Genomic DNA, 228,017 nt, shown 5'->3' with positions numbered 1-228,017 from the left:
AGTCAGCCGCCCTCACACGAACATCGGTACAAAGCGCGCGCGTTGCGGCGGCGCCGGCGTCCATGCGGCTCCCTAGAATCGCCCGATGCACATTCATATTCTCGGCATCTGCGGCACGTTCATGGGCGGCGTGGCCGCCCTGGCGCGCGAAGCGGGCCACAGGGTCACGGGCTGCGACGCCGGTGTGTACCCGCCCATGAGCGACCAGCTTCGCTCGCTCGGCATCGACCTGATCGAAGGCTTCGCAGCCGACCAGCTGGCCCTCGCGCCCGACATGTTCGTGGTCGGCAACGTGGTGTCGAGGGCCCGGCTGCCCGACGGCACGCCCAAGTTTCCGCTGATGGAAGCCATCCTGGATGCCGGCCGGCCCTACACCAGCGGGCCGCAGTGGCTGGCCGAGCATGTGCTGGCGGGCCGCCACGTGATGGCCGTGGCCGGAACCCACGGCAAGACCACCACCACCTCGATGCTGGCCTGGGTGCTCGAGCAAGGCGGCAAGGCGCCGGGCTTCCTGGTGGGCGGTGTGCCGCTCGACTTCGGCGTCTCGGCGCGGTCCGGCGGCGGTGCGCCCTTCGTCATCGAGGCCGACGAGTACGACACCGCCTTCTTCGACAAGCGCAGCAAGTTCGTGCACTACCGCCCGCGCACCGCGATTCTCAACAACCTCGAGTTCGATCACGCGGACATCTTCGATGATCTTGCCGCCATCGAGCGCCAGTTCCACCACCTGGTGCGCACGGTGCCCGGCACCGGCCGCTTGGTGGTCAACGCCACCGAAGAGAGCCTGCAGCGCGTTCTGGCCCAAGGCTGCTGGAGCGAGCTCGCGCGCTTCGGCGCGGGCGGCGAATGGCAGGCCCGCGGCTCGCACGATGCCTTCGACGTGCTGCGGCAGGGGGAAGCGGTGGGCCGGGTCGAGTGGGAGCTCTCGGGCCTGCACAACCAGATGAATGCTCTGGCCGCGATCGCGGCCGCCGAGCACGTCGGCGTGGCGCCGGCCGATGCGGCGCGCGCGCTCGGCAGCTTCAGGAACGTGCGCCGCCGGATGGAATTGCGCGGCACCGTCGAGCGCCGCGACGGCGCGATCACCGTGTATGACGACTTCGCCCACCACCCCACGGCCATCCGCACCACGCTCGATGGCCTGCGCAAGAAGCTCGATGCCGCCGGCAAGAAGGACGAGCGCATCCTTGCCGCCTTCGAGCCGCGCAGCAACACCATGAAGCTCGGCGTGATGGCCGCGCAGCTGCCCTGGAGCCTGGAATCGGCCGACCGGTCGTTCTGCCACACGGCGGGGCTCGACTGGGACGCCGCCGCGGCGCTGGCGCCAATGGGCGAGCGCGCACAGGTGGCGGGGGCGATCGAACCGCTGGTCGCGCAGATCGTCGGCGCGGCACGGCCCGGCGACCACATCGTCTGCATGAGCAATGGCGGCTTCGGCGGCGTGCACGACAAGCTGCTTGCGGCACTGCGCGGCGCGGCGGCACCATGAGCGCCATGCGCGCGCGGGAACTGATCGAGGGCCTGAAGCTGCAGCCCCACCCCGAGGGCGGCTGGTACAGCGAGGTCTTCCGCTCGGCCGCGAGCGTGGTTCCCACCGACGGCCGGCCGCCGCGCAGTGCGCTCACCAGCATCTACTTCCTGCTCGAGGCGGCGCAGCACTCGCGCTGGCACCGGGTGCTGTCGGACGAAGTCTGGGTGCACCTCGAGGGCGTGCCGCTGGCGCTGTGGACCTGCGACGCGGCCCTGCGCACCGCACCGGCCCACGTGCGGCTCGGTCCGGTCGATGCGCACGGCACGCGGCCGCAGCACGTGGTGCCGGCCGGCCAGTGGCAGGCCGCGCGTCCCATCCAGGGCCACGCCAGCGGCGACTACACGCTGGTCGCCTGCATGGTCGGCCCGGGCTTCGACTTTGCCGACTTCTCGCTGGTGCCGCCGGACAGCGACGAAGCCGACGCCATGCGGCACCACTGGCCCGAGCTGGCCGGGATGCTCTGACCCCCGTTCAACCCCTGCGCTGCTTCACAGCCCGCGACAGCGTGTCGAGCACCTGCGCCGAATCGTCCCAGCCGATGCATGCATCGGTGATGCTCTTGCCGTATTCGAGGCCCGAGAGCTGGTCCTTGCCCGGCGAGAACTTCTGGGCGCCGGCCTGCAGGTGGCTTTCGATCATCACGCCGAAGACGCGGTTCGAACCTCCGGCGATCTGGTCGGCAATGTCCTTGGCCACGTCGATCTGCTTCTGGTGCTGCTTGGAACTGTTGGCGTGGCTGCAGTCGACCATCAGCGTGGGCGGCAGCTTGGCGGCTTCCAGGTCCTTGCAGGCGGCCTCGACGCTCGCGGCGTCGTAGTTGGGCGCCTTGCCGCCGCGCAGGATCACGTGGCAGTCGCGGTTGCCGTTGGTCTGCACGATCGCGACCTGGCCGTTCTTGTGCACCGAGAGAAAGTGATGGCCGCGCGCCGCCGCCTGGATGGCGTCGGTCGCGATGCGGATGTTGCCGTCGGTGCCGTTCTTGAAGCCGATCGGCGCCGAGAGGCCGGAAGCGAGCTCGCGGTGCACCTGGCTTTCGGTGGTCCGCGCGCCGATGGCACCCCAGGCGATCAGGTCGCCGATGTATTGGGGCGAGATCACGTCGAGGAACTCGCTGCCCGCCGGCAGGCCCAGGCGGTTGATGTCGATCAGGAGCTGGCGCGCGATGCGCAGGCCCTCGTCGATGCGAAAGCTCTCGTCGAGGTACGGGTCGTTGATGAGCCCCTTCCAGCCGACCGTGGTGCGCGGCTTCTCGAAGTACACGCGCATCACGATCTCGAGCGTGCCGGCGTATTTTTCGCGCTCGGCCTTCAGGCGGCGGGCGTATTCGAGCGCCGCGGCCGGGTCGTGGATCGAGCAGGGTCCCATGACCACCAGCAGCCGGTCGTCCTTGCCGGCCATGATGTTGTGGATGCTGCGGCGGGTGCCCTCGATCAGCGTTTCGACCGGCGTGCCGCGAATCGGAAAGAAGCGGATCAGATGTTCTGGAGGGGGCAGCACGTTGATGTCCTTGATGCGTTCGTCGTCGGTCTTGCTGGTTTTTTCGACGCTCGCATACCAGCTGTCGCTGGCCGGGGCAGTGTTCGTGCTCATGGTGTTTCCTTGTCAGTATGAAGATCGTCAGGGCATAAAAAAACCGCCGGGGCTCGAGGCGCCGGCGGTTCTGGGAGGGTGTTCGTTTGCTTTACGCGCTCGCCTCTCGTCCGCCGGAAACCGGGAACCAAAAGAAAGCAAAAAAATAAGCGCGGAGGGCGGACATGTGGGCCGAAATGTAGCACGGAAAACAGGAAGCCCCGCAAATGCCGGGCTTCCGACGGTCAGCGGTAGCCGGATTCGTTGGGGTTGTGGATGATCCAGATCAGGTTGCCGCCCGAGTAGTCGCCCATGCCGCCACCCGCGAACACCAGGCGTCCCTGGCCCTTGTAGGTCATCTCGAAACGATGGCGGTCGCTGCCGAAATAGAACGGGATGAAGGCCTTGCCCGTGACGTAGGCGCCCTGGTCGGTCGGCGGGCCGGCAAGGTCGGTGACCTGCCTGGCGCTCATGCCGATCTGCAACCGGCTGAACCTGCTGTTGCGCGCCGGATTGCCGGTGATCTCGCCTTCGTACCCGTTCAGGCCCTTGATGGTGCGGCCGCTGCCGGCTTCGACCTTGGAGGAATCGATCACGTTGCCCTGGGCGTCCATGCCGGCCTTCACGCCGCCACGGGCCGGTGCCGCGGGTGCTGTAGCTGCGGCAGCGGGCGCGGGCGCGGCCTGGGTGCCGCCCGAACCGCCGCGCGATGCACAGCCGGCCGTTGCCAGCACGGCCACGGCGGCAGCCGCAGCCCACAGGGGCGCGGACGAATTGATCCTGATCCTCATCGAAGCTCCTCTTTGTAAAAATTCGAGGAGCGAGCTTAGCAAGCTCTCAGGCGGTTCCGCCTACGGTCAAACCATCGATGCGCAGGGTGGGCTGGCCCACGCCGACGGGCACGCTCTGGCCTTCCTTGCCACAGGTGCCCACGCCGGAGTCGAGCGCCATGTCGTTGCCGATCATGGTCACGCGGGTGAGCGCGTCGGGGCCGTTGCCCACGATGGTCGCGCCCTTCACCGGGTACTGGACCTTGCCGTTCTCGACCCAATAGGCCTCGCTTGCGGAGAACACGAACTTGCCGCTCGTGATGTCGACCTGTCCGCCGCCGAAGTTGGTGGCGTAGAGGCCCTTTTTAATGCTGGCAACGATTTCCTTCGGGTCCTTGTCGCCGCCCAGCATGTAGGTGTTGGTCATGCGCGGCATCGGCACGTGGGCGTAGCTCTCTCGGCGGCCATTGCCCGTGGGCTTGACCTTCATGAGGCGCGCGTTGAGCGAGTCCTGGATGTAGCCCTTGAGGATGCCGTTCTCGATGAGCACGTTGCGCTGGCTTGCGTTGCCTTCGTCGTCCACGTTGAGCGAGCCGCGGCGGTCGGCGATGGTGCCGTCGTCGAGCACCGTGACGCCCTTGGCCGCCACGCGCTGGCCGATGCGGCCCGAGAACGCACTGGAGCCCTTGCGGTTGAAGTCGCCCTCCAGGCCGTGGCCGATGGCCTCGTGCAGCAGGATGCCGGGCCAGCCGGATCCGAGCACCACGGTCATTTCGCCGGCCGGTGCCGGACGCGCCTCGAGGTTGGTCAGCGCGGCCTTCACCGCATGGTCGACGTAATCGGCGATCTGCTCGTCGGTGAAGTAGGCCAGGCCGAAGCGCCCGCCGCCGCCGCCCGAACCCACCTCGCGCCGGCCGTTCTGCTCGGCGATCACCGTGACCGACAGGCGCACCAGCGGCCGCACGTCGGCTGCGAGCGTGCCGTCGGCGCGCGCCACCAGCACCACGTCGTATTCGCTCGCCAGGCCCGCCATCACCTGGGCCACGCGCGGGTCGCGCGAGCGGGCGAGCTTCTCGACCTTTTCGAGCAGCTTGACCTTGGCCGTGCTGTCGAGCGTGGAAATGGGGTCGATGCCGCTGTAGAGCGACCGGCTCGATGCGATCTTGCGCGTTGCCGTCTTCACGCGGCCGGTGCGGCCCGCGGACGAAATGGAGCGCACCGTGCGCGCCGCATCGAGCAGCGACGCCTCGGAAATGTCGTCCGAATAGGCAAAGGCGGTCTTCTCGCCGCTGACCGCACGCACGCCGACGCCCTGGTCGATGCTGAAGCTGCCCGTCTTGACGATGCCTTCTTCGAGGCTCCAGCCTTCGCTGCGCGTGTACTGGAAGTACAGGTCGGCGTCGTCCACCTTGTGCGCGGTGATCTCGGCCAGGGCCTTGCCCAGGTGCGATTCGTCGAGGCCGAAAGGCGTGAGAAGAAGCTGCTGCGCCGTGGCCAGGCGCTCGATGGTGGGTTCGCGAGAGATCATGAAGGGATTATTGCTCGCCCCCGCGCTTTGCGTACGGCGCTAGTTTTGCGCGGCGAGCTTGCGCGCCCTGGCGATCGACATCAGGATGCCCAGGCCCAGTCCCAGCGTGACCATGGCGGTGCCGCCGTAGCTGATGAACGGCAGCGGCACGCCCACCACGGGCAGGATGCCGCTCACCATGCCCATGTTGACGAAGGCGTAGGTGAAGAAAATCATTGTCACCGCCCCCGCCAGCAGCCGCGAGAACAGCGTCGTGGCGTTGGCCGCGATGGCCAGCCCGCGGAAGATCAGCAGGATGAAGGCCGCGATCAGCGCGAGGTTGCCGACCAGGCCGAACTCCTCGGAATACGCCGCGAAGATGAAGTCGGTGGTGCGCTCGGGAATGAATTCGAGGTGCGTCTGGGTGCCCTGCATGAAGCCCTTGCCGCCCATGCCGCCCGAGCCGATGGCAATCATTCCCTGGATGATGTGGAAGCCCTTGCCGAGCGGGTCCTTGCTCGGGTCGAGCAGCGTGCACACGCGCTGTTTCTGGTAGTCGTGCAGCACGCGCCAGTCGACCCCGTCGGCGCACAGCTGCGACTCGAAGCCGACGATCAGCGTCACTGCGATCGCGCCCAGCACCACCGGCGGCACGATCAGCTTCCACGACAGCCCGGCAAAAAAGATGACCGCCATGCCGGCCGCGAGCACCAGCAAGGACGTGCCCAGGTCCGGCTGCTTCATGATGAGCCCGACCGGCACCGCCAGCAGCACCGTGGCCACCACGAAATCGAGCGGCCGCAACTGCCCTTCCCGGCGCTGGAACCACCAGGCCAGCATCAGCGGCATCGCGATCTTGAGGATCTCGCTGGGCTGGATCACCACGCCGATGTTGATCCATCGGGTGGCACCCTTCTTGGTGATGCCGAAGAGCGCCACCGCCACCAGCAGCGCCACCCCCGTCGCATAGAGCGGCACCGCGAAGATCATCAGCCGCTGCGGCGGCACCTGGGCCACCACGAACATGATGAAGCCGGCCAGCAGCATGTTGCGGCCATGGTCGGAGAAGCGCGAGCCGTGGTCATAGCCCGACGAATACATGGTGAGCAGCCCGGCAAAGGCCAGCAGCAGGACGGCAAAAGCCAGGAAGCCGTCGAAGCCCTGGAAGATGGGCGCGACACGGCGCGCCAGGGAGGGCTGGTTGAACACGGCGGACATGGGGGCGGATTATCCGCGCCCCAAGGGGCATTTCAGCCGAACCCGAGCTGAACGACCGTGCGCCCCGGTCGGCTTTCGAGCGCAAGCTGTACGCCGACCGCGGCCGCGCGCTCCAAAAGCGCCCTGGGCACCCGCGATGCATCGAAGCCTTGTCCATCGTCGATCACCCGCAGATGCACCGCACCCGCTGGCGCGTCCGCCTCGATGCGCAGGGATTTCGCGTGGGCATGCTGAAGCACATTCGAAATGGCCTCGAACAGCAGGAACTGCAGTTGCCGCATGCCCTGCGCGTCGAGGCGCTTCACGGTGGGCACCTCGTCCACGGCCCACTCCAGGCGGATGCCGGCAGCCGCGAGCCGCGGCTCCAGCCGGTAGCGCAAGGCCGCCAGCAGCGCACCGACGTCGCCTGGCGGGAGGTGGATGGAATCGATCGACAGCTTGAGCCTGTCCAGCGAGTCGCGCAGCGTGCGCAGCAGCTCGTCGGAACTCGCCTGCCCCGACTGCAGTTGCCGGATGGCCGAGCTGATGTGCGAGCCCACGCCATCGTGCATGTCGCGCAGGATGCGCTCGCGCTCGTGGGTGCGGGCCTGGTCGCGCGCCACCTGCTCCAGCGCCGCGAAGGTGGACGCGAGTTCGCGCTCGCGCTGCGCCACGCGCTCGGCCAGCGTGGCGACCCAGCCCCGCGCTTCGATGGTGGCTGCCCGGAAGCGCTGCAGCACGATCAGAAGCAGCGCAATGCCGAAGAACACCGACGAATACCGCACCCAGGTGGTCTCGCCGTAGGCATCGCTCAGGCGGATCACCAGCCAGTCGCGGGTGCCGAAACCCAGTGTCACCAGCGCGGCGGCCGCCACCAGCAGCCGCCCTGTGTTCGGCTGCACGATCGTGGCCACGGCAAAAGCGCCGACGAACAAGGCAATGAACACGATCTCCGCGGCCAGCCAGCCAGTGAGCCAATACGGCTCTTCGCGGTACAGCGCCATCGCGCTCGCGGCGATCGTTCCCGCCACCACCGAGGCCACGGGCCAGCGAAGCCAGCGCATGCGGGCGCTGCTTTCCCAATTCGCGAGGTGATAGCAGAACATCATGGCGGAAGCGGCCCAGCCAGCGTAGCAGGCGGCCATGAGCACGCCCCAGGCCGGCCAGGGCAGCGGCGGCTCGGCGATCACGCCGTCGGCCACTCGCAGCGCCCAGCAGAATTCGGCCAGCGCAGCCCAGAAATACACACCGTCGCGCCGCCCGCTGCCCGGGGCACCGGCATCGACCTGCGTGAGCCACAGGGCCAGCGCGATGCCGCCGACGATGAGGCTGAAGGCGGTCAGGAGCACCGAGCCGGTGAAGCGCCAGGCATAGGCACTCTCGAACAGCTCGGTGCGCACCGGCGTCGCGGGTCCGATGGTCACGCGGGAAAGCCCGGCCCGGCGGGCGCTGTCGGCGCGGATGCGGATCTGCAGGCGGTTGTCGCCCGCCTTCAGCAAGTGCCCCGGAACCGGCACGTAGATCGGGGCCTTGGCGTAGTCGGCGCCGTTGCCCCGTGCCAGGTCCCCGTAGACCTGCAGCAACGCGCCGTCGAGGCGCACCTCGAGCACGTTGCCGGCGCGCGGAATGAAGATGCCCCAGGGCGTCGCAGGCTCGGACGCGAGCGTGAACGGCAGGTCGAACTCGGCAAGGCCAGGGCGTCCGGCGTGCTGGCGGTCCCAGTGGTAGGACAGCTCGACGGGCGCTTTTTCAGTCACGCCATCGATCGTCGTCGTGACGGTGCCTCGCCGCAGCTCGATGGGCGTATCCGCCGGTGCGGCGCCAACGGCAGCGGCAACCGCCATCAGAAGCACCGCGAAACACAGCGCGAGAAAAGCCCTTCCCGGGCTTGCGAACGATCGCCCGGCCACGCCGCTCAGCCCGGGTGGGACAGCAGGCCGAGCCGCGTGGCTTCGAACACGGCCTCGCTCTTGGAGTGCACCGCCAGCTTGCCGTAGAGATTCTTGATGTGCGTCTGCACCGTGTGGACGCTCAGCCCCTTGAGCCGTGCAATTTCCGCGTAGGAGAACCCGCGCGCGATGAGCGTGAGCACCTCGTGCTCGCGCGCGGAAAGCAGGCTCGGCGCCGCGTTGTCGGCGGCTGCCTCGGGTGTGGCGGCGGCAGGCGTGCCGGCCAGCTGCAGGCTGCGGTACTTGGCAAGCACCCGCCGCGCAATCATCGGCGAGATGGGCGATGCGCCGGCCTTCATCTCGACGATGGTCTGCGCGATGTCCTCGGGCGCAGCGTCCTTGTGGATGTAGCCCACGGCGCCGGCCTCGATGCTGGAGAGCACGTTCTCTTCGTCCCCGAATACGGAGATCACCAGCGGCTCGCAGCCGGGAAAACGCGCCACGGCCTCGCGGATCACGTCCAGTCCGCTGCCGTCGGGCATGCCCAGGTCGACCAGCAGAACGTCCGGAATGGTGGCGGTCTGGGCCAGCCAGGCCAGCGCCTCGGTCACGGTGCCGGCGCTTCCGAGCCAGAACAGGCTGGGGCTGCGCTGCACGCTGGCTTCGAAGAAGGCGCGCGCGCGGCTGTCGTCCTCGACGACGAGCACGCCCCAACGGCGTGTGGTTCCCGCATCCAGAGCCTCGATGTTCATGGGCGTGAGCATAAGCCTCGGCGGGAGGTAAAAAGGTCGCTGAAGCTCCCGCTTTCATGGGATGTTGAGGCCCCTGCGGGCCGCCAGACTGCGGCTGTCTTCCCATTTCCCCCGGGCGGCCCGGCTGAAAGCGCTGCGATCCCGATTGAATACTTTGGATTTCCCCAGGCAAACATCGAGCGGATCGGGCGACGAATTGCCCGCGTTCAGCAAGTCACGGTGGTACGCCGGGTTCGGGCAAAAAGTCCGCATACCGAAGCCTTCCGTTGCGCATGGCGCCTCGCGCGCACGGACGTCATGCAAAATTACCCGGCTCCTTCGATGAGGGAGTTGCGTCGATCGCATCACCTTCAGTCTCCACCACGCATGGACTCGCATACCACTCATCTGTTGTACCTGCATGGATTCCGCTCCTCGCCCCGTTCGACCAAGGCGCGGCTCATGGCACAGCGCGTGGCGCGGGACCATCCCGACCTGCAGTGGTGGTGCCCCCAACTGCCGCCTTCCCCCAAGGAAGCCATCGACATGGTCATGAAGGGCATCGCGGACTGGCCGCGCAAGTCAATGGCGGTGGTGGGCTCATCGCTCGGAGGCTTCTATGCGACCTACGTGGCGGGCATGACGCGATGCCGCACCGTGCTGCTGAATCCGGCGGTGCACCCGGCGCGCGACCTCGCGCGCTACATCGGCGACCAGACCACGTGGCAGGACCCGTCGGAGCATTTCTATTTCCGGCCCGAGTACATCCAGGAATTGCGCACCATGGAAGTCGGCGCGCTCACGCGGCCCGAGCGCGTCCTGGCCATCATCGCCAAGGGCGACGAGGCGCTCGACTGGCATGAAACCTCGGCGCGCTACCCCGACAGCAACATCAAGCTGATCGAGGGCGGCGACCACGCGCTGTCCGATTTCGAGGAAAACCACCTCGACGACGTGCTGGCGTTCATCAACCCCATCTGAAGATCCCGACAGGCCCACACGGAAGCGGGCAGGCCAGGGGGCGTACCAAGTCTGGGACAATCCGGGCATGTTTGTATTGTTTGAAGAAGCCGGCAAGTACCTCGGCGGCCGCGTGCTGTCGGAGGCCGAAGCATCGGCGCAGGTCGAGCTCGACACCGGGAAGCGCGTCAAGGTCAAGGGCGCCAACATCGTCCTGCGTTTCGAAAAGCCGGCGCCGGCCGAGCTGATCGGCGAAGCGCGTGCCCTCGCGGCGGCCATGGACCTGGACCTCGCCTGGGAATTTGCGCCGGAGGGCGAATTCAGCTTCGGCGATCTCGCGTCCGACTATTTCAGCGACAAGCCCACGCTCGCGCAGCAGGCCGCCGCGCTGTTCGCGCTGTTCGAGGCACCGCACTACTTTCGCCGCGCGGGCAAGGGGCGCTTCAAGAAGGCGCCCGCCGACATCGTGCAGCAGGCGCTCGCAGCCATCGAGAAGAAGAAAGCCGTCCAGGCGCAGATCGTCGAATGGGCCGGGCAGCTGGCCGAGGGCATCTGCCCGCAGCCGATTCGCGAACAGCTCTACAAGATCCTGTTCAAGCCGGACAAGAACGCGCCCGAATACAAGGCCGTGGTCGATGCCTCGCGCGCCACGCAGCGCCCGCCGCTCGAACTGCTGGAGCGTGCCGGCGCCATCGATTCGCCCTACCAGTTCCACTGGCGGCGCTTCCTGTTCGAGAACTTTCCCAAGGGCACCGGCTTTCCGGCGCTCGCCGCGCCGGCCATCGTGGACGACCTGCCGGTTGCCGCGGGCGTCGAGGCGTTTTCGATCGACGATTCGCAAACGACTGAAATCGACGACGCGCTCTCGGTGCAAGGCCTCGGCACGGGCACCGTCACGGTGGGCATCCATATCGCGGCGCCCGGCCTCGCGCTGACGCCAGGCAGCCCCATCGACCAGGTGGCGCGCACCCGGATGTCCACGGTCTACATGCCGGGCTACAAGATCACCATGCTGCCCGACGAGGTGGTCAACGCCTACACGCTGCTGGAAGGCGGCGACCGCCCTGCGGTGTCGCTCTATGCGCGCTTCGACGAAGCCACGCTCGCGCTGCAATCGACCGAGACCAAGCTCGAACGCGTGCCCATCGTGGCCAACCTGCGGCACGACCAGCTCGACTGCGTCGTCACGCAGCCCTGGCTGGAGGACGCATCGTCCACCAGCGAGAACACGCCCGAAGCTGCGGCAAGGCTGCGCGCTCCGCTGTCCTTCCTGTTCCGCCTCGCGAGGCAGCTGAAAGCCCAGCGCGAAGTGGTGCGCGGCAAGCCCGAGAACTTCAACCGGCCCGACTACAACTTTCGCCTCGTCGGCAACGCCGGCGAGCCGGAGGGCAGCGAGCAGGTGCAGATCACCACGCGCCAGCGCGGCGCGCCGCTCGACCTGATCGTGTCGGAGGCCATGATCCTGGCCAACAGCAGCTGGGGCGGCTGGCTCGGCGAACTCGGCGTGCCGGGCCTCTACCGCAGCCAGGCCAGCCTGGCGCCCGGCATCAAGGTGCGCATGGGCACGCGCGCCCTGCCACACGCGGGCCTGGGCGTGAAGAGCTATGCCTGGAGCACTTCGCCGCTGCGCCGCTACACCGACCTCGTGAACCAGTGGCAGATCATCGCGGCCGCGCGCCACGGCAAGACCGCCGCGCTGGCGGCGCCATTCAAGCCGAAGGACGCCGACCTGTTCTCGATCCTCTCGGGCTTCGACGCCGCGTACGCGACCTACAACGCCTACCAGGGCGGCATGGAACGCTTCTGGACGCTCAAGTACCTCGAGCAGCAAGGCATCACCGAGCTCGAGGCCACCGTGATCAAGGACATCCAGAACGGCGCCCTCGTGCGTGCCGACCACCTGCCGCTCGTGTTCCCGGTGGCCGGCCAGCAGGAGCGCGGCGCGCGGCTGCGCGTGAAGCTCGGCGAGATCGATGAAATCGCCCTCGACGTGCACGGCACCGTGCTCGAGCGCCTCGACACGCCCGCGGCCGGCGCCCCGGCCGAAAGAAGAAGGCGGCGACGAGGAACTGGAAGAAGTCGCCGGCCCCATCGCCATTGCTGTCGACCTGACCGACAGCGAGGCGGCACCGGAGAACACGCCGGCATGAACTTCAGGGACCTGAGCACGCTGCAGATCGCACTCGGCGTGTCGGTCATTGCGCACGCCGCCCTTCTTGCGGTGCGCTTCGTCGACCCCGAATCGTTCAATCGGGTCTTCAGCGAAACGCCGCTCGAAGTGATCCTGGTGAACAGCAAGACCCACGACAAGCCCGACGCCAACACCCGCGTGGTGGCGCAGACCTCGCTCGCGGGCGGCGGCGACCTCGAACGGGGCCGCGCCACCAGTCCGCTCCCGCCGTCGAGCTTTACCGCCGTGGGCGATTCGGTCGAGGACGCGCGGCGCCAGGTCGAGGCCATGCAGGCCCAGCAGATGCAATTGCTTGCCCAGCTCAAGCGCGACCTCGCCGCCATGCCGGCACCGGACCCGCGTGCCTCGGGCGACCCGAAGGAAGCCGTCGCCCGGGAAGAGAAGCGGCGCCAGATGGTGGAACTGCTGGCCGAGATCGAGCGGCGTGTGAACGAAGAAAACGCGCGTCCCAAGAAGCGCTACCTGAGCCCGTCCACGCGCGAGGCGGCCTACGCCATCTACGTGGACTCGCTGCGCCGCCGCATCGAACTGCGGGGCACCGAGAACTTTCCCACCGCGGCCGGCAAGAAGCTCTACGGCGAGCTCAAGATGACGATCACCATCAACCACGACGGCAAGCTGCTCGACACCGCGGTGGATGAGAGCTCGGGCGACACCACGCTCGACCGGCGCGCCAGGGCCATCGTGCAGAGCATCGGCGGCTTCGGAAAGTTCACCGATGCCATGCGCAAGGAAACCGACCAGATCGTGCTGCAGTCGCGCTTCAAGTTCACTCGCGACGAAACCATCGAACTCTCGTCCCAGTAGCAACGCGACAACAGCGAATCACGGCACCATGGACCTGTACTGCGTAGTGGGCAATCCCGTCGAGCACAGCCGCTCGCCCCGGATCCATGCCCGGTTCGCCGAGCTCTGCGGCCAGCAGATGGACTACAGCCGCCGGCTGGTGCCGATCGGCGCCTTTGCCGAGGGCATTGCCAGCTTCAGGCGCGAGGCCGCCGAGCGCGGCGACGCGGCACGTGGCTGCAACGTCACCGTGCCTTTCAAGTTCGACGCCGCGGCCATTGCACAGCACACCAGCGAGCGGGCGCTGCTCGCGCAGGCGGTCAACACGCTGCGCTTCGAGGCCGATGGCAGCATCCATGCCGACAACACCGACGGCATCGGCCTGGTCAACGACATCGTGCGCAACGCCGCTGTGCCGCTGGCGGGCCGCGAACTGCTGCTCATCGGCGCAGGCGGCGCGGCCGCGGGCGTGCTCGGGCCGCTGCTCGATGCGGGCGTCTCGCGCATCGTGGTGGCCAACCGGACGGTCGGCAAGGCCATGGCCCTGGTGCAGCGCCATGCCGCCCTGGCACTGCAGCGCGGCGCCACGCTCGAAGCCTGGGCGCTCGACGAGGTGCCCGGCACCTTCGACATCGTGGTCAATGCCACGGCGTCCAGCCTTGCGGGCGATGCGGTGCCGGTGCACGCGCAGGTGCTGCGCGAGGGGGCGCTGGCGGTCGACCTGATGTACGGCCCCGCCGCCGCCGGCTTCATGGCCTGGGCCGAAGCGCACGGCGGCGTGCCGCGCGACGGGCTTGGCATGCTGGTCGAGCAGGCGGCCGAGGCCTTCGAGATCTGGCGCGGCGTGCGCCCGCCAGGTGCACAGGTGCTGGCCGAGCTGCGCGCCGCGCTCGCCGCCGGCCAATGAAGGGGCTGCTGCGCCTCGTTGGCTGCCTGCTGCTGGCGGCCGTGGCGCTGGAGCTCTTCTTCGTGGCACGCATCGCGGCCATGGCGGCGGTCGATCCGCAAAGCACCGCGTTCCAGCGCTCCGAAGCCTGGCAGATCGCCGTTCACCAGGGCAGCAAGGGCGCATGGCGCCAGGAGTGGGTGCCGTACGCGCAGATCAGCGACAACCTCAAGCGCGCGGTCATCGCCAGCGAGGACGCCGACTTCATCGATCACAACGGCGTGGAATGGGAAGCCATCGAACGCGCGCGGCAGCGCAACGCCAAGGCCGAGGAGCTCGCGGCCCGGCGCGCGGCGCGTGCCGTGGCGCGCGGCAAGCCGGTGCGGCCGGTGCAACTGCGCGGCGGCTCCACCATCACGCAGCAGCTCGCGAAGAACCTGCTGCTTTCCGGCGAGCGCACGCTGCTGCGCAAGGGCCAGGAACTGGTGCTTGCCACGCTGCTCGAGGCGCTGCTCGACAAGCGCCGCATTCTCGAGATCTATCTCAACAACGTCGAGTGGGGCGAAGGCGTGTTCGGCGCCGAGGCCGCGTCGCAGTATTACTTCAGGAAGCCTGCTTCACGCCTCGGCGCCGGCGAGGCCGCGCGCCTGGCCGTGATGCTGCCGAGCCCCAAGTTCTTCGAGCGCCGGCTGGGCTCGGGCTATCTCAGCGGCCGCGCATCGACGATCATGGCGCGGATGCCCGCGGCCGAGCTGCCCTGAAGGCAGCGCAGCGCGCTTCGATGGCCAGCACGACCGCGAATCCGATGAGGTAGGCCAGCACGTCCCACGCATCGGGCGTGCTGCCGAGCACGATGCGCAGGGCCCGGTTCGGAATGTGCAGGTGCCAGGCGGAGGCCACGAACTGTCCCAGCTCGACCGCCAGGCCCACGCCGAGCGCGGCCAACGCCAGGGGCAGCACGCGCGCGGCAACGAAGGCCTTGAAGACGACGTAGACCCACGCCACGGCCAGCACGTCGCCGAAGAAACTGCGCAACCAGCCCCAGCGCGCGCCGACGGTGGCCAGCAGCACGAGCACAAGGAACAGGGCCACCGCCCACGCCAGAGAAAGAGGATCGAAACGCCATCGCATGCCCCGTATCATCGCGCCCATGCTGGCAAAGCTCACGGGTTGGTTGTTGTTGGGGATCGTCCGGTTGCTCACGGGTGCCCAGGCGCGCTGGTACGGCTGCCCGCCCAAGGCCGAGCAGCGCATCTATTTCGCCAACCATCAAAGCCACGCCGACCTGGTGATGATCTGGGCCGCGCTCCCCGAGGAGCTGCGCAGCATCACTCGGCCCATCGCGGCGCGCGACTACTGGGCCAACACGCCGTTCAAGCGCTGGATCACGACGGAGGTGTTCAACGCCGTGTATGTGGAGCGCGGGGCCACCGCGCCGGCCGAACCCAGGACGCCTGCGCAGCCCCCCATGGACGCGGTCGCAACGCCAGCCGAGCGCATCGACCCGTCGATGGAGCCGCTGCTTCCCGTTGCGCCGCTGATCGTCGATGTGACGCCGGAAGCCGTGGACGAGGTGCAAGGCCGGCTCGATCTTCCTGCGCCTCCCCCGCCTCCCCCTCCGCTTCCTGCCCCGCCGTCCCCACAGGTGCAGCCGCCCGCAGCGGAAAGCACGGAGCCGCCTCCACCCGATCCGCTCGCGCCGCTGGTCGAGGCGCTGCAAAGCGGCGACTCGATCATCATCTTTCCCGAAGGCACGCGCGGCCACACCGGCGAACCGCAGAAGTTCAAGTCGGGCCTCTACACGCTCGCGACCCTGTTTCCCGACGTGGTGCTGGTGCCCGCCTGGATCGACAACGTGCAGCGCGTGATGCCCAAGGGCGAGATCGTGCCGGTGCCGATCCTGTGCTCCGTTACCTTCGGGGCGCCGGTCCGGGTCGAGGAGGGCGAAGAGCGCCGGCCTTTTCTCGATCGCGCGCGTGCCGCGGTGATCGCCTTGCGCGACGTCTGAGCGAAACCTTGCGATGAATCAGTTCCTGCGCAGCCTCACCCCGACCGAGCAGGTCGCGGCCCTCTTCCTCATCGTCTTCGGGCTGCTCGTGATCGTGAGCACCACCGCCTTCTTCCTCACGTTCCGGGAGCGGCGCAATCCCGTGCATGACGCCGCCTGGCAGGCCGAGCTTGCGCACTACCGCAAGCTCCTGGGCACCACCTGGTTCATGGTGATCGTGTTCTGGGTCGGCTGGGCGCTGGGCGAAACGGTGGCCACCGTGCTGTTCGCGCTGATCGCCTTCTTTGCGCTGCGCGAGTTCATCACGCTCTCGCCCACGCGGCGCGGCGACCACCGCAGCCTGATTCTGGCGTTCTTCGTGGTGCTGCCGATCCAGTTCTGGCTCGTGGCCACCGCGCGCTTCGACCTGTTCACCGTGTTCATCCCGGTGTACGTGTTCCTCGCGATCCCGGTCGCGAGCGCGCTGGCCGACGACCCGAGCCATTTCCTGGAGCGCAATGCCAAGCTGCAGTGGGGCATCATGGTCTGCGTCTACGGCATGAGCCATGTGCCGGCGCTGCTGCTGCTGAGCTTTCCTGGCTACGAGGGCAAGAGTGCCTTCCTGGTGTTCTTCCTGGTGTTCGTGGTGCAGACCTCGGTGCTGGTGCAGCACGTGATTTCGCGCCGCTGGCAGCGAAAGCCCTTTGCACCCAACGTGAGCCGAAGCTTCAACTGGACCAGCTGGGGCATCGGCATCGTCGTCGCCAGCCTGGTGGGCGCGCTGTTCTCGTTCATCACGCCGTTCAAGTTCGGCCAGGCGCTCGCGGTGTCCGTCATCGCGTGCATCGCGGGCTCCATGGGGCACCTGGTGATGAAGGCGCTCAAGCGCGACCGCGGCATTCCCAACTGGGGCAAGAAGGGCGTGGGCGTCACGGGCGCCAACGGCCTGCTCGACCGCGTCGATGCGCTGTGCTTCGCGGCGCCCATCTTCTTTCATTCGATCCGCTGGTACTTCAACCTCTAGCATGCGCATCCTCGGCATCGACCCCGGCCTCCTGACCACCGGCTTCGGCGTGGTGGATTCGGACGGCCATGCGCTGCGCTATGTCGCGAGCGGCACCATCAGCACGCGGCACCTGGGCAGCGGCAACCTGCCGGCACGCCTGAAGGTGCTGTTCGACGGCATCGCGGAAATTGCCGCGCGCTACCAGCCCGATGCCTCGGCGGTGGAAATCATCTTCGTCAACGTCAACCCGCAATCGACGCTGCTGCTGGGCCAGGCACGCGGCGCCTGCGTCACCTCGCTGGTCAACAGCAATCTCGCCGTCGCCGAATACACCGCGCTGCAGATGAAGAAGGCCGTGGCGGGCCATGGCCAGGCCGGCAAGGCGCAGGTGCAGGAGATGGTCAAGCGCCTGCTCGACCTGCCGGGCCTGCCGGGCGCCGATGCGGCCGACGCGCTGGGCATTGCCATCACGCATGCGCAGGTGGGCCGGTCGATGGCGCGGCTGGCCGAGGCGGCCGAGTTGTCGAAGACGCATGCCGGGACCTATCGGCAGGGTCGTTCGAGATAGTGGAGAACCCCGGCGCTAGACCACCCGCTCCGCGATCAGCACCGCAAAGAAACCGAACGCCGCCAGCAGCGTCCACTTGAGCACGATCCAGCCAAAGCGGCGGTACTTGGCCTGCCCGGTTCCGGCATAGAACGCGAACGACACGCCGGCCACCAGCAGGAGCAGCAGGATGGCCCAGCGGAAGAGAAGCATCGTCCGGGCGGCCCTTACCAGGCCCGCGCCACTTCGCCGAAACCGCGCGGCGCACGCTTTTCGTCCTCGAAGGTGACGACCTCGTAGGCGTCGCTGTTCGCCAGCAGTTCGCGCAGCAGCTTGTTGTTGAGCGCATGGCCCGAGCGGAACGCGGTGTAGGCCGCCAGCAGCGGCTTTCCGATGATGTACAGGTCGCCCATGGCGTCGAGGATCTTGTGCTTCACGAACTCGTCGTCGTAGCGCAAGCCACCGGCATTGAGCACCTTGGTGTCGTCCATCACGATGGCGTTGTCGAGCCCGCCGCCGAGCGCCAGGCCCTTGCTGCGCATGTACTCGACCTCCTTGGTGAAGCCGAAGGTGCGCGCGCGCGCGATGTCGCGGCTGTAGGAGTCCTTGCCCAGGTCGAACTCCACGCGCTGGCCGGTGGAGTTGACCACGCGATGGTCGAAGTCGATCTCGAAGCTCAGCTTGTAGCCGTGGTACGGCTCCAGGCTCGCCCACTTCTCGTTGGCACCCTCGCCTTCGCGCACTTCGACCTTGCGCGTGACGCGGATGAAGCGGCGCGGCGCCTTCTGCAGTTCGATGCCCGCGCTTTGCAGCAGGAACACGAACGACGAGGCCGACCCGTCGAGGATCGGCACTTCGTCGGCCGTGATGTCGATGTAGAGGTTGTCGATGCCGAGGCCCGCGCAGGCCGACATCAGGTGCTCGACCGTCTGCACCTTGGCCCCGCCGGTCGACACCGTGGAAGCCAGGCGGGTGTCGGTCACCGCCTCGGCGGTCATGCGGATGTCGACGGGTTCGGGCAGGTCGACGCGCCGGAACACGATGCCGGTGTCCGCCGGCGCCGGACGCAGCGTGAGCTCCACGCGTTGTCCGCTGTGGAGCCCCACGCCCACGGCGCGGCTGATCGACTTGAGGGTTCGTTGTTGCAGCACGCCGGCGATTTTAGGCGCCCGGGACGCGTGCCGTCCTATGCCCCTCGCTATGGCACCGATAGACATAGGTTCTATTTCCAGCGCGGGCGATGGACGCAAAGGGCACGAAGCGGACGCAGCGCGTAGAGCCGGCGGAAGTCCCTTTCAGGTCTTCCCCGTACCCCTTGCGAACCTTCGTGCCCTCTGCGTTCGGTGGCCTGCGTCAATCGGCTTGACGGCGCAGGAAAGCGGGAATCTCGAAGTCGTCCATGCCGCCCGACGACAGCGCATCGACCTTGGCCGCGGCCATCGTGCGGTTGGTGCGCCACACGCTGGGCACCGCCATGCCGTCGTAGTTCGGCTGGCCCATGCTGTGGCCGCCGTGGCCTGCATGCCCGGCGCCGAGCGTCGGCACGTTGAACGGGATGTTGTCGGTGCCGGTACGGATCACTTCGAGCGTCGGTGCCTGGCGGCGCGCATCGGCGCGCGACAGGCCGGTGGCCACCACCGTGACGCGCATCTGGTCGCCCAGGCTCTCGTCGTAGGCGGCGCCGTAGATCACGTGCGCATCGGGCGAGGCGTAGGCGCGGATGGTGTTCATCGCGAGCTTCGACTCGTTGAGCTTGAGCGAGCCCTTCGAGGCTGTGACGAGCACCAGCACGCCCTTGGCACCCGAGAGGTCGATGCCTTCGAGCAGCGGGCAGGCCACGGCCTGTTCGGCGGCGATGCGAGCGCGGTCCGGGCCGGCGGCGGCGGCCGTGCCCATCATGGCCTTGCCCGGCTCGCCCATCACGGTGCGCACGTCTTCGAAGTCGACGTTCACGCCGCCGTACTCGTTGATGATTTCCGAGATGCCGCCCACGGCGTTCTTGAGCACGTCGTTGGCATGCGCGAAGGCTTCGTCCTGGGTGATGTCCTCGCCCAGCACGTCGAGCAGCTTCTCGTTGAGCACCACGATCAGCGAGTCGACATTCGCCTCGAGCTCGGCCAGGCCGTTGTCGGCGTTGGTCATGCGGCGGCCGCCTTCCCAGTCGAAGGGCTTGGTCACCACGCCCACGGTGAGGATGCCCATCTCCTTGGCCACGCGCGCAATCACGGGCGCCGCGCCGGTGCCGGTGCCGCCGCCCATGCCGGCGGTGATGAAGAGCATGTGCGCGCCGTCGATGGCCGCGCGGATGTCGTCCACCGCGGCTTCGGCCGCATCACGCCCCTTGTCGGGCTTGCTGCCCGCGCCCAGACCACTGGTGCCCAGCTGGATGATCTTGTGCGCGTTGCTGCGCTGGAGTGCCTGCGCATCGGTGTTGGCGCAGACGAACTGCACACCCTGCACGCCACGCTCCATCATGTGCGCCACGGCATTGCCGCCGCCGCCGCCGACTCCGATCACCTTGATCTGGGTGCCTTGGTTGAATTCTTCGACTTCGATCATTTCGATGGTCATTTCTAACTCCTTGAATTTGCAGTTGCCGTTGTGTATCTGTGGATCTTTTAATTGTCTTGACGCGTTCAACGAAGGCTGTCGTCAGGGCGGTGGACCTGTGCGCCGCCATCGCTCGTTGAAATGCAGGGGCGGACCGCCGCGTGCGAGCCAGAGTGGGGATCGGTTCATGGTCAGAAGTTCCCCACGATGAAGTCCTTGAAGCGTCCGAACGCAGTCTTTACGGACCCGTTCTTCTGCGCGACCTTGAAACCGCGCAGGCGTGCGAAGCGCGCTTCCTCGAGCAAGCCCATCACCGTGGCGGCGCGCGGCTGCGCGACCATGTCGGAGAGCGCGCTCGAATACTTCGGAATGCCGCGCCGCACCGGCTTCAGGAAGATGTCTTCACCGAGTTCGACCATGCCCGGCATCACGGCGCTGCCGCCCGTGAGCACCACGCCGGACGACAGCACCTCTTCGTAGCCCGACTCGCGCACCACCTGCTGCACGAGCGAGAAGATTTCTTCGATGCGCGGCTCGATCACGCCTGCCAGCGCCTGCTTGCTCAGCATGCGCGGGCCGCGGTCGCCCAGGCCGGGCACTTCCACCTGCGTGTCCGGGTCGGCCAGCAGTTGCTTGGCATAGCCGTTCTCGACCTTGATGTCTTCCGCGTCCTTGGTCGGCGTGCGCAGCGCCATGGCGATGTCGCTGGTGATCAGGTCGCCCGCGATCGGGATCACGGCCGTGTGGCGGATCGCGCCGTTGGTGAAGATGGCCACGTCGGTGGTGCCGGCGCCGATGTCGACCAGCACCACGCCGAGCTCGCGCTCGTCTTCGGTCAGCACCGCCTGGCTGGAAGCCAGCGGATTGAGCATCAGCTGGTCGACTTCCAGCCCGCAGCGGCGAACGCACTTGATGATGTTCTCGGCCGCGCTCTGTGCGCCGGTCACGATGTGTACCTTGGCCTCCAGCCGCATGCCGCTCATGCCGATCGGCTCCTTCACGTCCTGGCCGTCGATCACAAACTCCTGCGGCTCCACCAGCAACAGGCGCTGGTCGCTCGAGATGTTGATCGCGCGCGCGGTTTCCACCACGCGGGGCCACGTCGGCGGGCGTCACTTCCTTGTCCTTCACCGCCACCATGCCGCTCGAATTGATGCCGCGGATGTGGCTGCCGGTAATGCCGGTGTAGACGCGGCTGATCTTGCAGTCGGCCATCAGCTCGGCCTCCTTCAGGGCCTGCTGGATGCTCTGCACGGTGGCGTCGATGTTCACCACCACGCCGCGCTTCAGGCCGTTGCTCGGCGCAATGCCGAGTCCGGCGAGCTTCAGCTCGCCGCCGGGCAGCACCTCGGCCACCACCACCATCACCTTGGCGGTGCCGATGTCGAGTCCGACAACCAGGTCTTTGTATTCTTTGGGCATTGAATGTCCTCGGTATTCGCTGTTTATTTCTTCTTGGTCTTCGGGTCGGTGACGACCGTGGTGACGCCACGAAGACGCAACGCATAGGCATCGTTGTGGCGCAGGTCGGCCCCTTCGACGTCCGCTGCGGTGCGGTGGTATTGGCCCGCGACCTGGGTCACGGTCTTGAGAAAGCGCTGCGTGCGGGCGGCCACCTCTTCGGGCTGGCCGCGGCCGAGCTCGATCTCGGCGCCGGTGTCGAGCACGACCTTCCAGCTGCCCCGGCTGGACAGCGTGAGTTCTTCCACGCCGAAGTCGTGGGGCTGGAAGATCGGTGCGAGCACGCGGTACATGCCCAGCACCTGCCCGGCCTGCTCCACCGGTCCGTCCAGCCGCGGGAGCTGGTCGTCCACCTCGGCCACGTTGGCATCGAAGACTTCGCCGAAGCCGTTGATCAGCTTGGAGCCGGCCTCGTCGCCCCAGGTCGCCACGGGCACCTGCTCGGTCAGGGTCACGCGCAACATGTTCGGAAACTCGCGCCGCACCACCGCCTTGCGCACCCATGGCACCGACTCGAACGCCGTGCGCGCACGCGTCAGATCGACGGTGAAGAAGTTGCCGGCGAGCTGGGGCGCGACGTTGGCACGCAGCGTCACGGCGTTGTTGTGCGTCACGTCGCCGTCCACCTTGATGCCGGCCGATGGGAAAGAAGGGCTGGCGCAGCACCCACCATGCGCTCGCCGCCAGCAGCATGAGCGCCACCACCACGAACGCCAGGTTCGAGACGATGTTCATGAGCTTGACGTCAAAAGGCACGGGGATGCTATCTGCCATGGCTATTGCGCTCCTCCCTTGGCATCCAGCGAAGCCGAGGCCAGCACGCGCAGGCACAGGTCCTCGTAGGCAATGCCCGCCGCGCGCGCCGACATCGGCACCAGCGAATGGCTGGTCATGCCGGGCGAGGTGTTCATCTCGAGCAGGAAGGGCTTGCGGTCGCTGGCGCGGATCATCACGTCGGCGCGGCCCCAGCCGCGGCAGCCGAGCGTGTGGTACGCCGCCAGCGTGATGCGCTGGATCTCGTGTTCCTCGGCGGGGTCGAGGCCGCTCGGGCACTGGTACTTCACGTCATCAGTGAAGTACTTGTTCTGGTAGTCGTAGGCGCCTTCCGGCGCGGCGATGCGCACCACGGGCAGCGCGCGTGCATCGAGGCCCTGGCCGAGCACGGCGCAGGTCACTTCCTCGCCTTCGATGAATTCCTCGCACAGCACGTCGGCGTCGTACCTGGCCGACAGCGCCACGGCGTCCTGCATCTGCGAATAGCCCTCGACCTTGGTCACGCCGATGGACGAGCCTTCGCGCGGCGGCTTCACGATCAGCGGGAGGCCCAGCACGTCGGGCACGGCCCTGACCTGCTCGCGGCTCTGCTGGTCGAACGCCAGGCGCACGTACTTGGGCGTCGGCAGGCCGTCGGCCTGCCAGATGCGCTTGGTCATGACCTTGTCCATCGCCACGCTGGACGCCATCACGCCCGATCCGGTGTAGGGCATGCCGAGCAGCTCGAGCGCACCCTGCACCGTGCCGTCCTCGCCGTGGCGCCCATGCAGGGCGATGAAGCAGCGCGCGAAGCCGTCGCGCCGAAGCTCGGCCAGGTCGCGCTCCGACGGATCGAAGGCATGCGCATCGACGCCGCGCGAGCGCAGCGCCTGGAGCACGCCCGTGCCGGACATGATCGAAATCTCGCGTTCCGCGGAGCTTCCGCCGAACAGCACCGCCACCTTGCCGAATTGCTTTGGATCCTGAAGCGTCATGGGTTCACCTCCGCGCCGCGCGCCGCACCGGCAATTTCTACGACCTTGCCCGGCACCGCGCCGATGGAGCCCGCGCCCATGCAAAGCACCACGTCGCCGTCGCGCGCGTTGTCCAGGATGGCCTGGGGCATGGCGCCGATGTCGTCGACGAACACAGGCTCTACCTTGCCGGCCACGCGCAATGCGCGCGCCAGCGTGCGGCCGTTGGCGGCCACGATGGGCGGTTCGCCGGCGGCGTACACCTCGCCCAGCAGCACCGCGTCGGCATTGCCGATGACCTTGACGAAATCCTCGAAGCAGTCGCGCGTGCGGGTGTAGCGGTGCGGCTGGAATGCCAGCACCAGCCGGCGACCCGGGAACGCACCGCGCGCCGCGGCGATGGTCGCGGCCATCTCGACCGGGTGATGCCCGTAGTCGTCGATCACAGTGAAGCTGCCGGCCTGCGGCCCTTGCACCGCCACCTCGCCGTAGCTCTGGAAGCGGCGGCCCACGCCCTTGAAGCCGGCCAGCCCGCGCTGCACCGCCTCGTCGGGGATGCCGAGCTCCACCGCCACCGCGATCACCGACAGCGCGTTGCGCACGTTGTGTTCGCCCGGAAGGTTCAGCACGATGGGCAGGTCCGGCAGCGTGACGCCATTGCGCCGCTGCGCGGTGAAATGCATCTGGCCGCCCACGGCGCGCACGTCGACCGCGCGAACCTGCGCGTCTTCGCCGAAACCGTAGCTGGTGACCGGGCAGGTGACGTGGGACACGATGTCCCGCACCGCCGGATCGTCGGTGCACAGGATGGCCACGCCATAGAACGGCATGCGGTGCAGGAAATCGACAAAGGCCTTCTTGAGCTTCTCGAAGTCGTGCCCGTAGGTTTCCATGTGGTCGGCATCGATGTTCGTGACCACCGCCATGACGGGCAGCAGGTTCAGGAACGAGGCATCCGACTCGTCGGCCTCCACCACGATGTAGTCGCCGCTGCCCAGTTGCGCATTGGCACCGGCGCTGTTGAGCCGCCCGCCGATCACGAAGGTCGGGTCGAGCCCGGCGGCATCGAGCACGCTGGCCACGAGGCTCGTGGTGGTGGTCTTGCCGTGCGTGCCCGCAATCGCGATGCCCTGCTTCAGGCGCATCAGCTCGGCCAGCATCAGCGCGCGCGGCACCACCGGGATGCGCTTCTCGCGCGCGGCCAGCACTTCGGGGTTGTCCGACTGCACCGCGGTGGACGTGACGACCGCGTCGGCGCCGTCGATGTGCGCCGCCGCATGGCCCACGAAGGTGCCGATGCCCAGGCCGGCCAGCCGGCGCAGCGTCGCGCTGTCGGCCAGGTCGGAGCCGGTGATGCGGTAGCCGAGGTTGAACAGCACCTCGGCGATGCCGCTCATGCCGGAACCGCCGATGCCGACGAAGTGGATGTGACGGATTGCGTGCTTCATTTGGCAAGCTCCTCGCATGCCTGGACGACAGCCTGGACGGCGTCGGTCTTCTGCATGGTCTTGGCCCTGGTGGCCTTGTCGATCAGCGCGGTGCGCTCGGTTTTCTGTAGCAAGTCAGCCAGCAATTCAGGTGTGAGGTCGGTCTGCTGCACCAGCCAGCCGCCGCCCGCGTCGACGAGGAAGCGCGCGTTGGTGGTCTGGTGGTCGTCGACCGCCGAGGGAAAAGGCACGAACAGCGCTGCTGCGCCGACGGCCGCGATTTCTGTGACGGTGCTGGCCCCGGCGCGCGCGACGATGATGTCGGCGTCGGCGTAGGCCTGCGCGGTGTCTTCGATGAACGGCGTGAGCTCGCCGTCGACGCCGGCCGCCGCGTAGTTGGCGCGCAGCGCGTCGATCTGCTGGGCGCCGCTCTGGTGCAGCACCTGCGGGCGCGCGCCCGGTTCGATGCGTGCGAGCGCCTGCGGCACCACGGCATTGAGCGCCTTGGCACCGAGGCTGCCGCCGACCACCAAGAGACGCAGCGGCCCGCTGCGGCCCGCGAAGCGCACCGCGGGATCGGGTTGCGAGGTGAACGCCGCGCGCAACGGGTTGCCGACCCATTGCGCTTTCTTCAGCACATTGGGGAACGCAGTGAACACGCGATCGGCCACGCCCGACAGTACCTTGTTGGCAAGGCCGGCGACCGAGTTCTGTTCGTGCAGCACCAGCGGCTTGTTGAGCAGCACGCTCATCATTCCGCCCGGAAAAGTGATGTAGCCGCCCAGGCCCACCACCACGTCGGGCTGGACGCGGCGGACCACGCCCAGGCTCTGCCAGAAGGCGCGCAAGAGGCGCAGTGGCAGCAGGAACAGCGTGAGCGGGCCCTTGCCGCGCACGCCGCCGAACTGCACCGGCTCGAACGCGAAGCCGCGCGGCGGCACGAGCTTTTCTTCCATGCTGCCGGGTGCCCCCAGCCAGTGCACGCGCCAGCCGCGCTCGCGCAGCGCCTCGGCGACCGCGAGCCCCGGAAAGATGTGGCCGCCCGTTCCGCCGGCCATGACGAGTGCGGTGCGCCCGGTCATATGCGGCCTCCGCGCATCAGCACCCTGTTCTCATAGTCGATGCGCAGCACCACGGCCAGCGCCACCAGGTTCATCAGGATGGCCGAGCCGCCGAAGCTCATGAGCGGCAAGGTCAGGCCCTTGGTCGGCAGCGCGCCGAGGTTCACGCCCATGTTGATGAAGGCCTGGAAGCCGATCCACACGCCCACGCCTTGCGCCACGAGCCCCGAGAACACGCGGTCGAGCGCGATCGCCTGGCGGCCGATGTGCATGATGCGGCGGGTCAGCCAGAGGAACATGCCGATGATCAGCAGCACGCCGAGCAGGCCGAACTCTTCGCCGATGACTGCGAGCAGGAAGTCGGTGTGCGCCTCGGGCAGCCAGTGCAGCTTCTCGACGCTGCCGCCCAGCCCCACGCCGAAGATCTCGCCGCGGCCGATGGCGATCAGCGAATGCGAGAGCTGGTAGCCCTTGCCCAGCGCATGCTCCTCGCTCCACGGGTCCAGGTACGCGAAGATGCGCTCGCGCCGCCACGGGCTGGTCGCGACGATGGTGCCGAAGGCCACCACCACCAGCGCGGCAATCACGAAGAACATGCGGGCATTCACGCCGCCCAGGAACAGGATGCCCATGGCGATCACGGCAATCACCATGAACGCGCCCATGTCGGGCTCGGCCATCACCAGCATGCCGACCACCACCACCGCGATGCCCATCGGCAGCACGGCGCGGAAGAAGCGCTCCTTGATCTCCATCTTGCGCACCATGTAGCTGGCGGCGTAGAGCACCATCGCGAGCTTGGCGAGCTCCGACGGCTGGAAGCGCATGAAGCCCAGCGGCAGCCAGCGCCGCGCGCCATTCACGTTGATGCCGACATGCGGAATGAGCACCGCCACCAGGAGCAGCAGCGAGGCGACGAAGAGCCAGGGCGCGGCGCGCTCCCAGGTCTTCATCGGGATCTGGAAGGCCAGCAGCGCCGCGATGAACGCGAACACCACCGAAGCCGCATGCCGGGTGAGGAAGAACGAGGCGCTGTAGCCGGCGCGGGCGAAACGCGGGTTGTCGGGCAGCGCAATGGAGGCCGAATACACCATCACCAGGCCCCAGGTGAGCAGCGCGACGGTGACCCACACCAGCGCCTGGTCGAAGCCCAGCACGCGCATCGGCGCGGCCTTTGTCTGCGTGACGCCGGCGCCGCCGAGGCGCACCGGCAGGTGCACGGGCAGCGAATCGATGCCGCTGCGCGCGCGCCTGAACCATCCGCCGAAGCGGCTGGTCTTTGCGTTGGGCGTGGCGCCGGCGGCTGCAGTGTTCAAACCGGGTCTCCCGAGGAAAAGTCGGCATCGTTGGACGAGGCGGCCTCGTGCGGGTCGTCCGCCAGCGCCTGCACGGCCTCGCGGAACACGGCCGCACGGTGCTCGTAGTCCTTGAACATGTCGAAGCTCGCGCAGGCGGGCGAGAGCAGCACGGCATCTCCGGGGTTGGCGCGCGCGGCCGCGAGCCGGACGGCTTCTTCCATCGCGCCGGCCTGCATCAGCGAGACGCCGGTGGTGGCCAGCGCCTGCTCGATCAGCGGTGCATCGCGGCCGATGAGCACCACGGCGCGTGCATACCGGCGCACGGGTTCGGCGAGCGGCTCGAAGTCTTGCCCCTTGCCTTCACCGCCCAGGATGACGACCACGCGGCGGTCTTCGCCCAGGCCGTTCAGGGCTGCGACGGTGGCGCCCACGTTGGTGCCCTTGCTGTCGTCGAAGTATTCGACCTCGTCCACCAGCGCGATCGGCTCCACGCGGTGCGGCTCGCCGCGGTATTCGCGCAGGCCATAGAGCATGGGGCCGAGCGGGCAATCGGCGGCGCTGGCCAGCGCAAGCGCCGCGAGGGCGTTCATGGCGTTGTGGCGTCCGCGGATGCGCAGCGCGTCGGCGGGCAACAGGCGCTGCAGGAAGATTTCTTCCTCCACCACGGCGCCGCGCTTGCGCTTCTGCGTTTCGTCGGCTTCGAGCGCGCGCACCAGCCAGGTCATGCCGTTGACCCGCTCGATGCCGTAGTCGCCCGGGCGCAGCGGCATCGCGCTGCCGAAGGTGACGTGGGTGCGGATCTGCGGGCGCTGCAGCTTTACCTTGATGGGCGCAGGCAACATCGCCATCACGCCCGGATCGTCACGGTTCAGCACCATGAGGCCCTTGGCGCCGAAGATGCGCGCCTTGGCCGACGCATACGACGCCATGTCGCCATGCCAGTCGAGATGGTCCTGCGTGAGATTGAGCACCGCTGCGGCCGTTGGCTCGAAACCCTGCACGCCGTCGAGCTGGAAGCTCGAGAGTTCGAGCACCCAGACCTCGGGCAGCGTGCCGGCGTCCATGTGTGCGGCCAGGGTGTCGAGCAGCGTCGGGCCGATGTTGCCGGCCACGGCGACGCGCTTGCCCGCGCGCTCGACGAGTTGGCCGGTGAGCGCGGTGACCGTGGTCTTGCCGTTGGTGCCGGTGATGGCGAGCACCGCGGGCGTGTAGCCCTTGGGTGCCGGCGGCTCTTCGATGGGCACCAGCGGCAGTTGGAGCGTGGGCTCTTCCTCGACCGCCGCGGACGCGGGGTTGGAGGCGGAGAGCTCCGCGATCCTGGCGACGAACTCGGCCGCCTCCCGGGCCGCGGTCGGGACATAGGGCTTGCCGGTGCTCGGCAGCCTGGACATGGTGGCGGTCGCCGGCGCCGCGGCTTCGGGGATTGCAGGCGCCTCTGCCGAAGATGCTTCTTCCGCCGGCTGCGCCACCGGGACGCTCGACGACGGATCGCGCGGCACGGCTTCCGCCATGGCGGCGGGCGCCGGCTCGGATTCGGGCGGTGCGGCCGTCGTTGGAGCTTCGTCCGTTTCGCTGGCTACCGGCGCAGCCGCTGCGGCCTGTTCGGTCTCGACCGGCGCGGCTTCGGCGGCTTCGGCCTCCAGGTCGAGCTCGCCCTGCGGCTCGACGGCTGGCGCCGCTTCCGCCTCCGGCTCCGCATCCCGCAGCGGCACCTCGACCGTCTGCAGATCCCGCAACGCATGCGCGAACAGATCGAGCTCGCCGCCCACCGCCAGGCCCACGGCCCGTGCCGCATCCACGATAGGCGCGATGGTCGTGGGCGACAGGCCCGGCGAGCGGTACACCGCGCGGATCGGCGTGCCTTCGATCAGCGCGGCCGAGAACGGACCGCCGATGAAAACGACGCCGGGAAGCTCGGCCCGCAGCGTGGCCAGCGCGGCTGGCGCCTCGCGCGTGTCGGCCACGGTCACCACGGCGCCGTGGCGTGCGCACCAGCGCGCCATCGCCAGCCCGGACGCACCGAGGCCGAGGACGAGGACGGGGAGGTCTTTCAGGTGCCGCATGTGACCGTTACCGCAGCTTCAACGTCGAAAGGCCCACGAGGCACAGCAGCATCGTGATGATCCAGAAGCGCACCACGACCTGCGTCTCGCGCCAGCCGCTTTTCTCGAAGTGGTGGTGCAGCGGCGCCATCTTGAGCACGCGGCGGCCCTCGCCGTAGCGCTTCTTGGTGTACTTGAAGTACATGACCTGCGCCATCACCGAGATCGCCTCGACCACGAAGATGCCGCCCATGATGAAGAACACGATCTCCTGGCGCACGATGACCGCGATGGTGCCCAGCGCGCCGCCGAGCGCGAGCGCGCCCACGTCGCCCATGAAGACCTGCGCCGGATGGGTGTTGAACCAGAGGAAGGCCAGGCCCGCGCCGGCCATGGCCGAGCAGAACACCAGCAGCTCGCCGGAGCCGGGGATGTTGGGAAACAGCAGGTACTTGGAATACACCGCGCTGCCCGTGACGTAGGCGAACACGCCCAGCGCCGAGCCGACCATCACCACCGGCATGATCGCCAGCCCGTCGAGGCCGTCGGTCAGGTTGACCGCGTTGCTCGCGCCAACGATCACGAGGTAGGTCAGGATCACGAAGCCGATGCCGCCGAGCGGATAGCTCACTTCCTTGAAGAAGGGCACCAGCAGGTTGATCTTGGGCGGAAAGTCGAGGTCGAAGCCCGACTGCACCCAGGCGAAGAACAGCTGCAGCACGCGCCAGTTGGAGCTTTCCGAAATGCTGAAGAGCAGGTAGAAGCCCGCGATCAGGCCGACCACGGATTGCCAGAAATACTTCTCGCGCGAGCGCATGCCCTCGGGGTCCTTGCGCACCACCTTGCGCCAGTCGTCGACCCAGCCGATGGCGCCGAAGCCCAGCGTCACCCACAGCACGATCCAGACGAAGCGGTTCGAGGCGTCGAACCACAGCACGGTGGCAAAGGCGATGGCAAACAGCACCAGCACGCCGCCCATGGTGGGCGTGCCGCTCTTGGTCAGGTGCGTTTCCATCCCGTAGCCGCGCACCGGCTGGCCGATCTTGAGCGCGGCCAGGCGGCGGATCACGTAGGGACCGGCCACCAGGCCGACCACCAGCGCCGTGAGCGCGGCCATCAACGCACGGAACGTGAGGTACTGGAAAACGCGCAGGAACCCGAACTCGGGCGAAAGTGTTTGCAGCCATTGGGCCAGGCTCATCAGCATGTCGTCTTGCGCGGCTCATGCGTCATGACCGGCCTCCTTTTGTTGTTGTCGTGATTGCTCGATGGCCTGCACCACCCGCTCCATCTTCATGAAGCGCGAACCCTTGACCAGCACGCTCGCCACCTGCGGCAGCTGCGCCAGCACCGTGGCATTGAGTGCCTCCACGCTGTCGAAATGGTGGCCGTTGCCAGCCCCGAAATCGCCGCCGTTGAAAGCGGCGACCCCGTGCGCGGTTTCGTTGCCCAGGCCATACAGCGTTTCGATGCCGCGCTGGCGCGCCCAGTCGCCGACCTCGGCATGGAATTCGGGGCCGCGATTGCCGACCTCGCCCATGTCGCCGAGCACCAAGAGGCGCGGGCCCGGAAGTGCGGCGAGCACGTCGATGGCGGCGCGCACGGAATCGGGGTTGGCGTTGTAGCTGTCGTCCACCAGGGTGAGCGCATGCCCCCCGGCCAGCACGACCTCGCTCGCCTTGGAGCGGCCTTTCACCGGCTGGAAGGCCGTGAGGCCCGCGCCGATGGTCTCGAGCGACACGCCGGCCGCCAGCGCACAGGCGGTGGCCGCCAGCGCGTTGACGACGTTGTGCCGGCCCGCGATGTGCAGGCGCGCATCGAAATCGCCCAGCGGCGTGCGGATGCGCACCTGCCAGGCGCCCTGCTGCCAGTCGGCGCGGCGCAGCGTAATGTCGGCGTCTTCGTGTTCGCCGAAAGTCATGCAGCGGCGCATGGCGCCGTTGTGCGCCATGTCGCTCCACAGCGAGGTGAAGTGATCGCCGTACGGGAACACCGCGGTGCCGTCTTCGGGCAGCGAGGTGAACACTGCGCCGTTCTCGCGCGCCACCGCCTCGATGGTGGCCATGAACTCCAGGTGCTCGCGCTGCGCGTTGTTGACCAGCGCGATGGTCGGGCGCGCCATGGCCGCCAGCCGGACGATCTCGCCCGGGTGGTTCATGCCCAGCTCGACCACCGCATGCTGGTGCTTCGCGCGCAGGCGCAGCAGGGTCAGCGGAACGCCGATCTCGTTGTTGAAGTTGCCGGCGGTCGCCAGCGCACGATCGGCCCGGAACGCGAACAGGATGGCCGCGATCATCTGCGTGACCGTGGTCTTGCCGTTGCTGCCGGTGACCGCGATCAAGGGCAGGTCGAACTGCGCGCGCCAGCCCGCGGCCAGCGCGCCGAGCGCGGCCAGCGAGTCCGGCACTTCGAGGCCCGGAAGGCCGGCTTCCTGCAAGCCGTGGTGCGCAATGGCCGCCACCGCGCCGCGGGCCTTGGCATCGGCCAGGAATTCGTTCGCATCGAAGCGTTCGCCCTTGAGGGCGACGAACAGGTCGCCGTTGGCGAGCGTGCGCGTGTCGGTATGGACACGGCTGACGAGCGTGGTGGGCTCGCCCACCAGGCGCGCGCCGGGAATCCACCGCTGCACCTGGGCCAGCGTGAGCAGGAGCGGCGTCGATTCGCTCATGCGTGGCCTCCCCGCTTTGCGAGCGCTTCGAGCGCATGGGTCCGGTCGGAGAAGGGGATGCGCTGTCCGGCAATTTCCTGCCAGGCTTCATGGCCCTTGCCGGCAATGAGCACCACGTCTTCGGACGCGGCCTGGGCGATGGCGTCGGCGATGGCCGTACCGCGGTCGGGCTGCACCTGCGCCGCCTCGGGACGCGAGAGGCCGAGCAGCACCTGGCTGATGATCGCGTCGGGGTTCTCGCTGCGCGGGTTGTCGCTGGTCACGATGACGCGATCGGCCTGGCGCTCGGCCACGGCGGCCATCATCGGACGCTTGATCGGGTCGCGGTCGCCGCCGCAGCCGAACAGGCACCACAGTGCGCCGCCGCGCTGCCGCGCGAGCGGGCGCAGGCCGGCCAGGGCCTTGTCCAGCGCATCGGGCGTGTGGGCGTAGTCGACCACGGCCAGCGGCGCATTGGCGGAGGCGCCCACGCGCTCCATGCGGCCGGGCACGCTGGTGAGACTGGCGCAGGCCGCCACGGCCTCGGCCAGCGAGAGCCCCAGCGCCCGCAGCGTGCCGAGCACGCCGAGCAGGTTGGCCACGTTGTACTGGCCGATCAAGCCGGTCGAGATGCGTTCCACGGACGGCGTGCCGTGTTCGGCGATGGAGAACTGCAGGCCCTCGACGCCGTAGCCGATGTCGCGCGCCATGAGCCGCGCCGGACTGCCGGCAGCCGAAACGGTCCACACGTCGAGCGCGCCGATGCCGCCTTCGACAAGGTTCGCGCACAGGCTCGCGCCGTGCACGTCGTCGATGTTGATGACCGCGGCGCGCAGGCCGGGCCAGCGGAACAGCTCGGCCTTGGCCTTCCAGTAGGCCTCCATGCTGCCGTGGTAGTCGAGATGGTCCTGCGTGAAGTTGGTGAACACGGCCACTGCGATGCGCGCGCCGTCGAGGCGCCGTTCGGCGATGCCGATCGACGAGGCCTCGATGGCGCAGGCGCCGAACCCCCGTTCGACAAGGGAACGCAGCTCGCGCTGCATCATCACGGGGTCGGGCGTGGTGAGGCCGGTGTAGCTGAGCTCCGGCGGCACGCCGATACCCAGCGTGCCCATCACCGCGCAGGGCGAAGGCACGCCGCGCTCGGTGGAACCGTCGGGGCGCAGCGCGCGAACGCCGCCGGGCACCGCCAGCGTGGACAGCGATTCGGCGAGCCACCAGGCCGTGGAGGTCTTGCCGTTGGTGCCGGTCACGGCCAGCAGCTCGAGTGCGGCCGAGGGGTTGTCGTAGAAGGCCGAGGCGATCGGGCCGGTCGCAGCCTTGAGTCCGGGGTAGCTGGCGATGCGGTCGTCGCCCTGGAATCCGAAAGCCTCGACGCCGTCGTGCTCGACCAGACAGGCCGCAGCGCCCTGTGCCAGCGCAGCAGTGACGTGCTTGCGCCCGTCGGTCGCGGCGCCGGGCCACGCGATGAAGCCGTCGCCGGCGCCCACCGGCCGGCTGTCCGCATGCAGCGCACCCCGCACGCGCTCCTTGAGCCAGAGCGCGGCGAGCTGGGGAGAAGTGAGTGTCAGCATGCTCAGAAGCTCTCGTCGACGCCTTGCGTCAGCACCAGAGGTTTGACCGCGAGATCGGGCGGAACGTTCATCATGCGCAGGGTCTGCTGCACGACTTCGCTGAAAACGGGCGCGGCGGCCACGCCGCCGAAATACTGGCCGTCGCTCGGCTCGTCGATCATCACGGCCACGATGATCCGCGGCTTCTCGATGGGCGCCATGCCGGTGAACCAGGCCCGGTACTTGTTGCTCGCGTAGCCCTTGCCCACCTGCTTGTGCGCCGTGCCCGACTTGCCGCCGACCGAATAGCCGATGGTCTGCGCGCGCGTGCCCGTACCGCCCGGTCCGGCGGCCATCTGCAGCATCTTGCGCACTGCGAGCGCGTTGGCGGAAGAGAACACCTGCACCCCCGCCGGCGGCGTGGCGTTCTTGAGAATGGTGACCGGGATGATCGCGCCGTCGTGCGCGAACGCGGTGTATGAATGCGCCATCTGGAACAGCGACGCCGACAGGCCGTAGCCGTAGGCCATGGTGGCCTGCTCCACCGGCTTCCAGGTCTTCCAGGGCCGCAGCCGGCCGCTCACGGCGCCGGGAAACTGGATCTGCGGCTTCTGGCCGTAGCCGAGTGCGGTGTAGGTGTCCCACATCTCGTGCGGCGACATCTTCTGCGCGATCTTGAGCGCGCCCACGTTGCTCGACTTCTGGATCACGCCTTCGACTGTCAGCGTGCCGTAGTTGTGCGTGTCGCTGATGGTGAAGCCGCCGATCTGGAAGCGGCCAGGGCCGGTTTCGATCAGGGTCGAGGGCTTCACGCGGCCGGCTTCCAGCGCCATGCCGACCGTGATCGGCTTCATGGTGGAGCCGGGTTCGAAGGTGTCGGTGAGCGCGCGGTTGCGCAACTGTTCGCCGGTGAGGTTCTGGCGCCTGTCGGGCACGTAGCTCGGGTAGTTGGCCAGCGCCAGCACCTCGCCGGTGACCGCATCGAGCACCACCACGCTGCCGGCCTTGGCGCGCCGCGCGGTCACGGCATCGCGCAGCTTCTGGTAGGCGAAGAACTGCACCTTGCTGTCGACGCTCAGCTGGATGTCCTTGCCGTCGACAGGCGGCACCTGTTCGCCCACTCCTTCGACCACGCGGCCCAGGCGGTCCTTGATGACGCGGCGGGAACCCGCCTTGCCGGCCAGGTCCTTGTTGAACGAAAGCTCGATGCCTTCCTGCCCGTTGTCCTCGACGTTGGTGAAGCCCACCACGTGCGCCGCGGCCTCGCCCTCGGGGTACTGGCGCTTGTATTCCTTGCGCTGGTAGATGCCCTTCAGGTTGAGCGCCGCGATCTGCTTGGCGATGGGCTCGTCGACCTGGCGCTTGATCCAGACGAAGGTCTTGTCCTCGTCCTCGAGCTTCTTGTCGAAGTCCTTCTGCGGCATTTCGAGCAGCTTGGCCACCTGCTTGAGCTTGGCGCGGACTTCGGGGTCGTCGCGTTCGACGTCTTCAGGGATGGCCCAGATGCTCGGCGCCACCACGCTGGAGGCCAGGATGAGCCCGTTGCGGTCGAGGATGCGCCCGCGGTTGGCAGGCAGCTCGAGCGTGCGCGCAAAGCGCACCTCGCCCTGCCGCTGGAAGAAGCTGTTGTTGAAGACCTGCACGTACGCGGCCCGGCCCGCCAGCACGACGAAGCCGAAGGCAATGCCGGCGACGATGAACTTGCTGCGCCAGACCGGCGTCTTGCTCGCGAGCAAGGGGCTGGTGGTGTAGCGGACGCTGCGGCGGCTCATCGCTGGACCTTTGCGGCGGGCTTGGTCGCCGGAACTGCCGGCGGCGCGGGCGGCGGCGCCACCACGGCCGGGATCACCGAGCCATCGGGCCGCACGTACTGCGTGATGGCGGGTGTGGTGGTGCGCATCTGCAGCTGCTCCTTGGCCAGCTTCTCGACCCGCAGCGGCGTGGCCTGTGCGCGCTTTTCCACCTGGAGGCGGTCGCGGTCGAGCTCCAGGCGGCGCGCCTCCTGCTGCGCGCGGTCGAGCTCGGTATAGAGCTGGCGCGACAGGTACTGCGTGTGCACGAGGTAGAGCGCGGAGGCGACCACCGCGAGCATCAGGAGCAGGTTGAGGCGTGCCATGTCAAGCAAGCTCGGTGCGCTCTGCCACGCGCAGGATGGCGCTGCGCGAGCGCGGGTTGCCTTGCACCTCTTCGGCCGAAGGCTTGATGCGGTCGAGCGCACGCAGCTTCATCACCTTGGGGGCGGCGAACGGTGCGCGGCGGTCGTACACCTCCTTGGAGTGCTTGGCGATGAATTGCTTGACGATGCGGTCTTCCAGCGAGTGGAAGCTGATGACCGCGAGCCTGCCGCCGGGCTGCAGCACGGAAAGGCTCGCCTCTAGCGCCTGTTGCAGCTCTTCAAGCTCGGCGTTGATGAAAATCCGAAAAGCCTGAAATGTGCGCGTTGCAGGGTTCTGGCCCTGCTCGCGGGTTTTGACCGTGCCAGCCACGAGCTCGGCCAGTTCGGTGGTGGTTGAAATTGCGCCCCGTTCTTGTCTGCGAGCAACAATCGCCTTTGCAATCTGAACAGCAAACCGTTCTTCGCCATAGTCACGGATCACCTCTGCAATCTGCTGAAGTTCGGCCGTTGCCAGCCATTCGGCCACGCTCTCGCCGCGCGTGGTATCCATGCGCATGTCGAGCGGGCCGTCGAAACGAAAACTGAAGCCGCGCACCGGGTTGTCGATTTGCGGCGAACTCACGCCCAGGTCCATCAGCACACCCGCGACGCTGGCATCGGGCAACTCGCCCAGCGAACGGAATCCCTGGTGCCGGATGGAAAAACGCGCATCCGAGATGCGCGCTGCTTCGGCCACCGCTTCCGCATCCTTGTCGAATGCGATCAGCCTGCCTTCCGGTGCCAGCCTCGCGAGAATGGCGCGTGCGTGCCCTCCGCGCCCGAAGGTTGCGTCCACGTAGGTGCCCGCGGCCGCCGCGCTGCCTGAAAGAAGGGCATCCACCGCTTCTTCCAGCAACACGGTGGTATGGGTCCATGGAGTGTTCACACGGGTCCTCAGAACGCGAAGTCCTGAAACACATCGGGCATCTGGCCCTGGGTGGCCTCGGCCTCCTTGGCTTCGTAGGTGGCCTTGTCCCAGAGTTCGAAATGATTGCCCATGCCAAGCAACAAGGTTTCGCGCGAAATGCCCGTGGCCGCACGCAGTTCGGGCGAAACGAGGATGCGGCCCGTGCCGTCCATCTCGACGTCCATCGCGTTGCCGAGGAATACGCGCTTCCACCACTGTGCCGACATCGGGAGCGCTGCGATGCGCTCGCGAAATTTCTCCCACTCGGGACGCGGGAACACCATGAGGCAGCCGTGGGGATGCTTGGTGATGGTGAGCTGGCCGTTCGCCGTCGCGCTCAGGACGTCGCGATGCCGGGTGGGCACGGAGAGCCTCCCCTTGGCATCCAGACTGAGCGATGAAGCGCCTTGAAACACGACCAGAACCCCTGTGTTGGGAGCGCCGCGGCGCCTGAAAGAGGCACCACCCGCACTTTTTCCCACTTAACTGCACTTTTTTGCACTGTAGCAGGAAACACTTCAACCGCAACTGGCCGTTGGTTGTATTTTTTGTAATGGAATCAACGACTTAGCGCCGATTCCCAAACCTGAAAACCGGTGAATTCCGTTGAATATGAAGTACTTAGCTCACGCAGTGAATGTGATGCGTGAAGCGCAGCCCCGTTACAGGGGCTGCAAAGGCGGCTTCAGAGGATGAAGCGCGAAAGGTCTTCGTCGTGACTTAGTGCCGCAAGGCGCTCGTCGACATAGGCAGCATCGATATGGATGGTCTGCCCTTCGATGCGCGTTGCATCGAAGCTTACCTCATCGAGCAGACGCTCCATCACGGTCGACAAGCGGCGCGCGCCGATGTTCTCGGTGCGCTCGTTCACCTCGAAGGCGATGGCGGCAAGGCGGTTGACGCCTTCGGGCGTGAACTCGAGCGTCACGCCCTCCGTCGCAAGCAGCGCCTGGTACTGCTTCACGAGCGACGCGCGGGTCTGCGTCAGGATGCTTTCGAAGTCGGACACCGAGAGCGACTGCAGTTCCACGCGGATCGGAAACCGGCCCTGCAGTTCGGGAATGAGGTCGCTCGGCTTGCTGAGATGGAACGCGCCGCTGGCAATGAAGAGCATGTGGTCGGTGCGTACCACGCCGTACTTGGTGCTCACGGCCGTGCCTTCGACCAGCGGCAGCAGGTCGCGCTGCACGCCCTGGCGCGACACGTCGGAGCCCTGTGCTTCGCTGCGCGTGGCGACCTTGTCGATCTCGTCGATGAAGACGATCCCGTTCTGCTCGGCGTTGGTGATGGCCTGCGCGCGGATCTCGTCCTCGTTCACCAGCTTGGCCGCCTCTTCGTCGATCAGGAGGCGCATGGCTTCGGCGATCTTGAGCTTGCGCGTCTTGCGCTTGCCGCCGCCGAGCTGGCCGAACATGCCGCGCAGCTGCTCGGTCATTTCTTCCATGCCCGCGGGACCCATGATCTCGAGCGGGGCACGGGCCTCGGCCAGGTCGAGTTCGATCTCCTTGTCGTCGAGCTGGTGCTCGCGCAGCTTCTTGCGAAAGGCCTGGCGCGTGGGATTGGGGCCGTCCAGAGCAGGCGCACCGGTGTCGGCGCCGCGGGCAGGCGGCAGCAGCACGTCGAGGATGCGGTCCTCGGCGGCATCCTCGGCGCGGGCGCGCACCTTGGCGCTTTCGGCTTCGCGCGTCTGCTTGACGGCAATCTCGGCCAGGTCGCGAATGATCGAATCGACGTCCTTGCCGACGTAGCCCACCTCGGTGAACTTGGTGGCCTCGACCTTGATGAACGGCGCATCCGCAAGGCGCGCCAGGCGGCGCGCGATTTCGGTCTTGCCCACGCCCGTGGGACCGATCATGAGGATGTTCTTGGGCGTGATCTCGGTGCGAAGCTTTTCCTCGACCTGCTGGCGGCGCCAGCGGTTGCGCAGCGCAATGGCCACGGCGCGCTTCGCGGCCGGCTGGCCGACGATGTGGTTGTCCAGCTCCGAGACGATTTCCTGGGGGGTCATGGACATGGTCAGAGCGCTTCCACCGTGTGGTTCATGTTCGTGTAAATGCAGATTTCACCGGCTATCGCCAGCGATTTGCGCACAATCTGCTCCGCCGTGAGGTCGGTGTTGTCGATCAGCGCCTTGGCGGCCGACTGGGCATACGCTCCGCCCGAACCGATGGCGATCACGCCGTCTTCGGGCTCCAGCACGTCGCCGTTGCCAGTGATGATGAGGGAGGTGGTGGCATCGGCCACGGCCAGCATGGCCTCGAGTTTGCGCAGCACGCGGTCGGTGCGCCAGTCTTTCGTGAGCTCGACCGCGGCACGGGTGAGATGGCCCTGGTGCTTTTCGAGCTTGGCCTCGAAGCGCTCGAACAGCGTGAAGGCATCGGCGGTGGCGCCGGCAAAGCCGGCCAGCACCTTGCCGTGATAGAGCCGCCGCACCTTGCGCGCGGTGCCCTTGATGACGATGTTGCCGAGAGTGACCTGCCCGTCCCCGCCGATGGCGACCTGATCGCCTTGGGGGGTCTTGCGGCGCACGCTCACGATGGTGGTGCCGTGAAACTGTTCCATCGAAGCCATCTGGGGATGGCCCGGGGCAATGCAACCCCGCGCCCTGCGCTGAATTGCGTCTAGTTCTTGCGGACTGCCACGGTGGCATGGTCGGCGATGCCGACGGTGTCGAACAGCGCCGCGATCAGCCGGTGCGCGTCCACGAACTGCACGCGCTCGCCCTGGGCGTCGCGCGCCCGCACCCATTCGAGCAGCGTGCCGGCGGCGGCCAGGTCCATGCGCAGCAGCGCGGCGCATGAAATGATGGGCGCGGTCGTGTTGCGCAGCTCGGTGTCGAGCCGCTGCAGGCTCGAATGCGCTTCGCCGCGCAGGTCGCCGGCCAGGGCCGCAAAGCCGCTGTCGGTGGTCGGAAAGCTTTCCGATTCACCGTTGACCGAGGACAGCGACCACACCGAGCCCGAACCGGGCCGGCTGCCCGCCGGGGCGACCAGCGAAACGCACTCGCCCTTCGGGTCTTGCCAGGCGGGCGGCGAGACTTCGTAGGTGATGCAGTAGTTGAGGGCCACCAGCTCGAACTCGTCGGGCATGTTCATCATGCGCAGCGCCGCCAGGTGCAGCTGCCACCGGACATCTTCGGTGCTGCGCTCGCCATTGGGCGTGGCTTCGGCCAGCACGGCCCGCAGCCGGGCCGCACCGATGAAGCGCAGCTGCACCGGCGAATCGGCCCAGTGCGCGAACAGCACCCGCAGCGGCGCCGCGGCATCTCGCTCGATAGCGGCCAGCGCACGCCAGTCGAGCGTCCAGACCGAACCGGCCTTGGACAGCGCCCGCGTGAGGTCCACCAATCCGTCGCGCGCCAGGCGCGCCGGGCTGGTCCAGTCGGGGCCGGCGGGCGCCAGTTCGGCGTAGTCGGTGGCGGCCACGGCCTTCACGTTGCGCGCCAGTTCGTCGAGGGGCACCCAGTCGGGGCCCATGCGTTTCATGCGCTGCGCATAGCGCATGCGCGTGGCAGCAAAGCGGGTGGCTTCGCCAGTGGCGCGATACAGGTCGAGCAGCGCGTGCCAGCGCGCATCGTCGCGCTCGATCGCGGCATGCTCGGCCTCGCTGCCGGGGGCCGCGCTCTCCGAAGCCAGGGCTTGCAGAAGAATCGCCTCGGTCCCGGCATCGTCGCCATGCGCGAAGCGGATCACCGCCTCTTCGAGCGCACCGTCGCGCGCGAGCCGTGCCGACAACAGCGAAGGCCCACTGACCGGCGCGCTGGCGACAGCCGGCGCTGGCGTCGGCGCTGGAGCTGGCACGGGCGCCGGGCTGGCGGCAGCGGGGGCGTGTGCCGGCGACGCAAGCAGGCGGGCCAACTCGGCCTCGTTCACAGGCGGCGGCAGGGTTTCGGCACCGGCGTCGGGGGGCGGGTTGCCCAGCACCTCGCCGTTGGGACCGCGGCCTTTCCACCATTGCTGCGACATCTGCTCTTCGATCTCGTCGATCTTCTTGAGCGTGAGTGCGCGCCCCTCCGATTTTTCGGAGGTGCTGTTCAGGTTGAAGGAGGACGGCGTGACCGTACCCTCGAACGCATGCGCGGCCGCTTCACGCTGGCGCAGCTTGCGAAGCATGTCGAACTCGCGACGGCGAACGAAATCGTTGCGCTGGCGCCGCTCGATCATCTCCTTGAGCACTTCCCGGCTGTAGGCCTGGTCGGGCAGCGTCGAATCGGCGGCCGCATCCAGCTCCGACCAATCCTTGAGCGGATTGCGGACGAACTTCGCCACCTTGGAGAACAGGCGGCCCGATTCTTCCTTTGGCATCGACGAAAACTTCGAGGCGGGCGGGTTCTTGTTTTCTTTTCGGATCAGTCGCCGAACATCTTCTGCTTGAGTTCGCGGCGCTGCTGGGCTTCGAGCGACAGCGTGGCCGTGGGCCGGGCGAGCAGGCGGCCGACGCCGATGGGCTCGCCGGTTTCGTCGCAGTAGCCGTAGTCGCCGGCGTCGATGCGCTGGATCGACTGCTCGATCTTCTTCAGCAGCTTGCGTTCGCGGTCGCGCGTACGCAGCTCGAGTGCGTGCTCTTCCTCGATGGTGGCGCGGTCTGCGGGGTCGGGCACCACGACGGTGTCTTCACGCAGGTGCTCGGTGGTTTCGCCGGCGTTCTCGAGAATGCCGCGCTTGAGCTCGACCAGCTTCAGGCGGAAGAACGCCATCTGCTTGTCGTTCATGTACTCGGTGTCGGGCATCGCGATGACCTCGGCATCGGTCAGCTCTTCGACCGGCTTGGATTTCCAGTTGTTGGCGAGCTTGGGGTCCTTCTTCACGGCCACCGGCGGCGGCGGCACCAGCGCATTCGAAGGCGCCTGCGAGAAAGAAGACTTGGCAGCGGTGGAGGCCACCGATTGCGGCATGGAGGGCACGGTCAGCTGCGACAGCCGGGAGACGCGGCCACCTCGCGCGGGCGCGGGTGCAGCGGTCTGGGTGGGCATCGAAGGTGTCGCCGTGGCGGTAGAAGAGGCGGCAGCCGTTTTTTTCATTGGGATCGGAGGGGCAGAGGGAACGGCAGCGGGGCGGCCGACGGTTTTGGATGGCGGTTGACCCGCAACTGCAGTCTTGGCGGAGGCGGATGCCACCGATGCAACGGACTTCGCAGGCTGGACGGGCTTCTTTGCAACGCTTTCGGCCTTGGCCGACGACGCTGCTGGCTTCTTTGGAGCGCTTTTTTCTTTCGTGGCGGGAGCTCTTGCAGCGGAAGAAGCTTTTTTCGCCGCGGGTACAGCCGGCTTTGCAGCCACCGCTTTCTTGGCGGAGGGCCTGGTTGCTGGCGTAGCCTTGGCGGCGGGTTTCTTCACGGTGACTGGCTCCTTGAACGAACTGGAACGCGCTTTCACTGGGTGTCTCCTCCCAAGGGACCCCTTGCGGCTTTCAAGCCGGCTTGGGCTCCACTCGTCGGAGTGCTCGCAGTGACGAACCCCGGGGTTATACCCCCGAAAGCCCGCCAAAAACGTGCGGCGCTCCGTGCCGTAAGTCACATCCCGTCCTCAGGACGAGGGCGTGGCTGCCGGAACAGGCGCGCGATTGTATAGAGAATCGAAATGAAGGGGGATGTCGCTGCGAACGGGGCCGCCTCCGGTAGCATCCCCTCCGTTGCCGGAGGGGGCAACGAAGGCCCGCCAAAGCCGCCGAGGGACGGCGCGGGTCTCTCAACAATTCATACAAAGAGAAGAAATCTTGAGCAAAAAAGCAGTTTTGGGCGCGCTTGCCGCCGCGATCGCGCTCGCCTATGGCGGCGGCACCTGGTGGGCCGGCACAAAAATAAAATCCAGCTACGACGCCGCCATGGACGAGTTGCCCAAGCAGACGGCACTCGTTCGCGTGGTCGAACGCAGCTACGAAAAGAACTTCTTCGGCGCCGTGAGCACCGTCACCCTCGAACTCGGATGCGCCGCCGATGCCGCGGCCCAGGTGCCCGCGGTCAAGCCCGCCGACGGGGATGACGAAGAAGAGGAAGGCGAAGGCGAAGGCGACGCCGCCGCGCCGTTCAAGACCCTGCGGTTCACTTTCCGCGACACCATCCGCCATGGCCCGATCGCCGGCGGCACGCTGGCCGCGGCCACCATCGACAGCGAACTGGTGCTCGACGTGAAGGGCCAGGCCAAGGCCGAGCAGCTCTTCGGCAAGGCCAAGCCCCTCGCGGCGCACACCAAGGTGGGCTTCGGCGGCGGCTACACCACCGACCTGACCGTGGCACCCGTCAAGGTGGCCGAGGAAGGCAAGACGCAGGTCGCCTGGCAGGGCGCGCAGGCCCGCTTCGAGATGAACGGCGCCCGCACCCACGTGCACTATGACCTGACCATGCCCGGGCTGGACATGAGCGACGTGCGCACCGGTGCCACCATGAAGATGGGCAAGCTGACCGGCAAGGCCGACATGGACAAGAGCGCCGGCTGGTTCATGCCCATCGGCAAGAGCGAAGGCCGGCTCGACAGCTTCGAATTTGCCGCGCCCAAGGGCCTCGGCACCGCCGAGGGCGCCGAGGGCAAGGCCCTGCCCACCGTCCTGCTGCAGAACATCGACATGCTCGGCGAGTCCAGCATCAAGGACGGCCTCTACGAATCGACCGGCACCGTCAAGGGCGCCGGCAAGATCGGCGAAACCAAGATCGACAAGTTCGAGATGAGCAGCGGCGGGCGCCGCATCCACGCCGCGGGCTACAGGAAGCTGGCCGATGCGTGGTTGCAGTCGAGCGCGGTCAACGGCTGCGGCAAGGGCGGCGGCAAGGCCTCGCAGGCGGCCATGAAGGCGCTTGCCGACCAGCTGGCGCCGGACCTCAAGGCCATGGCCAAGTACAACCCCGAGATCGGCCTCGACAGGATGCTGGTCGAAATCGGCGGCAAGCGCGGCGAGATCAGCTACACGGCCGGCATGGTCGGCGTGACCGACGAAGACCTGCAAGGCCCGGGCATGGCGCTCTTGATGAAGCGCGGCGTGCTCAAGGCCAGCGCGCGGCTGCCGATGCAATGGCTCGAGCAGATCGCCGCCACCGGCGCCGAGAGCGGCCAGACGCCCCCGCCTGAAATGGTCGCCGGGCTGGTCGAGCAAGGCGAGGGCATGGGCTTCGTCAAGCGCGATGGCACCGACATCACGAGCCAGGTCGAGTACAGCGAAGGCAGCCTGAAGGTCAACGGCAAGCCGCTGGGCGCCATGGGCGGCAAGTAAGCCTCGGCTGAAACAAAAAAAGGCGCTGCCCCTCCTCGGGGGCAGCGCCTTTTTTGTTTGGCTGGCTTCAGTGCCGGCAGCGCGCCGTTACACCAGGCACTGCTCGAGCCCCTGCTCCAGGATCTCGCGCGGCAGCTCGATGCCGATGAACACCATGCGGCTCTGGCGCGCCTCGTCCTTGCCCCATTCGGGGCCCAGGTCGCTGCCCATGAGCTGGTGCACGCCCTGGAAGATCACCTTGCGCTCGGTGCCCTTCATGCTCAGCACGCCCTTGTAGCGCAGCATGCGCGGGCCGTAGATGTTGACGATCGCGCCCAAAAAATCTTCGAGCTTGGCCGGGTCGAACGGACGGTCGGCCTTGTAGACGAAGCTCTTCACGTCATCATCGGTGTGGTGATGGTGGCCGTGTCCCTCGTGCTTGTGCGAGGGATGGTCGCACTGCTCGCCATGCGCGTGGTCATGGTCGTGATGGTCGTGGTCGTCTTCCTTGAGGAAGTCGGGGTCGATGTCCAGCTTGGCGTTCAGGTTGAAGCCGCGCAGGTCGAAGATGTCCTTCAGCGGCACGTCGCCGAAGTGCGCCTTCTGCTGCGGCGCGCGCGGGTTCATGTGCTTGAGGCGATGGATCAGCGCCTCGGTTTCTTCGGCCGACACCAGTTCGCTCTTGCTGATGAAGATCTGGTCGGCAAAGCCGACCTGGCGGCGCGCCTCCTGGCGGTCGTTGAGCTGCTGGGGCGCATGCTTGGCATCGACCAGCGTGAGGATCGAGTCGAGCAGGTAGCTCTCGGCAATCTCGTCGTCCATGAAGAAGGTCTGCGCCACGGGGCCTGGATCGGCCAGTCCCGTGGTCTCGATCACCACGCGATCGAAGTCGAGCAGGCCCTGGCGCTTCTTGGCGGCCAGGAGCTGCAGGGCTTCGCGCAGGTCTTCGCGGATGGTGCAGCAGACGCAGCCGTTGCTCATCTGCACGATCTGCTCCTTCGATTCGGTCACGAGAATGTCGCTGTCGATGTTCTCCTCGCCGAACTCGTTCTCGATCACCGCGATCTTCTGGCCGTGCGCCTCGGTCAGGATGCGCTTGAGCAGCGTGGTCTTGCCCGAGCCCAGGAAGCCGGTGAGGATGGTGGCGGGAATGAGGGCCATGGTGTGCTCCGAAAGCGGAAAACAGAAGAAAAAGGAAACTGGCCGGCAGTTTAGCCAATGCCACTCAGTTGCGTTGGCGCAGGGTCAAGCGGGCTTGCGCACCACCACCAGGCCCTTGAGGTACTCGCCCTCCGGAAACTCGATGGTCATCGGATGGTCCGGCGCGGCGCCGAGCCGTTCGCTGATGTAGCCATCGACCTGGGCATCGAGGCCGGCCGAGGCCACGATCTTGTGGAACAGGTCGGCGCCGATGCCGCCCGAGCACGAGAAAGTCAGCAGCACGCCGCCCGGCTCCAGCAGCTTGAGCGCCAGGCGGTTGATGTCCTTGTAGGCGCGGGCCGCGCGCTCGGCGTGGGCGGCGGTGGGTGCGAACTTGGGCGGATCGAGCACGATCGCATCGAAGCTGCGGCCCTGTTCGATGAACTCGCGCAGCACCGTGTTGACGTTGGCGTCCAGGAACTCGGCCGTCACGCCCGAGCCCTCGCCACCGAAGCCGTTCAGCGCCAGATTGGCCCGCGCCTTCTCGAGCGCCGGCTGCGACGAATCGACCGACACCAGCTCGGCGCCCTCCAGCGCGCCGGCCGCGCGCAGGCCTGCCAGCGCCGCGACGGTGAAGCCGCCGGTGTAGCAGAAGCAGTTGAGCACGCGGCGAAAGCGCCGGTGCTGCGCCAGCTCGGCAAAGCGCTGGCGGCTGTCGCGCTGGTCGAGGTAGAAGCCGGTCTTGTGCCCGGTCGCGATGTCGAGCGAAAGCGTCCAGCCGTGCTCGCGGATCGCGAGCTGCGTCTCGCCCTCCCCCCGCAGCCAGCCCGTGACCGGCTTCAGGCCTTCGCGCTCGCGCCCGCTCGCGTCGGAACGTTCGTAGAGCTTGTGCAGGCCTGTTTCAGCAAGCAGCGCGTCGGCAATGGCGGCCTTCCAGCGCTCCACGCCGGCCGACAGGAACTGCGCCACCAGCGTATCGCCGTAGCGGTCGACGATCAGGCCCGGAAGCCCGTCGGCCTCGCCGTGGACCAGCCGGACGCCGTCGCTCTGCAGGTCGAAAAGCGACCGCGCCGCCACCGCACGCGCACACACCGAGGCCAGGAACGCAGCGTCGATGCGCTGCGCTTCGACAAAGCTCCAGGCCCGCGCGCGGATCTTGGAAACCGGGCTGAACGCGGCCCAGGCGAGGAACACGCCCTCGTGCGATTCGACGCGCACCGTCTCGCCCGAATCGGCACCGCCGCGTGCAATGGCAGATTCGAAGATCCATGGATGGCGGCGCTGCAGCGAGCGCTCCTTGCCGGGCTTGAGGCGGAGGGTTTTCATTGGGTGTCGTCGTTGTCTTTTCTGGGCTTGGAGCGCGCACCCTCCGGCCGCGCCTGCGCACGCGGGTGAGCAGCGTCATAGGCCTTGGCCAGGTGCTGGAAATCCAGCCGGGTATAGATCTGCGTGGTCGAGATGTTGGCGTGGCCCAGCAGCTCCTGCACGGCGCGCAGGTCGCTGCTCGACTGGAGCACGTGGCTCGCGAACGAATGCCGCAGCATGTGCGGATGCACCGGGGCCGCCAGGCCGGCCTTCAGGCTGCGCTCCCGCAGCATTTTCCACACCGCCTGCGACGACATCCGAACGCCCTTGCTGCTGATGAAGAGCGCCGCCGCGCCCGCCGCATCGCGCAGGCCCGCGGTTGCGAGCGCCGCACAATCGCCGCGCACCGCGAGCCAGTCGCGCAGCGCCTCGGCCGCCTTGCCGCCGATCGGCACCAGCCGCCGCTTGCTGCCCTTGCCCAGCACATTGGCCTCCAGCGCCTCCAGGTCGACCCAGCCGCGGGCCGTGTGGCTGGCCTGCGCATCGAGGCCGGTGAGCTCGCTCACGCGCAGGCCGCAGCCGTAGAGCACCTCGACGATGGCGCTGTCGCGCGCCTCGGTCCAGGGGTCGGCCTCGGGGTCGTACATTTCGGCGAGCCGCACCGCATCGTCGACCGCCAGCGCCTTGGGCAGCGGCCGCGCGGCCTTGGGCGCGTGCACGTCCTTCACGGGGTTGAAGCCCACCAGTCCTTCGTTGCCGAGCCAGCGGTAGAAGCTGCGCCAGCACGAGAGCACCAGCGCAATGCCGCGCGGCTCGCGCCCGGCGCCGTGCAGCTGCGCCATCCAGCGCCGGATGTGCGCCGTTTGCACGCGATCGAGCGGAAGCCCGGCTTCCGCGGCGTTGACCGCCAGGGCCTGGAGGTGAATCGCATAGAGCTCGACGGTGCGCGGCGCCAGCCGGCGCTCCACGCGCACGTACGCCAGGTACTTCTCGACCCAGGGCGGCGTTTCGGCCATGCCAGCCGTCTCAGTGGAGGTAGCCATTGAATGCATTGTTCACGACGGCCAGCGGCTCGCGCAATGCGCCCTTGAAAACCATGCCGAACCGGCGCCAGCAGCTGGTGCTGGCCGCCGCATACTGGACGTCGAAGTCCTTGTCGAAACCGCTGGCCCGCACCAGCCGCTCGACGCGCCACAGGTGATAGGGCTCCGACACCACGATCACGCTGCGCACGCCCGCCGCCTTCAGCACCGGGGTCGACATCGAGAGATTCAGGCGGGTCGAAGTGGATGCCGGCTCCAGCAGCAGCGGGCCGCCATAGCCCTGCGCGCGCGCGTGGCTCTCCATCACCTCGGCTTCGATGCGGCCATCTTCCTTGTCGACCCCGCCCGACAGCACCAGCTGCTTCACGCGGCCCGCGCCGGCCAGCGCAATGCCGGCATCGACCCGGCCCGTGAGGCAGGGGTTGGGCTTGCCCCTGAGGTAGGCGCGGTTGCCAAGGATCAGCGCGGCATCGGCCGGCTGTTGCGGCGGACGCGCCAGCGCCGCAGCCGCATGCCGCCAGATCACCCCCGCAATCGCCAGATAGGCCAGCACGCCGGCCAGCAGCACCGCGCCCAGCACGGGCCTCACGGCCCGCCAGGACCGGCGCCGGCCGCTCAAGGCCGCAGCCGCGACAGCGCGCCCGAAGCCAGTTCGGCGATGCGCTCTAGAAAGTCGGTGCCCATTTCGGCGTTGAAGCGCTGTGCGTCCGGCGAGGCCAGCACCAGGAGGCCGAAGGCCGGCGATTCGGCATCGGGCCGCAGCGGAATCATCGCAATCGACATGGCGCCGGCCGGTTCGGGCAGCCACTTGGCCGCCTCGAAGCCCGAATTGAGCCCGCAGTAGGGCGAGGTCAGCGAGGTGGCCAGGGCCTTCACGTCGTCGCTCACCCACTGGGCATAGGCCTCGTTGAGGTAGTCGGCGCTGCAGTCCCATACCTTGATGGCTGTCTGCGGCACCAGGAACAGCGACTGCAGGTCGACCGCGATGCGGTAAGGCAGGCTGCGCGGATCGCGCGTGGTCAGGAGGCCGCGGGTCCAGCGCTGCAGGCGGTCGGCGATCACCACGTTCTCGGTGCCGTGGCGCACCATGTCCATCAGCCGATGCTCCAGCGCCTTGATCTTTTCGCGCAGCATCTCGGCCTGGCGCTCCTGCAGGCTCACGGCGCGGTTGCCGTGCGGGCTGGTGAGCTGCACCTGCGCCAGCAGTTGCGCGTGCCGCTCGAAAAAATCGGGCGTGTTCGCCAGGTAGTTGGCGATGTCGTCTTCGGTGATCGGGTTCATTGCGTCGTCTTTGTTGTTTCTGGTGGGGGTGGTCATGGCAGCTCTGGCACCTCGATGTCACCCTCGAAGACCGTGGTGGCCGGCCCCGTCATGAGCACCGGGCTTCCCTCGCCCTGCCAGCCGATGGTGAGCACGCCGCCGTGCGTCTGCACGTCGACCCGGTTGTCCAGCAGGCCGAGCCGGATGCCCGCCACCACCGCCGCGCAGGCGCCGGTGCCGCAGGCCAGCGTTTCACCCGCGCCGCGCTCGAACACCCGCAGCCTGGCGTGCGTGCGGTCGACCACCTGCATGAAGCCGGCGTTCACCCGCTGCGGGAAGCGCGGATGGTGCTCGATGAGCGGGCCCTGCTCGCCCACCGGCGCCGTATCGACGTTGTCGACCAGCTGCACCGCATGCGGGTTGCCCATGGACAGCACCGCCACCGAGACGATCGCCGAACCGGCACGGGTGCCCAGCGCCAGGTGCCAGGTGTGCCACGCGCCCGTGGGCTGCGGATCGAGCCCCGCGGTGTCGAAGGGCACGCGCGCGGGCTCGAAGACCGGCGGGCCCATGTCGACCGTGACCCGGCCGTCTTCGCCCATGCGCGGCTCGATGATGCCGGCGAGCGTTTCGACGCGCACCGTGTCCTTTTCGGTCAGGTGGTGCTCGCGCACGAAGCGCATGAAGCAGCGAGCGCCGTTGCCGCACTGCTCCACCTCGCCGCCGTCGGCGTTGTGGATCACGTACTGAAAGTCGACGCCCTCGGCCGCAGCCGGGGAAGGCGGCCGCACCGTGAGGATCTGGTCGGCACCCACGCCGAAGTGGCGGTCGGCCAGAAAGCGGTATTGCGCGGCCGTGAGGCCCAGCGAGCCGCGCGTTTCGTCGAGCACGACAAAATCGTTGCCGGCTCCCTGCATCTTGGTAAAGCGGATTCGCATGGCGGGATTATCCGCCGCGCGAGTGGCGCAGCCGGTCCGGGGCCCAGTCCAGAAACGCCAACCGGTCCTGGCCCCGGAAACGCTCGCTGTTCAGGATGAAGGTTGGCGCGGTACACCGCCAGCCGAGCGCGATGGGACTGGGCGTCTTCGTGGTCATCGCGGGATCATTGCGAATAAGGTCAGCCGCAGCGGGCGCCGGCGATCCGCCCCTCTGCATCGAGGTCGATCGTGAGCCGCCCCGGATCCGCCGGCATCGGCAACGGCGCGCCGGCCGGTCCGGTGCGCGCAGACCGGGACCCCGTGCGGTTGCGCATTTCTTCCAGCAGCGGCGCGTCGGCCAACCGCCCCAGCGCATAGCGCGCCTGGGCGGCCTGGCAATCGGCCTCGCCGGCCACGGTGACGAAGACCGGCGGCGGCGGCACATCCGATGTGAGGGGGCGGAACCGGGGTTCGGTTTCGCAACCGGCCGTGAGCAGCGACGCGGCGCACAGGGCCGCGGCCATTGCGCCGCGCCAATGCTGGAGGAGGAAACCAGGTGGGTGTCCGATGCGCATGGTGCGGTCCCTTGCTGTTGCCATAGTTGCATCGATCGTAGCGCTGCAGCCTCCGTAGCTCGGCTGCGGAAAATTGATACGGCTTTTTCGAATTCCATCTACCGCGGAACAGGGCTCCATGCCGGACTCCCGTGGCATTCTGGAACACACAGGCCCGTCGTCTGGTTGGTGCTCACTCTTCGTAACGTGGCGCCGATGGGCCTTTTGTTCACACCAAGGTTCGAGGAACTCCGATGCAGGTTGGGTCAAGGTTGCGTGCGTGGGTCTACGCAGGAGGTTGGGCGCTTCTGCTCGCCGTATCGGGTTGCGGCGGCGGCGGCGGCGGGGGTGGCGGCGGCGGCGCGCTGCCGATCGTGGCAGTGGCACCCACCACGCCGCCGGCCGACCCGCCCAGTGCACCGCCTCCCGCGCCGCCCGCACCCGACGCGCCCGCCACCCCGCCGCCGTCACCGCCTCCGCCGACTGAACCCGCGCCGCCGTCCGAACCACAACCCGCGCCGGCCAGCCGTGTCGTCACCGAGACCATCACTTCGGCCAAGACAGGCGCGACCTATTCGCTCGAGATCTACCTTCCCGCCTCCTACGACGGCAACTCGAGGAACTATCCGGTCATCTATGCGATGGATGGCGATGCGGTCTTCAATCCGCCCGGCACGCGCTTTTCGAACTTCAGGGACATCCTCGAACAGCGCGGCACGCAGGCGATCCTGGTCGGCATCGGCGGCACGGCGCGCCGCGAGGAGGACTACGCCCTGCCGGGTGCGCGGGCGTACCACGAGTTCCTGACCGTCGAACTGGTGCCTTTCATTGAAACGAGGTACCGCGCCGATGTAAAAAAGCGTGTGCTGACCGGCCTCTCGCTGAGCGGGAGCATGGCGGGCATCTCGCTTTTTCTCGAGGGCGCGTCGGGCACGCTGACCTTCTCGGCCTACCTGTCGTTCGAGAGCGCGTTCGACTACCAGGAATCCGAGTACCAGTCGCTCGAGCAGCAGATGCACGATGCGCTCGGTGGCAAGCCGTTGCCCGCCACGCTCATCCTCACGCACTGCGGCAATCCGGACGAATGCAATTCCCGGCCCGTGGAAGCCATGTACAACCGGCTGCGGGCGCGCGGGTACGAGGGCCTGTCGCTCACGGAAGCGACCTACGAGACAACCCACACGCAGGCCGACATTCCCTCGTTCACCGAGGCCATCGCAAGCCTTTTGCCTTGACCAGGTCCGCGCAGCTTCGGCGCAGTCAGGCCGGCGGGCGCCATTGCCCGGATGCCGGGCACACGCTGGCCGGCTCGCCGTTCACGCGCACCTGCTCCTCGTCGCTCTGCGCGGGGGCGGCGGGCTCGACATCGAACCGAATCCGGAGCGCGCGCGCCACGTGCGCGTCTTCGACCGGAAGCTCCCACGTCAGGAACAGCTGGCTGCAGTCCTGTCCCGGCCCGAAGTCGGCGGCATGAAAGCCGCTGCCGCCACGCCGGACCACGGCATGCGGCTGGCAGGTATCGAAGACGAGAAGCGTGCCGCGCGCAAGCGCAATCCGATCGCCGGTGCCAGGGAAGTGCACGTCCAGCCCCTTGTCCTCGCTCACGAAGAGATTGCAGAACGCTGCTGCGCCGTACTGCGCGCCGTCATGGTGGTACCGCGCGCCCCGGCAGGCCATGAGGGCGACGTCGCTGGAGGCCAGCACCTCCTCCAGGCCGAGCGCGCGCGTCCAGCCGGCCGCCGCCTGCACGCAGCGCCGGTAGTCCGGCCAGCGTGCACGCGCGCGCGCCAGGGGCATGGCTTCGACGTCTCCGGGTTCCAGCGCCATGTGCGAGATCTCCCGCTCCCAATCGGCCAGCAGCCTCGCGGGTGGCGCGGGCACCTCGACCCGGCCCGACAGCACCACGCCGCCCACGCTCCGGGTGCGCATCGACTCGCCGCTTCGGAACCATGCAACGAGGCGGTCGGGCTCGCGCTCGAAGGATGTGGAAGGGCTCATTGCGGCCAGTGTAGTCAGCGCTGCGTTCGCGCAAGCAGCCGGGCCGCTTGGACTGTAGGTGCGCACTGTCATGCCGTGCCGTCCGCTCCCTTCATGCCGACAAGCGCATTGGCGCTGTCGGCTCGGGCATGCCAGGTACAACTTTGGTGCTCCCCTCAACGCCTTTCACCAAGGAGACATTCAATGGTTGATATCAAGGACAAGGAAGATTCGCACCCCGCCGCAACCGGCGCCGGCGCCGTGGTCGGCGGTGTCGCGGGCGGTGTCGCGGGCGGCGCGGCCGCCGGCGCGGCCGTCGGCGGCATGACCGGCCCCGTGGGGGCTGCCGTGGGCGCCGCCGTGGGTGCGGTCGCCGGGGCGCTGGCCGGCCGGCGCATGGCAAAGGTCGATCCGGACGCCGAGGACGCCTACTGGCGCGACAACTACGCCGGGCGCTCCTACGTCACCGGCGGATCGAGCTACGACGACTATGCACCGGCGTACCGCTACGGCGTCGATTCCTATTCGCGCTATCCGGATCGCAAGTTCGAGGACGTCGAGCCCGAGTTGGGACGCGACTGGGGCACCGCGCGCGGGCGCTCTTCGCTCGAGTGGGAGCGCGCCAAGCACGCGTCGCGCGACGCCTGGCAGCGCGTGAGCGACAACGTGGAGCGTGCGGTCCCGGGCGACTCGGACCGCGACGGGCTCTGACCGCCAGCGCTGCAGGAGAAGAAGAAAACGGCCCGAAAGGGCCGTTTCTGTTTTGATGGGGCGGCCTGCCAGCGCGCTAGCGGGTCTGCCACTCGGCCAGCCATGCCTCGATCCGGATCCGGATGCGCCGCAACGCCTCGCCGCGCTCCGCGTCGAGGCTGGCCAGCGTGAAGTGGCACATGTCCACGCCACGCAGCCGCAGCAGGCCCGTGCCGATCAAGTCGCCGGCCGTGTCCCGGTGCAGGCGGAGTTCGAACGCCCAACCGGTCGGTAGCATGGGATTGCATTCCAGTCCGAGGTCCGCGTCCAAATTTTGCCTTTCGCCGTCGTTCTGGACGGCAATGCCAGCATACCCCCCTGCGGACAGAAAGCCATCCCCGGAACGTGTCAGTCGATGCTGATGTTCGCGGCCTTCGCCACCTCGGCCCATTTCACGCGGTTCTCATGCACGGTCTTCCTGAACTGCGCGGGCGACTCGATGCGCACGGTGTTGCCCTGGCTTTCGAAGCGCTCGCGGATCTCGGGCTGCTCGAGCACGGCCTTCACCGCGGCGTTGAGCTTCTCGACGATCTGCACGTCGGTGCCCTTGGGCGCGAAGATGCCGAACCAGATCGAGCTGTCGAAGCCCCTGGTTCCCGCGAGGCCGCTGGAGGCGATGGTCGGGACTTCTTTCACGGCGGCCACTGGCGCGGCCGTGGTCACGCCCAGGAGGCGCACCTTGCCGGCCTTGTAGTGCGGCAGCACCGTCTGCACCTGGTTCATGATGCAGCAGGTCTCGCCGCGCACCACCGACGTGATGGCCTCCGGCCCGCCCTTGTAGGGCACGTGAACCATCTGCAGGCCGAGGCGCGAATTGAACTCGGCAAAGGCCATGTGCGTGCCCGCGCCATTGCCCGTGGAGGCGTAGTTGTACTTGCCGGGGTTGGCCTTGACGAGATCGACGAACTCCTTCAATGTCTTCGCGTTGATCACGTCCGGGTTGATCGTGAGCACGTTCGAGACATCGAGCACCGGCGCCACCGGCACGAAGTCGGCCTCCACGTCGAACGGCAGCTTCTTGTAGAGCGCGGCATTGCTGCCGTGCGTGGCCGCGGTGCCGAACGAGAGCGTGTAGCCGTCGGGCTTGGCGTGCGCCACGTATTCGCTGGCAATATTGCCCGCGGCGCCCGACTTGTAGTCGATGATGACCGGCTTGCCCAACTGCCTGGACAGCGGTTCCTGGATGGCGCGGGCCACCACGTCGACGCCGGAGCCGGCCGGAAAGCCCATGATCAGCGTGACCGGCTGCTGGGGCCAGTCGCCCTGCGCAAAGGTAGTGGAAGCAGCCAGGGCTGCGCACAGCGTCGCACCGGCCATGCGGAGGGTCTGCCTGAAGGAAGGCGAAAAGGGAGAATGGGTCATGACTGTCTTTCCTCGATGCGGGCGTTGCAGCCCGCGATTGTGGCGCGCGGCTCATGCCCGATCGGGAATGAGCTTATGCGCCATGCCGGCGCACCGCATCACCTCTCCATAATCGCCGCATGGTCCGCCCCACCCAACAACGCCACCCCGCCCGCGAGCCCGCGCCCCTGCGCGCGGCAGCCACCGTGCTGCTGCTGCGCGATTCCGCGGCCGGCATCGAAGTGCTGATGACGCGCCGCTCGAGCACTGCAAGCTTCGCGCCAGGCGCCTTCGTATTTCCCGGCGGCCAGGTCGATGCGGCCGACGAGGCCGCCAAGCGCATTGCCGCGTGCCGCCCCACGCAAAGCGGCATCCAGCTGACGCAGGCCATCACGGCCATCCGCGAAGGCTTCGAGGAGCTCGGCGTGCTGCTCGCGCGCCATGCGGACGGCAGCCCCGTGCGCATGGAAGACATCGCCTCGATGGACCGCAGCACCGCCTCGCCCGTTTCGTTTGTCGAGCAATGCGAAGAGCGCCAGCTGGTGCTTGCGGCCGACCAGGTGTTCAGCCTGGCGCACTGGATCACCGACCGCGACCTGCCCAGGCGCTTCGACGTGCCCTTCCTGGTCGCGCGCATGCCCGAGGCCCAGGTGCCCACCGCCGACGAGAGCGAGCAGTTCGAGCCCTGCTGGGTGCGGCCGGCCGATGCGCTCGCGCGCCATGCGCAGGGCAGTTTCTTCATGATCTTTCCAACGGTGCGCACGCTGCAGCGGCTGGCGGCCTATGCCGACGTCGACGCGGTGCTGCAAGCCTGCGCGCCCACGGACGGCGCCGAGCAGCCGCTGTGGACCAGCTGCCCGCGCGCCGGGCTGCTCGCCGGGCAGGAAGCGCGCTACATGGAAACCGAGTCGCCCTATGGCGAGCTCGCGCTGGTCTGCCCCGATGGCCAGATGCTGCACGCGCTCGACTGGCAGAGCGAGCGGCCGGTGCCGCTGCTCAAGAACGTGCAGCGCCTCACCGCGCCCAATGCCGGCGCCATGACCGGCCCCGGCACCAACAGCTACATCGTCGGCGACGCGGCCACGGGCTACCTCGTGATCGACCCGGGACCGAACGATGCCGGACACATCGGCCGGATCTGGCACGCCGCGCAGGGCGACATCCGCATGATCGTGTGCACCCATTCGCATGCCGACCACTCGCCGGGCGCCGCGCCGCTGCAGGCCCTGTGCAAGGGGATGAAGCCGCCGATCCTCGGGCTGTCTTCGGCGCCGACCGCGCGCTCGTCGGCGCGCTTTGCGCCGGAACGCGAACTCGGCGACGGCGAGCGGCTCGTGCTCTCGGGCGCCACGGCCGACGGCGAGCGCATCACCCACACCCTGCGCGCCATCCACACGCCGGGGCATGCCGCCAACCACCTGTGCCTGGTGCTGGAGGAAGACGGGCTGCTGTTCTCCGGCGACCACATCCTGAACGGCAGCACCACGGTAATCGATCCGCCCGACGGCGACATGAACGCGTACCTCGAATCGCTCGACAAGCTCGACGCGGCCTGCGAAGCAGGCGGCATCGACTTCATTTTTCCCGCGCATGGCTACGTGATCGGCAGCGCCCGCGCCGCCATTGCGCAGCTCAAGGCGCATCGCCTGAAGCGCGAAGCCAAGATTGCATCCGCCATGAAGAAACTCCCCCAAGGTACGCCCGAAGACTGGCTGCCGCTTGCCTACGACGACGTGCCCCAGCGCATGTGGCCGGTGGCGGCCCGCTCGCTGGCGGCGCATGTGGCGCGCATCCGGCAACTGGCATCCGCCCCATGAACCGTCCCGGCGAAGAAGGGATCCGGCTTGCCAAGCGCGTGGCCGCGCTCGCCGGCTGTTCGCGCCGTGAGGCCGAGCTGCTTATCGAGAATGGCGCGGTGCGCGTCGATGGCGTGCCGGCGCTGCTGCCGCAGTCGCGCGTGCAGGACCACCAGAAGGTCGAGATCGAGCCCGGCGCCAAGCCGGAGCCGGTGGTGGCCGTCACCCTGCTGCTGCACAAGCCAGCCGGCATGCCGACCGACACCGCGCATCGGCTGCTGGTGGCCGCCAACCACCACGAACCCGAGCGCGCGGGCATGCGCTTTTTGCCGGCGCATGCCAAGGCGCAGCGCTGCATGACGCCGCTGGAAGCCGGCGCCAGCGGGCTCGTGGTCTACACCCAGGAATGGCGCATCGAGCGCAAGCTGCAGGAAGACGCGGGCGTGCTCGAGCATGAAGTGATGGTCGACGTGGCGGGCCCGGTCAGCCCCGAGCAGCTGGTGCGCTTCGAGCGCTCGCCCGCGCGTGTGAGCATCGGCCGCCAGTCCGACGACCGGACCGGCCTGCGCTTTGCGCTCAAGGGCGCGCGGCCGGGCCAGATCGCGCACCTGTGCGACGACACGGGGCTGCGCATTCTCGCGATGCGGCGCATCCGCATCGGGCGCGTGCCGCTGGCGGGCCTGGAGCCCGGGCAGTGGCGCTATCTATCGCCGCACGAACGCTTCTGAGGCGAGACGCGCCGGCGTGATGACGCCGGCGAAAGAAAAAGTGTGAAGCCCGCCGATAAGCCGGATTCTGTGCGTTGAAGTTTCCCTCAACGTGACCGCCATTACTCTGGGCCGCTTGTCGCCAAGCGGCTCGATGCCACCTACCCGCCAGCTCAGCGGAACCACCTCGATACTGGCCTACTTGGTGTTGCTGCGCGCAGAGATTGCCCGTTTCACCCGAACTGAATCGGCTCGTCTCTGTTGCTCTGATCCTCACCTCACGGTGGAGAGTCGTTAACTCCTGCGCTGTCCTGTGCAGTCCGGACGTTCCTCCAGTGCGGTCTTTCGACGCGGCGCCTTGCGGCGTCGCCCCTTGCGGGCTTGCACCAGCGGCGGTCTGGCGTGCTTCACGGGCGCAATTATCGCCTGATCCCCTCGCATCCGCCGGCGCGGCGTTCCACAATGGCACCTCGACCGACCCGCCTCCCCTACAAAGCCACAGGAGACCCAATGAAAGCCCAGAACATCCTCCAGACCATCGGCAACACGCCGCACATCCGCATCAACCGCCTGTTCGGCAATGCGAAGCAGCAGGTGTGGATCAAGTCCGAGCGCGCCAACCCCGGCGGCTCCATCAAGGACCGCATCGCGCTGTCGATGGTCGAGGACGCCGAGAAATCGGGCGCGCTGAAGCCGGGCGGCACCATCGTCGAGCCGACCTCGGGCAACACGGGCATCGGCCTGGCCATGGTGGCGGCGGTGAAGGGCTACAAGCTGGTCCTGGTGATGCCCGACAGCATGTCGATCGAGCGCCGCCGCCTGATGCTCGCCTATGGCGCCACCTTCGACCTGACGCCGCGCGCGGGCGGCATGAAGGCCTGCATCGCCCGCGCCGAGGAAATCGTGGGCGGCACCCCGGGCGCGTGGATGCCGCAGCAGTTCAACAACCCGGCCAACGTCGAAGTGCACATGCGCACCACGGCCGAGGAAATCGCGGCCGATTTTCCGGACGGCATCGACGTGCTGATCACGGGCGTGGGCACCGGCGGCCACATCACGGGCGTGGCGCGGGTGCTCAAGAAGAAGTGGCCGAAGCTGCAGGTGTTCGCGGTGGAGCCGGTGGCGTCGCCGGTGATCTCGGGCGGCGCGCCGTCGCCGCATCCGATCCAGGGCATCGGCGCGGGCTTCATTCCGAAGAACCTCGACACCTCGCTGCTCGATGGCGTGCTGCAGGTCGACGCCGAGCCGGCGCGCGAAATGGCGCGCCGCTGCGCCGTGGAGGAAGGCATCCTCGTGGGCATTTCTTCCGGCGCCACGCTCACCGCGATTGCGCAGAAGCTGCCCTCGCTGGCGCCCAATGCGGTGGTGCTGGGCTTCAACTACGACACCGGCGAACGCTACCTGTCGGTCGAAGGCTTCCTCCCAGCCTGACCAGCTATCTCTTTCATAGCGCCCCGCGCGCGTAAAATCGCTGGCTGCTTGATAAATACAAGCCCCAACGACATGCTGCGAATTTCAGAAATCAAACTGCCGCTCGACCACGACGACGCGGCCCTCCCCCAAGCCATCGCCAACGCCCTCGACACGCCGGTTTCCGGCGTGCGCGAGTTCAAGGTGTTCAAGCGCAGCTTCGATGCGCGCAAGCCGCAGTTGCTGCAGGTCTACATCGTCGACGTGCAGTTGGCCGATGCATCGCTCGAAGCCGCGCTGCTCGCGAGGCATGCCGGCCATCCGCACATCCAGCCCGCGCCCGACATGCGCTACACGCCGCCGGCGCAGGCGCCCGAAGGCGCGCCCCGGCCCGTGGTGATCGGCTTCGGTCCCTGCGGCATCTTTGCCGCGCTGATGCTCGCGAAGATGGGCTTCAGGCCCATCGTGCTGGAGCGCGGCAAGACCGTGCGCCAGCGCACCCGCGACACCTGGGGCCTGTGGCGCAAGAGCACGCTCAATCCCGAGTCGAACGTGCAGTTCGGCGAAGGCGGCGCCGGCACCTTTTCGGACGGCAAGCTCTACAGCCAGATCAAGGACCCGCGCTTCCTCGGCCGCAAGGTGATGGAGGAGTTCGTCAAGGCCGGCGCGCCGCCCGAAATCCTCTACGTCGCGCATCCGCACATCGGCACCTTCAAGCTGGTGAAGGTGGTGGAGAACATCCGCGAGCAGATCGTGTCGCTGGGCGGCGAGATCCGCTTCGAGCAGCGCGTGACCGACGTGCAGATCGACAACGGCCACCTGCGCGGCCTCACGGTTCTCGACCAGGCCACCGGCCAGACGAGCGAACTGCGCGCCGACCACGTGGTCATGGCGCTCGGCCACAGCTCTCGCGACACCTTCGAGATGCTGCACGCGCGCGGCGTGCACATCGAGGCCAAGCCCTTCTCCATCGGCTTTCGGGTCGAGCATCCGCAGGGCCTGATCGACCGCGCGCGCTGGGGCCGCCACGCGGGCCATCCGCTGCTCGGGGCGGCCGACTACAAGCTGGTGCACCACGCCAGCAACGGACGCTCGGTCTACAGCTTCTGCATGTGCCCGGGCGGCACGGTGGTGGCCGCCACCAGCGAGCCCGGCCGCGTGGTCACCAACGGCATGAGCCAATATTCGCGCAACGAGCGCAACGCCAACGCGGGCATCGTGGTGGGCATTGACCCGCGCGACTTTCCGGGCTGGACGGCCGAGGCCCCCGGTGATGCGCTCGCCGGCATCGCGCTGCAGCGCGAGCTCGAATCGAACGCCTTCGTGCTCGGCGGCGGCGACTACCGTGCGCCCGGCCAGCTGGTGGGCGACTTCATCGCCGGCAAGCCCTCGACCGCGCTCGGCAGCGTGATGCCGTCGTACAAGCCCGGCGTCACGCCCACCGACCTGCACCAGGCGCTGCCCGCCTACGCCATCGAGGCGATGCGCGAGGCCTTTCCCGCCTTCGGCCGCAAGATCAAGGGCTTCGACCTGCACGACGCGGTGCTGACCGGCGTGGAGACGCGCACCTCGTCGCCGATTCGCATCACGCGCGGCGACGACTTCCAGAGCCTCAACGTGCGCGGGCTGTACCCGGCCGGCGAAGGGGCGAGCTACGCGGGCGGCATCCTGTCGGCCGGCGTGGACGGCATCAAGGTGGCCGAAGCCGTGGCGCGCAGCGTCGTCGGAACCTGAGGAGCCGCTGCCATGCCGAACGACGACTTCCATTTCTACGAGCCCGCCCAGGGCCATGGCCTGCCGCACGATCCGTTCAACGCGATGGTCGGTCCTCGGCCGATCGGGTGGATCTCGTCGCAGGACGCCAATGGCCTGCTCAATCTCGCGCCCTACAGCTTCTTCAACGCCTTCAACTACACGCCGCCGATCGTCGGCTTTGCGAGCATCGGCGCCAAGGACAGCCTGCACAACATCCGCCAGACGCGCGAGTTCGGCTGGAACCTTGCGACGCGGCCGCTCGCCGGGCAGATGAACCAGTCGTGCGCGGCCGTGCCGCCCGAGGTGAACGAGTTCGAGCTCGCCGGGCTCACGCCCGCAGCCTCGCGCAACATCGCGGTGCCGCGCGTGGCCGAGAGCCCGGTCTCCTTCGAATGCCGGCTCACGCAGGTGCTGCAGCTCGAAGGCGTGGACGGTGTGCCCGTGCCCACCTGGCTGATCCTCGGCGAAGTGGTGGGCGTGCACATCGCGCGGCACCTGCTGAAAGACGGCATCTACGACACCGCCGCGGCGCAGCCGATCCTGCGCGGCGGCGGCCCGGCCGACTATTTCGAGATCAGCCCCGACAATCTCTTCAAGATGTTCCGCCCGCGCTGAGCGCGCGCAACCGCATTTTTTCCGCTGCTGCAACCTGACAAGAAACGACCGATGACCGACACCGCCACGCCTCAAGAAGCAATCCAGGAAGTCCAGCCGACGGAAGCCGAGGGCGCCGCCCCGCAGCAGCCGTCCGCCGATGGACGCCCGCCCCGTTCACCGCGCCCGCCGCGCCAGCCCCGGCAGCAGCAGCAGCAAAAGCAGAAGCCCAGGCAGGCCGCACAGCAGCCGCAGCAGCCCGCGCGAACGCGCAAGGTGCATCCCGCGCTGGAAAAACTCTTCGAGCTCTACCCGAACCTGTTCGGCGCGCGCTTCCTGCCGCTCAAGCTCGGCGTGTTCCAGGACCTGCTCGAAAAGCACCCGGACGACTTCAAGAAGGACGACCTGAAGGTGGCGCTCGGCCTGCACGCCCGCTCCACGCGCTACCTCGAAGCGGTGGCCGCGGGCCATCCGCGCCACGACCTGGACGGCACCGTGGTCGAGCCCGTGGCACCGGAGCATGTGCACCACGCCATCCTCGAGCTGCACCGGCGCCGCGCCCAGCGCAGCGGCGAAGACCTGCGTCCGCAGCTGGTGGCGCGCATCGCCCGGGCCGTGGAAGCCTCGGGCCTGGACCGCGAAGCCTACGCCGTGCTGGTGCGTTCGCGCGACGAGGAAACCAATGCGGTGCTCGACGAGGCGCTGGCCGAACTGGCCCGCGAAGCAGCCAAGCGCGAAGCGCTGTTGCGCGCCTTCGAAGCCAGCGGCCGCAGCAGCGAGCAAGAATTTGCCGAGATGTACGGCATGGATGCCGGCGAAGTGGCGCGAACGCTCGCACGCGCGCGGGCCGAGCGGCCCGAGGCGCCTCCGGCGGCCTGAACCGCCTGCCTCGCGTATTCGATGCCCGTGACCCGCTTCTCCGATTTCGTCGCGCCGCCGGCCTCCGGCAGCGCGGCCGAAGCGGACGCGATCCGGGAAGCTTCCGCCTGCCTCGACCGCTTCACCGAGCGCTTCAATGCCTGCGACACCGCGGGCATGGACCGCGAACTTCACTTTCCGCACCTGATGCTCTCGGGCGCCGAACGCCTCGAGTGGCATGCGACCGGCAACCACCCGGCGGACTTCTTCGAGAAGCTCAGGGCTTCGGGCTGGCGCCGCACGCGCTACCAGTCGAAGGACGCGGTGCTGGCCAGCGCCGACAAGGTGCATTTCATCGTCGCCTACACGCGCGAGGACGAGGCAGGCACCGTGCTGAGCACGCACCGCAACCTCTGGATCGCAACCCGGGTGGCCGGGCGCTGGGGCATCTCGCTGCGTTCGTACTGACGCTGCCCCGGCGGCACCCACAAAAAAGCCGCCACGGTTTCCCATGGCGGCTTTTTTCGATGCGGCGGATCGATATCAGCCGCGGGCGTTCTGCAGCGCCGCGATGCGCTCCTCGATCGGCGGGTGCGTGGCAAACAGCTTGCCGATGCTGCCCGTGATGCCCATGGTTTGCACCGCCTTGGGCAACTCGCCGGCCGGCAGGCCGCCGAGCCGCGCGAGCGCGTTCATCATCGGCTGCTTCTGCCCCATCAGCGCCGCCGAGCCGGCATCGGCGCGGAACTCGCGGTGGCGCGAGAACCAGGCCACCACGATCGCGGCCGCAAAGCCCAGCACGATGTCCAGCACGATGGTGCTCACGTAGTAGCCGATGCCCGGGCCCGAGGAACGGTCGTCGCCGCGGCGCAGGAAGCTGTCGACCGCATAGCCGATCACGCGCGACAGGAACACGACGAAGGTGTTCATCACGCCCTGGATCAGCGTCATCGTGACCATGTCGCCGTTGGCGATGTGGGCCACCTCGTGGCCGATGACGGCCTCGACCTCTTCGCGCGTCATGCCCTGCAGCAGGCCGGTGGACACCGCCACCAGCGACGAGTTCTTGAATGCGCCGGTGGCGAAGGCGTTGGGCTCGCCCTCGAAGATGCCGACCTCGGGCATGCCGATGCCGGCCTTGTCGGCGAACTTGCGCACGGTGCCGACGATCCAGGCCTCGTCGGGCGTCTGGGGGTTGTCGATCATGTGCAGCTTGGTCGTCCACTTGGCCATCGGCTTGCTGATCAGCAGCGAGATGATCGCGCCGCCGAAGCCCATGATCAGCGCAAAGCCGAGCAGCGCGGTCAGGTTCAGCCCGTTGGCCGTGAGATAGCGGTTGACGCCGAGCAGGCTGGCGACGATGCCCAGCACTGCCACGACCATCACGTTGGTCAAAACGAACAGAAGGATACGTTTCAAGTTGAATTCTCCGTGGGGAATGCTGCCGCGTAGATGAGGACCGGATGGCCCTCTTCAAGCCGTGCAGAAAATGGCGCTCTTCCTGTGTTGTTCGGATTCTGGAAGAGCCACGCCGCGGCTGGCGGGTAGAGCGATGATAGGAGCAAAAGTTCTACGGACCGGGGCGGAAGACCTTGGGATCGTCGTAGAACCCCGGCGCCGCGTTGCCCGCCCACCAGCCCGGCACGCCGAGCACCGGCAGCGGAACGAAGGGTTTGCGCGCGAGATGGTCCGCGTCCAGGCTGCGCGCCAGCGCCCGGTCGTCGAGCGCCGCCGGCGTGCCGCATGCCCGCGAAGGCGGTAGCAGCAGCACGTGGGCGGTGAGGGCCTTTCGAGGCGCAGTGAGTTTTTCGAGCAGTGCATGGCCGAACACGACGAGGCGCGCCTCGGACCACAGCGCGCGCTGCGTCACGAAGAGTGCATGCCAGTCGCGCGCAGCCAATGCGTTCCACAAAGCAGCAGGTGCATCGAGCAGCGCGCCGTTCTCGTCGAAGAGTGTGAGCGCATCGCGCAGCGCCCCGCGCGTGGACGCGATGCCGTTGCGGGCGATCTCCGCGGCCTGCAGTTCGTTCAGGCGGTGCTTGGTCGCCGGAAAGGCGAGCCAGACCAGCCCGTTGAAGAAGTCGTGCAGGTTGTCGCGCGTCGGCACGCTGCCGGTCTCGAAGATGTGGGCTTCGTAGGCGCGGCCCTGGGGCAGGTCCGGCTGCGGCACGAAGTCGGGCGCGAGCGGCGGCCTGGCGCCCTGCTGCAGCGCCGTCGCGACGGATGAACCGAGCGCGGCGTGTGCCGCCGCTTCGCCGATGGCACGATAGGGCGCGAGCCAGGGCTGCGCCCAGTCGATCGCCGCCAGGCTCAAGGCAGCGGAGCCCCGGCCCAGCGAATGCGATCGGGGTGCTGCAGCACGGTGAACTCCGCCGGAAGCTTGTCGAACAGCTTGAGCGAACTGCCGTGCTTGCCGAGCAGCCCGGCCGCGCGCAACGCCTGCGCCACGTCGTTGAGCGGCACGTCGGCGCCGCTGCGCAGCGCGGGCGCCGCCTGCAGGATGAACTCGGCCGCTTCGGACGGCGCCTGCGGCTGCTTGGCGGCCTTGGCCGTCTTGCGGGCCGGTGTCTTGGCTGCGGCCTTGCGGGCCGGGGTGGCCGCGGTCTTGTCGGTCTTGTCGGTCTTGCCGGTCTTTTCAGTCTTGACGGTCTTGGCCGCCGGTGCGCGCTTCGCGGCCACCCGGGCCGCGGCCTTCCTGGCCGGTGCGGTGGGCGGCGCAAGTGCCGCGCCGTGGTGCCGCAGGTCGGTGAACTCGTCGTACACCCCCACGGTGTCTTCGCCGGTCTTGCCCTGCTGGCCGAGCCCGCAGACGCGGCAGCCCTTTTCTCGCAGGCGAATCACGAGCGGCGCAAAGTCGGAATCGGAAGACACCAGCACCACCACGTCGGGGCGCTCGGCGATCACGAGGTCGGTGGCATCCACGGCGAGCGCGATGTCGGTGCTGTTCTTGCCGGCCGAGAGATTGACCATCGGCCGCACCGACAGCCGCTTGAAGAGCGCCTGCTGCTTGAGCGCAGTTTCGGCGTTGCAGTAGGCGCGCCGCACGTGGATGGCGCCGTGCTCCGCCATGGTGCGCTGCACGGCCTGCTCGATCACGTCGGCCGAGACGTTGTCGGCGTCGATCAGCAGCATCACGCGCGGCGTGGGGATCATGCGAGTCTCCACGCGATGGTTTCACCGCCGCGCAGCGGCTTGAGCGTGGCGTCGCCGTAGGGCACCGTCTCGGGCACCCTCCAGCTTTCGCGCTTCAGCGTGAGGGTGCCGCTGTTGCGGGGCAGGCCGTAGAAGTCGGGGCCGTGGAAGCTCGCAAAGCCCTCGAGCTTGTCGAGCGCGCCCACGCTGTCGAAGGCTTCGGCATAGAGCTCGATGGCGGTGAGCGCCGTGTAGCAGCCGGCGCAGCCGAGCGCGTGCTCCTTCAGGTGCGCGGGGTGCGGAGCGCTGTCGGTGCCCAGGAAGAACCGGTCGCTCCCGCTCGCGGCCGCCTCGACCAGCGCCACGCGGTGCGTCTCGCGCTTGAGCACGGGCAGGCAGTAGTAGTGCGGGCGGATGCCGCCGGTGAAGATCGCATTGCGGTTGTACAGCAGGTGGTGCGCCGTGATGGTGGCGGCGGTGAAGCGGCCCGCATCTCGTACGTAGTGAGCGCCCTCCTTGGTCGTGAGGTGCTCGAACACCACCTTGAGTTCGGGGAAGTCGCGGCGCAGCGGAATCATCACGCGGTCGACGAACACGGCTTCGCGATCGAACAGGTCGATGGCCGGATCGGTCACCTCCCCGTGCACCAGCAGCAGCAGGCCGTGCTTCTGCATGGCTTCGAGCGTCTTGTAGGTGTGGCGGATGTCGGTCACGCCGGCATCGCTGTTGGTGGTGGCGCCGGCCGGGTAGAGCTTGAGCGCGCGCACGCCGGCCTCGGCCGCAAGCGCGATTTCCTCGGGCGGGAGCCTGTCGGTCAGGTAGAGCGACATCACGGGCTCGAAGGCCGTGCCTTCGGGCACCGCGGCGCGGATGCGATCGCGGTAGGCCATGGCCTGTGCCGCGGTGGTCACGGGTGGCCGCAGGTTGGGCATGATCAGCGCGCGGCCGAACTGGCGCGCACTGTGGGGCACCACGGCTTCGAGGGCGGCACCGTCGCGCACGTGCAGGTGCCAGTCGTCGGGGCGGGTGATGGTGAGGGTGTCTGTCATGAGCGGCAATTGTCGCATCGGGGCTGCGGCACTCTCTCGCAGGAAGCAGCCGTCGCCGGCACTGCACTCTTCAAGCGCGGCCAGGTTCTCCCCTGTTCGTTCATGCGGCGATGGCAGCAGGAAGCGTATCGCGCGCCAACGCGAGCTCGGCCCGCCAGCGCCCCAAGGCTTCGGCGCGCTCCGCATCGGGCAGGCGCAGCAGCGCCGACGGATGCAGGGTCACGAACACGGGGCGGCCGTCGCCGCGCTCGTGCAGCCACGCGCCGCGCTCGGCCTGCACGGCCACTGGCCGGCCCAAGAGGGCGCGCGCGGCTGTTGCGCCGAGCGCCACCAGCCCCTGGGGCCGGACCAGCGAAATCTCGCTCTCGAGCCAGTGGGCGCAGGCCTCGGCCTCGCGCTGGCCCGCGGTCTTGTGGATGCGGCGCTTGCCACGCAGTTCGTACTTGAAGTGCTTCACGGCATTGGCCAGGTAGACGGTCTCGCGCGCCCAGCCCAGCTGCGCCATCGTGCGGTCGAGCAGCTGGCCGGCGGGACCGACGAAGGGGCGGCCAACCAGGTCCTCCTGGTCGCCGGGTTGCTCGCCGACCAGCATGTGCTGCGGCGCGATCAGGCCTTCGCCGCACACGGCCTGGGTGGCGAGTGCGCCGATGGGGCACGCGCGGCAGGCATGCGCCGCCGCGCGCAGCTCGCCGAGATCCGCGGGCGCCGCGCCTTCGGGCGGCCGCAGGTGCAGCGGGATGGGTGCGCGGATGCGGCGCGCCGCGGTGGGCGGCGCCTCGATCATCGACTGGCTGCGCGCCTCCGCGGCATCGGCAAGGGGCTGGATCAGCGCCGCCTCCGGGAGGTTGTGCCAGTAGCGGCGCGGCATTTCGCGCCGCATGGCCGCGAGCTTGAGCCGCGCGGGGTTGAAGATGTGTTCGTAGTAGGTGAGCCAGAGCTGCTCGCCGCCATCGGGCGGCGGCTTCTCGCGGCGGTCGGCGCCCTCGCGGAATGCGAGCGCCTGGCCGTTCCACTCGACGCAGCGCTCGGGCGTGAGGATGGCCCAGCGCATCTGCGCGAAGCGGCGCGCGAAGAACGGCGCGTTGGCCTCGACGATGTGATGGTCGGGCTCGAACCACGCCACATGGCGCTCCACGCCGTCATTGCCCACCACGCGGGTGAAGCGCACGAAGGCACGCATCTTGTGGATGTCGCGGTGCACGGCCTTGGCCATCTGCCGGGCTTGCATCAGGTCGGCATCGAGCGGGTCGTGCCGCAGCGCGGGCTCGTGCGCGAGGCGCCACAGCAGGCGGTACAGCAGTGCATGGCGCTGCGGCTCGCGGTGCAGGATCACGTCGCCGCACAGTTCGACGAACCATGGGGGCACGGCCAGCGGCGCCGCGGCGGCAGTTGCTGCGGGAAGCGTGGCCGCGCCCGCTTCGCCGAACAGGTCGGCGGCTTCGCCGGCTGCCTGCGCCGCGCTCCATTCGACGCGTTCCGGCGGCACGCCCGCGGCGAGCAGCTGCCGCGCATGGCGGCGGAAGGCGCCGAGATCGGTCGCGTCGTCGAGCCGCACTTGAACTTGCATGGCGGTCGCGCTCAGAACAACGAAGCTTGTGCCGCGCGCGGCGGTTCCGGCGAAATCACCGGAGCGCCCGGCGCCGGCCGGTGCCTGTCGGCCACCACGAACGGCAGCACCTTGCGCGCTGGCACGTGCAGCCGCCGAAGGTCGTCCGCGCGCACCCGTCGCACGCGCCGCGCCTGCAGCAGCCGCTCGACCGCCTTCACGCCGAGCCCCGGCACGCGCAGGAGCATTTCGCGCGGCGCATGGTTCAGGTCGACCGGAAAGCGGTCGGCATGCGCGAGCGCCCAGGCCAGCTTGGGATCGACATCGAGCCGCAGCAGTCCGTCGGGCTCGGCCACGATCTCCTGGTGGTCGAAGCCGTAGAAGCGCATGAGCCAGTCGGCCTGGTAGAGCCGGTGCTCGCGCATCAGTGGCGGCGCGGCCAGCGGCAACGCGCGTGCGGCATCGGGAATGGGGCTGAAGGCGGAGTAGTACACGCGCCTGAGCTTGTAGGCGCCGTAGAGCGTGGCGCTGGAGGCGAGGATGCGCCGGTCGTCCGTCGCATCGGCGCCCACGATCATCTGCGTGCTCTGGCCGGCGGGCGCGAAAGGCGGCGGCTTTGCGGCGGCGGGCGCCGCGCCGGGCAGCGCGCGGATGGGCACCACGCGGCGCGCCTCCTCGCGCGTGTCGTCGATGCGCAGGCGCAGCCGCGCCATCGAGCGGCGGATGGCGCTTTCGTCCTTCTCGGGCGCAAGCGCGCGCAGGCCCTCGGTGGTCGGCATCTCGACGTTGATGCTCAGGCGGTCGGCATAGCGGCCGGCGCGCGCGATGAGCTCGTCGCTCGCATCGGGAATGGTCTTCAGGTGGATGTAGCCGCGGAAGTCGTGGTCTTCGCGCAGCGCACGCGCCACCTCGACCACCTGCTCCATCGTGTGGTCGGGCGACTTGACGATGCCGCTGGAGAGAAACAGCCCCTCGATGCAATTGCGGCGGTAGAAGTCGAGCGTGAGCTGCACCACCTCCTCGACGCGAAAGCGCGCGCGCGGCACGTTGCTCGACGCACGGTTGACGCAGTAGAGGCAGTCGTACTGGCAGTGGTTGGTGAGCAGCACCTTGAGCAGCGAGATGCAGCGCCCGTCGGGTGCGTAGCTGTGGCAGATGCCGGCGCCCTCGGTCGAGCCGATGCCGCGGCCGCCGACCGAGTCGCGCGGCTGCGAGCCGCTGGACGCGCAGGAGGCGTCGTACTTGGCGGCGTCCGCGAGGATGGCGAGTTTGCGCTGGAGGTCCACGACAATTCCGGGCAGAAGATACTGTATTTATATACAGTTTTGCATGGCCCCTGTGGGAAGAAGGCGAAAGCCGCCCGCGCGCATTGCGCCGCTTCCGAACCTTGGGCTACGCTCGGCGGCATGTCCTCCCCGCACCTCGCTCTTCTCTCGCTCCCGGCCATCGCGGCCCTTCTCGCCGGCTGCGGCGCCATGGCGCCCGCCCCTGGCGGCAAGGCGCCCACCGGCATGAAGGTCACCTCGACCGCCTTTGCCGACAACGGCGTCATTCCCGCCCCCTATGCCGGCCTCGGTGATTGCGGCGGCAAGAACGTTTCGCTGCCCGTGGCCTGGACGCAGCTGCCCGCCAAGGCGAAGTCGGTCGCCGTGCTGCTGTCGGACCCGGACGGTGCGCTGGGCCTGGGCGTCTCGCACTGGGTGGCCTACAACATCCCGGCCGAGCGGGGTGAGCTCAAGGCGAACGAGGCTGGCGGCTTCACGGTCGGCACCAACGTGGCCGGCGCAACGGCCTACCGCGGCATGTGCCCGCCGGTCGGCGACCATCCGCACCACTACACGCTGACCGTGGTGGCCTCCGACCTGGCGCCGGGCGCGCTGCCAGCCGGTCTCACGCGCGATGCGCTGCTGGCGGCGCTCAAGGGCCATGCGCTGGGCGGCCAGAGCGTGGTCGGGCTGTACAGCCGCTAAAGTCGCGGGGTTCGCCCTCCCTCCTTCACCCCACGCCGTGCGCCGCGATGCGCAGTTCCGATGCGCCGATCCGCTGCCCTCTTCGTTCTCGTTGCCGCCCTGCTCGCCGCAAGCTGCGTTTCGCGGCCCGCGCCGCGGGTGACCTTTCTCAGCGACGGCGTGCTCAAGTCGCCCACCGCGCAAGACGCCGAAAACTACTGCCGCAATTTCGGCGCACCGATGCGGTTCCTGAGCGCCGAGGGGTCGGAAGTCCCGGCCGCGCAGGTGCCGGCCGGGCCGGTGGTCTACCGCTGCGACTGATCGGCCGGCTGCGCGCCGGGCGCACGCACGCGCTCGAGGATGAAGTCGATGAAGGTGCGGATCGCACGCGTGTGCTGCCGGTTGGGCATGTAGAGCATGAACATCTGCGTGCCGAAGATCGAAAGGCGCCAGTCGTCGAGCGTGGTCACCACATCGCCCTTGCGCACGTCTTCCTGCACCACGTAGTCGGGCACGAGGCCGATGCCCAGGCCCGCGAGAACGGCCTGGCGCAGGAACAGGAAGTTCTCCGAAATCAGCGTCGGCTCCAGGATCACCTCGCGCCGGACCACGCCCAGATTCTGGCCCTGGTAGGCCGACACGCGCAGCTGCCGGCCGATGACTGCCGCCGTGACCACCGGTGCAGCCTGCAGTTCGTCCAGCTGCACCGGCAGCGGATGCCTTTCTGCATAGCTTCGTGACGCGCAGGCCACGTAGCGCACCGGCCCCAGGTCGCGTGCCACCAGGTTCTGCGGCGGCTCGGGAATCACGCGCACCGCGATGTCGACTTCGTCGCGCAGCAGGTCTTCGATGCGGTTCTCGAACACCACGTCGAGCACGATGCCGGGGTACTGCCGCTTGAAGTCGATCAGCCAGTCGGCCATGACCAATTGGCCGTAGCCGCTGGGCACGCTCAGCCGCACGCGGCCCTGCAGCCCCTCGCCCAGCGTGGTGACCGACTCTTTCGCGGCCAGCAGCTCGGTCTGGATGGCGACCCCGTGCTGGTACAGCCGCAACCCGATCTCGGTCGGCTCGGCGCGGCGGGTGGTGCGGCGCACCAGCTGCGCGCCGACCGAGCGCTCCAGCTGGTTCAGGTGGTAGCTGACGTTGGCCCGGCTCATCTTGAGCCGGCGCGCCGCGGCGCTCAGGTTGCCCGCGTCGAGGATTTCCACCAGCAGGGTCAGCGATTGCAGGTCCATCCGCGCGATTGTGTCAAAAATTCTTTGACAGTCTGTCAACTGGCTATGCAATTGTCAAAGCCGTGGCGCGGGCCAAGAATGCGGGGTTCACCCCAGAGCCTCGGGCCCCTCGCGCAGCAGGGCCCGCCACGCAAGAGACAAAGCACATGGCCACCCCGACTCCCAGCCCCTCCACGTCTTCCGGTCCCGTCACCTTCGAACGTCGAGGCGACGTGTTCGTCGTGACCATCGACAACCCACCCGTCAATGCGCTTGGCGTGGACGTTCGCCGCGGTCTCGTGGCCGCCATCGATGCGGCCGAGGCCGATGGCGCCGCCGCGGTGCTGATCGTGGGCGCGGGACGCAATTTCATCGCGGGCGCCGACATTCGCGAATTCGGCAAGACACCGCAGCCGCCCTCGCTGCCCGAGGTGTGCCTGGCGATCGAGAATTGCAGCAAGCCGGTGGTCGCGGCCATCCATGGCGCGGCGCTGGGCGGCGGCCTCGAGGTCGCGCTTTCGGCGCACTACCGCCTCGCGGCGCCCTCCGCCAAGCTGGGCCTGCCCGAAGTGGCGCTCGGCCTGTTGCCCGGCTCGGGCGGCACGCAGCGCGCACCGCGCCTCATCGGCGTGAAGCCCGCGCTCGAACTGATGCTCAGCGGCCGCCATGCGGGCGCGAAAGAAGCGCTGTCGCTCGGCCTCGTCGACCGGCTCGGCACCGAGGCCGACGCGCTGGCCGAAGGACTTGCCTATGCGCAGGAGCTGGTCGCCGCCAAGGCGCCGGTGCGCCGCACGCGCGAGGCCGCCGGCCTGGCCGATTCGGAGGCCAGCCGCGCCGCGCTCGAAGCCGCACGCGCCGACACCGCGAAAAAGAGCCGCGGCCTGTTCTCGCCGATGAAGATCATCGAAGCGGTCGAAGCTGCGCTCACGCTGCCCTTCGACGAAGGCATGGCGCTGGAGCGCAAGCTCTTCCTGCAATGCATCGACAGCCCGCAGCGCGCCGGCCTCATCCACGCGTTCTTCGCCGAACGCGAGGTGCTCAAGGCGCCCGAGACCAAGGCCGCCAAGCCGCGCGCGCTCGATGCAGCCGGCATCGTCGGCGGCGGCACCATGGGTGCGGGCATCGCGGTGGCGATGCTCGACGCCGGCATGCCCGTGACCATGATCGAGCGCGACGAGCCGAGCCTCGCGCGCGGCCGGCAGCATGTCGAGAAGGTGTACGACGGCCTCATCAAGAAGGGCCGCATGACGCCCGAGGCCAAGGCCGCGGTGATGACGCGCTTCTCGGGTTCCACGCGCTACGACGCGCTCGCTCAGGTCGATATCGTGGTCGAGGCCGTGTTCGAGGACATGGGCGTGAAGAAGGCCGTGTTCGCCGAGCTCGACCGCGTGTGCAAGCCCGGCGCCGTGCTGGCCACCAACACCTCGTACCTCGACATCGACGAGATCGCGGCCAGCATCTCGCGTCCGCAGGACGTGGTGGGCCTGCACTTCTTCTCGCCGGCCAACATCATGAAGCTGCTCGAGATCGTGGTGCCCGCGAAGGTGAGCGCCGACGTGGTCGCCACCGGCTTCGAACTCGCGAAGAAACTCAAGAAGGTGCCGGTGCGCGCCGGCGTGTGCGACGGCTTCATCGGCAACCGCATCCTGGCCGTGTACCGCCAGGCCGCCGACCACATGATGGAAGACGGCGCCTCGCCCTACCAGATCGACGAGGCGGTGCGCAACTTCGGCTACCCGATGGGACCGTTCCAGGTGTCCGACCTGGCGGGCGGCGACATCGGCTGGGCCACGCGCAAGCGCAAGGCCGCCACGCGCGACCCGAAGGCGCGCTACGTGCAGATTGCCGACCGCATCTGCGAACGCGGCTGGTTCGGCCAGAAGACGCAGCGCGGCTACTACCTGTACCCCGAAGGCGCACGCACCGGCGTGCCCGACCCCGAGGTGCTGGCGATCATCGACGCCGAGCGCGCGCGCGTGGGCATCACGCCGCGCACGTTCACCGAGGACGAAATCATGCGCCGCTACATGGCCGCGATGGTCAATGAAGGTGCCAACGTCGTGCACCAGCGCATCGCGCTGCGCCCGCTCGACGTGGACGTGACCTTTCTCTACGGCTATGGCTTTCCGCGCCACCGCGGCGGCCCCATGAAGTACGCCGACACCGTCGGCCTGGCCAAGGTGCTGGCCGACATCCGCGAGTTCGCGAAGGAAGACCCGCTGTTCTGGCGGCCCTCGCCGCTGCTGGTGGACCTGGTCGAACGCGGCGCCGATTTCGCCAGCTTGAATCAATCCGATTAACCAGAGTCAGCCGTCCAGGAGACATCCCCATGCGTGAAGCCGTCATCGTTTCCACCGCCCGCACCCCGCTCACCAAGGCGCACCGCGGCGAGTTCAACATCACCCCCGGCGCCACGCTGGCCGCCTTCGCGGTGCGCGCGGCGGTCGAGCGCTCGGGCCTCGACCCCGCGCTGATCGAGGACGCGATCCTCGGCTGCGGCTATCCCGAAGGCACCACCGGCCGCAACATCGCGCGCCAGAGCATCATCCGCGCGGGCCTGCCGATCAGCATCGCCGGCACCACGGTGAACCGCTTCTGCGCCTCGGGCCTGCAGGCGATCGCGATGGCCGCGGGCCGCATCGTGGTGGACGGCGCGCCGGCCATGATCGCGGGCGGCGTCGAGAGCATCTCGCAGATCCGCGGCCGCAGCCCGGGCGACGGCGGCGACCTCAGCCTCGACCCGTGGATCGTCGAGCACAAGCCCGCGCTCTACATGGCGATGATCGAGACCGCCGACATCGTCGCCAAGCGCTACAGCATCGGCCGCGAGGCGCAGGACCGCTTCTCGGCCGAAAGCCAGCGCAAGACGGAAGAAGCGCAACTCGCGGGCCGCTACAAGGACGAGATCGTCGCCTGCACCACCACCATGGCCGTGACCGACAAGGACACGAAGGAAGTCACGCAGCGCGAAGTCACCGCCACCGAAGACAACTGCAACCGCCGCGGCACCACCTACGAGGCGCTCGCCAAGCTCAGGCCGGTGATGGGCGAAGACAAGTTCATCACCGCGGGCAACGCTTCGCAGCTGTCCGATGGCGCATCGGCCTGCGTGCTGATGGAAGCCAGGGAAGCAGAGCGCGCCAACCTGAAGCCACTGGGTGCCTTCCGCGGCCTGGCGGTGGCCGGTTGCGAGCCTGACGAGATGGGCATCGGCCCGGTGTTCGCGATCCCCAAGCTGCTCGCGCGCCATGGCCTCAAGATCGACGACATCGACCTGTGGGAACTCAACGAAGCCTTTGCCTCGCAGTCGATCTACTGCCAGGAGAAGCTGGGCATTCCGGCCGAGCGGCTCAACGTGGACGGCGGCGCGATTTCCATCGGGCATCCCTTCGGCATGACCGGCGCGCGCCTCGCGGGCCACGTGCTGATCGAGGGCCGGCGCCGCGGCGCGAAATACGCCGTGGTCACGATGTGCATCGCCGGCGGCATGGGTGCTGCGGGCCTCTTTGAAATCTTCTGAGGAGCCGGCCATGGACCTGAACTTCACCCCTGAAGAAGAAGCCTTCCGCAGCGAAGTGCGCGCCTTCCTTGCCGACAAGCTGCCCGCGCGCCTCTCGGCCAAGGTCAGCGGCGGCAAGATCCTCGCCAAGGCCGACATGGAGGAATGGCACGCCATCCTCAACGCGCGCGGCTGGCTCGCCAACCACTGGCCCGAGCAGTACGGCGGCCCGGGCTGGACGGCCGTGGAAAAGTTCATCTTCGAACACGAATGCGCGCTGGCCTTCGCACCGCGCATCGTGCCCTTCGGCGTGAACATGCTGGGTCCGGTGCTCATCAAGTACGGCAACGAGGCGCAGAAGCAGCGCTGGCTGCCGCGCATCCTGAACGGCGAAGACTGGTGGTGCCAGGGCTATTCGGAACCTGGCGCGGGCTCCGACCTGGCGGCCGTGAAAACCTCGGCCGTGCGCGGCATCGATGCACAGGGCGACCACTACATCGTGAACGGCCAGAAGACCTGGACCACGCTGGGCCAGCACGCCAACATGATCTTCTGCCTGGTGCGCACCAATCGCGAGGCGAAGAAGCAGGAGGGCATCAGCTTCCTCCTGATCGACATGACCTCGCCCGGCGTCGACGTGCGCCCGATCATCACGCTCGACGGCGAGCACGAGGTGAACGAGGTGTTCTTCTCCGACGTGCGCGTACCCGCCGAGAACCTCGTCGGCGAAGAGAACAAGGGCTGGACCTGCGCCAAGTACCTGCTCACCTACGAGCGCACCAACATCGCGGGCGTGGGCTTCTCGGTGGCCGCGCTCGAACAGCTCAAGGGCATCGCGGCCACCCAGACGAAGAACGGCAAGCCGCTGGCCGAAGACCCGGCCTTTGCCGCGCGCATGGCACGGGTCGAGATCGACCTGGAGAACATGAAGACCACCAACCTGCGTGTGATCGCGGCCGTGGCCGGCGGCGGCGTGCCGGGCGCGGAGAGCTCGATGCTGAAGATCCGCGGCACCGAGATCCGGCAGGAGATCTCGTCGCTCGCGCGCCGCGCAATGGGCGTGTACGGACGGCCCTTCGTCGAAGAGGCGTTGCACGACGGCTTCGATGGCGAGACCTTCGGTCCCGCCTACGCATCGGCCGCGGCAGCGCGCTACTTCAACAACCGCAAGCTGTCGATCTTCGGCGGCTCCAATGAAATCCAGAAGAACATCATCTCCAAGATGATCCTCGGGCTGTAAAGGAGACACGCACATGAACTTCGAACACACCGAAGACCGGCGCATGCTCGCCGACAGCCTGAACCGTTTCATCGCCGAGCAGTACGCCTTCGATGCGCGCGACCGCATCGCGAAGTCGGAGCACGGCTTCAGCAAGGAAATCTTCCAGCAGTTCGCAGGACTGGGCGTGATCGGCGCGCTGTTCAGCGAGGCGGACGGTGGCTTCGGCGGCGGCGGCTTCGACATTGCCGTGGTCTTCGAGGCGCTGGGCCGCGGGCTCGTGGTCGAGCCGCTGCTGGGCGCCGTGATGGTCGGCGAAGCGCTCAGTGCGGCCGGCAGCGATGCGCAGAAGGGCAAGCTCGGCGACATCATCAACGGCGCCATCGTCGCGGCCTTTGCGCACGACGAAGCCGGCACGCACCACGAGCGCACGCGAGTTTCGACCCGCGCCGAACGCAGCGCCGGCGGCTGGGTGCTGCACGGTGCCAAGGCCGTCGTGCCGCAGGGCGAGCAGGCCGACCTGTTCCTGGTTTCCGCGCGCACCTCGGGCCAGGCGGACGACGAGGCCGGCATCTCGCTGTTCCTCGTGCCCGCGAAGACCGCGGGCCTCACGGTGCGCGGCTGCCCCGCGATCGACGGTGGCCGCGTGGCCGAACTCGCGTTGGACGGCGCGACGCTGGACGCCGATGCCCTGCTGGGCACCGAAGGCCAGGGCCATGCGACGCTTGAACGCGCCATCGGCCGCGGCGTGCTCGCGCTGTGCGCCGAGGCGCTGGGTGCGATGGAAGCCGCCAAGACCGCCACGCTGGAGTACCTGCGCACGCGCAAGCAGTTCGGCATCCTGATCGGTAGTTTCCAGGCACTGCAGCACCGCATGGCCGACCTGCTGCTCGAGATCGAGCAGGCCCGTTCGGCGGTGATCAATGCCGCGGCCGCCATCGACGGCACCGACCGCGTGGCGCGCGAGCGTGCGCTGTCGGCCGCCAAGTTCAGCATCGGGCGCATCGGCGCGCTGGTCGCGGAAGAGAGCATCCAGATGCATGGCGGCATCGGCATGACCTGGGAGCTGCCGATGCCGCACTACGCCAAGCGGCTCGTGATGATCGACCACCAGCTCGGCGACGAGGACCATCATCTGCAGCGCTACATCGCACTCGGAAAAGAGGTGGCCGCATGACCGGCAAGACCGTGCTGATCTCCCAGCAGGGCGCCGTTCGCATCCTGACCAACAGCAACCCGGGCGCACGCAACGCGATCACGCCGACGCTGTACGCCGAGCTCTCGGCCGCACTCGCCGATGCGGCGGGCGACCCCGAAGTCGGCGCCGTCGTCTTCACCGGCGCGGGCGATTTCTTCTGCTCGGGCGGTGACCTGAACCTGCTGGCCAAGCGGCGCGAACTGCCCGCCACCGAGCGCCGCGACAAGCTCGAAGGCCTGCACGACCTGATCCGCGACATCCGCGATTTCGGCAAGCCCGTCATCGCGGCCGTCGAAGGCGGCGCAGCGGGCGCGGGCCTCTCGATGGCGCTGGCCTGCGACATGCTGGTGTCGGCGCGCGATGCGTTCTACACGGTGGCCTACGTCAAGGTCGGCCTCACGCCGGACGGCGGCGCCACGGCCTTTCTCTCGGAGTTCGTCTCGCGCCAGGTGCTGACCGAGATGTGCCTGACGGGCGACCGCATGCCGGCCGAACGCCTGCATGCGCTGGGCGCGGTCAACCGGCTCACCGACAAGGGCGCCGCGCTGGCCGAGGCCATCGCGCTCGCGGCCAAGGTGGCCGGCGGTCCCGAGCGCGCGAGCGCGCGCATCAAGGCCCTGTGCCGCCAGGCGCACCGCGCCACGCTCGAAGCGCAGCTCGAAGCCGAGGCCGTGTTCATGGTGGAGTCGCAGGCCGATGCCGAAGCGGCCGAAGGCATCGGCGCTTTTCTCGGCAAGCGCGCGGCGGATTTCACCGCGCTGCGTCGTCGGAAGCCGCAAGCCACCTGACACCGCCCTTCCTCGCACGCCATCACGCCTCGCACACCGTGCGGGGCTTTCTCATTTCCAGGGAGTCGCCCTCATGCCCATGCCCAATTCATCGCTGCCGCTTGCCGGCGTGCGCGTCCTCGATCTGTCCCGCATCCTCGCGGGCCCCTGGTGCGGCATGGTGCTGGCCGACATGGGCGCCGAAGTGATCAAGGTCGAGCACCCGGGCCGCGGCGACGACACGCGCGACTGGGGCCTGCGCGTCGGCAACACCGAGACCGCCTACTTCAACAGCGTGAACCGCAACAAGCGCTCGGTCACGCTCGACCTGCAGACGCCCGAAGGCCAGCAGATCGCGCGCGACCTTGCAAAGCAGTGCGACGTGGTGATCCAGAACTTCAAGTTCGGCGGCATCGACAAGCTCGGGCTCGGCTACGAGCAGCTCAGCAAGGAACAGCCGGGACTCATCTACTGCTCGATCTCGGGCTACGACCGCACCGGCCCCGAGGCCGCCCGGCCCGGCTACGACCTGGTGGTGCAGGGCGAGGCTGGCCTGATGGCGCTCAATGGCGAAGCCGACCAGCCGCCGCTGAAGTTCGGCGTGGCCGCAGTCGACCTGTTCACCGGCATGTATTCGGCGCAGGCCATCCTGGCCGCGCTCTACCAGCGCGAGAAGACCGGCAAGGGCCGCCACGTCGAGATGGCGCTGTTCGACTGCGGCCTCATGATCACCGCCTACTACGGCCTGGAGGCGCTCTTGATGGGCGAAGACCCGCCGCGCTACGGCAACTCGCATCCGTCGATCGTGCCCTATGGCGTGTTCGATGCGGCCGACGGCCCGCTGGTGATCACGGTCGGCAACAACGCGCAGTTCGCGCGCTTCTGCACCGAGGTGATCGAGCGGCCCGACCTCGCGGCCGACGAGCGCTTCAAGACCAACATCCTGCGTTCGGCGAACCGCGCGGTGCTGCTGCCCGAGCTGCATGCCGAGCTGGCCAGGCGCCCACGCGCCGACCTGCTCGCAAAGCTCACGAAGTCGGGCATCCCCTGCGGCGAGGTGCTCGGCCTGCTCGAAGCGCTCAACTCCAAGCGCGCGACCGATGCCGGCCTGGTCACCACGCAGCCGCATCCGGTGGCCGGCACGGTCAACGTGCTCGCGCCGCCCTACCGCTTCGACGGCGAGCGCCTGCCCGTGCGCAGCGCGCCGCCGCAACTGGGCGAAGGCACGCACGAGGTGCTGCAGTCGCTGCTCGGCCTGTCGGACGACAGGCTCGCGCAACTCAAATCGAATGGCGTCGTCTGACGGCGCCTGTCTCTCTTCCGCTCCCTTGAACATGTCCATGGCTATTTCTTCTTTCCGCCCCCTTCGCAATCCCGTGCGCCGTGCACTCATCGCAATGGCCCTCCCGCTGGTGGCCGGCGCCGCCTTCGCACAGGCCTGGCCATCCAAGCCGATCACCGTCATCGTGCCTTTTCCGCCCGGCGGCCCGACGGACGTGGCGACGCGCATCGTGGCGCAGAAGATGTCGCAGGGGCTGAAGCAGAACATCCTGATCGACAACCGCAGCGGTGCCTCGGGCACCATCGGCGCGGCCGCCGCCGCCAAGGCCGCGCCCGACGGCTACACCTTCGTGATGCTGGCCACGCCCACGCTGCTGGCCGCGCACCTGTACGGGCAGACGCCCTACGACATCTTCAAGAGCTTCACGCCCGTGGGCACGGTGTACGACCTGCCGATCGTGATGGTGGTCAATCCGAAGGCGCTGCCCGAGGTGACCGGCCTGCAGGGCCTGATCGCCAAGGCCAAGGCCGAAGGCGGCAAGCTCAACTACACGACCGCCGGTGCGGGCAGCTTCGGCCACCTGACGACCGAGCAGCTCAAGAACATCGGCAAGTTCGACATGCAGCACGTGCCCTACCGCGGCAGTGCGCCGGCCGTGACCGACCTGATCGGCGGGCAGGTGCCTGCAATGTTCTCCGACCTGGTGGCGGTGATGCCGCACATCCACGCGGGCACGCTGCGCGCCATTGCGGTCGGTTCGGGCAAGCGCGTGAGCCTGCTGCCGGACGTGAAGACGGTCGCGGAGCAAGGCTTCCCCGGTTTCGACGCCACCTCGTGGGGCGGCCTGCTCGCACCGGCGGGCACGCCCAAGGACGTGGTCGAGCGCATGAGCGCCGAGCTGAAGACCGCGCTGGCCGACAAGGAAGTGCAGGACAAGCTCGAAGGCGTCGGTTCCTTCGCGGCCTACGGCACGCCGGGGCAGACGGGCACGCGCATGCGCCAGGACTTCGAGCGCTGGGGCAAGGTCATTCGCGACAACAAGATCACGAACCAGTAAAACAGCGCTTCGCGCGCGGCCGGCAAGACAACACCCAGGAGACGACGACATGACAGGCAACGACAACACGACCCGTCCGGACGGCGCGCCGTTCCGGCCGCTGTTTCCGGTTCGCAGCCTGGCCGACATCCGCCGGCTCGAAGAGACGCCGCTGGAACAGGCGCTCACCGTGCGCAGCACCTACGAGATCTTCCGCAACGCGGGCGCGGCCTTCGGTGACAAGACCGCGCTCACCTTCCTTCGCACGGGCAACCCGGCCGACGCGCCGATCCGCTGGTCGTACGCCGAGCTGCTCGCGGGCATCCACCAGACCGCGAACATGCTGCACGCCCTGGGCGTCGGCCCCGAGGACGCGGTGGCGGTGCTGCTGCCGGGCTGCCTGGAGTACCACCTGGCACTCTGGGGCGGCGAGGCGGCCGGCATCGTGCAGCCACTCAATCCGCTCCTGACCGACGAGAAACTGGTGGCGCTGATGACCGCGGGCCGCGCCAAGGTGCTGATCGCCTATGGCTCCGACAGCGAATCGGGCATGTGGTCGAAGGCCATGCGCCTGCGCGGCCAGGTGCCCACGCTCACGACCGTGCTGCGCGTCGCGCCGCACGACGAGGCGCCGGAGGCGGCGGGCGCGCTGCCCGAAGGCGTGTCCGGCTTCGACGAACTGCGCCGCGCACAGCCGGCCGACCGGCTCGTGAGCGGCCGCGACATCGCGCCGACCGACATTGCCGCCTACTTCCACACCGGCGGCACCACCGGCGCCCCCAAGCTCGCGCGCCACAGCCATGGCGCGCAGGTGTTCACCGCCTGGGCCAGCGTGCAGGTCGCGGGCATGAACGCGCAGGGCATCTCCATCAACGGCTATCCGCTGTTCCACGTGGCGGGCGTGCTGCCGGCCTCGCTGGCATCGCTCTCGGCGGGCGTGGAAGTGATCATCCCCACGCCCTCCCTGCTGCGCAACAAGGAGGTGCTCGCCAACTACTGGAAGCTGGTCGAGAAATACCGGCCGACCTCGCTCTCGGCCGTGCCGACGGTGCTGGCCGCGCTGGCCAACGTGCCGCTCGATGGTGCGGATATTTCATCGATCGGCTACTGCCGCACCGGCGCCGCCGTGCTCTCGCCGGAACTGGCCGCGCGCTTCGAACGCCTGTTCGGCCTGCACGTGCACGAGAGCCTGGGCATGACCGAGATGGCCGGCATCTCGACCATCACGCCGCGGGGTGTGGAGGGGCCCGCGGGCTGCGTCGGTTTTGCGCTGCCCTACATGCGCATGCGCATCGTGGCGCTCGACGAGCACGGCAACGCCAGCGACCGCGACTTGCCGCCGGGCGAGCAGGGCATGGTGCTGTTCAAGTCGCCCAACCTGTTCTCGGGTTTCGTCGATCCCGTTGACAACGCGAAGGCCTTCACGGCCGATGGCTGGCTCGCGACCGGCGACCTGGGCTGGATCGATGGCGAGGGCAGGCTCAACCTCAGCGGCCGCTCGAAGGACCTGATCATTCGCAGCGGCCACAACATCGATCCCAAGGTGATCGAGGACGCGCTGGGGGCGCATCCCGCGGTGCAGCTGTGCGCGGCCGTGGGCGCGCCCGATGCGTATGCGGGGGAGCTGCCGGTGGTGTTCGCGACGCTGGTGCCCGGCGCCTCCGCCACCGAGGACGAGCTGCTCGCCTTCACCGCCGCGCGTGTCGACGAGGCACCGGCCAAACCCAGGTCGGTGATCGTCATCGAGAACATGCCGATGACCAACGTCGGCAAGATCTACAAGCCCGAGCTGCGCGCGATGGCCGCGAGCCGCGTGGTGGCGGCGACAGTGGCGCAGATCTGCGACGAGCTCGGCATGGCGGGCGATGCCCGGCCCCGCGTGCAGGGCGCGGGCGAGAGCCTGGTGGAGGTGCGCATCGATGCGGCCGCGGCGGGCCGCCTCGCAGCGGCAATGCAGGAACGGATCCGCGCGGCGCTCGCGCCGCTTCCGTTCAAGACCCGGGTGCTCGTCGAATAGAAAGCCCGGGGCCGCGGCTTAGGAAAACCCCGATGAACGGATGGTCATGGATCGTTACCATCCATAGCTGCTTTCCCCTTCCCTTTCGATGACCACTCCCAACGAGTCCGGCCCGCTGCTGGACGCCGCCAGCCCACTCCCCCCAGACATCGAAGCCGCCGACGAGCCCACCAGGGTGCCGCTTGCCATCGAGGACTGGCTCACCGTCATCATCATGGGCGCGCTGGCGCTCATCACCTTTGCCAACGTGCTGGTGCGCTACTTCACCGACTCTTCGTTCGCGTGGACGGAGGAGTTCTCGGTCTTCCTCATGATCATGCTGGCGCTGGTGGCCGGCTCGGCCGCTGTGGCGCGCGACCGCCACATCCGCATCGAATACTTCTCCGAGAACGGCTCGATGGCGCGCCGCAAGCGGCTGGCGCAGTTCGGCGCGCTGATGATCGCCATCCTTTTCGGCCTGATCGGCGCGCTCAGCATCCGCATGGTGTGGGACGACTATCGCTTCGACGAGACCACGCCGGGCATCGGACTGCCGGCCTGGTGGTATTCGATGTGGCTGCCGATCGTGTCCTTTGCCATCGCGCTGCGCGCGGTGGGCCTCATGGTCCGGCGTGGCCGCAAGGAATACCGCAGCCAGGCGCACCGTCCCGGCAAGGGCGACGCACCGTGATCGCCACCCTTCTTTTCGTCGCGTTCGTGGTGATGATGCTGGTGGGCGTGCCGATCGGCGCTGCGCTGGGCCTGGCCGGCGCCGCCTGCATCGCGCTCGCCAACAGCGATGCGCAGTGGTTCGGCCTCCTGGCCGTGCCGCAGAACTTCTATGCGGGGCTCGGCAAATATCCGCTGCTCGCCATTCCGATGTTCGTGCTGGTCGGTTCCATCTTCGACCGCTCGGGCGTGGCACTGCGGCTGGTCAATTTTGCAGTGGCCATTGTCGGGCGCGGACCCGGCATGCTGCCGCTGGTGGCCATTGCCGTGGCGATGTTCCTCGGCGGCATCTCGGGCTCGGGCCCGGCCAATGCCGCGGCGGTGGGCGCGGTGATGATCGCGGCCATGTCGCGCGCGGGCTACCCGGCGGCCTTCTCGGCCAGTGTGGTGGGCGCCGCGGCGGCCACCGACATCCTGATTCCGCCGTCGGTGGCGTTCATCGTGTATTCGGTGCTGGTGCCCGGCGCATCGGTGCCGGCGCTGTTCGCGGCCGGCATGATCCCGGGCGTGATGGCCGGCCTGGCGCTGATGATTCCGGCCGTGCTGCTGGCGCGCAAGCACAAGATGGGCGCGCTCGAATCGACGCTGCCGCGCCCGCCGTTCTGGAAGAGTTTCCGCGAAGCGATCTGGGGCCTGGCGGCACCGGTGCTCATTTTGGGCGGCATGCGCGCGGGCTGGTTCACGCCGACCGAAGCCGCGGTGGTGGCGGTGTTCTACGGCCTGTTCGTGGGCATGTGCATCCACCGGACGATCAAGGTGCGCGACCTGTTCGTCATCTTGCGCGAGTCGGGCGAGCTGTCGGCGGTGATCCTGCTGGTGGTGTCGCTGGCGGGCATCTTCGCGTACTCGCTTTCGACGCTGGGCATCATCGATCCGGTGACGCGCGCGATCGTGAATTCGGGCCTGGGCGAATACGGCATCCTGGCGCTCCTGATCTTGCTGCTGATCACGGTGGGCATGTTCCTGGACGGCGTGTCGATCTTCCTGATCTTCGTGCCGCTCTTGCTGCCGATCGTGCAGTACTACAAGTGGGACCCGGTGTGGTTCGGCGTGATCCTCACGCTGAAGGTGGCGCTCGGCCAGTTCACGCCGCCGCTCGCGGTCAACCTCATGGTGTCGTGCCGCATTGCCAAGGTGCGCATGGAAGAAACCGTGCGGTGGGTGGGATGGATGCTGTTCTCGATGTTCGTCGTGATGGTGCTGGTGATCGCGTTCCCTGAGCTCGCGTTGTGGCTTCCGCGCAAGCTGGGGTACTGACAAGACATGAAAGCGGGCAACCGAACGCAGAGGACGCAAAGGTCTCGCAGAGGACGCAGAAGGAATATCCAAACTTTGGGATGCTCTTTCTGCGCACTCTGCGAAGCCTTTGCGCCTTCTGCGTCCGGAAGTCCGATTGCGTTTTCTACAACCTGAGGAGATGGATCAAATGAAATTCCGCCGCACCCTGCTCGGCCTTGCCGCCGTAGCCACCGCCCTGGGCATGTTCTCGACCGGCGCCATGGCGCAGGCCGCCTACAAGCCCGAATACAAGATGTCTCTCGTGCTCGGCCCGCCGACCCCCTGGGGCCAGGCCGGGAAGATCTGGGCCGACCTCGTGAAGGAGCGTACCCAGGGCCGCATCAACATCAAGCTCTACCCCGGCGTGTCGCTCATCCAGGGCGACCAGACCCGCGAGTTCAGCGCACTGCGCCAGGGCGTGATCGACATGGCCGTCGGCTCCACCATCAACTGGTCACCGCAGGTCAAGCAGCTCAATCTCTTCTCCATGCCCTTCCTGATGCCCGACTATGCGGCCATCGACGCGCTCACCCAGGGCGACGTCGGCAAGGAAATGTTCAAGACCCTCGACAAGGCCGGCGTGGTGCCGCTCGCCTGGGGCGAGAACGGCTTCCGCGAGATCACCAACTCCAAGAAGCCGATCAAGTCGCCCGACGACCTGAAGGGCATGAAGATCCGCGTCGTCGGCTCGCCGATCTATTCCGACATGCTCACCGCCCTGGGCGCCAACCCCACCCAGATGAGCTGGGCCGACGCACAGCCCGCGCTCGCCAGCGGCGCCGTCGATGGCCAGGAGAACCCCCTCTTCCTGTTCACCGTGCTCAAGATGCACACCGTGGGCCAGAAGTTCGTCACCACCTGGGGCTACGTGGCCGACCCGCTGGTGTTCGTGGTCAACAAGGAAATCTGGGCCTCGTGGACGCCGGCCGACCAGGCCATCGTGCGCCAGGCCGCGGTCGACGCCGGCAAGCAGGAGATCGAACTCGCGCGCAAGGGCCTCGTCGAAGCCGACAAGCCGGTGCTGAAGGACATCGCCGGCATGGGCGTGACCGTGACCCAGCTCACGCCCGCCGAGCGCGAAGCCTTCGTGAAGGCCACGCGCCCGGTGTACGACAAGTGGAAGACCACCGTGGGCACGGACCTCGTGGCCGCGGCTGAAAAGGCCATTGCCGCGCGCAAGAAGTAAGCACGCGGGTCCTGCGCCACAAAGGGGCGGCCGCGACAATGCCCGGATGCCCCACACCCTGATCATCGACACGGACCCCGGCGCGGACGACGTGATCGCGCTGCTGTTCGCCATGGCGGCGCCCGAGGCACTGGCGCTCCAGGCGCTGACCACGGTGGCCGGCAATGTCCCGCTGGCCAAGACCTCGCGCAATGCGCGCCTCGCCTGCGAATGGGCCGGCCGGCCGGACATTCCGGTGTATGCCGGCGCGGAACGCCCGCTGCAGCGCACGCCCATCCATGCAGCCAACATCCACGGCCGCGAGGGCATCACCGGCGTCGACGTGCATGAACCTGCCGCGCCCCTGGCCGAGGGCCATGCCGTCGACTACCTGGTCCGCACGCTGCGCGCGGCGCCCGAGCGCAGCGTGACGCTCGCCATGCTCGGCCCGCAGACCAACCTCGCACTGGCCCTCGGGCAAGCGCCCGACATCGCACGGGGCCTGCGCGAACTGGTGCTCATGGCCGGCGCGCATTTCAACGGCGGCAACATCACGCCGACCGCAGAGTTCAACGTGTTCGCCGACCCGCATGCGGCCGAAGCGGTGCTGCAATGCGGCGTGCCGATCACCATGCTGCCGCTCGATGCGACGCACAAGATCCTGACCAGCGACGCGCGCATTGCGCGGTTGCGCAGCATCGGCAACCGGGCCGGCAGGATCGTCGCAGACATCCTCGACGCCTATGCGCCAGAGGAAATGCGGCACTACGGCATGCCCGGCGGCCCGGTGCACGACGCCACCGTCATCGCCTACCTGCTGCAGCCCTCGCTCTTCACCGGCAGGCTGGTCAACGTCGAAGTCGACAGCCGCGAAGGCATGGGTTTCGGCCAGACGGTGGCCGACTGGCATGGCAGCCTGAAGCGTCCCGCCAACGTGAACTGGATCGTGGACGGCGATGCAGAGGGCTTCTTCGACCTGCTGGCCAGGCACATCGCGCGGCTGCCTTGACGGCCTTGGGCACCAAGTAGAAAAGCCACGCTGCGAACAGCGTGGCTTTTGCTTTTTGGCGCCGCAGCGGCTCGATCAGTGCTGCAGGATCTTGTTCAGGAAATCCTTCGTGCGCGGCTGGCGATTTTCAGGATGGCTGAAGAACTCGTCCTTCGGGCAGTCTTCGAGGATCTTGCCGCCCACGTCGATGAAGATCACGCGGCTGGCCACCTTGCGGGCGAAGGCCATTTCGTGCGTGACCACCATCATGGTCATGCCGTCCTTGGCCAGGCTCACCATCACGTCGAGCACTTCGCCGACCATCTCGGGGTCGAGCGCCGAGGTGGGCTCGTCGAACAGCATCACGATCGGGTCCATGCTGAGCGCGCGGGCAATGGCCACGCGCTGCTGCTGGCCCCCCGAGAGCTGGCCCGGGAACTTGTCCTTGTGCGCCATCAGGCCCACGCGGTCGAGCATCTTGAGGCCGCGGGTCTTGGCTTCGTCGGGGCTGCGGCCGAGCACCTTGATCTGGGCGATCGTGAGGTTCTCGGTGACCGACAGGTGCGGGAACAGCTCGAAGTGCTGGAACACCATGCCGACCTTGGAACGCAGCTTCGGCAGGTTGGTCTTGGGGTCGTGCAGCGGAATGCCGTTGACGGTGATCTCGCCCTTCTGGAAGGGCTCGAGCGCGTTCACGGTCTTGATGAGGGTGGACTTGCCCGAGCCCGACGGCCCGCACACCACCACCACGTCGCCCTTGGAGATGCTCACCGAACAATCGTTGAGCACCTGCACCGGGCCATACCACTTGGAGACGTTCTTGATTTCAATCATTTTCTCGGACATTTGTTTCTCCGGTTCAGCCACTCAGCGAATGATGGCAATCTTCTTGTGGAGGCGCTTGACGAGCCACGACAAGGCATAGCACATGATGAAGTACACAACGGCAGCGAGCAGGTAGGCCTCGATCGGGCGGCCGAAGTTCTTGCCCGCGGTCTCGAAGCCCTTGAGCATGTCGTAGGCGCCGATGGCGTAGACCAGCGAGGTGTCCTGGAACAGGATGATGGTCTGCGTGAGCAGCACCGGCAGCATGTTGCGGAAGGCCTGCGGCAGCACCACCAGGCGCATGTTCTGGCCGTAGGTCATGCCAACCGCCTGGCCCGCATGCACCTGGCCGCGCGGGATCGACTGGATGCCCGCGCGCATGATCTCGCTGAAGTAGGCCGCCTCGAATGCGATGAAGGTGATCACGGCCGAGATTTCGGAGCGGTAGTTCGAGCCGATGGAGCCGAAGGCCGCGTAGAACGAGGCCGGCACCAGGAGGAAGAACCACAGGATCACCATCACGAGCGGAATGCTGCGCATGCCGTTGACGTAGATGGCGGCCGGCGCGTCGAGCCACTTCTTGCCGGACAGGCGCATGAGCGCCAGCACGGTGCCGAAGATCACGCCGCCGACCGTGGCCACGATCGTCAGCATGATGCTGAAGTAGAAGCCCTTGACGACGAAGTTGCTGATGACGTCCCAGTTGTAGAACGACAGGTCGAGATTCATCATGTCAGTGTCCTCCGCCGCCACTGGCCGAGACGATGAAGCCCGGCACGCGCGTCTTCTTCTCGATGTACGCCATGATGCGGTTGATCGCGAAGGCCGAGATCACGTAGAGCGCCGTCACCGCCAGGTACACCTCGATGCCGCGCGAGGTTTCTTCCTGCGCCTGCATCGCGAACATCGTGAGTTCGGTCACCGAGACGGCGAACGCCACCGACGAGTTCTTGAAGATGTTCATCGTCTCGCTGGTGAGCGGCGGAATGATGATGCGGTAGGCCATCGGCAGGATCACGTAGCGGTAATACTGCGGCGTGGTGAAACCCACCGCCATGCCCGCATAGCGCTGGCCCTTGGGCAGCGCCTGGATGCCCGACCGCACCTGTTCGGCGATACGCGCCGAGGTGAAGAACCCCAGCGCCAGCACCACCAGCACGAAGCTCGGTACGCCCTTCATCACCGGCACCAGCGCCGGAATGACGTGGTACCAGAGGAAGATCTGCACCAGGAGGGGAATGTTGCGGAACAGTTCGACCCACGCATTGCCCAGGCGCACGAGCCACGGGCTGTTGGGCAGGGTGCGGATGATGCCGATCAGCGAGCCGAGCACCAGCGCGACGATCAGCGCCAACAGGGCGACCGACACGGTCCAGCCCCATGCCGACAGCATCCACTGCCAATAGGTCGGGTACTTCCCGCCGGGGTCTTGCAAGAAGACCTGCCAATCCCAGTTTGATCCCATCGGGGACTCTCCTTCTTTCAGATTTCCAGACTGCTGGCCAGCGTGCATGCAGAGGCCGTGCCCGCGCGCCGCATGGCGCCGCATTTGCGAAAACAAACGCCCGCCGGGGGCGGGCGTTGCGCGGATGACCTTGACGCGATTACTTCTTGGCGGCGTACTCTTCCATCGGCTTGTCGTTGGGGTTGGCCCAGGCCGACTTCGTGGCGTCGGACAACGGCAGGTTCACCGTGACGTTGGCCGGGGGAATCGGCTTCAGGAACCACTTGTCCCAGAGCTTGGCGAGGTCGCCGTTCTTGATCTGGCCCTTGATGCTGTCGTCCACCACCTTCTTGAAGGCGGCGTCGTCCTTGCGGATCATGATGGCGATGGGCTCGACGCTGAGCACTTCGCCGACGATCTTGTAATCGGCGGGCGACTTGGACTTGGCGATGTTCGAGGCCAGGATGGAACCGTCCATCACGAAGGCATCGGCGCGGCCCGACTCGAGCAGCAGGAAGCTGTCGGAGTGGTCCTTGCCATAGAGCTCCTTGAAGTCGATGCCGCCGGCGCGCTCGTTCTTGCGCAGCGTCTGGACCGAGGTGGTGCCCGTGGTGGTGGCCACGGTCTTGCCGTTGAGGTCCTTGATCGAGGTGATCCCCGAGTTGGCCTTGACCGCGATGCGCACTTCCTCGACGTAGGTGGTGACGGCGAACGAGACGTCCTTCTGGCGCGAGGCGTTGTTGGTGGTGGAGCCGCACTCGAGGTCGACGGTGCCGTTCTGCACCAGTGGCACGCGGTTTTGCGAGGTCACGGGCTGGTACTTGGTCTCGAGCTTGGCGAGGCCCAGGTGCTTCTGGATGTCGCGGATGATGTTGGCGCAGACGTCGTAGTGGAAGCCGGTGTACTGGCCGTTGCCCAGCGTGTACGACAGGCCCGACGACTCGCGCACACCCTCGGTGATGCTGCCCGATGCCTTGATCTTGGCCAGCGTGTCATTGGCCTGCGCAAAGGCGCCGCCAGCGGCGAGCGCCGCAATAGCCAATGCCAATACTTGCTTGTTCATATGGAAAAACTCCTGAGGGTGACGAAGAGATACAGATACAACGAAATTCTAGACATTCACGTCATCGGGAATACCCGGGCCAACCCGGTGCATTCTCCCTGTCGTGCGCACCGGCTGCGCGCTCCGAGGCGCCGCGTTGGTGCGGATGAACCCAAAGGCATTGTCCGACTTTCACTAAGCAGCCTTTGTGCCCGAGGGCTCGGCAGCCGGCGGCACCGGCGCGGACAGGCGCACGGGCTGGGTCAGGTTCTCGGGCACGAGCAGCGCCTCCATTTCGGCGCGCGTCATGATGCCCAGCGATTCGGCCACCAGGTCGATCGGCCCGCCGGTGGCCAGCGCGGTCTTGGCAATCAGCGCCGCCTTCTCGTAGCCGATGAGGGGATTGAGCGCGGTGACCAGCGTGACCGACTCGCGCACCCGCTTGGCCAGGAACTCGCGGTTGGCCTCGATGCCGTCGACGCAGTTCTGCCGCAGCGTGGTGCAGGCATTGCCCAGGTGCTGGATGCTCTTGAACAGGCTCCATCCCATGATCGGCTCGAAGGCATTGAGCTGCAGCTGGCCGGCTTCCGACGCCATGGTCACGGTGATGTCGTTGCCGATGACCTCGAAGGCCACCTGGTTCATCACTTCCGGGATCACCGGGTTGACCTTGCCCGGCATGATCGACGAGCCGGCCTGGCGCGCGGGCAGCCGGATCTCGCCGAATCCGGCCTGCGGTCCGCTGGACAGCAGGCGCAGGTCGTTGCAGGTCTTGCTGAGCTTGGTGGCCACGCGCTTGAGCACGCCCGACAGCTGCACGAAGGCGCCGGTGTCCTGCGTGGCTTCGATGAGATTGGCCGACTGCTTGAGCGGCACGCCGGTCTGCTCGGCCAGGTATTGGCAGGCCAGGTTGGCATAGCCGTGCGGCGCGTTGATGCCGGTGCCGATGGCGGTGGCACCGAGGTTGATTTCCTCGATGAGCGCACGCGCCTCGCCGAGCCGGGCCTCGTCCTCGCCGATCATGATCGCGTAAGTCAGGAACTCCTGGCCCAGCGTCATGGGCACGGCGTCCTGCAGCTGGGTGCGGCCGATCTTGAGGATGTCCTTGAACTCCAGCGCCTTGGCCTCGAAGCTCTTGCGCAGCGCGGCCATGGCTTCGAGCAGCCGGCCAATCGCGAACCACAGCGCCAGCCGCACCGCCGTCGGGTAGACGTCGTTGGTGCTCTGCGAGGCATTGACGTGGTCGTTGGGGTGCAGCACGTCGTAGCGGCCTTTTTCATGGCCGAGCTTCTCGAGCGCGAGGTTGCAGATCACCTCGTTGGCGTTCATGTTGGTCGATGTGCCGGCGCCGCCCTGGATGACGTCGACCACGAATTCGTCGAGCAGCTTGCCTTCGATCAGGTCCTCGCAGGCCAGGACGATCGCGGCCGCGCGGTCGCGGTCGATGGCGCCGAGATCGGCATTGGCCCGCGTGGCCGCCTTCTTCACGAAAGCCAGCGCGCGCACCAGGTCTGGCATGGCCGAGATGCGGGTGCCGGAGATGGCGAAGTTCTCGACCGCGCGCGCCGTGTGCACGCCCCAATAGGCCATGGCGGGAATCTGCTTTTCGCCGAGAAAGTCGTGTTCGGTCCGGAAATTGGCGGTCATACGGGTTCCTCGGCTAAAAAAAAGCACGCGGATGGCGCGTGCCGGAAGACTGCTGTGTGACAGCGGTTGGAAACTGCCGCGACTTTAGTGGCCCGCCGTGCGCAACGCCAATGCCGTTTGCAGGGGGTCCCATGCGCGTCATTTATAGATTGTGCGCTGCACCAATGCCGCTCCGGCCGGTCAGCGCGGCGGCTGCGCGCCGACCAGGTAAGACCAGAGGGCGTCGGCCGTGCCCTTGGGCTGCAAGCCCTCCGGCGCCGATGAGGCCTTGGAGGATCGGCCGGTGCCGGTCTTCAAAGGCGCCGGCGCGCCGGGCCGCTCGCGGTAGGCGCGGATTTCCATCGTGGCCTCGAGGCTGTCGATCTCGGGGGGCAGCGCGCTCACCAGCTTGCGCGACTTGATCTCGTTGCGCACCGCGCTTTGCGGCAGAAAGGCGATGCCATGGCCTTCGAGCGCCATCACCTTCAGGCCCTCGGCCATGTCGGTCTCGTAGACCCGGTCGAGGTGGATGGCCGTGCCCGACTCCTTCAGCAGCTGGTCGACCACCCGTCCCAGGTAGGCACCGGGCGCGTAGCCAAGGTAGGGCAGCGGCTGGCCCGGACGGCCGGGCAGCCGGAAGCGCGGCGCGCCTTCGGCATCGGCCTTGACCCAAGGCGCCACGGTTTCCTCGCCCAGGCTCACCATCTCGTACTTGTTGGCGTCCAGCTGCAGCGGCTGCGAGGGGTGGTGGTAGGCAATCAGCAGGTCGCAGCTGCCCTCCACGAGGCGCAGCACGGCGTCATGCACATTGAGCGCGATGAGCCGGCTCTTGATCGGGCCGAAATGCTCGCGCAGGCTGGTGACCCACGAGGGAAAGAAAGTGAACGCCAGCGTATGCGGCACCGCGATCTCGATCACGTCCTGCCCCGCCGCCGAATGGCCGCGCAGCATGGCACGGGTGCTCTGCAGCGATTGCAGCATCTCGATGGCCTGGCTGTAGAGCGTCTGGCCCGCGGGCGTGAGGCGCGTGGGGTAGGAACTGCGGTCGACCAGGTCGGTGCCGGCCCAGCCTTCGAGCGCCTGGATGCGGCGCGAGAACGCCGGCTGCGTGACATGCCTCAATTGGGCAGAGCGGCTGAAGCTGCGCGTTTCCGCCAGGCTGATGAAGTCTTCGAGCCACTTGGTTTCCATACGCGGCGATTATGTCCGCGTGAAGGCCGGCTGCGGGCCCTTGGCACATACTGGGGTTCCCGAGTCTTTCCCTCCCCCAGCCATGGCCATGCCGTCCGCCGACATCCTGGAACTCACCGCCACCGCGCTTTCCCGCCGCATCGCTTCGCGCGATGTGTCGTGCCGCGAGCTGATGCAAGCCTCGCTGGAACGCATCGAGGCGCTCAATCCACGCTTCAACGCCATCGTCTCGCTGCGCGAGCCCGAGGTACTGCTGGCCGAAGCCGCCGGGCGCGACGCCGAACTGGCGCGCGGCGAAAGGCGGGGCTGGATGCACGGCTTTCCGTTGGCGGTAAAGGACCTGAGCCACGCGGCCGGCCTGCCGACCTCCATGGGCTCGCCGCTGTCGCCCCGCTCGCCGGCGCGCGCCGACAGCCTGCACGTCGCGCGCATGCGGGAGGCCGGCGCCATCGTGATCGGCAAGACCAACACGCCCGAATTCGGCCTCGGCTCGAACACCTACAACACGGTGTTCGGCATCACGCGCAATGCCTACGCGCCCGGCCGCAGTGCCGGCGGCAGCAGCGGCGGCGCGGCCGTGGCGCTGGCCCTGGGCATGCTGCCGGTGGCCGACGGCAGCGACATGATGGGATCGTTGCGCAACCCGGCCGCGTTCAACAACGTGATCGGCATGCGGCCCTCGCGCGGACGCGTGCCGGGCGACCCGGAGCAGGAGCTCTTCTTCCAGCAGCTGGGCACCGAAGGCCCGATGGGCCGCACCGTCGAAGACACCGCGCGGCTGCTCGCGGTGCAGGCGGGCTTCGATGCGCGCGTGCCGCTGTCGTCGCCGCAGCCGCTGCCCCCGCCCGATGCACTGCAGCTCGACGCCGAAACGAAGGGCCTTCGCATCGGCTGGCTCGGGAGCATCTGGCCCGATCTGCCGCTCGCGCCCGGCATCCGCGAACTGGGCGAAGGCGCGCTCGATACCTTTCGCGCCCTGGGCTGCGCGGTCGAGCCCTGCAAGCTCGACGTGCCGCGCGCGCACAACTGGAACGCGTGGCTGCGGCTGCGCCAATTGCTGGTGGGCGGCAAGCTCGGCGCCTACCTGGGCGACCCCAAGCTGTTTGCACAGCTCAAGCCCGAGGCGCAATGGGAGATCGAGCAGAGCCGGCACCTGGATGCGGCCTCGCTGTTCCAGGCTTCGCTCTACCGGTCGAACGTGTACCGCGCGTTCCTCGCGCTCTTCGAGCGCTTCGATTTCGTGCTGGCGCCGACCGCGCAGGTGTTCCCGTTCGATGCCGAGCTGCACTGGCCGGCCGAAGTGGCCGGCGTGCCGAGCGACACGTACCACCGGTGGATGGAAATCGTCACGCCATTCACGCTGGCGGGGCTGCCGACGCTGAACGTGCGCGCGGGTTTTGGCGAGGGTGGGCTGCCGATGGGCCTGCAGCTCGCGGGGCCGATCCATGCGGACCTGGACGTGCTGCGGCTCGGGCATGCGTATGACCAGGCGTGCGGCTGGGCGTCTCATCGCCCCCCGATCCCGGCTTGAATGGCTCCCTCCCCTTCCGGGGGAAGAAGCAAGACTCAGATCGGCGTCAAGACGCCACGCCCTGCAAAGTGCCCTTCGGCGTTCGCAAGGAAATGATCGACCGACTTCTGCGTCGCCTCGGGCGACCACCCGGCCAGATGCGGCGTCAGCAGCACGTTGTCCAGCCCGATGAGCGGCTCGGGCCGCTTGGGTTCGCTCTCGTACACGTCGAGGCCCGCACCCGCGATGCGGTTGTCGCGCAGTGCGGCGGCCAGCGCCTCGGTGTCGACCACGCTGCCGCGGCCGATGTTGACCAGGAAGCCCTGCGGTCCCAGCGCATCGAGCACCTCGGCATTCACGAGGTGGCGCGTGGCCGGGCCGCCGGGCGCGGCCAGGATCAGGAAATCGGCCCAGGTGGCGAGCGACTTCAGGTCGTCGAAGTAGCGGTGCGTCGCGCCTTCGCGCGGCTTGCGGTTGTGATAGCCGATCTCCATGTCGAACGCCGCGGCGCGCCTGGCGATCTTCTGGCCGATGGTGCCGAGCCCGAGGATGCCGAGCTTCTTGCCCGAGACGTTCGGCGGCTGCGGAATGTCTTCGCGCCAGACGCCTTCGCGGCACAACCGGTCGAGCTGGCGAAAGCCGCGGACGATGCCGATCAGGAGGCCGAAGGCATGGTCGGCCACGCAGTCGTCGTTGGTGCCCGCGCCATTGGCGGTGGCGATGCCGCGCGCGCGCGTCACGTCGAGCGGCACGCCCTCGTAGCCCGCGCCCATGCAGCAGATCAGCTCGAGCGCCGGCATGGCGGCGATCTCTTCGGGCGTGATGCCGATCACGCCGATGGTCAGCACCGCACGGAATTTCTTGCCGTGCTCGGCAATCGCGGCGGCGCGCGCGGCGGCGTCGAAGGCATAGGTCATGTCGTAGACCTCGGCAATCTGCGCCTGGTGGGCGCTCGAGAGGCTGTTGAGCACCAGCAGGGGAATCTTGGTCGGCACGTCTGAACTCCTGGATCGATGTGAAAAGATGGGTCGGGCTACATCAGCGGCGTTGCTTCGCTCTTCTGCAGAGCCCACATCTGCGCATAGCGCCCCTGCTTCGCAAGCAGCTCGGCATGCGTGCCGCGCTCGACGATCACGCCGGCTTCGAGCACCAGGATCTCGTGCGCATCGACCACGGTCGAGAGGCGGTGCGCGATCACGAGCGTGGTCTTGTCCTGCGCGGCGCTCTTGAGTTCCGACTGGATGGCGCGCTCGTTGGCCGAGTCGAGTGCCGAGGTGGCTTCGTCGAAGATCACGATCGGCGGGTTCTTGAGCAGCGTGCGCGCAATGGCCACGCGCTGCTTCTCGCCGCCCGACAGCTTGAGGCCGCGCTCGCCCACGGTGGTTTCGTAGCCGAGCGGCGTGGCCGAGATGAAATCGTGGATGCGCGCCGCGCGCGCGGCGTTCTCGACCTCTTCGCGCGAGGCGCCGGGGCGGCCGTAGGCGATGTTGTATTCGACCGTGTCGTTGAACAGCACCGTGTCCTGCGGCACGATGCCGATGGCGCGCCGCACGCTCGACTGCTGCACTTCGCGGATGTCCTGGCCGCCGATGGTGATGCGGCCCTGCTGCACGTCGTAGAAGCGGTAGAGAAGGCGTGCGAGGGTCGATTTGCCAGAGCCTGAGGGGCCGACCACCGCCACCGTCTTGCCGGCGGGGATCTCGAAGCTCACGTGCTTCAGGATGGGGCGCGCGGGCTCGTAGGCGAAGCTCACGTCTTCGAAGCGCACGGTGGAGTCGACGCCGCTGCCCTCACCCCCGCCCTCCCCCCGAGGGAGAGGGAGCAAGGACAAGGGCTGCGCACCGGGTGCGTCGCGCACCTCGCGCTCCTTTTCCATCAGCACGAACATCTTGTCCAGGTCGGTCAGGCTCTGCTTGATCTCGCGGTAGATCACGCCCAGGAAGTTGAGCGGAATGTAGAGCTGGATCATGAAGGCGTTGACCATCACCAGGTCGCCCAGCGTCATGCGCCCTTCGACCACGCCCGAGGTGGCGCGCCACAGCATCAGCACCAGGCTGGTCGCGATGATCAGCTGCTGGCCGATGTTGAGCATGCTCAGCGTGCGCTGGCTCTTGATGGCCGCCTTGCGGTAGCGGTCCAGGCTGGCGTCGTAGCGCCTGGCCTCGAACTCCTCGTTGTTGAAGTACTTGACGGTTTCGTAGTTCAAGAGCGAATCGACCGCGCGGCTTTGCGCCATCGAGTCGAGCTCGTTCATGGTCTTGCGGAACTGCGTGCGCCATTCGGTCACCGTGACCGTGAAGCTGATGTACAGCACCAGGGCAGCGCCCGTGATCCAGACGAACAGCGAGTCGAACTTCACGCCCAGGATGGTGAGCACCAGCACCAACTCGATGATCGTCGGCACGATGCTGTAGAGCGACATCGAGATGAGCGAGTGCACGCCGCGCGTGCCGCGCTCGATGTCGCGCGTCATGCCGCCGGTCTGGCGCTCCAGGTGAAAGCGCAGGCTCAGCGAATGCAGGTGGCCGAACACTTCCAGGGCAATCTGCCGGGCCGTGCCCTCGGTGGCCTTCGCGAAGATCAGCTCGCGCAGTTCGCCGAAGAGCGCGGTCGAGAAGCGCAGCAGGCCGTAGGCCAGCAAGAGCCCCAGGGGCACGATCAGGAGCGCCTGCGCCATGTCCGGCTTGGGCGTCATCGTGTCGATGAGGTTCTTCAGCAGCACCGGCACGCCCACGTTGGCGACCTTGGCCCCCACCATGAAGGCGAGCGCGGCGATCACCCGCCACTTGTACTGCCAGAGATACGGGAAAAGACGGCGCAGCGTCGCCCAGTCGGAGCGGTCGCTGCGGGCCGGCGCATGGCCGGCCACGGGATGGGAAGGAGGAGGCAGGGCTTCGCCGCTTCGGCGCATGGGGGACAATCGTGGTTGCTTGTTTGTTCCAGATTGTGCCCATGTCCGATATTTCCAGCACCGACGCCGCCGCCACCCTCAAGAGCCTGCCCACCGACATGGAGCTGGTGCTCAAGGTCATTCCGATGCCGGCCGACTGCAACGCCAACGGCGACATCTTCGGCGGCTGGGTCATGGCGCAGTGCGACCTGGCCGGCTCGGTGATCCCGGCGCGCTATGCCAAGGGGCGCCAGGCGACGGTGGCGGTGAACGAATTCATCTTCAAGCAGCCGGTGCGGCTGGGCGACATTCTGTCGTTCTATTCGAAGCTGGTGCGCGTCGGGCGCACCTCGGTCACGGTCACGGTCGAGGTCTTCGCCGAGCGCTTCCGGGCCCAGGGCGAGTACATCAAGGTGACGCAAGCCACCTTCACCTACGTGGCGATCGACGACAACGGCCGGCCGCGGCCCATCGAACAGGCGCCCTGAGCAGGGAGCGCCTTCAGACCTTCGAGAAATCCGGCTTGCGCTTTTCCATGAAGGCGCCAAACGCCTCGCGCGCCGCGGGTTCGCGCAGCATGCGGCCGAAGCTCGCGCCCTCTTCGCCCATGCGCTCGAGCACGGCGGGCATCTGGGCCTTTTTCAGCAGGCGCTTGGTCTCGACCAGCGCACTCAGCGGCTTGGCCGCGAGCTTGCGCGCCTGGCCCTGCGCAATGGCATTGGCTTCGGTCGGCGGCACGATCCGGTTGACCAGGCCCACTTCGAGTGCGGCCTCGGCCATGAAGGGCTCGCCCAGCAGCAGCGCCTCGGCCGCGCGGTGGTAGCCCAGCATCTGCGGCACCAGCAGGCTGGAAGCGGCTTCGGGGCACAGGCCCAGGTTCACGAACGGCATCGAGAAAGCGGCGTTGTCGCCCGCGTAGACGAGGTCGCAATGGAACAGCATGGTGGTGCCGATGCCCACGGCCGGTCCGCAGACCGCTGCGACGATGGGCTTGGGGAAGGTGGCGATGCCGCGCAGGAAGCGGAACACCGGCGAGTCCTGGCCGGCGGGCGGCGCATTGAGAAAGTCGCCGATGTCGTTGCCCGCGCTGAAGATCGTCGGGTCGCCCTGGATCAGCACGCAGCGCACGGCCGCATCGCTCTCGGCCGACGCCAGCGCATCGGCCATCTCGCCGTACATCTTGCTGGTGATCGAGTTCTTCTTGTCGACGCGGTTGAAGGTCAGGGTCATCACACCGGCTTCGGTGTGGGCGAGGATGTCGGTCATGGGAATGGTCCTTGAAAAAAGGGATGTGATGGCGACGCGGGATCAGGCGTCGAGGGCTTCGCGCACGAAATCCAGCCGGTCCTGGCCCCAGAACATCTGGTCGCCAACGAACATGGTGGGCGCGCCGAACACGCCGCGCGCCACGGCCTCCTGCGTGACGGCCTTCAGGCGATCTTTCACTTCCTGCGAGCCGGCGAGCGCAAGCAGCGCCGTGGCATCGAAGCCCGCATTCTGAAGCACGGCGCCGACGGTGGCGGGGTCGTTCATGTTCTTCGGCTCGACCCACATCGCATGGAAGACTGCGTCGACATAAGCACCGAAGCGCGTCGGCTCGTTCATCTGGATGCCGGTGGCGCCGCGCATGAGCAGCAGCGTGTTGATGGGGAAATGCGGGTTGTGCACGAAGGGCACGCCATAGCGCCTGGCAAAGCGCTGCAGGTCGATGGTCATGTACGGCGCCTTGGGCACCACCTCGGCCGGTGACCGGTTCCCGGTGGCCTGGAACACGCCGCCGAGCAGCATGGGCTTCCAGACGAGCGTGGCGCCGGTGTCGGCGCAGACGTGCGGCAGCTGGGTGGCGGCCAGGTAGGCGGCGGGGCTGCCGAAGTCGAAATAGAAGTCGACGGATTGGGTCATGGGTGTGTCCTTGTCTTTTGTTCAGGGCGCGTGCAAAGGCAGCGCACGCTGTCGGCGGGAGCGCGCGCTGGACACGAAAAACAGCGAACCAGCATCTCAGAACTTCTCCGACCAAGGCCGCAGATCCAGCTCATGCGTCCACGCATCGCGCGGCTGCGAATGGAGCATCCAGTAGCTGTCGGCAATGTGCTCGGGGTTCAGGATGCCGTCGCTCTCCTTCAGCGCATACCGTTCAGGGAAATTGCTGCGGATGAACTCGGTGTCGATGGCGCCATCGACCACCACGTGCGCCACGTGAACGCCTTGCGGACCCAGCTCGCGCGCCATCGATTGCGCCAGGGCGCGCAGCGCCATTTTCGCGCCCGAGAACGCGCCGAAATTGGCCGCACCCCGCAGCGACGCCGTGGCACCGGTGAAGATGATCGTGCCGCGATGCCCGCCCGCGGGCAGCGCGCGCGCCACCATGCGTTTGGCCACTTCGCGGCCATTGAGAAAGCCCGAGAAGCAGGCCATCTCCCACACCTTGAAATACTTGCGCGCCGATTCCGTCAGGATGCTCTCGGGCACGTTCGCGCCGATGTTGAACACCATCACCTCGATCGGCCCAATGGTCGTTTCGATCTGCTCGACCAGCGCGACCACTTCTTCCTCCTTGCGCGCATCGCAGGCAAAGGCATGGGCACGGCCGCCCTCGGCCTCGATCTGCATGACCAGCGGCTGGAGCTTGTCGAGACTGCGGCGCGTCACGCAGGCGGCGAAGCCTTCGCGTGCAAAGCGGCGTGCAATGGCCCCGCCGGTAGCGTCGCCGGCGCCGACGATGAGTGCGGTCTTTTGCATGGCGGCCCCGCTATTCCTTGAAATAGACGATCTGGTTCGAGGTGGCAAGGAGCCTGCCCTGCTCGCTCCACAGATGCGCCGTCTGGTCGAAGAAGCCGTTGAAGAACTGCTGCCCGGCCGCGCGACCCAGCAGGTAGCCCGCGCCCACCTCCGCGAGCTCTGCCTGCCCGGCATGGAAATAGGTGGTGATCGACACCGTGCCCGCCGGCACATGCTTGGCGCGGCGCAGCCAGACGCGTGGATAGAACACGTCGCTCATCGCGGCCAGCGAGCAGAAATCGAGCGGCCGCTCCTGCGCCTCGCGCAGCCAGAACCGCGATTCGCTGTGGCGCAGGCTGCCGTCCCATTTCGCGGGAATGCCGCCGCTGAACGGACGCATCTCGTAGCGGTCCAGCCAGGCCACGCCCGATGGCCCGATGCTCAGGCGCTCGACCGCCTCCGGCTTGGGCGCCTCGGGCATCGGCAGGTCGCTTTCGCCCCAGGTTTCGCGCCGCGCGGCCGTGACCACGGTCGCGGTGGTCGTCATGTTCGGCGCACCGCCCGCGCCGCGCTGCGTGATCTGCACGGTCCAGTGCTGGGTCGAACGGTTGGTGCGCACGGCCGTGGCCTGCACGTCGAAGGCGCCGGCCTCCAGCGCCGCCGCGAAGTTCACGGTCAGCGCGATGGGCGTGCCCAGCAGGTCGGGGTGCCGCAGCACCGACTGCAGCGCAATGGCCGCGGTCGCGCCGCCGAAGGGCCCGACCATGTTCCAGTAGTCGGGGCTCGTGGCGCCGGTGAAATGGCCGACACGGATGTCGCTGTGTTCCAGCGCGATGGCTTTGTCGAAGGGGTGCATGCTCATGGTATTTGCAGTGTGCCTCCGGTGGAGGGCGTCACGCAGTCGTGTGCGGGACGTTGGACTGCTGCACTGCGGTAAGTGCCGCCAGCCGGTGCAGCTTGCCGAGCAAGCTCGGCCAGAGGCTCTGGCTGAACTGCTCGCGGAAGAAGCCGAAATGGCCGATTCGGCGCGCCTGCACGTCGGCCGGCGCAATGCGCTCGACCGCACTGGGCGCGCCGGCATAGAAGCTCACGAGGCTCTCGGTGCCCGCGAGCGTCATGAGCTCGTCGTCGGTGATCGAGAGCGCGAGCACCGGAAAGCGCACGCGCCCGTAGCTCTGCAACGCGCGCTCCCCTTCGGCCCCGACGCTGTAGCGCGGATGCAGGCACCAGCGCCGCCATTGCAGGATCACGCCGCGCGGCAGGTCGCCGACCTTCTTGAGCCTGCGGCCCGGAAAGTAGCCACACAACCGCGTTGCCAGCGGCACCAGCACGAACCAGAAATAGAGGACGCTGCGCTTGAGCCTGGGCGCGTTCTCGCGCCAGTAGCCGCTGCCCGCGGCGATGCTGACGAGGCCATCGACCTGCTCCGGCCGCTTGAGGAAGCCCGGCAGCTGGGCACCGAGGCTGTGGCCCAGCAGGTAGAGCGGCTGTCCGGGCATGGCCGCCTTTGCGGCATCGATCACGGATTCGTAGTCGCGCGCCCAGTCGAACAGGTCGGCCTCGAAGCCGCGCAGCGAGGCACCGTTGCGCGAATCGCCGCTGCCGCGGTAGTCGAAGGTCCAGACGCGCAGGCCCTGGCCGGCGAGCCATTGCGCGAACGGCTCGTAGAACGATTGCCGCACGCCCATCGCACCGCCGATCACGACGCTGGCACGAGGTTCACCGGCCGGATCGTAGCGGCGCACAGCCACCTGCACGCCGTTGTCGACCGTAAGTTGTTGCGCTTGCATCGTTTGCCCTTCTTCGTTGACCAATCGGCGCCCGCGCAGTAGCCGCAGCCGTCACACGCGTTCGAAGATGCCGGCTGCGCCCTGCCCCATTCCTACGCACATCGTGACCATGCCGTACTTCAAGTTCTCGCGCCGCAGTGCGTGCACCACGGTGGCGGCGCGGATTGCGCCGGTCGCGCCAAGCGGGTGGCCCAGCGCGATAGCGCCGCCCATCGGATTCACCTTCGACGGATTGAGCCCCAGCGTGTTGATGACTGCCAGCGATTGCGCCGCAAAGGCTTCGTTGAGCTCGAACCAGTCGATGTCCTCGTGCTTGAGCCCCGCGTAGCGCAGCGCGGCGGGAATCGCCTCGATCGGGCCGATGCCCATGATGTGCGGCGGCACGCCCTTGCTCGCAAAGCTCACGAAGCGGGCGAGCGGCGTGAGGCCGTACTGCTTCACGGCCTTCTCGCTCGCGAGGATGAGCGCGCCTGCGCCGTCCGAAGTCTGCGAGCTGTTGCCGGCCGTCACGGTGCCGCGTGCGGCGAAGACAGTGCGCAGCTTGGCCAGGCCTTCGAGACTGGTGTCGGGCCGCGCGCCTTCGTCCAGGTTCACGGTGCGCGTCTTCGCGATCGACTCGCCGGTCTGGAGATCCGGCGTGCGGTCGGTTACCTCGATGGGCGTGATCTCGTCCGTGAACTTGCCGGCCTTCTGCGCGGCCAGCGCCTTCTGGTGCGAGGCGAGCGCGAACTCGTCCTGCGCCTCGCGGCTCACCTTCCACTGCTGCGCAACCTTCTCGGCCGTGAGGCCCATGCCGTAGGCAATGCCCACGTCGCCTTCGCGCTCGAAGATGGCAGGCGACAGCGAGGGCGCGTTGCCCATCATCGGCACCATGCTCATGCTCTCCACGCCCGCCGCGATCATCACGTCGGCCTCGCCGACGCGGATGCGGTCGGCCGCCATCTGCACGGCCGAGAGGCCCGAGGCGCAGAAACGGTTCACCGTGATGCCGCCGATGCTGGTCGGCAGGCCCGCCAGCACCGCGCCGATGCGCGCGACGTTGAGGCCCTGCTGCGATTCAGGAATCGCGCAGCCGCAGATGATGTCCTCGATGGCCTTCGGGTCCAGGCCGGGCACGGCGGCGAGCGCGGCCTTGAGCGTGGTCGCGAGCAGGTCGTCGGGGCGGTAGTTGCGGAAGTAGCCGCGGTGGGATTTGCCGATGGGCGTGCGGGTGGCGGAGACGATGTAGGCGTCTTGGATTTGTTTCATGGCTTTTCTTCAGTCCTTGTGTCTTGCCTCCTCTCCCGCTTGCGGGAGAGGGCTGGGGTGAGGGTTGTCTTCCTGCAGCGCCAGCAGGATCCGTTCGCGAACGGCATCCGTCTGCGCCAGCACTTCGTTGTTCCAGAACCGGAGAACGCGGTAGCCCTGGGCTTCGATAAAGCGAGTCCGGTTCTCGTCGTAGCCGGCACCTTCCACATGCTGCCCGCCGTCCAGTTCAACGATCAGCTTTGCTTCGATGCATGCAAAGTCAGCGAAATACGGACCGATCGGGCGTTGACGACGAAACTTGAAATTGGCGAGTCGTCGGTCGCGCAGGTGGCACCAGAGCAGCGACTCGGCGTCCGTAGGGGCTTCGCGCAATGCTCTTGCCCTCACCCTAGCCCTCTCCCGCTCGCGGGAGAGGGGACCAGACATGCCAGTGTCCTCGCTCATGGTCTCGGTCCGGTCAGTTCCGCACCGGCTTCCCCGTGCTCAGCATCCCCATGATCCGCTCCTGCGTCTTCGGATGCACGATCAGTGAGCAGAAGGCCTTGCGTTCCAGCGCCATCAGGTACTCCTCGGTCACCAGCGAGCCCGCGTCCACGTCACCGCCAGTGACCACGTGGGCGATCAGGCTGGCAATGTGGAAGTCGTGCGCGCTGATGAAGCCGCCGTCGCGCATGTTGACGAGCTGGCCCTTGATGGTCGCGGCGCCGCTGCGGCCCGCCACGCGGAAGCTGCGGCGAAGCGGGGCGCGGTAGCCGGCGTCGGCCATGGCCTTGGCCTGCTGCAGCGCCACGTACAGCAGCTCGTCCTTGTTCGGCACGATGATGTCGCTGTCCAGCAGGTAGCCGAGCTTCTTCGAATCGAGCGCGCCGGTGCCGACCTTGGCCATTGCGGCGGCGGTGAAGCCTTCGGTGAGGAAGGGCAGCAGGTCGGTGCCCGTGGACGCCGCGGCGTTCTCGGCTGCGCGGCGCGCGATGTAGGTCAGGCCGCCCGCGCCGGGGATCAAGCCCACGCCGACTTCGACGAGGCCGATGTAGCTTTCCATCGCCGCCACGCGCTTCGACGAATACACGGCCAGTTCGCAGCCGCCGCCCAGCGCCATGCCGCGCACGGCCGAGATCACCGGCACGCTGGCGTAGCGGATCTTGAGCATCACGTTCTGCAGCTCTTGTTCCGCGCCTTCGACCGCGCCGATGCCCGCGACCACGAAGGCCGGCAGCATCGCCTGCAGGTCGGCACCGACCGAGAACATCTCGTCGGGCGACCAGATCACGAGGCCCTTGTATCCGGCCTCGGCCAGGTCGACCGCGGCGCCCAGCGCCTCGGCCACGTCGGGGCTGATGGCGTGCATCTTCGAATGGATGCTCGCGATGAGCACTTCACCGTCGAGCGTCCACACGCGCACGTCGCCCTCGTCGCTGATCGTGGTGCCCGCCTTGTTGGCGTCGGCCGCTTCCGCGCCCAGCACGCTCTCGGGGAACAGCTGGCGTCCGTGCACCGGCAGCTTGCGCTGCGGCACGAACTTGTTCTGCGATGCGCTCCAGGAGCCTTCAGGCGTGTGCACGCCGCCGGCCTCCGCCACCGGGCCTTCGAACACCCACCTGGGCAGCGGCGCGGTGCTCAGTGCCTTGCCGGTGTCGATGTCTTCCTGCACCCACTTGGCAACCTGCGCCCAGCCGGCCTCCTGCCAGAGCTCGAACGGACCCTGCTTCATGCCGAAGCCCCAGCGCATCGCAAAGTCGATGTCGCGCGCGCTCTCGGCAATGGTTGCGAGATGCACGGCCGCGTAGTGGAAGCTGTCGCGCAGGATCGCCCAGAGGAACTGGCCCTGTGGGCCCTCGCTCTCACGCAAGAGCTTCAGGCGCTCGCCCGCGGGCTTCTTGAGCATGCGGCCGTACACCTCGTCGGCCTTGGCGCCGGCGGGCACGTACTCGCCGCTCTTCAAATCGAAGCGCAGGATGTCGCGGCCGACCTTCTTGAAGAAGCCGGCCTTGGCCTTCTGGCCCAGGTTGCCGAGTTCGAGCAGCTTCGCGAGCACCGGCGGCGTCGAGAAGTTGGCGTAGAACGGATCGCTCTTCTCGTCGAGGTTGTCCTGCAGCGTCTTGACCACGTGCGCCATCGTGTCGAGGCCCACCACGTCGGCGGTGCGGAAGGTGCCCGAGCTTGCGCGGCCCAGCTTCTTGCCCGTGAGGTCGTCCACCACGTCGGGCGTGAGGCCGAACTTCTCGACTTCCTTCAGTGTTGCCAGCATGCCGGCGATGCCGACGCGGTTCGCGATGAAGTTGGGCGTGTCGTGCGCGCGCACCACGCCCTTGCCGAGCGTGCTGGTGACGAAGGCCTCGAGGTCGTCGAGCACCTTCGGCTCGGTGGTGGGCGTGTTGATCAGCTCCACCAGGAACATGTAGCGCGGCGGGTTGAAGAAGTGAATGCCGCAGAAGCGCGGCTTCAGCGCCTCGGGCAGTGCTTCGCTGAGCTTGGTGATCGAAAGGCCCGAGGTGTTGGAAGCCAGGATCGAATGCTTCGCCACGTGCGGCGCGATCTTCCTGTACAGGTCGAGCTTCCAGTCCATGCGCTCGGCGATGGCTTCGATGATGAGGTCGCACTCGCCGAGCCTGGCGAGGTCGTCCTCGTAGTTGGCCTGCTCGATGAGCACGGCGTCGGCCACGTCGCCGAGCGGCGCGGGCTTGAGCTTCTTGAGGTTGTCGATGGCGCGCGTGACGATGCCGTTCTTCGGGCCTTCTTTTGCGGCCAGGTCGAACAGCACCACCGGCACCCGCACATTGACGAGGTGGGCCGCGATCTGCGCACCCATGACGCCGGCGCCGAGCACGGCGACCTTCTTCACTTGAAATCGGGACATGTTGATTGGTATTTCCTGGATTGATGACGCGGCGGCCTACTGGACTCGATTCCAGGTCTGGGTGCGCCAGAAGGGCCCCAGGTAGCCGCGCACTTCGAGCTTCTTGCCGCCGTCGATGGGCGTGAAGCTCGCTCGGTATTCCTTGCCGTTTTCCGGGTCGAGGATCTTTCCGCCTTCCCAGACGTCCTTGCCTTCGGCTTTCTTGCCGCCTCGGATGATCTCGAGCCCCGCAATGGGCTTGCCCTTGCGGTCGTCGGTGCACTCATCGCAGATCGCGTCGGCCTTGGTGTCTTTCCGGAGCGACTTCTCGATGCGGCCGATGAGCGCGCCGCCCGCTTCGCCGATGCGGATCTCGGCCTTGGCCTCGCCCGTCTTGTCGTCGACGTTGCGCCACAGCCCCACCGGAGTTGACTGGGCCATCGCCGTGGCGGAGACGGCGAGGAAGACGATGGCTGCAAGCGTCGATTTCATGGGCGGTTTCCGTTCAAAGATTCAAAAAGGCGGGGACCTCAGGCCAGCGCCGCATCGGTGTCCATCAGCACCTTGCTGCCGGCACGCGCGGTGCGCATCAGCGTCGCGGTCTCGGGGAACAGCTTGGCGAAGTAGAAGCGCGCGGTCTGCAGCTTGGCGACGTAGAACGGGTCGGTGTTGCCGGCGGCAATTTCGCGTAGCGCCACCTGGGCCATGCGCGCGAACAGGTAGCCGAACACGAAGTGGCCCGCCACGCGCAGGTAGTCCACGGCCGCGGCGCCCACTTCGTCGGGGTTCTGGAAGCCCTTGAATCCGATCTCCGTCGTGAACTTGGTGAGCTGGTCGCCCAGCATGGCGATCGGGTTGATGAACTCGGCCATCTTCTCGTTCACGCCTTCCTCTTCGACCAGGCGGGCGACGAGCTTGCCGAACTTCTTGAGCGACGCGCCGTTGTTGCCCAGCACCTTGCGGCCCAGCAGGTCCAGCGACTGGATGGTGTTGGTGCCTTCGTAGATCATGTTGATGCGGTTGTCGCGCACGAACTGCTCCATGCCCCATTCCTTGATGAAGCCATGGCCGCCGAACACCTGCATGCAGGCGTTGGTGGCGATGTGGCCGTTGTCGGTGATGAAGGCCTTGACGATCGGCGTGAGCAGCGCGACCAGTTCGCCCGAGTCCTTGCGCACCTTCTCGTCCGGGTGGTGGTGCTCCTTGTCGAGCAGCAGCGTGCAGAAGATCTGCAGGGCGCGGCCGCCTTCGGCATAGGCCTTGGCGGTGAGCAGCATCTTGCGCACGTCGGGGTGCACGATGATGGGGTCGGCTTCCTTGTCCTTGGCCTTCACGCCCGAGAGCGAGCGCATCTGCACGCGGTCCTTCGCGTAGGCCAGCGCGTTCTGGTAGGCCACCTCGGTCAGGCCGAGCGACTGGTTGCCCACGCCCAAGCGCGCGGCGTTCATCATCACGAACATCGCCTGCAGGCCCTTGTTGGGCTCGCCCACCAGCGAGCCGGTGGCGCCTTCGATCACGATCTGCGCGGTGGCGTTGCCGTGGATGCCCATCTTGTGCTCGAGGCCGGCGCAGAAGATCGGGTTGCGCTCGCCGAGCGAGCCGTCGGCCTTGACCTTGTACTTGGGCACCACGAACAGGCTGATGCCCTTGCTGCCCTTGGGCGCATCGGGCAGGCGGGCCAGCACCAGGTGAATGATGTTGTCCGTCATGTCGTGCTCGCCGGCCGAGATGAAGATCTTGCTGCCGGTGATGCGGTAGCTGCCGTCGGGCTGCGGCTCGGCCTTGGTGCGCAAGAGGCCCAGGTCGGTGCCGCAATGGGGTTCGGTCAGGCACATGGTGCCGGTCCATTCGCCGGTCGTGAGCTTGGGCAGGTAGGTCTTCTTCTGCTCTTCGGTGCCGTGGGCCACCAGCGCTTCGTAGGCCCCGTGCGACAGGCCGGGGTACATGGTCCAGGCCTGGTTGGCGCTGTTGAGCATCTCGAACAGGCACTGGTTCACCACGAAGGGCAGGCCCTGGCCGCCGAAGGCCGGGTCGCACGACAGCGCGGGCCAGCCGCCCTCGACGTACCTGGCGTAGGCGTCCTTGAAACCCTTGGGCGTCTTCACCTCGTGCGTGGTCTTGTCGAGCGTGCAGCCCTCCTCGTCGCCGCTGATGTTCAGCGGGAACGTGACTTCGGCGGCGAACTTGCCGGCCTCTTCGATCACCGCGTTGATGGTGTCGGCATCGGTCTCGGCATGGGCCGGAAGCGCCTTGAGTTCATCAGCGACGTTGAGCACTTCGTGCAGCACGAACTGCATGTCGCGTACGGGTGGGTTGTAGCTAGGCATCCGGGACTCTCCTGGTCGAAAACTGGATAAAAAGGAAAAAGGAAGAACGAAAAAAGGGCCGCCCGCTCAGCGCACCGGCTTGAGACGGCGGGAAGCGGCAGGCTTGGCAGTGGCGGCCATTCCGGCCGACGGCGCTTCGGGGGTGGCACTGCGCGCCAGGATGTTGTCGAAGCCGACGTTCGCGCGGCCGATGGAGCCGGGCACTTGCAAAAAGCGCGCCTCGTAGTGCAGCGCGAGGATCAGCCCGTGGATCTCGAACGCGACCTGGCGCTCGTCGGCATCGGCGCGCAGATGGCCCTCGCTCTTGGACTGCACGATGGCGCGCAGCACGGCGGCCTGCCAGATGCTGACCGACTCCACCAGCGCATCGCGCACCGGGCCGGGACGGTCGTCGAACTCGGAAGCGCCGCTGATGTAGATGCAGCCGGAGTCGATCTCCGCCGAGGTGCGCTTCATCCAGTTGGCGAACATGGCGCGCAGGCGCGGCAGGCCGCGCGGCGCCTCCAGGGCCGGAAAGAAAACCTCTTGCTCGAAGCGCGCGTGATACTCGCGCACCACCGAGATCTGCAGCTCCTCGCGCGAGCCGAAGTGGGCGAACACGCCCGACTTGCTCATCTTCGTAATCTCGGCCACGGCGCCGATCGACAGCCCTTCGAGCCCGATCTGCGCCGCCAGCGCCAGCGCCGCGTCGACGATGACGGCCTTGGTCTGCTGGCCCTTCTGGGCGGCGCGGACCGGCTTGGCGGGAACGGCATTGACGGACATCGTGGAAGCTCCGAATAAAACGAACGGTCGTTCTATTTTGCAGGGGCTTTGCGATTTTGGCTCTCAATGACCTTCCAGCGTTGAAGGTTAATCGAAGCGGGGCGGGGCCGCCACTGCCCGCCCGGATCAGAACTCCTGCGACACCGGCCGCAGCACGACCTCGTTGATGTCCACGTCCGCGGGTTGCTCCACGGCATAGACCACGGCGCGCGCCACCGAGTCGGCCGGAATCTGGTTGGCCTCGTAGAACGCCTTCACGCCGGCCGCGCTCTCGGCGTCGCTGCTGCCGAACTTCAGCTCCGACTCGATCGCGCCGGGCGACACGATGGTCACGCGCACGCCGCTGCGGCCCATTTCCACGCGCAGCCCTTCGGAGATGGCGCGCACCGCGTGCTTGGTCGCGCTGTAGACGGTGCCGATGGGCGTGAACACCTTGAGCCCGGCGATGGACGCCACGTTGACGATGTGCCCGCTGCCCTGCGCCTGCATGCGCGGCAGCACCGCGGCAATGCCGTAGAGCACGCCCTTGATGTTGACGTCGATGGTGCGGTCCCATTCGTCGACCTTGAGCTTCTCGATCGGCGACAGCGGCATCACGCCCGCGTTGTTGACCAGCACGTCGATGCGGCCGAAGGCTTCGATGGTGGCGGCCGCGAGCTTTTCCAGGTCGGCGCGCCGCGCCACGTCGGTGGCGACGGCGATGGCCTCGCCGCCGGCCTCGCGAATCTCGGCCACCACCCTGTCAAGCCGGTCGGTGCGGCGCGCCGCAAGCACCACCTTGGCGCCGCGCGCGGCCAGGTGGCGCGCGGTCGATTCGCCGAGCCCGCTGCTCGCGCCGGTGACGATGGCGACCTTGCCGCGGATGTTGTCTTGAACGGATGTCATGGAGTTTCCTTTCGGGTGTGTTGCAGAAGAAGTGCATGCAGTGTCGAAAATCCACGCATTCCCGTAAATGAAACTCTGGCGCCTTCAGAATTCCGGAAAATGGAATACCTTTCCTGTTGAAAGCAACCCATGGCCAACCGCCTCGAAGCCCTGCGCGTGTTCTGCACCGCCGCAGCAGCCGCCAACTTTCGCGAGGCTGCCGTGCGCCTGTCGGTGTCGCCCCAGGTGGTGACGCGTGCGGTGCGCGAGCTGGAAGAAGAACTGGGCGAGCCGCTGTTCCACCGCAGCACGCGCGGCGTGCAGCTCACCGACTTCGGCCGGCAGCTTGCGGAGCGCGCGCGCGTGGCGGTCGGCGGCGTCGACGCCCTGTTCCACGAAATCGAACGGCGCACGCTGTCGCAGCACGCGGGCACGGTGCGGGTGACGGCGCCGCACATGTATGCGCGGCTCATTCCCCAAGCGCTCGCGCCGCTCTTGGCAGCGCACCCCGGTCTGGTGCTCGACCTGCGACTGTCCGAGCAGCACGCCGACGTGGTGGACGAGCAGATCGACATCGGCGTGCGCGTCGGCCCGATGCGCGATGCGCGCTTTGTTGCACGCACCGTCGGAAAGATGCCGCTCCACGTGGTGGCGGCGCCGGCGCTCATCGCACGGGTGGGCACGCCCAAGAGCCTCGATGGGCTTTCGGCATTGCCGCTCACCGCGCTGATCGACCTGAGCTCGGGCCGTCCCTGGCCGTGGGCGTTCAGCAAGCGGCGAGTCGTCACCGTGGCGTCGCCCGCTTTCGTGACCGATGACATCGATGCCGAATGCGCCGCCGTGCTGGCCGGCGTGGGCTTTGGCCAGCTCATCGGGCCGCTGGCCGAGCCCTGGCTGCAAACGGGCGCGCTGGTGCCGGTGCTGGAAGCCGACGCGCCGGAGCCATGGCCGATCAACGTCTATCGCCCGCAGCGCGCGCCGGTGCCCGCGCGCGTGCGGCTGGTGTATGACGCGCTGGTCCGGATGCTGCGATGAGCGGCCACCGCGCGCAGGCAAAAAAAAGCGCGCCGGGCTTCCGCCCGACGCGCCGTTCGTCGCCCTGCGTGGCTTAAAGCTTGAAAGGCACCACTTCCTGGCGCTGCTCGCCCAGGCCCTCGATGCCCAGCGTCATCACGTCGCCCTTCTTCAGGTAGAGCGGCGGCTTCATGCCAAGGCCCACGCCGGGCGGCGTGCCGGTGGTGATGACGTCGCCGGGCATGAGCGTCATGAATTGGCTCAGGTAGCTCACGATCTTGGCGATGCTGAAGATCATGGTCTTGGTGCTGCCGGTCTGCATGCGCTTGCCGTTGAGGTCGAGCCACATCGACAGCTTCTGCGGGTTGGGCACTTCGTCGCGCGTCACGAGCCACGGGCCGATGGGGCCGAAGGTGTCGCAACCCTTGCCCTTGTCCCAGGTGCCGCCGCGCTCGATCTGGTACTCGCGCTCGCTCACGTCGTTGATGGTGCAGTAGCCGGCCACGAAATTGAGCGCGTCTTTTTGCGAGACGTAGCGCGCGCGCGTGCCGATGACCACGCCGAGTTCGACTTCCCAGTCGCTCTTGACCGAGTTCTTGGGCAGCATGACCGGATCGTTCGGGCCCTGGATGCAGCTGGTGGCCTTCATGAAGACCACTGGCTCGGCGGGGATCGGGAGGCCCGATTCGGCCGCATGATCGGCGTAGTTCAGGCCAATGGCAATGAACTTGCCGACGTTGGCCACGGGGCTGCCGAAGCGCGGCTTGCCCCTGACCAGCGGCAGCTTGTCGACCTTCTGCTTCTGCAGCTTGGCCAGCGCGGCATCGCCGAGCTGCTCGGGTCCGATGTCCTTGACCAGCGCGCTGAGGTCGCGCAGACGGCCTTCGCCGTCGATGAGGCCGGGCTTTTCCTTGCCGGGGTTGCCATAGCGAACGAGTTTCATGTTGTCCTTTCTTGTGAGACTGAGCTATCAGTAAGTGGAGCGGCCGCCGGAGAGGTCGAACACGGCGCCAGTGGAAAACGAGCAATCTTCGGTGCAGAGCCAGCAAACCATGGCCGCAATCTCTTCCACCGTGCCGAAGCGGCCCATGGGAATCTTCGAGAGCATGAACGCGATGTGCTCCGGTGTCATCTGGTCGAAGATGGCGGTCTTCACCGCGGCGGGCGTCACGCAGTTGACGCGAACGCCGGTGTCAGCCAGCTCCTTGCCCAGCGACTTGGTGAGCGCGATGACCGCCGCCTTGCTCGCACTGTAGGCGCTGGCGTTCGGGTTGCCCTCCTTGCCGGCCACGGAGGCGATATTGACGATGCGGCCGTAGCCCTGGGTGCGCATCTGCGCCACCACTTCGCGGCAACAGAGAAAGACGCCGTTGATGTTGACGTCCATCACCTGGCGCCAGTCATCCGCGGGGTAGTCCCACAGCTTGACGTTGGGGCCGGTGATGCCGGCGCTGTTGACCAGCGCATCGATGCGTGGCGCATGCGCCAGCGTGGCGGCCACGGCCGCAGCCACCGAAGGCTGCTGCGCCACGTCCACCTTGACGGCAAAGGCCTTGGCACCCAGCGCCGAGCAGGCCGCCGCCGCGGCGGCCTCGTCGCGGTCCCAGAGCGTGACGCTGCCGCCCGATGCGATCAGCCGCTCTGCAATGCCGAAACCCAGCCCCGCCGCGCCGCCGGTCACCACTGCGTGGCGGCCGGCGAAGTCGAGCTGGTTCATATGGTCAGGCCGCCGTCGACCGTGAAGGCCTGGCCGGTCGCGAACACCGATTCGTCGCTCGCAAGGAACACCACCACGGGCGCGATCTCCTCGGCCTGCGCGAGCCGCCCCATCGGCTGGCGCGCGATGAAGGCCTTGCGGGCCGCCTCGGGATCTTCGTTGGCGTTGATGCGGTCGCCCAGCGACGGCGTATCGACCGTGCCGGGGCAGACGGCGTTGCAGCGGATGCCGCGCGTCACGTAGTCGGCCGCCACGCTCTTGGTGAGGCCGAGCACCGCCGCCTTGGTGGTGCCGTAGACGAAGCGGTTGGGCAGGCCCTTCATGCTCGAGCAGACGCTCGCCATGTTGATGATGCTGCCGCGCCCGGCCGCCAGCATGCCGGGCAGCACGGCCTGGATGGTCCAGAACTGCGCCCGCACGTTGAGGTTGAAGGCGAACTCCAGGTCCTTGTCGGTGGCGTCGAGCGCGGTGCCGTTGTGCACCACGCCGGCGCAGTTGAACAGCACGTCGAGCGCGGGAAGGCTCTTGAAGAAGGCGCCGATCGCGTCCTTGTCCAGCACGTCGAGCCGGGCCGTGCGCACGTTGGCAACGCCCGCGTAGCGCTCGAGCAGCTTCTCGTTGACGTCGGTGGCCCACACCTGGGCGCCCTCGGCCGCCATGGCGAGCACGCTCGCGTGGCCGATGCCCTGTCCGGCCGCCGTGACGAGCGCGGTCTTGCCCTTGAGTCTCATGCATGTCTCCTAGAAAGATGGAAGCCGCCGTTCAGGGTTTGGCCCGATGGCGACGGCGCGGCGTGGATCGTATTCTGAATTGGCCTTACCACTTGTCCAATTCTGGACAACCCTTAACTTCCCGAACCCGTGCCGCTCCAGACCGTCGAACCCCAGCGCCTCTATCGCCAGATTGCCGACCAGCTCCGGGGGCTGATCGGCAAGGGCGAGTTCGCGGTCGGCGCACGGCTGCCGGCCGAGCGCGACCTGGCCAAGCAGCTCGGCGTGAGCCGGCCTTCGGTGCGCGAGGCGCTGATCGCGCTCGAGGTCGAAGGCTGGGTCGAAGTCCGCACCGGCTCGGGCGTGTACGTGCTCGACCGCTCGCGTCGCGCGGCCAAGCCGGTGGCGCCGACCGAATGGGGCCCGCTGGAGCTCATCCGCGCGCGCCGCGTGATCGAGGGCGAGACCGCCGCCATTGCGGCCACCGTCGGCAAGCGCAAGGACGTCGATGCGATGACGCGCGCGATCAAGACGATGAGTGCACTGGCCGACCGCGAGATCCTGCCGCTCGAGGGCGACCGCGAATTTCACGTGGCCATCGTCAATGCCAGCGGCAACACGGTGCTGGTGGAGACGGTGCAGAGCTTCTGGGATTCGCGCAACGGGCCGATCTTCACGCGGCTGGGCGGCTACTTCGAAACCGTGGCCTCCTGGCGTTCGGCCATTGCCGAGCACGAGGCCATCCGCGACGCCGTGGCGGCCCGCGACGCCGAGGCCGCGCGTGCCGCGATGCATGCCCACATGGACAACTCGCACCAACGATTCAGCGCGAGCTGGCGCCGCGCGAAAGCCTCTTGAACGGCCAGCGATTTTTCTTCAGACCATAAAAGGAGACCGACAAATGATCAGCAAACGCAACACCCTCAAGGCCATTGCCGCTTGCGCCCTGGCCGCAACCGCGCTGGGCGCGACCGGCATCGCCGGCGCACAGACCAAGCTCAAGTGGGCGCATGTGTACGAAACCTCGGAGCCGTTCCACAAGTACTCGGTGTGGGCCGCGGAAGAAATCAAGAAGCGCACCAACGGCAAGTACGACATCCAGGTGTTTCCGGCATCGAGCCTGGGCAAGGAGTCGGACATCAACCAGGGCCTGACGCTCGGCACGGTCGACATCGTGCTGACCGGCGCCAGCTTTGCCGGCAACACCTACAAGCCGCTGGCCGTGACCTACTTTCCGTTCATCTTCCGCGACTCGGAGCACCTGCTGAAGTACGCCAAGAGCGATGTGTTCCAGGAGCTTGCCAAGGGCTACGACGACAAGAGCGGCAACCACATCACGGCGCTCAACTATTACGGCGCACGGCACGTCACCTCGAGCGCCGCCAAGCCCGTGGCCAAGCCCGAGGACATGAAGGGCCTGAAGATCCGCGTGCCCGACGCACCGGCGTACCTGGCCTTCCCCAAGGCGCTGGGCGCCAACGCCACGCCCATCGCGTTCGCCGAGGTCTACCTTGCGCTGCAGAACAACACGGTCGATGCGCAGGAAAACCCGCTGCCCACCATCGAGGCCAAGAAGTTCTTCGAGGTGCAGAAGAACATCTCGCTCACCGGCCACATCATCGATTCGCTCTTGACCGTGGTCTCGGGCCAGCTGTGGGGCAAGCTCTCGGCCGACGAGAAGAAGATCTTCACCGAGGTGATGCAGGAAGCCGCCGAGAAGACCGGCCGCGACATCATCGCGTCGGAAGCCCGCCTGACGGAAGAGTTCAAGAAGCGGGGCAACAACGTGATCACGGTCGACAAGGCCGCGTTCCGCGAGGCCGTGCTGAAGAACACCAAGCCCACGGACCACGGCTACCGCCAGCAGGACTACGACCGGATCATTGCCATCAAGTAAGCCCAGGCGACCTGCACCAGGACCGGAGACACCCAGCGCATGAACGAACAGAAGATCATCGACGACGAGGGCCACTTTCACGCGGAAGACGAGGCCGTCGACCTGTCGCCCACCATCGCCGAGGGATGGATCGCGCTCGCGATCTTCTGGATGCTCGGGCTCACGGTGTTCTACCAGTTCGTCACGCGCTACGTGATGAACGACTCGGCCGCCTGGACCGAGGAGGTGGCGCGCTACATGCTGATAGCCGTGGTCTTCATCGGCGCGGCCATCGGCGTGGCGAAGAACAACCAGATCCAGGTCGATTTCTTCTACCGCCACATGCCGCCGGCCATGGGCCGCTGGCTGTCGCGCGCGGTCGACGTGCTGCGCACCGCGTTCTTCGTCGCGGCCGTGGTCATGACGGTGCAGATGATGCTGAAGATTGGCAACAACACGCGCATGACCATCGTCGATGCGCCGATGAACATCGTCTACGGCCTGTGCCTGTTCGGCTTCATCGCGATGACCTGGCGCTCGATCCAGGTCGCGCGCATCCACTGGAAGCGCGGCTACAGCGTGCTCGAACGCCCCGAATCCACCCTCGCCGATCGCTGAGCCCGACGAGAACAACCGCATGCTCAAAATATTCTTCCTGGTCTTCATGGCCGGCGGCATCCCCGTGGCCGTGGCCATGGCCGGCGCCTCGCTGGCCTACATCCTCGTGAGCGGCAGCCTGCCGCCCTTCGTCGTCATCCACCGCATGGTGAGCGGGATCGACAGCTTTCCGCTGCTGGCGGTGCCCTTCTTCATCCTGGCCGGCAACCTGATGAACAACGCGGGCATCACCACCCGCATCTACAACTTCGCGCTCGCGCTGGTCGGCTGGCTCAAGGGCGGGCTCGGCCATGTGAACGTGCTCGGCTCGGTGATCTTCGCGGGCATGAGCGGCACGGCCATTGCCGACGCCGCGGGCCTCGGCACGATCGAGATCAAGGCCATGAAGGAGCACGGCTACTCGACCGAATTCGCGGTCGGCGTGACGGCCGCCTCGGCCACGCTGGGCCCGATCATCCCCCCGAGCCTGCCGTTCGTGATCTACGGGATGATGGCCAACGTGTCGGTGGGGGCACTGTTCCTCGCGGGCATCCTGCCCGGCGCGCTGCTGGCCATCCTGATGATGCTGACGGTGGCCTACTTCGCGCATCGCAACGGCTGGGGCGGCGACGTCAAGTTCTCCAGCACGCGCTTCTTCAAGGCGATGTGCGAGCTGGCCGTGGTGATCGGCTGGCCGCTCCTGATCTGGCTCCTGGTGTCCAAGCTGGGCACCCCGCCGCAGCTCACGGTATTCGCGGGCCTGGCATCGCTGTTCGTGCTCGACCGGATCTTCAAGTTCGAGGCGCTGCTGCCGATCATGACGCCGGTGCTGCTGATCGGCGGCATGAGCACGGGCCTGTTCACGCCCACCGAAGGCGCGATCGCGGCCTGCGTGTGGGCCATGATCCTCGGCTTTGCCTGGTACAAGACGCTGTCCTGGAAGATGTTCGTCAAGGTCTGCCTGGACACCATCGAGACCACGTCCACCGTGCTGTTCATCGTGGCCGCGGCGTCCATCTTCGGCTGGATGCTCACGGCCACCGGCGTGACCACCGACATCGCGAGCTGGGTGCTCGGCTTCACCAAGGAAGCCTGGGTGTTCCTGCTGCTGGCCAACCTGCTGATGCTGTTCGTGGGCTGCTTCCTGGAGCCGACGGCGGCCATCACCATCCTGGTGCCGATCCTGCTGCCGATCGCCACCCAGCTGGGCGTGGACCCGATCCACTTCGGCCTGGTGATGGTGCTGAACCTGATGATCGGCCTGCTGCATCCGCCGATGGGCATGGTGCTCTTCGTGCTTGCGCGCGTGGCGGGCCTGAGCTTCGAGCGCACGACGATGGCCATCCTGCCGTGGCTCATTCCGCTGCTGCTGGCACTGGTCGTGATCACCTATGTGCCTTCATTGGTACTGTGGCTGCCGAAAATGTTCTTCTAGTCCAACCCGAAACGAGTTCCACGATGAATCCCTTCATTCGCCTGCATCCGGCCGACGATGTCGTGATCGCGCGCAGCCAGCTGGTCGGCGGCGCCAAGGTCGAAGACTTTGCCGTGCGCGGCCTGATCCCCGCCGGCCACAAGGTGGCGGTGCGCGCCATTGCCGCCGGCGAGCCGGTGCGCCGCTACAACCAGATCATCGGCTTCGCGAGCAAGCCGATCGCGCCCGGCGAGCACGTGCACACGCACAACCTCGACATGGGCCCCGACAAGGGCGACTTCGAGCGCGACTACGCCTTCGGCGCCGACGTGAAGCCGGCACCGGCCCGGCGCGAGGCCACCTTCATGGGCATCAAGCGCGCCGACGGCCGCGTGGCCACGCGCAACTACATCGGCGTGCTCACGAGCGTGAACTGCTCGGCCACCGCGGCGCGCGCCATTGCCGACCACTTCTCGCGCAAGACCAATCCGGCGGCGCTGGCCGACTACCCGAACGTCGACGGCATCGTGGCGCTCACGCATGGCACCGGCTGCGGCATGGACACGCAGGGCATGGGCATGCAGATCCTGGAGCGCACGCTCACGGGCTATGCCACGCACCCGAACTTCGCGGGCGTGCTGGTGGTGGGCCTGGGCTGCGAGGCGAACCAGATCAATGCCTGGCTCGCGACCGGGCACCTGGCCGAGGGCGAGAACTTCCGCACCTTCAACATCCAGGACACCGGCGGCACGCGCAAGACGGTCGAAAAAGGCATTGCGCTCATCAACGAGATGCTGCCGCGCGCCAACGCAGCGAAGCGCGAGCCGTGCAGCGCGGCGCACATCACCATCGGCCTGCAGTGCGGCGGCTCCGATGGCTATTCGGGCATCAGCGCGAACCCGGCGCTGGGTGCCGCGGTCGACCTGCTGGTGGCGCACGGCGGCACCGCCATCCTGAGCGAAACGCCCGAGGTCTACGGCGCCGAGCACCTGCTGACGCGGCGGGCCGTGAAGCGCGAAGTCGGCCAGAAGCTGGTGGACCGCATCAAGTGGTGGGAGCACTACACCGAGATCAACGAGGGCGAGATGAACAACAACCCCTCGCCGGGCAACAAGGCGGGCGGGCTCACGACGATCCTCGAAAAATCGCTCGGCGCGGTGGCCAAGGGCGGCACCAGCAACCTCGAGGCGGTGTACGAATACGCCGAACCCGTCACCGCGCACGGCTTCGTCTACATGGACACGCCGGGCTACGACCCGGTGAGCGCGACCGGACAGGTGGCCGGCGGCGCGAACGTCATCTGCTTCACGACCGGGCGCGGCTCGGCCTACGGCTGCGCGCCCTCGCCCTCGCTCAAGCTCGCGACCAACTCGGCGCTGTGGCAGCGGCAGGAAGAAGACATGGACATCAACTGCGGCGAGATCGTGGACGGCACGAGTTCGATCCAGGAGATGGGCCAGCGCATCTTCGAACTGGTGCTCGCCACCGCCTCGGGAGAACCGTCCAAGAGCGAAAAACATGGCTACGGCCAGAATGAATTCGTGCCGTGGCAAGTCGGCGCGGTGATGTAAGGAACCTATGCCCCAGACTCTTCCAGCCTCCGCCCTCCGGACGCAATGCGCCCGCATCCTCGAAGCCGCCGGCAGCACGCCGGCCGAAGCCGCGCAGGTGGCCGGCAACCTCGTGCTGGCCAACCTGAGCGGGCATGACTCGCACGGCGTGGGCATGCTGCCGCGCTATGTCGATGCGGTCGCCGAAGGGGGCCTGGTGCCCAACGCATCGGTCAAGGTCAATGCCGACATCGGCACGTTGCTCGCGCTCGATGGCCAGCATGGCTATGGGCAGATCGTCGGCGTGCAGGCGATGGAGCTCGGCATCGCGCGCGCCGCACAGCATGGCAGCTGCATCTTCACGCTCGCCAATGCGCACCACCTGGGCCGCATCGGGCATTTCGCCGAGATGGCGACGGCCGAAGGGCTGGTCTCGATGCACTTCGTCAACGTGCTCTCCCGGCCCGTGGTGGCACCGTGGGGCGGCGGCGACGGGCGCTTCGGCACCAACCCGTGCTGCATCGGGATTCCGCTGGCGGGGGCCGAGCCTTTCCTGCTCGACTTTGCGACCAGCCGCGTGGCGCAGGGCAAGATGCGCGTTGCCCACAACAAGGGCGAGAAGGTGCCCGACGGCTACCTGATCGACGAGCGCGGCGCGCCCACCAACGACCCCGGCGTGGTGGTGGTGCCGCAGGCCAACGGCCTCTTCGGCGCGCTCATGACCTTCGGCGAGCACAAGGGCTACGGCATGGCGATGGCATGCGAGCTGCTGGGCGGCGCGCTCACGGGCGGTGGCACCTGGCACCGGCCGGCCGACACCGCGCGGACGGTACTCAACGGCATGCTGACGATCCTGATCGACCCGGCCAAGCTGGGAACACAGGCCAGTTTCGCAGCGGAAGCAACCGCGTTCGTCGAGTGGCTGCGCCAAAGCCCGCCGGGCGAAGGCTTCGACCAGTTGCAGATCGCCGGCGAGCCGGAGCGTGCCGCGCGCGTGGCGCGCGAGCGCGACGGCATCTGGCTGGACGATGCGACCTGGGGAGAGATCGTCGCGGCCGGCTCGAAGGTGGGCGTGGCGGTGGCGTAGCAGCCGGCCGGCGCGCGCCTAGCGGCGTGCGTTGCGCGACTTCTGGCTCAGCACGATCGCGATGCCGCCAAGGATGGCCACCGACGCGGCCGCGAGCCGCGGCGTGATCGCTTCCGACAGCAGCAGCACGCCGCCGATGGCCGCCAGGAGCGGCACCGACAGCTGCACCGTGGCCGCCTGCATGGCCGACAGGCGGGCGAGCGCGGCATACCAGATGACGTAGCCGAGGCCCGAGGTCAAGGCACCGGATGCCACGGCGAGCGCGATGCCGGCCGCGTCCGCATGGGCCCGCGCGGCAAAGGCGAGGCTCAGCGCGAGCGCGAGCGGCACGGCCCGAAGAAAGTTGCGGGAGGTGGCCGCCAGCGGGTCGGCCACGCCGCGGCCCCGCAGCGAATACACGCCCCACGCCACGCCGGCGATGGCCATCAGCACGGCCCCCAGCAGCGGCGGCGCCGCAACACCGGGCAACACCAGGTAGACCAGCCCGCCGGCCGCCAGGATGAAGCCCAGCCAAGCGAGCGGACCGAAGCGCTCGCCGCCGCCCAGGCCCGCGCCGAGCATCGTGAGCTGGACCGCGCCGAACAGGATCAGCGCGCCCGTGCCTGCCGGCAGGCTGAGGTAAGCGAAAGAAAAGAATGCGACGTAGGCGAACAGCATCGCCGCAGCGAGCCAGTCGGCGCGCGCGGCCGGCGACGGGTGCGCCCTGAACCGCACCACGAGGGCCAGCGTGAGCGCGCCCGAGACCAGCCGGATGCTGCCGAAGCTCGCCGGATCGATGCCCTGGTGCTGCAGCGCCAGCCTGCACAGCAGCGAGTTGGCCGCGAAAGCGACCATGGCGGCCGCGGTGAGACCTGCGGTCTGCAGAAGGGATGGGGCAGCGCGTGCCCCGGACACCGCTTCAGACATGGGACACCACCATGAATGCGGCCCAGCCCAGCAGCGCATACCCGAGCGGCGCGCTCAGCCGATGGCCCCAGGGGACGTTCTTTTCCAAGGCCATGACAGCGGCCAGCAGCAGCATCCAGCCCAGGCTGACGGTCCCCAGCGCGAACATCAGCAGCATCAGCGCCCAGCAGCAGCCCACGCAGAACAGGCCGTGGTGCATGCCCAGCGCCAAGGCATGGCGGGACTGCGCCTGGCCGCCACGCCAGTGCTCGATGACGAAGCTCAATGGCGTGCGGCACTTTTCGAGGCACCGGTGCTTGAGGCGGCTGAACTGGAAGGCGCCGGCCAGCGCGATGGTGGCGGCGCCGATCACCCAGCCATGCCAGGCCAGCGTGGGCGCGCTCGCGAGCAGTGCCAGCACCGCGCTGTGCACACCATGCGCCAGCAGCCCGAAGGCACCCCAGACCACCATGTAGCCGAGCCCCAGCATCGCGAGCAGGCGCGCGTGGTCGGCGCGACCCGTGGTCAGGCGGTCGAAGGCATTGAAGAGCGGCAGCGTGGTCGGCAGCATCATGGCCATTGTCATGAGGATCCACGCCACCGCATAGAGCACCGCGGGCACGATCACGCCGCCGGCAGGCACGGCCTGGCACAGGAACGCGGCCGGACCCGAGACGGTCCAGTCGCCGTGCTCCAGATAGCGTCCGTAGGGGCTGCGCGTCCAGGCCCACAGCACCAGCCACGCAAGCGTGGCGAGGGCCGCAAGAACCGGCACGAACACGCGGCGGTGCCTGGAGGCACCGCCCAGCGCGGCGCTCATTGGACAACCTCCGTGCTTCGCACTGCGGTGCGAGCTTGCTTGGGGCGGCCCAGCGCGGCGCTCATTGGACAACCTCCGTGCTTCGCACTGCGGTGCGAGCTTGCTTGGGGCGGCCCAGCGCGGCGCTCATGAGTCGAACACGAAGGTGCTCTGCAGCGCGTTGTGGTTCTTGATGTCGAGGTCGATGCCCAGGGCGGGATTCTTCGACCGGTAGGTGGGCGCCTTGCCGACGAATACCGGGGCGCCGGGTACGGTGGAGAACACGGTGTCCGACAGCGTGGTCTGGCCGCCGGTGGCGCCGCGGTAGGGCTCGAGCTCGGCGTAGTAGTTGGTGCCGATCTCCAGCTCGCCCTTGCCTTCGTTCACGGTGAAGCGGATGGGCGCGCGCTCGACCGACACGACCTCGCCGATGAGCTTGGCCAGGTCGGCGATCGGTCCGCCGGCCTGGCCGGTGTAGACCCTGAGCAGCGCTTCTTCCTGCGCCTTGGAGGCGTTGTCGTCGACGAAGATCGCCGCCGTCCAGTTGCCCTGGAGGATGTTTCCGGGCACGTGCGCCACGGCCGCGATGGTGTTGCCGCCGACGTCGATGCCGTCGATGGTTCCCTTGTCGATGCGCCACGCGACGATGGTGTCGCAGGTGCCGTTGTCGGGGTCCTCGCCGATCCAGCAGGGACACAGGACGTTGCAGTTGCAGACCTCCAGCAGGCGACCTTCCAGGTGATAGCTCATACGAACCTCCGTTCTGAAGCCACACGAACACGGACTTGTCGCCGCGACTCAGCGGCAAGGGGCGCCGATCCTACGCTTCGAAAGGAAGCAAGTCGAGTGCGGCGCCCCCGGTGCCGCGCTATCGCCTGGGTACCCTCCGGCCGCTGCCCGTCAGCTGCGGCTCGCGTCGTGCGCCGGCTTGCCGACCTGCACGCTCACTTCCTCGCCCTTGAGCCTGGCCTGCACGGCCGCGATGGCCTTGTCGAGCCGCGCGCCGTAGTCGGCGTCGGCCTGGCGGAAGTAGCTCACCGCGCGGTCGATGATGTCCTGCCGCGTGACCGCGCCCAAGCCGCCCGCGATGCTGCTGATGAGCCGCTCCTTCGCCGCTTCGTCCATCAGGCGGTACAGGTCGCCGGCCTGCACGAAGTCGTTGTCCTCGGGGTGCTTCTGCCATTGGTGGCTGCCGGTCCAGCCATGGATCTCCAGCGGTGCGTAGACCGGCTCGTTGCTTTGCTTGGGCGCATCGCCGAAGCTGTTGGGCTCGTAGTTGGGGCCGCGGCCGCCGTTGCCGTCGCCGCGCATGGCGCCGTCGCGGCCATAGTTCTGCGCCGTGGTCGCGTGCGGGCGGTTCACCGGCAGCTGCGTGTGGTTGATGCCGAGGCGGTAGCGCTGGGTGTCACCGTAGCTGAACAGGCGCCCCTGCAGCATCTTGTCGGGCGAAGGACCGATGCCGGGCACGAAGTTGGCCGGGTTGAACGCGGCCTGCTCGATCTCGGCAAAGTAGTTGTCGGGGTTGCGGTCCAGCGTGAGGATGCCGATGTCGATCTTCGGGTAGTCCTTGTGCGACCAGACCTTGGTCAGGTCGAAGGGGTTGAAGCGGTAGGTCTGCGCTTCGGCCACCGGCATGATCTGGACCTGCACCTTCCAGCTCGGGAACTCGCCGCGCTCGATGGAGTGCAGCAGGTCGAGGTGGTGGTGGTTGGGGTTCTCGCCGCCCACGCGCTGCGCCTCTTCGGCCACGAAGGTTTCGATGCCCTGGTTGGTCTTGAAGTGGTACTTGACCCAGAAAGCCTCGCCCTGGGCGTTCACCCACTGGAAGGTGTGCGAGCCGAAGCCATCCATGTGGCGGTAGCTTTTGGGAATGCCGCGGTCGCCGAACAGCCAGGTGAACTGGTGCGTGGCTTCGGGCGAATGCGAGAAGAAGTCCCAGGCGTTGTTGGGCTCCTGCACGTGGCTGTAGGGGTCGCGCTTCTGCGAATGGATGAAGTCGGGAAACTTGAGCGGATCGCGGATGAAGAAGACCGGCGTGTTGTTGCCGACGAGATCGTAGTTGCCCTCTTCGGTATAGAACTTGAGCGCAAAGCCGCGCGGGTCGCGCACGGTGTCGGCCGAGCCGAGCTCCAGCGCCACCGTTGAGAAGCGCGCCAGCACTTCGGTCTTCTTGCCGACCTGGCCGAGGAACCGGGCCTTGGTCCATCTGGATACGTCGGCCGTCACCTCGAAAGTGCCGAAGGCGCCCGACCCCCGCGCATGCACCACGCGCTCCGGGATGCGCTCGCGGTCGAAGCGGGCCAGCTTCTCGATCAGGTGGTGGTCCTGCATCAGCACAGGGCCGTTCACGCCGGCGGTCTGCGACTGCTGGTTGTTCTCGACGGGCGCGCCGTTTTCGGTGGTGAGTTTGCGGGAGTCAGTCATGGGTGGGCTTTCCTCTTGGTTGTCGAAGCCCATGCATTCTCCCAATGGATGCAGCATTGCGGCATCACATCGGACTATCGCCTCGATAGGCGTCCGGTCCGCCTGCCCCGCCCCGCCGTCCCGCCGCGCGGCCTAGACGATCAGCGCGATCGTGGCTTCGAGGTGCTCCGAAGGCGCGCGGCGGAAGCCCGAGCGCGCGAAGCGCTGCAGCTGGCCGACCACGAAGGCCGTGAGTGCGGCGGCGCGCACCTGGGCGTCCACCGTCGGGGTGGTGGAGCCGTCCGCGCTGGCGGCACCGCGAAGCACCTGCCGCAGCGTGGCTTCGATCTTGTCGAAGAATTGGTTCATGCGCTGCTGGAGCCGCTCGTTCTCGAACACCAGCGCGTCGCCCACCATGACGCGCGTCATGCCCGGATTGCGCTCGGCAAATTGCACCAGCAGCGTGAGGATCCGAGCCGCCTGCTGGGCCCCCGTGGCGCCTTCGCGTTCGAGGATCTGGTTCACCAGCGTGAAGACGCTCTGCTCGATGAAGTCGATCAGGCCCTCGAACATCTGGGCCTTGCTGGCAAAGTGGCGGTAGAGCGCGGCCTCGCTCACATCCAGCCGCGCGGCCAGTGCCGCGGTCGTCACACGCTCGGCGCCGGGTTGCTCGAGCATGGCGGCCAGCGCCTGCAGGATCTGCACGCGCCGCTCTCCCGGCTTGGGACGCTTTCGCGCCGGAGCTGCTGTGGTCGGCGTCTCCGTCGAGGTTTCTACGCCGGGGTAGCCTGTCTCATCGTTCTGCATGGAAGCGCGTGCAAAGATGTAATCAATTGATTCTCGCACAGGGCCGCTCGCAGTAAGCGCGTGCAAACCAGCCCCGGGAAAGCTCGTACAGAATCAGGTCCTGCAAACAGAAGAAAGAGTCCACATGGTCCAAAGCAGCGTTCTGGTGACCGGCGGGGCAGGCTTCATTGGCAGCCACACATGCGTGGCGCTGGCGGCCGCCGGATACACACCGGTCATTCTCGACAACCTGGGCAACAGCGACGCCCGTGTGCTGGATCGGCTGCGCCGGATCACGGGCAGTGCGCCGCGGCTGATCGAGGGCGACGTGCGCGACAAGGCGCTGCTGGACCGGGTGCTGGCCGGGGAGCGCTTCTCGGCCGTGATCCACTTCGCGGGCCTCAAGGCCGTCGGCGATTCGGTGGCCGACCCGCTCACCTACTATGACAACAACGTGCACGGCAGCCTGGTGCTCGCCGCAGCCATGCAGCAGGCCGGCGTCCACACATTGATTTTCTCGTCGTCGGCCACGGTGTACGGTGAGCCCGACCACTCGCCGATTCCCGAAGACGCACCCTGCCGGCCGGCGAATCCCTATGGCCGCTCCAAGCGCATGGTGGAAGAAGCGCTGGCCGACCTGCACCATGCGCAACCGGGCTGGCGCATTGCCCTGCTGCGGTACTTCAATCCGGTAGGCGCGCACGAGAGCGGGCTCATCGGCGAGCACCCGCACGGCAAGCCGAACAACCTGATGCCCTTCGTGTGCCAGGTGGCGGTGGGGCAGCGCGACAAGCTGCTCATCCACGGCAACGACTATCCGACGCCCGATGGCACCGGCGTGCGCGACTACGTGCATGTGATGGACCTGGCCGAGGGTCATGTCGCGGCCTTGCGGCATGCGGAAAAACAGGCGGGCCTGGTCACGCTGAACCTCGGCACGGGCCATGGCGCCTCGGTGCTCGAGGTGGTGCACGCCTTCGAGCGCGCGAGCGGGCGGCCGCTGGCGTATGAGGTCGGCCCGCGGCGTCCCGGCGACGTGCCCGCGTACTGGGGCGATCCATCGCTGGCAGCGGCGACCCTGGGCTGGCGCGCGCGGCGCGGGCTCGACCAGATGTGCGCGGACAGCTGGCGCTGGCAGCAGGGCAATCCGAACGGCTACCAGTAGCGGCCCGGCAGAGCCCGCGCGCGCTCAGCGGGCGCGGATCATCGTGCCGTAGGCCTGGTCGGTCAGGATCTCGAGCAGCATGGCGTGGGGCACGCGGCCGTCGATGATGTGCACCGCGTTCACGCCGCTCTTGGCGGCATCGAGCGCGCCTTCGATCTTGGGCAGCATGCCGCCCGAGATGGTGCCGTCGGCGAACAGGTCGTCGATTTCGCGCGCGCTGAGGTTGGTGAGCAGATTGCCGTTCTTGTCGAGCACGCCGGGCGTGTTGGTCAGCAGCATGAGCTTCTCGGCCTTGAGCACGGTGGCCAGCTTGCCGGCGACGACGTCGGCATTGATGTTGTAGCTCTCGTTCTCCTCGCCGAAGCCGATCGGGCTGACCACGGGGATGAAGGCGTCATCCTGCAGCGCCTTCACCACGCTGGGGTCGATGGAGACGATGTCGCCCACCTGGCCCACGTCATGCTGCAGGTTGGGATCGGCGCGGTCCGCCATCTTGAGCTTTTGCGCGCGGATCATGCCGCCGTCGCGCCCCGTGAGGCCCACGGCCTTGCCGCCGGCCTGGTTGATCAGGCCCACGATGTCCTGCTGCACTTCGCCGGCGAGCACCCACTCGACCACTTCCATGGTTTCGGCATCGGTCACGCGCATGCCCTGGATGAAGCTGCCCTTCTTGCCCAGGCGGTTGAGCGCCGCCTCGATCTGGGGGCCGCCCCCGTGCACCACCACGGGGTTCATGCCGACCAGCTTGAGCAGCACCACGTCTTCCGCAAAGTCGGCCTGCAGGGCCGGGTCGGTCATGGCGTTGCCGCCGTACTTGATGACGATGGTCTTGCCGTGGAACTTGCGGATGTAGGGCAGGGCCTGGGCCAGGATCTCGGCCTTGTCGCGCGGGGGAATGTTGAGGACGGGGTCGGTCATGGGCGGTCAGGCTCCAAAGCGAAGGACGATGGGAGAAATTCTCGCAAAGAAAGTGCGGTCAGGGGCGCAGCCAGCGTGGCACCTTGAAGCGCACGATCATGAGGTACGCGCCGACGTAGGTGGTGACGAACAGCAGGCAGAACAGCATGAGCACGATGGTGTTGTTCCAGAACAGCACGCGCCGGCACCACCGACAGCGCCGCGAACATCCAGAGATACGGCGAGGTCCGGTTGTTGCGAGCGAGCAATTGCCGCGCCTCGTCGTCGGCAAAGGCCACCCGCACGATGCGGCGGAAGATCAGCTGGTGAAAGTGCAACGCATCGGCCGTGCCGGGCGACTGCCCGCGCGCCAGCTTGCGGTAGATGGAAAACAGCGTCTCCCAGACCGGGTAGATCAGCAGCAGCATCGGAAACCATGGCGACACCACGCGGTGCCGCTGCACCAGCGTCACGCAGGCCACGGCGATGACCATGCCCCAGACGTAGGCCCCGCCGTCGCCGGCGAAGATCTTGCCGCGCGGATAGTTCCAGATCAGGAAGCCGACGGTCGCGCCGACCAGGCACACCATCATCGCCGCGAGCTGGCGGTCGCCCACCTGCAGCGCCACGTGCGAGATGGCCAGGCAGACCAGCACCGCCACGGTGCCCGCCAGCCCGTTGTAGCCGTCGATGATGTTGAAGGCATGCGGCAGGCCGCCGATGGCCAGGGCCGCGAACAGCACGGCGCCATACGGCACCATGGCCAGCCAGCCATCGACCGCCCCGATGCCCGTTCGCGACAGGCTGAGCCCCAGCACCCAGCACGCCAGCAGCGCGGAGCCGATGGTGAGCCCGAGCCGGTAGCGCACCCGGACGTTCTGCGTCACGTCTTCGGCAATGCCCGCGAGCACGGCGGGTGCAATGCACAGCAGCGTGAGCATCGAGGTCTTGACCGGCCACGACACGTTGAACGGATCGCTGCCCGTGATGCCCGAGGCCAGCCACGCCGCGCCCATGCCGAGCAGGATGCCTGCCCCGCCGAGCCGCGGCACGTGGCCCTTGTGGAAGCGCTGGGGCATGTCGGTGCCGTAGAGCCGCGCATGCCGGCGCGCGCGGCGCATGAACAGCTGGACCGCGAAGGCCGAGACGAAAAAACTGATGACGATCAGAGCAATCATGTGTGGGTGTCGGGAACCCTAGAATTCCCGAGCGAAATTAGACCATGCCAGCGCCCTCCCCCTTCCAACCCCCGATCACCGTTTCGATCGTCAGCCACGGCCAGCTCGCGCTGGTGCTGCCGCTGCTCGAGCAACTCGACCGCTTCAGCCGCAGCTCGACGGCCAAGGTGGTGCTCACGATCAACATCCCCGAACCCGACCTGCTGGCCGGCCGGACATGGGGGTTTGCCGTCGAGCGGATCGACAACGCGAGCCCCAAGGGGTTCGGGGCCAACCACAACCAGGCGTTCGGGCATTGCGAAACGCCCTGGTTCCTGGTGCTGAACCCGGACATCCGGCTGGATGGCGACGTGCTGGCCCCGCTGGTCGCACAGGCCCGGCCCGACGCCGGCCTGTTGACGCCGCGCATCCTCGAGCCGGGCAAGAGCACCCCCGAGCAGCACCGCGCGATCATCACGCCGCTGGAAATCGTCACCCGGCGCAAGCCCGGCTATGCACGCCCCGCGGTCCCCGACTGGATCCCGGGCCTGTTCATGCTGTTTCGAAGCCGTGCCTACCGCGAGATCGGCGGCTTCGACGAGCGCTTCTTCATGTACGGGGAGGATTTCGACATCTGCGCCCGGACGCGGCTCGCCGGCTGGCAGCTGCAGGTGGGCGAAGACCTGCTCGCGCGCCACGAGGCCCAGCGCGCCAGCCGCAGCAGCAGGAAGCACCTGTACTGGCACGTGACCAGCCTGCTGAAGGTGTGGAGCTCGGCGGTGTTCTGGCGCTACCTGCGGGCACGACCCCGCCAGTCCTGATAAAGGCGCTTTTTGCGTTTGCGAAGACAATCCGGGGCCGGGAAGCCGGAGCCAAGCCGCTTTTCCCTCCCACACGACGACGATGACGACCACCAGCAGCCCGACATCCCCGCAGGAACACGCCCACCTGGTTCACCCCAAATACCGACCCGACATCGACGGCCTGCGCGCCGTCGCCGTGCTTTCGGTGCTCGGCTACCACGCGTTTCCGCAGTGGATCAAGGGCGGCTTCATCGGCGTGGACATCTTCTTCGTCATCTCGGGTTTCCTGATCACCACGATCATCCTGGGGAGCTTCGAGGGCGACGGGTTCAGCTACCGCGAGTTCTACGCGCGCCGCGTGAAGCGCATCTTCCCGGCGCTGGTGCTGGTGCTGGCGGCCACCTTTGCCTTCGGCTGGTATTCGCTGCTGCCGAACGAATGGGAGCAGCTCGGCAAGCACGTGGCCGCGGGCGCGGGCTTTGTCTCGAACTTCGCGTTCTGGAACGAAGCCGGCTACTTCGACAACGCGGCCGAGACCAAGCCGCTGCTCCACCTGTGGTCGCTGGCCATCGAGGAACAGTTCTATATCTTCTGGCCCGTGCTGATCGGCCTGGCGTGGAAGCGCAAGTGGCGCGTGCTCGCGGTGGTGGGCATCGTGGCGGCCATGTCGTTCCTGCTCAATGTCTCGACCATCCACAGCCACCGCACGGCCGCGTTCTATTCGCCGCTGTCGCGTTTCTGGGAGCTGATGATCGGCGGCATGCTGGCATACATGCGGCTGCACCGGCCACTGCCCAAGCCGGGCTGGGGACGCCATGCCCAATCGATTGCCGGTCTCGTGCTGATCGGCCTCGGGCTGGCCTACATCCGCGGCGGCAAGGCGTTTCCGGGCTTCTGGGCCATCCTGCCCACGCTGGGGGCGTTCTATTGCATCGCGGCCGGCCCGACCGGCGTGCTCAACCGCTACGTGCTCGCCTCCAAGCCGATGGTGTGGGTCGGCCTGATCAGCTACCCGCTCTACCTGTGGCACTGGCCCCTGCTGGTCTACGCACGCATCGTCGAGGGCGATGTACCCTCCAATGGCCTGCGCGCGCTGATGCTGCTGGCGGCCTTCGTGCTGGCCTGGCTCACCTACCGCTTTGTCGAGCGCGGGTTGCGCCGAAGCGAGAACAACGCGGTGGTCCCGGTGCTGGTGGCCGTGATGGTGGGCTTCGTCGTGCTGGGCACCCTGGCGGCCACGCGCTACTACGTGGGGCGCCATAGCGATCCCTACTTCAACAAGACCGCCGCGGCCGCCAAGGACTGGGGCTACCCCGACGGGCTGAGCCCCATCAAGGTCGATGGCGAGGTGCTGCAGCAGATCGGCCACGGCAAGCGCCGGGTGCTGTTCTTCGGCGACAGCCACATCGAGCAATACGGCCCGCGCGCGGTGGAACTGGCCAAGATCGCGCCCGACACGCTCGACTCCATCTCGTTCGCCACCTGGGGCGCCTGCCCGCCCATTCCCAACGTGGTCGACGAAAAGAACAACCTGTGCGGCGAGCGCCGCGACGGCGCCATGCGGCTGGCCATCAGCGACAAGTTCGATGCGGTGGTGTTCGGCGGCTGCTGGAACTGCTACTTCTCCGAAACGGGCAAGGCGAATGCCGCCAATGCCGAGGCGGACCGCTACTACTACTCCGACGGCAAGACCCGGCGGCGCTTCATGGGCGGCGGCGGCGTGGACTTTGCGCTCAACATGCTCGAAGCCGTGATGACGAACCTAGCCAAGCACAAGCAGGTGTACCTGGTGCTGGACAACCCGGTGGGCGAAGGCTACGGGCCCGAGGAATTCATCAAGGGAGGCCGGCTGGGCAACATGAGCGTTGCGCAGATGTCGCCGACGACGCCATGGGTGCCGGCGCAGAAGGCACTCCACGAACGCATGCGCCAGATCGCGATCCGGAGCGGGGCGATCGTGATCGACCCCATCCCGACCCTTTGCAGGGGCGACCAATGCACCCGGGCGGATGCCGATGCCACGCCCATCTACAAGGACGCGGGACACTTGCGGGCCGAGTACGTGCGCAAGTTCGCGACGTACATCGACGTGGCGATGAGCACGCAGAAGCCGCCGCAAACTGGTGCGGCGCCTCCGCCCCCGTCGCGCTAGGCTTCAGGAATAGAGCTTGCGCAGGCTCCGGATGCCAGGGAGGCGCGTGACGGCGCCCACCAGGCGCACCAGCCCCGGCGAGCTGTGCCGCAGCAGGAACAGCGTGAGCCGCAGGCGCAGCTTCTTCTTGCGGCCCACGTAGGGGTTGGCCAGCACCATCGCACCGTACTCGAAGAGGATCGCGCTCATCTCTTCCCGGTACTGGTCGTCGTTCTTGATCGATTCGATCGCATGGTTGACGAAATACGGCTGGAAGCGCGGAACCAGGCAATCGCGAAAGTAGTAGCGGCCGCGCTGGTGCTCGTCGGGAAACATCTGCACCAGCTTCTTGAAATACTTGAAGCGGCTGCGGATCATCCGGATGCCGAACGACGTGCTGGCCGTATGGATGCACCAGACCGTGACGGCCTGGTCGACGAAGTGGTTGCTGAAGCCCTTGCGGAACACGCGCAGGAAGAGGTCGTCGTCTTCGAAGCCCATGAACTGCGAATCGAAGCCCCCGACGGCCTCGAAGGCCTTGCGGCTGATCAGCGTGGCCGAGGGCAGCACGAACATGTCGTGCCGCAGCAGGTCGTTGATGTTCTGCTTGGGATGGGTCGCATGCTCCTTGACGACGCCGGTGCGAACCACGTTGCCGTCGGCGTCGGCCTCGTACAGGTCGGCGTAGACAAAACCGAACAGCCCGTCGCCGTGGGGAATCGACGATGCGAGCGTCTCGATGTGGTTGGGCAGGTAGAAATCGTCCTGGTCCAGGAAACAGATGAAGTCGGAGGTGGAAGCCGCCACGCCGGCGTTGCGTGCGGAGCCCTGCCCTCCGTTTTCCTTGTCGATGATGCGAAACGGGTAGCGCTGCACCAGCGCGTCGAGCGCGGCGCGCTCCTCGGGGCGCGAGCCATCGTTGACGACGATCACTTCCGCCGCGGGGACCGATTGCTCGAACACGCTGCGCACGGAACGCTCGATGAAATCGGCGCCGTTGTAGAACGGGATGATCACCACGACGCTCGGCCATGGAAACGTGCGGTCGGCGGCGGGTGCGGCAGGAGGTGTCGGCAGGGTCATTGTTTTTATCTGGCTTGGCTTGGATCAGTGGGGCAGGAGCCTACACAGATTCGAAAAGATCGCGAACCACGCCACGCACGCCACGGCCGAACTTGTCGTAACGGCCCGTCATGGCTTCGCGCAGCACCGGCACGCAGCGCGCGAGCCGCGATGCCGGCAGGGCGGCCCTGAAGCGCTGGTGCTCAATCTTGCCGCGCACCTTGGCAAGGATGTCAGGCGACACCCGGTCGCCAAGCTGCAGGAGCCGCGCAAGAAGAAGCTCGGCCTTGACGGTGCGCTCGACGTGCGTGTTTCCCCTGGATGCGAGGGCCTTGCGGACCTTGCCGAAAAAGGTGTCGCGCCGCGCGCCGATCTGGTTGGATTCATGCTGGCGGTACTCGATGAGCGGCTGCTCCAGCAAGTCCACGCGGCCCACCGCGGACGCCACGATGCCCAGCCACTCGTCATGCACCCATTCGACCGGCAAGGGCAAGGCGTCCGGCAGCAGCGTGCGCCGAAACACCGTCGTCGCGCCGGTCACGAGGTTCCGGCGCAGGAACACGTCGAACGCACGCCCGCCGTGGATGCGCTCGAGTTCCGACGGGGTGACTTCGAGCGCATGGAACAACGACTGCTTCAGGTCGTTCCGGTTGGCATCGACCAGGCGCGCGTCTGTATGCAGCAGCAACAGGCTTTCGTCCTGCTGGAACTTCATTGCCATTTGTGCGAGCCGCTCGGGCATCCACACATCGTCCTGGTCGCTCAGCGCGATCAGCGCGCCGGTGCAGGCCCGGATTGCCTGCTCGAAGTTCTTGACCACGCGCAGGGGCTTGGCGTTCTCGAACACGCGCAGCGCCACCGGATGGCCCGGCCGCTCGGCGGCGCATTCGGCGATCGCCGCGCGAACCACATCGACCGAGCCGTCCTGCGAGGCATCGTCGGACAGCACGATTTCCGTTGGCGGGAGGGTCTGCAGGCAGATGCTGCGCACCTGTTCTCGCAGGAAGCGCGCGCCGTTGTGCGTGCAGAGGGCAACGGAAATCTGGAGGGAATGGGCGGTGTTCATGGAGGCATGCGCGGCGGCCACGCGAGATCGAAGTCCTCGGTATCGAGTGTCAGGTTGGGGTTGTAGGCGGGATCGTGCGCAATCAACGGAGCCCAGCGGCCCTGCATGATCGCCGCCTCGGCCGCCAACCGGCTGCGTGACTCGGCCGCCATTTCGAGGCCGCGCGAGGCGGATTCATGGTGCAGCAGCTCGGCCCAGGGCGTCCAGACGTTGCGCAGGCCCGCCTGGCGCAGGCGCAGGCAGAAATCGACGTCGTTGTAGGCAACGCCCAGGTGCGCCTCGTCGAGTCCGCCGACCTGCTCGTAGAGCGACTTGCGCACCACCAGGCATGCCGCCGTCACCGCGCTGAAGGACTGCATGAGCTGCGCCCGCCCTCCGTGGCCCGGATCCGAGCGGGCAAGATGCTTGTGCGCGTGGCCGGCAATGCCGCCGACGCCGAGAACCACGCCGCCGTGCTGGACCGTCAAGTCGGGATAGAGCAGCTTCGCGCCCACCGCGCCGACGCCGGGCTGCAGGGCGATCGACACCATCTCCGAAAGCCAGTCGGGCGAGACGACCTCGATGTCGTTGTTGAGGAGCGCCACCAGCTCTCCCCGCGCGCGTGCAACGGCTGCATTGTTCAGCGCCGAATAGTTGAACGGGCGTTCGTCCCGGATCACCGTGATGCCGGGCTGCGCATCGAGTTCGGCGAAATAAGCCAGCACCTCGGGATCGTCCGAGCCGTTGTCGACCAGCAGGATCTCGTAGCGGGGGTAGTCGGTCTCGAGCACGATGCTCTCGATGCACTGCCGCACCAGCGGCAACGCATTGCGCGTGGGGATGACCAGCGAAACCAGCGGCGGCATCGCCGGCAATGCATAGCGTGTGCGATAGCCGAATGGCGCGACCTCGGCGGTCGCTGCAATGCCGGTGCGCTCGAAATGCGCGTTGAGCGCGAGGACGCCTTCCGTGCCGCCCCTGGCTGCTTCAGCTATCCCGGCTGTGGCGATTCGGCGGTGCCCGAGCACGCGCGGAATGTGCAGGATCTGGTCGCCCCGCACGCGCTCCATGCACCGCAACGCAAGGTCGAGGCCGCGCGCAGCGGCCGATGGCGCCATCTGAACCCCGCCGACCTGATCGAACAGACCCGCCTCGATGGCGACCCACGGCGAAAAAAGATTGCGTCCGAGAAAAAGGTCCGGATTCCAGTCGGGCTTGAAAAATGGTTGGATGCGCTGTCCGCTCGCATCCAGTTCGTCCTCATCGGCATAAATCAGGCGCGCCTGGGGATGGGCGGCGATCTGCTGGGCGATCGTGTACAGAGCGTGCGGCGGCAAGATGCAACCGGCCTCGAGCCAGACGACCCAATCGGCGGATGCCGCGGCTGCGAAGGCCTCTGGCGATGTTTCGATGCGCCGCTGCGTCCAGCATGGATAGGCCTGTGCATCGAGGAAGCGCACGTCCAGTTCGCCCTCGTGCAGCAGCAGCAGGCGCGGGCGCTTCGGCCAGGCATCGACCTCTTTGCGCAAGCGGTCGTATTCGCCGGCGGCGGGCCTGTCATAGCGCTCGATCCAATCGGTGTAGTCTCCCCGCTCCACGTTCGGCGGGTTGGGCGCACCACGCACAATGCGTTGAACGCACCCGCTCATCCAACGCAAGGGCGCCGTGATTCGCCAACTGGTGGAACGCTGCATGCCATGGATTTGCGCTTCCAGCGCTTGGGCCTCGTGCTCGAGCAAGGCAATGCGGCGCTGGAGCTGCGCGCTGCTCGAACCGCCTTCAAGCCCCCGTGGACGGGAATGGGGCCGCGCGGCTGGCAGCGTGGGCTTACTGGACATTGCTCGGGATCATCACGAAAGATAGCGGCTTCCACTGGTTACCGGCCCCTGAAACCGGAGCCGGTAAAATTATCCTCTTCTTCACACTCCTATAAAAAATGCGCGTCCTTTCAGTTGTGCTCTCGGGGGGGGCAGGCTCCCGACTCTGGCCAGCGTCGAGGCAGGCGTTTCCAAAACCGTTCATGAAGCTTGGCGGCTCGACGCTGCTGCAGCAGGCCATCGAACGCGGCCAGGCCTGCGGCACCGGCGACCTGATGATCGTTACGAACAAGGACCATCTCTTCCTGACGAAGGACGTGCTCGGACAAATGTCCGACCCGCCGGACGCCACGCTGCTTCTCGAGCCGAAGGGCCGCAACACCGGCCCGGCCATTGCACTCGCGGCGCTCCAGTGCATCGAGAAATTCGGCGGCGATACCGTGATGCTGGTGCTGTCGGCCGATCACCTCGTGCCCGACGTCGAGGCCTTCGTCGCCAGTGCCAGCCAGGCCTTCAAACTCGCCACCCAGGGCGCGCTGGTCGTCTTCGGCATCAGCCCGACGAGTCCGGACACCGGCTTCGGCTACATCGAGGTGGCCCAGGCCTCGCGGTCGAGCCAGCCGGCCAAGCGCTTCGTCGAGAAGCCTGATCTCGAGACCGCCCAGGAATACCTGGCAACCGGACGCTACTACTGGAACAGCGGGATGTTCTGCTTCACGGCGGACGCCATATTGGCGGCCTTCGAGAAGCACGCACCCGAACTGCTGGCGGCCGCCAGGAAGGCGCTGCGCAGCGCGGCTCACGACGGCAACATGATCCAGTTCGGCCTGCACGACTTCGGACTCCAGCCCGACATCAGCATCGACTATGCAGTGATGGAGCCTGCCGAGAACGTGCATGTCGTGCCCGCCAAGTTCCATTGGAGCGACGTCGGGTCCTGGCCCGCAGTGGCAAAGGCCCAGCCACCCGATGCGAGCGGCAACACCATGCCCTCGGACGTCGTGGCCATCGACACCACGGGCACTCATGTCCAGGTCGACAGCCACATTCCGAAGCTGGTGGCAACGCTGGGGGTACACGACCTCGTCATCGTCGACACGCCCGACGCACTGCTCGTTGCCCACAAGAACAGCGCCCAGGAAGTCAAGAAAGTCGTCGACACGCTCAAGTCGCGCAAGCACGAGGCGGTTCACCTGCCCTCGGTGGTGCACCGGCCATGGGGCACGTACGCAACACTCAAGGAAGAAGACGGCTACAAGGTCAAGCGAATCACGGTCAAACCCGGAGAATCGCTGTCTTTGCAGTATCACCACCAGCGCGCCGAGCATTGGGTGGTGGTGCAAGGGCGAGGCATCGTCCAGATCGGCGACATCGAACATGTCACCGGGCCGGGCCAATACCGCCACATCCCATTGAAGGAGAAACATCGTTTGACCAACATCGGCGAAGATCTATTGGTGCTCATCGAAGTCCAGTGCGGTGTTTACCTTGGCGAGGACGATATCGTCAGGCTCGCAGACACCTACGGACGCACATGACCCAAGAAATTCACTCCAACCTCCACCGTAGCGCCCTGTCCGACTGGTGGGAGGGCACGCGCCGCACCGACATCTGGTGGACCCTGGCGTGGTTCGACATCGTGCTGCGCTACCGGCGTTCGATGCTCGGACCGATCTGGCTCACGCTGAGCATGGGCGCCATGATCGGCGGCATGGGCCCGCTCTACAGCTCGCTCTTCGGCACGGAACTGTCCAAGTTCTTTCCGCACCTTGCACTCGGGATCATCTTCTGGGGCTTCTTTGCCAGCGTGGTCTCCGAGGCGTGCAACGCGTTCGTGGGCTCGTCCAATTACCTGAAGCAGGGCTACTTCCCGATCAGCCTTTTCGTCTGGCGAAGCATCGCGCGCAACCTGATCCAGTTCGCACACCAGATTGTTCTGTATATCCCGGTGGCGCTGTGGGCGGGCATTTCGCTTTCGTGGTCGGCGCTGCTGATATTCCCCGCGATGTTGATCGCGATCGTCAATGCACATGCGCTCGGGCTGCTTCTGGGGCTCATCTGCACGCGTTTTCGCGACGTGACCCAGATCGTGACCAGCGTCATGCAGATGCTGATGTTTCTGACCCCGGTGTTCTGGCTGCCGGAAACCCTGCCGCAGCGCGCCCAGTACATCCTGTGGAATCCCTTTGCACAAATGCTCGACCTGCTGCGCACACCCTTGATGGGCGGCGTGGCGGAACTGCACAGCTGGCTCGGCATCCTGGTCTGGACGGCCGTCAGCGTCGTGGGCTCCACGCTGCTCTTCGTCAAGTACCGCCGGCGCGTTGTCTACTGGCTCTGATTTATGGCACTCATTTCACTCAAGAACGTCGCTGTCAATTTCCCGATCTACGGTGCGGGCGCGGCGTCTCTGAAGAAGACCTTGGCCGCGTCCGTCACGGGCGGACGTTTCGGCAAGGAGACCGGCGTCACCGTCGTGCAGGCCTTGAGCGGCATCAACCTGGAACTGCGCAGCGGCGACCGGCTGGGACTGATCGGCCACAACGGTGCAGGCAAGTCGACGCTGCTGCGCACCCTGGCGGGCGTCTACGAGCCTTCGGCCGGTGAATTCCGCCGCGAAGGCAGCGTTTCGAGCCTGATCGATCCGTCGCTCGGCATCGAGGTCGATGCAACCGGCGTCGAGAACATCATGCTGCGCGGCCTCGTCATGGGCATGAGCAAGAAGGAAATCGACCGGCGGACGCCCGAGATCTGCGAATTCAGCGGGCTCGGCCAGTATGTCGACATGCCGGTGCGCACCTACTCCACCGGCATGATGATGCGCCTGGCATTCGCCATCTCGACCAGCGTCGAGGCAGACATCCTGCTGATGGACGAATGGCTGTCGGTGGGCGATGCCGAATTCACGGAAAAAGCCGAGAAGCGCATGCGCGACGTGGTGTCCAAGTCCGGCATTCTGGTGCTTGCCTCGCACTCGCCCGACCTGATTGCCAAGGAATGCAACAAGGTCGTGAAGCTCAGCCATGGCCGGCTCGAAGCGGTGGACATGGACGAATGGATGGCCGAGTTGATGGCGGAACGCGCGCGACTGGTCGGCTGATCGGCCACACCCTCAAGGCCACGTGCGTGGCCTTGAGCAAACCTCCTGGCTGGCTTCAGCCCTTCGGCATCGTCCGTAGCGATGCCCGGATCTCCGCCAATCTCGCAGCCGCCCTGTGGCCCGCGGTTTCGAGCGATAGATCGATGGCCGCACGAGCCTTGCCCCGCGCCCCGATCTGCCTGGCCCATTCGCGGTCTTCGTAGAGTCGGCGCATGAGCTGCGCCGCGTGCTCCGTCGATGGCTCCGCCCATTCGAGATTTTCGTCGTAAGGCGGAATCGGGCGACCGAGTTTCACCAGCTTGTAGGGTACGAGCAGACTGTCTTCCTCGCCCATGAAATCGACGTTGCCGGAGTAATTGGTGGCAATGACCGGCTTGCCCATCAGCATGGCCTCGGCCATCGTGAGGCCCAGCCCTTCGCTGCGATGCAGGGACACATAAACGTCGCACGCGTCCATCAGCGACAGCACTTCGTCGGGGCTGTAGACCTGGTCGATCACCACGATGTTGTGGTTGGCCGCGGCGGCGCGCAGTTCCTGCAATTGGGCTGGGTGGCGGTCACCGAAGGACGTCTTCAGCACCAGCGTCACATCGTCCTGCGGTGTGAATGCAGCCTTGAACGCGTTGATCAGGCCAAGCGGATTTTTCCGCTCCATCACGCTCATCATGTGGAACGTGAACAGGAACGTGAAGCTTCCGTCTTGCAGGCCGAAGTACTTGCGCTCGCGCTGCTGATAGCTGCCCAGCGCAACACCTGGGAATATGGTGCGCACCGGAATGGAGAGCCGTTCGCGCAGACCCTTGGCAACGAATTCGGTGGCCGTCCAGACTTCATCGACCTTCGCGGCCGCGTCGAGCCACGAATCGGGAATCGAGTCGAATTCCCAGTACCAATAGGCGATGCGATAGGTGCGCGAGGGGTGCTCGCTCAAGTCGCTGCGGCTATAGGCCTCGTTGAAGAACGGCTCGGGTTGTGTGTGGATGATGGTCGTCTCGAAGTCTTCGAAATCGCGGAACTGGGCGTGGACCGGGTCGTCCTTCCTGTCCGTTCGAAGGTCGCGCAATGCGGTCTGCACGCCAACTTGTCGCAGCCCCTTGACCAGCGCTTCCACCGAAACGCGAAGACCCGACGGATATGAGAAATGGCCAATGACGTTGACGCCGAGCGACGTCATCTCGGCTGCCACAGCGTCCTTGTCGAGCGTGGCGCACCATTCCCGTATGTCCTTCGGCTGCATGGCTTCGGGCGACTGGAGCCAGTCGATCAGCGCCCCGGCAGACTGAGGGTCGTCAAGGGCGTCCGGATGCACGCGCTGCCAAAGCTCGCGCGTGCGATAGGCCGATCGAAGCTGACGCGCGGGCGGAATGTCGACTGCCCAGCGCTCCGGATCGGCCCACAACTCGGCCACGCGGTAGTGAGCGCGAAACCATGCGGCAAAGGCGCGGCGGCCAAAAATCGTCAAACCGTCTGGATAGAGCTTTTGCCACTCCGGCGTGAACTCGAAGGCCTTGACCAGTTCAGCTTCCGGCTTTTCGGCGGCGGTCCAGAACAGCCACCAGATCTCTTCGAGCCGCAAGCTTGCGTCCCGCCGGCCATGCTGCATGAACCAATGGAACAGGTCGCGCTTTCCGATGGGCAGCAAGCCATGTGGGAGCAGCGCCCGGACCTCCGAGTGAAAGAGAAATGCCTGCCGCGCCCGAGCCGCCAGGTCTTCCGACCACAACGCGCGAATTGCGGCGAGCCCATCGGGGCCAAGCCCGAAACGGCTTGCACCCTCTGCTTGCAGCCAACCGAAAAACGCACCGTCGGGACCTTCGGTCAGCGCCGCTGGGAAGCGCAAGCGAACGTCGGCACAAGTACGCAAGAGATCCAGGCACCACCGCGCCGCGGACCAGACGTCGCGCACGCCATGCACCGGCTGGGGCGTCCAGACCACGCTCTCGCGCGGCAGCATGGCGACCGCCAGGCAAGCGCCGTCGTTCGACAGGTCGAGCGTCTGGACCTGCGCCCTTGGCGAGCCGAACTCGCGCAGGCTTGCCCTGAGCTTCTCGCGGACCGTGGGCGCTCCACCCAGCCGAAGAACGGGGATGGCGTAGTTCGCATCCAGTTCGGGATGAAGATAGGGGTCTTCATCGATGCCCAGGGCGCGAATGTCGTCGGCCACACGGCGCATGTCGATTTCGGGATTGCTGTTGCCCCGCGTCGCGCCTTCATGATGTACCAGGCGCGCCTGCGGTACGTAGGCAATGCGGTAACCCGCACGCCAGACATGAAGGCAGAGTGCGACGTCGCTCATGGCGATGAGGTACGACTCGTCGAATCCGCCGACGCGCTCGAACACGTCCCGCCGGACCATCTGGCACGCACCCATGATGGCGAGCCAGTTGCGGGCGTGGTCCGGCGAACCGAACACGCCCCAACCGAGCCGTTCAGCGCTGCGGTACATCAGGCCGCAAAGATGAATGCCGACCCCCACGCCACCGTGCTGCAATTCGCCCGATGGAAAGACCAGCTTGGCACCGACCACGCCGACACCTGGCCGCATGGCGACGCGCACCATTTCGTCGAGCCAGTCGGGGGACACGATTTCGATGTCGTTGTTCAGGAACAGCAGGATCTCGCCGCGCGAGAACGCCGCGCCGTGGTTGCAGGCAGCGGAGTAGTTGAAGGTCTTGTTGAAGTGAACGATTCGAACGCTGGGTTCGGCCGCGAGCTCTGCGTAGTACGCCAGCGTTTCCGGCTCCGTGGAGCCGGTGTCCACGACGATGATTTCCTTGTTCGGGTAGGAGGTGCCTCGCAGCAGCCCGCCCACCGACATGCGCAGCAGATGGTCCTTGTTCTTCGAGGGAATGACGATCGAGACGAGCGGCGGCTGGTCGATGGCCCAGGTTGCATGCTGCGTGCCATCGGGCTGTGTCTGGACCGAGGCTTCGATCTCCTTGCGTGCCCAGTAGTTGCGCAACACCGCGCGATGCGCAACCGCTTCGGCCGACTCCGCGGGCGGCCTGTCCCGCAGGCTGCCCGCCGAACGATGGCACAACACCTTGGGGATGCGTGTGATGGTCTGCGCCATGTCGCTCGCACGAAGATTCAGATCCCACTCCACACCGGCGCCGGCATTGGCATCGACACCGCCTGCAGCCTCCACCAGGTGCCGACGCAACAGCGTCAGGCGCCCGAAGTAATTGAAGGCATACAGCAGTTCCGGAGACCAGCCCGGCTTGAAGTATGGCCGCGCCCGACCGCCCTCGACCGACCATTCGTCCTCGTCGCAGTACACGATATCGCTTGCCGGCGCCTCGATGAGCGCGTTGCCGATTTCAATGGCGGCACCCTGCGCGATCACGTCTCCGGCGTCGAGCACGGCAATGAAATCGCCGTCGGCCATCGAAAGGCAAGCAGAAAGCGCCTCGGCGCGGTTCATCCCGGCAGCGGGCACGGTGATGACACGGGGCTCTTCGTCCTGCAGCACGCGCAAGGCGTCGTCGAGTGCGTCCGCGTGATCGCTCGTGACCGCGACGACGAGCTGCCAATGCGGGAAATCTTGCGCGCGAATCGATTTGACCGTGTCGCTCAGCGACTCCGACTGTGCCCCGCTTGCACAAAGCAGAAAGCTCAACTTGGGAGTGACGAACGTGCCGGCGATTGCGGCTGACCGATGTTCGTGCTCGGCAATCCATTGGCGGTAGGCCTTTTGAGCGCTGGATCCGTCATCGGTGCCGGCAACCGGCAGGAACGGAAAATCGCTCGACTCGTTCGTGCTGCGGCGCTCCTTGAGAAACTGCAGCCGCTGCGGCATCCGCCAGGGCGTGGCAACCCACCAGGTGGCCTTCGCTGCGCGGCGCAGATGTCCGCGCCAAGAGGAAGGAATGGCTGCGGAGACCTTCCGCAAAGGGGCGGTCAGCCGCCAGGAGGTCGAATTGAGAACTGCGCTCTGCTGATGCAATGCCAAGGCTGCCCGCTGGTTCGCCTCTTCGATCTGCGCCTCGAACGAATCGCCGCTGCTGAGTACGAGTCGCTCCTGCAACTCCAGGCGCAGTTTCAGGGCGGCAATCTGCCGCTCTGCCTCGGCGAGTTTTTCTGCGTCTCGTGGTGTGTCGCTCATACTTGCTTTGTCTATCTGGAGCATTAGGTCGGCTTGCCCGCTCGATGTGCCAGTTCTTGGCTCCCCGGCGTCGAACATGCCTGTTGGCCTATGCCCGGCGCCCTGCGTATTTATTATCCCTGCAGGCTGTTGGCTTTCAGCCACGCAAATCTTGAACTATGTTGCACTTTGGTGTGACGCTTGTACCAATTCAGGTTGCTGTGCGCCGCCGCGGCCCCCTCGGAGCACCTGAGTACCTCCACCGCGGCAAGTTACGTAACAAATATGCCGCGTAGTAGCTTTTCCTGATTTGGCAGAATCTCGGCTTCGATCGGGCGGATCGTCCACTGTCACTTGGATGGTCCCAGCCTCCGCGCAATGCGGCCTTGCAGTAATACAGAAAAGGTTCTCATGAAAAAACATGCCGTAGTTACGGGCATCACCGGCCAGGATGGCGCTTACCTGGCCGAGTTGCTGCTCGCCAAGGGGTACGTCGTCTACGGCACCTATCGGCGCACCAGTTCCGTCAACTTCTGGCGCATGGAGGAACTGGGGATTCAGAACCACCCTGACCTCCACCTTGTGGAGTACGACCTGACCGACCTGGGAAGTTCGATCGAGTTGCTCCGCCAAGCAGAACCCGTCGAGGTTTACAACCTTGCGGCACAGAGCTTCGTGGGCGTGAGCTTCAACCAGCCGGTGGCGACCGCTCAGATCACCGGTGTCGGCGCCTTGCATCTGCTGGAGGCCATTCGCCTCGTCAATCCCAAGATCCGCTTCTACCAGGCGTCCACCTCCGAGATGTTCGGCAAGGTGCAGGCCATTCCGCAGGTGGAAGACACTCCTTTTTATCCGCGCAGCCCCTACGGCGTAGCCAAGCTCTATGCCCACTGGATGACCATCAACTACCGCGAGAGCTACGACATCTTCGGCTGCAGCGGCATCCTGTTCAATCACGAAAGCCCACTTCGCGGTCGCGAATTCGTGACCCGGAAGATCACCGACAGCGTCGCCAAGATCAAGCTCGGCAAGCTCGACGTGCTGGAGCTCGGAAATCTCGACGCCAAGCGGGATTGGGGTTTTGCCAAGGAGTATGTCGAGGGCATGTGGCGCATGCTCCAGGTCGACACCCCCGACACCTATGTACTCGCGACCAACCGGACCGAAACCGTCCGCGACTTCGTGCGCATGGCCTTCAAGGGCGCGGACATTGCCGTGGACTTCAAGGGCAGCGGCGAAGGCGAATCGGCCGTGGACATCGCGACCGGAAAGACTGTCATGCGTGTCAATCCGAAGTTCCATCGGCCTGCGGAAGTCGAATTGCTGATCGGCAACCCGGCCAAGGCCAAGGCTCAACTCGGCTGGGAGCCCAAGACCACGCTCGAGGAGCTTTGCCAAATGATGGTCGATGCAGACCTCCGGCGAAATCGACAGGGCTTCTCGTTTTGAGGATCCTGCTCACGGGCGCCGAGGGATTCACCGGCCGGCACTTCATTGAATACGCATCTTCCAAGGGACACTCGGTCATTGCGCTGCGTTCCGACCTGATGGACGATGAGGCGCTTCGCCCGGAGGTGCTGGAAGTTGCGCCTGATGCAGTGGTCCATTTGGCGGCAATCAGCTTTGTCGGGCACGCGGACGAAACGGCGTTCTATGCCGTCAATGTGGTCGGCACCACGAACTTGCTCGATGCAGTCGCCAGGTTGCCCGCCAAGCCCCGACGCGTGCTTCTGGCCAGCAGCGCCAACATCTATGGCAACACGGAAGCATCGCCGATCAGCGAAACGCAGCAGCCCGCACCGGTCAATCATTACGCCATGAGCAAACTCGCCATGGAATACATGGCGCGGACCTTTCAAGGCCGCCTGGACCTGGTCATTGCCCGCCCGTTCAACTACACGGGGCCCGGACAGAGCCCCAGCTTCCTGATCCCCAAGCTCGCGCTCCACTTCGCGCAGCGCGCGCGCGCCATCGAGCTTGGCAATCTCGATGTGGAACGCGAATTCAACGACGTGCGGATGCTTTGCGATGCCTATCTGGAGCTGTTGGCACACGGAGAGCCCGGAGAAAGCTACAACATCTGCACCGGGCGCCCCCACACGCTCCGCCACATACTCGACACCTTCATGCGCATGACGGGTCATACACCTCGCATCGAGGTCAACCCGGCTTTCGTGAGAGCGAACGAGGTGCACAGGCTGTGCGGCAACCCGGCCAAGCTCGATACGCTGCTACAACGGCATGGCACGACGCTTGAAGTACCGAGTCTGGAAGACACCTTGCAACGCATGCTGGCCTCCGCGGCGATCAGCGTCATCAAGACCTAGGACACGGCGAGGTCAGGCTTTCCTGATCACCACGCTCATGCTGTCGGCCTCGTCGATGAGATCGACACCGCACCCACACCGGTACGAGTGATAGTCGTAGTCCGAAGAGCCGCATTTCCAGCACTTCGATGGCAACGTGGCGCGCTTGTAGACATCGATTGAAGCGATCTGCGCGAACAGCTTCGCGATATCGACGTCGGTGAAATGCGTTCCTCCGCCCAGAGTGGCCAAGGTCGATTGAGATAGGGCCTCGCCCCGCCGTTTGAGGTGCTCAAAGGCAAGCAGCACAGAAAGCGAGGTCTGCCCGAGCGCCGTGCCGAACTCATCGGCGTATTGGCTGTGGGCAGGGTGGCTGGTTTGAATGTCCTCCAGGACATAAGTCCCGCCCGGCTCAAGAGCATCCAGACCAAGCCGCAGGCAGCGGGACTGATGCCTGGGAAAATGGGACCCATCCTCGATCACGAGTTGCAGACCGCGTCCGACATGCTCCAGCAGGCTCTTCACCTGCGTCTCGTCGTCTTGATCGACCATGTGATAGGTCACGCGAGCGTCGATGGGCCACTCAGACTGAATCGGAAGGATATCTGCGCCATGGATCATGGCCTCGGGAAACTTAGCCAGCAACCAGCGTATCGAGTTTCCCTTGAACACTCCGAATTCGAGGATCTTTCCTTCGATCTTCAGGGGCAGGTGCGTATCGTAGAACTCAGTGAATCCGTGCCAAAACGACTTGTCAGTCTGCTCAAGTCGTGGGTCTGTTATAGGCATAAGAGCGAAGTTTTTGACTTGGAAGCCGCCGACGGGAGCCCCAGAATTTTAAGGAAGCCTTCGTCCAGCTACACCTGAATGCTCGCTGGCGCCGCCACGCTGTCGCGTGCCACCAATTGTTCCTGCCAGCAGGGAATGGCGAATGGCTCACCACGGTGTTCGAGCGCTTCGGCCACGGTGGCCGCCCAAGTGGCATCGACCACGGCGCACCCTTGCGCTCTCAGCCGATTGCTGAGCATCTGCTCGTTGAGAATCGCGAGCACCTTGCTTTCGAAGAAGGGCAACGTCGTCGAGTCGAGCTTGAAGCGGGAGTGCCATTCAACGCCCTGCTCGGTGCCATCTCCGGTCAGCCAACCAATGATATTGCTCCGGTACCCGGCCGAGATCGGCGCCTCCTTGAGAAACGGCGCTGCGGGATCTCCCGAGAAAAAAGCCTCCTTGCGCGTAACGCTCACGAATGACTTCAAAAGCCTGATCTCGGCGGGCGGAAGAAAGACGAACGATGTCCGAAGCCACGATTGAGATCCCACGCCCAGCAACGACACCGATTCGTTGTAGAAGTCGACATGGCCCAAAGCCACGCCACGACCCAGCATGAGGTTCAGCAGCCGCTCGCTGAATCGGTCCAGGTAATCGACATACAACTGCTTGAACGCGGAAGTCGCCAGGTGCACGAAATCGAAATCCTCGAGGCGAGCGCCAAGGTAAGCGACGGCGCTGTCCCATGCCGAGAATTCCCAGGCCGCATTGGAGCCACCGATCAGCGTCACGCCCCCATTCAGGCGCTCTTCGTGGGATTCAGGCAGCGCATTGTCGACGACGATGAATGTGTGTTCGATACCGGGAAGTCGCCGATCGAACAGTGCCTGGAGGTCGGCAACCGCGGATTGATACTTGGCGGTGCCGTGGCGCGACATGAGCGTGGCGATCCGCAGTTTTCGGGTCATAGATTCATCCACGTCAAGGTATGTTCTCGCTCCGTCCAGCGCGCGAGATCGACACGGCGCAGGCATTCTTCGACAAAATCGATCAAGTGGGTCGCATAGCTGCACCAATTGGGGGATTGCGCTTCGTCGGCGAGCGCAGTGGCGCTGGGCAAATGGGGGACCGGCAACCCCGCCAGCAACCGCCCGAGTCCTTCGACCAATGACACGGTATCGTCGAATTCGATCATCCGGCCGGGAAGGCGTGAATGAGCGGCAATCTCGTCCCACAGCGCAGACTTGCGAACCAGGACGGGACGGCCGTACGCAAGGCTCTCCACCACGGGCAATCCGAATCCTTCATAGTGCGATGGAAACACCACCGCCTTGGACGTCGCGATCAGCCTGTGAACCTCGTCGCTGGACACCTGTCCGCTTGGCACGTACTCGACTCTTGGCAGCGCGCAAGAGGCGGCGCCAAGAACCATGAATTTCTGCATCGGGAAGGCATCGGACAGAACCTGCAATGTCGGCACCAGATCCTTGTGGTCATAGCCGTTGCCGAACAGCAGCACGTGGTCCAGCGGCGCATGTTGCCGGGCGGCAGGATCGGCGTGGTCATCCCCATCGAGGCTCAGGTGAATGACTCTCTCCTGCACGCAGGATTTGACCGGAAACCTGGGCTGAAACCGCTCGCGGCTGAAGGAAGAAATGTAGGCAAGTCCGTCCGCGTGGGCAGCAATGAAGCGCCAGGTTCCTTCCACGCGCAGATTCACCGCGTACAGCACATCCCAAGCGATGGTGTCGAGGATGTTGAAGATGTTGACCAGCGCATGGCGATGCAGTTCCGCTACGGTTTCCAGAACCCATGGCTGATTGGGCACCAGAGCCGCCGCATATGCTCCTGCGACATCGCCGTGCTCATGGACGAAGTTCGGATAGCACTGTGCCAATCCGTGAAACTCCGCAGCCTCTGGCCGGCTCTGGACGACAACCTCCCAAGACGCGGGTTTGACGGAGGAAAGCCCTTCGAGCAAACCCAGCATCACCTGCGACGTGCCGTTGTGCATGGCAGACATGCCGCGAAAATCGAGCAACAGACGCCTTGGCTCGCGGGACGGGGGATGCGCTGCAGTCAGCAGTTGCTCGAGCCGTCGGTCCACCCGGCGATCATTCTCGGCATCTGCACGCGCATGGTCAGGGTACAAGCCCAGAAGCGTCTCACGGTCGGCCGGTTCAAGTTTCAGGTAGGCCTGCGGCTGTGTCTCTTCACTGCCGCCCGCGGGCAGCACCACGACCGCCCTGTTGGCCACCGCATTTCGATAGCCCTTGCGTCTTGCCCGGCAAAGCCCCAGGGCCAGTGCACCGGTCAAACTCTGGAAAGGCTTTGACGGCCCCAGGGCAGCGACGACTTCGCGCCGCAGCAGAAGGCAGGACGACAGCATTTCCGCCGTGATCGCAACCTCCGGCAGCTCGGCCAGCGCCCTTCTTGAAGTGAACACTGTGCTCGACGACTCGCCCGAAAACGGGAGCGGACAGATGCGGTCGGTGCGCGCGTCGGCGAAGCGCGGCTGAGCGACGCCCAGCAAGGGATCGGAGTGAACGGCATGCCAAAGATGCAGGAGCACTTCGTTGGACGGGAGCAGCGGACCGATGACAACCATCAGTGCCTTGCGGCGCATGGCAGCGTCCTCGACCGCAAGGTCGAACAATGTCGCCCCCTCCGCACTGCCGCGCAACACGCCGCCCCAACCTGGCCGGGACTGAACCTCGATCCCTGGTGGTGTCACGATGCTGAGTCGATCCACGATATCGGAGAAACCACAGTACTTCAGCAGTTTGGCAACATGCTGGTCGAGCATTGCGGGGTCGAACGCACAGGCAGACATGTCGACCAGAAGGTCATAGGGTCCCACAGCCAACGAATCGGCGGCGGACGAGTCGGTGCGGGTCATCGATTCAGAGTTCATCAAGTGCACTGGCAAGCTCCGCATATACAACTTCAGGCGAAAACTCGCGTGCAAGAGCGGTGCGCAATCCCGTCAATTCGGCCAAGTCCGGGCGATCCGAGAGAACACGCACCACATGGCACGCGAAGTCGAACCAGTCTGAAGCGACATGAAGCAGCGGCTTTGCCGCCGCGCCGACTCCGTCCACGCCAGCGGGAAACGTGACCACCGGCCGCAGTTGGCAGATGGCCTCGACTGTCTTGATCTTGAGCCCGGTCCCGGCCACCGTCGGGTTGATGACGACCGCGGCGCCTGCATATGCGGCGTTCAGGTCTTCAAGCCTTCCGAGTACCTTGACGCCCTCGGGTACGAGGGCAATCGACAGCCCTACATCACCGACGACGTGAAGTTCGGCATCAGGCCGCTCCTTGCGAATGAGGGGCCATGAAAAACGCAAAAAGTCGCGCGCACCCTTTGCATTCATTGGATTGTTGGAGGCGACCAGCAGGACAACGGGCGCGGCAGAACCCGCATTCGCCTCCACATTGATATGGAAATCTACGCCCACATTGACGATACGGCGCTCAGGAGCGAGTCGTGCGAGATCCCGGCATTCGTCCGGCTGAATTCCGATCAGCAACTGCGCACGATTCAACAATACCGCTTCCTCCGCCTCGCTCATGGCGAGCCCGTCTGTGACACCGTATTGCTCGACCTTGCTCGCCTTGGTCGAAAAGACATCGATGGTGTCGATGATCTTCGGAAGTTCGGGACGCATTGCGGCAAACGCACGCGACATGAACACATACTCGGCCAACAAAAGGTCCGGCTTCCAACCAGAATCGATCTTCAGCAGCAGTTCGACCAGCACATCGGGGCAGAAAGTGCGCATGGTGGCAAGCAGGTCGCGCTCACGGCCGTTTTGGGGAACATGCTCGCCGAGCGGCTCGGCAAAGTCGCTAACAACTTCACCATCCAACATCTCGACAAGTCCCGAATCCTCGGAGAGATTGTGGTGCACCGTGCCGTCGTGCTCGCACACCATGAAGTTGGGATAAATCGACGCGGCCATTGCGATCTGCTGATCGGAGGGCCTCTCATGCGGAAGCGGGCAAATCACAACCAGGGGACTGAAGCCTGCATTCGACAACCAGGTCAGAAGCTGGTGTATCCGATATTCGTTCCCCGCACGAGGCGGGTAAGGCATTACGTGTCCGACGCACAGCACGCGTCGGATGGATGCCGCAGGCTGACTGGTCGCACGCGACGGCGCTGAATCGATGCGCCGCATGGTGAGCCTCGTGTTGACCTTCGTATTGGAAACCAAAGCGTACGACCGTTCGGTGTCCCCTGGCGCATCTGCTATTGCTTGTGCTTGTGTTTGTGTTTGCGCTGGTACGGGGCGCGGTTTCAGGAGGCCCCATCCGGCTTTGGCGGTCCCCACCGCAGCGCGCCTGAGCTTGGGGTGGCGTCTGAGAAATCCACGCAACTTGGCCACTGCTTCCGGATGCCGAGACGCAACGCTGCGCATCGGGCCAGTGAGACGCCAACTGACGGAAGAATAGACTGCATGCAGTTGCTGGTGGGCGCCTGCAGCGGAGGCCCTCAGCTGATCCGCTTCCGCTTGCGCCGCGGCAACTTGCTGCCTTAGTACGATGGATTGATCGCGCTGGACGTGTAACTCGCTGCGCGCATGCTGGAGATCCGCGAGCGTTGTTTGGATCCGCGCTTCAAGTTGAGCGACACTGGCGAGCGTCAACACCTTTTGCTCGGCCTCCTGCGCCGCGAGCTGCTCGCGCATGCCGACCAGACTGGCTTCCCGAGCCGCGAGCTGCTCTCCCATTTCCTCCAGACTGGCTTCACTGGCCGCAAGCTGCTCGCCCAATTCCACCAAGCTGGATTCCCGCACCGCGAGTTGCTCACGCAGGTCGCTCAGGCTGTCTTCCTGTTTGGTCAATCGATCTCGGCATTCTGCAAGCAACTGGCGCTCATGCGAAAGCGCCGCGCCAGCGCTCGCCCGCTCGAGCTCGGCCGTTGCGCGCACATGGCGCAGCGAGTCTCGCAAGGCATCGATGGCCCCGCGCAAGACTTCCAGCGAGCGGGCGTCACTCGTGGCTGCACTTCGTTCGGGAGTCTTCGAGAGTGGCTCGGCCGATGGCGCCAGCCGCGAACTATCTATCTGCGGTGTGCCGACCTGTCGGCGGGGGAGCTCGCGCGCATATGCGGCATCAAGGTGACGGCAGATTTCCTGAAATGCCTCGTCGCCATTGATGCCTTCCTCTTCTTCCCACGTCTTTAGGCGATCGATGATGTCGTACAACGCGCGCAGCACGGCAACGGCGCGTGGATAGCTGCCCGGCTCGCTTGACTTTGTGACCGAGACATAGCGATTTATAGTCTCTTGGGCGAACGCCACGACATCGTTGCCAGCGTGCGGCGCCCGCACACGATCTGGCCTCGAGGTATAGCGATTGGCCTTTTCGATCCACTGCTCGACATTCTTGTGGGACAAGTGATGGATGCAAGTCCCGTCTTCGTACGGAACGACATAGGCAGCAGACTCTTCGTATTTCATGCCGCCATGCACTGTCTTGAGGAGCGTGACCGCGCTTTTCGAGAAGAACCTCGGTTGGTACTCGGGCCAGTAGTACGCGCGCTCATCATGCTGTCCGATGATGTAGTGCCGCTGTGGCAGCAAGTAGACAGACGCCCGAGGAGATGTCAGTTCGCGTTCGATGAACCGCACGGCTTCGACGCTCAGGCATTCGTCATCGTCCATGCAGACGATCCATTCATGCTTGCAAGCTGCGACTGCGAATGCCCGGGTTTCCTCGACCACGGGCGACCATGGCACGACGATCACGCGATCTGCAAACCGCGCCGCGAGTTCTGCGGTGCCGTCGGTCGAAGATTTGTCGATGACCAGGAGTTCGTCGACAAATGACAGGGCCCGGAGGCAGGTACCTATCAGGTCGACCCTGTTGTATGCAATGACGACGCCACTGACCGGTTGGCGCATTGCGCCGATGTTTGTCATTGGCGTTTCGGGACTCTCTTCCACCCCTTCAACTAGCATTCAGTTCCTCAGATTGGACGTCAAGCGACCGTCCCATTTCACACAAGACGGGCGTCGGCGGGCCTTCATTCAAACGTGTCGGCCTTGTTCAACGAAACCCCAGCCTGGTCTTTCGCGGACAGCACGGGGATCATTCCGATCTCAGGCCACTCGATGTTAATGGCCGCGTCGTTCCATGCAATGCATCGTTCGTGCGCCGGCGCGTAGTAATCGGTCGTCTTGTAAAGAAAGTCCGCCGTTTCGCTGAGCACGAGAAACGCGTGGGCGAATCCAGGGGGGACCCAGAGCTGCTTGTGATTTTCTTCGGTCAATTCGATGCCGACCCATTTACCAAAGGTGGACGACGACCTGCGAATGTCGACTGCCACGTCGAACACCGAGCCGCGCACCGCCCGCACCAGCTTTCCTTGCGGCTGCTGCACCTGGTAGTGCAGGCCCCGCAGAACGCCCTTCACCGACCGCGAATGGTTGTCCTGGACAAACTCGACGTGCCGGCCCACGGCCTCGTCGAAGGCCTTGCCGTTGAAGCTCTCGTAGAAAAAACCGCGCGCATCGCCGAAGACCTTCGGCTCGATGACGAGCACATCAGGAATCGCGGTGGGCGTTGCCTTCATGAGCGTACTTCCTCGGCCAGCAAGTGGTTCAGGTACTTGCCGTAGCCGTTCTTCTGCAGCGGAGCGGCAAGCCTTGCGAGTTGCTCGCGATCGATGAATCCATTGCGCCATGCAATTTCTTCGGGGCACGCGATCTTCAGGCCCTGCCGGTGCTCCAGCGTGGCGATGAACTGTCCCGCTTCCAGCAGGCTCTCATGCGTGCCGGTGTCCAGCCAGGCGTAGCCCCGCTGCATGATCTGCACGTTCAGTTGATCCAGGTCGAGGTAGGCCTGGTTGACCGCGGTGATTTCCAGTTCGCCGCGCGCGCTGGGCTTCACGGCCTTGGCAATGTCGACCACCTGGTTGTCGTAGAAGTAGAGTCCCGTAACTGCGTAGCTGCTCTTGGGCTGCAGGGGCTTTTCCTCGATGCTGCTGGCCTTGCCCTTGGCGTCGAAGGCCACCACGCCGTAGCGCTCCGGGTCGTGCACATGGTAGGCGAACACAGTGGCACCCGAAGTCTTGGAATCGGCATCGCCCAGAAGATGGGCGAAGTCGTGGCCATAGAAGATGTTGTCACCCAGCACCAGCGCGCTCGGGGAGTTTCCGACGAACTTGTCGCCGATGATGAAGGCCTGCGCCAGGCCATCGGGGCTCGGCTGCACCGCATACTGCAGGTTGATGCCCCACTGGCTGCCGTCGCCCAGCAGCTGCTGGAAGCGCGGCGTGTCCTGCGGCGTGCTGATGATCAGGATGTCGCGCATGCCGCCGAGCATCAGCGTGCTGAGCGGGTAGTAGATCATCGGCTTGTCGTACACCGGCAGCAGCTGCTTGCTGAGCGCGAGCGTGGCGGGATGCAGGCGCGTGCCCGAGCCGCCGGCCAGGATGATGCCCTTGCGTTGCGTGGTCTTGGTCGTCATTGTTGTGTGTCTCTTGTGCTTGTTTGGCGGCTTGCGGTCAAAGGGTTTCGCGCAGCATGCGGGCCACGCCCTGCTGCCAATGGGGCAACACCAGGCCGAAGGCAGCTTGGAGCTTGCGCGTGTCCAGGCGCGAGTTGGCGGGGCGGGTGGCGGGCGTCGGAAAGGCGCTGGTGGGCACGGCGTCGACCTCCGCAGGGCCGGCCTTGAGTTCGACACCGGCCAGGCGGGCCTGCTCGAGCACGAACCGCGCGTAGCCGCACCAGGTGGTCTCGCCGCCGGCCACCGCGTGGTAGAGCCCGGCCTTGGCGGGGTCTTGCAGCGTGGCGCGGATGGCGTGGGCCGTGACGTCGGCCAGCAGTTCGGCGCCGGTCGGCGCGCCGAACTGGTCGTCGATGACGGTCAGCCGATCGCGCTCGCGGGCGATGCGCAGCATGGTCTTCGCAAAGTTGCCGCCGCGGGCGGCATACACCCAGCTGGTGCGGAAGATCAGGTGCCTAGGGCAGTTTGCGGCCACCAGTTGCTCGCCTTCGAGCTTGGTTCGGCCGTACACGCTGAGCGGGCCGGTGGCGTCGTCTTCTTGCCAGGGCTTGCTGCCGCTGCCGTCGAAGACGTAGTCGGTGGAGTAGTGCACCATCAGCGCGCCGATCTGCCGGGCGGCCTCGGCGACGACACCTGGCGACGTGGCGTTGAGCTTGCGCGCGAACTCGGGCTCGCTTTCGGCCTTGTCGACGGCGGTATGCGCTGCGGCATTGACGATGACGTCGGGGCGGACCTTGCGCACCGTCTCGGCCAATTGCTCGGGGCGGCTGAAGTCGGCGTGCAGGTCGGTGCTGTCGAAATCGAGCGCCACCAGTTCACCCAGCGGCGCGAGGCTGCGCTGTAGCTCCCAGCCCACCTGTCCGCCCTTGCCCAGCAGCAGCAATTTCATGCCGCGGCCTTGCCCGCGGGTGCGGCGTCGTATTGCTTCTCGACCCATTCGCGGTAGGCGCCGCTTTGCACGTTGCGCACCCAGTCGCCGTTGGCAAGGTACCACTCGACCGTCTTGCGGATGCCGCTGTCGAAGGTTTCGGCGGGCTTCCAGCCGAGTTCGCGTTCGAGCTTGCGCGCATCGATGGCGTAGCGGCGGTCGTGGCCCGGGCGGTCGGTGACGTAGCTGATCTGCGCCTTGTAGGGCTTGCCATCGGCCCTGGGGCGCAGTTCGTCGAGCAAGGCGCACACGGTGTTGACGATCTCGATGTTGGGCTTCTCGTTCCAGCCGCCGACGTTGTACGTCTCCCCGAGCTTGCCGGCTTCGAGCACGCGGCGGATGGCGCTGCAATGGTCTTTCACGTAAAGCCAGTCGCGCACCTGCATGCCGTCGCCGTACACAGGCAGCGGCTTGCCGGCCAGCGCGTTGACGATCATCAGCGGGATGAGTTTTTCGGGGAAGTGGAACGGCCCGTAGTTGTTGGAGCAGTTGGTCGTGACCACCGGCAGGCCATAGGTGTGGTGCCAGGCGCGCACGAGGTGGTCGCTGGCGGCCTTGCTGGCCGAGTAGGGACTGTTGGGCTCGTACTTGTTCTCTTCGGTAAAGGCCGGGTCGGTCTTGGAGAGCGAACCGTAGACCTCGTCGGTCGACACGTGGAGGAAGCGGAACGCGGCCTTCTGGTCGGCGGGCAGCGCGCTCCAGTGGCCGCGCACGGACTCGAGCAGCCGGAAGGTGCCGAGCACGTTGGTCTGGACGAAATCTTCGGGACCGTGGATCGAGCGGTCGACGTGCGATTCCGCGGCAAAGTTCACGATGGCGCGTGGCTTGTGCTCAGCCAGCAGGCGGTCGATCAGTGCGCTGTCGCCGATGTCGCCCTGCACGAAGATATGTCGCGCATCGCCTTTGAGCGAGGCGAGCGTTTCCAGGTTGCCGGCGTAGGTGAGTTTGTCGAGATTCACGACTGGCTCGTCGCTTTGCGCAAGCCAGTCAAGTACGAAATTGGCGCCGATGAAGCCGGCGCCGCCGGTTACCAGGATCATGAGTCCCCCGAAGTTGTCGAACAATCGCCGCGAGGCGAATCAACCGGCGATTATCCCATCGGTCTGAACGGTCAAGTTCGAGAGTGAACACCTTGGCGCTTGGGCCTACAATGCACGTACTGCAGGAGAGCGGGTGGCACTTTTGTGCTACTCCACCGAAGGCGCAAACTCCCATAAACGCTCAGGTCGGCCCAGCGAAATTCCACAATTTCGGCAAAGGCCTGTACTGCATCAACTGATACGCCGTCTGGAGAGCCATCACCTTGCGTGATGCACCGAAGGAGCAAACCCGCTGCGGGCGCAGCGGGTGAATCTCTCAGGTACCAAGGACAGGGGGAGCGGCAACTTGGACGGCGTCGTCCGGTTGCTTGCTATTGAATCAGTAGCACTCCGACTCCGCCGTTCAAGCGCCAATCCTAAAAGGTACTTGAAATGCGTGTGATCGTTCTTGGCGCCGGCCTGCTCGGCGTGACTTCGGCCTACTACCTGCAGCAACTCGGCCATGAAGTGACCGTGGTCGACCGGCAAGCCACGCCGGCGGCCGAAACCAGCTTCGCCAACGGCGGGCAGATCTCGGTGAGCCATGCCGAGCCCTGGGCCAACCCCAGCGCGCCGCTCAAGGTGCTGCAATGGCTCGGCCGGGAAGACGCGCCGCTGCTCTTTCGCATTCGCGCCGACATGCGCCAGTGGCTCTGGGGCCTGCAATTCTTACGCGAATGCACGCCGGCGCGCACCCGGCACAACATCGAGCAGATCGTTCGCTTGGGCACCTACAGCCGCGACGTGCTGCAGCAACTGCGCCGCGACACCGGGCTGGACTACGACCAGCGCACCCAGGGCATCCTGCACTTCTATACGACGCAAAAAGAGTTCGACGGTGCCCTGGCGCCTGCCGAGCAGATGCGCGCGCTGGGCTGCGAACGCCAGGTCATCTCGGCCGACGAGGCAGTGAAGATCGAGCCCGCCCTCGCCCACATCCGCCCGAAGCTGGCCGGGGCGACATACACCGCGGAGGACGAATCCGGCGACGCGAACCGCTTTGCGCGCGAACTCGCCCAGCGTGCTGCCGAGGCCGGCGTGAAATTCCTGATGAGCCACACCATCACAGCGCTGCGAGAGGCCGGCGGCACCATCGATCACGTGGAGGCCACCGACAGCGAAGGCCGCTTCCAGCGCATCCGCGGCGACGCCTTCGTGATGGCGATGGGTTCGCTCAGCCCTCTGCTTGCAGCCCCGCTGGGCATCCGCCTGCCGATCTACCCGGCCAAGGGCTACTCCGTGACGCTGCCGGTGAAAGATGCCTCCAAGGCCCACCAGGTCTCGCTCACCGACGACGAGTTCAAGCTCGTGTTCTCGCGCTACACCTCGGCCGGCGGCGAAGCAGGCGACCGCCTGCGCATTGCAGGCACCGCGGAGTTCAACGGCTACGACCGGGACCTGAACCGCGTACGCTGCGAGGCCATCGTGCGGCGCGTCGAAGAACTCTTCCCGGGTGCCGGCGACACCACGCAGGCCCAGTTCTGGACCGGCCTTCGCCCCGCGACGCCAAGCAACGTGCCCCTCATCGGCAAGACGAAGCTGCCGAACTTGTACCTGAACACCGGCCACGGCACGCTGGGCTGGACGCATGCCTGTGGTTCGGGCAAGTCGATCGCGCGCATCGTGAGCGGGCTCGCGCCCGAGGTGGATTTCGCGTTCACGGGCATGCCCGCGCGCGTGCCGCAGCTCGCGCAACCCGCGTTGGGTTGACGCTCACGCCTTGAACGTGACCCATGGCTTGAGCCGCACGGCGCACCGGATCAGGCCCGCGCTTTCCTGCGCGTCGATCACGGCGCCGATGGGCTTGTAGGCTTGCGGCGCCTCCTCGATCCTGCGCTCCTCGCGCAGGGTCACGCATTGCCAGTCGGCGCTCTCCTGCAGGTTCATGGTGCCGCGCAGTGCACGCACCTCCTGGCGCCGCATCCGGCGGCCCGCGCCATGGCTGCATGACCACAGCCAGTCTTCATGGCCCAGCCCTGTCGCGAGAAACGAGTGATCGCCCATCGAGCCGGGAATCAACGCCAGGTCTCCGTCGTGCGCCGGCGTTGCGCCCTTGCGGTGGATGTTCATCCCGTGCTCGGGCAGCACCACGTTATGCGGCACGTCGACTACCAGTTTCGATGCGGTCGCCCCGAGCAGTTCCGCGAAGTCCTTGCGCACCAGTTCGGCCAGCACGACACGGTTGGCCCACGCATAGCGCGCAGCCACGCCCATCGCCTCCAGGTACTCCTGCGCCAGCGGGCCGGAAAGTCCGTACAGGCCGCTGCGCGGATGGCGCAGTCCTTGCGGCCACTCCGCCTTCGCGCGGTCCATCCAGCGGCCGCCGACGTGAAAGCCGATGTCCCGCGAGCCGCTGTGAATCATCACGACCACCTCGTCGGTCTTCAGGCCGGCGCGGTAGGCCGCATGCCGGTCCATCACCTGATCGACGACCTGCAGTTCCACGAAGTGGTTGCCGCCGCCCGGCGTGCCGAGGCAGGGATCCCGAAAAACTTCGTGGCGCGTGCCGACGTAGGCTTCCGGCGCATGCCGCGCGCTGCCGCCAAAGCTCGCAAGGCCGATGCAGCCGCCGATCTCCGCCTGCAGCCGGTCGCGGTCGACGGACGCCCACAGGCCCGCGCCGTGGACCGCATCGAGGAAGGCGGCCGGGCCCGCATCGAACAGCGCCTTGAAGGCAGCCGTGTGCACCGGCACGTCGCGCCCGTTGTCGAGCAGGCTGCGGGTGAGGCGGTCGATGAGTTGCGTCTTGCGCGGCGCCACCTGGTCCAGCGTGAGGCCGGTGGTCAGCAGCCGCATGCCGCAGTTGATATCGGTACCCACCGCGGCGGGGATCACGAAGTCGGGGTCGGTGGCGACGACGCTTCCCACTGGCGCCACCGAGCCAGGATGGAAATCCGGCGTCGCGCACGCCTTGCATACGCCCTTTTCGCCGTCGGGCGAGCGGACGCTGGCAAAGGCGAGCAATTGGTTCACCGCCTTTACTTCCAGCGGAAGACTTTGCGGAAGAAGCACCGTGGCTTGCGCCGCCTCGTTGTGCAGGTGATAGACGCCGTCGCGATAGTCGACAGCGATGCCGGCACGCGAAAAGGCGCGCTGGAGTCTCGGAAATTGATTGCTGCTCATGCTGCTGTTCCATTGGGAAACCGGGGGGTTTCCGGCCTCGCCCATGTGATATGGCAAGGCGAAAGAGATCGACCGCACGTCCTGGAACGCGCAGATCACTCCTTCTTGCAGCAGCAGAGATTCAAGAAAGCGAGTGGATTCTATCGGCCGACGCCGCGAGCGAACACCCTGCGTCGGAACCCTGTCGTTTTTCCGCCCGTCAGTCCTTGGCGGTGAACACCGTCAGCACCCCCGTATAGCCATACAGGTGATGGCGCGCGATCTCGCCCGCGGCAAAGAAACCGACCAGCGGCACGTCGCCCAGCGCATGCCGCACGATCTGCAGTTCGGCGCCGGGGGCGCCGAAGTGCGGCCCGCCGCGGCCGGAGCAGCTGACGTACACCGCGCCCGCGATGCGGCGCGCCGGATGCGGCGCGGCTTCGGCCTCTCCGGCCGCGACTGCGCGCGCGGTGGCCAGCGTCTGCTCCTCGGGTTCCAGTTCTTCGCGGATTTCGGCGCAGATGCGCATCAGGTCGGCGCGCGCGGCCTGCGCATTGCGGCGGCAGAAGGTCAGGCGCATGCCGGCTTCGGCCACGTCGGCAATGGCGATGCCGCGGCGCGTGGGGTCCAGGCCGATGATGTGGCGCACCAGCACGTCGGCGCCCAGGTCGCCGGTGCGGCGGATGCCGTCGCTGCCCGCATCGGCCAGGCCCACCAGCGTGGCGCGCACGGCGTCGATGGCTTCCTGCGGCCGCTCGAGCGAGACCTGCAGGTCGGCCAGCAGCACGTCGAGCGCAGGCTGGCCATCGAGCTTGAGCAGCAGGTTGCCGTCGGCCTCGGTGATCTCGCGCTCGCGTCCGCCCGCCGAGCGCAGCGGCTGGCAGCCCTGCGTGACGCGCGACACCAGCCGCACGCCTTCGCCGAACACCACGCCCGACAAGCCGCCCGAGAACACGCCGCCCGCCGCGCCGTGTCCGCGGATGTTGCCGTTGCCGCCCACGGCAAACTGCAGCGCCCCCGCGCGTCCCGACGACAGGCCGCCGAACAGATAGCCGGTGTCGGTGCGGCCCGCCATCTCGCCGATCAGTTCGGTCAGGTCGGGTGTGGCCGGATCCGCATGCACCAGCGCCGTGTGGGCCTCGAAACCGCTCATCTCGGAATTGCCGAGCGGGGCCACGCCGGAGAACACGCGGTACTGGTCGCTCGGCAGCGCGCAGAGCATGAGGCTGAGGCCCGGCTCGTCGAAATATTCGGCATTGTTGGCCGACACGCCGATGCCGACCGTGCCCGACCAGTCGGTGACCTCGGGGAGCTCGGCGCTGAGATGGTCGAGGATCTCCTGCGCGTCCGACGCATAGTGGTCGGTGATGTAGAGCAGCCCGAGCGTGGGCGACGACGCGTAGTCGGGCAGCGCCATCTGCGCCCGCAGCTGGGCCAGCACGAGGCCGGCGGCCATGCGCCATTGCGGATGGGTGGCATGGCCGGAAGGAAACAACTTCATGATGCGTGCCAACCCGATTTCTTCCAATGTGTCGCGTACGAGGTCAGCGCCGGCCGGTCGTTCGCTTGCGCGCTGCCGTTGCCGGTGCCTTCTTTTTTGCGGCGGGCGTTGCTGCCGCCTTCTTGGCCGCGGGCCTGGAAGCCGACGGCTTGCCCATGGCCTTGTCTACCGCATCGGCCAGTGGCTGGGCCATGGCCGGCACCTTGAGCTGGGCCGCATCCTGCAGCGCCGAGCTGGCGATCTGCTGGAACTGCTCGGTGAGCGATCCCCACCATTGCATCGGGTCGATGACCTTGCCGTTGCCGGCTTCGGAAGCGCCGGCGGACGAGCCCGGCTTGCTGCGCGCCTTCGTCGCGGGCGCCGCAGCTTCTTCTTCCGGTTCGGTTTCGGGCGCCGGCTCGGCCGGTGCAGCGGCCGCCGGTGCGAAAGGCGCGGGCGCCGCAGCAGGCGCCACGGCGGCTGCCTGCTTGGTGAATGCGTTGGCGATATCTTCCATCCGCACGTTCATGCCGCGCAAGGTCGAAAGTGTCATCTTTTGCACCTCGAGCGCCTGGATGGTGGCCTTGAGCGCATGGCCGTTCTGTTCGAGCCAGTACTGCACCGTCTTGAGTTCCTGGATGCGCTTGTCCACTTCTTCGACACTCATCGTGGGTGCCACCCAGCTCGCGAGGCTCGGCAACCCGGGCACGGCCGCCGTGCCCGAACCACCGGCGGCACCGGCGGCAAGGTTCTTCAGAAAATCGAATCCGGGGACGAATTGACTGAAGTCGAAGGGTTGGCTGGCATTGCTCATTCGGCGGTCTCCGGTTGGGTTTTCTTGTGATGCCAGCTTACTCCAACGTACCCCGCTTTTGGACCTTCGAACGCCCACGCCGCGCAAGGGCAAAGCCCGTCAAAGCTCCGCGCGGACCTTGCTGAACACTTTCCAGAATGCCGCGTCCTGCGAGGTCGCGAAGTTGATGCGCATCAGCGTGCTCGGCGGCCGCCGCGCATGGAACAGCGAACCCGGCGCCAGCAGGTAGCCCTGGTCGAGCATGCGCTGCGTGAGCGCATCGGTGTCCGCGCCCGTGTCGACCCAGCCGAACAACCCCGCCGGTTCCGACGCGAAGGTGCAGTCGTGGGCCATGGCGAGCTTCACCGCGCGGCCCCGGGCGCCGTCGAGCCGGATGCGGATGCGCTCGGCGTGCCGGCGCAACTGGCCCTGGTCGATGCACCATGAAAGCGCCCGCTCGAACAGCGTGGGCGTGGTGAGCGTGGCCAGGAGCTTGGTCTCGAGCAGCCGCTCCTTGAGTTCCGGCGATGCGGCCAGAAAACCGATGCGCCAGTTGGGCGCCAGGATCTTGGCGAAACCGCTCACATAGATGGTGCGCTGCAGCCCGTCGAGCGCGCTGAGCCGCGTGGCATGCTCGGGCGCCAGGTGGCTGTAGGTGTCGTCCTCGACGATGTGGAAGTCATGGGCATTGGCCAGCTTCAGCACGCGGTGGGCGCTGCCGGGCGTGAGGCTGTAGCCCGTCGGGTTGTGCAGCACGCTCACGCTCACGAAGAGCTTGGGGCTGTGCAGCGCGCAGTATTGCGCCATCACCTCCAGGTCGGGTCCGTCGGCACGGCGCGGCACCGGCAGGATGCGCATGCCCAGCGCCTCGAGCCGTGCAAACTCCAGCGCCCAGCCGGGCTCCTCGACCATCACCGGATCGCCCGCGCGCAGCAGCGTGCGGCTCACGATGTCCAGCGCATGCGTGGCGCCCACGGTGGTCACGATCTGGTCGGGTGAGGCGGGCACGTTGATGCCCATGAGCTTGTTCGAGAGGCTGCGCCGCAGGGCGGCATCGCCGGCGGGTTCGCCGTACTGCAGCGACAGCTCCTGCAGCGCGGCCGTGCTGGTCACCCGGCGCACCGCGGTCGGCATGAAGGTCGACGACATCCAGTCGGGCGGAAACACGCCCATGCCCGGCTGCGGCTTGTCGCTCGGCCGGTGGAACATGCTGCGGATCAGCGAGCTCGCATCGGCCGGCACCCGCGAGGCCATCATCTGCGCGACCATGGGCGCCGCGCTCGCCGGGCGGCCCTCCTGCGCGGGCGCCGAATCGCGCACGTAGAACCCGCGCTGCCGGCGTGCTTCGACCAGGCCCTGCGCCAGCAACTGGTCGTAGGCCGCCACCACCGTGTACGGGCTCACGCCCTGCTGGCGCGCGCATTCACGCACCGAGGGCAGGCGTGCGCCGGGCGGCAACAGGCGCGTGCGGATGCGCTCGGCCAGCCGGTCGGCCAATTGCCCTGTGAGCGACTGGGTGGAGGTTCGTGTCAGCATCGGTGTCGGGCTTCTGTGTCGAAAGTCAGGCCAATACAGTTTTCAAGGATGTTCGATCAACTGTACCGGAACTGTAATGGTCCAAAGTTTAGAGTGTATGGAATGAACTGGCAAGAATTCACCGCCCTGCTGGTGCTGGCCACGGCGATGAGCTTCTCGCCCGGTCCCAACACCACCCTGTCCACCGCGCTGGCTGCCAACGGCGGCCTGCCGCGTGCCATGCGCTTCGTGATGGCGGTGCCGGTCGGCTGGACGCTGCTCCTGGTGCTGTGCGCGGCCGGCATCGGCGCGCTGGTGGTGGCGGTGCCTGCGCTGCGCCTGGCGATCAAGGTGCTTGGCGTGGGCTACCTGCTGTGGCTGGCCTGCAAGCTCAGCGGCAGCGGCACGCTCGGCCGCGCCGATGGCGCCAACCTGAACATCGGCTTCGGCCAGGGCGTGATGCTGCAGTTCGTCAACATCAAGGCCTGGCTGCTCGCACTCACGCTGGTGGCGGGCTGGATCGCCGGGCAGCCCGATGCGCTCGGCCGCTTCGCCATCGTCGCGCCGGTGATGCTGGTCTACGCCTTCGTCAGCAACTTCACGTATGCGCTGGCCGGCGCGCTGCTGCGCGACTGGCTTGCCAAGGGCAGGCGCCTGCTGTGGTTCAACCGCACCATGGCCCTGGTGCTGGTGCTCACGGCCTGGTGGATGCTGAGCGTATGAAGCTGGTTCGCATCAAGGACGAGACCCTCGGGATGTGGCTCGGCGTGATCGGCGTGGCGCTGTTCGCCATCACCTTGCCGATGACGCGGCTGGCCACCGGCACGCAGGGCGCGCCCCAGCTCTCGCCCTGGTTCGTCACGCTCGGGCGGGCCGCCTTGGCCGGCGTTCTCTCGACGGTCTTCCTGCTGGCCACGCGCTCGCCGCGGCCGGCGCCGCACCAGTGGAAGCCGCTCGGCATGGCGGTGCTCGGCAACGTGATCGGCTATCCGCTGCTGCTGGCCTACGCTTTGCGCGTGGTCACGGCAAGCCACGCGGCCGTGGTCACCGCGCTGCTGCCGCTGGTCACCGCGGCGGTGGCGGCGCTGGTGCTGCACCAGCGCGCACGGCTCGGTTTCTGGCTTTGCGCCGTGGCGGGCAGCGTGCTGGTCGTGCTGTTCTCGCTGCTGCGCGCCAGCCAGAACGGCCACGGCTTCGGTTTCGAATGGGCCGACCTGCTGCTGGTCGGCGCGGTCATCGCGGCTTCGTTCGGCTACATCTACGGCGCGCAGGTCACGCCGGCGCTCGGCGCCGAGCGCGTGATCTGCTGGGTCTGCGTGATGGCGCTGCCCGTCACCGTGCCCGCCACCTGGGCTTTGTGGCCGCAAGAACCGATTGCCACGTCGGCCTGGGCGGGCTTCGTCTACGTCGGCGTGTTCTCGATGTGGATCGGCTTCTTCGCCTGGTACCGGGGCCTCGCGATGGGCGGCGCGCTGCGCGTGAGCCAGACCCAGCTCCTGCAGCCCTTTCTCTCGATACTTGCCTCCATTCCGCTGCTGGGCGAACCGCTCGACGTGGTCACGCTGGGCTTTGCCATTGCCGTGGTCTGCACGGTGATGCTGGGCAAGCGCCTTTCGCAGCCGCGGCCCGCCGCCGCGATCCCGGCGCGCGCTGCGCGTGCCGAACAATCCTGACCGAATCCGCCTCTCACCCCACCCGCCCGAAAGAAGAACGCATGAACTGGAAACTCGCCGCCCGCGCCGCCAAGATGAACCCGTCGGTGCTGCGTGAAATCCTCAAGGTCACCGAGCGCCCCGGCATCATCAGCCTGGCCGGCGGCCTGCCCTCGCCCAAGACCTTCCCGATCCAGGCCTTTGCCGACGCCTGCGCCGAGGTGCTGCACAACGACGGCCAGGCGGCCCTGCAATACGCCGCGAGCGAAGGCTATGCGCCGCTGCGGCAGGCCGTGGCCGACATGCTGCCGTGGAACGTCGACCCCGCGCAGGTGCTCATCACCACCGGCTCGCAGCAGGGCCTCGACCTTGTGGCCAAGGTGCTGCTCGATCCCGGCAGCAAGGTGCTGGTCGAGACGCCGACCTACCTCGGCGCGCTGCAGGCCTTCGGCCCGATGGAGCCGGAACCCGTGAGCGTGGCCAGCGACAACGACGGCGTGATCGTCGAAGACCTGCTGGCCAAGTCGAAGGACGCACGCTTCGTCTACCTGCTGCCCAACTTCCAGAACCCCACCGGCCGCACCATGACCGAAGAGCGCCGCGCCGCCGTGTCGGCCGCGGCTGCCGCGGCGGGCCTGCCTATCGTGGAAGACAACCCCTACGGCGAGCTGTGGTTCGACGAAGCCCCGCCGCTGCCGCTGACGGCGCGCAACCCCGAAGGCTGCATCTACCTGGGCTCGTTCTCCAAGGTGCTGGCCCCCGGCCTGCGGCTGGGCTTCCTGGTCGCGCCCAAGGCCATCTATCCCAAGCTGCTGCAGGCCAAGCAGGCGGTCGACCTGCACACGCCCATCTTCACGCAGCGCATGGTGTCGGCGGTGATGAAAGACAACTTCCTCGAGCGCCACGTGCCCACCATCCGCGCGCTCTACAAGCGCCAGCGCGACGCGATGATCGCGGCGCTCACGCGCGAGATGGCCGGCCTCGACGTGAAGTTCAACGCGCCCAAGGGCGGCATGTTCCTGTGGGCGCGCTTGCCCGACGGCATCGACACGGTGGCGCTGCTGCCCAAGGCGGTGGAGCGCAACGTGGCGTTCGTTCCCGGCGCGCCCTTCTACGCGGGCCAGGGCGATCCGCGCACGCTGCGCCTGTCGTTCGTGACGGCCAGTGTCGAAGAGATCGACATCGCGATCGCCGCGCTGGCCCTCACGCTGCGCGAAGAACTCGCGCTGCTGGGCGAACGCACGCTCGCGCCCGAACCCGTCTGACACACGAGGGTCTCCATGCACATCGCCATCCTCACCTTCGACGGCTTCAATGAACTCGACTCGCTGATCGCGCTCGGCGTGCTCAACCGCATCAAGAAGCCGGGCTGGCGCGTGACGCTGGCCGCGCCGAGCCCCACGGTCACCTCGATGAACGGCGTCACCGTGCATGCGAGCGCCACGCTCGAAGCGGCCACCGAGGCCGAGGCGGTGCTCGTTGGCAGCGGCATCCGCACGCGGGAGATTGCGGCCGACCCCGTCATCATGGGGGTGCTGGGCCGGCTCGATGCCGGACGGCAGCTGATCGGCGCCCAGTGTTCCGGCACGCTGCTGCTCGCCAAGCTGGGCCTGCTCGGCGCAGTGCCGGCGTGCACCGACCTCACGACCAAGCCCTGGGTGCAGGAGGCCGGCGTCGAAGTGCTGAACCAGCCTTTCTTCGCAAGCGGCAACGTAGCCACCGCCGGCGGCTGCCTGTCGGCGCCCTACCTTGCAGCCTGGCTCATCGCGCGCAGCGAAGGCATCGAAGCTGCCAGGAGCGCCCTGCACTATGTCGCGCCGGTCGGCGAGAAGGAAGACTACGTTGCGCGCGCCATGCGCAACATCGAACCGTACCTGCCGCAAGTTCCTGCGGCTGCCACTGCCTGAAGGAAGGCCTGCAAGACACGCCATGATCAGCCCCGCCACCTTCGCGATCTTCCTGCTGGCCGTCCTCGCGCTGTTCCTGTCGCCCGGGCCGAACATGGCGTTCGTGCTTTCGCACGGCGTGGCGCACGGGCCGCGCGGCGGTTTTGCGGCGGCGCTGGGCATCTCGTCGGCCGACCTGGTGCACACGCTCTTCGCAGCCACGGGCGTCACGGCGCTGGTGGCGGCGTGGCCGCCCTCCTTCGACCTGCTGCGCTATGCCGGCGCGCTGTACCTGCTGTGGCTCGCGGTGCAGGCCGTGCGCAGCGGCGGCCGCCTTCCGGCGGGCACCAAGGCGCAGCCCTCGGCGTTCGCGCGCATCGTGCGCATGGCTTTCCTCAACAACCTCGTCAATCCGAAGGCGCTGCTGTTCTTCATGGTGTTCCTGCCGCAGTTTGTGGACCCGGCGCGCGGCAGCGTGCCCTTGCAACTGGTGCAGCTCGGCGTCATGCTCTCGGCTGCCGCGCTCGCTTTCAACACGCTGCTCGGCGCTTGCAGCGGTCAGGTTGGCCGCTGGCTGCAGCGCCGCCCGGGGGCCGAGAAATTGCAGCGCGGACTGCTGGCGCTGGTGATGGTCGGCCTGGCGATTCGCCTGCTGCTGCTCGACCGTCCCTCCGTGCCGTCCACCCTGTCCGCCACACCTGTCCAAGGAAGCTGAACACATGCTCAACATCTGGGGCCGCATCAGTTCGATCAACGTGCGCAAAGTCGTCTGGTGCGCACAGGAACTCGGGCTGGACTTTCAACGCACCGAAGCCGGTGGCCGGTTCGGCGTGGTGCAAACGCCCGAGTACCTGGCGCTCAACCCGAACGCGATGGTGCCCACCATCGACGACGGCGAAGGCAGCGACCGCGTCACGCTCTGGGAATCGAACGTGATCGTGCGCTACCTGTGCGCCAGGCATTCGCACGGAAAGTTCTACCCGAGCGACCTGCCCGCACGCTTCGACGCCGAGCGCTGGATGGACTGGCAGCAGACCACGCTCAACCGCGCGAGCCGCGATGCGTTCGTGCAATGGGTGCGCACGGCGCCGGCCGACCGCGATTTCGCGCTCATCGACGCTTCCGTCCATGCGAGCGAAGCGCTGTTCGCCATGCTCGACGCGCACCTTGCGCGGCAGCCCTACATGGCCGGCGAGCGCTTCACGATGGCCGACATCCCCATCGGCTGCGAAGCTCACCGCTGGTTCGGCCTGCCGCCGGGCGAATACCAGCGCCCCAGCTGGCCGCACCTCGAGCGCTGGTACGGCGAACTCATTTCCCGTCCGGGCACGCGCGGCGTGCTCGACCTTCCGCTCGAATGACACGCATGAAATCCCGCCCGTTCAAACAAGTCGACGTCTTCACCGCAACGCCCTACCTCGGCAATCCGCTGGCCGTGGTGCTCGACGGCAGCGGGCTGGACGACGCCGAGATGCAGCGCTTTGCGCAGTGGACCAACCTGTCCGAAACCACCTTCGTGCTGCCGCCGACGGAGCCCACGGCCGATTACCGCGTGCGCATCTTCACGCCCGGCGGCGAGCTGCCTTTCGCGGGCCACCCGACCATCGGCAGCTGCCATGCCTGGCTGCAGGCCGGCGGCAAGCCCAAGGCGGCGGGCCGCATCGTGCAGCAGTGCGCAGCCGGCCTCGTGCCGCTGCGCCAGGACGGCGAGCGGCTGGCCTTCTCGGCCCCGCCGCTCAAGCGCAGCGCGCCGAGCCCCACGCTGCTCGCCAAGGTGGCGGGCGCACTGGGCCTGAAGGCACAGCAGATCGTCGCGGCGCAGGTGCTCGACAACGGCCCGGTCTGGTTCGGCCTGCTGCTCAGCGATGCCGACACCGTGCTCAGGCTCGTGCCCGACCACCGGATGCTCAAGGAACTGGGCGTCAAGGCCGGCGTGGCGGGCGTGCCGGTGGCGGAGGGCTCGTCGATGCTGATCGGCCGCTCGAACCGCGAGGCGCGCGCCTTCGGCGGCAAGGCCGCGATGGCCGGAGCCGGGGACGGCCTGAAGATCGATCTCGAGGTGCGCGCTTTTGCCGCGCCCATCGGCGTCGAGGAAGACCCGGTCACCGGCAGCCTCAATGCCAGCCTGGCCGAGTGGCTGATCGCCGACGGCCACATGCCCGAGCGCTACGTGGCCGCGCAGGGACAGTGCCTCGGGCGCGCGGGGCGCGTGGCCATCGAGCGCGACGCCGACGGCAAGGTCTGGGTCGGCGGCGATGCCGTGACCTGCATCGACGGCCAGGTCACGCTGTAAGGAGAACGCCATGCGCGCGCAGCTCGACCACCTCGTGATTGCCGCCGCGTCGCTGGCCGAAGGCGTGGCGTGGTGCGAGGCCACGCTGGGCCTGACGCCCGGCCCGGGCGGTTCGCATCCGCTGATGGGCACGCACAATCGACTGCTGAACATCGCGAGCGCGGCCTTTCCGCAGGCCTACCTCGAGATCATCGCCATCGAGCCCGGCAAGCGGCCATCGCGCCCCGGCACGCGCCGCTGGTTCGACCTGGACGACGCAGTGCTGCAGGCGGCACTCGCGCGGCGCGGGCCCCGGCTGGTGCACTTCGTGGCGCGCGTGCCCGACGCGCACGCCGCGCGGCAGGCCCTGGCGCGCGACGAGCGCGCGCACATCGACCGCGGCCACCTGCTCGAGGCCTCGCGCGACACGCCCGCCGGCCGGCTCGAATGGCAGATCACCGTGCGCGACGACGGCCAGCGACTCTTCTACGGCGCACTGCCCACGCTGATCCAGTGGGGGCCGGTGCACCCCACCGACGCCATGCCCGCGTCGGGGCTTTCGATGCGATCGCTGCACGCCACGCATCCGCGCGCGGCCGACCTGTCTGCCGCGCTGTCGGCCATCGGCATGGCGGACATGGCCGTGCAGCCCGGCGCGCCCAATCTCGTCGCGGTGCTCGAGACGCCCCGCGGTCCCGTCACGCTTCAGTCCGAAGGGCTCTGACCGCCATGCTCAGCCTCACCGAAATCGCCTGGTTCGCGCTCGCTTCCGTGCTGCTCGCGCTCACGCCGGGTCCCAACATGATCTATTGCGTGTCGCGCACGCTGATCCAGGGCCGCCGCGCAGGGCTGGTCTCGCTCGGCGGCGTGATGATGGCTTTTCTCGCCCACCTGTTCGCGGCCGCGCTCGGGCTCACCGCACTGCTGCTGGCCGTGCCGATCGCGTTCGACGCCATCCGGCTGGCCGGCGCGGCCTACCTGCTGTGGCTCGCCTGGCAGGCGGTCAAGCCCGGCGGCAATGCGCCATTCGAGGCCCGCGCGCTGCCGGCCGATCCGCCGGGCAGGCTGTTTCGCATGGGCTTTCTCACCAACCTGCTGAACCCGAAGGTCGCGATGTTCTACCTCTCGTTCTTTCCGCAGTTCATCCATCCCGAGCGCGGCTCGGTGCTGCTGCAGAGCCTGCAGCTGGGCGCCGCGCAGATGGCGAGCAGCGCCGCGGTCAACACCGTGATGATCTTCGGCGCGGCCAGCATCACGGCCGTGCTGTCGCAAAGCGCCGGCTGGCTGCGCGCGCAGCGCTACGTGATGGGCAGCGTGCTCGCCGCGCTGGCGGTGCGTGTCGCGCTGACGGAACGCAAGTAGAAGGAAACAGCCCGTGAGGTTCACCCGCGAAGAGATCGAATCGGCGCAGCGCACGGTCGCAGCCGCCATGCCGCCCACGCCGCAATACGCCTGGCCGCTGCTTTCGCAGCGACTGGGCAGCACGGTGTGGGCCAAGCACGAGAACCACACGCCCGCGGGCGCCTTCAAGATCCGCGGCGGGCTGATCTACTTCGAGACCCTGGCGCGCGAGCAACCCGGCGTGCGCCGCGTCATCAGGGCCACGCGCGGCAACCACGGCCAGTCGGTCGGCTTTGCGGCGAGGCGCCATGGGCTAGCGGCCACCATCGTGGTGCCGCATGGCAACTCGCTCGAGAAGAACGCCGCCATGCGCGCGCTGGGCGTGGAACTGGTCGAGCATGGCGGCGATTTCCAGGCGGCCTCGGAGCACGCAGGCATGCTCGCCGAGCGCGACGGCATGCATCGTGTGCCCTCGTTCCACCGCGAGCTGGTGCGCGGTGTGTCGACCGCCTATGTCGAGTTCTTCAGTGCACTGAAAGACACGCCGCCCGACGTGCTGTTCGTGCCCATCGGCCTGGGCTCCGGCTTTGCCGCCGCAGCCGCGGCACGGGCCCATTGCGGCGTATCGACCCGGCTCATCGGCGTGGTGTCGGCGCATGCCACCGCGTACCAGGATTCCTTTCGCGCGGGCCGGCCCATCGAGTCGCCGGCCGGCACGCGGCTGGCCGACGGCATGGCCTGCCGCACGCCGGTGCCGGAGTCGGTCGAGGTGATCCTGCGCGAAGCCGACGACGTGATCGCCGTGAGCGACGACGAGGTTGCCGAGGCCATGCGCATTCTCTTCAGCGACACGCACAACGTCGCCGAAGGCGCCGGCGCTGCGGCACTGGCGGGCGCGTTGCAGCAGCAGGAGCGCTGGCGCGGCAAGACGGTGGGGATCTGCGTGAGCGGCGGCAATGTCGATTCGGACATGTTCGCGGGGGTGCTGGGGCGGGGTGGCGCGAAGCCTTAAGTTCGTTCGTCTGCTGTTCAGGGCGCATGCACAGGCCACCGGGTACTCCCCTCCGCGAATGCCCCCCGGGCTTCGCCCTCCTCCTTTATTTCGCTGCGGGGAGCACCCGGCGCCCTGTGCACACAAGGCGCTGCCCTCGTGCTGGCTGATCAACGACCGCTGCGAATAACGCTCACGTCGATGGTGTGCTCTGCGCAGCGAAATAAAGGAGGAGGCCGCAGGCCGGGGGACATTCGCGGAGCAGAGCACGCCGTCGGCGGGAGCGCGCCACGACACAGCACAAGTCAATGCACGAAAGGCTACGGCAGCGGCCCTGTATTGGCCGTCTCCAGCGGCAGCCGGGACACCTCGGCCAGCAACAACGCGAGCTGCGCAGCCGCCGCATCGACGACAGCCTGCCCACGCGCAGCGGTCGCCGCGGCCGCATTGCCCGCCGCACCCTGCGCGTTGTAGTCCTCCATGGCCCAGCCGAGCTTGGCGCTCTTGCCGTTGCCGAGGATCGCGTAGTCGGCCGCACGCTGCTCGGACGTGGAGCGGAAATTCTTCGCCTCGCCCATGCGCACCTGCTGCGACGCGAGCGCCAGCATCATCGACGTTTCGATCTCGCCGGCATGCACGCCGAAGCGGTGTTCGTCGGCGCCGAACTGCGCGCCCGCATCGCCCAGCGGCAGGTTGAACCAGCTCACGCTGTAGACGATGAGCCCGTGCGCCGCACGCAGTTCACGCGCCACGATGTCCATCGCGCCCACATGGCCGCCATGCGCGTTGAAAAGCACCAGCTTCTTCACGCCGGCGCGCGCCACGCCGGCGCCGATCTCGTTCCACATGCGGATCAGCGTCTCGGCCGACAGCGTGAGCGTGCCTGCGAATCGCGCATGCTCGGGGCTGAGGCCGATCTGCTGCGTCGGCAGGAACAGCACCGGCAATTGCGCCGGAAGCAGCGGCAAGGCCGCGGCCACGATCCCGTCGGCCAGCACCGTGTCCACGCCCAGCGGCAGGTGCGGCCCGTGCTGCTCCGTGGCGCCGAGCGGCAGCACCGCGACCGTGGCTGCCACATCGAGCGCGGCGAAGTCGCGCGTCGTCAGTTGAGACCAGTGGCGGGGCAGGGATACCGGGGATGCGTTCATTCGCCGATCTTAGAGCGGTGATTCAATCCACGCGACCCCGCGCCACGCGCGCTTCCCTCCGACTCCACAAGGACACCCACATGGATCTGCAACTCCAGGACCGCCACGTTCTCATCACCGGCGGCAGCAAGGGCATCGGCCTGGCCTGCGCGCTGGGCTTCCTGCGCGAGGGCGCGCGCGTGAGCCTGGTGTCGCGCGACCTGCAGAACCTGGCGCAGGGCCGCAAGACGCTGGTCGAGGCGTTTGCCGAGGCCGAAGCAAAGGTTTCGGTGCATGCCGCCGACCTCAAGGACCCGGCAGGAGCCCTGGCCGCGCTCGATGCGGCCGAGCAGGCCTTCGGCCCGGTCGACGTGCTGGTCAATTCTGCCGGCGCCGCGCGCCGCACCCCGCCCGACGAGCTGGACGCAGCCGCCTGGCACGACGCAATGGACGCCAAGTACTTCACCTACATCCACATGATCGATCCGGTCGTGAAGCGCATGGGCCAGCGCGGAAGCGGTGCCATCGTCAACGTGATCGGCCAGGGCGGCAAGGTCGCGAGCCCGGTGCACATGGCCGGCGGCGCGGCCAACGCGGCGCTGATGCTGGTGAGCGCCGGCATGGCCGCGGCCTACGCGGCCAAGGGCGTGCGCGTGAACGCGGTGAACCCCGGGCTCACGCTGACCGAGCGGCTGCAGGAAGGCTTGAAGGCCGATGCGAAGCTGCAAGGCATCGGCAGCGACGAGGCGCTGCAGCGTGCGAAGGCCCGCCTGCCGCTCGGTCGCATCGCCGCGCCGGAAGAGATTGCCAATGCGGTCGTGTTCCTGGCGTCGCCCAAGGCGAGCTACATCACCGGTGCGATCGTCGCGATGGACGGCGCTGTCACGCCGATGATCTAGGCGCTGGCTGCCAGCGCCTCGAACTTGAGCGCCAGGAAGTCCACCAGCGCACGCACGCGCGCCGGCACGAAGCGCCCGCTCGGCAGCAGTGCATGCAGCGGGTACGGCTCGGTGTCCCACTCGGGCAGCAGGTGCACCAGTCGGCCGCTATGGATGTCGCTGCGCACATCGAGCGCCGACTTCAACGTGATGCCGTAGCCCGCCACGGCCCACTCGCGCGCGAGCGAGGCATCGTCCACGCTGCGGTCGCCCTTCACGCGCACTTCGGTCCATTGGCCGTGCTGCCCGAAGCGCCAGGTGCGGTGGCGGCGCCCGCCGCGGTCGAAGGTGAGGCAGTTGTGGTGGACGAGGTCTTGCGGCGTCCTGGGCGCGGCGTGGCGGCGCAGGTAGCCGGGCGATGCGGTGAGCAGCGGGCTGGTCACCGCAAAGGGTCGCGCCACCAGGCGCGAATCGGCGAGCGCGCCGTAGCGCAGCGCCACGTCGACCTCGTCGCGGGTCACGTCGAGCAGCCGGTCGCCGACCGAGAGCGACAGCTGCACGCCGGGGTGCAGCGCAAGGAATTCATCGAACCACGGCAGCAGCGTGCTGCGCGTGAGGTCCGACGGGGCGGCCACGCGCAGGGTGCCGACCAGTTCGCCGCGATCGGCCGTGACCAGCGATTCGCCTTCGTCCAGGAGTTCGAAGGCGCGCACCGCGTAGTCGAGCAGGGTCTGGCCTTGCGAGGTCAATCGCATGGCGCGGGTCGAGCGTTCGAACAGGCGCGCGCCGAGCTGCGTTTCCAGCCGCTTGAGCGTGGCGCTCGCCGCAGCCGGCGTCATGCCCAGCGCACGGGCCGCCGCCGTGAGCGTGCCGCCGCGCGCAGTCTGTACCAGCACCTGAAGGTCGGAGAGATTTTCAATCTTCATTTGAAAGTGTTGGCATTTTCGGCCGGCTTATCAACTCTTGCTTGCCATCCTACAGTGCAGGTATCCATTCAAGAAAGGTCCTCCGACATGAAAGCCATCGGCTACTACCAAGCCCTTCCGATCGACAACCCGGCGTCGCTGCAGGACATCGAACTGCCCGCGCCCGTGCCCGGCCCGCGCGACCTGCTGGTGCGCGTGAAGGCGATTTCGGTCAACCCGGTCGACACCAAGGTGCGCAGGAACATGGCGCCCGAGGCCGGCCAAGCCAAGGTACTGGGCTGGGATGCCGCGGGCACGGTCGAGGCGGTCGGGAGCGCGGTGCAGAACTTCAAGACTGGCGACCGCGTCTACTACGCCGGCTCGATCGTCCGGCCCGGCGCCAACGCCGAACTGCATGCGGTCGACGAGCGCATCGTGGCGCTGGCGCCCAGGAGCCTGGACGATGCGCAGGCCGCCGCGCTGCCGCTCACCACCATCACCGCCTACGAGCTGCTGTTCGACCGCCTCAAGGTGGCGAAGAACGGCGGCGCCGGACAGACGCTGCTGGTCACCGGCGGCGCGGGCGGCGTGGGATCGATATTGATCCAGCTTGCGCGCCAGCTCACGCAGCTTCGCGTGGTCGCCACGGCCTCGCGGGCCGAGACGCGGGCCTGGTGCCTGGCGCTCGGCGCGCACGCGGTCATCGACCATTCGAAGCCGCTCGCAGCCGAACTGAAAGCCGCCGGCATCGGCGAGGTCGACATGGTCGCCAGCCTCACGCAGACCGGCCAGCACTACGCCCAGATCATCGAAAGCCTCAAGCCCCAGGGCCAGCTCGCGGTGATCGACGACCTGCCCTCGCTCGACGCAATGCCGCTCAAGACCAAGTGCATCTCGCTGCATTGGGAAATGATGTTCGCGCGCTCGCGCTTCGAGACGCCGGACATCGCCGAGCAGGGCGCGCTGCTGGCCGAGGTGGCGGCGCTGGTCGACGCGAGGCGCATCCGCACGACCGCGAACGCGAGCTTCGGGACCATCAACGCGGCCAACCTCCGGAAGGCGCACGCGCTGATCGAGAGCGGCACCGCGCAAGGCAAGGTGGTGCTCGCGGGGTTCTGAGCACCATCGGCCGCATGGCCCGAAGATGGCCGCAACGCTGGCGGCTGGCCAGGCGCCTACTGCGGCCTTGCGCGCGACACGCGCCAGACCACGTTGCCGACGTCGTCGGCCACCAGCAGCGCGCCGTTCTTGTCGAGCGCGACACCGACCGGACGGCCCTGCGCCTTTTCGTCGGCGGTGAGAAAGCCGGTCAGCACATCGACCGGCGGCCCGCTCGGCTTGCCGCCGATGAAGGGCACGAACACCACCTTGTAGCCCGACTTGGGCTTGCGGTTCCAGGAGCCGTGTTCGCCGATGAAGGCGCCGCTCGCAAACTCGGCCGGCATGCCGCGCGCTTGGGAAAAGGCGAGCCCCAGCGGCGCGACATGCGATCCCAGTGCGTAGTCCGGCACCACGGCCTTGGCCACCATCTCAGGTTGCTGCGGCGTGACGCGCGCATCGACGTGGTTGCCGTAGTAGCTCCAGGGCCAGCCATAGAAGGCACCGTCCTTCACCGAGGTCAGGTAGTCGGGCACCAGGTCGCTGCCGATTTCGTCGCGCTCGTTCACCACGGTCCACAGCGCCTTGGTCTCGGGCTCCCAGGCCAGCCCGTTGGGATTGCGAAGACCGCTCGCGAACAGGCGCTTCTCGCCGCTCTTGACGTCCACCTCCCAGATGGCGGCGCGGCCTTCCTCGGCGGCGAGACCGTTCTCGCCGATGTTGCTGTTGGAGCCGACCGTGACATAGAGCTTGGTGCCGTCGGCGCTGGCGATCACGTTCTTGGTCCAGTGGTGGTTGATGCCCGCGGGTAACGGCGTGACCACCGTGGGGGCGGCGCTGGCCGAGGTCTGCCCCTCGGTGTAGGGCACCTTCACGAGCGCGTCCGCGTTGGCGATGAACAGCTCGTTGCCGACCAGCGCCATGCCGAAGGGCGAGCTCAGGTTCGACAGGAACACCTGGCGCAGCTCGGCCGCGCCGTCGCCGTCGGCGTCGCGCAGCAGCGTGATGCGGTTGGGGCTCGGCACGCCCGCCCCGGCGCGGCTCATGACCTTCTCCATGACCCATTTGCGGACCTTGGCCACGGGGCCGCTGCCGCCGTCGTCGCTGCCCTCGGGCTTGGGCGGCTTGTTGCTTTCGGCCACCAGGACGTCGCCATTGGGCAGGGTGTAGACCCAGCGCGGATGGTCCAGCCCGCGCGCCAGCGCGTTCACCCGCAGGCCGTTGGCGGCCTTGGGCCCGGCAGTGTCGGACCAGCCCACCGCGGTGGCGACGTTGACGGTGGGGACCAGGGTCTTGTTCGGCTCGGCCAGGCGCGGCTGCGGCCCCACGGTGGCCTCGGGCGCGAGCTTGGCGGCTTCACCGCAGCCGGCCAGCGCCAGCACCGCGGCCACGGGGAAGACCAGGGAAGACACGGCGATGCTTCGGACCTTCATTCGCTCTCCTTGGTGTGTCGCGGCACGCGCCGCTCGAGCCAAATCATGCGGCCGGCGCCGGGATGGGCTGTCGGCCGTGGGCGCTTTCTGGCGTGGGCGCACCCCATGGGCGCATCGCCGCTACCATCGGCCGCATGACCGACGACCTGTTCCGCGCCGACGCCTACCTGCGCACCTGCGAAGCCAGCATCCTGCGCATCGACGAGACGGGCGTGGTGCTGGACCGCACCGTGTTCTATCCGCTGGGCGGCGGCCAGGCCGGGGATGCCGGCGTGCTGGCACTGGCCGACGGCCGCGAAATCGCCATTGCCGACACCCGCAAGGCGAAGGATGACGAAGGCCAGCCCACCGGCGAATTCATTCACGTGCCGGCCGCCGGGCAGGACGCGCTGCTGGCCGCACTGAAGCCCGGCGACGGCGTGACGGCGCGCCTGGATTGGGAGCGGCGCCACCGCCTGATGCGCTTTCATACCGCGAGCCACCTGCTGTGCCACCTCGTGCCGGTGCCGGTCAACGGCTGTTCGATCACGCCCGACTACGCCCGCATCGACTTCCACATGACCGAGCCGCTCGACAAGGAAGCGCTCACGGCCGGGCTCGCGCGGCTGGTGGAAGCCGCGCATCCGCTGACCGTGGGCGCCATCACCGACGAGGAACTCGACGCCAACCCCGCGCTGGTGAAGAGCATGAGCGTGCAGCCGCCGCGCGGCACGGGCACGGTGCGCACCATCCGCATCGGCGCCGAGGGCGGTGCGCAGATCGACTTCCAGCCCTGCGGCGGCACGCATGTTGCAAACACGGCCGAGATCGGCGCGGTGATGGTCACCAAAATCGAGAAAAAGAGCGCCAACAGCCGCCGCGTGGTGCTGGGCTGGGTCGCTTGAGCCCCTGAACGCCCGGAACTTCGCACCGCCCGCCCGCTCCGACCCATCGGCATGATCTTCTCCCGCATTCTTCAACTCGCTACCTTTGTTGTAGCAACCGCCGCAGCCTGCATGCCGGCCGCGGCCCAACTGTCCTCCAGGCCCAGCGCCGTCGTCACCACCCCGCACGTGCGCGCCGAACTGCTCGCGCACGCGCCCGAGGGCGTGACCCCGGGCGCACCGGTCTGGATCGGGCTGCAGATCACCCACCAGCCCGAGTGGCACACCTACTGGAAGAACGCCGGCGACTCCGGCCTGCCCACGGAACTGAACTGGACGTTGCCGCCGGGCGTGGCGGCCGGGGACATCGCATGGCCCGTACCGAAGAAGATTCCTGTCGGCACCCTTGCCAACTACGGCTACGAGGGCACGGTGCTGCTGCCGGTGCCGCTGGAGGTGTCGAGCAGCTTCAAGCCGCCGCTGGCGCTGGGCGCGGGAGCTTCGTCGATGGACATCCGGCTCAAGGCGACGTGGCTGGTGTGCCGCAAGGAATGCATCCCCGAAGAGGGCGAGTTCAGCCTTGCGCTGCCGCTGCAGGGCTCCACGGCGCTGCACAAGGCCGATTTCGACGCGGCCCAGGCGGCACAGCCGCAGCCGCTCGCCAAGCCGGGCGCGGTCGAAGTCAATGGCAACAATCTGCAAGTGCGCCTCGAAGGCCTGCCCGCCGCCGCCCAGGGCAAGACGCTCGGCTTCTTCCCCGAGACGCCCGAGCTGATACGCACCGCGGCGGAGTCGGGCAAGGACTGGACACAGCGCTGGCAGGGCGGCACCTGGACCGCCACGCTGCCGCTGGCCGACCAGCGCAGCGCCAGCCCGACGAGCCTGCCACTTGTCGTGGCGCTGGCCGAGCCTGACCGCCAGCCGGGCCAGCCGATGGCCTGGCGCACCGAGGCGCCGGTCGGCGGCACCTGGCCGGCGGCCGCCGCGCCGCGCACCGAAGTCTCGCCGGCGCTGCAGGCGGCACTGGCTGCCAATGCCGCGAACGCGGCGAACGCTGCCGCATCGGGGCGCGTCCACGGCGCTGCCGCCCCAGCCCGCCGGCACCTTCATCGTCGCCTTGCTCGGCGCCCTGTTCGGCGGCCTGCTGCTGAACCTCATGCCCTGCGTGTTCCCGATCCTCGCCATCAAGGTGCTGGGCTTTGCGCGGCAGGCCGGCAACCGCAGCGCGCACCGCACCGCGGGGCTGGCCTACACCGCGGGCGTGATGCTGTCGTTCCTGGCGCTCGGCGGCGCCATGCTGGCGCTGCGCGCGGCCGGCGCCCAGCTCGGCTGGGGTTTCCAGCTGCAGTCGCCGGCCGTGGTGGCGGCGCTGGCGGCGCTGTTCACCCTGATGGGCCTCAACCTGGTGGGCGTGTTCGAGTTCGGCCGCGCGGCGCCCACGTCGCTGTGCTCGGCGCAGGCCAGGCACCCGATCGCGAACGACTTCCTCTCGGGCGTGCTGGCGGTGGTGATCGCTTCGCCCTGCACCGCGCCCTTCATGGGCGCCTCGCTCGGCTTTGCGATCGGGCTGCCGGCCGCGCAGGCCCTGCTGCTGTTCGCGGCGCTGGGCCTCGGCCTGGCGCTGCCCTACCTGGTCGCGGGCTTCATTCCGGCCGTGGCGCGGCTGCTGCCCAAGCCCGGCCCGTGGATGGGCACGCTGCGCCGGCTGCTCGCGTTCCCGATGTTCGCCACCGTGGCCTGGCTGGTGTGGGTGCTGGGCCAGCAAAGCGGTATCGACGGCGCGGGCACGCTGCTCGCGCTGCTGGTGTGCCTGGCGGCCATTGTCTGGGCGCTGACGCTGCGCGGCCGCACGCGGCTGGTCATCGCCACCGTGCTGGTCGCCTTCACCGCGGTGCTCACGGCTGCCATCGGGCGCAACGTGCTGCAGCCGGTGGAGCCCGCCAGGATGGCTTCCAACGCCGGCCAGCGCTGGCAGCCGTGGTCGGCCGACCGCGTGGCCGAACTCACGGGCGCGGGGCAGCCGGTGTTCATCGACTTCACGGCCGCCTGGTGCGTGACCTGCCAGTACAACAAGAAGGCCACGCTCGCCGATGCCCAGGTGCTGGCCGACTTCGACAGCAAGAAGGTCGCGATGCTGCGGGCCGACTGGACCCGCCGCGATCCCGCCATCACTGCAGCGCTGACCTCGCTCGGCCGCAGCGGCGTGCCGCTCTACGTGCTGCAGGCGCCCGGCAAGCCACCGGTGGTGCTGACTGAAATCCTGGGCAAGGACGAAGTGCGCGCGGCGCTGGCCGCGCTTTGACCCCCGCCATGTCATGGGTTGTCACATGCACATGAGCAAAGCGCTCTAAGCTGTCGCCGTTGTTCGTTTTTCTTTTGGAGTTCCAGCTGGCCATGTCCCTTACGCCAATGTCCGACTCGCGTTCCCTGCGCGCCGCGCGCCAGGCCCGCGCCGCGCTCAGCCGCGCCTCGCGCCGCGCCGTGGTGGCCGCCGCCGTCGCGCTGGGCGCCACCTTCCTCATGGGCAACCATGCCTTCGCCGCGCCCGCCGTGGGCCAGCAGGCGCCCGATTTCGTCGCCGTGGACACCAGCGGCGCCAAGCACAAGCTGTCCGATTTCGCCGGCAAGTTCGTGGTGCTCGAATGGACCAACCCGGGCTGCCCCTTCGTGCGCAAGCACTACAACAGCGGCAACATGCCCGCCACGCAGAAGGCCGCCACGGCGCAGGGCGTGGTGTGGCTGTCGGTCAATTCGACCGAGCGCGCCGCCAGCGACTACCTGCAGCCGGCCGCGCTCGACGCCTGGATGAAGTCGCAGAAGGCATCGCCCACCGCGGTGCTGATGGACGAGGACGGCGTGATCGGCCAAGCCTACGGCGCGCGCACCACGCCGCACATCTTCATCATCGACCCCAAGGGCATGCTGGTGTACGCGGGCGGCATCGACAGCATCGCCTCGGCTCGGCCCGACGACATCAAGAGCGCCACCAACTACGTGAACCAGGCGCTGGGCGAAGCCTTCGGCGGCAAGCCGATCTCGGCGGCCTCCACGCGCCCCTACGGCTGCTCGGTCAAGTACAAGAGCTGAACGGGCGCAGCCCCGCAGTGACAGCTACCTGACTCCCGCCGTCAGCCAGCGGTCGGGAACCCCGGCCTACCCTTGGTGCATTACATCGCCCAAGGGGACAACGAGATGAATCCTGCGCACTCCGACGCGCAACAGGGCGCGGCCGCCCGCGCCGCTGCTTCGAACACCGCCACCTCCTCCAAACTTGCCACCGTGCTGCGCGTGACGGGCGGCAATTTCATGGAGATGTTCGACTTCTTCCTGTTCGGCTTCTACGCCACGCAGATCTCCAAGGCCTTCTTCCCCGCGGGCGACGAATTCGCGTCGCTGATGCTGACCTTCATGACCTTCGGCGCGGGCTTCCTGATGCGGCCGCTGGGCGCGATCTTCCTGGGCGCGTACGTCGATCGCGTGGGCCGCCGCAAGGGCCTGATCGTCACGCTCGCGCTGATGGCGCTGGGCACGCTGCTCATCGCCTGCGTGCCGGCCTACGCCACCATCGGCTTCGCGGCACCGCTGCTGGTGCTGATCGGGCGGCTGCTGCAAGGCTTTTCGGCGGGCGTGGAACTGGGCGGCGTGTCCGTCTACCTGTCGGAAATGGCCACGCCCGGGCGCAAGGGCTTCTACGTGAGCTGGCAATCGGCCAGCCAGCAGGTGGCGATCATCGTGGCGGCGGCGCTCGGCTACTGGCTCAACGTGACCTTCACCTCGCAGGAAATCGGCGACTTCTACTGGCGCATTCCGTTCTTCGTCGGCTGCCTGATCGTGCCGGTGCTGTTCATCATCCGCCGTTCGCTGCAGGAGACCGCGGAGTTCATGGCACGCAAGCACCGGCCCGACGCGCGCGAGATCTTCCAGTCGATGGTGGCCAACTGGGGCCTGGTGGCGGCGGGAATGATGCTGGTGTCGATGACCACCGTGTCGTTCTACCTGATCACGGTCTACACGCCCACCTTCGGCAAGTCGGTGCTGCACCTGAGCACCACCGACGCGCTGGTCGTCACGCTGTGCGTGGCGGTGTCCAACTTCATCTGGCTGCCGGTGATGGGCGCGCTGTCCGACCGCATCGGCCGCAAGCCGCTGCTGATCCTCTTCACCGTGCTGACCATCTTCACCGCCTATCCGTCGCTCAAGTGGCTGGTCGCCGCGCCGAGCTTCGGCCGCATGCTCGAGGTCGAGCTGTGGCTGTCGTTCCTCTACGCGAGCTACAACGGCGCGATGGTGGTGGCGCTCACCGAGGTGATGCCCGTCAACGTGCGCACCGCGGGCTTTTCGCTGGCCTACAGCCTTGCCACGGCGCTGTTCGGCGGCTTCACGCCGGCCATTGCCACCGGCCTCATCGAGATGACCGGCGACAAGGGCGCGCCGGGCCTGTGGATGACGGCCGCCGCGGTCTGCGGGCTTTGCGCCACGCTGATGCTGTACCGGCGCCAAGTAGATCCTGCGGATTCTGTGCGGGTGCCGGTGGTCTGAACCGGCTGGTTCCTGCTGTTGGTGGCGCACTCCCGCCGACGGGGTACCTTTCTCCGCGAATGTCCCCCGCCCTTCGGGCTCCTCCTTGATTTCGCTACGCAAGGCACCCCGCCAGCGGGAGTGTTGTTCAGAGCACCGGTTGATCGGCCAGCACGAGCGCCGCGCTTAGTGGGCACAGGGCGCCGGGTGCTCCCCGCAGCGAAATAAAGGAGGAGCCGAAGGCGGGGGACATTCGCGGAGGGGAGTACCCGGTGGCCTGTGCACGCGCCCCCGAACAGGAGCGCCCTGAACAAGAGCGCAATACAGCAGCACTCGAAAAGAAAGCACGGTCCCCCTGCGACAATCGGGGCATGCCTTTCGCCCCACTGCAAAACGATACTTTCCTGCGGGCCTGCTGGCGCCAGGCCACCGACCACACCCCCGTCTGGCTCATGCGCCAGGCCGGGCGCTACCTGCCCGAGTACGTGGCCACGCGTGCCAAGGCCGGCAGCTTCATGGGGCTGGCGACCAACGTCGACTACGCGACCGAGGTCACGCTGCAGCCGCTGGCGCGCTATCCGCTCGATGCGGCCATTCTCTTTTCCGACATCCTCACGGTGCCGGACGCCATGGGCCTGGGCCTGTCCTTCGAGGCCGGCGAGGGCCCGCGCTTTGCGCGGCCGGTGCGTGACGAAGCCGCCGTCGCGGCGCTCGAAGTCCCCGACATGGCCAGGCTCCGCTATGTGTTCGATGCCGTGGCGTCGATCCGCAAGGCGCTCGACGGCCGCGTGCCGCTGATCGGTTTTTCGGGCAGCCCCTGGACCCTCGCCTGCTACATGGTCGAAGGCGCGGGTTCGAGCGACTACCGGCTCGTGAAGAGCATGCTCTACAGCCGCCCCGACCTGATGCATCGCCTGCTCGCGGTCAATGCCGACTCGGTGGCCATGTACCTCAACGCGCAGATCGACGCCGGCGCGCAGGCCGTGATGGTGTTCGACAGCTGGGGCGGCGTGCTGGCCGACGGGGCTTTCCAGGAATTCAGCCTGGCCTACACGGAACGCGTGCTGGCCGGCCTGAAGCGCAACGGCGCCGACGGCCAGCCGGTGCCGCGCATCGTGTTCACCAAGGGCGGCGGCCTGTGGCTCGAAGCCATGCGCGCGCTCGACTGCGAAGTGCTCGGCGTCGACTGGACCGTGAACCTGGGGGCCGCAAAACGCCTCGTCGGCGAGGGCAGCGATGGCAAGGCCAAGGCGCTGCAAGGCAACATCGATCCCAATGTGCTGTTCGCCCCGCCCGCGCAGATCGAAGCCGAGGTGGCGAAGGTGCTGAAGGCTTTCGGCCAACCGCACACCGATTCGACGCGCCCCGGCCCGACCCACATCTTCAACCTGGGCCATGGCATCAGCCAGTTCACGCCGCCGGACCACGTGGCCGCGCTGGTACAGGCAGTGCACGCCCAGTCCCGTGCTTTGCGCCGCTGATTTGTAACGGCGAGGCGCCGGCGGCGGCAGACGCGTGCGCCGGCTGAAAACGACATCGGGGGCGTTTGTCAAGCCTAAAAACGGTGTAGGAGGCCAGACTTATGCACAAAACGCGTGCTGCACTGCGCAAGAATATCTGTAGGCAGCCCCTCTTTGCTCCTAAACCAATAGCTGTTGCAAGTCGTTGATTTATATAGGATTTGAAGTTTGCTTTTTTTCAGGGCAACCCAGCCAGAGGCTTGATCTACAAGGCTTGGCGGCGTGTCGAGCCCTGTTGTCAACAAAGTTATCCACAGAAACGCTGGATGGCCGCCAAAGCGCTGGAAAATCAACGACTTAAGCCATTTTGCTCAAAGTCGCATTAACAACCCTTGCCAACCGGGACGCCCATTTCCACCATCGCCGACAGCCAAGACACGGACCGCGCGCCGGCCCCGGCGCCGCCTGACGCCCCCGCGGCCCTGGCCTGGCGGCTCGACATCGCGGTGCAGACGCCGGCGCATGCCGCCCTTGGCGACCTGCTGAGCTACGCCGGCGCGGCGCCGCTCGCGCCCGGCACGCTGGTCCGGGTGCCGCTGGGCCGGCGCGAGGTGCTGGGCGTGGTCTGGAATGACCCCGCCCCGCTGGACGGCGCCGAGTCCGACCTGGCCCTGAAACCCGTCGGGGCGGCGCTCGATGCGCTCGCGCCGCTTGGCGACGCCTGGCGTGACCTGGTCGCCTTCGCCGCGCGCTACTACCAGCGCTCGATCGGCGAAATCGCCCTGGCCGCCCTGCCGCCGCAGCTGCGCGACCTGACGGCCACGCAACTGGCGCGCCGGCTCAAGCGCAAGGCGACCACCGGCCCCGTGGCCGATACCCCCGAAGCCGCCAACCTGGTCTCGCTGAGCCCGGAGCAGACGGCCGCGCTGGCGCGCATCGAAGCCGAGACGGGCACCTTCCTGCTGGTGGGCAGCACCGGCAGCGGCAAGACCGAGGTCTACCTGCGCTCGGTGGCCGGCCTGCTGGCGCGCGATGCCGCCGCGCAGGCGCTGGTGATGGTGCCGGAGATCAACCTGACGCCGCAGCTCGAGGCGCGCTTCAAGGCGCGTTTCGGCGACGAGGCCGTGGTGTCGCTGCACAGCGGCATGACCAACCCGCAGCGGCTCGCGAGCTGGCTGGCGGCGCACAGCGGCGCGGCGCGCATCGTGCTGGGCACGCGCATGGCGGTGTTCGCGTCGATCCCGGGGCTGAAGCTCGTCGTGGTCGACGAGGAGCACGACCCCAGCTACAAGCAGCAGGAAGGCGCGCGCTATTCGGCGCGCGATCTCGCCGTGTGGCGCGGCCAGCGCGAGGGCGCCAAGGTCATCCTCGGCTCCGCCACGCCCTCGCTGGAGAGCTGGCACCAGAGCCGGCCCGCCGAGGGCGAAGACCCGGGCGGGCGCTATGTGCGGCTGGCCATGCCATCGCGCGTCGGTTCAGGCGCCGGTTCGGGCGATCTCCCCGCGGTGCGGCTGGTCGACATGAACCTGCAGCCGCCCAGGACGGTGCTCTCGGGCGCACTGCTCGACGCCATCGGCCAGCGCATCGCGCGCGGCGAGCAGAGCATGGTGTTCCTCAACCGGCGCGGCTATGCACCGGTGCTGGCCTGCGCCGATTGCGACTGGAAGAGCGAGTGCCCGCATTGCAGCGCCTACCGCGTGTTCCACAAGATCGACCGCACCCTGCGCTGCCACCACTGCGGCTTCACCGAGCGCGTGCCGCGCGCCTGCCCGTCCTGCGGCAACCCCGACATCGCGCCGGTGGGCCGCGGCACCGAGCGGCTCGAAGAACACCTGGGCGAGTTGTTCGCCGCCGTGAAGCGCCCCGACGGCAGCGCGGTGCGCGTGGCGCGCATCGACGCCGACAGCACCCGCAAGCAGGGCGCCCTCGAATCGCAGCTGGCGGCCGTGCATGCGGGCGAAGTCGATGTGCTGGTCGGCACGCAGATGATTGCCAAGGGGCACGACTTCCGGCGCATCACGCTGGTGGCGGCGGTGAACCCCGACGGTGCGCTGTTCTCCAGCGACTTTCGCGCGCCCGAGCGGCTGTTCAGCCTGCTGATGCAATCGGCCGGCCGCGCCGGACGCGATGCGGCCTACCTGGCGGCGCAAGGCGCCACGGCCGAAATGTGGATCCAGACGCACCATGCGCAGCACCCGCTTTTCGCGGCGCTGCGCAAGCACGACTACGCCGCGTTCGCCCGGCAGCAGCTGGAGGAGCGCGCCGCCGCCGGCATGCCGCCGTTCGCGTTCCAGGCCCTGTTGCGGGCCGATGCGCGCACGCAAGAGGCGGCGCAGGCGTTCCTGAATGCCGCGAATGCGGCTGCCGATGCGCTCGAGGGCGCCGATCGCGTGGTGCGCTACCCCGCGGTGCCGCTCGCGATCCAGCGCGTGGCCAATGTGGAAAGAGCGCAGATGCTGGTGGAAAGCCCGTCGCGCGCGGCGCTGCAGCGCCTGCTGGCGGCATGGCAGCCGCTCCTGCACGCCCTGCGGCGAACGCCGGAAGGCAAGGGCGTGATCCGCTGGCTCGTCGACGTCGATCCGCACAGCATCTGAGCCGCGCGTCCGTCGCGTCAGTGCAGGCCTGCGGGCTCCTTGCCCACGTCGACGTAGCGCAGTTCGGTGCTTCGGCGCCGTGCAATGCTGCCCGGCCATGCGAACACCACCAGGCTCAGTGCGCCCAGGGCCAGCGAGGTGCCGGTGCCGAGCTCGCCTGCGTGCCAGAACCAGCTCACGCCAGCAACCCAGGCCAGCCATAACAGGACACGAACAAGTATTGTCATCGTGCTACCCATTCATACTTTGATTTGCAAACACTCTATCAGGCTCAATGAAAACACAAGTATTCATCTGAAGTAATAACGGTAATACCAGTAGGTATGTCTTACGGCCGGTCGCAAAACCCGGAAATATTCTGAAAAAGGAGTTGACCTAGCGCCCCCCGGCTGCGCAAGCTCTCGCTGTGCGGGGCCCGGTCCGGCGCCGCGCGTCAAGCAAGCACGCTGGTTTGCAGGGGTTGTCGTGAAAATGCGTTCATCTCTCGGTCTGGCTCTTTTGTTCGCATGCCTCGCATGCCCGGCGGCCGAACTCGAACTGCAGGGCAGCCGGCTGGTGGTTTCCGGCATGCTGGACGGCAGCGCCATCAAGACATTCACCCAGTACCTTGCCAACGGAAGCGTACGCACAGTGGTGTTCGAGGATTCCTTCGGCGGTACCGCCGACGCGGCCGGCGCCTTTGCCGAAGCCATCCGCGCGAGCGGCGTGGACACCGAAGTCCGCGGCCAATGCATGGCCGCTTGCGCCTATGCCTTCCTGGCGGGCAGGACCCATCGCTTCGGCTACGGCCTGCAGGTGAACGGCGTGCTGCTGCCGGTGGCGGCCAAACCTTCGGCGGCCGAACTGGCATCGCGCTGGCGCGACGAGCCCCACAAGACCCTGGCGGAATTCACGCCCGTTGCAGCCACCGCTCCCGCCAAGGAGGCGGAATCCGGCGGCGGGTCGGCCAGGGACGCCTGGCAGCCCGAGCAGGGCGTGCTCTTCACGGCCAGCCCGACGCTCTTCGGGCGCATCTACAACGCGTTCTATTGCGACGGCACCCAGGGGCGCGATTTTTCCAAATGCGAGCGGCTTTCCGACGCCGACCCGTTCAAGCTCGGCGTGCTGACCCCCTGAGGGTGCCCCGCGAGGCGCGCCGGCTCAGCGCAGCAGCCCCACCGCCGCCGGAAAACTGAAGAAGGTCGCCACCGTCGTCCACAGGATGATGCGCGCGATGCGGCCGTTGTCGGCCCCGAAGCGCTCGGCCAGCATCGACACGTTGCTGGCGCTCGGCAGCGCCGCCACCAGCACGATCACCATCAGGGCCGGCGCCGAGAGCGGCAGGCCCAGCGCGATGGCGCCCTGCCCCAGCGCCCAGACCAGCAGCGGATGCGCAAGCAGCTTCACCAGCACCACCGGCAGCACGTCGGCCAGCGGCGCCTTGGGCGGGACCGCCGACCGGGTGCCCATGGCCGCCGCCACCGCCGCGCTGGCGCCATGCTCCCGCGCGAGCAGGGCCGAGCGCGCCAGCACCGCACCGATGGTGAAGAGCGCCACCGGCGAGGCGGCATCGGCCAGCATGGCGACGGTGCGCTCCACCGGGCCCGGCAGGCGCCAGTGCGCGGCCGACAGCAACACGCCCAGCAGGATGGACCAGGGCATCGGATTGACCAGCACGCCGCGCAAAGCCTGGCGCGCCGCCTGCCGCGGGCCATGCTGCGCCGCACCGCCGCTGCCACCGCTGCCGCCGCTGCCGCCGGCCTGGTCGAGGCGCGACAGCGCAATGCACAGCGAGGAGGTCACGACCAGGTCGAAGGCGATGGTGATGATGATCGGCCCCGCGGCCTGCGCACCGAGCAAGGCCACCAGCAGCGGCACACCCATGAAGCCGGTGTTCGGGAAGGCGGCCACCAGCGCACCGAATGCCGCGTCGTTCCAGCCGATGCGCGCGTTGCGGGTGAGGACGACGACGCCCGCCACCACGACCAGCGCGCCCAGGCCCCAGACCAGCGCCACGCTGCCGTCGAGCAATTGGCCGATCGGCGTGCCCGCGCCAAATCGCAACAACATGCAAGGCAGCGCGAAGTACAGGACGAAGGTGTTGAGGCCCGGAATCGCATCGAGCGGCAGGACGCGGGCGCGCGCGGCGCCATAGCCGGCGGCAATCAATGCGAAGAAAGGAAAAGTTACGAGAAATACAGGCAGCACGGCGCTATTGTCGTTGCGTCCCGCATCGTGAACTCGGGCGGACCTTGCAGATACATGGGCCCCGTATCATTGCGCGCTTTGCGCCCGCCGTTCCGCCGCGGGCCTTCGGTCCCACTCCCCATGTCCTCCGGTCTCAACCTCGCGCAACAAGAAGCGGTCAACTACCTGCACGGGCCGTGCCTGGTGCTGGCCGGCGCGGGGTCGGGCAAGACGCGCGTCATCACGCACAAGATCGGCCGGCTCATCCAGGCCGGGCTCGAGCCCAAGCGCATCGCGGCCATCACCTTCACCAACAAGGCCGCCAGCGAAATGCGCGAACGTGCCAAGGGTCTGATCGGGCGCGAGGCGAAGCAGGTGGTGATCTGCACCTTTCACGCGCTGGGCGTGCGCATGATGCGCGAAGACGGCGCCGTGCTGGGACTGAAGCCGGCCTTCAGCATCCTGGACAGCGACGACGTCACCAAGATCCTGAAGGACGCCGGCGGCACGACCGACACCGCCACCGCGCGCATCTGGCAGTGGACCATCAGCCGGTGGAAGAACATGGGCCTGAACGCCGCCCAGGCCGAGGCCGCAGCGGCGGACGACAACGAACGCATCACGGCGCGCATCATGGCGCGCTACGAAGAGCGGCTTTCGGCCTACCAGAGCGTCGATTTCGACGACCTCATCGGCATGCCGCTCAAGCTGCTGCGCGATTTCGACGACGTGCGCGCCAAGTGGCAGGCCGCGCTGGGCCATATCCTGGTGGACGAGTACCAGGACACCAATGCCACCCAGTACGAGGTCCTGAAGGCGCTGGCCGGCGAGCGCGGGCGCTTCACGGCCGTGGGCGACGACGACCAGTCGATCTACGGCTGGCGCGGCGCCACGCTGGACAACCTTCGCAAGCTGCCGGTCGACTATCCCAATCTGAAGGTCATCAAGCTGGAGCAGAACTACCGCTCGACCAGCGCGATCCTGCGGGCGGCCAACAACGTGATCGGCCCCAACCCCAAGCTGTTTCCGAAGACGCTGTTCTCCGAACTCGGCGAGGGCGAGCCGGTGCGCATCGTCGATGCCGACTCCGAGGCGCACGAGGCCGAGCGCGCCGTGGCGCGCATCGTGAGCCTGCGCGCGGGCGATGCCATCACCCAAGGCAAGCAGTACAAGGAGTTCCGCGATTTCGCGATCCTCTACCGCGCCAACCACCAGGCGCGCGTGTTCGAGCAGGCGTTGCGCAAGGCCCAGATTCCCTACAAGGTGTCCGGCGGCCAGAGCTTCTTCGACCGCGCCGAGATCAAGGACCTGTGCGGCTGGTTCCGCCTCTGGGTCAACAACGACGACGACCCCGCCTTCCTGCGCGCCATCACCACGCCCAAGCGCGGCATCGGCCACACCACGCTCGCAAGCCTCGGCACCTTTGCCAGCCAATACAAGCTGAGCCTGTTCGAGGCGCTGTTCAGCCCGTCGCTGCCGAGCGTCATGCCCAAGCGCACGCTGGAAGGCGTGCACGAGTTCGGCCGCTACATCAACGACCTCGAATACCGCGCGCGCCGCACCATGGGCGCCGAGGATTCGCGCACCTTCATGCTCGACTGGCTGAAGGAGATCGACTACGAGAAGCACCTCTACGACGGCGAGGACAGCGAGCAGGCTGCGGCCGCGCGCTGGACCAACGTGCTGGAGTTCGTCGACTGGATGTCGCAGCGCGCCGGCGGCGGCCTGGACGACGCCTCGGGCGCCAACGACAACCTCGAGGGCGAGCGCAAGAGCCTGCTCGAAGTGGCGCAGACCATCTCGCTGCTCTCCACCATCAGCGAGCGCGAGCAGGACCAGAACGTGGTCACGCTCTCCACGCTGCACGCCTCCAAGGGCCTCGAATGGCCGCACGTGATGCTGATCGGCGTCACCGAGGGCCTGCTGCCTTTCAAACTCGAGGACGACAATGGCCGCCAGCTGAAGGTGAGCGACGAGACGCTGCAGCGGCTGCAGGAAGAGCGCCGCCTGATGTACGTGGGCATCACGCGCGCGCAGCGCAGCCTCGCGGTGAGCTGGACCAAGAAGCGCAAGCAGGGCCGCGAAATGGTGCCTTGCGTGCCGAGCCGCTTCATCGCCGAGATGGGCCTGGACAAGACCACCACCCGCGAAGACCCGCGCGAAAAGCTCAAGGCACTGCGCGCCGAGTTCGCGCGCAAGGCCCAGGACAGCGCGGCCGCGGCTGCGGCAGCCGCTTCCGCCCCATGAAAACACTCGCCCTGCTTCTCGTGGCCGCGCTCTGCACGGCCTGCGCCGGCCCCGTGGGCCGGCACACCGCCGCGCCGGGCTGCCCCGCCACCGCGCGCGACCTGCCCGTGGAGTCGCTCTACGGCGATTGGCAGGCGCGCTTCGACGGACTGCCTGGCACGGCCCAGGTACGGCTCGGCAAGCATCCCGACTACGCAGGCGTGCGCGGCACCATCACGCGCACGCCGGCCGCCTCCCCGGCGCGCCCCACCGTGGCCCAGCTCGCGGGCGACGTCGACGACGAGGGCGAACTCGCCATCGACGAATCGCAGGACGGCCGCAGCATCAGCGGCGTGTGGTCGGGCTCGCTGCAGCCGGACTCCTGCGGCCGCGAGTTCAAGGGCACATGGCGCAATGCCGCCGACGACAGCACACATCCTTTCACCCTGACCAAGACGCAGCGGACCGCAGACAAATGAACCCCATCCAACTACGCACCACGCTGGCCGCAAGCCTGCTGCTCGCGCCCGGCCTCTTTGCAGGCCCCGCGCAGGCACAGGCGGTCGACAAGCCCAGAAGCCCGCTCGCGGAAGCGCAACTGACCTGGCAGCAATGCGCCGCGCTCGGCACCAACAGCGAAGCGCGCCTGGCCTGCTTCGACCGCTGGGCGCAACAGCAGACGCTGCCCTCGGTCTCGGTGCCGGTGGCGCCGCCGGTGCTGGCCAGCACGCAGCCGCCGGTGGATGCGTCGATCCCCGCGACCCGCGTGGTCTCGGTCGCCACCAGCGAAGGCTGCCGCGACCGGCAGTATTCGGCGCTGTCGCGCTTCTGGGAACTCGAGAACGGCACCGACTGCGGCACCTTCACCTTCCGCGGCTACCGGCCGCTGAACGTGTCGGCCTCGGCCGCCACCAGCAAGCCCGACACGCCCACGTCGCCGTCCGAAGGCCACACCGCCACGCCCACGTCGTACCAGGCGAACGAGATGCGCATCGGCCTTTCGGTGCGTACCAAGATCGCGCAAGGCCTGCTCACGCAGAACGATCCGGCCAGGAAGGATTCGCTGTGGTTCGCCTACTCGCAGCAGTCGACCTGGCAGCTCTTCAACGGCGCGATCTCGCGGCCGTTCCGCACCACCGACCACGAGCCCGAGCTGATATATGTCTATCCGCTCGACTTCAACCTGCCCGGCGGCTGGCGCTGGCGCTATGCCGGCGTGGGCCTGGTGCACCAGTCGAACGGCCAGAGCCTGCCGCTGTCGCGCAGCTGGAACCGCGTGTACCTGATGGGCGGCGCCGAGCTCGACGACCGCTTCAGCATCACCGGCCGTGTCTGGCAGCGGCTGTCGGAGGATCCCGCCAAGGACGACAACCCCGACATCTCCAGCTACATCGGGCGGGCCGAAGTCACGGGCCGCTGGAACTTCAACCGCGACAACACCCTCGGGGTCACGGTGCGCAACAACCTGCGCGACAGCGGCCGCGGCTCGATCCGCCTCGAGTGGCTCAAGGCCATCGGCGATGCGACCACGAGCAACCTGCGCTTTCACACCCAGCTCTTCCATGGCTACGGCGACACGCTGGTCGACTACAACCGCAAGCGCACGGTGCTCAGCATCGGCCTGAGCCTGGTGGATTTCTGACCCGGGAGCCCGCACCATGACGCAAGATCCGCCCCCCGTCGACGCCGTCCAGCGCGAGATCATTGCAGCACTGCATGTCGCGCCCGTGTTCGATGCCGCTGCGGAGATCGAGCGGCGCACCGGGTTCCTTGCGGGCTACCTGCGCAGCAGCGGACTCGGGGCCCTGGTGCTCGGCATCAGCGGCGGCGTCGATTCGCTCGTGGCCGGCTGCCTGGCGCAGCGCGCCGTGGAGCGTCTGCGCGCCGAAGGACGCGACGCCACCTTCATCGCCATGCGCCTGCCCTACGACGTGCAGAAGGACGAGGCCGAGGCGCAGCGTGCGCTGGCCGTGATGAAGCCGGACCGCATTCTTGCGATCGACATCCGGCCCGCGGCCGACGGCATGCTTGCCGCGCTGAAGGCGGGCCAGCTTGCGTTCCGCGACGCGGCGCACGAGGACTTCGTGCTCGGCAACATCAAGGCGCGGCAACGGATGATCGCGCAGTTCGCGGTGGCCGGCGCGCACAACGGCATCGTGATCGGCACCGACCATGCGGCCGAGGCGCTGATGGGCTTCTTCACCAAGTTCGGCGACGGCGCGGCCGACGTGACGCCGCTCACCGGCCTCGACAAGCGCCGCGTGCGCGCGCTCGCGCAGCAGCTCGGCGCGCCCGATGAACTGGTGTTCAAGGTGCCGACGGCCGACCTCGAATCGCTGGTGCCGCAAAAGCCCGACGAGGAAGCCTTCGGCGTCAGCTACGAGCAGATCGACGATTTTCTCGAGGGCAAGCCGGTGTCCGCCGCAGCGCGCGAGATCATTCTTGCCACGCACCGCAAGAGCGCCCACAAGCGCGCCCTGCCGGTGGAGCCGCCCTTCCCCGCCTGACCGGGATTCAGGCCGCCCTGGAACGCGGCGCCGGCTCCAGCAGGCGTTCGAGCAAGGCCGTGAGCTTGTCGACATCGACCGGCTTGGTCAGATGGGCGCGGAAGCCGGCCTCCAGGCTGGTGTCCCGGTCGCTGGCCTGGCCATAGCCGGTCACGGCAATCAGCGGCGGCGGGTTGATCATCTCGGCCCGCAGGCGCCTGGCCACGTCATGGCCGCTCAGGTCCGGCAGCCCGATGTCCAGCAGCACCACGTCGGGGTCCTGCGCCTTGACCGCCTCGATGGCCGCGAGTCCGCCATGCGCAACGCTGGGCCTGTAGCCCAGCGCCTCCAGCAGCAGCGCCATGGTCTCGGCGGCATCCGTGTTGTCGTCCACCACCAGCACACGCTGCTCGCCCGCGGGCCGGGGCTGCACCTCGAGCGTGGTCGACGGCGCCTGGATGGCGGGAAACTGAACGAGGAATTCGCTGCCTTCGCCAGCCCTTCCGGTGCTGAAGGCGCTCACGCGCCCGTCGTGCAGCGTCGTCAGCTGCTGCACGAGGCTGAGTCCCAGGCCCAGCCCGCCCTGCGTCCTGGCCACGTTCTGCTCGCCCTGCACGAACAGGTCGAAGATGCGCTGCAGATCCTTCGGGGCGATGCCGGGGCCATCGTCGCGCACGCTGATGTCGGCGTCGGTGGCGGTCGCCGCGAGCGACACCCAGATGTTGCCGCCGTTGTGGGTGAACTTGGCCGCGTTGTGGATCAGGTTGCTGACGACCTGGATGACGCGCGCGCTGTCGCCGGCCACCCAGGGGTCGGCGTCGCCGATGCCCAGGTGCAGTGCCTGCGACTTGCTTTCGATCAACGGGCGCACCGCCTCGATGGCCTGCGCGATCGCGTCGCGCAGGCGCACCGGCTTGCTTTCGAGGTGGATCTTGCCGCTGGTGATGCGGCCCACGTCGAGCAGGTCGTCGACCAGCCGCGTCATCTGCCGCAGCTGGCGGCCGATGATGTCGCGGGTGTGCGCAACCACGGGCGAATCCGTTTTTTCGCGCTTGAGGAGCTCGAGCGCATTCGAGATCGGTGCCAGCGGGTTGCGCAGTTCATGCCCGAGCATCGCAAGGAAGTTGGTCACCCGGCGGCCCTCGTCCTCGAGTGCCGTCACGCGGCGGCGCTCGGTCAGGTCGCGCGTGACCTTGGCGAAGCCGCGGTGCTTGCCGGTGGCGTCGTGCAGGGCTGTGATCACCACGCTGGCCCAGAAGCGGCTGCCGTCCTTGCGGATGCGCCAGCCTTCGTCCTCGAAGCGGCCGTCGCGCAGCGCGTTGCGCAGCTCCTCTTCGGGCCAGCCGCTGGCGGCCACGTCGGCCGGATAGAACTTGGAGAAGTGCTGGCCGATGATCTCCGAAGCCTCGTAGCCCTTGTTCTTCTGCGCCCCGAGATTCCAGCTCACGATGTGGCCGCCGGGGTCGAGCATGAAGATCGCGTAGTCCTTCACGCCCTCGACCAGGAGCCGGAACCGCTCCTCGCTCATGCGCAGCATCTCGTCCTGGCGGCGCCGTTCGCTGAGGTCCCGCGTGATCATCGAATAGCCCCGGAGCTCTCCGCCCGCGCCGGTCATCCGGGTGATGACCACGCTCGCCCAGAAGCGCGTGCCGTCCTTGCGCAGGCGCCAATCTTCTTCTTCCACGCGAACCGCCTCGCGCGCGGTTGCAAGGGCGAGGTCCGGCCGGTTCTGCTCCAGCAGTTCGCTCGGGTAGAGCAGCGAGAAATGGCGCCCGAGCACCTCGGGGCCCTCGTAGCCATGGAGTTTCCGTGCGCCCTCGTTCCAGCTGACGAAGATGCCGCTGGGGTCCAGTACGGTGATGGCGTAATCGGTGACTGCGTCGACCATCAGCCGGTAATCGGCGTCGGCCAGGGTGCGTTGGTTGAGGGGTGCACTCGCACCCCCGCGTTCCGCACCGCCGTGTTCTGCCATTGCTCTTTACCCTTCCAGTGGCCGCGCCTCGTGCCGCGGCATGCGGCCTCCCGCCTTTGAATTTAGGGCAGCACGCACTACTTTCCGCGTAGGACAAGGCCGAGACCGCGCCGCGCGCACGGCGCTTTCGAAGGCTCAGGCGCCGTAGGGCTCCTGGCGCGGCCACGCGGCCGTGGCGAGCCTGGCCTCGGCCCTGGGCGCCGCCATCATGAATCGGTTCTTGCCCTCTTTCTTGGCCGCGTACAGCGCGGTGTCCGCACGCAGCAGCAAGGAAGAAAACTCCTCGCCCTCTTCCGACAGCGCGACGCCGATGCTGGTGGTCGCGTGCAGGCTGCGGTGGGGCAGCTCGAACGCCGGCTGCATGGCAGCCAGCACCTTGCCCGCGACCACCTGCGCGTCGGCCGCCCCGGCCACGCCCTCGAGAAGAATCACGAACTCGTCACCGGCGTAGCGTGCCGCCATGTCGGTGTCGCGCACGCTCAGCCGCAGCCGGCGGCCGAATTCCTTCAGCACCGCATCGCCCGCCGCATGGCCCAGCGAGTCGTTGATGGTCTTGAAGTAGTCGATGTCCAGGAACAGCAGGCAGACCGGAAGACCCGACCGCCGCGACCTTGCCATGGCGTCGCGCGCATGCTCTTCGAACGAGCGGCGATTCGGCAGGCCCGTGAGGGCGTCCTCCCGCGCAAGAACGTCCAGCTGCAGCTGCTTCTGCTTCAGCTCGCTGACGTCGTTTGCGAGCACGTACAAGCCGACGACCTCGCCCTCGGCATTCTTCTGCGGCAGGTAGGTCGTCTGCAGGGTTCGCTCGCCGATCAGCAGCCGCGCGGTCTGCTCGAACGACACCACCTCGCCGGCGAAGGCGCGCGCCAGCAGCGGCTTGCGCATCGCGTAGTGCGCCTCGCCGATCACCTCCCGGATCGGCTGGTTCATCATCGAATCGGGCGATATGCCGAGCCAGGTCTGGTACCTGCCGTTGCAGAAGACCACCCTCTCCTCGCGGTCGAGCTCCGTCATGAGCGCCGGCACGTTGTCGGTGAGCCCGCGCAGGCGGCGCTCGCTGTCGGCACTGCGCATCTGGGCCTGCTTGCGCTCGGTGACGTCGAAGGTCATGGCATAGAAGCCCCGCAACTTGCCGTCTGCATTCACGTCGGGGATGTAGTGCGACTGGTGCCACTTGTGCCCGATGCCGCGCGTGGGGTCGCCCTTTTTCTCGAAGGTGACCGTTTCACCCGCAAGGACGCGCCGCACGTAGGGCTCCACCGCCTCGAAGTCCTCGACCCCGCGCACCTCGGGCAGCCGCTTGCCCACCAGCTCGACACCATCGAACAGCGCACGCAGATGCTCGTTCACAAAGGTGAAGCGCAGCGACGCATCCACGTGCGACACCAGCGCCGGAAGGTTGTCGGTGATGGTGCGGACGCGGGCCTCGCCCAGGGAACGCTCGCGCTCGGCCACCTTCTGCCGCGTGATGTCGAAAGTCATCACGTAGAAGCCCGCCAGGTCGCCGTGGTCGCGAAGATCGGGCACCAGATGGCATTCGAAGAAGCCTTCCTTGCCGTTGCGGTCGTACATGCCTTCGGCGCGCGACGGCGTACCTGCAAGCACCTTGTCGATGTGCGGAACCAGCTGCCGGTAGACCGCATCTGGCAACGACTCCTGCATGGTCATGCGCCCGATGTCGTCACGCGTCCTGCCTCGCATGCCGAGCCCTGCCTTGTTGGCAAACAGGCAGCGCTGCTGGCTGTCGAAGTAGGCCACGACCGCCGGCAGGTTGTCGGTCACGTCGCGCAGGAATCGCTCGCTGGCCTGCACCCGCTCCTGCGATGCCTCGCGCTCCTGCATCAGCGAATCGAAGGTGCGCGCCAGTTCACCGACCTCGTCCCGCGAAGGCGCTTCCTTCATCGGCGAATAGGCCGCGTCGGCGCGCGACACCTGCATGTGCTCGCGCAGCCGCGACAAGGGCGCGAGCTGCGTGCGCGCGGTCATGAAGGCGAGCGCGCCGGCCAGCAGCACCAGCAGCACTGCGCCCGCCCACGCGAAGCGCTCGATCCGGCCGATGTGCGCAAAGGCCTCGTCGCGCGGATACATGGCGCCCAGCACCCAGTTGGTCTGGCGGATCGGCTTGAAGGCATAGAGGCCGTGCACGCCGTTGCGGTCGACGGCTTCGGTGGTGCCCTCGTCGCCCGAAATGGCGCGCGCCGTGGCGGCATTGCGCACGCCGTCCGCCTCCACGTGCTGGAGCAGCCTGGACTTGTCGGGATGGTCGATGACGATGCCGTCGGTGTTCGTGATGAACATGTACCCGGTCTTGCCGAATTTCACCCGGGCAAGTTCACCGAGGAAGTTCTGTTCACTGAGGTTGATCGACGCGGAGATGACATAGGCCACGTTGCCCTGCCGGTCCAGCACCGGTTCAGTCACGGCGACCTGCGCCAGGCCGTTGAGGCGGTTGCGGTAAGGCGCGGAGATGACGCCGGTCTTGGCCGCCATCGTGCGCTGGAAATATTCGCGGTCCTTGACGTTCACGCGGCCGATCTGGTGCGCGCCGTTCAGGTTGGCGACCAGCTTGCCGTCCGTGTCCACGAAGGCCACGTTGTCGAAGGCCTCCTTGAGCGACGGGTGCTGCATGAGGAGCCCCTGCAGTGCATCGACGCCGGTGATACCGTGGCTCTCGATGCTGTCGCCGAAAGTCTTGAGCAGGGTGCGCCGGCTCAGGAACTTCTGGTCCACCGCGTCGGCAATGGCCGATATGCGTTCGAGCTGCTCGACGGCGATGGCCGCCTGCATGCTGCGCTTGATGAAGGAGAGCGCTGCGGCGGTCACCCCGAAGGTCGTGAGAAAAACGATCGCGACCACACCTGCCGACAAGCGGGCCCGAAGGCTGAAGCGCGGCAAGCCGGAAGGAAAGCGCATCGTGTGGACCCTTGCAGCGCGGCCGGCGCTCAGTCGGCCATCGCGACGTCCAGCTGGGCCTCGAACTGATCGATCGGCACGGGCCTGCTGAACAGGTAACCCTGGCACAGCATGGCACCGTGCGCCTGGAGAAACTCGAACTGCTGCTGCGTTTCGACGCCCTCCGCCACGATCTCGAGGTCCAGGTTGCGGGCCATGCCGATGATGGCCTGGATGATCAGCTCGACCTTCGGATCGACGCCGATGTTCTGCACGAAGAACTTGTCGACCTTGATCTGGTTCAACGGCAGCTGCGTCATGTAGGAGAGCGACGAATAGCCGGTGCCGAAGTCGTCCATGGAAAAGTGGATGCCCTTGGCCGCGAGCGACTGCATCTTGCCGATGGTCTCGGTCACCTTGTCCTGCAGCAGGCTCTCGGTGAGCTCCAGCTTCAGCCTCGTGGGGTCGGCGCCGGTCCTGCGGATCACATCGAAGACGCGCTCCGCAAAATCGTCGGTGCGGAACTGGCGCGCGCTGACATTGACCGCCAGCTGCAGGTGCCGGCGCCTCGGGTCGTGGCTCCAGCGCTCCAGTTGCACGCAAGCGGTTTCCAGCACCCACATGCCGATCGGCACGATCAGCCCGGTTTCCTCGGCCAGCTCGATGAACCCGCCGGGCTGCACCATGCCCTTGACCGGATGGTGCCAGCGGATGAGGACCTCGGCGCCAACGATGTGGCCTTCCGACGTGACCTGGCTCTGGTAATGCAGGACGAACTGCCCGCCCTCCAGCGCCGCGTGCATCTCGCTCTCCAGCGTGGCGCGCGCCGTGATGGCTGTCTGCATGGCGGCCTCGAAGAACCGCAGCGCGTTGCCTCCCGCAGACTTGGCGTAGTACATCGCGATGTCTGCCTGCTTCAGCAGGTCTTCCAGCGACTGGTGCGTGGCGGCGAAGACCACCGCGCCAATGCTGCAGGTGCTGTGGTACTGGTGGTTGTCGAGCTGGAATGCCTGGTTCAGCCCCGCGAGGATCGCCTCGCCGCTGGCGTTGGTCTGCATCGCGGCAACGGCCGGATCCTCGCCGAGGTTCTCCAGCAGCACGACGAATTCATCGCCGCCCAGCCGCGCGACGGTGCTGCCTTCGCCCAGGCTGGCCTGGAGCCGAACCGCGACCTGCTTCAACAGTTCATCGCCCACGGCATGGCCCAGCGCATCGTTGAGCGTCTTGAAGTCGTCCAGGTCCAGAAACAGCAAGGCCCCGTGGCGCGAGCGCCGGATGTTGGCGTCGATGCTGGCCTGCAGCCGATGCAGCAGCAGCCGGCGATTGGGCAGGCCCGTGAGAATGTCGTAGAAAGCCAGGTGCTCGATCTCGCGCGCCGCGAGCTTGCTGTCCGTGATGTTGCGGAGGATGACGATGAACCGTGCGTCGGCACCTTCGCCAAGCGCCTTGCGCGAGACCGAGATCTCGAACCAGAGCGCGCCCTTGGGCCCCCGGCTCTCGAACTGCCTGCCGGACGAAAATCCGAACTCGAAGGCATCGCGCAGCGCCACCATCACCTCGGCAGCGGCCGCGGCCGGCAACAGCTCGGACATCAGCTTGCCCACCGGTTCCCGCACCTTGAGGGACGACCGGGGCCGGCGCGGCGAATGGAAGCTGTGGCAGCGTCCATCGATGCCGGCCTCGAGCAGCACGTCGGGCAGCGCGTCGAGCGTGGCCTGCAGCTGTGCCTTGCCTTCGAGGATGTCCGCGAGATGGCGCCGCTTTTCGGTGACGTCACGGTAGACGCACACCAGCCCGCCATCGGGCGTGGGGCTCTTCACGGCAAGAATCACCTGCCCGTTCGGCAGGGTGAGCTCCTGCTCGTTCTGCGCGTGCAGGTGGCGCACGTTCTGGTCGTCGATCTGCTGGAACGTGGCGCTTGGCGACAGCAGTGTCTCGGTCCAGGGAAAGTAGTCGACGAAGCGGCGGTTCCACGTGACGATGCGGCCTTCGGGGTCGAGCAGCACGAAACCGTCGGCCATGGATTCGAGGGCCTGGTCCAGCGTGGCCTTGGAACGAAGCAGGTCGCCCCGGGCTCGCCATTGCCGCCGCAATTGCAGGTGGGCGAAGTAGCTGATGGCCAGGATCATCAGGGTGAAGGCCAGCGCCGTACCCAGGATCAGGTCGCGCTCCCGGCGCCAGTCTTCCAGCGCGACCTCGAGCGGGATGCTCGCGACGATCAGCAGGTTGCGGTAGAGCGTCGGGCGGGCCACCACGATGGCGGGCGTGCCGCTGAGCCGCGCAGCCATGCGCCGCGGGTGCCCGTCGCCGATCTGGTCGGTGACCGGCGGCTGGATGATCCGCCCGGCCAGGTCATCGCGCGGTGGCGTGCTGGCCAGCAGCGGCCCGGCGTCGCGCTCCAGCGTGACCTCGAGCCCCTTCACGCTGGCGCCCTGCGCAAGGATGGTGGTAAGCATCGACACCTGCACTTCGGCCACCGCCACGAGCCTGCTGCCGTCCGAGAGCCGCAGCACGCGGCCGAAGTACAGCACCTGCTGCGACGTCGCCAGGCTGACTGAAGGCGCGCTGATCGCCAGCACAGACCCCTGCCGGCCCAGGAGCTCCTTGAGGAAGCCCTCGGGCAGCTGCACGGCGAGCCGGGCTCCCCGGCGGTCGGACGATGCGACGACGTTGCCTTCGGTGTCCAGGAAGGCGAGGTAGCGCACCAGCAGGCTCTGGCGCACGATGGTCTCCATCAGCTGCGCGTTGTCGGGCTGGGCAATGTCTTGCGCAACACTGGACTCAGTGGACTTGCGCAGGAACTGCCCCATGCCCGCAAGCAGCATGTCCACGCCCAGCAGGCCACGGTTGAGCGCGGCCTCGGAAGCGCCGACGAAGCGCCTGGCCTCGCCTTCGCTCTCGGCAATGGCCTTCTCGTGGGTCTGCCACATCGTCAGGGCGGCGATCGAAAGAACGGCGCCGAGGAACAGCGCCGCAACCCCATAGACGAAGGCGGTGATGCGGCGGGGCAGTGGCTTGTTCACTGGCCGACGGGTGCCTTGATGCCCACCACGGGTCCCGCGGTCTGGTCCCAGACCTCCGCGCACACCGCACCGCACCGTTGCACCCACCGTGTCAATACGCTGGTGGCGAAGATGTCGCGCCGGCGGCGTTCGTCATCCGCCGAAGGGCGTGCCTCCACCATGGTGCCCTTGGTGCCCTTCACGCACGTTGCGGCGCCGGTGTTGCATGCAATGCCGTTGCCGGTGTCGCGCTCCGATTCGGCCCACACCGCGGCCTCCAGCTTGGGAAGCTCGGCTTTGAGCAGGACTTTCAGATCGGGCGGAAGCGCATTCCATGCGTCGGTGTTGGCGCCGAACACGGCGATGCCCCAGCTGATGGGCATGGTGTAGATCGAAGTGGTGATCTTGTGCAGCCCCAGCGCATTGCCGGACATCGCGCCGGTGATCGCGCATGTGGTGTTTTCCGAGTTCATGTTGGCGACGAGCTCGGCGAATTCGGTGAACACCGGCACCCCCTTGAGAGCCCGGACAAAGTCGGCCTGGGTGCTGCCGGAGACGCGGATGCGCCGCCCTGCCAGGTCCGACAGCTGCTTGACCGGCTGCTTGCAGAAAATGACCTGGGCCGGATAGACATAGACCGCGAGAACCTCGACGTTGTGGCGCTCGCGCAATGTTTTTTCCAGATAGGGCCTGAAGGCGGCGATCACGCGGCGCAGGGTGGGCATGTCCGGGTTCAGGCCCGCGATGTCGGGGGTACCCAGCTCGGGGTACTCGTTGCTGACCTGGGTGAGGAGCGCCGTGCCGAAGGGAATGACGCCCAGCCGCATGAGGTTGAGCATTTCCGGCCCGGGCACGCCGGCCTGGTTGAACGGGACAATGCTCGCGCTGTACTTGCCCTGGCTCAGGCGGGCGAGGTCCTTGCTCCAGAAGGGCTCCTCTTGAAGCGTGTACTGGCTTACGGTGGCCAGGCCGCCGACGATCCGAAGCCGTTGCACAGGCGCGGACTGCTGCGCCTCGCTGTTCGCCGCCGCGAAAGCCAGGAAAAAAGCGGCAACCTGCGCCATCCGGAGGACGCGTTGCCAAGCGGAAGATGCTTCGCCGGACTTCATTGCCCGGATCATGATGCCGAATTGCGCTTCAAGTCACAAATTTTTTACACAAGGCGCGGTTTCCATCACGACGTGCGCGGATGCGGCGAGGCCCCGTTGCGTGCAAGGCACAGGAATACCATGCAACTGGCGGGAACGGATTTTCCGGAACCGCGGACCATTTCATCCCCATTCCAGACCGATGCCTGCGCCCGACCTGTCCAGCCGCCAACTGCGCGCGTTCACCACCCTGGCCGAGCAGCGCAATTTCACGCGGGCGGCGCAGGCCTGCCACCTCTCGCAGCCCGCGTTCAGCGCCCTGATCCGCACGCTGGAAGAGACGCTCGGCGCACGCCTCTTTGACCGCGACACCCGCAGCGTGCAACTCACGCCCGAAGGCCGGCTGTTCGAGCCCCTGGCGCGGCGCCTGCTCGACGACATGCAAGGTGCCATCGGCGACCTGGCCGACCACGCGCAGCGGCGCAAGGGCCGCGTGAGCGTGGCAGCGCTGCCCTCGCTCGCGGCCGGCTGGCTGCCGGCGATCCTGGCGGAATTCATGCAGGCCTGGCCCGGCATCACGGTCGAGCTGCACGATGCGCTGTCGGACGCCTGCATTGCCCAGCTGCGCAGCCACCAGGCGGACTTTGCGCTGGCGGCCACGGGTGCCGGCGCCGCCGCCGCCAGCGACCTGCGCGGACGCAAGCTCTGCGACGACCGCTTTCACCTGGTGTGCCGCAAGGACCATCCGCTGGCCGCGGTGGCCCGCCTCACGGCCAAGCAGCTCGCACCCTGGCCCTTCGTGCAGATGGCGCGCAACAGCAGCGTGCGCCAGTCGCTCGACGCGGCACTGCATCCGCTGCGGCTCAACGCGGTGTTCGAGGTCGAGCACCTGGCCACGGTGATGGGCCTGGTGGAAGCGGGTATCGGTATCAGCGTGGTGCCGGAGCTCACGCTCTTTCACTTCAGGCGCGAGAGCCTGGTCACGCGGCCACTGCCGCTGCCGGGCCTGACGCGGACCATCTACCTGGTGCAGCGGCGCGAGGGGAGCCTCTCGGTGGCGGCCCAGACGCTGCACGACCTGATCCTCGCGCGGCTGGGGACGCTCGGCTGAACCAGGCCCCAAAAGAAGAACGGCCCCGAAGGGCCGTCGTTGCGCGCAGGCGCGGATTACTTCTTGGCCTTCTTTGCAGGAGCGGCGGCCTTCTTGGCCGGTGCGGCCTTCTTGGCGACCGGCTTGGCGGCAGCCTTGTCGGCCTTGCGCTTTGCAGCCTTGGGGTCGATGGCGGCCTTGAAGGCGGCGCCCGGCACGAACTTGGGCACCTTTTGCGCGGCGATCTTGATCTTGGCGCCGGCTTGCGGGTTGAAGCCGGTGCGCGCGGCGCGAGCCACTTGCTTGAAGGTGCCGAAGCCGATGAGCTGGACGGGGTCGCCCTTCTTCACGGCGGCGATGATGGAGCCGGTGACGGTCTCCAGGATGCGTGCGGCTTCAGCCTTGCTGACGGTGTGGGCGGTGGCGATCTTTTCGACCAGTTCGATACGGTTCACTTGAAAATTTCCTTTGGATTGTTCTCGTCATGTTGCCAATGACGGCGCAGCGGCTGAGGCCCGCTGCAAGCGGCGCGGAGTGTAGCGCACGCGGCGCTCCCGCCATTCACAGGGCTCCTTTGAAGGCCGCGCCAGGCAGCTTGCATCGCGTGCTTTTCAGGCCGCTTCCTTGATCGCATCGGTCAGGAAACGCACGAAGGCTTTGCCCGCATCGGGCAGCGAACGGCCCGCGAGCGTCTCGACCTCCAGGTGGCGCTCGTTCATTTCCCGGTCCTTCAACGGTATGGCGACCAGCGCCTTGGACGCGAGCTGCGTGCGGATCGACAGTTCGCCGTAGAAGGCAATGCTGCCGCCACCCGCCGCCGCAAAGCTCACCAGCGCATTCGCATGATTGCTGGACAGGGCCTGCACGTAGTGCAGCCCTTGCCGGCCGCAGCTGATGTCCAGCAGTTGCCTGATGGAGCTGTCCTGCGGCGGCAACCCCAGCGGATAGCCCACCACTTGCCGCAGCGAGAGCTGCCGCGATGCCGCCAGTGGATGGTCATTGGCCATCACCGCGAGGATCGGGCTCGGGTGCCGCAGCTCGATCTTGATGCCCGGCTCGGGCAACGCGCTCAAGGTGATGCCGACGTCCGCCTCGCCGTCGCGGATGCGGCCCGGGATGTCGCTCGGCGAGCAGACCTCCAGATGAAAGCGGATGCCTTCGTGCCGGCCGCGAAAGCGCGAGATCAGCGTGGGAAGGAAGTCGAACGCGAAGCCCTCCGTGCTGGCCACCCGCACCCGCCCGCTGCGCAGGCCGCGCAGGCCCTCGATGTCGCCGGCGACGCGCTCGATGTCCTGCTGCACCCGCTTGGCGTGCGCGGCCAGCAGCTCGCCCGCGGCGTTGGGCACCATGCCGCGCGCATGCCGCTCGAACAGCAGCGTGTCGAGCTCGCGCTCCAGGCGCGCCACCTGCCGGCTCACCGCGGAAGGCGCCACGTTGAGCTTGGTTGCCGCCTCCTTCACCGAGCCGGTTCGCACGACCTCGAGAAAGTACCGGACCGCAGTCTCCTGGAGTGCATGAAGCGACATCGATTCTCCTTGCGGCCTGCTGCAAACCGCCATGTCTCGATTGCCGAAACGGCAATCCACAATTCTAAACATTGCGCTTGTGGCAGCCCGCTGCGGCTCCTAGGATGAGACTGCCTTCCACGTTTCGCGCTTCCGCAGCTTTTGCGCAGTTTCCCCGTCCCCCAGGAGAACTCTTCATGAAACGCCTCCCCGCTATCGCCAGCTTCGTGCTGGTGTCCTGCCTCGGCCTGCTGTCCCTGGCAGCGGCTGCCGCGGAAACCGGCTTTCCCACGCGGCCGGTCACGCTGGTGATTCCCTTTCCACCCGGCGGCGCCACGGATGTGAACGGGCGCGTGATCGCCCAGCGCCTGGGCAAGGAACTCGGCCAGCCCGTGATCATCGAGAACCGCGCCGGGGCCGGCACGGTCATTGGCGCAAGCTATGTGTCCAAGGCCGCGCCGGATGGCTACACGCTGCTGGTGAGCTCGGGCACCACGTTCACCGTCAACCCCGCCATTCGCCCCAACCTGCCCTACGACCCGGTCAAGGGCTTCGAGCCGATCGGCATCGTGGGGCGTACCGGGCTCATCCTGCTCGCGAACAGCGAAGTGCCCGTGAAGACCGTGAAGCAGTTCGTCGAATACGTGAAGGCCTCGCCCGGCAAGTATTCATATGGCTCCTTCGGCACCGGCACCACCTCGCAGTTTGCTGGCGAAACCATCCTTCAAGCTGCGGGCCTCAAGATGACGCACGTTCCCTACAAGGGCAGCGCCCCGGCCATGACCGACCTGATGGGCGGCCAGATCCCGTTCACCATCGACACCGTGAGCGCCGCCATTCCCCAGCTCAAGAGCGGCAAGATCAAGGCCATTGCAGTGACCACGGCCAAGCGCTCCAGCCTGCTGCCCGACGTGCCCACCATGGCCGAGAGCGGCTACCCCGGCATCGACATGGACACCTGGCTCGTGGTGGCGGGACCGAAGGGCCTGCCGGCCGACGTGAAGGCCAGGCTCGAGAAAGCGCTGGCCGCCACCATCGCCGACGCCGACACCCGCGCCAAGCTGACCGCGCAGGGCCTGGAGCCGGCCTACAGCAATGCAGCCGCCGTGAGCGAACTGATCAGCAAGGAACTGCCCTTGATGCGCGCCATTGCCGCCCGCGCCAACATTACCGCTGACTAGGCATGAGCACTCCCACCGGACTGATCGAAAAATCCGCGGTCGAACTGCGCCGCCTCATCGGCAGCAAGGCCGTCTCGCCGGTCGACCTGCTGGAAGCCTGCATCGCGCAGATCGAGCGGGTGAACCCGTTCGTGAATGCCGTGACCGCGACCTGCTTCGATCGCGCCCGCACAGAGGCCAAGGCGGCCGAAGCGGCCGTCATGCGCGGCGAGACGCTGGGGCTCTTGCACGGCCTGCCGCTCGGCGTGAAAGACCTCGAACCCACCGAAGGCCTGCTCACCACCTGGGGCTCCGCCATCTTCCGCGACCATGTGCCGCAGGAAGACATCGAACTGGTGGCCCGCCTGCGCCGGGCCGGCGCCATCGTGGCGGGCAAGACCAACGTGCCCGAGATGGGCGCCGGCGCCAATTCGCGCAACGAGGTGTGGGGCGCCACCGGCAACCCATTCAACCCGAACCTCAATGCCGGCGGCTCCTCGGGCGGCTCGGCTGCCGCGCTGGCGTGCGACATGCTGCCCGTGTGCACCGGCTCGGACACCGGCGGCTCGCTGCGCATTCCGGCCGCCAAGTGCGGCGTGGTGGGCTTCAGGCCTTCGCCTGGCATCGTGCCCAGCGTGCGCAAGCTGCTGGGCTGGACGCCCATCTCCGTGGTCGGCCCCATGGGTCGCACCGTGGAAGACGCGTGCCTGCAGATGGCGGCATCCGCGGGCATGCACGCGGGCGATCCGCTGAGCTACCCGCTGGACCCGTTGTCCTTTTTGAAACCGGCCGACCTCGACCTGAACAAGCTGCGCGTGGCATGGACCGAAGACTTCGGCATCTGCGCCGTGGACGAGGGCATACGCGCCACCATGCGCAGCAAGATGGCCGCCATGCGGCACCTGTTCAAGCGCTGCGACCCGATCCAGCTCGACCTGGGCGAGGCGCACCGCTGCTTCGACGTGCTGCGCGCCGAAGCCTTCGTGGCCGGTATGCACGCGGCCTACCAGAAAGACCCGGCCAGCCTGGGGCCCAACTCGCGCGCCAATTACGAGATGGGCGCGCAGATGAGCCTGCTCGACAGCGCCTGGGCCCAGGCCGAGCAGACGCGCCTCATCAAGCGCTTTCAATCGGCCTTTGCCGACTACGACCTGATTCTTTCGCCCACCACGCCCGTCTCTCCGTTTCCGTGGACGCAGCTCTATGCGGACACCATCAACGGCGAGAAGCAGGAGAACTACTACCGCTGGCTCGCGCTCACCTACGTCGTCACGCTCACCACGCATCCCGCGCTGACACTGCCTTGCGGCACCGACCAGGCAGGCATGCCCTTCGGCCTGCAGATCGTCGGCGGGTTCCGGGCCGACCACCAGGTGCTGGCGGCGGCGCATGCCATGGAGTTGGCGTTTGCCGCCGATGCGCAGCTGCGCCGCCCGCGGCCCGACCTCGCGTCGTTGCGCATGGCCGAACCTGCGCTCACATCCATCGTCAAGTCGCCGCCCGGCTCCGGCAGCGGCGCCGCGGCCGCCGCGACCTCCGCTGTCTGACAAGGCGAACCGCCGCGCGCAATGGCGCGGGGCTTGACCTTGACACCTTGCCAACCCGGAAACGGGGCGCCGCGCCCAGCATGGGCGATGAAACGTTCCATCCCTTCGACGCCGATCTGGCCGGTATGGCTTGCCGCTCAAGGCGCTGAACCAAGCGGTCAAGCGCAACGCGGGGCGCTTTCCGCCGGACTTCATGTTTCAGCTCGACACGGCCGAAAGGGCCGAGAAGGCCGAGGTGGTCACAAACTGTGGCCACCTCTCGCAGCCGAAGTTTTCCAGATCGCTGCCGTTTGCTTTCACGGAGTTCGTGGCGGCAGAGAGCACGGAATACAGAAAAGGCAAATTAATTGCCCCATTTGCTCAATGGCAAACATTTTCTTGAGCCCCCCTCCAACAATTCGCCGTCACCATCAAAACACAAGCAAGCCCAATTGCACCATCCTCAAATGCATCGACCTTACGAATAGAACCATTCTTTAACTCCAGAAAGAGCAAAGGACTTCCATCTTCTAACCACGCCTTCTTGCATCCGGAATATTTTCCGCCCACGTCGGGCGGATAAGAAAATATTTTCCCAGCGTGCGTCTCTCGAACTTCTGAGTCGAGCGGGGGAACGTTCAAGCGACAAGCATCAAGATTTTTTGAGATTTGCCCAGAGCACCCCCCGCAAAAGAAAGAAGCAAAGACCAATCCAGTTAGAGCGTTGTACTTCATACCGCAACGCCCCAGGCGCCCCAAGAATTTTTCGAAACTGCGGCAAAGTACCCCTGCCGCCTGGCTGGATGTACGTTTGATCGTTGTCCGTGATAGGGCAAAAACACGTCTCGCAACCTACTCGCCTCTTTCCACCACCGTTTTCAAGCCTTGAAACTCCATCGCTTCTTTGAAGTTTTGCATCATTTCGGCTTGCTTTTCTGGCGCAACCGCGCTGCCATCCCGCCAGCGCGCAAACGCTTCCGGGTCAATACTTATACAAGGCACCCCCCCATCGAGGCCGCTCTCCACATACAGCTCGACCACTTGGCCGCCCTCGCTGTACTCGGCATCGAAGCGGCCAGTATGTTGGACCTCAAAGCCGCGGTCACTGCGCACGCCTTGTTTGTTGAGCCAAGTAAACATATCAATTTGCTCCAAAGGTGTCATTCGTTCCAGCAAAGGCTCTGCGGCAAACGGCACCGCCCCCCGTGAATAGGTCCGACATCATCTTCAGCGCGAGATCTCCATGCATTGAACCTTCTCTCTTCAGTAAAAGCTTGGTGATAAGGATTTCGACCTGGCAGCAAGGCCCGATGGTCGAGGCGCTGCATCGAGTCCCTTGTTCCTCGCTCTTCACCCCTGTGCTCGACCAGCTGTTGCAGATTGTGAAGTTGTGCGAGAGCAATGAAAGTCAACAATAGTTAGCCGCCTCGAGATTCCGCGGGGATCGCGACATATTCCTCGGGAGCATCGAATTCCGCCTACAGACATCCCGCCCACTCTTGTGCAACTTGAGCGCATGACACACCCCATCGAACTCATCATCGAGGAGCCAGCCCTCGGTTCATATGTCTGGCGCCTGCTCGAAACGGATACCGACGGAGCGAACCCCAAAGTGCTTCGCGATGCCTTCGACGCAGCGGACACCTATGAAGGCGCGTTGGCAGCGGGACAGCGGGCGCTCCAGAGTGAAATTCGACGACGCGCTTCTTCGAGCCAGACCCAGGGCGCGTGAGCCGCGCGGCAGTGCACCCGGTGTCCTCCTGTACGTAAGATCGGCGCGGCCCCACGCCTGCGAGCACGGGCGAGCCGTCCCTTTCCATACGACACAGGAGATCCATCGATGCAGAACGGAAGCCGTCGCCGCCGCCAATTCCTGAAGACCGCCGCGGGCTCCGGATTGGCGGCCCTTGCGGGAGTGGCCGATGCGCAATCTTTCGAGTTCAGGCCGAACCAGCGCTACCCGGACCCGTCGGTGCTGATCCTCGATCCGAGCTTTGCCAAGTACCGCATCTACAGCAGCACCGTCGAGCAGGTGGGCACGGGCATGCGGTGGGCTGAAGGGCCGGTGTACTTTCCCGAGGGCGGCTACCTGCTGTGCAGCGACATTCCGAACAACCGGATCATGAAGTACGACGAGAAGACCGGCAGGTTCACGGTGCACAGGCAGAACGCCAACTTCGCCAACGGCAACACGCGCGACCGGCAGGGCCGGCTGGTCACCTGCGAGCACTCGGTCACGCGCCGCGTGGTGCGCACGGAGAAGGACGGCCGCATGACGGTGCTGGCCGACAGCTTCGAGGGGAAGAAGCTCAATGCTCCCAACGACGTGGTCGTGAGGTCGGACGACACGGTGTGGTTCACCGACCCGACCTTCGGCATCAACGGCGAGTGGGAAGGCTCGCGGGCCACGCCCGAACAGGCCACGACCAACGTCTACCGCATTGCCACCGACGGCAAGCTCACGGCGGTGATCACCGACCTCGTGAACCCGAACGGCCTCGCGTTCTCGCCCGACGAGAAGAAGCTGTACGTGGTCGAGTGGAAGGGAACGCCCCACCGCAGCATCTGGAGCTACGACGTTTCAGCCGACGGGGCGAGCGTGTCGAACAAGACCAAGCTGATTGACGCGGACGGTCCCGGCGCGCTCGATGGCTTTCGCGTGGACCGCGACGGCAACCTCTGGTGCGGCTGGGGCTTCAGCGGTGCATTCGCACCCGAGGCGACGGACATCGGCGGCGGCATGAAGGCCCACCTGCCGCTCGGAAAATCGGAGGACTTCGATGGCGTGAAGGTCTTCAATCCGCAAGGCAAGCCGATCGGCTTCATCCGTCTTCCGGAGCGCTGCGCGAATCTCGAGTTCGGCGGGCCGAAGCGCAACCGGCTCTACATGGCGAGCAGCCATTCGCTCTACGCGCTGTACGTGGAGGCGCACGGCGCGGTCTAGCGTCTGGACCGGCCGGTGCGTGGCTAGGTGTGAAGCGTCAAGAGGTTGTTTCTTGACGAGTTGATTCTGGAGATGGGCGCGACGCCGCCGATACCGCTGTGCGGGCGATGCCAGTTGTAGTGGTGCTGCCAGCTTGCCAGGGCATCGGTTCGATGGGCCGAGTTCTGGTAGGTCCAGCCGTAGGCCCACTCTCGCAGCGCGGACTGGATGAACCTCTCGGCCTTGCCATTGGTCTGCGGCCGGTAGGGGCGCGTGAAGCTGTGCTTGATGCCCAGTTCCGTGCAGGTTGCCCTGAACTCGCGCGAGCGAAACGCTGGGCCGTTGTCCGTGAGCAACCGCTTGACGATGATGCCCAGGCGGGCGTAATAGGCCACCGCATTGCGCAGGAACAGGACCGCCTGCGCTTGCTTCTCGTCCGGGTGCATGGCGGTGAACGCCAGCCTTGCATGGTCGTCGATGGCCACGAACAGCGTCTCCCAGCCTGCGCCGTCGACCGAGTCGCGCCGGTTTCCTGTGACACGGTGGCTGGGCCGCACGATGCGCCCGAGCTTCTTGGTGTCGATGTGCAGCAGATCGCCGGGCGCCTCGTGTTCATAGCGCACGACCGCTTCGACAGGCTCCAGATCGCTCAACCTGGACATGCCCGCTCGCGCCAGGACGCGACTGACCGTGGACTCCGAGACGCCCACGCTGCGTGCGATGCGAGCCTGCAGCATCCGGCGTTTGCGCAGCTCGACGATGAGCAAGGCCTTGCCCGCATCGATGGCCCTGGGCGAGCGCGTGGGCCTGGAGGACGCATCGGCCAACGCGGCTTCGCCCCCGGCCAGATAGCGACCGAGCCACTTCCTGGCCGTTGGCGCAGTGACGCCGTGTGCGGCTGCGGCTCGCACGGCATCCAGGCCTTCCAAGGTCATCTGTTTGACCATCTCGATTCGGCGGGCAAAGGTAAGTCGGGCATGCTTATGGGTGTTCATCCGGTTGGGCGTCCTGAGTGGATTGGGTGTTTGGCGACTTCCAGTCTCTCAAACCCAATCCGGATGAACACCGGATACAACCTATTGAAGCTTCACAGCTAGGCCGCAAGCGAGGCGATCTCCGCCGCCGTCAATGCGCCATGGTAGATGCGGAAGTCGTCGAGCCGCCCACGCAGGTACGGATCGGCCGGATACTGCGAGCGGCCTAGAAAATTCTGCGTGGTCTCGCCAAGATCGAACGGGGCCAGCGTCATCTGCGCGTTGCTGCCGGCCACCGCGCCATCGACGTACAGCGTGCCGAGCGCCCCTGACAAGGTCACCGCCACGTGCACCCAGCGGCCGGTGGGCAGCGGCGCCGAACCCTCGATCATCTGGGTGTTGTAGCCATGCACGGTGGTGATGGCATAGCGCACCTTGCCTGCGCCGCTGCGTGGCGTGAGCATCATGTAGCGGCGTTGGCCCGAGCCGAAATCGAACACGCGCGACCAGGTGGAAATGGCGTCCAGGTACACGCGGCAGGCGATCGTGAAGTCCGCCAGGTTCTTCACCGGCGCGGCCGGAAGGCTGGCGTCGTCTGCGGCGCTCGCGAAGTTGAGCTGCATCAGCAGTTCGGCCTTGATGGCCGCGCGCACTTCCGTGGAAGGAGCGCTCTCGCCGCCCGCGTTCACCGCCACCACCACGTAGTGCCACACCTCTCCGGCGCTGACGCCGTTGTCGATGAAGGTGAGCGTGTCGGTGATGCCCGAACTCACCGTGGCATAGGGACCGCCCGCGTTGGCGGCGCGCTTGACGGTGTAGCTCAGCGCACCGGTGCTGCCCCACCACGACAGATCGACCTGCGCGCCACGCACATGCGCCGTGAGTCCGCGCGGCGCGACGAGCGTCGCGATCGGGTCGCGCGTGTAGGTCAGCGTTCCGAAGCCCAGCTGGTCGCCGTTGCTGCCGTCGTTTTCGGGGCGCATCTGGATGGCCTGCAACAACGTGTAGGGCGTGGCGATCCCGAGCCGGTTCGCATAGTGGTTGTAGACGCTTTCCCAGATGCCGCGCTGGTGCCCCAGGGCGCCAGTCGACAGCACGTCCTGCGTTCCCTGCTTGTTGATGTTGGTGAAGAACGGCACGGTGTAGAAGTTGCCGGAGAGGTCGCGAAGATTGGACTTGGCGACGTACTCGGCACCGGCCAGGAAGCGGTTGTTCTCGTAGCCGTACACGTCGTCGCCCTGGTTCCAGGCCATCTCGCAGAACACGCCCGCCAGGCCGATGCCCAGGGTGCAATGGCCCTGGTCGCGGCCGCTCTCCTGCCACTGGCCGAGGTAGCCCGGATGCACGTGGTAGACCGCCTGCAGGCCGGCCCCGTTGCCCTGGCCTGCCTTGTAGTAGCCCAGGGCCTCGTCGTAGAGGTCCTGCCGGTCGCACAGCACGCCGATGGCCAGGATCGAGGCCAGCGTGCACTGGTCCCAGTTGGCCCAGTAGTTGGTGATCTCGGCGCCATTGTGGTTGACCAGGAAGCTGTGGTTGAGCGGATAGAACACCGCGAGCATCATGTTCTGGAAGCGCGCGAAGTCGCTGGCCACCCAGCCCGGATAGGTGCGCATGATCTCGGCCGCGTTCGCGAACTGGTGGCCGTAGATGCCGGCCGCCAGGAAGCGGTCCGCGTTGCCCTCGATCGACGTCAGCGTGGACGACCACGCGTTGAGGAAGACGACCGCCAGGTCGGCATATCGCGTGTCCTCCGACACCTTCCAGCGCAGTGCGAGTTGATAGGCGCGCGCGATGTCGATGTACATCTGCGCAAAGTTCTGGTTGTCGCCGCCGCGAATCACGGTGGCAAGCGGCCGGGGCGTGGCGCCGAGCTGCGAACGGCCGTTGGCTTTCAACCGGTTCCAGCCATCGAGCCAGGGCTGCGCATTGGCCGCGACCTTGGCACGCATGCGTTCGAAGTCGGCATCGGTGTGAAGGAGGCCGGGGTGTACGAACTTCCGCGATGTCGCAGGGGCAGGCACCGGCTCGTTCACGGGATCGGTGGCGACATTGGGCGTGGGATCGCGCGCGGAATTGGGCGCCGCCACGGACGCGGCCGAAGCGTCCTGCGGGGCCGCCGCGGACACCCCGCCGACGTTTCCAGCCACACCGCCGCCGATTCCACCACCCCCTCCTCCGCCGCCACCTCCACAGCCGCTCGTGCCGAGCGCAACCAGGCTGACCGCGCCCATGCAGAAGGTGCGGCGGTCCAGGGGAATCTTGTTGTCGTTGTCTTGTGGATGCATGTCGAAGAAGTGATGGTTAGAAATTGTTTCAGCAACATGCATGCCAAATTGCGATTGAATTCTTTTCCATTCGCCGGAAGCGCTGGCTGGACGCTGCGGTGCGCCGCCTGTGCGCCGCACATGACATTCGGCGTCACATCCAGGTGCCGATGACGCAAGAATGTCAGTTGCCGTCGTAGAGTGGCCGGCAGTTGCTGTCTCTGTTTCGAACCGATTTGACTCACCACCTCGACGCTCTTCTCATGGAGGCCCTGCGCACGGCACCGCGCAGGTACCTGATGCCGGCCTTGCCGCACAGCACAGAGGCGGCGGTGGAAGGCGGCGCGACCACTGCGCTGGCGTTTGCGATCGAAGCTGCCCGTCTCGCGAAGGAGCGGCATCAACCGCCGCCGGCGCACGCCCAGGAGATGTTCACCCGCGCGCTGTCGCAGTTGATCCTGCAGGCGCTCGACCCTGACGGCGGCGACCCGGCCTTCCAGGCGTCGGTGCTGCAGGCACAGGAAGCTTCGGTCCACGAACACGTGCAGCTTCGCAAGACGCGCGCAGCCGATCAGCGTGCGGTGCGAATGGCGACCGATGCCGTTGCGCATCCGGGCAAGCTGCGACGCATGCCGGCCGGCGCCGCGCGCGAGGCGCTCGCTCCGCTGCACGGTCTCGCGGCAGCGGGTTCATGGGCCGAGCTGGCGCGAGCCATCGAACAGGTGCTCGGGCAGCACATAGCCGAACCGCAGGGGCGCCCCCCGCTGCAGGCCATCTTGTCCGGCACGGCGCTGGCGCGACTGCTGCGCGGCGATGCGTTGCTCGCACTCGAGGTCGTGCGGCGCTACCTGGCGCTCTGCGAACGGCGCGGGCCGCTGGCCGGCAGCCATGCCGCCGCTGCCGACGGGCGCACGTCGGCGCGCGAGGGCGAGCGTGCCGAGCAGGCCGGGTCCGAGGCGTTCCACCAGATTGCAGGCCTGCTGAATGAACGCCGGCCACAAGGCACGGCGGCCTATCGCGTGGTACGCAACCTCCGAACACCGCGCGGCTTTCCGGGTGCAGCGAGCAAGGCAAAGGAAGAGTGGGATGCCGCCCTGCTGCGAAGCGCGCCGGGCGCGGCGGCCGAGCTGATCCTGCTCGCGGAAATCAAGGCCTCTTCCGCTGCGGCGACGTCGGATCTCCCACGCCTGCTGCGCGGCTTGCGGCGGCTCGCACAGGCAAGCGCCGAAACCGCATACGCCTTTGCATCGGCCGATGGCGCGGCACGCATCCTCGGCTCATCGCTGCACCGGCTCGAGCCCCTCGGCCATTCGTTGCCGCCGCACGTGTTCTATTGCTGCCCTGCAGCGGCCGAGCCTCCGCCGCAGGTGTTGAGCGCCGCGACCAAGGCCGTGCTGCTTGCCGAGCCCGCGAGCCTCGCCTTTGCGCAGCAGGTGGCGCGCGGTGAAGCAGCGCCGCCGCATGCGGCGCTTGCGCCGGCATGGCATTCCCTCTTCACTGCATCGCGCCTGCGTGCCGCGTTGCACCAGTACGAAACGGCGGCCATGGCGCGGGCCGCCATGCTGCATCCGGACGACCTGCTGGCCGCCGCGAACCGGAGCCTGCGTCAGTCCTGAGTGGCCAGTTCCCTCGCCACCGCGCGGCGGCCTTCGGTGGGCGCAACGTACAAGGCCTGGGTCGGAATCGCGAGCTCGACGCCGAGCGATTCGAACTCGCGCATCATCTGCAGGTTCAGCCGCTGCTGCTCGTCCATGTAGAGGCCGTAGTCCGCGCTCTTGACGAAGTAGACGACCTCGAAGTCGAGCGAGCTTTGGCCGAAGGCCTGGAAGTGCACACGGTCCAGCCGCAGCGATGGCCGCGATTCGATCAGGCGCTTCACGATGCCGGGAATGGCTTCGAGCTTCTCGGGCGCGCTGCGATAGCTCATGCCGAACTTGAACGCAATGCGCCGCTCGTTCATGCGGCGATAGTTCTTCACCACCTGCTTGAGCAGGTCGGTGTTGCTGATGACGATCTGCTCGCCGGTCAGGCTGCGCAGCCGCGTGGTCTTGAGGCCGATGTGCTCCACCGTTCCCGACAGGTCGCCGATGCCGATGGCATCGCCCACTTCGAAGGGCTTGTCGACCGCGATCGCGAGCGACGCGAAGAGGTCGCCGAGGATGTTCTGCACCGCGAGCGCAATGGCAACGCCGCCCACGCCGAGGCTGGCCACGAACGCGGTGATGTTGACCCCCATGTTCGAGAGCACCGCCAGCAGCACCACCGCCCATAGCAGTGTGCGCAGCGACCACGACAGCAGCACGGCCGACGCGCTGACCTGCGTCATGCCGGCGGAGGTATGGCGCGCCTCGTAGCGGCGCAGCCCGAGGCTGATGGCCTTGGTGAGCCACAGGCCCGTCTGCAGCGCGAGCGCTATGAACCACAGTTGCCCGACGCGCTGGTTCCAGCGCTCCGACAGATCGAGCAGGCCAACGCCGACCAGCAGTGCGGCAAGCAGCAGGAACACACGGTTGGTGCTGCCCAGCACGTCGACCACGGTGTCGTCGATGCGGTTGCCCGTGTGCGCTGCGATTTTTCGCATGCGCTCGATCACGTAGCGCAGCACCAGCCGCATGGCCAGGTAGGCCGCGAGTGCCGCCGCGATGGCCAGTGCCAGGTCGGTCGCGGGCAGCCCCAGCAGCGTTGCGTCGGAGAGGGTGGCGATCGTCTGGTTCATTCGCCGGCGGCCTTTCTTGCGCCGGAAGGGAGTCGTGAGTGGGTCATGGGGTTCCTTGCAGTCAATGTGCAGGCGCGTGGCGCGGGCCATGCGCAGTGGGTAACAGGGGCCTCAGGCATCGCCGACGTTCACGGTCACCGTGCCGGTACCGTCGCAGCCGGGGCAAGAACTGCCGCCGGCCCGGCCCGAGCCGCCGCAGCGGGGACAGATGCCGTCGGCCGTCTGCGGCGTGCCAGGCGGTGCCTCGTCGTCCGCATGGCCCTTGCGGGCTGGGACGTTGGGCGGGGGTGGCGTGGAAGGCGGGATCTTCTGGGTCATCATGAAAACGCCCCGGAGCGCGTTCTTTTCTCAGCCACGTTTTTCCGGCAATCGCATGCCGACCCCGCGTCAGCGAAGGCGCCGCGGTGGCGTCCGCACGCACCGGGCATCCGGTTTGCCCCGATTCCCGGATGCGCAACCTGGCGGTCTATGCCCCACCCTGGAACTGAAAAGATGACGGACAGCAGAGCCCGGCCCAGCGGCCACCGCGCGAGCCGTGGAAATGAACGCTCGCCGCTGGAGCCGCCGGTGTCGGAAGCAGGCGTCGCCCGCACCTATGACCGGCTCGCGCCGCTGTACGACACGCTGTTCGGCCAGGTGCTGGAACCCGGGCGCAAGCGCATGGCAGAGCTTGTTCGCACCTTGCAGCCGGCCTCGCTGCTCGAGGTCGGCGTCGGCACCGGGCTGGCGCTGGGCGGGTATCCGGCCGAATGCAGGATCGTCGGGATCGACCTCTCCCACGACATGCTCGAGCGCGCCCGCGAGCGCGCTGCCGCGCTGCCGCAACACCACATTGCCATCGAGCACATGAATGCCGAGCGCATGCGTTTTCCCGATGGCGCATTCGACTGCGTCACCTTGCCCTACGTGCTGTCGGTGACGCCGCGGCCCGCCGAGCTCGTGCGCGAAGTGCGGCGGGTGTGCAAAGCCGAGGGAACCATCATCGTGCTCAATCACTTCAGTGGCAGCCGGCTGTGGTGGCTCCTGGAGCGGGCCGTCCGCTCCGCCGCCGAGCACGTGGGGTTCCGATCCGACTTCCGCTACGAGGAGCAGATACTTGCCCACGACTGGCAGGTGCTCGGAGTCGAGCCGGTCAATCTTTTCGGGCTTTCGAAGCTGGTGGTTCTGCGCAACTGAAGGGACCCGGCCGCACGCATTCGATTGATTGCGCACCATCCACCACGCGCATGCATTGCGCGATGTGCGGCAAAAGTTGCCGCACATGCGCAGCGCACCGGCGCAACGCACATCCACGCAAGGAGCCCATGCCATGACCAGCAAACAGTTTGAAACGCCGCATCCGGCACCTCACGCCAAGGCCTCCGGGAAGCCGACGGACCTGGACCTGGAACGCTTCACGTCGTGCTATGCGGCATGGAAAGAAGCCACCGTCGACTTCGAGCACGCGATCCAGCGGATGCGCGGCGGCGATGCGGCCGCGCGGACCGAGGCACAGGACATCGCGCGCGAACTGGCGCGGCTGCACCACGAGTTCATGGAGTCTTCGCAACCCTATTTCCACGCGTCGAAGGAAAGCTAGGCGCAATGCGCGCAGAGCTGCGCCGAGGATAGAAGGTGTTCGGGCGATTTGCTCATGTCGCACGCCTGGATGGATCGAGATGACGCTTGAACCAATCGCGCGCCAGGATGGAAACGGCGCCGAGCGCGTCGGGCTCCTCGAACAGGTGCGTTGCGCCGGGCACCAGCGACAGGCGCTTTTCGCTTTTCAGCGCCGCGAGTGCCTGCCAGTTCATGTCGATCACCGGTCCGTCGTTGCCGCCGACGATCAACAGCGTGGGAGCGCGCACGCGTTCCAGCGCAGGCCCGGCCAGATCCGGACGACCGCCGCGGGACACCACTGCAGCGACCGCATCGGGCCGCTCGGCGGCGGCCACCAGCGCGGCACCGGCACCGGTGCTGGCGCCGAAATAGCCGATAGGAAGGCCCGCCGTGGGCTCATGCACGCGCAGCCAGTCAGTCAGCGCGGCGAGCCGGTCGGCAAGCAAGCCGATGTCGAAACGCAGTTCGCGCGTACGTTCGTCGACGGCTTCCTCGTCGGGGGTCAACAGATCGACCAGCATCGTCGCGAGCTTCGCCTCATTGAGGTGCTCGGCAACCTGCCGGTTGCGCGGACTCAGGCGGCTGCTGCCGCTCCCATGCGCAAACAGCACCACGCCGCGCGCCGCGCCGGGCAAGCTCAGATCGGCCTCGAGCGAGGCGTCGCCTACGCGGACCCGAAGCGCCCGCTGTTCGATCTCGAATGTCATTTCGGCTTCCTTGCGCGAGCGGCGTACTGAGCGCCTCGCGCATGGGCCACTCTATTTTCCGGCCGCGCGTTTTGTGTAGGGTGACGCCCACATCGGCGTAGGTGAAGCGAGGCGTTGCAACTTGATGGAAGGCGAACCCGAACGGCCATGCGCACGGGCCCAAAAAGCAGAAAAGCCCTTGATCCAGGAGAGGATCAAGGGCTTGGCAATTTGGTGGCCTGGGGCGGAATCGAACCACCGACACGCGGATTTTCAATCCGCTGCTCTACCAACTGAGCTACCGGGCCTTGGTGTGCAGCCTTAAATTATACAGCGCTTCTGCGGCCTCTCGAAAGATCGACGCCAAGTTGTTTGAGCTTGCGGTAGAGATGGGTGCGTTCCAGCCCGGTCTTCTCGGCCACGCGGGTCATGGAGCCGTTCTCCATGGCCAGGTGGAACTCGAAGTAGGCCTTCTCGAAGCCGTCGCGTGCATCGCGCAGCGGGCGGTCCAGGTCGAAGCTCTGGGTCGATTGCGGACCGGCATCGGGTACCGGCACGGAAGCGAGCGAGGCGAGCAGCAGGCTGTCGCCGGTGGTGGTGATCGCGGCCGAAGGGTTGACGCCCGCTGCGGGGGGCACCACGCCCGCGGCCGCGCGCCTTGCGCTTTCGCGGGCGAGCCCCTGCTCCACCGCCTTGAGCAGCTTCTGCAGCGTGATGGGTTTTTCGAGGAACGCGAAGGCGCCGATGCGGGTGGCGTCGACGGCCGTATCGATGGTGGCGTGGCCGCTCATCATGATGACGGGCATGCTCAGGAGGCCGGCGGTGGACCATTCCTTGAGCAGCGTGACGCCGTCGGTGTCGGGCATCCAGATGTCGAGCAGCACGAGGTCGGGACGTGCGCGCTGCCGCGCGGCGCGTGCCTCGGCGGCGTTTTCGGCGAGCTCCACGTTGTGGCCTTCGTCATTGAGAATTTCGAAGAGCAGGTCCCGAATACCCAGCTCGTCATCGACCACGAGAATGTTTGCCATGAGTGCTGCTTGTCTTGTGCGCTGGTATCTGAATGGTGTGTAGGGTCCGCCAGCCTATCCATCGACTGGGCGCAACGGATTCTTTCGCGCTCAGGCGGCGGAAGACTTCGAATCTTCGGTGTGAGCGACCGCTGCGTGCGACTCGCCTGCCAGCGCGAATGATAGCGAGACTTGCGCCCCTGCTACAGCCCCATCGACAACGCGGTTGGAAAGCTCGATGCGGGCACCGTGCTCGTCCGCGATCTTCTTGACCACGGCCAGCCCCAAACCGGTACCTTTTGTTTTCGTGGTCACGTAGGGTTCGAAGGCGCGCTTGAGGATGTTTTCGGCAAAGCCGGGCCCGCTGTCCTGCACCGTGAGGCGCACCCGCTGGCCCGAATCGCCCAGGCGGGTGCGGATGACGACCTCGCCGGCCCGGCCGGTGCTGTTGGCGGCGGCCTCGGCCGCGTCCTGCGCGTTCTGCAGCAAATTGTGGATGACCTGGCGGATCTGCTGCGCGTCGCCGCGGATGGGCGGGCAGCGCTCGTCCAGTTCGGAGCGCAAGGCGATGGGCGCGTTCTCGGCGCTGTAGAGCTGGAGCACGTCGACCAGCAGCGCGTTGAGGTCGATGGCCTTGAGATCGGCCGCGGGCAGGCGCGCATAGTCGCGAAATTCGTTGACCAGGCGCTTCATCGCGTCGACCTGGTCGACGATGGTCTTGACGGACTTAACGAGGATGGCCTGCTCGGGCGGCGCGACCTTGCCTGAGAGCTTCATTTCGAGCCGCTCGGCCGAGAGCTGGATGGGTGTCAGCGGATTCTTGATTTCGTGCGCGAGGCGGCGCGCGACTTCGCCCCAGGCCTGTGCGCGCTGGGCCGACACGATCTCGGAGATGTCGTCGAACACCAGCAGCCGCGCCGCGCCGGGCAGTTCCGCGCCCCGCGCGACGATGTTGATGGCGCTGTCCTGCTGCGGCAGGTCCATGCCGGTGGCGTGCAGTTCGAAGGCGTGCTGCCAGTGGTCGAGCCCGTGCTGCAGGCGCTCGACCTGGAACTCGTCGAACTGCTGCTGCACGCTGGTGCCGAAGTCGGCCAGCCCCGGGACCTCGGCGAGCGGCATTCCCTCGTAGGCTGCCAGCGGGGCGCGCAGCACGCGGGTGGCGCCGGGGTTGGTGGACAGGATGGTGCCCTTGACATCGAGCACGATCACGCCCGAGGTCAGGTTGTCCAGGATGGTCTGCAGGTTGGCGCGGGCGGCGTCGAGCTGGCCCATGGTCTTTTCGACGGCGCCGCGGGCATCGGCCAGCTGCTGGGTCATGACGGCGAACGAACGCGTGAGGCCGCCCAGCTCGTCTTTTCCCTGCAGCACGGTGGTCGGCCGCAGGTCGCCGGCGGCCACCTGGCGCACGCCGTCCGCCAGCACCAGCAGCGGTCGCGCCAGCTGGTTGCCGAACAGCACCGCCAGCAGCACGGCGCCGAACACGGCCAGGAACAGGCTCAGCGTGAGGGTGCCGATGTACATGCGCCTGAGGCCTTCGCGGGCCAGCGCACGCTCCTGGTATTCGCGGTTGGCCTCCTGCACCGCGAGGGCGTTGGCCACCACCGCAGGTGGCAGCGGCTGCGTCACCTGCAAGAAGCGCGGTGCGGTGTCGAAGTCGAAGCCCGGGCGCTGCACCATGGCCAGCGCACGCACGCTGGCGGGAGGAAGGGTGGCGCCCGGCGGCGCCGTTTCGTCCAGGCCTTCGATGTGGGCGATGGCGCGGTCGGCCCGCACCTGCCGCAGCTGCTGGATGGTCGGGCGCTCGGGGTTGAGCTGGAAGCGCGACGTGCCGGCGCTGGCCACGAGCTGGCCGGTGCCGGTCCAGAGCACCACGTCGGAGGCCTGGAGCTGGTCGCGGATGCGCTCGAGGGCGAGGCCGGCGCTGGCATCGGGCACCTGCACCAGCTGGGCGCTGGCCGCGCGCGTCTTGGCGGCCAAATCATCGGTGAGCGAATCGAGCGTGGCACGGCCCAGGTTCAGGCCCGCGTCGAGCGCGCCCTCCACCTTGACGTCGAACCAGCTTTCGATCGACCGCGCGACGAACTGGTAGGACACCACGTAGACCAGCGCGCCGGGCACCACGCCCACCAGCGCGAAGATGGCCGCCAGCTTGATGAGCAGGCGGCTGCCGAACTTGCCCTGGCGCAGCCGCCGCAACAGGCGGAACGCGACCCAGCCGATCACCAGCACCAGCAGCACCGCCACCACCACGTTGATGCCGAAGAGGCGCACGTAGTAGCGCTCGTACAGCGCACGGTTGTTGGTGGCCTGCGCCAGCAGGAACATCAGCACCAGGCCGATGGCCGTGACCAGCGCGGCGCCCACGCCGATGGCCCAGCGCATCGCGCGCGCGCGGCGCGCGGCCGGCGTGGCCGCTGCGCCGCTGCGCGGCTTGGTGCTCACCGCTGCTTCTCCAGCGCCAGCTTGGCGTTGCGCTCGACGACGATGTTCCAGTCGGCCTGCCCGACGACCCCGATCTGGAAGGGGCGGGGCAGCTGCGAGGTGTCGAGCCGGAAGCGGAACACGACCTGGTGCGTGGGCTCGTCGCCGATCTCGGCCGCATCGCCCAGCCGCAGCCGGCCGATGCGCTTGACCGCGTCCATGGCGTCGGCCAGGCTGTCGAAGTTCTGGTTCAGCGAGACGCCGAAGCCCGCGGTGCCGGTGATCGGCACGGGCGACACATTGAGCCGCCAGCGCCGCGTGAGCGGCTGGTAGGCAAGCCGCATGTGGCGCGTGACCTGCGCCACCTTGCGGTCGGTCCAGTACCAGCGTTCCTGGAAAACCTCGGCCTCGGCCACGAAGTAGATGGCGATGCCCTTGTCGAGCACCTCCTCCACCAGCGATGGCAGCTCGAATTGGACGGCCGCGGTCAGGTAGACCCCGTCGTCGGCCTGCTCGAGCCGCATCTGGGTCACCGCCGGCGCGACGCGGCCCTGCGCGGCCGCGGAAAGGGGCAGCACGCCCAGCAGCAGCACGCAGGCCATCAGCAGTGCCGCCAATGCCGCGGCGGCACGCCGCACGCGAGGCTCAGTGCGGGCGTTTTTCAAGCAGGGCGTAGAAGAATCCGTCGTGGTCACCTGAGGGATTGTCCGGGACGGCGCGGGCATTCGCCCCGCTTTGGGGAAGCAAATGGCCTGGCGACGCCTGCAATCGCGCGTCGGTGTTGTGCGCAAGAAACGCGTCGATTTGCTGCGTTCCTTCTTCCCGGAACACGGAACAGGTGCAATAGAGCAGCCGGCCGCCGGGCCTGACCAGCGGCCAGAGCGCCGCCAGCAAGGCCGCCTGCTGGACCGCGAGCTGGCCCGTATCGCTCTCGCGGCGCAGCCAGCGCACGTCCGGATGGCGCCGCACGATGCCCGAGGCCGTGCAGGGCGCATCGAGCAGGATGGCGTCGAAGGGCGTGCCGTCCCACCATGTGGATGGCCGTGAGGCGTCGGCCACCACCACCTTGGCGGACAGGCCGAGCCGCGCCAGCGTCTCGTCGATGCGGCGGCTGCGCACCGCGTCGACCTCCAGCGCCGTCACATCGATGGCACCCGGCCCGGCCAGCTCCAGCAGGTGCGCGGTCTTGCCGCCGGGTGCCGCGCAGGCGTCGAGCACCCGCAGCGGGCCCGCGCCGGCCGCGGGAAGCAGGCCTTCGAGCAGGAGCGGCGCGGCCAACTGGGCGGCCGCGTCCTGCACCGAACACTCGCCGTCGGCAAAGCCCGGCAGCTGCTGCACCGGGCGAGCGCGCGCCAGCTGCAGGCCGGCCGCGCCCACGCGCACCGCCGAGAGGCCCACCGCCTCCAGCGCCAGCAGGTAGGCGGGAACGGTGGTCTTCTGCAAATTGACCCGCAGGGTCATGGGCGCCTGCGCGTTGTCGGCCGCGAGCACGCGCTGCCAGTCGCGCGGATGGTCGCGCTTGAGGCGCTCGATCCACCAGCGCGGGTGGTTCCACTGCGCGACCGGTTCGGCGTCGGTCGCAGCCACGAGCTCGTCGCGTTCGCGCAGGAACCGGCGCAGGCAGGCATTGATGAAACTGGCCTGCGCGCGCGTGGCCGGGTTGCGCTTGGCCGCCTCGACCGCCTGGTCGACCAGCGTGAAGGGCTCGTACGGCGAATGCTGCGCATCCCAGGCCAGCGCCAGGGCGGTGCACAGCAAGGCGTCGGGCAGCGGCGGCGGCGTGCGCTTGGCAAGATGCCGGCGCAGCGCCTCGGCGCGGCCCAGCCAGCGCAGCACCTGGAAGCCGAGCGCCTGCACGCCCGGCCGCATGGCGGGTTCCACGGCTTCGAACGCGACGGTGCCCGAGCTGCCGGCGCGAATCGACGCCAGCGCCACGGCAGTCAGCTGCAGCTGGCGCCATAGCGGCGGTTGCAGCAAGGGAGCGGCGCTGCCGCCTGGAGGATCGGTAGATAGTTCTGGCAAGTTGAGGCGATGGTAACGGGCCGGCAATGCACCGAGCCGCGCGGATCAAGAAAGAAGAAGGCGTTCGCCGACAAATTGAAGAAACATCTTCAGAGCAAGGGGGCGGCCGGACGCAATCGCACCATCCATGCCACCAGCAAGGCCGGGAACTGGACGATGGCGGCGTTGTATTGCGCCACTGCCAGGTTGAACTGGCTGCGCGCAATCTCGGCCGCGGCCGAAGGCTCGGGCCAGGCGATGGGCTCGGCGGCGCCGGCCGATGCGGCCCCTGCCCCGCCGGCGGCACCGCTCGGCAGCAGCGGCGCGGGCCGCGACAGCGTGCCGTCGGCGTCGAAGACCGTCACCGCGTCCGGGTGCTGGCGCTGCCATGCGGAAACCAGCACCTGCAGCGCCGTGGCCAGCGCTGCCATACCGCCCGGATCGAGCGGATGCAGCCGGGTCGCGCCAAGCAACGTGGCGAGCTGGGTCGCGGCGGCCTTCAGTGGGGCCACCGACGAAGAATGGGTCGGCGACGGTGCATCTCTTTCAGGCACCGCGGCCGCAATGCTGGCCTGGACGAAGTCCAGTTGCTTGCGCAGCGCGGCGTCCAGCGTGGCATAGGCCTGGAGCACGGCGGCGCGCAGCCGCACCAGCCTGTTGTAGGCCCCCACGAACCAGAACAACAGCACCGCAGCGACGATCCAGCCGGGCAGCGAATCGGGCAAGGCACTCATCTGCAAGAACACTTCATGGATTCGACTCAAAGAAAAACGCCCCCCGACCGGATTCGGTCGGGGGGCGTTGGATACCGGTCATGGCCGGTGATGCTACCGAGTTATTCGGACGCGGCGCCCTCGCTGGCGTCGGCCGTGCTCGAAACATCGCTGGTCGAACCGGCCAGCTCTGCAGCTTCCGATTCGGCGATGGCGCGGCGCTCGGCCTCGTCCATCTGGTCCTTGACCTTGCGTGCCTGGTGGTACGCCATGCCGGTGCCCGCGGGGATCAGGCGGCCGACGATGACGTTTTCCTTCAGGCCGCGCAGCTCGTCGCGCTTGCCCATGATCGCGGCTTCGGTCAGCACGCGCGTCGTTTCCTGGAACGACGCAGCCGAGATGAACGAGTCGGTCGAGAGCGAAGCCTTCGTGATACCCAGCAGCAGGTTGGTGAACGTGGCGGGCAGCTTGTCTTCGGCGCGCAGGGCGTCGTTGGTGTTGAGCATCTCGCTGCGTTCGACCTGTTCACCCGCGATGTAGCTGGTGTCGCCCGGGTTCTCGACCACGACGCGGCGCAGCATCTGGCGAACGATCACCTCGATGTGCTTGTCGTTGATCTTCACGCCCTGCAAACGGTACACGTCCTGCACTTCGTCCACGATGTAGCGCGCGAGTTCTTCCGAACCCAGCAGGCGCAGGATGTCCTGCGGATCCGCCGGGCCGTCGACCACGCTTTCGCCCTTGTTCACCACCTGGCCTTCGTGCACCAGGATGTTCTTTTCCTTCGGCACGAGGTCTTCGTAGACGCCGCCTTCCGGATCGGTGATCTGCAGGCGGATCTTGCCCTTGGTCTCCTTGCCGAACGACACGGTACCGGTCATCTCGGCCAGCATGCCCTTGTCCTTCGGCGAACGCGCCTCGAACAGCTCGGCAACGCGCGGCAGACCGCCGGTGATGTCGCGGGTCTTCTGGCCTTCGACCGGAATACGCGCCAGCACTTCGCCGGGGCCCACGTCCTGGCCGTCGCGGATCTGCACCAGGGCGCCGATCGGGAAGCCGATCGTCACCGAGTGGTCGGTGCCCGGGATCTTCACTTCGGCGCCGGAGGCGTCGATGAGCTTCACCTGCGGACGCACGACCTTGGCAGCGCCGCGGCGCTTCGGATCGATCACGACCAGGGTCGACAGACCCGTCACTTCGTCCACCTGCTTCGCAACCGTGAGGCCTTCCTCGACGTTCTCGAACTGCGTCTTGCCGGCGAACTCGGTGATGATGGGGCGCGTCAGCGGATCCCAGTTGGCGAGCACGTGGCCGGCCTTGATCTGCTGGTCGGCCTTGACCGCCAGGATCGCGCCGTACGGCACCTTGTGGCGCTCGCGCTCGCGGCCATGCTCGTCATGGATGACGATCTCGCCCGAACGTGCAATCACCACCAGTTCGTTCTTGCTGTTGGTCACGTAGCGCATCGTGGCGTTGAAGCCGATCGTGCCGTTGGACTTGGCTTCGACGCTCGAGGCCACCGCCGCACGCGATGCCGCGCCGCCGATGTGGAACGTACGCATCGTGAGCTGCGTGCCGGGTTCGCCGATCGACTGCGCCGCGATCACACCGACGGCTTCGCCGATGTTGATCAGGCCGCCGCGGCCCAGGTCGCGCCCGTAGCATGTCGCGCAAATGCCGAAGCGCGTCTCGCAGGTCAGCGCGGTGCGGACCTTGACTTCGTCGACGCCCTGGGCTTCCAGGAACTCGATGTTGTCTTCGTCGAACATCTCGCCGGCCTTGAGCAGCACCGAACGGTTCTCCGGGTGAAGCACGTCGTCCGCGGCCGAGCGGCCGAGGATACGGTCGCGCAGCGACTCGATCACTTCACCGCCTTCGACGATGGCGCGCATCAGGTAGCCGCCGTGCGTGCCGCAGTCCTGCTCGGTCACCACCAGGTCTTGCGTCACGTCGACCAGGCGGCGGGTCAGGTAACCCGAGTTCGCGGTCTTCAGTGCCGTGTCGGCCAGGCCCTTGCGGGCGCCGTGGGTGGAGATGAAGTACTCCAGCACGTTCAGGCCTTCGCGGAAGTTCGCGGTGATGGGCGTCTCGATGATCGAGCCATCGGGCTTGGCCATCAGGCCACGCATGCCGGCCACCTGGCGAATCTGCGCCGCCGAACCGCGGGCGCCGGAGTCGGCCATCATGTAGATGGAGTTGAAGGACTCCTGCTCCACTTCGTTGCCGTGGCGGTCGATGACCTTCTGCTTGGACAGCTTGGACATCATGACCTTCGACACTTCGTCGCCGGCCTTGCCCCAGATGTCCACCACCTTGTTGTAGCGCTCGCCGGAGGTCACGAGGCCCGAGACGTACTGCTGCTCGATCTCCTTCACTTCCTTGGCCGAGCGCTCGATGATGCCGTGCTTTTCAGCAGGCACCAGCATGTCGTCGATCGCGATCGAAATGCCGGCCTTGGTCGCGAGGCGGAAGCCGTTCTGCAGCAGCTTGTCGGCGAACACCACGGTCTCCTTGAGGCCGCACTTGCGGAACGAGACGTTGATGAGCTTGGAGATTTCCTTCTTCTTCAGCGCCTTGTTGATGTTCGAGAACGGCAGGCCCTTGGGCAGGATCTCGGACAGCAGCGCACGGCCCACGGTGGTGTCCACCAGCGACGTGGACGGCGTGAACTCGCCCGTTTCCTTGTCCTTGGTGTACTCCGTGATGCGCACTGCCACCTTGGCGGTCAGCTCGACTTCGTTGGCGTCGAGCGCACGCTGCACTTCACCGATATCGGAGAAGATCAGGCCCTCGCCCTTGCCGTTGATGCGGTCGCGGGTCGTGTAGTAAAGACCCAGCACCACGTCCTGCGAAGGAACGATCGACGGTTCGCCCGAAGCCGGGAACAGCACGTTGTTGGAGGCCAGCATCAGCGTGCGGGCTTCCATCTGCGCTTCCACCGACAGCGGCACGTGGACGGCCATCTGGTCGCCGTCGAAGTCGGCGTTGAACGCCGCGCAAACCAGCGGGTGCAGCTGGATCGCCTTGCCTTCGATCAGGATCGGCTCGAACGCCTGGATGCCCAAACGGTGCAGCGTAGGCGCACGGTTCAGCATGACCGGGTGTTCCTTGATCACTTCTTCCAGGATGTCCCAGACCACCGGCGTGCCGGATTCGACTTCCTTCTTGGCAGCCTTGATCGTGGTCGCGATGCCCATGGCTTCGAGGCGCGAGAAGATGAAGGGCTTGAACAGCTCGAGCGCCATCAGCTTCGGCAGGCCGCACTGGTGCAGCTTGAGCGTCGGGCCCACCACGATGACCGAACGGCCCGAGTAGTCGACGCGCTTGCCCAGCAGATTCTGGCGGAAGCGGCCGCTCTTGCCCTTGATCATGTCGGCCAAGGACTTGAGTGCGCGCTTATTCGCACCGGTCATTGCCTTGCCGCGACGGCCGTTGTCGAGCAGCGAGTCGACAGCCTCTTGCAGCATCCGCTTTTCATTGCGAGCAATGATTTCCGGAGCCTTGAGTTCCAGCAGACGACGCAGGCGCGAGTTGCGGTTGATCACACGCCTGTACAGGTCGTTCAGGTCGGAGGTCGCAAAGCGGCCGCCGTCCAGCGGCACCAGCGGACGCAGGTCCGGCGGCAGCACCGGCAGCACGTCCAGCACCATCCACTCGGGCTTGATGCCCGACTTGCGGAAGGCCTCGAGCACCTTCAGGCGCTTGGAGTTCTTCTTGACCTTGACTTCGGAGCCGGTCAGGTCGCCGCGCAGGCGTTCGATCTCGCTGTCGAGTTCGATGCCTTCGAGCAGGTCCTTGATGCCTTCGGCGCCCATCTTGGCGACGAACTCGTCGCCGTATTCCTTGCGCTTGGCGTCATAGTCGTCCTCGGACATGATGCCGAACTTCTTCAGCGGGGTCATGCCGGGGTCGGTGATCACGTAGGCTTCGAAGTACAGCACGCGTTCGATGTCGCGCAGCGTCATGTCGAGCACGAGGCCCAGGCGCGACGGCAGCGACTTCAGGAACCAGATGTGCGCGCAGGGCGCGGCCAGGTCGATGTGGCCCATGCGCTCGCGGCGCACCTTGGTCTGCGTGACTTCAACGCCGCACTTCTCGCAGATCACGCCGCGGTGCTTCAGGCGCTTGTACTTGCCGCACAGGCACTCGTAGTCCTTGATGGGGCCGAAGATCTTGGCGCAGAAGAGACCGTCGCGCTCGGGCTTGAACGTGCGGTAGTTGATCGTCTCTGGCTTCTTCACCTCGCCGAAAGACCACGAACGGATCTTCTCGGGCGAAGCCATGCCGATCTTGATGGCATCGAAATGCTCATCGGGTGTGAACTGCTTGAACAGGTCGAGTAGCGATTTCATGTGACTCTTTCCTCTTCTGATTACGAACGCTCGAGCTCGATGTCGAGACCCAGCGAACGGATTTCCTTGACCAGCACGTTGAACGATTCCGGCATGCCGGCTTCGATCGTGTGTTCGCCCTTGACGATGCTTTCGTACACCTTGGTACGGCCTTGCACGTCGTCGGATTTCACGGTCAGCATTTCCTGCAGGACGTAGGCGGCGCCATAGGCTTCCAGCGCCCAAACTTCCATCTCACCGAAACGCTGGCCGCCGAACTGGGCCTTGCCGCCCAGCGGCTGCTGCGTGACCAGCGAGTACGGGCCGGTCGAGCGGGCGTGCATCTTGTCGTCCACCAGGTGGTGCAGCTTCAAGAAGTGCATGTAGCCCACGGTGACGGGACGCTCGAACTGGTCGCCGGTGCGGCCGTCGTACAGGTAGGCCTGCGTGCGGGTGTCGGTCAGGCCCTTGAGCTTGGCGATGTCGTCCGGATAGGCGAGCTTCAGCATGCCGCGGATTTCTTCTTCCGAGGCACCGTCGAACACCGGCGTCGCGAAGGTCGCGCCGCTGGAGAGGTTCTCCGCCATCTCGAGCAGGTCGGTGTCGCTCAGCTTGCCGAGGTCTTCCTTGCGGCCCGAGCCGTTGTACAGCTGTTCCATGAACTTGCGCAGCTCGGCCACCTTGGCTTCTTGCTGCAGCAGGTCGCCGATGCGCTGGCCGATGCCCTTGCCGGCCCAGCCCAGGTGCACTTCGAGCACCTGGCCCACGTTCATCCGCGAAGGCACGCCCAGCGGATTCAGGCAGATGTCGCACGGCGTGCCGTCGGCCATGTGGGGCATGTCTTCGACCGGAACGATCTTGGACACCACACCCTTGTTGCCGTGGCGGCCGGCCATCTTGTCGCCGGGCTGCAGGCGGCGCTTGACGGCCAGGTAGACCTTGACCATCTTGAGCACGCCCGCGGGCAGCTCGTCGCCCTGCGTGAGCTTCTTGCGCTTTTCTTCGAACGCGAGGTCGAAGCTGTGGCGCGTCTGCTCGAGCGAGTTCTTGATGCTTTCGAGCTGCGAAGCCACTTCGTCGTCCGCCGGGCGGATGTCGAACCAGTGGAACTTCTCGACCGACGACAGGTAGGCCTTGTCGAGCTTGGTGCCCTTGGCCAGCTTGTTCGGGCCGCCGTTGGCGACCTTGCCCGTCAGCAGCTTCTCGATACGGTCGAACGCGTCGGCTTCGACGATGCGAAGCTGGTCGTTCAGGTCGAGGCGGAAGCGCTTGAGCTCGTCGTCGATGATCTGCTGGGCGCGCTTGTCGCGCGTGATGCCTTCGCGGGTGAACACCTGCACGTCGATCACCGTGCCTTGCGAGCCCTGGTCCACGCGCAGCGAGGTGTCCTTCACGTCGGAAGCCTTCTCGCCGAAGATGGCGCGAAGCAGCTTCTCTTCAGGCGTCAGCGTGGTCTCGCCCTTCGGCGTGACCTTGCCCACCAGCGTGTCGCCCGGCTGCACTTCGGCGCCGACATAGATGATGCCGGATTCGTCCAGGCGGTTGAGCTGCTGCTCGGCCAGGTTCGGGATGTCGCGCGTGATTTCTTCGGCGCCCAGCTTGGTGTCGCGCGCCATCACCACCAGTTCCTCGATGTGGATCGAGGTGTAGCGGTCTTCGGCGACCACGCGTTCGGAGATCAGGATCGAGTCTTCGAAGTTGTAGCCGTTCCACGGCATGAACGCGATCAGCATGTTCTGTCCGAGGGCCAGCTCGCCGAGGTCGGTCGATGCGCCGTCGGCCACCACGTCGCCCTTGGCGATCTTGTCGCCGCGCTTGACGATCGGACGCTGGTGGATGTTGGTGTTCTGGTTCGAACGCTGATACTTGATCAGGTTGTAGATGTCCACACCGACTTCACCGGCTGCCGCTTCGGCGTCGTTCACGCGCACCACGATGCGGGTCGCGTCGACGTAGTCGACGATACCGCCGCGGGTGGCCGTGACCACGGTGCCCGAGTCGACCGCGGAAACGCGCTCGATGCCGGTACCGACGATCGGCTTCTCGGGGCGCAGCACAGGCACGGCCTGGCGCTGCATGTTGGCGCCCATCAGCGCGCGGTTCGCATCGTCGTGCTCCAGGAACGGCACGAGCGAAGCGGCCACCGACACGATCTGCGCGGGCGACACGTCCATGTACTGGACGCGTTCCGCGCCCACCAGGATCGATTCGCCGGCTTCACGCGCGGAGACCAGGTCGCCGGTCAGCTTGCCGTCCTTGTCCAGCACTGCATTGGCCTGGGCGATGACGTACTTGCCTTCCTCGATGGCCGACAGGTAGTCGATGTCCATCGTGACCTTGCTGTCGACCACGCGGCGGTACGGCGTCTCGATGAAGCCGTATTCGTTCAGGCGGGCGTACAGGGCCAGCGAGTTGATCAGGCCGATGTTCGGGCCTTCGGGCGTTTCGATCGGGCACACGCGGCCATAGTGGGTCACGTGCACGTCGCGCACTTCGAAGCCTGCACGTTCACGCGTCAAACCGCCCGGGCCAAGAGCCGACACGCGGCGCTTGTGGGTGATTTC

At 67.2% G+C, this 228,017-nt stretch carries 196 protein-coding genes, 1 tRNA gene, 1 other RNA gene, 5 pseudogenes and 2 riboswitches (1 of these 205 only partly in view); of the genes and pseudogenes, 84 read left to right on the top strand and 119 right to left on the bottom strand.

Translation table 11 applies throughout. The features are described 5' to 3' along the window. The first annotated feature begins 85 nt into the window (after window positions 1-85). Window positions 86-1,489, top strand: a complete 1,404-nt coding sequence (gene mpl / locus ABID97_RS06355) for a UDP-N-acetylmuramate:L-alanyl-gamma-D-glutamyl-meso-diaminopimelate ligase (RefSeq protein WP_354397684.1) — start codon at window positions 86-88, stop codon at window positions 1,487-1,489. Beyond that, window positions 1,486-1,995: a cupin domain-containing protein gene (locus tag ABID97_RS06350; protein WP_354397683.1), complete on the top strand. Its 510-nt coding sequence runs from the start codon at window positions 1,486-1,488 to the stop codon at window positions 1,993-1,995. Before mpl ends, ABID97_RS06350 begins: the two co-directional genes overlap by 4 nt. 7 nt (window positions 1,996-2,002) lie before the next feature. Here ABID97_RS06350 and ABID97_RS06345 read toward each other — a convergent pair whose 3' ends face one another. The 6 genes from ABID97_RS06345 to ABID97_RS06320 all read right to left on the bottom strand — a co-directional run bounded on the left by ABID97_RS06345 (window position 2,003) and on the right by ABID97_RS06320 (window position 9,227). After that, the gene (locus tag ABID97_RS06345) at window positions 2,003-3,121 is read right to left on the bottom strand and encodes a 3-deoxy-7-phosphoheptulonate synthase (RefSeq protein WP_354397682.1); all 1,119 of its coding nucleotides are present in this window, start codon (window positions 3,119-3,121) and stop codon (window positions 2,003-2,005) included. A 224-nt stretch (window positions 3,122-3,345) separates the two neighbouring features. Next, entirely contained in the window at window positions 3,346-3,891 is a 546-nt protein-coding gene (locus ABID97_RS06340) for a hypothetical protein (protein ID WP_354397681.1), read from the bottom strand. 46 nt (window positions 3,892-3,937) lie between these two features. Beyond that, complete coding sequence (gene tldD / locus ABID97_RS06335) at window positions 3,938-5,398, bottom strand: metalloprotease TldD (protein ID WP_354397680.1); 1,461 nt, start codon at window positions 5,396-5,398, stop codon at window positions 3,938-3,940. 39 nt (window positions 5,399-5,437) lie between these two features. After that, entirely contained in the window at window positions 5,438-6,595 is a 1,158-nt protein-coding gene (gene rodA, locus ABID97_RS06330) for a rod shape-determining protein RodA (protein ID WP_354397679.1), read from the bottom strand. Between the two features lie 32 nt (window positions 6,596-6,627). Further along, window positions 6,628-8,418 carry a sensor histidine kinase gene (locus ABID97_RS06325; RefSeq protein ID WP_354397678.1) on the bottom strand — a complete coding sequence of 597 codons (1,791 nt, stop codon included), beginning with the start codon at window positions 8,416-8,418 and terminating at the stop codon, window positions 6,628-6,630. Between the two features lie 71 nt (window positions 8,419-8,489). Then, window positions 8,490-9,227 (bottom strand): response regulator, encoded by a 738-nt coding sequence (locus ABID97_RS06320; protein ID WP_354397677.1) that lies wholly within the window; start codon window positions 9,225-9,227, stop codon window positions 8,490-8,492. A 354-nt stretch (window positions 9,228-9,581) separates the two neighbouring features. Between ABID97_RS06320 and ABID97_RS06315 the strand changes: the two genes are divergently transcribed. The 5 genes and pseudogenes from ABID97_RS06315 to mtgA all read left to right on the top strand — a co-directional run bounded on the left by ABID97_RS06315 (window position 9,582) and on the right by mtgA (window position 14,778). Then, complete coding sequence (locus ABID97_RS06315; protein WP_354397676.1) at window positions 9,582-10,175, top strand: YqiA/YcfP family alpha/beta fold hydrolase; 594 nt, start codon at window positions 9,582-9,584, stop codon at window positions 10,173-10,175. Window positions 10,176-10,242: 67 nt separating this feature from the next. After that, window positions 10,243-12,304: pseudogene (locus ABID97_RS06310) on the top strand (ribonuclease catalytic domain-containing protein). Then, complete coding sequence (locus ABID97_RS06305) at window positions 12,301-13,152, top strand: energy transducer TonB (protein WP_354397675.1); 852 nt, start codon at window positions 12,301-12,303, stop codon at window positions 13,150-13,152. Before ABID97_RS06310 ends, ABID97_RS06305 begins: the two are co-directional and overlap by 4 nt. A 28-nt stretch (window positions 13,153-13,180) precedes the next feature. After that, complete coding sequence (gene aroE / locus ABID97_RS06300) at window positions 13,181-14,038, top strand: shikimate dehydrogenase (RefSeq protein ID WP_354397674.1); 858 nt, start codon at window positions 13,181-13,183, stop codon at window positions 14,036-14,038. Then, on the top strand, window positions 14,035-14,778 hold the full coding sequence (mtgA, locus tag ABID97_RS06295; protein WP_354397673.1) for a monofunctional biosynthetic peptidoglycan transglycosylase: 744 nt from the start codon (window positions 14,035-14,037) through the stop codon (window positions 14,776-14,778). Before aroE ends, mtgA begins: the two co-directional genes overlap by 4 nt. Here mtgA and ABID97_RS06290 read toward each other — a convergent pair. Then, window positions 14,744-15,160: a ribosomal maturation YjgA family protein gene (locus ABID97_RS06290; protein WP_354401683.1), complete on the bottom strand. Its 417-nt coding sequence runs from the start codon at window positions 15,158-15,160 to the stop codon at window positions 14,744-14,746. The two genes, mtgA and ABID97_RS06290, sit on opposite strands and share 35 nt — an antisense overlap. Window positions 15,161-15,167: 7 nt before the next feature. On the opposite strand from ABID97_RS06290, the gene ABID97_RS06285 reads away from it, so the two are divergent. The 3 genes from ABID97_RS06285 to ruvC are packed head-to-tail and all read left to right on the top strand — an operon-like array spanning window position 15,168 to window position 17,578. After that, window positions 15,168-16,025, top strand: coding sequence for a lysophospholipid acyltransferase family protein (locus ABID97_RS06285; RefSeq protein WP_354401681.1), 858 nt, complete (start codon window positions 15,168-15,170; stop codon window positions 16,023-16,025). Window positions 16,026-16,038: 13 nt separating this feature from the next. After that, the gene (locus ABID97_RS06280; RefSeq protein ID WP_354397672.1) at window positions 16,039-17,028 is read left to right on the top strand and encodes a phosphatidate cytidylyltransferase; all 990 of its coding nucleotides are present in this window, start codon (window positions 16,039-16,041) and stop codon (window positions 17,026-17,028) included. A gap of 1 nt (window position 17,029) precedes the next feature. Beyond that, the gene (ruvC, locus tag ABID97_RS06275; protein ID WP_354397671.1) at window positions 17,030-17,578 is read left to right on the top strand and encodes a crossover junction endodeoxyribonuclease RuvC; all 549 of its coding nucleotides are present in this window, start codon (window positions 17,030-17,032) and stop codon (window positions 17,576-17,578) included. Window positions 17,579-17,593: 15 nt separating this feature from the next. On the opposite strand, the gene ABID97_RS06270 is transcribed toward ruvC, so the two are convergent. The 21 genes and pseudogenes from ABID97_RS06270 to dksA form a co-directional block, all read right to left on the bottom strand. Continuing rightward, on the bottom strand, window positions 17,594-17,770 hold the full coding sequence (locus tag ABID97_RS06270) for a hypothetical protein (protein ID WP_012746075.1): 177 nt from the start codon (window positions 17,768-17,770) through the stop codon (window positions 17,594-17,596). A gap of 14 nt (window positions 17,771-17,784) precedes the next feature. Next, a complete protein-coding gene (lpxC, locus tag ABID97_RS06265) occupies window positions 17,785-18,708 on the bottom strand; it encodes a UDP-3-O-acyl-N-acetylglucosamine deacetylase (RefSeq protein ID WP_307638897.1) in 924 nt (307 codons plus the stop codon). Window positions 18,709-18,910: 202 nt separating this feature from the next. Beyond that, window positions 18,911-20,128, bottom strand: a complete 1,218-nt coding sequence (gene ftsZ / locus ABID97_RS06260) for a cell division protein FtsZ (RefSeq protein ID WP_354397670.1) — start codon at window positions 20,126-20,128, stop codon at window positions 18,911-18,913. A 170-nt stretch (window positions 20,129-20,298) separates the two neighbouring features. Next, a pseudogene (ftsA, locus tag ABID97_RS06255) lies at window positions 20,299-21,529 on the bottom strand (cell division protein FtsA). A gap of 23 nt (window positions 21,530-21,552) precedes the next feature. Then, window positions 21,553-22,342: pseudogene (locus tag ABID97_RS06250) on the bottom strand (cell division protein FtsQ/DivIB). 2 nt (window positions 22,343-22,344) lie between these two features. Further along, on the bottom strand, window positions 22,345-23,316 hold the full coding sequence (locus ABID97_RS06245) for a D-alanine--D-alanine ligase (protein ID WP_354397669.1): 972 nt from the start codon (window positions 23,314-23,316) through the stop codon (window positions 22,345-22,347). Then, window positions 23,313-24,743 carry a UDP-N-acetylmuramate--L-alanine ligase gene (gene murC / locus ABID97_RS06240; RefSeq protein WP_354397668.1) on the bottom strand — a complete coding sequence of 477 codons (1,431 nt, stop codon included), beginning with the start codon at window positions 24,741-24,743 and terminating at the stop codon, window positions 23,313-23,315. The genes ABID97_RS06245 and murC overlap by 4 nt, the downstream gene beginning before the upstream one ends. Beyond that, window positions 24,740-25,804 carry an undecaprenyldiphospho-muramoylpentapeptide beta-N-acetylglucosaminyltransferase gene (murG, locus tag ABID97_RS06235; RefSeq protein WP_354397667.1) on the bottom strand — a complete coding sequence of 355 codons (1,065 nt, stop codon included), beginning with the start codon at window positions 25,802-25,804 and terminating at the stop codon, window positions 24,740-24,742. Before murG ends, murC begins: the two co-directional genes overlap by 4 nt. Further along, window positions 25,801-27,099, bottom strand: a complete 1,299-nt coding sequence (gene ftsW / locus ABID97_RS06230) for a putative lipid II flippase FtsW (protein ID WP_354397666.1) — start codon at window positions 27,097-27,099, stop codon at window positions 25,801-25,803. Before ftsW ends, murG begins: the two co-directional genes overlap by 4 nt. After that, on the bottom strand, window positions 27,096-29,144 hold the full coding sequence (murD, locus tag ABID97_RS06225) for a UDP-N-acetylmuramoyl-L-alanine--D-glutamate ligase (protein ID WP_354397665.1): 2,049 nt from the start codon (window positions 29,142-29,144) through the stop codon (window positions 27,096-27,098). Before murD ends, ftsW begins: the two co-directional genes overlap by 4 nt. Before the next feature lie 7 nt (window positions 29,145-29,151). Continuing rightward, a complete protein-coding gene (mraY, locus tag ABID97_RS06220; protein ID WP_093021885.1) occupies window positions 29,152-30,330 on the bottom strand; it encodes a phospho-N-acetylmuramoyl-pentapeptide-transferase in 1,179 nt (392 codons plus the stop codon). A 15-nt stretch (window positions 30,331-30,345) separates the two neighbouring features. Beyond that, entirely contained in the window at window positions 30,346-31,791 is a 1,446-nt protein-coding gene (locus tag ABID97_RS06215; protein ID WP_354397664.1) for a UDP-N-acetylmuramoyl-tripeptide--D-alanyl-D-alanine ligase, read from the bottom strand. Then, window positions 31,788-33,344: a Mur ligase family protein gene (locus ABID97_RS06210; protein WP_354397663.1), complete on the bottom strand. Its 1,557-nt coding sequence runs from the start codon at window positions 33,342-33,344 to the stop codon at window positions 31,788-31,790. The genes ABID97_RS06215 and ABID97_RS06210 overlap by 4 nt, the downstream gene beginning before the upstream one ends. A 2-nt stretch (window positions 33,345-33,346) precedes the next feature. Further along, window positions 33,347-35,095, bottom strand: coding sequence for a peptidoglycan D,D-transpeptidase FtsI family protein (locus ABID97_RS06205; RefSeq protein ID WP_354397662.1), 1,749 nt, complete (start codon window positions 35,093-35,095; stop codon window positions 33,347-33,349). Then, entirely contained in the window at window positions 35,092-35,439 is a 348-nt protein-coding gene (gene ftsL, locus ABID97_RS06200; protein ID WP_354397661.1) for a cell division protein FtsL, read from the bottom strand. Before ftsL ends, ABID97_RS06205 begins: the two co-directional genes overlap by 4 nt. A gap of 1 nt (window position 35,440) precedes the next feature. Then, window positions 35,441-36,364 (bottom strand): 16S rRNA (cytosine(1402)-N(4))-methyltransferase RsmH, encoded by a 924-nt coding sequence (rsmH, locus tag ABID97_RS06195; RefSeq protein ID WP_354397660.1) that lies wholly within the window; start codon window positions 36,362-36,364, stop codon window positions 35,441-35,443. 8 nt (window positions 36,365-36,372) lie between these two features. Then, the gene (mraZ, locus tag ABID97_RS06190; protein ID WP_354397659.1) at window positions 36,373-36,801 is read right to left on the bottom strand and encodes a division/cell wall cluster transcriptional repressor MraZ; all 429 of its coding nucleotides are present in this window, start codon (window positions 36,799-36,801) and stop codon (window positions 36,373-36,375) included. 269 nt (window positions 36,802-37,070) lie between these two features. Next, window positions 37,071-38,399 carry an ATP-dependent protease ATPase subunit HslU gene (hslU, locus tag ABID97_RS06185; RefSeq protein WP_354397658.1) on the bottom strand — a complete coding sequence of 443 codons (1,329 nt, stop codon included), beginning with the start codon at window positions 38,397-38,399 and terminating at the stop codon, window positions 37,071-37,073. A 2-nt stretch (window positions 38,400-38,401) separates the two neighbouring features. After that, window positions 38,402-38,947: an ATP-dependent protease subunit HslV gene (gene hslV, locus ABID97_RS06180; protein ID WP_026283873.1), complete on the bottom strand. Its 546-nt coding sequence runs from the start codon at window positions 38,945-38,947 to the stop codon at window positions 38,402-38,404. Between the two features lie 59 nt (window positions 38,948-39,006). Further along, on the bottom strand, window positions 39,007-40,689 hold the full coding sequence (locus ABID97_RS06175; protein ID WP_354397657.1) for an STAS domain-containing protein: 1,683 nt from the start codon (window positions 40,687-40,689) through the stop codon (window positions 39,007-39,009). A gap of 44 nt (window positions 40,690-40,733) precedes the next feature. Further along, window positions 40,734-41,501, bottom strand: a complete 768-nt coding sequence (gene dksA, locus ABID97_RS06170; RefSeq protein WP_503012751.1) for an RNA polymerase-binding protein DksA — start codon at window positions 41,499-41,501, stop codon at window positions 40,734-40,736. 598 nt (window positions 41,502-42,099) lie between these two features. Here dksA and ABID97_RS06165 point away from each other — a divergent pair. Next, the gene (locus ABID97_RS06165; protein WP_354397656.1) at window positions 42,100-43,587 is read left to right on the top strand and encodes a YdgA family protein; all 1,488 of its coding nucleotides are present in this window, start codon (window positions 42,100-42,102) and stop codon (window positions 43,585-43,587) included. Between the two features lie 87 nt (window positions 43,588-43,674). Here the strand turns inward: ABID97_RS06165 and ABID97_RS06160 are convergent, their stop codons facing one another. The 8 genes from ABID97_RS06160 to ABID97_RS06125 all read right to left on the bottom strand — a co-directional run bounded on the left by ABID97_RS06160 (window position 43,675) and on the right by ABID97_RS06125 (window position 49,806). Beyond that, a complete protein-coding gene (locus ABID97_RS06160; RefSeq protein WP_354397655.1) occupies window positions 43,675-44,727 on the bottom strand; it encodes a CobW family GTP-binding protein in 1,053 nt (350 codons plus the stop codon). Window positions 44,728-44,811: 84 nt separating this feature from the next. Continuing rightward, a complete protein-coding gene (locus ABID97_RS06155) occupies window positions 44,812-46,032 on the bottom strand; it encodes a class I SAM-dependent rRNA methyltransferase (RefSeq protein WP_354397654.1) in 1,221 nt (406 codons plus the stop codon). After that, the gene (locus tag ABID97_RS06150; protein ID WP_354397653.1) at window positions 46,029-47,054 is read right to left on the bottom strand and encodes a tyrosine recombinase XerC; all 1,026 of its coding nucleotides are present in this window, start codon (window positions 47,052-47,054) and stop codon (window positions 46,029-46,031) included. The genes ABID97_RS06155 and ABID97_RS06150 overlap by 4 nt, the downstream gene beginning before the upstream one ends. Next, entirely contained in the window at window positions 47,038-47,643 is a 606-nt protein-coding gene (locus ABID97_RS06145) for a YdcF family protein (protein ID WP_354397652.1), read from the bottom strand. Before ABID97_RS06145 ends, ABID97_RS06150 begins: the two co-directional genes overlap by 17 nt. A 26-nt stretch (window positions 47,644-47,669) precedes the next feature. Next, window positions 47,670-48,371 carry a DUF484 family protein gene (locus ABID97_RS06140; RefSeq protein ID WP_354397651.1) on the bottom strand — a complete coding sequence of 234 codons (702 nt, stop codon included), beginning with the start codon at window positions 48,369-48,371 and terminating at the stop codon, window positions 47,670-47,672. After that, entirely contained in the window at window positions 48,368-49,252 is an 885-nt protein-coding gene (gene dapF / locus ABID97_RS06135) for a diaminopimelate epimerase (RefSeq protein ID WP_354397650.1), read from the bottom strand. The genes ABID97_RS06140 and dapF overlap by 4 nt, the downstream gene beginning before the upstream one ends. Window positions 49,253-49,259: 7 nt before the next feature. Further along, window positions 49,260-49,409 (bottom strand): hypothetical protein, encoded by a 150-nt coding sequence (locus ABID97_RS06130; protein WP_354397649.1) that lies wholly within the window; start codon window positions 49,407-49,409, stop codon window positions 49,260-49,262. A gap of 22 nt (window positions 49,410-49,431) precedes the next feature. Further along, window positions 49,432-49,806, bottom strand: coding sequence for an I78 family peptidase inhibitor (locus ABID97_RS06125; RefSeq protein WP_354397648.1), 375 nt, complete (start codon window positions 49,804-49,806; stop codon window positions 49,432-49,434). Window positions 49,807-50,039: 233 nt separating this feature from the next. Between ABID97_RS06125 and ABID97_RS06120 the strand changes: the two genes are divergently transcribed. After that, window positions 50,040-51,020, top strand: coding sequence for an alpha/beta hydrolase (locus ABID97_RS06120; protein WP_354397647.1), 981 nt, complete (start codon window positions 50,040-50,042; stop codon window positions 51,018-51,020). 25 nt (window positions 51,021-51,045) lie between these two features. On the opposite strand, the gene ABID97_RS06115 is transcribed toward ABID97_RS06120, so the two are convergent. Beyond that, complete coding sequence (locus ABID97_RS06115; RefSeq protein ID WP_354397646.1) at window positions 51,046-51,783, bottom strand: hypothetical protein; 738 nt, start codon at window positions 51,781-51,783, stop codon at window positions 51,046-51,048. A 183-nt stretch (window positions 51,784-51,966) separates the two neighbouring features. On the opposite strand from ABID97_RS06115, the gene ABID97_RS06110 reads away from it, so the two are divergent. Continuing rightward, a complete protein-coding gene (locus ABID97_RS06110; RefSeq protein WP_354397645.1) occupies window positions 51,967-52,473 on the top strand; it encodes a glycine zipper domain-containing protein in 507 nt (168 codons plus the stop codon). 76 nt (window positions 52,474-52,549) lie between these two features. On the opposite strand, the gene ABID97_RS06105 is transcribed toward ABID97_RS06110, so the two are convergent. Together ABID97_RS06105 and ABID97_RS06100 are read right to left on the bottom strand one after the other, a co-directional pair. Then, a complete protein-coding gene (locus ABID97_RS06105; RefSeq protein ID WP_354397644.1) occupies window positions 52,550-52,750 on the bottom strand; it encodes a hypothetical protein in 201 nt (66 codons plus the stop codon). A gap of 110 nt (window positions 52,751-52,860) precedes the next feature. Further along, on the bottom strand, window positions 52,861-53,829 hold the full coding sequence (locus ABID97_RS06100; protein WP_354401679.1) for a Bug family tripartite tricarboxylate transporter substrate binding protein: 969 nt from the start codon (window positions 53,827-53,829) through the stop codon (window positions 52,861-52,863). 164 nt (window positions 53,830-53,993) lie between these two features. Here ABID97_RS06100 and ABID97_RS06095 point away from each other — a divergent pair, with 164 nt between their 5' ends. Together ABID97_RS06095 and ABID97_RS06090 are read left to right on the top strand one after the other, a co-directional pair. Beyond that, window positions 53,994-55,670 carry an MBL fold metallo-hydrolase gene (locus ABID97_RS06095; protein WP_354397643.1) on the top strand — a complete coding sequence of 559 codons (1,677 nt, stop codon included), beginning with the start codon at window positions 53,994-53,996 and terminating at the stop codon, window positions 55,668-55,670. Next, window positions 55,667-56,377, top strand: a complete 711-nt coding sequence (locus ABID97_RS06090) for an RNA pseudouridine synthase (protein ID WP_354397642.1) — start codon at window positions 55,667-55,669, stop codon at window positions 56,375-56,377. Before ABID97_RS06095 ends, ABID97_RS06090 begins: the two co-directional genes overlap by 4 nt. Before the next feature lie 40 nt (window positions 56,378-56,417). On the opposite strand, the gene rnpB is transcribed toward ABID97_RS06090, so the two are convergent. Then, an RNA gene (gene rnpB, locus ABID97_RS06085) (RNase P RNA component class A) lies at window positions 56,418-56,765 on the bottom strand. A 101-nt stretch (window positions 56,766-56,866) separates the two neighbouring features. Between rnpB and cysK the strand changes: the two genes are divergently transcribed. The 5 genes from cysK to ABID97_RS06060 all read left to right on the top strand — a co-directional run bounded on the left by cysK (window position 56,867) and on the right by ABID97_RS06060 (window position 61,441). Next, window positions 56,867-57,787: a cysteine synthase A gene (gene cysK, locus ABID97_RS06080; RefSeq protein ID WP_354397641.1), complete on the top strand. Its 921-nt coding sequence runs from the start codon at window positions 56,867-56,869 to the stop codon at window positions 57,785-57,787. 72 nt (window positions 57,788-57,859) lie between these two features. Next, window positions 57,860-59,500: an NAD(P)/FAD-dependent oxidoreductase gene (locus ABID97_RS06075; RefSeq protein ID WP_354397640.1), complete on the top strand. Its 1,641-nt coding sequence runs from the start codon at window positions 57,860-57,862 to the stop codon at window positions 59,498-59,500. A gap of 12 nt (window positions 59,501-59,512) precedes the next feature. Next, window positions 59,513-60,136 (top strand): flavin reductase family protein, encoded by a 624-nt coding sequence (locus tag ABID97_RS06070; RefSeq protein WP_354397639.1) that lies wholly within the window; start codon window positions 59,513-59,515, stop codon window positions 60,134-60,136. Window positions 60,137-60,187: 51 nt separating this feature from the next. Continuing rightward, window positions 60,188-60,994, top strand: coding sequence for a ProQ/FINO family protein (locus ABID97_RS06065; protein WP_354397638.1), 807 nt, complete (start codon window positions 60,188-60,190; stop codon window positions 60,992-60,994). A 21-nt stretch (window positions 60,995-61,015) separates the two neighbouring features. Further along, entirely contained in the window at window positions 61,016-61,441 is a 426-nt protein-coding gene (locus tag ABID97_RS06060) for a hypothetical protein (RefSeq protein WP_354397637.1), read from the top strand. A 75-nt stretch (window positions 61,442-61,516) separates the two neighbouring features. Here the strand turns inward: ABID97_RS06060 and htpX are convergent, their stop codons facing one another. The 6 genes from htpX to ABID97_RS06030 all read right to left on the bottom strand — a co-directional run bounded on the left by htpX (window position 61,517) and on the right by ABID97_RS06030 (window position 67,986). After that, window positions 61,517-62,392, bottom strand: a complete 876-nt coding sequence (htpX, locus tag ABID97_RS06055; RefSeq protein ID WP_354397636.1) for a protease HtpX — start codon at window positions 62,390-62,392, stop codon at window positions 61,517-61,519. Window positions 62,393-62,543: 151 nt separating this feature from the next. After that, complete coding sequence (locus tag ABID97_RS06050) at window positions 62,544-63,287, bottom strand: DUF3025 domain-containing protein (RefSeq protein ID WP_354397635.1); 744 nt, start codon at window positions 63,285-63,287, stop codon at window positions 62,544-62,546. Continuing rightward, window positions 63,284-64,126, bottom strand: coding sequence for an NYN domain-containing protein (locus ABID97_RS06045; RefSeq protein WP_354397634.1), 843 nt, complete (start codon window positions 64,124-64,126; stop codon window positions 63,284-63,286). The genes ABID97_RS06050 and ABID97_RS06045 overlap by 4 nt, the downstream gene beginning before the upstream one ends. After that, on the bottom strand, window positions 64,123-65,154 hold the full coding sequence (gene pyrC / locus ABID97_RS06040; protein WP_354397633.1) for a dihydroorotase: 1,032 nt from the start codon (window positions 65,152-65,154) through the stop codon (window positions 64,123-64,125). The genes ABID97_RS06045 and pyrC overlap by 4 nt, the downstream gene beginning before the upstream one ends. Window positions 65,155-65,254: 100 nt before the next feature. Continuing rightward, window positions 65,255-66,721, bottom strand: a complete 1,467-nt coding sequence (locus tag ABID97_RS06035; protein ID WP_354397632.1) for a UdgX family uracil-DNA binding protein — start codon at window positions 66,719-66,721, stop codon at window positions 65,255-65,257. A gap of 11 nt (window positions 66,722-66,732) precedes the next feature. Next, complete coding sequence (locus tag ABID97_RS06030) at window positions 66,733-67,986, bottom strand: putative DNA modification/repair radical SAM protein (protein WP_354397631.1); 1,254 nt, start codon at window positions 67,984-67,986, stop codon at window positions 66,733-66,735. Between the two features lie 120 nt (window positions 67,987-68,106). On the opposite strand from ABID97_RS06030, the gene ABID97_RS06025 reads away from it, so the two are divergent. Together ABID97_RS06025 and ABID97_RS06020 are read left to right on the top strand one after the other, a co-directional pair. Next, window positions 68,107-68,670 carry a YbhB/YbcL family Raf kinase inhibitor-like protein gene (locus ABID97_RS06025; RefSeq protein WP_354397630.1) on the top strand — a complete coding sequence of 188 codons (564 nt, stop codon included), beginning with the start codon at window positions 68,107-68,109 and terminating at the stop codon, window positions 68,668-68,670. A 60-nt stretch (window positions 68,671-68,730) separates the two neighbouring features. After that, entirely contained in the window at window positions 68,731-68,970 is a 240-nt protein-coding gene (locus tag ABID97_RS06020) for a hypothetical protein (protein WP_354397629.1), read from the top strand. Here ABID97_RS06020 and ABID97_RS06015 read toward each other — a convergent pair. Beyond that, window positions 68,955-69,887, bottom strand: coding sequence for a LysR family transcriptional regulator (locus tag ABID97_RS06015; protein WP_354397628.1), 933 nt, complete (start codon window positions 69,885-69,887; stop codon window positions 68,955-68,957). The genes ABID97_RS06020 and ABID97_RS06015 overlap by 16 nt on opposite strands. A 146-nt stretch (window positions 69,888-70,033) precedes the next feature. On the opposite strand from ABID97_RS06015, the gene ABID97_RS06010 reads away from it, so the two are divergent. From ABID97_RS06010 to ABID97_RS05955, 12 genes are all read left to right on the top strand, one after another. Continuing rightward, window positions 70,034-72,166: a 3-hydroxyacyl-CoA dehydrogenase NAD-binding domain-containing protein gene (locus ABID97_RS06010; protein WP_354397627.1), complete on the top strand. Its 2,133-nt coding sequence runs from the start codon at window positions 70,034-70,036 to the stop codon at window positions 72,164-72,166. Window positions 72,167-72,195: 29 nt separating this feature from the next. Further along, complete coding sequence (locus tag ABID97_RS06005) at window positions 72,196-73,386, top strand: acetyl-CoA C-acyltransferase (protein ID WP_354397626.1); 1,191 nt, start codon at window positions 72,196-72,198, stop codon at window positions 73,384-73,386. Between the two features lie 10 nt (window positions 73,387-73,396). Further along, window positions 73,397-74,605 (top strand): acyl-CoA dehydrogenase family protein, encoded by a 1,209-nt coding sequence (locus tag ABID97_RS06000; protein WP_354397625.1) that lies wholly within the window; start codon window positions 73,397-73,399, stop codon window positions 74,603-74,605. 13 nt (window positions 74,606-74,618) lie between these two features. Further along, the gene (locus ABID97_RS05995; protein WP_354397624.1) at window positions 74,619-75,761 is read left to right on the top strand and encodes an acyl-CoA dehydrogenase family protein; all 1,143 of its coding nucleotides are present in this window, start codon (window positions 74,619-74,621) and stop codon (window positions 75,759-75,761) included. After that, entirely contained in the window at window positions 75,758-76,570 is an 813-nt protein-coding gene (locus tag ABID97_RS05990) for an oxepin-CoA hydrolase, alternative type (protein WP_354397623.1), read from the top strand. Before ABID97_RS05995 ends, ABID97_RS05990 begins: the two co-directional genes overlap by 4 nt. A 73-nt stretch (window positions 76,571-76,643) precedes the next feature. Next, entirely contained in the window at window positions 76,644-77,852 is a 1,209-nt protein-coding gene (locus ABID97_RS05985) for a CaiB/BaiF CoA transferase family protein (RefSeq protein ID WP_354397622.1), read from the top strand. A gap of 37 nt (window positions 77,853-77,889) precedes the next feature. Continuing rightward, window positions 77,890-78,888, top strand: coding sequence for a Bug family tripartite tricarboxylate transporter substrate binding protein (locus ABID97_RS05980; RefSeq protein ID WP_354397621.1), 999 nt, complete (start codon window positions 77,890-77,892; stop codon window positions 78,886-78,888). Between the two features lie 49 nt (window positions 78,889-78,937). Continuing rightward, the gene (locus ABID97_RS05975) at window positions 78,938-80,884 is read left to right on the top strand and encodes an acyl-CoA synthetase (RefSeq protein WP_354397620.1); all 1,947 of its coding nucleotides are present in this window, start codon (window positions 78,938-78,940) and stop codon (window positions 80,882-80,884) included. Between the two features lie 88 nt (window positions 80,885-80,972). Continuing rightward, window positions 80,973-81,554: a TRAP transporter small permease gene (locus ABID97_RS05970; protein WP_354397619.1), complete on the top strand. Its 582-nt coding sequence runs from the start codon at window positions 80,973-80,975 to the stop codon at window positions 81,552-81,554. Continuing rightward, window positions 81,551-82,849, top strand: coding sequence for a TRAP transporter large permease (locus tag ABID97_RS05965; RefSeq protein ID WP_354397618.1), 1,299 nt, complete (start codon window positions 81,551-81,553; stop codon window positions 82,847-82,849). The genes ABID97_RS05970 and ABID97_RS05965 overlap by 4 nt, the downstream gene beginning before the upstream one ends. 169 nt (window positions 82,850-83,018) lie before the next feature. Continuing rightward, window positions 83,019-84,056 (top strand): DctP family TRAP transporter solute-binding subunit, encoded by a 1,038-nt coding sequence (locus ABID97_RS05960; RefSeq protein WP_354397617.1) that lies wholly within the window; start codon window positions 83,019-83,021, stop codon window positions 84,054-84,056. 46 nt (window positions 84,057-84,102) lie between these two features. Beyond that, window positions 84,103-85,044 carry a nucleoside hydrolase gene (locus ABID97_RS05955; protein WP_354397616.1) on the top strand — a complete coding sequence of 314 codons (942 nt, stop codon included), beginning with the start codon at window positions 84,103-84,105 and terminating at the stop codon, window positions 85,042-85,044. Window positions 85,045-85,119: 75 nt separating this feature from the next. On the opposite strand, the gene ABID97_RS05950 is transcribed toward ABID97_RS05955, so the two are convergent. The 6 genes from ABID97_RS05950 to ABID97_RS05925 all read right to left on the bottom strand — a co-directional run bounded on the left by ABID97_RS05950 (window position 85,120) and on the right by ABID97_RS05925 (window position 91,151). Then, window positions 85,120-85,857, bottom strand: coding sequence for an amino acid ABC transporter ATP-binding protein (locus ABID97_RS05950; RefSeq protein ID WP_018903696.1), 738 nt, complete (start codon window positions 85,855-85,857; stop codon window positions 85,120-85,122). A 33-nt stretch (window positions 85,858-85,890) separates the two neighbouring features. After that, window positions 85,891-86,580: an amino acid ABC transporter permease gene (locus ABID97_RS05945; protein WP_354397615.1), complete on the bottom strand. Its 690-nt coding sequence runs from the start codon at window positions 86,578-86,580 to the stop codon at window positions 85,891-85,893. A gap of 1 nt (window position 86,581) precedes the next feature. Further along, window positions 86,582-87,313, bottom strand: a complete 732-nt coding sequence (locus tag ABID97_RS05940; RefSeq protein ID WP_354397614.1) for an amino acid ABC transporter permease — start codon at window positions 87,311-87,313, stop codon at window positions 86,582-86,584. Window positions 87,314-87,452: 139 nt separating this feature from the next. After that, window positions 87,453-88,355 (bottom strand): amino acid ABC transporter substrate-binding protein, encoded by a 903-nt coding sequence (locus ABID97_RS05935; protein ID WP_354397613.1) that lies wholly within the window; start codon window positions 88,353-88,355, stop codon window positions 87,453-87,455. A gap of 174 nt (window positions 88,356-88,529) precedes the next feature. After that, entirely contained in the window at window positions 88,530-89,981 is a 1,452-nt protein-coding gene (locus tag ABID97_RS05930) for an aspartate ammonia-lyase (protein WP_354397612.1), read from the bottom strand. A 180-nt stretch (window positions 89,982-90,161) separates the two neighbouring features. Continuing rightward, window positions 90,162-91,151, bottom strand: a complete 990-nt coding sequence (locus ABID97_RS05925) for a LysR substrate-binding domain-containing protein (RefSeq protein WP_354397611.1) — start codon at window positions 91,149-91,151, stop codon at window positions 90,162-90,164. 88 nt (window positions 91,152-91,239) lie between these two features. Between ABID97_RS05925 and ABID97_RS05920 the strand changes: the two genes are divergently transcribed. After that, window positions 91,240-92,682, top strand: coding sequence for an amidase (locus ABID97_RS05920; protein WP_354401678.1), 1,443 nt, complete (start codon window positions 91,240-91,242; stop codon window positions 92,680-92,682). A gap of 35 nt (window positions 92,683-92,717) precedes the next feature. On the opposite strand, the gene ABID97_RS05915 is transcribed toward ABID97_RS05920, so the two are convergent. Both ABID97_RS05915 and ABID97_RS05910 read right to left on the bottom strand, forming a co-directional pair. After that, a complete protein-coding gene (locus ABID97_RS05915; RefSeq protein WP_354397610.1) occupies window positions 92,718-93,656 on the bottom strand; it encodes a 2-hydroxyacid dehydrogenase in 939 nt (312 codons plus the stop codon). Between the two features lie 38 nt (window positions 93,657-93,694). Next, on the bottom strand, window positions 93,695-95,572 hold the full coding sequence (locus tag ABID97_RS05910) for an ABCB family ABC transporter ATP-binding protein/permease (RefSeq protein WP_354397609.1): 1,878 nt from the start codon (window positions 95,570-95,572) through the stop codon (window positions 93,695-93,697). A 41-nt stretch (window positions 95,573-95,613) separates the two neighbouring features. On the opposite strand from ABID97_RS05910, the gene ABID97_RS05905 reads away from it, so the two are divergent. Continuing rightward, window positions 95,614-96,039 carry an acyl-CoA thioesterase gene (locus ABID97_RS05905; protein ID WP_354397608.1) on the top strand — a complete coding sequence of 142 codons (426 nt, stop codon included), beginning with the start codon at window positions 95,614-95,616 and terminating at the stop codon, window positions 96,037-96,039. A 13-nt stretch (window positions 96,040-96,052) separates the two neighbouring features. Here the strand turns inward: ABID97_RS05905 and ABID97_RS05900 are convergent, their stop codons facing one another. From ABID97_RS05900 to ABID97_RS05845, 12 genes are all read right to left on the bottom strand, one after another. Beyond that, on the bottom strand, window positions 96,053-96,817 hold the full coding sequence (locus ABID97_RS05900) for an enoyl-CoA hydratase (RefSeq protein WP_354397607.1): 765 nt from the start codon (window positions 96,815-96,817) through the stop codon (window positions 96,053-96,055). A 42-nt stretch (window positions 96,818-96,859) separates the two neighbouring features. Further along, window positions 96,860-97,453: a 2-hydroxychromene-2-carboxylate isomerase gene (locus tag ABID97_RS05895; protein WP_354397606.1), complete on the bottom strand. Its 594-nt coding sequence runs from the start codon at window positions 97,451-97,453 to the stop codon at window positions 96,860-96,862. A gap of 96 nt (window positions 97,454-97,549) precedes the next feature. Next, a complete protein-coding gene (locus ABID97_RS05890) occupies window positions 97,550-98,290 on the bottom strand; it encodes an SDR family oxidoreductase (protein WP_354397605.1) in 741 nt (246 codons plus the stop codon). A 10-nt stretch (window positions 98,291-98,300) separates the two neighbouring features. After that, window positions 98,301-99,131 (bottom strand): acyl-CoA thioesterase, encoded by an 831-nt coding sequence (locus ABID97_RS05885; RefSeq protein ID WP_354397604.1) that lies wholly within the window; start codon window positions 99,129-99,131, stop codon window positions 98,301-98,303. Between the two features lie 31 nt (window positions 99,132-99,162). Beyond that, window positions 99,163-100,059 carry an alpha/beta hydrolase family protein gene (locus tag ABID97_RS05880; protein ID WP_354397603.1) on the bottom strand — a complete coding sequence of 299 codons (897 nt, stop codon included), beginning with the start codon at window positions 100,057-100,059 and terminating at the stop codon, window positions 99,163-99,165. Window positions 100,060-100,110: 51 nt separating this feature from the next. Continuing rightward, complete coding sequence (locus tag ABID97_RS05875; RefSeq protein WP_354397602.1) at window positions 100,111-101,307, bottom strand: acetyl-CoA C-acyltransferase; 1,197 nt, start codon at window positions 101,305-101,307, stop codon at window positions 100,111-100,113. A 9-nt stretch (window positions 101,308-101,316) separates the two neighbouring features. After that, window positions 101,317-101,751 (bottom strand): endonuclease domain-containing protein, encoded by a 435-nt coding sequence (locus ABID97_RS05870; RefSeq protein ID WP_354397601.1) that lies wholly within the window; start codon window positions 101,749-101,751, stop codon window positions 101,317-101,319. Window positions 101,752-101,764: 13 nt separating this feature from the next. Then, complete coding sequence (locus tag ABID97_RS05865; protein ID WP_354397600.1) at window positions 101,765-104,164, bottom strand: 3-hydroxyacyl-CoA dehydrogenase/enoyl-CoA hydratase family protein; 2,400 nt, start codon at window positions 104,162-104,164, stop codon at window positions 101,765-101,767. 36 nt (window positions 104,165-104,200) lie between these two features. Continuing rightward, a complete protein-coding gene (locus ABID97_RS05860) occupies window positions 104,201-104,635 on the bottom strand; it encodes a DUF2147 domain-containing protein (RefSeq protein WP_354397599.1) in 435 nt (144 codons plus the stop codon). Between the two features lie 38 nt (window positions 104,636-104,673). Next, window positions 104,674-106,470 (bottom strand): acyl-CoA dehydrogenase C-terminal domain-containing protein, encoded by a 1,797-nt coding sequence (locus ABID97_RS05855; RefSeq protein ID WP_354397598.1) that lies wholly within the window; start codon window positions 106,468-106,470, stop codon window positions 104,674-104,676. A gap of 66 nt (window positions 106,471-106,536) precedes the next feature. Further along, window positions 106,537-107,235 (bottom strand): TetR/AcrR family transcriptional regulator, encoded by a 699-nt coding sequence (locus ABID97_RS05850; protein ID WP_354397597.1) that lies wholly within the window; start codon window positions 107,233-107,235, stop codon window positions 106,537-106,539. A gap of 126 nt (window positions 107,236-107,361) precedes the next feature. Beyond that, on the bottom strand, window positions 107,362-108,120 hold the full coding sequence (locus ABID97_RS05845) for an SDR family oxidoreductase (protein ID WP_354397596.1): 759 nt from the start codon (window positions 108,118-108,120) through the stop codon (window positions 107,362-107,364). A 129-nt stretch (window positions 108,121-108,249) separates the two neighbouring features. Here ABID97_RS05845 and ABID97_RS05840 point away from each other — a divergent pair, with 129 nt between their 5' ends. After that, window positions 108,250-109,134, top strand: coding sequence for a LysR family transcriptional regulator (locus ABID97_RS05840; protein WP_354397595.1), 885 nt, complete (start codon window positions 108,250-108,252; stop codon window positions 109,132-109,134). Between the two features lie 73 nt (window positions 109,135-109,207). On the opposite strand, the gene ABID97_RS05835 is transcribed toward ABID97_RS05840, so the two are convergent. From ABID97_RS05835 to ABID97_RS05825, 3 genes are read right to left on the bottom strand one after another with little or no spacing between them, the layout of a single operon-like run. After that, complete coding sequence (locus ABID97_RS05835; protein ID WP_354397594.1) at window positions 109,208-110,056, bottom strand: fumarylacetoacetate hydrolase family protein; 849 nt, start codon at window positions 110,054-110,056, stop codon at window positions 109,208-109,210. A gap of 27 nt (window positions 110,057-110,083) precedes the next feature. Then, entirely contained in the window at window positions 110,084-110,830 is a 747-nt protein-coding gene (locus tag ABID97_RS05830) for an SDR family NAD(P)-dependent oxidoreductase (RefSeq protein WP_354397593.1), read from the bottom strand. Further along, window positions 110,827-111,561 (bottom strand): SDR family oxidoreductase, encoded by a 735-nt coding sequence (locus tag ABID97_RS05825; RefSeq protein WP_354397592.1) that lies wholly within the window; start codon window positions 111,559-111,561, stop codon window positions 110,827-110,829. Before ABID97_RS05825 ends, ABID97_RS05830 begins: the two co-directional genes overlap by 4 nt. Before the next feature lie 129 nt (window positions 111,562-111,690). On the opposite strand from ABID97_RS05825, the gene ABID97_RS05820 reads away from it, so the two are divergent. The 6 genes from ABID97_RS05820 to ABID97_RS05795 are packed head-to-tail and all read left to right on the top strand — an operon-like array spanning window position 111,691 to window position 118,064. Then, window positions 111,691-112,398, top strand: a complete 708-nt coding sequence (locus ABID97_RS05820; protein ID WP_354397591.1) for a FadR/GntR family transcriptional regulator — start codon at window positions 111,691-111,693, stop codon at window positions 112,396-112,398. Window positions 112,399-112,441: 43 nt separating this feature from the next. Beyond that, on the top strand, window positions 112,442-113,437 hold the full coding sequence (locus ABID97_RS05815; protein ID WP_354397590.1) for a sialic acid TRAP transporter substrate-binding protein SiaP: 996 nt from the start codon (window positions 112,442-112,444) through the stop codon (window positions 113,435-113,437). 39 nt (window positions 113,438-113,476) lie between these two features. Continuing rightward, window positions 113,477-114,034, top strand: coding sequence for a TRAP transporter small permease (locus ABID97_RS05810; RefSeq protein WP_354397589.1), 558 nt, complete (start codon window positions 113,477-113,479; stop codon window positions 114,032-114,034). Between the two features lie 19 nt (window positions 114,035-114,053). Next, window positions 114,054-115,448, top strand: coding sequence for a TRAP transporter large permease (locus ABID97_RS05805; protein WP_354397588.1), 1,395 nt, complete (start codon window positions 114,054-114,056; stop codon window positions 115,446-115,448). A gap of 23 nt (window positions 115,449-115,471) precedes the next feature. Beyond that, the gene (locus ABID97_RS05800; RefSeq protein ID WP_354397587.1) at window positions 115,472-116,998 is read left to right on the top strand and encodes a UxaA family hydrolase; all 1,527 of its coding nucleotides are present in this window, start codon (window positions 115,472-115,474) and stop codon (window positions 116,996-116,998) included. A 7-nt stretch (window positions 116,999-117,005) separates the two neighbouring features. After that, window positions 117,006-118,064 (top strand): malate/lactate/ureidoglycolate dehydrogenase, encoded by a 1,059-nt coding sequence (locus ABID97_RS05795; protein ID WP_354397586.1) that lies wholly within the window; start codon window positions 117,006-117,008, stop codon window positions 118,062-118,064. 18 nt (window positions 118,065-118,082) lie between these two features. Here the strand turns inward: ABID97_RS05795 and ABID97_RS05790 are convergent, their stop codons facing one another. From ABID97_RS05790 to slmA, 5 genes are all read right to left on the bottom strand, one after another. Continuing rightward, a complete protein-coding gene (locus ABID97_RS05790; protein ID WP_354397585.1) occupies window positions 118,083-118,970 on the bottom strand; it encodes a DMT family transporter in 888 nt (295 codons plus the stop codon). Then, window positions 118,963-119,769, bottom strand: a complete 807-nt coding sequence (locus ABID97_RS05785; RefSeq protein ID WP_354397584.1) for a DUF2182 domain-containing protein — start codon at window positions 119,767-119,769, stop codon at window positions 118,963-118,965. Before ABID97_RS05785 ends, ABID97_RS05790 begins: the two co-directional genes overlap by 8 nt. Window positions 119,770-119,895: 126 nt before the next feature. Then, the gene (locus tag ABID97_RS05780; RefSeq protein WP_354397583.1) at window positions 119,896-120,498 is read right to left on the bottom strand and encodes a DUF1326 domain-containing protein; all 603 of its coding nucleotides are present in this window, start codon (window positions 120,496-120,498) and stop codon (window positions 119,896-119,898) included. A gap of 150 nt (window positions 120,499-120,648) precedes the next feature. Then, window positions 120,649-122,172 (bottom strand): catalase, encoded by a 1,524-nt coding sequence (locus tag ABID97_RS05775; protein WP_354397582.1) that lies wholly within the window; start codon window positions 122,170-122,172, stop codon window positions 120,649-120,651. Between the two features lie 132 nt (window positions 122,173-122,304). Continuing rightward, a complete protein-coding gene (gene slmA / locus ABID97_RS05770) occupies window positions 122,305-122,958 on the bottom strand; it encodes a nucleoid occlusion factor SlmA (RefSeq protein WP_354397581.1) in 654 nt (217 codons plus the stop codon). 124 nt (window positions 122,959-123,082) lie between these two features. Between slmA and galE the strand changes: the two genes are divergently transcribed. Beyond that, entirely contained in the window at window positions 123,083-124,102 is a 1,020-nt protein-coding gene (gene galE, locus ABID97_RS05765; protein WP_354397580.1) for a UDP-glucose 4-epimerase GalE, read from the top strand. 24 nt (window positions 124,103-124,126) lie between these two features. On the opposite strand, the gene argB is transcribed toward galE, so the two are convergent. Continuing rightward, the gene (gene argB, locus ABID97_RS05760) at window positions 124,127-125,020 is read right to left on the bottom strand and encodes an acetylglutamate kinase (RefSeq protein ID WP_354397579.1); all 894 of its coding nucleotides are present in this window, start codon (window positions 125,018-125,020) and stop codon (window positions 124,127-124,129) included. Between the two features lie 58 nt (window positions 125,021-125,078). Beyond that, window positions 125,079-126,177, bottom strand: a pseudogene (locus ABID97_RS05755) (glycosyltransferase family 4 protein). Between the two features lie 44 nt (window positions 126,178-126,221). On the opposite strand from ABID97_RS05755, the gene ABID97_RS05750 reads away from it, so the two are divergent. Both ABID97_RS05750 and ABID97_RS05745 read left to right on the top strand, forming a co-directional pair. Further along, on the top strand, window positions 126,222-126,977 hold the full coding sequence (locus ABID97_RS05750) for a glycosyltransferase family 2 protein (RefSeq protein WP_354397578.1): 756 nt from the start codon (window positions 126,222-126,224) through the stop codon (window positions 126,975-126,977). Window positions 126,978-127,059: 82 nt separating this feature from the next. Further along, window positions 127,060-129,111, top strand: coding sequence for an acyltransferase family protein (locus ABID97_RS05745; RefSeq protein ID WP_354397577.1), 2,052 nt, complete (start codon window positions 127,060-127,062; stop codon window positions 129,109-129,111). Window positions 129,112-129,114: 3 nt separating this feature from the next. On the opposite strand, the gene ABID97_RS05740 is transcribed toward ABID97_RS05745, so the two are convergent. Genes ABID97_RS05740 through ABID97_RS05730 form a run of 3 tightly spaced genes read right to left on the bottom strand, consistent with a single transcriptional unit; the run spans window position 129,115 to window position 133,035 of the window. After that, the gene (locus ABID97_RS05740; protein WP_354397576.1) at window positions 129,115-130,173 is read right to left on the bottom strand and encodes a glycosyltransferase family 2 protein; all 1,059 of its coding nucleotides are present in this window, start codon (window positions 130,171-130,173) and stop codon (window positions 129,115-129,117) included. A 40-nt stretch (window positions 130,174-130,213) separates the two neighbouring features. After that, on the bottom strand, window positions 130,214-131,218 hold the full coding sequence (locus tag ABID97_RS05735) for a glycosyltransferase family 2 protein (protein WP_354397575.1): 1,005 nt from the start codon (window positions 131,216-131,218) through the stop codon (window positions 130,214-130,216). Further along, a complete protein-coding gene (locus tag ABID97_RS05730) occupies window positions 131,215-133,035 on the bottom strand; it encodes a glycosyltransferase family 2 protein (RefSeq protein WP_354397574.1) in 1,821 nt (606 codons plus the stop codon). Before ABID97_RS05730 ends, ABID97_RS05735 begins: the two co-directional genes overlap by 4 nt. 98 nt (window positions 133,036-133,133) lie before the next feature. On the opposite strand from ABID97_RS05730, the gene ABID97_RS05725 reads away from it, so the two are divergent. The 3 genes from ABID97_RS05725 to ABID97_RS05715 are packed head-to-tail and all read left to right on the top strand — an operon-like array spanning window position 133,134 to window position 136,114. Beyond that, window positions 133,134-134,552, top strand: a complete 1,419-nt coding sequence (locus tag ABID97_RS05725) for a mannose-1-phosphate guanylyltransferase/mannose-6-phosphate isomerase (RefSeq protein WP_354397573.1) — start codon at window positions 133,134-133,136, stop codon at window positions 134,550-134,552. Further along, complete coding sequence (locus ABID97_RS05720; protein ID WP_354397572.1) at window positions 134,549-135,355, top strand: ABC transporter permease; 807 nt, start codon at window positions 134,549-134,551, stop codon at window positions 135,353-135,355. Before ABID97_RS05725 ends, ABID97_RS05720 begins: the two co-directional genes overlap by 4 nt. Before the next feature lie 3 nt (window positions 135,356-135,358). Continuing rightward, the gene (locus ABID97_RS05715) at window positions 135,359-136,114 is read left to right on the top strand and encodes an ABC transporter ATP-binding protein (RefSeq protein ID WP_354397571.1); all 756 of its coding nucleotides are present in this window, start codon (window positions 135,359-135,361) and stop codon (window positions 136,112-136,114) included. A 55-nt stretch (window positions 136,115-136,169) separates the two neighbouring features. Here the strand turns inward: ABID97_RS05715 and ABID97_RS05710 are convergent, their stop codons facing one another. After that, entirely contained in the window at window positions 136,170-140,219 is a 4,050-nt protein-coding gene (locus ABID97_RS05710; RefSeq protein WP_354397570.1) for a glycosyltransferase, read from the bottom strand. A 390-nt stretch (window positions 140,220-140,609) separates the two neighbouring features. Between ABID97_RS05710 and gmd the strand changes: the two genes are divergently transcribed. Together gmd and ABID97_RS05700 are read left to right on the top strand one after the other, a co-directional pair. Further along, window positions 140,610-141,647, top strand: a complete 1,038-nt coding sequence (gmd, locus tag ABID97_RS05705; protein WP_354397569.1) for a GDP-mannose 4,6-dehydratase — start codon at window positions 140,610-140,612, stop codon at window positions 141,645-141,647. Then, the gene (locus ABID97_RS05700) at window positions 141,644-142,525 is read left to right on the top strand and encodes a GDP-mannose 4,6-dehydratase (protein WP_354397568.1); all 882 of its coding nucleotides are present in this window, start codon (window positions 141,644-141,646) and stop codon (window positions 142,523-142,525) included. The genes gmd and ABID97_RS05700 overlap by 4 nt, the downstream gene beginning before the upstream one ends. Before the next feature lie 12 nt (window positions 142,526-142,537). On the opposite strand, the gene ABID97_RS05695 is transcribed toward ABID97_RS05700, so the two are convergent. The 8 genes from ABID97_RS05695 to rfbB form a co-directional block, all read right to left on the bottom strand. After that, a complete protein-coding gene (locus tag ABID97_RS05695) occupies window positions 142,538-143,293 on the bottom strand; it encodes a class I SAM-dependent methyltransferase (RefSeq protein WP_354397567.1) in 756 nt (251 codons plus the stop codon). Between the two features lie 68 nt (window positions 143,294-143,361). After that, entirely contained in the window at window positions 143,362-144,240 is an 879-nt protein-coding gene (locus ABID97_RS05690; RefSeq protein ID WP_354397566.1) for a hypothetical protein, read from the bottom strand. Next, a complete protein-coding gene (locus ABID97_RS05685; protein WP_354397565.1) occupies window positions 144,237-146,171 on the bottom strand; it encodes a glycosyltransferase in 1,935 nt (644 codons plus the stop codon). Before ABID97_RS05685 ends, ABID97_RS05690 begins: the two co-directional genes overlap by 4 nt. Before the next feature lie 4 nt (window positions 146,172-146,175). Next, window positions 146,176-149,202, bottom strand: coding sequence for a glycosyltransferase (locus ABID97_RS05680; RefSeq protein WP_354397564.1), 3,027 nt, complete (start codon window positions 149,200-149,202; stop codon window positions 146,176-146,178). A 104-nt stretch (window positions 149,203-149,306) separates the two neighbouring features. Further along, entirely contained in the window at window positions 149,307-149,855 is a 549-nt protein-coding gene (gene rfbC / locus ABID97_RS05675; protein ID WP_354397563.1) for a dTDP-4-dehydrorhamnose 3,5-epimerase, read from the bottom strand. Continuing rightward, window positions 149,852-150,751, bottom strand: a complete 900-nt coding sequence (gene rfbA, locus ABID97_RS05670; protein ID WP_354397562.1) for a glucose-1-phosphate thymidylyltransferase RfbA — start codon at window positions 150,749-150,751, stop codon at window positions 149,852-149,854. The genes rfbC and rfbA overlap by 4 nt, the downstream gene beginning before the upstream one ends. A gap of 37 nt (window positions 150,752-150,788) precedes the next feature. Then, window positions 150,789-151,679 carry a dTDP-4-dehydrorhamnose reductase gene (gene rfbD, locus ABID97_RS05665; RefSeq protein WP_354397561.1) on the bottom strand — a complete coding sequence of 297 codons (891 nt, stop codon included), beginning with the start codon at window positions 151,677-151,679 and terminating at the stop codon, window positions 150,789-150,791. Then, entirely contained in the window at window positions 151,676-152,758 is a 1,083-nt protein-coding gene (gene rfbB, locus ABID97_RS05660; RefSeq protein ID WP_354397560.1) for a dTDP-glucose 4,6-dehydratase, read from the bottom strand. The genes rfbD and rfbB overlap by 4 nt, the downstream gene beginning before the upstream one ends. A 112-nt stretch (window positions 152,759-152,870) precedes the next feature. Continuing rightward, window positions 152,871-152,963: riboswitch (glycine riboswitch) on the top strand. Between the two features lie 32 nt (window positions 152,964-152,995). Further along, window positions 152,996-153,101: riboswitch (glycine riboswitch) on the top strand. Between the two features lie 89 nt (window positions 153,102-153,190). On the opposite strand from rfbB, the gene ABID97_RS05655 reads away from it, so the two are divergent. Beyond that, entirely contained in the window at window positions 153,191-154,507 is a 1,317-nt protein-coding gene (locus tag ABID97_RS05655) for a D-amino acid dehydrogenase (RefSeq protein WP_354397559.1), read from the top strand. Between the two features lie 3 nt (window positions 154,508-154,510). On the opposite strand, the gene ABID97_RS05650 is transcribed toward ABID97_RS05655, so the two are convergent. The 4 genes from ABID97_RS05650 to ABID97_RS05635 form a co-directional block, all read right to left on the bottom strand. After that, a complete protein-coding gene (locus ABID97_RS05650; RefSeq protein WP_354397558.1) occupies window positions 154,511-155,920 on the bottom strand; it encodes an RtcB family protein in 1,410 nt (469 codons plus the stop codon). 199 nt (window positions 155,921-156,119) lie between these two features. After that, window positions 156,120-157,400 (bottom strand): FIST signal transduction protein, encoded by a 1,281-nt coding sequence (locus ABID97_RS05645; protein WP_354397557.1) that lies wholly within the window; start codon window positions 157,398-157,400, stop codon window positions 156,120-156,122. Window positions 157,401-157,443: 43 nt separating this feature from the next. After that, entirely contained in the window at window positions 157,444-158,193 is a 750-nt protein-coding gene (locus ABID97_RS05640; RefSeq protein ID WP_354397556.1) for a PhaM family polyhydroxyalkanoate granule multifunctional regulatory protein, read from the bottom strand. A 99-nt stretch (window positions 158,194-158,292) separates the two neighbouring features. Then, a complete protein-coding gene (locus ABID97_RS05635; RefSeq protein ID WP_354397555.1) occupies window positions 158,293-159,708 on the bottom strand; it encodes an aminotransferase-like domain-containing protein in 1,416 nt (471 codons plus the stop codon). A gap of 102 nt (window positions 159,709-159,810) precedes the next feature. Here ABID97_RS05635 and ABID97_RS05630 point away from each other — a divergent pair, with 102 nt between their 5' ends. From ABID97_RS05630 to ABID97_RS05585, 10 genes are read left to right on the top strand one after another with little or no spacing between them, the layout of a single operon-like run. After that, window positions 159,811-160,410: a LysE family translocator gene (locus ABID97_RS05630; RefSeq protein WP_354397554.1), complete on the top strand. Its 600-nt coding sequence runs from the start codon at window positions 159,811-159,813 to the stop codon at window positions 160,408-160,410. Next, window positions 160,407-161,360 (top strand): DMT family transporter, encoded by a 954-nt coding sequence (locus tag ABID97_RS05625; protein WP_354397553.1) that lies wholly within the window; start codon window positions 160,407-160,409, stop codon window positions 161,358-161,360. Before ABID97_RS05630 ends, ABID97_RS05625 begins: the two co-directional genes overlap by 4 nt. A gap of 41 nt (window positions 161,361-161,401) precedes the next feature. Further along, window positions 161,402-162,604 (top strand): aminotransferase-like domain-containing protein, encoded by a 1,203-nt coding sequence (locus ABID97_RS05620; protein WP_354397552.1) that lies wholly within the window; start codon window positions 161,402-161,404, stop codon window positions 162,602-162,604. Between the two features lie 15 nt (window positions 162,605-162,619). Further along, window positions 162,620-163,246, top strand: a complete 627-nt coding sequence (locus ABID97_RS05615) for a DJ-1/PfpI family protein (protein WP_354397551.1) — start codon at window positions 162,620-162,622, stop codon at window positions 163,244-163,246. Between the two features lie 22 nt (window positions 163,247-163,268). Further along, a complete protein-coding gene (locus tag ABID97_RS05610; RefSeq protein ID WP_354397550.1) occupies window positions 163,269-163,940 on the top strand; it encodes a LysE family translocator in 672 nt (223 codons plus the stop codon). Between the two features lie 4 nt (window positions 163,941-163,944). Then, on the top strand, window positions 163,945-164,586 hold the full coding sequence (locus ABID97_RS05605; RefSeq protein WP_354397549.1) for a glutathione S-transferase family protein: 642 nt from the start codon (window positions 163,945-163,947) through the stop codon (window positions 164,584-164,586). Window positions 164,587-164,591: 5 nt separating this feature from the next. After that, window positions 164,592-165,518, top strand: a complete 927-nt coding sequence (locus tag ABID97_RS05600) for a PhzF family phenazine biosynthesis protein (RefSeq protein WP_354397548.1) — start codon at window positions 164,592-164,594, stop codon at window positions 165,516-165,518. Window positions 165,519-165,528: 10 nt separating this feature from the next. Beyond that, a complete protein-coding gene (locus ABID97_RS05595; RefSeq protein WP_354397547.1) occupies window positions 165,529-166,221 on the top strand; it encodes a VOC family protein in 693 nt (230 codons plus the stop codon). Between the two features lie 5 nt (window positions 166,222-166,226). Continuing rightward, window positions 166,227-166,859: a LysE family translocator gene (locus tag ABID97_RS05590; protein ID WP_354397546.1), complete on the top strand. Its 633-nt coding sequence runs from the start codon at window positions 166,227-166,229 to the stop codon at window positions 166,857-166,859. Between the two features lie 13 nt (window positions 166,860-166,872). Then, entirely contained in the window at window positions 166,873-167,850 is a 978-nt protein-coding gene (locus ABID97_RS05585) for a threonine dehydratase (protein WP_354397545.1), read from the top strand. A gap of 299 nt (window positions 167,851-168,149) precedes the next feature. Here ABID97_RS05585 and ABID97_RS05580 read toward each other — a convergent pair whose 3' ends face one another. Then, window positions 168,150-168,977 carry a creatininase family protein gene (locus ABID97_RS05580; RefSeq protein WP_354397544.1) on the bottom strand — a complete coding sequence of 276 codons (828 nt, stop codon included), beginning with the start codon at window positions 168,975-168,977 and terminating at the stop codon, window positions 168,150-168,152. A gap of 80 nt (window positions 168,978-169,057) precedes the next feature. On the opposite strand from ABID97_RS05580, the gene ABID97_RS05575 reads away from it, so the two are divergent. After that, window positions 169,058-169,855, top strand: coding sequence for an SDR family oxidoreductase (locus ABID97_RS05575; RefSeq protein WP_354397543.1), 798 nt, complete (start codon window positions 169,058-169,060; stop codon window positions 169,853-169,855). On the opposite strand, the gene ABID97_RS05570 is transcribed toward ABID97_RS05575, so the two are convergent. Further along, the gene (locus ABID97_RS05570; protein ID WP_354397542.1) at window positions 169,852-170,760 is read right to left on the bottom strand and encodes a LysR family transcriptional regulator; all 909 of its coding nucleotides are present in this window, start codon (window positions 170,758-170,760) and stop codon (window positions 169,852-169,854) included. The two genes, ABID97_RS05575 and ABID97_RS05570, sit on opposite strands and share 4 nt — an antisense overlap. Window positions 170,761-170,847: 87 nt before the next feature. Between ABID97_RS05570 and ABID97_RS05565 the strand changes: the two genes are divergently transcribed. Continuing rightward, a complete protein-coding gene (locus ABID97_RS05565) occupies window positions 170,848-171,858 on the top strand; it encodes a zinc-binding alcohol dehydrogenase family protein (RefSeq protein ID WP_354397541.1) in 1,011 nt (336 codons plus the stop codon). A gap of 56 nt (window positions 171,859-171,914) precedes the next feature. Here the strand turns inward: ABID97_RS05565 and ABID97_RS05560 are convergent, their stop codons facing one another. Continuing rightward, window positions 171,915-173,270, bottom strand: a complete 1,356-nt coding sequence (locus tag ABID97_RS05560) for a PQQ-dependent sugar dehydrogenase (protein WP_354397540.1) — start codon at window positions 173,268-173,270, stop codon at window positions 171,915-171,917. A 134-nt stretch (window positions 173,271-173,404) separates the two neighbouring features. Between ABID97_RS05560 and ABID97_RS05555 the strand changes: the two genes are divergently transcribed. The 6 genes and pseudogenes from ABID97_RS05555 (at window position 173,405) to priA (ending at window position 182,705) form a co-directional block, all read left to right on the top strand. Further along, a complete protein-coding gene (locus tag ABID97_RS05555) occupies window positions 173,405-174,154 on the top strand; it encodes an alanyl-tRNA editing protein (protein ID WP_354397539.1) in 750 nt (249 codons plus the stop codon). 51 nt (window positions 174,155-174,205) lie between these two features. Further along, window positions 174,206-176,435, top strand: a pseudogene (locus ABID97_RS05550) (protein-disulfide reductase DsbD family protein). A 92-nt stretch (window positions 176,436-176,527) separates the two neighbouring features. Then, window positions 176,528-177,220 (top strand): redoxin domain-containing protein, encoded by a 693-nt coding sequence (locus ABID97_RS05545; RefSeq protein ID WP_354397538.1) that lies wholly within the window; start codon window positions 176,528-176,530, stop codon window positions 177,218-177,220. Between the two features lie 105 nt (window positions 177,221-177,325). Beyond that, window positions 177,326-178,672, top strand: coding sequence for an MFS transporter (locus ABID97_RS05540; RefSeq protein WP_354397537.1), 1,347 nt, complete (start codon window positions 177,326-177,328; stop codon window positions 178,670-178,672). A gap of 350 nt (window positions 178,673-179,022) precedes the next feature. Continuing rightward, a complete protein-coding gene (gene hemE / locus ABID97_RS05535) occupies window positions 179,023-180,132 on the top strand; it encodes a uroporphyrinogen decarboxylase (protein ID WP_354397536.1) in 1,110 nt (369 codons plus the stop codon). Between the two features lie 461 nt (window positions 180,133-180,593). Further along, a complete protein-coding gene (gene priA / locus ABID97_RS05530) occupies window positions 180,594-182,705 on the top strand; it encodes a replication restart helicase PriA (RefSeq protein WP_354401676.1) in 2,112 nt (703 codons plus the stop codon). A 17-nt stretch (window positions 182,706-182,722) separates the two neighbouring features. On the opposite strand, the gene ABID97_RS05525 is transcribed toward priA, so the two are convergent. After that, on the bottom strand, window positions 182,723-182,932 hold the full coding sequence (locus tag ABID97_RS05525) for a hypothetical protein (RefSeq protein ID WP_354397535.1): 210 nt from the start codon (window positions 182,930-182,932) through the stop codon (window positions 182,723-182,725). Window positions 182,933-183,176: 244 nt separating this feature from the next. Here ABID97_RS05525 and ABID97_RS05520 point away from each other — a divergent pair, with 244 nt between their 5' ends. Beyond that, window positions 183,177-183,821, top strand: a complete 645-nt coding sequence (locus ABID97_RS05520) for a hypothetical protein (RefSeq protein ID WP_354397534.1) — start codon at window positions 183,177-183,179, stop codon at window positions 183,819-183,821. 24 nt (window positions 183,822-183,845) lie between these two features. On the opposite strand, the gene ABID97_RS05515 is transcribed toward ABID97_RS05520, so the two are convergent. After that, window positions 183,846-184,892 (bottom strand): AEC family transporter, encoded by a 1,047-nt coding sequence (locus ABID97_RS05515; protein ID WP_354397533.1) that lies wholly within the window; start codon window positions 184,890-184,892, stop codon window positions 183,846-183,848. A gap of 120 nt (window positions 184,893-185,012) precedes the next feature. Here ABID97_RS05515 and ABID97_RS05510 point away from each other — a divergent pair, with 120 nt between their 5' ends. From ABID97_RS05510 to nadE, 4 genes are read left to right on the top strand one after another with little or no spacing between them, the layout of a single operon-like run. Continuing rightward, a complete protein-coding gene (locus ABID97_RS05510) occupies window positions 185,013-187,118 on the top strand; it encodes an ATP-dependent helicase (RefSeq protein ID WP_354397532.1) in 2,106 nt (701 codons plus the stop codon). Further along, window positions 187,115-187,576: a hypothetical protein gene (locus ABID97_RS05505; protein ID WP_354397531.1), complete on the top strand. Its 462-nt coding sequence runs from the start codon at window positions 187,115-187,117 to the stop codon at window positions 187,574-187,576. Before ABID97_RS05510 ends, ABID97_RS05505 begins: the two co-directional genes overlap by 4 nt. Next, the gene (locus tag ABID97_RS05500) at window positions 187,573-188,739 is read left to right on the top strand and encodes a phospholipase A (RefSeq protein ID WP_354397530.1); all 1,167 of its coding nucleotides are present in this window, start codon (window positions 187,573-187,575) and stop codon (window positions 188,737-188,739) included. The genes ABID97_RS05505 and ABID97_RS05500 overlap by 4 nt, the downstream gene beginning before the upstream one ends. Window positions 188,740-188,755: 16 nt before the next feature. After that, a complete protein-coding gene (gene nadE, locus ABID97_RS05495) occupies window positions 188,756-189,604 on the top strand; it encodes an NAD(+) synthase (protein ID WP_354397529.1) in 849 nt (282 codons plus the stop codon). A 7-nt stretch (window positions 189,605-189,611) separates the two neighbouring features. Here the strand turns inward: nadE and ABID97_RS05490 are convergent, their stop codons facing one another. The 4 genes from ABID97_RS05490 to ABID97_RS05475 all read right to left on the bottom strand — a co-directional run bounded on the left by ABID97_RS05490 (window position 189,612) and on the right by ABID97_RS05475 (window position 198,558). Beyond that, the gene (locus tag ABID97_RS05490) at window positions 189,612-191,555 is read right to left on the bottom strand and encodes a PAS domain-containing hybrid sensor histidine kinase/response regulator (protein ID WP_354397528.1); all 1,944 of its coding nucleotides are present in this window, start codon (window positions 191,553-191,555) and stop codon (window positions 189,612-189,614) included. A 135-nt stretch (window positions 191,556-191,690) separates the two neighbouring features. Then, on the bottom strand, window positions 191,691-194,468 hold the full coding sequence (locus ABID97_RS05485; protein ID WP_354397527.1) for a sensor domain-containing diguanylate cyclase: 2,778 nt from the start codon (window positions 194,466-194,468) through the stop codon (window positions 191,691-191,693). Window positions 194,469-194,497: 29 nt separating this feature from the next. After that, window positions 194,498-197,470 (bottom strand): bifunctional diguanylate cyclase/phosphodiesterase, encoded by a 2,973-nt coding sequence (locus tag ABID97_RS05480; RefSeq protein ID WP_354397526.1) that lies wholly within the window; start codon window positions 197,468-197,470, stop codon window positions 194,498-194,500. Then, window positions 197,467-198,558 carry a TRAP transporter substrate-binding protein gene (locus ABID97_RS05475; RefSeq protein WP_503012750.1) on the bottom strand — a complete coding sequence of 364 codons (1,092 nt, stop codon included), beginning with the start codon at window positions 198,556-198,558 and terminating at the stop codon, window positions 197,467-197,469. The genes ABID97_RS05480 and ABID97_RS05475 overlap by 4 nt, the downstream gene beginning before the upstream one ends. A 181-nt stretch (window positions 198,559-198,739) precedes the next feature. Between ABID97_RS05475 and ABID97_RS05470 the strand changes: the two genes are divergently transcribed. Continuing rightward, window positions 198,740-199,648, top strand: coding sequence for a LysR family transcriptional regulator (locus tag ABID97_RS05470; protein WP_354397524.1), 909 nt, complete (start codon window positions 198,740-198,742; stop codon window positions 199,646-199,648). A gap of 56 nt (window positions 199,649-199,704) precedes the next feature. On the opposite strand, the gene ABID97_RS05465 is transcribed toward ABID97_RS05470, so the two are convergent. Together ABID97_RS05465 and ABID97_RS05460 are read right to left on the bottom strand one after the other, a co-directional pair. After that, window positions 199,705-200,082 carry an HU family DNA-binding protein gene (locus ABID97_RS05465; protein WP_028258556.1) on the bottom strand — a complete coding sequence of 126 codons (378 nt, stop codon included), beginning with the start codon at window positions 200,080-200,082 and terminating at the stop codon, window positions 199,705-199,707. A 156-nt stretch (window positions 200,083-200,238) separates the two neighbouring features. After that, window positions 200,239-201,153, bottom strand: a complete 915-nt coding sequence (locus ABID97_RS05460) for a LysR family transcriptional regulator (protein ID WP_354397523.1) — start codon at window positions 201,151-201,153, stop codon at window positions 200,239-200,241. Window positions 201,154-201,329: 176 nt separating this feature from the next. On the opposite strand from ABID97_RS05460, the gene ABID97_RS05455 reads away from it, so the two are divergent. From ABID97_RS05455 to ABID97_RS05445, 3 genes are all read left to right on the top strand, one after another. After that, complete coding sequence (locus tag ABID97_RS05455; protein ID WP_354397522.1) at window positions 201,330-202,313, top strand: Bug family tripartite tricarboxylate transporter substrate binding protein; 984 nt, start codon at window positions 201,330-201,332, stop codon at window positions 202,311-202,313. Between the two features lie 2 nt (window positions 202,314-202,315). Continuing rightward, on the top strand, window positions 202,316-203,839 hold the full coding sequence (locus ABID97_RS05450) for an amidase (RefSeq protein ID WP_354397521.1): 1,524 nt from the start codon (window positions 202,316-202,318) through the stop codon (window positions 203,837-203,839). Between the two features lie 130 nt (window positions 203,840-203,969). Then, window positions 203,970-204,221: an ORF6N domain-containing protein gene (locus ABID97_RS05445; RefSeq protein WP_354397520.1), complete on the top strand. Its 252-nt coding sequence runs from the start codon at window positions 203,970-203,972 to the stop codon at window positions 204,219-204,221. On the opposite strand, the gene ABID97_RS05440 is transcribed toward ABID97_RS05445, so the two are convergent. Both ABID97_RS05440 and ABID97_RS05435 read right to left on the bottom strand, forming a co-directional pair. After that, the gene (locus tag ABID97_RS05440; RefSeq protein ID WP_354397519.1) at window positions 204,200-204,553 is read right to left on the bottom strand and encodes a hypothetical protein; all 354 of its coding nucleotides are present in this window, start codon (window positions 204,551-204,553) and stop codon (window positions 204,200-204,202) included. The two genes, ABID97_RS05445 and ABID97_RS05440, sit on opposite strands and share 22 nt — an antisense overlap. Window positions 204,554-204,670: 117 nt before the next feature. Then, a complete protein-coding gene (locus tag ABID97_RS05435) occupies window positions 204,671-204,973 on the bottom strand; it encodes a hypothetical protein (protein ID WP_354397518.1) in 303 nt (100 codons plus the stop codon). Window positions 204,974-205,334: 361 nt separating this feature from the next. Here ABID97_RS05435 and ABID97_RS05430 point away from each other — a divergent pair, with 361 nt between their 5' ends. Together ABID97_RS05430 and ABID97_RS05425 are read left to right on the top strand one after the other, a co-directional pair. Then, entirely contained in the window at window positions 205,335-205,550 is a 216-nt protein-coding gene (locus tag ABID97_RS05430) for a hypothetical protein (protein ID WP_354397517.1), read from the top strand. Between the two features lie 108 nt (window positions 205,551-205,658). Then, window positions 205,659-206,762, top strand: coding sequence for an SMP-30/gluconolactonase/LRE family protein (locus ABID97_RS05425; protein WP_354397516.1), 1,104 nt, complete (start codon window positions 205,659-205,661; stop codon window positions 206,760-206,762). Between the two features lie 23 nt (window positions 206,763-206,785). Here ABID97_RS05425 and ABID97_RS05420 read toward each other — a convergent pair whose 3' ends face one another. Beyond that, the gene (locus ABID97_RS05420) at window positions 206,786-207,736 is read right to left on the bottom strand and encodes an IS481 family transposase (RefSeq protein WP_354397515.1); all 951 of its coding nucleotides are present in this window, start codon (window positions 207,734-207,736) and stop codon (window positions 206,786-206,788) included. 98 nt (window positions 207,737-207,834) lie between these two features. Then, on the bottom strand, window positions 207,835-210,000 hold the full coding sequence (locus ABID97_RS05415) for a LamG-like jellyroll fold domain-containing protein (RefSeq protein ID WP_354397514.1): 2,166 nt from the start codon (window positions 209,998-210,000) through the stop codon (window positions 207,835-207,837). Between the two features lie 242 nt (window positions 210,001-210,242). Between ABID97_RS05415 and ABID97_RS05410 the strand changes: the two genes are divergently transcribed. Beyond that, on the top strand, window positions 210,243-211,595 hold the full coding sequence (locus ABID97_RS05410) for a hypothetical protein (protein ID WP_354397513.1): 1,353 nt from the start codon (window positions 210,243-210,245) through the stop codon (window positions 211,593-211,595). On the opposite strand, the gene ABID97_RS05405 is transcribed toward ABID97_RS05410, so the two are convergent. Beyond that, window positions 211,586-212,695: a mechanosensitive ion channel family protein gene (locus ABID97_RS05405; protein ID WP_354397512.1), complete on the bottom strand. Its 1,110-nt coding sequence runs from the start codon at window positions 212,693-212,695 to the stop codon at window positions 211,586-211,588. The two genes, ABID97_RS05410 and ABID97_RS05405, sit on opposite strands and share 10 nt — an antisense overlap. A gap of 111 nt (window positions 212,696-212,806) precedes the next feature. Beyond that, entirely contained in the window at window positions 212,807-213,013 is a 207-nt protein-coding gene (locus tag ABID97_RS05400; RefSeq protein WP_354397511.1) for a hypothetical protein, read from the bottom strand. A gap of 174 nt (window positions 213,014-213,187) precedes the next feature. Between ABID97_RS05400 and ABID97_RS05395 the strand changes: the two genes are divergently transcribed. Next, window positions 213,188-213,871 carry a class I SAM-dependent methyltransferase gene (locus tag ABID97_RS05395; RefSeq protein ID WP_354397510.1) on the top strand — a complete coding sequence of 228 codons (684 nt, stop codon included), beginning with the start codon at window positions 213,188-213,190 and terminating at the stop codon, window positions 213,869-213,871. A gap of 133 nt (window positions 213,872-214,004) precedes the next feature. Further along, window positions 214,005-214,274, top strand: a complete 270-nt coding sequence (locus ABID97_RS05390) for a hypothetical protein (protein ID WP_354397509.1) — start codon at window positions 214,005-214,007, stop codon at window positions 214,272-214,274. A 52-nt stretch (window positions 214,275-214,326) separates the two neighbouring features. Here ABID97_RS05390 and ABID97_RS05385 read toward each other — a convergent pair whose 3' ends face one another. The 9 genes from ABID97_RS05385 to rpoB form a co-directional block, all read right to left on the bottom strand. Continuing rightward, window positions 214,327-214,989 (bottom strand): dienelactone hydrolase family protein, encoded by a 663-nt coding sequence (locus tag ABID97_RS05385; RefSeq protein ID WP_503012805.1) that lies wholly within the window; start codon window positions 214,987-214,989, stop codon window positions 214,327-214,329. Window positions 214,990-215,212: 223 nt separating this feature from the next. Next, window positions 215,213-215,288, bottom strand: a tRNA-Phe gene (locus tag ABID97_RS05380). An 18-nt stretch (window positions 215,289-215,306) separates the two neighbouring features. After that, entirely contained in the window at window positions 215,307-216,008 is a 702-nt protein-coding gene (locus tag ABID97_RS05375; protein ID WP_028258534.1) for a response regulator, read from the bottom strand. 90 nt (window positions 216,009-216,098) lie between these two features. Continuing rightward, entirely contained in the window at window positions 216,099-218,429 is a 2,331-nt protein-coding gene (locus tag ABID97_RS05370; protein ID WP_354397507.1) for a sensor histidine kinase, read from the bottom strand. Further along, window positions 218,426-219,073, bottom strand: coding sequence for a DUF4390 domain-containing protein (locus ABID97_RS05365; protein ID WP_354397506.1), 648 nt, complete (start codon window positions 219,071-219,073; stop codon window positions 218,426-218,428). The genes ABID97_RS05370 and ABID97_RS05365 overlap by 4 nt, the downstream gene beginning before the upstream one ends. Beyond that, window positions 219,054-220,382, bottom strand: coding sequence for a 16S rRNA (cytosine(967)-C(5))-methyltransferase RsmB (rsmB, locus tag ABID97_RS05360; RefSeq protein WP_503012804.1), 1,329 nt, complete (start codon window positions 220,380-220,382; stop codon window positions 219,054-219,056). The genes ABID97_RS05365 and rsmB overlap by 20 nt, the downstream gene beginning before the upstream one ends. A 137-nt stretch (window positions 220,383-220,519) precedes the next feature. Further along, window positions 220,520-221,143: a LemA family protein gene (locus ABID97_RS05355; RefSeq protein ID WP_354397504.1), complete on the bottom strand. Its 624-nt coding sequence runs from the start codon at window positions 221,141-221,143 to the stop codon at window positions 220,520-220,522. A gap of 101 nt (window positions 221,144-221,244) precedes the next feature. Next, window positions 221,245-225,474 carry a DNA-directed RNA polymerase subunit beta' gene (gene rpoC / locus ABID97_RS05350; protein ID WP_354397503.1) on the bottom strand — a complete coding sequence of 1,410 codons (4,230 nt, stop codon included), beginning with the start codon at window positions 225,472-225,474 and terminating at the stop codon, window positions 221,245-221,247. A 20-nt stretch (window positions 225,475-225,494) separates the two neighbouring features. Then, window positions 225,495-228,017, bottom strand: the 3' portion of a protein-coding gene (gene rpoB, locus ABID97_RS05345; RefSeq protein WP_354397502.1) for a DNA-directed RNA polymerase subunit beta. The gene runs 1,602 nt beyond the window's last position; 2,523 of the gene's 4,125 nt are visible here — the last part of the coding sequence; the start codon falls outside the window, past its right edge — the gene reads right to left on this strand; it ends in the stop codon at window positions 225,495-225,497.

The sequence above is a fragment of the Variovorax sp. OAS795 genome (assembly GCF_040546685.1).
Taxonomy (GTDB): domain Bacteria; phylum Pseudomonadota; class Gammaproteobacteria; order Burkholderiales; family Burkholderiaceae_C; genus Variovorax.
The sequence above is the reverse complement of the archived record's forward strand: the minus strand, read 5'-3'. Positions and strand labels throughout refer to the sequence as shown.

Coding starts and splice junctions, on each gene's coding strand:
- mpl (WP_354397684.1), top strand. CDS start 86: ATGCACATTCATATTCTCGGCATCTGCGGCACGTTCATGGGCGGCGTG.
- ABID97_RS06350 (WP_354397683.1), top strand. CDS start 1,486: ATGAGCGCCATGCGCGCGCGGGAACTGATCGAGGGCCTGAAGCTGCAG.
- ABID97_RS06345 (WP_354397682.1), bottom strand. CDS start 3,121: ATGAGCACGAACACTGCCCCGGCCAGCGACAGCTGGTATGCGAGCGTC.
- ABID97_RS06340 (WP_354397681.1), bottom strand. CDS start 3,891: ATGAGGATCAGGATCAATTCGTCCGCGCCCCTGTGGGCTGCGGCTGCC.
- tldD (WP_354397680.1), bottom strand. CDS start 5,398: ATGATCTCTCGCGAACCCACCATCGAGCGCCTGGCCACGGCGCAGCAG.
- rodA (WP_354397679.1), bottom strand. CDS start 6,595: ATGTCCGCCGTGTTCAACCAGCCCTCCCTGGCGCGCCGTGTCGCGCCC.
- ABID97_RS06325 (WP_354397678.1), bottom strand. CDS start 8,418: ATGGCGGTTGCCGCTGCCGTTGGCGCCGCACCGGCGGATACGCCCATC.
- ABID97_RS06320 (WP_354397677.1), bottom strand. CDS start 9,227: ATGCTCACGCCCATGAACATCGAGGCTCTGGATGCGGGAACCACACGC.
- ABID97_RS06315 (WP_354397676.1), top strand. CDS start 9,582: ATGGACTCGCATACCACTCATCTGTTGTACCTGCATGGATTCCGCTCC.
- ABID97_RS06305 (WP_354397675.1), top strand. CDS start 12,301: ATGAACTTCAGGGACCTGAGCACGCTGCAGATCGCACTCGGCGTGTCG.
- aroE (WP_354397674.1), top strand. CDS start 13,181: ATGGACCTGTACTGCGTAGTGGGCAATCCCGTCGAGCACAGCCGCTCG.
- mtgA (WP_354397673.1), top strand. CDS start 14,035: ATGAAGGGGCTGCTGCGCCTCGTTGGCTGCCTGCTGCTGGCGGCCGTG.
- ABID97_RS06290 (WP_354401683.1), bottom strand. CDS start 15,160: ATGATACGGGGCATGCGATGGCGTTTCGATCCTCTTTCTCTGGCGTGG.
- ABID97_RS06285 (WP_354401681.1), top strand. CDS start 15,168: ATGCTGGCAAAGCTCACGGGTTGGTTGTTGTTGGGGATCGTCCGGTTG.
- ABID97_RS06280 (WP_354397672.1), top strand. CDS start 16,039: ATGAATCAGTTCCTGCGCAGCCTCACCCCGACCGAGCAGGTCGCGGCC.
- ruvC (WP_354397671.1), top strand. CDS start 17,030: ATGCGCATCCTCGGCATCGACCCCGGCCTCCTGACCACCGGCTTCGGC.
- ABID97_RS06270 (WP_012746075.1), bottom strand. CDS start 17,770: ATGCTTCTCTTCCGCTGGGCCATCCTGCTGCTCCTGCTGGTGGCCGGC.
- ftsZ (WP_354397670.1), bottom strand. CDS start 20,128: ATGACCATCGAAATGATCGAAGTCGAAGAATTCAACCAAGGCACCCAG.
- ABID97_RS06245 (WP_354397669.1), bottom strand. CDS start 23,316: ATGACGCTTCAGGATCCAAAGCAATTCGGCAAGGTGGCGGTGCTGTTC.
- murC (WP_354397668.1), bottom strand. CDS start 24,743: ATGAAGCACGCAATCCGTCACATCCACTTCGTCGGCATCGGCGGTTCC.
- murG (WP_354397667.1), bottom strand. CDS start 25,804: ATGACCGGGCGCACCGCACTCGTCATGGCCGGCGGAACGGGCGGCCAC.
- murD (WP_354397665.1), bottom strand. CDS start 29,144: ATGCGGCACCTGAAAGACCTCCCCGTCCTCGTCCTCGGCCTCGGTGCG.
- mraY (WP_093021885.1), bottom strand. CDS start 30,330: ATGCTGATGAGCCTGGCCCAATGGCTGCAAACACTTTCGCCCGAGTTC.
- ABID97_RS06215 (WP_354397664.1), bottom strand. CDS start 31,791: ATGAGCGAATCGACGCCGCTCCTGCTCACGCTGGCCCAGGTGCAGCGG.
- ABID97_RS06210 (WP_354397663.1), bottom strand. CDS start 33,344: ATGCTGACACTCACTTCTCCCCAGCTCGCCGCGCTCTGGCTCAAGGAG.
- ABID97_RS06205 (WP_354397662.1), bottom strand. CDS start 35,095: ATGAGCCGCCGCAGCGTCCGCTACACCACCAGCCCCTTGCTCGCGAGC.
- ftsL (WP_354397661.1), bottom strand. CDS start 35,439: ATGGCACGCCTCAACCTGCTCCTGATGCTCGCGGTGGTCGCCTCCGCG.
- hslU (WP_354397658.1), bottom strand. CDS start 38,399: ATGTCCATGACCCCCCAGGAAATCGTCTCGGAGCTGGACAACCACATC.
- hslV (WP_026283873.1), bottom strand. CDS start 38,947: ATGGAACAGTTTCACGGCACCACCATCGTGAGCGTGCGCCGCAAGACC.
- ABID97_RS06175 (WP_354397657.1), bottom strand. CDS start 40,689: ATGCCAAAGGAAGAATCGGGCCGCCTGTTCTCCAAGGTGGCGAAGTTC.
- ABID97_RS06160 (WP_354397655.1), bottom strand. CDS start 44,727: ATGGCCCTCATTCCCGCCACCATCCTCACCGGCTTCCTGGGCTCGGGC.
- ABID97_RS06155 (WP_354397654.1), bottom strand. CDS start 46,032: ATGAAAACCCTCCGCCTCAAGCCCGGCAAGGAGCGCTCGCTGCAGCGC.
- ABID97_RS06150 (WP_354397653.1), bottom strand. CDS start 47,054: ATGGCTACCTCCACTGAGACGGCTGGCATGGCCGAAACGCCGCCCTGG.
- ABID97_RS06140 (WP_354397651.1), bottom strand. CDS start 48,371: ATGACCACCCCCACCAGAAACAACAAAGACGACGCAATGAACCCGATC.
- dapF (WP_354397650.1), bottom strand. CDS start 49,252: ATGCGAATCCGCTTTACCAAGATGCAGGGAGCCGGCAACGATTTTGTC.
- ABID97_RS06130 (WP_354397649.1), bottom strand. CDS start 49,409: ATGACCACGAAGACGCCCAGTCCCATCGCGCTCGGCTGGCGGTGTACC.
- ABID97_RS06125 (WP_354397648.1), bottom strand. CDS start 49,806: ATGCGCATCGGACACCCACCTGGTTTCCTCCTCCAGCATTGGCGCGGC.
- ABID97_RS06120 (WP_354397647.1), top strand. CDS start 50,040: ATGCAGGTTGGGTCAAGGTTGCGTGCGTGGGTCTACGCAGGAGGTTGG.
- ABID97_RS06115 (WP_354397646.1), bottom strand. CDS start 51,783: ATGAGCCCTTCCACATCCTTCGAGCGCGAGCCCGACCGCCTCGTTGCA.
- ABID97_RS06110 (WP_354397645.1), top strand. CDS start 51,967: ATGGTTGATATCAAGGACAAGGAAGATTCGCACCCCGCCGCAACCGGC.
- ABID97_RS06105 (WP_354397644.1), bottom strand. CDS start 52,750: ATGCTACCGACCGGTTGGGCGTTCGAACTCCGCCTGCACCGGGACACG.
- ABID97_RS06100 (WP_354401679.1), bottom strand. CDS start 53,829: ATGGCCGGTGCGACGCTGTGCGCAGCCCTGGCTGCTTCCACTACCTTT.
- ABID97_RS06095 (WP_354397643.1), top strand. CDS start 53,994: ATGGTCCGCCCCACCCAACAACGCCACCCCGCCCGCGAGCCCGCGCCC.
- ABID97_RS06090 (WP_354397642.1), top strand. CDS start 55,667: ATGAACCGTCCCGGCGAAGAAGGGATCCGGCTTGCCAAGCGCGTGGCC.
- cysK (WP_354397641.1), top strand. CDS start 56,867: ATGAAAGCCCAGAACATCCTCCAGACCATCGGCAACACGCCGCACATC.
- ABID97_RS06075 (WP_354397640.1), top strand. CDS start 57,860: ATGCTGCGAATTTCAGAAATCAAACTGCCGCTCGACCACGACGACGCG.
- ABID97_RS06070 (WP_354397639.1), top strand. CDS start 59,513: ATGCCGAACGACGACTTCCATTTCTACGAGCCCGCCCAGGGCCATGGC.
- ABID97_RS06065 (WP_354397638.1), top strand. CDS start 60,188: ATGACCGACACCGCCACGCCTCAAGAAGCAATCCAGGAAGTCCAGCCG.
- ABID97_RS06060 (WP_354397637.1), top strand. CDS start 61,016: ATGCCCGTGACCCGCTTCTCCGATTTCGTCGCGCCGCCGGCCTCCGGC.
- ABID97_RS06045 (WP_354397634.1), bottom strand. CDS start 64,126: ATGATCCCCACGCCGCGCGTGATGCTGCTGATCGACGCCGACAACGTC.
- pyrC (WP_354397633.1), bottom strand. CDS start 65,154: ATGACAGACACCCTCACCATCACCCGCCCCGACGACTGGCACCTGCAC.
- ABID97_RS06035 (WP_354397632.1), bottom strand. CDS start 66,721: ATGCAAGTTCAAGTGCGGCTCGACGACGCGACCGATCTCGGCGCCTTC.
- ABID97_RS06025 (WP_354397630.1), top strand. CDS start 68,107: ATGTCCTCCCCGCACCTCGCTCTTCTCTCGCTCCCGGCCATCGCGGCC.
- ABID97_RS06020 (WP_354397629.1), top strand. CDS start 68,731: ATGCGCCGATCCGCTGCCCTCTTCGTTCTCGTTGCCGCCCTGCTCGCC.
- ABID97_RS06015 (WP_354397628.1), bottom strand. CDS start 69,887: ATGGACCTGCAATCGCTGACCCTGCTGGTGGAAATCCTCGACGCGGGC.
- ABID97_RS06010 (WP_354397627.1), top strand. CDS start 70,034: ATGGCCACCCCGACTCCCAGCCCCTCCACGTCTTCCGGTCCCGTCACC.
- ABID97_RS06005 (WP_354397626.1), top strand. CDS start 72,196: ATGCGTGAAGCCGTCATCGTTTCCACCGCCCGCACCCCGCTCACCAAG.
- ABID97_RS06000 (WP_354397625.1), top strand. CDS start 73,397: ATGGACCTGAACTTCACCCCTGAAGAAGAAGCCTTCCGCAGCGAAGTG.
- ABID97_RS05995 (WP_354397624.1), top strand. CDS start 74,619: ATGAACTTCGAACACACCGAAGACCGGCGCATGCTCGCCGACAGCCTG.
- ABID97_RS05990 (WP_354397623.1), top strand. CDS start 75,758: ATGACCGGCAAGACCGTGCTGATCTCCCAGCAGGGCGCCGTTCGCATC.
- ABID97_RS05985 (WP_354397622.1), top strand. CDS start 76,644: ATGCCCATGCCCAATTCATCGCTGCCGCTTGCCGGCGTGCGCGTCCTC.
- ABID97_RS05980 (WP_354397621.1), top strand. CDS start 77,890: ATGGCTATTTCTTCTTTCCGCCCCCTTCGCAATCCCGTGCGCCGTGCA.
- ABID97_RS05975 (WP_354397620.1), top strand. CDS start 78,938: ATGACAGGCAACGACAACACGACCCGTCCGGACGGCGCGCCGTTCCGG.
- ABID97_RS05970 (WP_354397619.1), top strand. CDS start 80,973: ATGACCACTCCCAACGAGTCCGGCCCGCTGCTGGACGCCGCCAGCCCA.
- ABID97_RS05960 (WP_354397617.1), top strand. CDS start 83,019: ATGAAATTCCGCCGCACCCTGCTCGGCCTTGCCGCCGTAGCCACCGCC.
- ABID97_RS05955 (WP_354397616.1), top strand. CDS start 84,103: ATGCCCCACACCCTGATCATCGACACGGACCCCGGCGCGGACGACGTG.
- ABID97_RS05950 (WP_018903696.1), bottom strand. CDS start 85,857: ATGATTGAAATCAAGAACGTCTCCAAGTGGTATGGCCCGGTGCAGGTG.
- ABID97_RS05945 (WP_354397615.1), bottom strand. CDS start 86,580: ATGATGAATCTCGACCTGTCGTTCTACAACTGGGACGTCATCAGCAAC.
- ABID97_RS05940 (WP_354397614.1), bottom strand. CDS start 87,313: ATGGGATCAAACTGGGATTGGCAGGTCTTCTTGCAAGACCCCGGCGGG.
- ABID97_RS05935 (WP_354397613.1), bottom strand. CDS start 88,355: ATGAACAAGCAAGTATTGGCATTGGCTATTGCGGCGCTCGCCGCTGGC.
- ABID97_RS05930 (WP_354397612.1), bottom strand. CDS start 89,981: ATGACCGCCAATTTCCGGACCGAACACGACTTTCTCGGCGAAAAGCAG.
- ABID97_RS05925 (WP_354397611.1), bottom strand. CDS start 91,151: ATGGAAACCAAGTGGCTCGAAGACTTCATCAGCCTGGCGGAAACGCGC.
- ABID97_RS05920 (WP_354401678.1), top strand. CDS start 91,240: ATGCCGTCCGCCGACATCCTGGAACTCACCGCCACCGCGCTTTCCCGC.
- ABID97_RS05910 (WP_354397609.1), bottom strand. CDS start 95,572: ATGCGCCGAAGCGGCGAAGCCCTGCCTCCTCCTTCCCATCCCGTGGCC.
- ABID97_RS05905 (WP_354397608.1), top strand. CDS start 95,614: ATGTCCGATATTTCCAGCACCGACGCCGCCGCCACCCTCAAGAGCCTG.
- ABID97_RS05900 (WP_354397607.1), bottom strand. CDS start 96,817: ATGACCGACATCCTCGCCCACACCGAAGCCGGTGTGATGACCCTGACC.
- ABID97_RS05895 (WP_354397606.1), bottom strand. CDS start 97,453: ATGACCCAATCCGTCGACTTCTATTTCGACTTCGGCAGCCCCGCCGCC.
- ABID97_RS05890 (WP_354397605.1), bottom strand. CDS start 98,290: ATGCAAAAGACCGCACTCATCGTCGGCGCCGGCGACGCTACCGGCGGG.
- ABID97_RS05885 (WP_354397604.1), bottom strand. CDS start 99,131: ATGAGCATGCACCCCTTCGACAAAGCCATCGCGCTGGAACACAGCGAC.
- ABID97_RS05880 (WP_354397603.1), bottom strand. CDS start 100,059: ATGCAAGCGCAACAACTTACGGTCGACAACGGCGTGCAGGTGGCTGTG.
- ABID97_RS05875 (WP_354397602.1), bottom strand. CDS start 101,307: ATGAAACAAATCCAAGACGCCTACATCGTCTCCGCCACCCGCACGCCC.
- ABID97_RS05870 (WP_354397601.1), bottom strand. CDS start 101,751: ATGAGCGAGGACACTGGCATGTCTGGTCCCCTCTCCCGCGAGCGGGAG.
- ABID97_RS05865 (WP_354397600.1), bottom strand. CDS start 104,164: ATGTCCCGATTTCAAGTGAAGAAGGTCGCCGTGCTCGGCGCCGGCGTC.
- ABID97_RS05860 (WP_354397599.1), bottom strand. CDS start 104,635: ATGAAATCGACGCTTGCAGCCATCGTCTTCCTCGCCGTCTCCGCCACG.
- ABID97_RS05855 (WP_354397598.1), bottom strand. CDS start 106,470: ATGCCTAGCTACAACCCACCCGTACGCGACATGCAGTTCGTGCTGCAC.
- ABID97_RS05850 (WP_354397597.1), bottom strand. CDS start 107,235: ATGTCCGTCAATGCCGTTCCCGCCAAGCCGGTCCGCGCCGCCCAGAAG.
- ABID97_RS05845 (WP_354397596.1), bottom strand. CDS start 108,120: ATGACATCCGTTCAAGACAACATCCGCGGCAAGGTCGCCATCGTCACC.
- ABID97_RS05840 (WP_354397595.1), top strand. CDS start 108,250: ATGGCCAACCGCCTCGAAGCCCTGCGCGTGTTCTGCACCGCCGCAGCA.
- ABID97_RS05835 (WP_354397594.1), bottom strand. CDS start 110,056: ATGAAACTCGTTCGCTATGGCAACCCCGGCAAGGAAAAGCCCGGCCTC.
- ABID97_RS05830 (WP_354397593.1), bottom strand. CDS start 110,830: ATGAACCAGCTCGACTTCGCCGGCCGCCACGCAGTGGTGACCGGCGGC.
- ABID97_RS05825 (WP_354397592.1), bottom strand. CDS start 111,561: ATGAGACTCAAGGGCAAGACCGCGCTCGTCACGGCGGCCGGACAGGGC.
- ABID97_RS05815 (WP_354397590.1), top strand. CDS start 112,442: ATGATCAGCAAACGCAACACCCTCAAGGCCATTGCCGCTTGCGCCCTG.
- ABID97_RS05810 (WP_354397589.1), top strand. CDS start 113,477: ATGAACGAACAGAAGATCATCGACGACGAGGGCCACTTTCACGCGGAA.
- ABID97_RS05805 (WP_354397588.1), top strand. CDS start 114,054: ATGCTCAAAATATTCTTCCTGGTCTTCATGGCCGGCGGCATCCCCGTG.
- ABID97_RS05800 (WP_354397587.1), top strand. CDS start 115,472: ATGAATCCCTTCATTCGCCTGCATCCGGCCGACGATGTCGTGATCGCG.
- ABID97_RS05795 (WP_354397586.1), top strand. CDS start 117,006: ATGCCCCAGACTCTTCCAGCCTCCGCCCTCCGGACGCAATGCGCCCGC.
- ABID97_RS05790 (WP_354397585.1), bottom strand. CDS start 118,970: ATGTCTGAAGCGGTGTCCGGGGCACGCGCTGCCCCATCCCTTCTGCAG.
- ABID97_RS05785 (WP_354397584.1), bottom strand. CDS start 119,769: ATGAGCGCCGCGCTGGGCGGTGCCTCCAGGCACCGCCGCGTGTTCGTG.
- ABID97_RS05780 (WP_354397583.1), bottom strand. CDS start 120,498: ATGAGCTATCACCTGGAAGGTCGCCTGCTGGAGGTCTGCAACTGCAAC.
- ABID97_RS05775 (WP_354397582.1), bottom strand. CDS start 122,172: ATGACTGACTCCCGCAAACTCACCACCGAAAACGGCGCGCCCGTCGAG.
- slmA (WP_354397581.1), bottom strand. CDS start 122,958: ATGCAGAACGATGAGACAGGCTACCCCGGCGTAGAAACCTCGACGGAG.
- galE (WP_354397580.1), top strand. CDS start 123,083: ATGGTCCAAAGCAGCGTTCTGGTGACCGGCGGGGCAGGCTTCATTGGC.
- argB (WP_354397579.1), bottom strand. CDS start 125,020: ATGACCGACCCCGTCCTCAACATTCCCCCGCGCGACAAGGCCGAGATC.
- ABID97_RS05750 (WP_354397578.1), top strand. CDS start 126,222: ATGCCAGCGCCCTCCCCCTTCCAACCCCCGATCACCGTTTCGATCGTC.
- ABID97_RS05745 (WP_354397577.1), top strand. CDS start 127,060: ATGACGACCACCAGCAGCCCGACATCCCCGCAGGAACACGCCCACCTG.
- ABID97_RS05740 (WP_354397576.1), bottom strand. CDS start 130,173: ATGACCCTGCCGACACCTCCTGCCGCACCCGCCGCCGACCGCACGTTT.
- ABID97_RS05735 (WP_354397575.1), bottom strand. CDS start 131,218: ATGAACACCGCCCATTCCCTCCAGATTTCCGTTGCCCTCTGCACGCAC.
- ABID97_RS05730 (WP_354397574.1), bottom strand. CDS start 133,035: ATGTCCAGTAAGCCCACGCTGCCAGCCGCGCGGCCCCATTCCCGTCCA.
- ABID97_RS05725 (WP_354397573.1), top strand. CDS start 133,134: ATGCGCGTCCTTTCAGTTGTGCTCTCGGGGGGGGCAGGCTCCCGACTC.
- ABID97_RS05720 (WP_354397572.1), top strand. CDS start 134,549: ATGACCCAAGAAATTCACTCCAACCTCCACCGTAGCGCCCTGTCCGAC.
- ABID97_RS05715 (WP_354397571.1), top strand. CDS start 135,359: ATGGCACTCATTTCACTCAAGAACGTCGCTGTCAATTTCCCGATCTAC.
- ABID97_RS05710 (WP_354397570.1), bottom strand. CDS start 140,219: ATGAGCGACACACCACGAGACGCAGAAAAACTCGCCGAGGCAGAGCGG.
- gmd (WP_354397569.1), top strand. CDS start 140,610: ATGAAAAAACATGCCGTAGTTACGGGCATCACCGGCCAGGATGGCGCT.
- ABID97_RS05695 (WP_354397567.1), bottom strand. CDS start 143,293: ATGCCTATAACAGACCCACGACTTGAGCAGACTGACAAGTCGTTTTGG.
- ABID97_RS05690 (WP_354397566.1), bottom strand. CDS start 144,240: ATGACCCGAAAACTGCGGATCGCCACGCTCATGTCGCGCCACGGCACC.
- ABID97_RS05685 (WP_354397565.1), bottom strand. CDS start 146,171: ATGACCCGCACCGACTCGTCCGCCGCCGATTCGTTGGCTGTGGGACCC.
- ABID97_RS05680 (WP_354397564.1), bottom strand. CDS start 149,202: ATGACAAACATCGGCGCAATGCGCCAACCGGTCAGTGGCGTCGTCATT.
- rfbC (WP_354397563.1), bottom strand. CDS start 149,855: ATGAAGGCAACGCCCACCGCGATTCCTGATGTGCTCGTCATCGAGCCG.
- rfbA (WP_354397562.1), bottom strand. CDS start 150,751: ATGACGACCAAGACCACGCAACGCAAGGGCATCATCCTGGCCGGCGGC.
- rfbD (WP_354397561.1), bottom strand. CDS start 151,679: ATGAAATTGCTGCTGCTGGGCAAGGGCGGACAGGTGGGCTGGGAGCTA.
- rfbB (WP_354397560.1), bottom strand. CDS start 152,758: ATGATCCTGGTAACCGGCGGCGCCGGCTTCATCGGCGCCAATTTCGTA.
- ABID97_RS05655 (WP_354397559.1), top strand. CDS start 153,191: ATGCGTGTGATCGTTCTTGGCGCCGGCCTGCTCGGCGTGACTTCGGCC.
- ABID97_RS05650 (WP_354397558.1), bottom strand. CDS start 155,920: ATGAGCAGCAATCAATTTCCGAGACTCCAGCGCGCCTTTTCGCGTGCC.
- ABID97_RS05645 (WP_354397557.1), bottom strand. CDS start 157,400: ATGAAGTTGTTTCCTTCCGGCCATGCCACCCATCCGCAATGGCGCATG.
- ABID97_RS05640 (WP_354397556.1), bottom strand. CDS start 158,193: ATGAGCAATGCCAGCCAACCCTTCGACTTCAGTCAATTCGTCCCCGGA.
- ABID97_RS05635 (WP_354397555.1), bottom strand. CDS start 159,708: ATGCTGACACGAACCTCCACCCAGTCGCTCACAGGGCAATTGGCCGAC.
- ABID97_RS05630 (WP_354397554.1), top strand. CDS start 159,811: ATGAACTGGCAAGAATTCACCGCCCTGCTGGTGCTGGCCACGGCGATG.
- ABID97_RS05625 (WP_354397553.1), top strand. CDS start 160,407: ATGAAGCTGGTTCGCATCAAGGACGAGACCCTCGGGATGTGGCTCGGC.
- ABID97_RS05620 (WP_354397552.1), top strand. CDS start 161,402: ATGAACTGGAAACTCGCCGCCCGCGCCGCCAAGATGAACCCGTCGGTG.
- ABID97_RS05615 (WP_354397551.1), top strand. CDS start 162,620: ATGCACATCGCCATCCTCACCTTCGACGGCTTCAATGAACTCGACTCG.
- ABID97_RS05610 (WP_354397550.1), top strand. CDS start 163,269: ATGATCAGCCCCGCCACCTTCGCGATCTTCCTGCTGGCCGTCCTCGCG.
- ABID97_RS05605 (WP_354397549.1), top strand. CDS start 163,945: ATGCTCAACATCTGGGGCCGCATCAGTTCGATCAACGTGCGCAAAGTC.
- ABID97_RS05600 (WP_354397548.1), top strand. CDS start 164,592: ATGAAATCCCGCCCGTTCAAACAAGTCGACGTCTTCACCGCAACGCCC.
- ABID97_RS05595 (WP_354397547.1), top strand. CDS start 165,529: ATGCGCGCGCAGCTCGACCACCTCGTGATTGCCGCCGCGTCGCTGGCC.
- ABID97_RS05590 (WP_354397546.1), top strand. CDS start 166,227: ATGCTCAGCCTCACCGAAATCGCCTGGTTCGCGCTCGCTTCCGTGCTG.
- ABID97_RS05580 (WP_354397544.1), bottom strand. CDS start 168,977: ATGAACGCATCCCCGGTATCCCTGCCCCGCCACTGGTCTCAACTGACG.
- ABID97_RS05575 (WP_354397543.1), top strand. CDS start 169,058: ATGGATCTGCAACTCCAGGACCGCCACGTTCTCATCACCGGCGGCAGC.
- ABID97_RS05570 (WP_354397542.1), bottom strand. CDS start 170,760: ATGAAGATTGAAAATCTCTCCGACCTTCAGGTGCTGGTACAGACTGCG.
- ABID97_RS05565 (WP_354397541.1), top strand. CDS start 170,848: ATGAAAGCCATCGGCTACTACCAAGCCCTTCCGATCGACAACCCGGCG.
- ABID97_RS05560 (WP_354397540.1), bottom strand. CDS start 173,270: ATGAAGGTCCGAAGCATCGCCGTGTCTTCCCTGGTCTTCCCCGTGGCC.
- ABID97_RS05555 (WP_354397539.1), top strand. CDS start 173,405: ATGACCGACGACCTGTTCCGCGCCGACGCCTACCTGCGCACCTGCGAA.
- ABID97_RS05545 (WP_354397538.1), top strand. CDS start 176,528: ATGTCCCTTACGCCAATGTCCGACTCGCGTTCCCTGCGCGCCGCGCGC.
- ABID97_RS05540 (WP_354397537.1), top strand. CDS start 177,326: ATGAATCCTGCGCACTCCGACGCGCAACAGGGCGCGGCCGCCCGCGCC.
- hemE (WP_354397536.1), top strand. CDS start 179,023: ATGCCTTTCGCCCCACTGCAAAACGATACTTTCCTGCGGGCCTGCTGG.
- ABID97_RS05525 (WP_354397535.1), bottom strand. CDS start 182,932: ATGACAATACTTGTTCGTGTCCTGTTATGGCTGGCCTGGGTTGCTGGC.
- ABID97_RS05520 (WP_354397534.1), top strand. CDS start 183,177: ATGCGTTCATCTCTCGGTCTGGCTCTTTTGTTCGCATGCCTCGCATGC.
- ABID97_RS05510 (WP_354397532.1), top strand. CDS start 185,013: ATGTCCTCCGGTCTCAACCTCGCGCAACAAGAAGCGGTCAACTACCTG.
- ABID97_RS05505 (WP_354397531.1), top strand. CDS start 187,115: ATGAAAACACTCGCCCTGCTTCTCGTGGCCGCGCTCTGCACGGCCTGC.
- ABID97_RS05500 (WP_354397530.1), top strand. CDS start 187,573: ATGAACCCCATCCAACTACGCACCACGCTGGCCGCAAGCCTGCTGCTC.
- nadE (WP_354397529.1), top strand. CDS start 188,756: ATGACGCAAGATCCGCCCCCCGTCGACGCCGTCCAGCGCGAGATCATT.
- ABID97_RS05490 (WP_354397528.1), bottom strand. CDS start 191,555: ATGGCAGAACACGGCGGTGCGGAACGCGGGGGTGCGAGTGCACCCCTC.
- ABID97_RS05485 (WP_354397527.1), bottom strand. CDS start 194,468: ATGCGCTTTCCTTCCGGCTTGCCGCGCTTCAGCCTTCGGGCCCGCTTG.
- ABID97_RS05475 (WP_503012750.1), bottom strand. CDS start 198,558: ATGAAGTCCGGCGAAGCATCTTCCGCTTGGCAACGCGTCCTCCGGATG.
- ABID97_RS05470 (WP_354397524.1), top strand. CDS start 198,740: ATGCCTGCGCCCGACCTGTCCAGCCGCCAACTGCGCGCGTTCACCACC.
- ABID97_RS05460 (WP_354397523.1), bottom strand. CDS start 201,153: ATGTCGCTTCATGCACTCCAGGAGACTGCGGTCCGGTACTTTCTCGAG.
- ABID97_RS05455 (WP_354397522.1), top strand. CDS start 201,330: ATGAAACGCCTCCCCGCTATCGCCAGCTTCGTGCTGGTGTCCTGCCTC.
- ABID97_RS05450 (WP_354397521.1), top strand. CDS start 202,316: ATGAGCACTCCCACCGGACTGATCGAAAAATCCGCGGTCGAACTGCGC.
- ABID97_RS05440 (WP_354397519.1), bottom strand. CDS start 204,553: ATGAAGTACAACGCTCTAACTGGATTGGTCTTTGCTTCTTTCTTTTGC.
- ABID97_RS05430 (WP_354397517.1), top strand. CDS start 205,335: ATGACACACCCCATCGAACTCATCATCGAGGAGCCAGCCCTCGGTTCA.
- ABID97_RS05425 (WP_354397516.1), top strand. CDS start 205,659: ATGCAGAACGGAAGCCGTCGCCGCCGCCAATTCCTGAAGACCGCCGCG.
- ABID97_RS05420 (WP_354397515.1), bottom strand. CDS start 207,736: ATGAACACCCATAAGCATGCCCGACTTACCTTTGCCCGCCGAATCGAG.
- ABID97_RS05415 (WP_354397514.1), bottom strand. CDS start 210,000: ATGCATCCACAAGACAACGACAACAAGATTCCCCTGGACCGCCGCACC.
- ABID97_RS05410 (WP_354397513.1), top strand. CDS start 210,243: ATGGAGGCCCTGCGCACGGCACCGCGCAGGTACCTGATGCCGGCCTTG.
- ABID97_RS05405 (WP_354397512.1), bottom strand. CDS start 212,695: ATGAACCAGACGATCGCCACCCTCTCCGACGCAACGCTGCTGGGGCTG.
- ABID97_RS05400 (WP_354397511.1), bottom strand. CDS start 213,013: ATGACCCAGAAGATCCCGCCTTCCACGCCACCCCCGCCCAACGTCCCA.
- ABID97_RS05395 (WP_354397510.1), top strand. CDS start 213,188: ATGACGGACAGCAGAGCCCGGCCCAGCGGCCACCGCGCGAGCCGTGGA.
- ABID97_RS05390 (WP_354397509.1), top strand. CDS start 214,005: ATGACCAGCAAACAGTTTGAAACGCCGCATCCGGCACCTCACGCCAAG.
- ABID97_RS05375 (WP_028258534.1), bottom strand. CDS start 216,008: ATGGCAAACATTCTCGTGGTCGATGACGAGCTGGGTATTCGGGACCTG.
- ABID97_RS05355 (WP_354397504.1), bottom strand. CDS start 221,143: ATGAGTGCCTTGCCCGATTCGCTGCCCGGCTGGATCGTCGCTGCGGTG.
- rpoC (WP_354397503.1), bottom strand. CDS start 225,474: ATGAAATCGCTACTCGACCTGTTCAAGCAGTTCACACCCGATGAGCAT.